The following is a 226,362-nucleotide window of genomic DNA, read 5'->3' on the forward strand; positions in this document are numbered from 1 at the left end:
GATCTGCCGGCCGCGCTGCCGCCTGAAGTACGGGCGCTGACCTTCGGCTCCTATAGCATGGCGGTCGAGCCTACTGGCTCGACGCTCGCACTTCTCGCCGAACGTGAGCATGGCCGGCGGGTGATCAGCGTCGACCCGAACCTGAGGCCGAGCGTGGTGCCGGATATGGCGCTATGGGCTCGTGCGGCCGAGCGCTTCTACCGCACCGCGACCATCGTCAAGACGAGCGACGAGGATGTCCGTATCGCCTGGGGCGGGAAGCTGTCCCTGCAGGACGCCGCTGCCTATTGGCTCGGGCTCGGCGCGAAGCTGGTGGTGATCACGCGCGGGGCGGAGGGCGTGCTCGGGTTTTCTGCCGCAGGCCCGATTGAACTGCCGGCGAGAGCGGTCACTGTTTGTGACACCGTCGGCGCCGGCGACAGTTTCCATGCCGCATTGCTCGCCCGGCTGTCGCAGACGGGTCGGCTGAGCGTCGAAGGCGTCGCGACGCTCGATCGGGCGGCATTGGACGACCTGCTGAACTATGCCGCAATCGCCGCGTCGATCACGGTCGGCCGGCGCGGAGCCGATCTGCCGAAAGCGGTAGAGGTGAAGGCGGAGCTCGCCCGTTCGGGCTGACGCTCCTCCTTCTGCATAGCTGTCCTGCCCGGCTGCCGCCGTGACCTTGCCATAGCCGATATGCTACCCCGGCTTGCCGCTGTGGCGGCCGATCGCAATCGCCACGGAGAATGATCGTGCTGGAGAAGGCCTGGGCGGATCTTTCCGCGCATCGCACCCGAACCGTCTCGCAGCATCTGCGCGAGCTCTTCGCCTCCGACAACAAGCGCTTCTCGACCTTCTCGGCACGGCTCGACGACCTCCTGCTCGATTATTCCAAGACGGCGGTGACGACTGAGACCGTGGAACTGCTGCTGGCACTCGCCCAGGCGGCGGATATCGAGGCCAAGCGCGACGCGATGTTCGCGGGCGAGCCGATCAACACCACAGAAGGGCGCGCCGTGCTGCATACGGCGCTGCGCAACCAGTCGGGCCGGCCGGTCAAGGTCGACGGCGTCGACGTTATGCCAGAAGTGAATGCCGTCCTGGAGCGCATGTCCGCTTTCGCGCAGGGCATCCGCAGCGGCAAGATCGCGGCTGCCGATGGCGAGCGCTTCACCGATGTCGTCAATATCGGCATCGGCGGCTCTGATCTCGGGCCGGTGATGGCGACGCTGGCGCTGACGCCCTATCATGACGGGCCGCGCCTGTATTACGTCTCCAATGTCGACGGCGCCCATATCGCCGATACCCTGGCGAAGCTCGATCCGGCGCGGACGCTGGTGATCGTCGCGTCAAAGACCTTCACCACGATCGAGACCATGACCAATGCCGCCACCGCGCGGCGCTGGATCGCCGGAGCGCTCGGCGAAGATGCGGTCGCCAAGCACTTCGCCGCGGTCTCGACCGCCCTCGACAAGGTCGCCGCCTTCGGCATCCAGCCTGACCGGATCTTCGGCTTCTGGGACTGGGTCGGCGGGCGTTACTCGGTCTGGTCGGCGATCGGCCTGCCGGTGATGATCGCGATCGGGCCGGAAAATTTCCGAAGCTTCCTCGCCGGTGCGCATGCGATGGACGAGCATTTCCGCACTGCGCCGCTGGCCCGGAACCTGCCTGTGCTGTTCGGCCTGATCGGACTCTGGCATCGCGAGAGCTGCGGTTATCCGGCCCGCGCCGTCCTGCCTTACGACCAACGGCTGGCGCGCCTGCCGGCCTATCTGCAGCAGCTCGACATGGAGTCGAACGGCAAGCGCGTGCACAAGGCAGGCGGTGCGGTGACGCGGCCGACCGGCCCACTGGTCTGGGGCGAGCCCGGCACCAACGGCCAGCACGCCTTCTTCCAGTTGCTGCACCAGGGCACCGACACCATCCCCTGCGAATTCCTGATCGCCGCCGAAGGGCACGAGCCCGAGCTCGCCCACCAGCACCGCCTGCTCCTCGCCAATTGCCTCGCCCAGAGCGAGGCGATGATGAAGGGCCGCACGCTCGAGGAGGCGAAGGCGCAACTCGTGAAGCAGGGCCTGTCGCCCGAGGCAGTCGAGCAGCTCGCCCCGCACAAGGTCTTCCCCGGCAACCGGCCGAGCGTCACCATCGCCTATCGCAAGCTCGACCCGTTCACGCTCGGGCGGCTGATCGCGCTCTACGAGCACCGCGTCTTCGTCGAGGCGGCGGTGTTCGACATCAACGCCTTCGACCAATGGGGCGTCGAGCTCGGCAAGGAGCTGGCGACGGCACTGCTGCCGGTGATCGAGGGCAAGGCGCCAGCCGAGGCGCACGATGCCTCGACGGCGGGGCTGGCGCGCTATCTGACCGGGCGCTAGGCGCCGTCGCGCTTCACATCGCGCTGGGTGATCAGTCTGGCGCTGCGCTGGTCGCGGGCGTGGATCCAGAGCCAGCTCAGCGCGACGCTGAGCCGGTTGCGCACGCCGATCAGGAAATAGATGTGCGCCAGGCCCCAGAGCCACCACGCCAGCCAACCTTTCAGCTTCACCCGGCCGAAATCGATGATGGCGACGCGTTTGCCGACGGTGGCGAGGCTGCCGGCATGGCTGTAGGCGAAGGGGCGGGGCGCCTTGTCGCCGGCGAGCCGGCGCTTGATCGTCGCCGCGACATGGCGGCCCTGCTGCTTGGCGGCAGGGGCGATGCCGGGAACCGGCTTGCCGTCCGGATCCATCACGCTCGCCGTGTCGCCGATCACGAAGATCTCCGGGTGGCCGGGTGCAGTGAGGTCGGCCGCGACCTCGACGCGGCCGGCGCGGTCCATCGGGGCAGCGAGCCAGGCACCGGCCGGGGAAGCGCGCACACCGGCCGCCCAGATCGCCGTCGCGGCCGGGAGCTTCTCCGGTCCGATCGAGACGCCCGCTCCGTCGCAGGCCGTGACCGGCGCGCCGGTACGGATCTCGACGCCGATGCGCTGCAGCGCCTCATGGGCATAGTGCGAGAGGTCTTCGGTGAAGCCGGGCAGGATGCGTGGTCCGGCCTCGACCAGTACGACGCGGGTCTCGCGTGTGTCGATTCGTCGGAAATCCTGAGGGAGCGTGGCGCGCGCGAGCTCGGCGATCGTACCGGCGAGTTCGACCCCGGTCGGGCCGGCGCCGATGACGACGAAGGTCAGCAGGGCAGCGCGACGCACGGGATCGGCTTCCGCCTCGGCCCGTTCGAAGGCGATGAGGATACGGCGGCGAACGGTGGTCGCGTCCTCGAGCGTCTTCAGGCCCGGCGCATAAGGTTCCCAGTCGTCATGGCCGAAATAGGCATGGGTCGCGCCGGTGGCGATGACGAGCGTGTCGTAATGCAGCGTCTCGCCGGTCGAGAGCGCGACTTCGCGCTTGGTGATGTCGACGCCGGTGACCTCGGCGAGCAGTGTCGTCACGTCGCCGCGGCGCCGGAACAGATGCCGGATCGGCCAGGCGATCTCGGAGGTCGCGAGCGAGGCAGTGGCCACCTGGTAGAGCAGAGGCTGGAACAGGTGATGATTGCGGCGGTCGACGATGGTGACGCGAGCGTCGGCGCCGGACAGGCGATGCACGGTCTCGAGCCCGGCGAAACCGCCGCCGATCACCACGACATGATGCGATCCGCTCATCGGCCATTCCTCGTTCCGGCAGGGCGAGGTTTTTGTAGCACGGCTTTGCAGCCAGGGGTTTGCCTCAGCCCTTGAGCAGGCCCGACTGCGCCAGCGCGGTCGCGGTGCGCGGGCTGAAGGCGGCGGGGATATCGTAGACCAGCACCAGCCGCAGCAGCGCCTTGACGTCGACATCGTGCGGCTGGGCCTGCAGCGGATCGGGGAAGAAGAACAGCGCGTCGAGCTCGCCCTGCGCGATCATCGCGCCGATCTGCTGGTCGCCGCCGAGCGGGCCGCTCTTGACCAGACGGATCTCCAGATCGGGCATGGATTCCTTCAGCACCGAGCCGGTGGTGGCGGTGGCGACGATGCGGTGCGGCGCGATCAGTTCGGCATGGTCGCTCGCCCATTGCGCCAGTTCCGGCTTCTTGCGGTCATGCGCGATCATCCCGATCGTCAGCGGCATCGTGGCCTTCCTTTATCGCTTCACGGAATCCAGCGCCGCGACTGCTCGGCGCGGTCATCATAGCTCGCCTCGAAGATCGGCGAGGCGAGGGTGGCGCGGACCTTGAGGATGCCGCTGCCGATATTGCGGAAGCCGTGCCGGGCGCCGGCCGGGATCACGATCGACTGGTTGGCGCGCAGGATCACAGTTTCGCTGCGCAAGATGACCTCGGCTTCGCCTTCCATCACTTCCAGGACCTCCTCGACGGCGTGGAGATGAATGGGAGCGCCGAGACCGGGATCGCAGAACTGCTCGAAGATGCAGAGCTGGGCCGAGCGCACCAGCGCCGAGACCCGCATCAGCGTCATCACGCCCTCGCGCCATTGCTCGAGCGGCTGGGCTTCGTGGTCGAGCAGGGTCATGCCGTTGCCTTCTGTGCGAGCCCGACCATCGGCGGCTCATGCGGAACGCGGACCTCCGCGGTCGGCTCGCCGCTCCAGAGCGATTGCAGCTGCCTGACGACATGCCCGCCGAAGCTCTCATAGGGGATGCGGATCGAGGTCAGCCAGGGCGCTATCCAGTGGTTGAGCGCATTGCCGTCGACGCCGACCAGCGTGCAGCGCTGCGGGATCGGCACATCGCTTTCGACCGCGAGCCGATAGGCGCCATAGGCGATCAGGTCGCTGACGCAGAGGGCGCCTTCAGGCCAGCCACCTTCCTGCACCAGTGCGCGCGCGGCGGCATAGCCGATCTCGATATGCGACAGGCCGGGACCGCAGGCGCGGCGGATCGCATCCGCTGGGACGCCGCGTGCGACGAGGCGGTCGATGAAGCCGGAGGCGCGTTCCTGCGTGCTCGACACGTTCTGCGCCGCCATCAGCACGGCCGGGCGCTCGATCCCGCGGGCGAGCATGAAATCGGCGGCGTCGGCCCCGGCGGCGCGGTTGTCGATGCCGACATAGGCGCCGCCGCCGAGCGGGTTGTGGCGGGCGACGAAGACCATTGGGTCGCCCCTCCGGAGCGTCTCCTCCAGCCCGCGGCTGCGCACGGCGCTGACCATCACATAGCCGGCTACGAATTGCTCGCGCATCGCCTGGAGATAGTCGTCCTGAAGCTCGGCGCGATCATGCGTGTCGCAGAGGATCATGACGTAGCCGGCGGCCCGCAGCGCCGCCTCGGTCGAGACCGCGATCGCCGCCATGGCCGGGTTGTCGAGATTGGGCGAGAGCATCGCGACGACCCGGCTGGCGCGCTGGCGCAGCGCCCGGCCGACCGGGTTGGGTCGATAGCCCAACCGCGCGATCGCCTCCTCGACACGTGCCACCGTCTCGGGCGAGGCCCGCCCGCTCTCGCCGTTGACGATGCGCGAGACGGTCGAGATCGAGACGCCGGTGTCCTCCGCGACCGTGGTGAGCGATACCGAACCGTGATGTGCCCTTGCGGCCCTGGTCTTCATCGCGCTCCCATCCCCGCTGTTCGCCCAGCGAGTCAGCTTCCAAGAGATGCCGGCTCACTTCGGGATTGACAAGCTAGGCAAACGTTTGCCTAAATGATTGTCAAGGTGCTCATCGAGGCGCCGGTTCAGCGGGGATGGAACGCTCATGCACAGCAAGCATTGGATTTCGGCACTCGCCTTGACGGCCGGCCTCGTCATGGGCGGGATTGCGCAAGCCCAGACCACGGTGCGTATCGCCTGGTATTCCGACGGCAATGAGGGCGAGGTCATCACCGACCTGCTCAAGCGCTTCGAAGCCCAGAACAAGGACATCAAGGTCGTGCTCGACCAGGTGCCCTACAAGGCCATCACCGAGAACCTGCCCGTCCAGCTCGCCTCCGGCCAGGGGCCGGACATCGCCCGCGTCGTCGACCTCGGCGGCATCGCCCGCTACGCGCTCGACCTGCGCCCGCACCTCAAGGATGCCGCCTATTGGGAGAAGAATTTCGGGCCGTTCCTGCCCTGGATGCGCCCCGAAGGTGACACCAAGGCGATCACCGGCTTCATGACGCAGCTCACTGTCACTGGCCCCTTCGTCAACAAGACGCTGTTCGAGCAGGCCGGCATCGCGATGCCGGGCGCGAAGGCGACCTGGGAGGATTGGGGCAAGGCGGTCAAGGACGTCGCAGCCAAGGTCCAGGCGCCGTTCCCGCTGGCGATGGACCGTTCCGGCCACCGCTTCTTCTCGGTCGCCGTCTCGGAAGGCGCCAAGGTCTTCGACGCCAAGGGCGAGCCGGCTGTCATCGACGACGGTTTCAAGCGCGGTGCCAAGCTGGTCTATGACTGGCACAACACCGGCGTGATGAAGAAGGAGCTCTGGGGCTCGGTCTCCGGCACGGCCTATCGCGGCGCCAATGACGAGTTCAAGAATGCCCAGGTCGTGATGTACCAGTCGGGCTCCTGGCAGATCGCCCAGTTCGACAAGACGGTCGGCGATGCCTTCGACTGGATCGCGGTTCCCTCGCCCTGCGGCGCCGGCAATTGCTCGGGCATGCCGGGCGGGGCCGGTCTCGTCGCGATCAAGACGACCAAGAGCCCGGAAGCCGTCGCCAAGGTGATGGACTACCTGGCGAGCGAGCCTGTGCTGAGCGAGTTCTACGCCCGCTCGCTGTTCGTGCCCGGCCATCTCGGCATCGCCGCCAAGGGCCTCGACTACCAGGGCGCCAGCGCGCCGGCCAAGGCCGCCCTCAAGGTCTTTTCTGACCAGGTCGCGCAGCTCTCGCCGGTCGCCTATCAATTGCAGGGCTATACGAGCAACCGCGTCATCTTCAACGCGGTGATCAGCCGGCTCGGCCAGGCGATCTCCGGCGAGGGCAGCCTCGACGAGGCCTATAAGCGGATGGAATCCGACATCGCCCAGCAGATCGCCGAGCGCAAGAAGTAAGGCGGATGGCCTCCGACGCTCCCATCCCCGCGGCGCAGCCGGAACGCGCCGGCGCAGCGAGCCTCTTTGCTGCGCCGCTCGCGGTCCTGATGCGGCTGATCGACTGGCCGATGCAGGTTCTGCAGCGGCTGATCGGCGAGCGCCGGATGGCCTATGTCTTCCTTCTGCCCAATCTGGTTTTCTTCTCGCTCTTTGTTTTCCTGCCGCTCATCATCAACTTCATCTTCTCGGTGACGGGCGGGGCGGGGCTGTTCCCCTCCGAGCGGCCTTATGTCGGGGCGCAGCAATACGCCTATCTCTTCGATTGCGGCTCCTTCCTCGATCCGTCCTCCTGCCGCGAGGATCATTTCTGGCGCGGTGTGTCCAACACCGCCCGCTTCACCGTCTTCCAGGTCACGGCGATGGTGCTGTTCTCGCTGCTGACGGCGGTGGTGCTGAACATGAAGATCAAGGCGCGCGGCTTCTTCCGCGCCGTCTATTTCTTCCCGGTCCTGCTCTCGCCGGTGGTGGTGGCGCTGACCTGGAAATGGATCCTGCAGCGCGACGGCCTGCTCAATGCCGCGATCACCTCGCTCGGCGGCGAACGCATCCTGTTCCTGGTCGATCCGAGCTGGGCGATGTTCTGGATCGTCTTCGTCTCGATCTGGGCCCATATGGGCTTCTACACGCTGATCCTGCTCGCTGGCCTGCAGGCGATCCCGGCCGATCTCTATGAAGCCGCTGAGATGGATGCGACGCCGCGCTGGCGCGTGTTCTGGCGCATCACTTTGCCATTGCTCTGGCCGAACATGATCGTGGTGATCGTGCTGGCGCTGATCCGCGGTGTGCAGACCTTCGACGAGGTCTTCGTCCTGACCGGCGGTGGCCCGGGCACCGCGACCCTGATGGTGGTGCACTACATCTACGAGACTGCCTTCGCCAATCAGGTTCAGAATTTCGGCCTAGCGGCGGCCGCCTCCGTCGTGCTCGGCGTCGTGCTGTTCGCGTTGACCCTGGCCCAGCTCGCGGCGAGCCGCCGCAAGGGGGCCGCATGAACAGGCTCGCCCGCATGGCGGTGGCCCGCCGCAGCCCCGGCCGCTGGCACTGGACCGACATGGCGGCTTACGCCTATCTCGCGCTCGGCGTCGTCCTGATGTTCGGGCCGGTGCTCTGGCTCGGAATCTCCTCTTTCAAGACGCAGGCCGGCCTGCTCGAATTCCCGCCCTCGCTGCTGCCGATGTCGCAGAAGGAGGTCAGGGTCGAGGGCCATGCCCAGCCGCTGCCGCTGTTCGAAGTGACGATGGAGGACGGCTCGAAGCGGGTGCTGGCCCAGGTCCGCCGCATCGGCATCCAGGCGCAGATGATCGACCCGGCCAATCCCGGCCAGAGCATCCGCGTGCCGATCGACAAGCGCACCCCCGTGCGCGAGTTCAAGCTCGCGACCGAGAACTACACCGAGCCGCTCGAGCGCTTCGCCTTCACGCGCTTCCTGTGGAACTCGGTCTTCGTCACCGTGGTGGCGACGCTGGTCACGCTGGTGATCAACTCGATGGCGGCCTATGCGCTCTCGATCTACGAGTTCCGCGGCAAGACGGCGGTGATGCTGATGGTGATCGGCACGCTGATGATCCCGATCACCATCATTCTCGTGCCGGTCTATCTCGTCATCACGGAGCTTGGCCTGGTCAATTCGCTCTGGGCGGTGATCCTGCCCGGAGCGGCGACGCCGACCGGCGTCTTTCTCTTGCGCCAGTACATGCTGACCCTGCCGCGCGACCTGATCGAGGCGGCGCGCATGGACAAGGCCTCGGAGTGGCAGATCTACTGGCGCATCGTTATGCCGCTCGCCATGCCGGCGCTGGCCGTGCTCGCGATCTTCTCGATCATGTGGCGCTGGAACGAGTTCCTCTGGCCGCTCGCCGTGCTGACCAAGACCGAGGCCTACACGCTGCAGATCGGCCTCAACGCCTTCCAGGGCGAGCTGCAGACGCAGTGGCACTATCTGCTCGCGATGACGGTGGTGACGCTGCTGCCGGTCGCGCTGGTCTTCGTCTTCCTGCAGCGCTTCATCACCACCGGCATCGCCAATACGGGAATGAAATAATGGCGGGACTGAGCCTATCGGGCGTCCGCAAGGCCTATGGCGCGACCACGGTGCTGCATGGCATCGACCTTGACGTCGCCGACGGCGAGTTCGTGGTCTTCGTCGGCCCGTCCGGCTGCGGGAAGTCGACCCTGCTGCGCTCGATCGCCGGGCTGGAGAGCATCACCGGCGGCACGATCGCGATCGACGGCGCCGATGTCACCGGGCTGCCGGCTTCCGAGCGCGGGCTTGCCATGGTGTTCCAGTCCTATGCGCTCTACCCGCATATGAGTGTCTACGCGAACATGGCCTTCGCGCTGGAGAATATGGGCTTCAAGCGCGACGAGATCGACAAAAGGGTGAAGCGCGCCGCCGGCATGCTGCGCCTGACCGATTATCTCGAGCGCAAGCCCAAGGCGCTCTCCGGCGGCCAGCGCCAGCGTGTCGCCATCGGCCGCGCTATCGTGCGCGACCCAAAAATCTTCCTGTTCGATGAGCCGCTCTCGAACCTCGATGCGGAACTCCGCGTCGCGACCCGCAAGGAACTCGCAGCGCTGCATGCCGAGATCGGCGGCACGATGATCTACGTCACCCACGACCAGGTCGAGGCGATGACGCTGGCGCATCGCATCGTCGTGCTCCATGGCGGCAAGATCGAGCAGGTCGGCACGCCGCTGGAGCTCTACAACCGGCCGGACAACCTGTTCGTCGCCGGCTTCATCGGCTCGCCGCGCATGAACCTGCTGCCGGGCAAGGTGGTCAGGCCGGGTAGCGTCGCGATCGGCGAGGCCGGGCACGAGATCGCCTGCCAGACCGGGAGCCTCGCTGCGGGAGCCTCGGTCACGCTCGGCATCCGGCCGGAGCACCTTGCGCTCGCATCGCAGGATGGCGGCGTGCCGCTCGCGATCGAGCTGGTCGAGCGCCTCGGCGGCGAGAGCTATCTCTATGGCGCCTCGCCCGGTCTGCCGCAGATCACGCTCCGGCTCGACGGCCAGAGCGAGCACCAGCGTGGCGCCAGCGTCGCGCTCGCCTTCCCGCAGCAGCATCTGCACCTGTTCGACGAGAACGGCCGGGCCGTCCGGTCCTGACGACTGACTAGAGAGATCCCATGAAAGCCCTGACGCAAGGCCGCTATCTCGGCCGCGACGGCGAAGCCGCCCTGTTCGATGTCGGCCTCGGCGCGACGATCGCTGTCCGCATCCTCGAAGGCGATATCGGCCGGGTGACGCTGAAGCCGCAGGGCGGCTACCGGCTCGACCGCGGCTGGTCGATCGCGCCCGGCGGGCTCGAGCCCGCCTATGAAGGACGCCCGCGCGATGACCTCTCCGGCTTTACCCGCCCACAGGCGAGTGTCAGCGAAGGCGAGGGCAAGGTCACGCTGTCGGCTGGCGGCCTTTCTGCCGAGGTCACGCTTTCGCCCTTCGGCATCGCCTGGCGGCGCGAGGGCGAGGCTGAGCCCTTCCTGCAGGATCGCACCACCCAGGCCTATCTGATCTCGCCGCGCACCGGTGCGCTCGCCCATTTTATGGCGCGCGATTATGCCGAGCGGCACTACGGGCTGGGCGACAAGGCCGGTCCGCTCGACCGGACCGGGCGGCGCTTCGCCATCGACGCGGTCGATCCCTGCGGCTTCGATGCCGAATTGTCCGACCCGCTCTACAAGATGCTGCCCTTCTTCATCGTCGACGGGAAGGCGGGCGCCCATGGCGTATTCTATGACAACCTCTCGACCGGCAGCGTCGATCTCGGCTGCACGCTCGACAACTATCACGGCCTGTTCCGCTCCTGGAAAGGCGATGACGGCGATCTCGACTATTATGTGATGGCCGGCCCGACCGTGCCTGATGTGGTCAGGCGCTTTTCCTGGCTGACCGGCGGCCAGGCCTTCGCGCCGCGCTGGTCGTTCGGCTTCGGCGTGACCTCGATGGCGATCGCCGATGCGCCCGATGCCGATGCCCGCATCAGCGACTTCATCGCCAAGTGCCGCAAGCACGCCATCCCCTGCGACAGCTTCCACTTCGGCTCGGGCTATACGCAGATCGGCCAGCGCCGCTACGCCTTCAACTGGAACCGCGACAAGTTCCCGGAACCGCTGGCGACGATGAAGCGGCTGAACAAGGCCGGCATGCACACCGTCGCCAATCTGAAGCCCTGCCTGCTCGACGATCATCCGCGCCTCAACGAAGCGCTTGACCAGGGCTTCCTGGTCAAGGATTCCAGGACCGGCGAGCCGGCGGTGGCGCAATTCTGGGACGGGCTCGGCTTCCATATCGACTTCACCAACCCGAAGGGCCGGGCCTGGTGGCGGGCCGGCATCGAGAGCGCGCTGCTCGACCATGGCTTCACCACGGTCTGGAACGACAACAACGAATACGAGATCTGGGACGAGGATGCGGTCTGCGACGGCGATGGCCGCCCGTTCCGCCAGGCGCTGGCGCGGCCGGCACAGCCGCTGCTGATGACCAAGCTCTCCTATGAGGCGCAGGCCGAGCGCACGCCGGGCAAGCGCCAGTACTCGATCACGCGCGGTGGCTGCGCCGGCATCTCGCGCTACGCCCAGACCTGGTCGGGCGACAACGAGACCGCCTGGAAGACGCTGCGCTACAACCTGACTCAGGGGCTCAATATGAGCCTGTCGGGCATGTTCTCGATCGGCCATGATGTCGGCGGCTTCCACGGCCCGACGCCGGGCCCGGAGCTCTTCGTCCGCTTCAACGAGTTCTGCGCGCTCTGGCCGCGCATGGTGATGAACTCCTGGAACGATGACGGCGTCGTCAACCTGCCCTGGATGTATCCGGAGATGGTGCCGCAGGTGCGCGAGGCGATCTCGCTGCGCTACCGGCTGATGCCCTATCTCTACACCCAGATGTGGCGGGCGAGCCGCGACGGGATCCCGGCGGTGCGCCCGCTGCTCTACGATTTCCCGCAGGATGCGGCAGCGGTTTCGGTCGACGACGTCTTCATGCTCGGCCCGGATGTGCTGGTCGCGCCGGTGCTGGAGGAGGGCGCACGCGAGCGCGCCGCCTATCTGCCGCAGCATGAGGGCGGCTGGTATGACTGGCATGACGGCAAGCACTATCCCGGCGGCGTCACCGTCACGGTTGCGGCGCCGCTCGGCCGTTTGCCGCTCTTCGTGCGGGCTGGGGCGCTGATCCCGCTTGGCGATGCCAAGGGCATCAGCCAGGAGCGCGAGGTGCTGGTCTGCGGCGTGGTCGAAGGCGCTTCCGGCGAGCTCTACGAGGACGATGGCGAGACTGCCGACTGGCGTGGCGCTGGTTCGACCCTGCTCCGCTTCGAGGTCCGCAATGGCGAGGTCGCGATCGAGCAGCAGGGCGAAGCCAAGCCGCGCTTCAACACGATTGCGATCCGGCAGATCGGCGGCTGAGCCGGCTCCACAGCACCGGCCGACGAAGGGCACCGGTGCTGTTGCTGCAGTTAAGTGCAATCTGTATTCGTCATGTCGACAATGGATGGCGACATGACGGACAGGACCACGGCAGCCCCGGCCGAGCGCAAGCGGGGTGAGGGCGTCAAGCTCGTCTACGACATCCTGCGCGACGACATCATCGACCTCGTGCTGCCGCCGGGCAGCCCGATCGACGAGATCCAGCTGGCCGAGCGGCTGTCGATGTCGCGCACGCCGATCCGCGAGGCGCTGGTGCGCCTGGCGAGCGAGGGGCTGGTGACGACGCTGCCCAACCGCTCGACGGTGGTGTCGAATATCGACTTCCTCAACCTGCACACCTTCTTCGATGCGATCACGCTGATGTATCGCGTCACCACGAGGCTGGCGGCGCAGTTTCATGTGCCGGCTGATCTCGACGGCATCCGCGCCCGGCAGGCCGCCTTCGCAGGAGCCGTCGCGGCACAGGACGCGCTTGCGATGATCGCGACCAATCGCGATTTCCATGCGGCGATCGCCGAAGCAGGGCGCAATCCCTATTACACCGGGCTGTTCTGCCGCCTGCTCGACGAAGGCCGGCGCATCCTGCGCCTTTATTACTCCTCCTTCGAGGATCGCCTGCCGCAGCGCTATGTCGCCGAGCATGAGGAGATGATCGCGGCGATCGCGGCCCGCGACGTCGACGCCGCGGACCGACTGGCCAAGGCCCATGCCGACCAGATCGTCCAGCAGATCCAGCAATTGATCGCCCGCGACCGTCGGCAGACGCTGGCGCTTTAGGGCGCACTTTCTCAAGCCAACTCAGCCGCCGCTCTAGGCTCGGGCTTGCCGGCGTGTGCCCGCTTGCCTGGCCTTTCCACGTGTCGAATTTTGTTGTCGACAAATAAAATACAAAGAGTATTATGACTGTCAATCGACGCGGCGAAGGCACGCCGCCCATGGAACCGCCAGCCCGAGGAGCGCGTGATGAAGGCCCAGATCTTTTCCGGCTGCATGCCGGCGCTGATGACCCCCTGCAAGGATGACCGCAGCCCCGATTTCGAGGCGCTGGTGCGCAAGGGCAAGGAGCTGGTCGCCGCCGGCATGTCGGCCGCGGTCTATTGCGGCTCGATGGGCGATTGGCCGCTGCTGACCGACGCGCAGCGCATGGAAGGCGTCGAGGCCCTGGTGAAGGCGGGCGTGCCGGTGATCGTCGGCACCGGCGCGGTCAACACCGCTTCCGCCGTCGCCCATGCCGCGCATGCCCAGAAGATCGGCGCCAAGGGGCTGATGGTGATCCCGCGCGTGCTATCGCGCGGCTCGGTGGTCGAGGCGCAGCGCCACCATTTCAAGGCGATCCTTGCCGCAGCGCCCGATCTGCCGGCGGTGATCTACAACAGCCCCTATTACGGTTTCGCCACCCGCGCTGACCTGTTCTTCGCGCTGCGGGCCGAGCATCCGAACCTGGTCGGCTTCAAGGAGTTCGGCGGCGCGGCCGACATGCGCTATGCCGCGGAAAACATCACCAGCCGCGACGATGACGTCTCGCTGATGATCGGCGTCGACACCTGCGTCTTCCACGGCTTCGTCAATTGTGGCGCGACCGGCGCGATCACCGGCATCGGCTGCGTGCTGCCCAGGGAGGTGCTGCACCTCGTCAGCCTGAGCCAGGCGGCGGCGAAGGGCGATGTCGAGGCACGCCGGCTGGCGCTCGAGCTGGAGGCGGCGCTCGCCGTGCTCTCCTCCTTCGACGAGGGGCCGGAGCTCGTCCTCTACTTCAAGCACATGATGGTGCTGAAGGGCGACGCCGAGTACACGCTGCACTTCAACCCGACCGACGTGCTCGGCGAGAGCCAGCGCGGCTATGTCGAGGCGCAGCTCAAGCTGTTCGACGCCTGGTACGCGCAGTGGGCGAAACAGCCCAGCGCGTTGAAGCACGCTGCCTGAGATTGGCTCAGGAACAGGCCCTCCCGGCGACGGGAGGGCCCTTTTTTGTTGGTCAGGCGACCGCGTCGAGGCCCAGCGCCTCCAACCGGCCGAGCTGTTCGATCTCGGCGGCGGTCAGGGCGATGCCCTCCGCCAGCGAGGCCTCGCGGGCCTTGAAGCGGCGCTGCGAGGGCAGGCGCGCGCCCTGGCCGGCGATCGCCTCGAACAGGATCTCGGCGCGGGCGAAGGGATCGCCGGGGCGGCCGGCGGCGAAGCGCTCGGGCGAGAAGGCCAGAATCAGTTCGCCATGCTGCGGCGCCAGCGTGGTGGTTCCCAGGAAATCGAGCGCGCCCTGGCTGGTCAGGTCGCCGATCATCACACCGGCCAGCAGTTCGATCATGGTCGAGATCGCCGAGCCCTTGTGCCCACCGAAGGGCAGCATCGCCCCGGCGAGCGCCGCGGTCGGATCGGTGGTCGGCTGGCCCTCCGAGTCGAGCGCCCAGCCTTCGGGCAGGGGCTTGCCGGCCCGGCGATGCAGCTCGATCTCGCCACGGGCGGCGACGCTGGTGGCGAAGTCGAAGACGTAAGGATACGCCCCCTGGCGCGGCCAGCCGAAGGCGAGCGGGTTGGTGCCGAGCAGCGCAGTGGTCCCGCCAGTCGGCGCGACAGTGGCGTAGCTCGGGCACATCGCCAGCGCGGCGACGCCCAGTTCCGTCAGAACCTCCACCTCCGGCCACAGCGCCGAGAAATGCGTGCAGTCGTTGATCACCAGGGCGGCAAGGCCTAGCGTCCTGGCGCGCTTGGCGAGGGCGGGCGCACCGAGCTCGAAGCCGGCGCAGGAGAAGGCACCGCCGGCCGCAACGCGCAGCACGGCCGAGCCGTCGTCATGCAGGACAGGTTCGGCATCGGGCGAGACCTTGCCGGCCTTGATGGTGCGGAGGCAGCCCTCGACGCGATAGACGCCATGCGACTTGCAGCCGTCGCGCTCGCCAGCCGCGATCACGCGGGCCAGTGCCGCGGCATGAAGCGGCGACAATCCGCCCTTGCGGAAGACCGCCTCGATCCGGCGCGTCAGCGCCTCCATGCTGAGGATCGTCATGTCGCTCATGGCGCGCTTCCCGCTCGTTGCAAATCTGCATACTTGCTGTATTCAAAAAGCCGACACGACTTCAAGCAGGCGTAACGCCTCAGGAAGGTTCCGATCGATGGCCAGCCATACCTTCTCCTGCATCGACGGCCACACCTGCGGCAATCCGGTCCGGCTGGTTTCGGGCGGCGGCCCGCGCCTGGAAGGCGCGACCATGCTGGAGAAGCGGGCGCATTTCCTGCGGGAGTTCGACTGGATCCGCACCGGGCTGATGTTCGAGCCGCGCGGGCATGACATGATGTCGGGCTCGATCCTCTACCCGCCGACGCGGCCCGATTGCGACGTCGGCGTGCTGTTCATCGAGACCTCGGGCTGCCTGCCGATGTGCGGCCACGGCACGATCGGTACGATCACCATGGGCATCGAGAACGGGCTGATCACGCCACGCGAGCCGGGCAAGCTCTCGATCGATGCGCCAGCCGGCAAGGTCGATATCAGCTATCGCCAGGAGGGCCGCTTCGTCGAGGAGGTCCGCCTCACCAATGTGCCGGGCTTCCTCTATGCGGAGGGGCTGACGGCCGAAGTCGAGGGGCTCGGCGAGATCGTCGTCGACGTCGCCTATGGCGGCAATTTCTATGCGATCGTCGAGCCGCAGAAGAACTTCCGCGATATGGCCGACCATACCGCCGGCGAGCTGGTCGGCTGGTCGCCGAAGCTGCGGGCGGCGCTGAACGCGAAATACGAGTTCGTCCATCCGGAGCACCCGGAGATCCAGGGGCTCAGCCACATCCAGTGGACCGGCAAGGCGACGCAGGACGGCGCCCATGCCCGCAACGCAGTGTTCTATGGCGAGAAGGCGATCGACCGCTCGCCCTGCGGTACCGGCACCTCGGCGCGGATGGCTCAGCTCGCCGCCAAGGGCAAGCTCGCAGTCGGCGACGAGTTCGTGCACGAGTCGATCATTGGCTCGCTGTTCAAGGGCCGGGTCGAGGCGGCGGCGACGGTGGCGAACCGCCCGGCGATCATCCCTTCGATCGCCGGCTGGGCCCGCATGACCGGCTACAACACCATCTTCATCGACGACCGCGACCCGTTCGCGCACGGCTTCGTGGTGAAGTAGGCGAGGGCACTTCGGCGCCGGCGAAGCTCCGCCGAGGGGGCGCTTAGTCCTCTACTGTAATCCTCTGACTACCGGGCGAGCGCATTGTGCGGCGCCTGGTTGCAAGATCGCGCCCGCCCTGTTAAACGTTTTACAGTAAAACGTTTAACAGGGCGGAATGTGAGCGGAAAGCGCATCACGATCAAGGATGTAGCGGCGCGGGCCGGCGTCTCGATCGCTACCGTCTCGAACGTCTTCAGCGGCAGCAAGCCGGTCAATGCCGAGCTGCAGGCGCGCGTCCAGAAGGCGGCGCAGGAGCTGTCCTACCAGGTCGACCGCGCTGCCTCGCGGCTGCGTTCGGGGCAGGCGAAGGTGGTCGGCGTCCTGGTGCCGGATCTCGACGACGTCTTCTTCACCTCGCTGGTCTCGCAGCTCGAGGTGATGGCCGAGGCCGATGGCTACGACATCATCGTCGCGAGCTCGCGGGACGATGCGGCTCTGGAGAAGTCACGGCTGCGCGCGCTGCTGGCCTGGCGCCCGTCCGGGCTGATCGTCGTGCCCTGCACCGACGAACTGCCGGTCGGGCTCGATCGCGAGATCGGCCGCCTGCCGATGGTCTTCGCCGACCGCGTGCCGCCCGAGGGCAGCGTCGTCGACACGATCGCGATCGACAATCGCGAGGCCGGTGAGATCGCCGCCCGGCATCTGCTCGACAAGGGCCATCGCGACATCGTCGTCGCCGCCTCCAGCCTCGCCATCTCGCCGATCCGCGAGCGCGTCCACGGCGCCTGTGAACTGATCCGGGCAAGCGCCGGGTGCGAGGCTACCGTGCTGGAGCTCGGCTCCAATGCCGAGCGTGGCGCCGGCGTCTTCCTGCATTGGTTCGAGCGGCATCGGCGGCCGAGCGCGGTGATCGCGCTGACCAATGTCACCACGCTGAGCACGCTCTCGGCATTGGCGCGCCTGCGGATCGACATTCCCGAGCCGGTCTCGGTCGTCGGCTTCGATGATTATCCCTGGATGAGCGCGCGCCGGACCGGGCTCACCGCGATCCGGCAGCCGATCGCCGAAATCGCTGCTGCAGCCTGGCAGCGGCTGCGCGCGCGCATGGCGGGCGACGGCGCGTCGCCGCAAGGCCTCGTGCTGCAGACGAGCCTGCAGGTCCGCGATTCTGTCCGGGACCTGTCGCCCACCGCTGGCTCCGACGTCAGCCACGACCCACGCGAGACGCGTCCGGAGGTGCCGGTTTCTCCACCAAAAGCCATCCACTGACAGACGACGTTGAAACACCGGACCGACAGAGCCCGGGTCGAAAAAGGTCCTGGAGGAAAGAGTGCAGCTTCAACGAACGGCACGGATCCTGCCGCTGCTTGCGCCGGTGCACCTGCTCATCCTGAGCGTGATCGTGCTGCCGTCGCTCTATGTGGTCTGGCTCAGCCTGAACCAGTCGAGCTTCGGCCAGGCGCCGAGCTTCGTCGGGTTGCAGAACTATGTGCGAGTCCTCGCCGACCCGGCCTTCCATGGTGCGCTCATGAACACGGTCGTGCTCGTGATCGTCGCGGTTCACCTCGAGCTGGCGCTTGGTTTGGGGATGGCGCTGCTCTTCGCCAGCGGGCTGCCGTTCCGGCGCTTCCTGCTCGTCGCGGTGCTCGCGCCCTATGCCGTCAGCGAGGTCACGGCGGTGGTGATGTGGCGCTTCCTGTTCGATCCCGATGCCGGGCCGATCACGCTGGCGTTGAAGGCGCTCAGCCTACCGACGCTCGACTGGTCGTTCGAGCCCTCGCACGCGATGGTGCTGATCGGTCTGCTGACGATCTGGCTGCACCTGCCCTTCACCTTCGTCATCGTCTACGCGGCGCGCCTCGCCATCCCCGGCGAACTCTACGAAGCGGCGCGGATCGATGGTGCGACGCGCTGGCAGGCCTTCCAGCGCGTGACCCTGCCGCTGCTCGGCCCGGCCATGCTGATCGCGCTGCTGTTCCGCTACATCTTCGCCTTCCGCCTGTTCTCCGAGGCCTGGCTCTTGACCAAGGGTGGGCCCGCCCGCTCGACCGAGGTGGTCGCGATCTACCTCTATCAAGAGGCCTTCAGCTTCAACGCCTTCGGATCGGCGGCGGCGACGGCCTGGATCATGGTGGCGGTATCGCTCCTGCTTGCCGCCGGCTATGTGCTCTTGCTGCGGCGGGGAGGCCTCTCCCATGCGCACTGAGCGTCTTCTCTTCGGGGCGGGCAAGGCACTCGCCGTCGCGGCGATCCTGCTCTGGTCGCTGTTCCCGATCCTGTTCATCGCGGTCTCGTCGCTGAAGCCGGGGCAGGACATCTTCGCGGTGCCACCGAGATGGCTGTTCGCGCCGACGCTGAAGCACTATGCCGAGCTCTGGCGCTCCTGGGGCGTCTTCTTCGATGGCCTACTCAACAGCCTGCTGATCACTGCCGGTGCGACCGTGCTCGCGATCGTCGCCAGCGCCTGCGCCGGCTATGTCTATTCGCGCAATTCCGGGCGCTGGCTCGATGCCAGCATCACTGGCCTCATCGTCGTCAGGCTGATCCCGCCGATCGTGGTGACGCTGCCGCTGTTCCCGATCGTCAACGCGCTCGGCCTCAACGACACGCATCTCGTCCTGATCCTGCTCTACGCCACCTTCTTCGTCTCGCTCGGTACGGTGCTGATGCGCACCTTCATCGACCAGATCCCGCGCGAGCTCGACGAGGCCGCGATGATGGATGGGGCGAGCCGCATGACCATCCTGCGCAAGGTGATCGCGCCACTGGCGATGCCCGGCGTCCTCGCCGTCGCGGTCTTCGTCATCGTCTTCGCCTGGAACGAGTTCCTGTTCGCCTTCATCTTCACGGCGACCAAGGCCAAGACCGCTCCGCTCGTCATCTCCGAGATGATCGGCTCCATCGACGGCGTCGACTGGGGGATCCTCTTCGCCGCCGCGACGGTCCAGCTCGTGCCGGTCCTCATCTTCGTCGTCTTCATGAACCGCTATCTCGTGGCCGGCCTCACCGCCGGTTCGACGAAGGGGTAGCCAACCAAAAGAGGGAGGAAGTCATGTCGAACAAGCCTGAAACGAAGCTGACTCGCCGCGCCTTCGTCGCCGGCTCCGCGGGCGTAGCGGCCACTCTTGCGGTCGGACCAACGCTCGCCGCCGGCAAGACGCTGAACGTGCTCAGCCACAAGGTCCACCAGACGGTGCTCGGCAGCGGCGATGGCGACCTGATGGCGGGCTGGCGCAAGGCCAACGACGCCGAGATCGCCTTCACGACCTTCGACTCCAATCCGCTGCAGGACCGGCTCTTCCGCGAGGCTAGCCTGAAGGAGACCGAATACGGCGTCGGTTACCTGATCGACAACCGGCCGACCTCGCAGATCGCAGCGCTGTTCGAGCCGCTCGGCCCCTATCAGGGCAAGGACGCGATCGAGGATTTCGCCGATATCGCGCCCGGCCTCGTCCAGGGCATGACCGTCGACGGCAAGCTGATCGGCATTCCCGTTCGCCATGCCACGCAGGGGCTGTTCTACAATGAGGCACTGCTGGAGGAGGCCGGCATCGCCGCCCCACCGACGACGCTGGAGGAGCTGATCGAGCAGGCGAAGAAGACGAGTTTCACCTCGAAGGCCGGCACGCCCGTCACCGGCTTGGTGCTGGCGAGCGACCTCGCCGTCTTCCCGGTGATGTTCGCCCGCGCCTATGGCGGCGACTTCATCAGCCCCGACCTCAAGCTGGTGCCGAACCGCGAGGCGCTGGAGCAGGGTCTGGCGGCGCTGCGTGGCATGTTCGAGGCCGGCAGCCTGCCGCGCAGCTACGCCACCACCAAGAATGACGATCAGGTGACCTGGCTGCAGCAGGGCCGCGCCGCCTTCACCGTGCTGCCCTTCGCCCGCGGTGCGCAGCTCAACAATCCCGAGCAGAGCAAGTTCCCCGGCAGGATCAAGGCGGTCGAGTTCCCCGGCTCGGCTGCGATCAAGGGCAAGGTGCCGATGGCCTCGGTCGTCGAGGCCTGGGCGATGGCGATCCCGAAGAACGCGAAGGACAAGGCACTGGCCTGGAGCTTCATCAGGGAGGTGTCGAGCAAGCGCGTCACCTTGGGCATGGCGATCAACGGCAACGGCCCGGTTCGCGTCTCGACCTATGCCGATGAGGGCCTGAAGGCGAAGAACCCGCTCGCTGCCGTCGAAGCCAAGGTGCTGGCGACGGCGCGCGGCGCCTTCCCGCCCTTCCCGGAGGCCGCGCGCGCCCAGGCGACGTTCCTGGAGGAGGTCCAGCTCGCCGTGCTCGGCCGCAAGCCGGTCAAGGACGCGGTCTCCGCCATCATCGAGCGCGTCAAGCCGATGATGCCCGCCTGATTCCAGGACCCAGGCTGCGGGGCGCGCTGCCCCGCAGTCGCCACCGAATTCACCGTACTCTGAAGGATCTTCGTCATGTCGACCGCATCGCCCCGCTTCATCGAGGAGCCGGCGCGCTCCATCCCCGTCTCGGCCGAATACGATGTGCTCGTCGTCGGCGGTGGTCCTTCGGGTCTCACCGCCGCGCTGGCGGCGGCCGAGGACGGTCTGCGCGTCGGGCTGATCGAGAGCCGCAGCTTCGTCGGCGGCAACATGACGATCGGCCTGCCGGTGCTCGGCTTCCTCGGCCAGAAGGGCAACCAGATCATCGATGGGCTGCCGCAGAGGTTCATTGAGCGTCTGCGGAAGGAACGCGACGGCGCCAGCGAACACCGGCCCTGCCCGCTGCATATGGGCATCACCCTGGTCGAGCCCGAGGCAGTGAAGACGGTCGCGCTGGAAATGCTGACCGAGGCCGGTGTCGATGTGCTGTTCTACACTTTCTTTGCCGGCGCATTGGTCGAGAACGAGACGATCCGCGGGGTCATCACCGAGAGCAAGAGCGGCCGCAGCGCGATCCTGGCCAAGGTGGTGATCGACTGCAGCGGCGATGCCGACGTCGCCTATAGCGCCGGCGTTCCGACCGAGAAGGGCAATGCCGAGGGCGGCATGCAGCCGCCGACGCTGATGTTCTGCCTCGCCGGCGTCGACACCGATGCGCTCAGGCTTTCGATCGCCAACGCGCCGCCGGCGGCGCGGACCTATCTCACCGACTTCATCCCGGCCGAGTATTTCGGCCAGAACCACCAGTTCATCGTCGTCGGCATGCGCGAATTGATGGCCAAGGCCAAGGCCGAGCGCGGGCTGAAGATCCCGAACGAGCGCACGATCATCATCACCGGGCTGAAGAAGGGCGAGGTCTGGATCAACATGACACGGGTCAAGGGCACGGATGGCACCGATGCACGCAGCCTGACCAAAGGCGAGATTGAGGGCCGCGCCCAGATCGACGACATCGTCGCCTATCTCGTCGGCTATGTGCCCGGCTTCGAGAACGCCTATTTCACCAAGACGGCGCCCTTCCTCGGCATCCGCGAGACGCGCCGCATCCTCGGCCAGTATGTGATGACGCAGGAGGACGTGCTGGCCTGCAAGCATTTCGACGATGCGATCGCGGTGGCGAGCTACCCGATCGACATCCACCGGCCCGCCGATGATGGCTGCACGTTGATCTGGTGCGGTGACTGCTACGACATTCCCTACCGCTCGCTGGTGCCGCAGAAGATCGGCAATCTGCTGGTGGCCGGGCGCAGCATCTCGGCGACGCATGAGGCGATGGGCGCGATCCGCGTCATGGCGACCTGCATGGCAATGGGCGAGGCAGCGGGCCGCGCGGCCAAGATATCGGTGCGCGGCAATCGCCCGCCGGCCGAGATCGACATCGACGAATTGCGCCGCCAGCAACTCGAACACGGCGTCTATCTGCGCAATCCCGACGGCACGCGCGCCGGGCCGCCGAACCGCGCCGCCGCCTGATGCCTACCGATCGGGCTGCCAGGCCATGAGCGAGCACTTCATCGGCATCGATGTCGGCACCGGCAGCGCCCGCGCCGGCATCTTCACCCGGCGCGGGGAGATGCTCGCGGCGGCGAAGCATGACATCGCGCTCTACCAGGACGGGCCCGATATCGCCGAACAGTCGAGCGCGGATATCTGGCGCGCCATCTGCACCTGCGTGCGCGAGGCCATGGGCCTCGCGGGGCTGGCGCCGGAGGCGATCGGCGGGATCGGCTTCGACGCGACCTGCTCGCTGGTCGTGCTCGGGGAGGGCGGTGCGCCTTTACCTGTCGGCGCGCATGGTGATGCCAGCCGCGACATCATCGTCTGGATGGATCACCGCGCCATTGAGCAGGCCGAGCGCATCAACGCGACCCGCCATCCCGTTCTCGCCTATGTCGGCGGCACGATCTCGCCCGAGATGGAGACGCCGAAGCTGCTCTGGCTCAAAGAGCATCTGCCGCAGACCTACAAGGCGGCCTGGCAGTTCTTCGATCTCGCCGATTTCCTGACCTGGCGCGCCAGCGGCTCGCTTGCGCGCTCGACCTGCACGGTGACGTGCAAATGGACTTATCTCGCGCATGAAGGGCGCTGGGATGAGAGTTACTTCAGGCAGATCGGGCTCGGCGACCTCAGCGAGGACGGTTTTGCCCGCATCGGCACCGAGATCGTGCCGGCTGGCACCGCGCTGGGGGCCGGACTGACCGCAGAGGCTGCGGCCGATCTCGGTTTGAAGCCCGGTACCGCGGTTGCAGCCGGACTGATCGACGCCCATGCCGGAGGCGTAGGCTCCGTCGGGGTCGTCTCGCCGCATGGCACCGCCCTGACTCGCATGGCCTATGTCTTCGGCACGTCGGCCTGCACCATGGCGAGCAGCCGCGAACCGCGCTTCATCCCGGGTATCTGGGGACCGTATTTCTCCGCCATGGCGCCGGGCCTCTGGTTGAACGAAGGTGGCCAATCGGGCGCCGGCGCCGCGATCGAGCAGTTGATCGGCTTCCACCCGGCGGCACCAGAAACTCGCAAGCTGGCCGCGGCAGCGGGGCTTACACTTCCGGCTTGGCTCGCAGAGCAAGCTGTCGCGCGGGCAGGCGGTACATCGGACACGGTAGGGCTGGCCGATGGCCTCGTCGTGGTGCCCGACTTCCTCGGCAATCGCTCGCCGCATGCCGATCCCCTGGCACGTGGGCTGATCGTCGGTCTCGGCATGGAGCGCGACCTTGCGCATCTGGTCGCGCTCTATGTCGCGGGCGTGACCGGGGTCGGCTACGGCCTGCGCCAGATCGTCGATGCGAGCCGCGCCAAGGGCGCCGTAATCGAGGCGGTCGTGCTCAGCGGTGGCGCCGGGCGTGATCCGCTGATCCGGCAAATGCTGGCCGATTGCACCGGACTGGCGGTGCTGGTGCCCGATGGCGTCGACCCGGTGCTGCTCGGCTCGGCGATGCTCGCTGCGACGGCGGCCGGTGCGTTCGCGTCCCTGGACGAGGCCATGATCAGCATGGCCCCGCAGGCCAGTGTTTATCTGCCGGTCGGCGGTGCGATCGCTGAATTGCACGACAGGCGCTTTGCCGCCTTCGAGCATCTCCAGAGAGCCGCGCGAACGGCGCGCGATCTCATGCAAGCCCCCGAGAAACATACAGCTAGGGACCAAACGACGTGACGCAGGAACTGGCCGGAAAAGTCGCGGCGATCACCGGAGCCGCCTCGGGCATCGGTCTCGCCTGTGCGAAGCGCCTGGTCGTCGCCGGCGCGCGCGTCGTCCTGATCGACCGTGATGGTGATGCCCTCTCCCGGGCTTGCGAAGCGCTCGGATCCAAGGCGTCTGCGCTGGTCGTCGATCTGATCGACCCGGCATCGGTCGCCAACATGATGCCGCGGATTCTCGAAGACGCCGGGCAGCTCGACATCTTCCACGCCAATGCCGGCTCCTATGTCGGAGGTCCGGTCAGCGAGGGCGATCCCGATGCCTGGGACCGCATGCTGAACCTCAATGTCAACGCGGTGTTCCGCAGCGTCCACGCCGTGCTGCCGCACATGATCGCGCGCCGCACTGGCGACATCCTGGTGACCAGCTCGGTCGCCGGGGTCGAGGCGGTCGTCTGGGAGCCGGTCTACACCGCCTCGAAGCATGCGGTGCAGGCCTTCGTCCACACGGTCCGGCGGCAGGTCATCCCGCATGGCCTGCGCGTCGGGGCGATCCTGCCCGGCCCGGTGGTGACCGCCCTGATCGCAGACTGGCCGGCGGAAAAGCTCGAAGCGGAACGCGCCCGCGGTGGCCTGATCGAGGCCGAGGAGGTGGCGGAGGCCGTGCACTTCATGCTGACCCGGCCGCGCACGGTCACGATCCGCGACCTCGTGATCCTGCCCCAGAGCACCGACCTCTAGCGGGACGATACGTAGTCGGCGACGAGGTAGACGAAGACGGCGATACCCTCAGAAGCAGCCCGCCAGCGCTGCGAAGAAGGCATCGTCGTTGATTTCGAGGCGCCTACGATAGCCCGGCTTCGAGCGGGCACTCAACACGACCACAACGAGGCGTTTGCGCGGGTTGATGTGGATGAACTGCCCATAGATGCCTTCGGCCTGGAACGTGCCCTTCAGCGCGGGATCATCGAGCACGGGAACCCACCACATATAGCCATAGGGGATGAGCGCCTCGCCGATCCGGTAGGGCGAGCCCGCCTCCTCGCGCCAGCCTTCCGGCAGCAGCTCCTGCGAGCCGACCCGCCCATTGTCGAGGACGAACTGGCCGAAGCGGGCATAGTCGCGGAGCGTCGCATGCAGGCCGCTGCCGGCGATGCCCATGCCGTTCGGGCTCTCGCACCACCAGGAGGCGTCGGCCTCCGTGCCGATCCGCGACCAGAGCTTGTCCGAGAGATAGTCGGCGAGAGGGGTTCTGGTGGCGTGTTCCAGTACCAGGCCGGCGAGGTAGGAATCGCCGGTGTTGTACTTCCAGGAACCGCCCGGCGGCGTCTCGGCGGGCAGGCTCTCCATATGTTTGACGATGCCGCCCGGCACCCAGTTCATCTGGGTATCCATCAGCAGGCGCCGGTCGGAGGCCGGGTCGGTATAATCCTCGTTCCAGCGCACCCCGGTCGCCATGCGCAAGAGCTGGCGCACCGAGACACCGGCATAGAGCCCGCCGAGCGGCACGTAACGCGTCACCGGGTCGTCGAGGTTTTCGATCGCGCCTTCGCGCAGCGCGATGCCGTAGAGCGTTGCGGTGACGGATTTCGCCAGCGAGCAGGACTTCCACTGCGTCTGCGGCCCGATGCCGAGCGAATAGCTCTCCTCGATGACGGCACCGTCCTGCAGCACCATCAGCCCGGCGACGCGGTTCACCGAAAGATAGTCGTAGAGATCGAAGGTCCGGCCGTGATCGTGGATTTCGAGCGGCGGGAGCGTGCGACCGGCATCGGGAAGCGGCGAGACGGTAGCCCCCCGCCGCACCACGCGCGACGGAAACCAGCCGGCCTCCTGCGACATCGCCGCGACCATCTCGTCCGGCCGCAGCGTGCCGTCATAGTAGCGGCGGATGTGTTCGCGTGCGGCGGCGCTCATGCCGGTCGTCGGCGTCATGACCGATCCTCTCGAAGTCCATTGCGCGCTGCCATCGTCACCGTCAGAGCGGGGCGTGAGGTGCCGAATAGGTGCCGCGGGCGAAACGGTCCAGCCTGAGCGGCGCCAGGATCGTGGCCGGGGTCTCGCCTCTGGCCAGCCGGGCTATGTGACGGCCGACCGCGGGTGCGAGCCCGAAGCCATGGCCGGAGAAGCCGGTTGCGACGACCAGCCCGCCGATCTCGGCCGGTGCATCGAGCACCGGCAGCGCGTCGGGCAGGACATCGATGCGGCCGGCCCAAGATTTGACGATCTCGATCCCGGCGGCACCGGCGAACAGGTTGCGGATCGCAGCGCCGGTCCGCGCTGCCAGCTTGCGGTTCGCAGGGATGCGGGGGTGCCGTGCGACGGCACGTTCGTGACCCGGTATAAAGAAGCGCTGATGCAGATCATCGACGAAAGGACGCCCCAGTCGCAGCGAGAAGCCACTGCCATGGCGCAGCAGCCCCGGCAGAAAGAAGCGCGCGGCCCGGAAGGAATCGAGCGACAGGTCGATATCGGAGGTGGAATCGGCCGCAATGATGCAGGAGCCGTCGGCTCGTTGACGCAGGCCGATGCCGAAACCGCAGAAGCAGGCCTCGCTCAGCGGGGGTAGCGGCGCAGTCAGGGAGACGGTGCTGCGCACGCTCTGCTGCGGCAGTGACAGCCCGAGCGGAGCGAGGAGCCGATGGCTCTGGGCACCGGCAGCGCAGACCACAGCGCTACTGCGGATCAGGCCGTGCTCGGTCTGGACGCCGCTGATCGCCCCGCCGGTGGTTTCGATGGTGAGCGCGCCGCAATCCTCGACGATGCGGACGCCGCGCCTTGCCGCAGCCCGGGCGAAGGCCAGGGTCGCCAGCACCGGCTCGGCCTGCCCGTCAGTTGCGGTGTAGAGCGCGCCTTCCGTCCTGCCGTGCAGTGACGGCAGCAAAGCTGTGACCTCGCTGGTGGAAAGCAGGCGAGCCTCGCGAGCGGTATCGCGCGTTTTCTCGTGCCAGCCGGCGAAGGCGGACATTTCCTTCTGCGTCGCGGCGACGAAGATGCAGCCGGTCCGACGCCAGCCGACGGTGGTTTGGAGCTCGCGCTCCAGGTCCGGCCACGACGCGAGCGCCTCAACGGCGAGCGGCAGCTCCAGCGGATCGCGATATTGCGTCCGGACGAAGCCCCAGTTCCGGCCGGATTGCTGCGACGAGACCTTGTCGGCCTCGAGCAGCACCGTGCTCAGCCCGGCTCCGGCGAGATGAAAAGCGGCGGCAGCACCGATGATGCCACCGCCGATGACGACGGCATCGGCCTGCCCAGGGAGGGAATCGGCAGCCGCGATGACGTCGTCAGGAACGTGCGAGCGCAGGCTAAGCATCGACATCGACGATGGCGTCCATGTCCATCTCGACCAGGATGTCGGGATCGAAGAGCCCGGCCTCGACCGTGGTGCAGGCTGGCTTCACCTCCCGGAAGGCCTCCGCGAACACCGCCATCACCGCCTCGTAATCGGCGGCACGGGCGATGAACATGCGCACGCGGACGACGTCGGTGAGCCCTACTCCGGCCCGGGCAAAGGCGGCCGCAGCATTGCGGAAGAGCTGGCGGGTCTGTTCCGCTACGCCCTCGGCCAACGTGCTCGTCGCATAATCGTAGCCGGTCGTGCCTGACAGCATGACGTGTGAGCCGACGACGACGGCGCGGCTATAGCTGTACTGCGCCTCGAAAGCGCTGCCGGATGAGATGTTGCGCCGGCGCGGCGCCTGCAAACCGGTCCCGCTCATGGATGTTGCTCCGCTGATCTGTTCGGGCCAAGGCAAGCCCGGACGCGGCGGCGATGTCGATTTCAATAATTGGGGCCGGGGCTCAGGGAATTCGGGCCGTCCGCGTGCTGCCCGGCGGCCCAGCTTTTGAGGTGTCGGCCCCCAATTATTGAAATCGACTGCGGAGCGGCGCGGTGCTGTCGTTGATCCTGCCGGTGGGTGGCTACCGGTGGCCGATGACGGGAAAGCTGGTGCGGGGACGATGCGGGTCGATGTGATCGTTGTGGGAGGCGGGATCGCGGGAGCTTCCGCGGCCTATTTCCTGTCCCGGCACGGCTCGGTCGCGCTGATCGAGCGCGAGGCGCAGGCCGGATATCACAGCTCGGGGCGCTCGGCTGCGCAGTTCACCGTCGGTATCACCGCTCCGACGATGCGGCGCATGGCGCAGGCGAGCCGCGCCTTCCTTGAGGCACCGCCGCCCGGCTTCTGCGCCCATCCGATCATGACGCCGCGCGGCTGCCTGACGGTTGCCGCCGCCGGCCAGGAAGACAGGCTGGCGCGGCTGGAGGAGCGCATCCTCTCGGTCGGCGCCCGGGCTGAACGATTGGACGCTCCCTCGGCGCTAGCGCTCTTTCCCGCGCTCCGGCCGGAGAAGGTCCAGGCCGGCGTCAACGAGCCCGACGCCATGGACATCGATGTCGACATGCTGCTGCAGGGCTATCTGCGCGGCGCCAGGGCGAATGGCGCGACGATCGTGCTGAAGGCAGGCGTCGACTCCATCAGCCGCGACGCAGCCGGCTGGACGGTGGCCTGGCCCGGCGGCGAGGTGCAGGCGCCGCTGCTGGTCAATGCCGCCGGCGCCTGGGCCGACGAGGTCGCCCGTCTCGCCGGTATCGCCCCGCTCGGCATTGTGCCGAAGCGCCGCACCGCCTTCACCTTCGCGCACCAGCCCGACCATGACGCCCGCGCCTGGCCGCATGTCAGCACTGTCGACTACCGCTGGTATGTGAAGCCCGAGCCCGGCTGCCTGATGGGCAGCCTCGCCGATGCGACCCCAGTCGTGCCGGGCGATGCCTATGCCGACGATCTCGATGTCGCGCAGGCGATCGACAATATCGAGCAGGATACCAGCTTCCGCGTTGGCCGCCCGCTGAGCCAATGGGCCGGCCTGCGCAGCTTCGTCGCCGATGCGGAGCCGGCCGCCGGCGCGCGGCCGGGCGAGCCTGGCTTCTTCTGGCTGGTCGGGCAGGGCGGCTGCGGCATCCTGACCTCGCCGGCGATGGGCGAGGCGACGGCCGCCTTGCTCGCCGGGCGTGCGTTGCCGGCCGCCATGACCGAGCTCGGTGTCACGGCCGCAGACCTGTCGCCGACCCGAAGCAGCCTGGAACGATCCGGCTGAACCATCAGCCGAGAAGACATGGCCGAGGCTGAACACAGCCCGGACACAATGAGGGGAGATCGATATGACGGACCCTGACAAGCGCAGGACATATCAGAGTCGGCGCGAGATGCTGACGCTCGGCCTCGGCGCTGCAGCGCTGGCGGCGGGAGGTGCGCAGGCGCAGCCGCGTCCGCCGCAACAGCCGAAGGGCCAGGTCGTCGCGGGCCTGTCGCAGGAGCCGACGGTCTTCAACCCACTGATGCCGGGCAGCGAGGTCGACCAGGGCGTCTGGTGGCAGCTCTTCAGCCCGCTCTGGTTCGTCGATCCCGACGGCCGCCTCGTGCCTGACCTCGCGACCGAGGTGCCGAGCATCGGCAATGGCGGCCTATCGGCCGACGGACTGAGCTGGAAGATCAAACTGCGGCGCGACGCGAAATGGCATGATGGCACGCCGTTCACCGCCGAGGACGTCAAATACACGCTCGACCTGATCAACACGCCCGGCTTCCGGGTGCGCAACCGGGTCGGTCACAGCCTCGTGCGCGACATCAAGGTCGTGGCGCCCGACGAGATTCAATGGCGCATGGAGAGCGCCTACTCGCCCTATCTTTCGATCCTGGCGCTGACCTTCATCATCCCCAGGCACATTCTCGAGAAGGCATCCGATCCGAATACGGCGCCGTTCAACGGGGCGCCGGTCGGCACCGGCCCGTTCCGCTGGGGCGAGCGCGCCGCTGGCGACCATCTGCTGCTGCGAGCCAACAGCACCTATCATGGCGATGGCCCTTATCTGGAGCGCGTTGTCTTCAAGTATATTCCGGACCTGACGGTGCTCTACACGCAGTTCCGCACCGGTCAGGTCGACTATCTCGGCATCGGCGGCATCGCGGCGCATTTCGTCAAGGAGGCGCAGGGGCTGCGCGGCCGGCGCATCTCGCGCTCGCCGACGCCGTTCATCGAGCATATCGCGCTCAATCTCGAATTCGGCCCCTTCACCGACAAGGCGGTGCGCGAGGCGCTCTACCTCGCCATGAACAAGCAAGCGCGCATCGACGCGCTCTATTACGGCCTGCCGGTGCCGACGGAGTCCTTCCTGCCGCGCGAATCCTGGGCCTATGACGATGGCCTGCCGGCGCATCGCCACGACCCGGCCAAGGCCAACGCCATCCTCGACGCGGCCGGCTGGGCGCGCGGTGCCGATGGCATCCGCCAGAAGAACGGAGTGCGCCTCGAATTCTCGAACTCGACCACGGTCGGTAATCCGGGCCGCGAGCAGTCGCAGCAATTGCTGATGCAGGACTGGCGCGCGGTCGGCGCGGGCTTGCGCATCAACAACATGCCGGGCGCGGTGATCTGGGGCGATTTCTGGCAGAAGTCGAAATTCGAGTCGGTGATGGTCGGCTCGAACTTCATGATCGGCAACGATCCCGATGTGACGCCGCGTTTCGCCTCGACCGCGATCCCGGCGAAGGCTGGCACAGGGCTCAACACCTATCAGTACGGCAACCCCGAGATGGACCGGCTGCTCGCCGAGGGCGCCAGCCAGTTCGACCCGCAGGAACGCAAGACAATCTACGGCCGGATCCAGCGCATCATCCGCGACGACCTCGTCCTGCTGCCGATCTACCAGACCGTGTTGGCCGAGGGCATCAAGGACGGCATGCAGGGCTTTGCGCCCAACATCAACTGCTCGTCGAGCTGCTGGAACATGCGCCGCTGGTACTGGGCGGCGTGACCGGCTGAGATGGGTCCGTTCCTCGCAAGGCGACTCTGGCAGTCGCTGCTCCTCCTCACGATCGTCTCGGCGATCGGCTTTGCCATCCTGCACCTGGCGCCCGGCGGGCCGATGTCGCAATTCGCCCAGTCGGCCCAGATGACGCAGGAAGACCTCGACCGGATCAGCCGCGAGCTCGGCCTCGATCGGCCGCTGCCGGTACAGTATCTCGACTGGCTGCGGCGTATGCTGACCGGCGACTGGGGCCGTTCCTATCGCGACAATGCCCCGGTCTGGAGCGTCATCGCCTCGCATCTGCGGGCGACCTTCGAGCTGATGGCGGCCTCGACGCTGATCGCCATGCTGCTCGGCTGCGCCATCGGCATCCTCGGCGCGATCCGGCGCTATTCGCTCTTCGACATGGCCGCGACGGTCGGCGCCATGATCGCCCTGTCGATCCCGACCTTCTGGTTCGGCCTGATCGCGATCTATCTCTTCTCGGTCGAGCTCGGCTGGCTGCCGGCCGGCAACCGCCAGACGATCGGCGACGGTTCGCTTCCCGACGTGCTGCACCATATGATCGCGCCGGTCATGGTCCTGGCCCTGGTCGAGACTGCGGTCTGGGCGCGCTTCACGCGCTCGGCCGTACTCGACGTGATCGGCCAGGATTATATCCGCACGGCCCGTGCCAAGGGCGTGCCGGAGCAGGCAGTGCTCAGCCGCCATGCCTTGCGCAACGCGCTGCTGCCGCTGATCACGCTCGCCGGCCTGCAGTTCCCGACTTTGCTCGGCGGGGCGCTCGTCACCGAGACGGTGTTCACCTGGCCGGGCATGGGCCGGCTCTTCCTCGATTCGATCGAGTATCGCGACTATCCGGTGGTGATGGGCATCCTGATGCTGTCGGCGCTGATGGTGCTGATCGGCTCGCTGATCGCCGACATGCTCTACGCGGTCGCCGATCCACGCATCCGGCTAGGCTGACCCATGAGTGCAGACATATTCCAGTTGTCGATCGATGCCGAAAGCCTCGCCCGGAAGAGCGCCTGGACCCGCTTCCGGCGGCACCGGCTCGCCATGGCGGGCACGGCGATCATCCTCATCCTGGCGTTCACCTGCTTTCTCGGCCCGTTCGTTCTGCCGTTCGACGAGACCCATATCGACGTGATGAACCGGTTCGCGCCGCCGCTGGCGAGTGCGCATCTGCTCGGCACCGACGAACTCGGCCGCGACATGCTGGCTCGGCTGATGATGGGTGGGCGCATCTCGCTCGGCATCGGCTTCACCGCCATGGCGATCGCGATCGCCATCGGCACCGGCGTCGGGATGATCGCCGGCTACCATGGCGGCGCCATTGGCTCGCTGCTGATGCGCTTCGTCGATGCGATCCTGTGCTTTCCGACGATCTTCCTGCTGCTGGCGCTGGCGGCGCTGGTCAAGCCGGGGCTGGCTTCGATGGTCCTGCTGATCGCGGCGACCTCCTGGATGAACGTCGCGCGCATCGTCGAGGCGCAGATCAAGGCCCTGCGCGAGCAGGACTACGCCGTGGCGGCGCGCTCTTTCGGCGCCTCGCATCTGCGGGTGATGCTCCGCGAGCTCCTGCCCAACGCCATGGCGCCGATCGTCGTCGCGGCGACGCTCAACGTCGCCCGCGCCATCCTGCTCGAATCCTATGTCAGCTTCCTCGGCTACGGCATCCAGCCGCCGGCCGCGAGCTGGGGAAACATGCTCAATAACGCCCAGATCTACCTGACGAGCGCGCCATGGCTTGCGATCCTGCCCGGGATCGCCATTACACTGGCGGTGACGAGCTTCAACTTCACAGGAGACGGGCTGAGGGATGCGCTCGACCCGCGCATGGACATTCGATGAGACGGGCGGCCGCGACAGCACGGCGCCCGAGCCCGCAGCCATGACCCGGCGACTGCCCTCGCTCAATGCCCTGCGCTGCTTCGAGATCGTCGCGGCGCAGCTCAGCATCAAGAAAGCCGCGGCGGCGCTCAATGTCAGCGAGAGCGCCGTCAGCCGGCAGGTCAAGATCCTCGAGGACCAGCTCGGCACGCCGCTGTTCCAGCGAACCCATAACGGGCTCGAGATTACCGATGCCGGCCAGCGCCTCGCGCTCAGCGTCAAGGAGGCGTTCGACCACATTGCGGAGGCGATCACGCCGTTTCGCGCCGAGCAGGAGACGGTCACGATCAAATGCCTGCCGACCTTCGCGCTACGCTGGCTGCTGCCGCGCCTGAAGGCTTTCCAGGAACGGCACCCGCTGGTGAAGGTCAGCGTCCAGACCCGGCTGAACGACATGACGCTCAACGATGCCGACGCCGATCTCGGCATCCGCTACGGCATGGGCAACTGGCCGCTCGACTGCGTCACCGAGCTCTATCCGGAATGGATCCTGCCGGTCTGCGCGCCCTCCTATGGTGGTGGCCGGTTTTCCGGCGAGGACCTGCCCGAGGCGACGCTGCTTCACCCGCTGCCCGACCGGCGCGACTGGCGGACCTGGTCCGAGAAATCGGGGATGCAGATCGAGACCCGGCACGGGCTCGATTTCGATGCGCTCGACATGGCGCTGAGCGCCGCCGAGGCCGGGCTCGGCGTCGCCATGACCGACGTCGTCCTCGCCCATGAGGCGATCCAGGACGGCAGGCTCATCGTGCCGCTGCGCAAGGCCGTGCCGACCGGCATCTCCTATTACCTCGTCAGGCCGCCGGGCATGCGCCGGCGCCGCGAGGTCAAGCTGGTCGACGAGTGGATCTGCGACGAGATCTCGGCCGCACGCGAACTGGTCGGGCGCTACGCAGCCTGAAGGCGGGCTGCCTCTAATTTTCAGAAGCCCCCCACGAATAAACGCGGTCGACGGTCGGCGTCGCACCGCGCTACCGCATCGCTCGATCATCAGATGACGTCGCGCGAGTGTTCGTGCGGCGCTGTCGGCGTGTCCGTGAAAATGCATTGATTGAAGTAATTATAAAGTATTCGTTGCAAAATTGGCACGTATGCATGCTATCTAGCGACCATTTCTTATTGCAACGTCTGCGTGCTTTTCTTTTTAGATCGTGACGAACAGGGTTCCCGCTAGCTGGAATCAACTCCGGCGGCGGTTCCGGGGTCTCGTCATGTCGAAAATTCGTCTTGCAATGTTGCCGTCTCGATCTGTTCCCTGCGGTGCGGCCGGGCGCGCAAGGCTCACGCCGTCCTTGCTCGCGGGCACTGCCCTTGCCGTCCTCGCCGCTTCGGCAGCGAGCGCCCAGGGACGCAATGACGGTCAGGTACGGCTCGACGAGATCGTGGTCGAAGGTCCGGCCGGCGCCTCCAGCGTGCCCGCTCCGTTTGCCGGCGGGCAGGTCGCCCAGGGTAGCCGCCTCGGCTTGCTCGGCAATGCCGAGACGCTGAAATCGCCGTTCAGCACGACGAGCTATACCGGTGAACTCGCCCGCAACCTCCAGGCCTCGACGGTCGCCGACGCGCTGATCCTCGATCCGTCGGTGCGCAGCTCGCATCCGTCGGGCGGTATCGTCGATTCCTTCAACATTCGCGGCTTCCCGATCGGCGAGGGCAATAGCGGCGAGATCGCCTTCGACGGCGTCTTTGGCGTCGCGCCGAACTATCGCGTCTTCACCGACTATGCCGAGCGTATCGAGATCCTGAAGGGGCCTGCGGCGGCGCTGACCGGTATCGCGCCCAATGGCGGCGTCGGCGGCGTGATCAACGTCGTGCCCAAGCGGGCCGAGGGCGATCTCACTCGCGTCGGGGCCGAGTTCTCGTCGCGGGCCTATGGCGGCGCGACCTTCGACGTCGCTCGCCGCTTCGGCGCGGGCCGCGAGTTCGGCGTGCGCGTCAATGGTTCGCTGCGCGGCGGCGATACGGCCGTGAACCGGCAATCCGAGACGACCGGCATCGGCTCGCTGGCGCTTGATTATCAGGGCGCGCGCTTCCGCAGCTGGCTCTATGCGCTGGCGCAGCGGGACGAACTCGACGCGCCCAACCGTCCGTTCCTGATGACGCGGGGCCTGCGCGTTCCCTCGGCCCCGAGCGGGCGCGAGAACGTCATCCAGCCCTGGGAATGGTCGCGCATCGATGATCGCTCGGTGCTGTGGAAGAACGAATTCGACCTCACCGACAGCATCACCGTCTTCGGCAATGCCGGCGGCTCGCAGACCCGGGTCGAGCGCTTCTTCGGCCTGCCGACCATCCTCAACGCTCGCGGCGACACCAGCCACACACCGCAATATTTCGATCTCGGCATCGGCCGACAGAGCTATGAAGCCGGCATCCGCGCCCGCTTCGAGACCGGCTTCGTCAAGCATTCGCTGACGTTGCAGGCCTCCTATTATCGCGAGACGCTGGAACGGGCCCTGACGAACGGTACGGCCGTCCTCTCGAACATCTATGCGCCGAGCTGGAGCGCCACGCAGTTTGCGACTCGCGCCCCGCGCACGCGCCTCTCCGACAGCGACCTGACCAGCTTCGCGCTGGCCGACACGATGTCGGCCTTCGACGACCGCGTCATGCTGACGCTCGGTCTCCGGCGCCAGTCGGTCGCGACCAACAATTATGCGGCGGGGACCGGTATCCTGACCTCGGCCTATGACGAGAGCGCCACCACGCCGATGGTGGGCCTCGTGCTGCGGCCGCTGGACTACCTCTCGGTCTACGCGAACTACGTGGAGGGCCTGAGCCGTGGCGACGTCGCTCCGACCACGGCAAGCAATGCCGGCGAGACCTTCGCGCCTTACCGCACCAAGCAGTACGAGGCGGGCGTCAAGCTGCAATATGGCAGCTTCGGCGCCTCGCTCGCCGGCTTCCAGATCGACAAGCCGAGCGGCGAACTGAATGGCGGCCTGTTCTCGGTCACCGGCGAGCAGCGCGTGCGCGGGCTCGAGCTCAGCGTCTATGGCGAGGTCACGCCGCAGCTGCGCCTGCTGGGTGGCGCCTCGCTGCTCGACGGCAAGCTGACCAAGACCGCGGTTGCCGCCAATCTCGGCAACCGGCCGATCGGCGTCGCGCCGGTGCAGCTCAATCTCGGCGCCGAATGGGACGTGCCCTGGCTCAAGGGGCTGACGCTCACTGGCGCGCTCGTCTACACCGGCAAGCAGTATATCGACGCGGCCAATACCCAGTCGCTGCCGGACTGGACGCGGTTCGATCTCGGCGCGCGCTACGCCACCGAGATCGCCGGGCGCAAGACCGTGTTCCGTGCGACGGTCCAGAACGTCGCCGACACCAAGTACTGGTCGAGCGTCGCCTCTTTCGGCACCTTCTATGTCGGTGCGCCGCGCACCTTCCGGCTGTCGATGTCGATGGATCTCTAGCATGAGCGGAGCGCTGCGGTTCCGTGGGGCAAGCGCCCTGCGCTGGCTGATGCTGGCGCCGCTGATCTGGCTCGCGCTCATGCCGGCGCGCGCGGTGGCGGAGACCGTTACGGTGACCGATGTGGCCGGGCGACAGGTCTCCGTCACGGTTCCCGTCCGCCGTGTCATCCTCGGCGAAGGCCGGCAGATCCACGTCACCGCGGCGCTGGACCGCGATGATCCGTTCGGGCGCATCGTCGGCTGGGGCGAGGACTTCGAGAAATCCGATCCCGACACGCACGCGGTCTATGTGGCGCGCTTTCCGCAGGCCAAGGTGCTGCCGCGCTTTGGTTCGCCGAATAGTGGCGCCTTCGACATCGAGAAGGCGATCTCGCTGCAGCCCGATCTCGTCGTGCTCGGCGCCGAGACGCAGCGCCCGGCCGGGGAAATCCGCCTGGTCGAGCGGCTGGCCGCGGCAGGCATCCCGGTCGTCTATGTCGATTTCCGGCATGCGCCCTCGCGGAACAGCGAGCCGTCGCTGCGCCTGCTCGGACAGCTTTTCGGCCGCAGCGAGATCGCGGAGGCGCTGATCACCTTCCGGGCTGCGGAGATTGCTCGTGTGACGGAGCGGCTCGCTACAGCCGGGCCACTCGCTAGGCCACTCGTCATGCTCGACCGGATTCCCGGCTATTCGGACGAGTGTTGCCTGAGCTTCGGAAACGAGAACTTCGGCGCCATGGTCGCCACCGCAGGCGGCATCAATCTCGGCAGCGAGCTGCTCGCCGGTACGTTCGGGGCAATCAATCCCGAGACGATCATCGTGCGCGATCCCGATGTGGTGATCGTCACTGGCGGCAACTGGGAGGCGCTGGCGCCGAATGGCGCCTGGGTCGGTCTCGGCCCCGGCGCCGATCTTGGCAAGGCGCAGGAGAAGCTCGCTGCGCTGGCGGCGCGGCCGGCCTTCCGAACGACGAAGGTGGTCAGGGCCGGCCGCGTTCATGCGGTCTGGCACCAGTTCTATACGAGCCCGTATCAGTTCGTGGCGCTGCAGCGGATCGCGGGCTGGCTGCATCCGGAGCTGTTCGTCGATCTCGATCCTGAGGACACGCTGCGCCGATTGCACGAGCGCTTTCTGCCTATCCCTCACCGGGCCGGCTATTGGCTCGATCTCAGGCGCTAGCAGGAAGGCGGTCGCGGTGCTGGGTTGCGACCGTCACGCACTTGGAAGGCGCGCTCGCAGGATCTGCCCGGTCTCGGATTCGGTCAGGAGCAAGGTCTCGCCGTCAGGCCGGAGCGCCGCATTCGTCACCGTCCGGCCGGCGCAGGAGATCACGCGATAGAGCGGCACGCCGAGCGGCGAGAGAACCCAGGCACAGCCATGGCCGGGATCGCAGACGATCAAGCGGCCATGAGCGTCCACCACCAGCCCGTCCGGTCCGGACAGGCCTCCGGGCAGCTGGGCGAAGACCTGGGTCTTGCCGGCCTGAACGTTGGGATCGAGCGGCACGCGCCAGATTTGGGCGGCGCGGGTCAGCGCCAGGAAGGCGTGGGTGCCCTCGCGCGATATGGCGACGCCGTTTGGGCTCGGCGCGTTGGCGATGATCCGGTCGAGGCGGCCATCCTGCCAGAGCCGGTAGAGCCGGCCGCTGGCGTCCTGCATGCCGGTCTGACCCTGGTCGGTGAACAGGATCGAGCCGTCGGGCAGGAGCTGGAGGTCGTTCAAGCCCTTGAAGCCTTCGCTGTTCACCGCGCCGAGGATGGTCTCGACCGTCCCGTTCCCCGGATCGATCGAGAGCAAGCCACGGCGATAGTCGGCGACGAGCAGCCGGCCGTCCGGTGCGACCTTCATCCCGTTCGGCCAGCCGTCATAGGCGACGACCAGACGCCACTGCCCGGCCGGGTCGATCGCGAAAATCCGCCCGAACGGGATGTCGACGACATAGAGCGTGCCATCGGGGGCAAGGCACGGCCCTTCCAGGAAGGAGCCGATCGCCTGCCCGCCCTTGTTGGCGATGCTCCAGGCGCTCGCACGCCGATCCCGGAACGCTTCGGGCAGGCTGGTAAAGACGTCCGTCTCGATCGGCTGCGGCGGCGTGAACCAGCTCATCGATCAGCTCCCTGAAAATCGGCAAGGCTTCAGGGTGCTACTGCACCTGCGCCGCGCGGACGACCTCGCCCCAGCTCTTGAGCTCGCTTGCGATGAACCTGCTGAAGTCATCGGGTGAGCCCGGTTGCAAGAAGCCGCCCTGCTCGGTGATGCGCTTGGCAACACCGGGATTGCGCGTCGCCTGGACAGCGAGCTCGTTGAGGCGGACGACGATCGGCTCCGGCGTCCCCGCCGGCGTGAGCAGGCCGAACCATTGCGAGGAGACGAAGTCCTTGACGCCGGCCTCGACGAGGGTCGGCACCTGCGCCGCGATCGGCAGCCGCTCGGCGCCGGTGGTCGCGATCAGCCTGAGCTGACCGCCCTCGATGAAGGAGAGTGCGGTCGGCGCTGCCGTGAACAGCATCTGGATCTGCCCGGCGACGACGTCCTGGAGGGCGGCGGCGGCGCCGCGATAGGGCACGTGCTGCAGGTTCGCGCCGGTTTTCAGCCGGAACTGCTCGCCCTGGAGATGCGGAACGGTGCCGACCCCGCCCGAGCCGAAATTCAGCTTGCCGGGGTTCTGCCTGGCATAGGCGATCAGCTCGGCGACCGTTTTGGCCGGCACGCTCGGATGCACGACGAGCACCGAGGGGAAGCTCGCGATCAGGCAGACCGGCCTGAACATCTTCAAGGGATCGATCCCGGCCGCCGGCGTCAGCGTCGGCGTCACCGCCATGGTGGAATCGCCGAGCAGCACCGTGTAGCCGTCGGGCTTGGCGGCCGCGACGTCCTTCATGCCGATGCCGCCGGCCGCGCCGGTCTTGTTCTCGACGAAGAAGCGGTGGCCGTTGGTCTGCTCGCCCATCGCCTCGGCGATGAGCCGCCCGACGAAATCGGTGGTGCCGCCGGCGGCGTAGGGCACGACCATCCGGATGTTGGCCGATGGATAGGCCTGTGCCAGCGCCGTGCTGGAGAGCCGGCCGAGCCCGAGCGAAGCGGCGGACACCCCCAGTGAAGCGTGCAGGAACGAGCGGCGAGAAAGCTGCGTCATGATGGTCTCCCCCGAGATGGCTCTTGGTTATTGATCGGTCGGCGATGGCTGCGCGGCCTGCGCTTCGGGCAGCCGGCGCTCGGGCACGCCCTGGTAGGCCCAGAGCCATTCGCGCGGCAGCGGGCCCTTGTTGCGCTCGGGCTTCTGCGACTGCTCCCAGGCATGGGCGAGGATGCCGACCGAGCGCGAGAGCACGAAGAGGCCGCGCGTCAGCGGCGGCGGGAAGCCGAGCTCGCCATAGATGACGGCGGTGGCGCCATCGATGTTGAGTGGGATGTGCTTGCCTTTGCGGCGCGCGACAGTGGCCTCGACCGCCTCGGCGATGTCGGCAAAACGTCCTGCCACTGTTCCTTGGCCGGCTGCCTCACGCACCAGCGCAAGCAATCGCGGCGCCCGCGGGTCGAGCGGGTGGAAGCGGTGGCCGAGGCCCGGCACATAGCCGCTCTCGGCGAAGAAGCGGGTGACGCGCTCCTCGACGGCGTTCCCGATTGGCTCTCCCGCATCCATCGCCGCCGCGATCTCGCCGAAAAGGCCGAGCGCCTGCTCGCCGGCGCCGCCATGAACGTCGCCGAGCACGTTGATGGCGGAGGCCATGGCGCTGTTGATGCCGACGCCGCAGGTGGCGGCCATGCGGGCGATCGCGATCGAGGGCGCCTGCGGGCCGTGATCGACCGCAGCTCCCAGCGCCGCACCGAGCAGCTCGGCCTGAGCTTCACTCGGCAACTCGCCGCGCAGCATCAGCCAGATCATCGCCGGGAAGCTGATCCGCCCGATCAGGTCCTCGATCGGGTAGCCACGCAACCGGATCAGGCCGGGCCGCATCTCGATGATCTGCGTCGACCACCACTCCTCGCCGCGCTCGCGGCCTTCCTTGCGCGTGCCCTCGCTCATGCCTGCCTCCTCGTGCCGCGCTGTTGGCGCGCTTCCGCCAGGATCTCTTCGCTGTGCTCGCCGAGCTTCGGCGGCGGCTGCGTCGGCCGGGGCGCCTCGCCGTCGACGAGGAAGCCGCCGCGAATGACCGTCAGCGGACGGTCGCCAGCACCGGTCTCGAAGTGGGTGGTCATGTTGCGGGAGGTCACCTGCTTCTCCTGCAGGACCTGCGGGATCGACAGCACGCGCCCGGCCGGGACGCCGGCCTGGTTGAGGCGATCCTCCCAGTCCGCGGCCGGGGCTGAGGCGAGCGCCCCCTCGATCAGGTTCTTGAGCTCGCCGCGATGGTGCTTGCGTGCCTCGCGCTCGCTGAAGCGCGGGTCGCTCGCAAGCTCGAGCCGCCCGATGACGCTGCAGAGCGCGATGAACTGCTCCTGCTTGTTGGCGGCGATGTTGAGCAGTCCGTCGCCGGTCTCGAAGGCGCCGGAAGGTGCCGCCGTCATGTTCTCATTGCCCATCGCCCGGGGCTCGATGCCGGCCGTCAGATAGTTCGATACCGGCCAGCCCAAGGCGCTGAGCGTGCATTCGAGCATGGAGACGTCGAGGAAGGCGCCTTCGCCGGTGCTGGCGCGGCGCAGCAGGGCGGAGACCACCGCGAAGGCGCCGAACAGGCCGCCGAGCGTGTCGCAGACGGGGTAGCCGACCCGCAAGGGCGCGGTCTCCGGCGTGCCGGTGATGCTCATGACCCCGGAGAGGCCCTGGATGATCTGGTCATAGGCGGGATTGTCCCGCATCGGCCCGGTCTGGCCGAAACCGGAGATCGCGCAATAGACCAGGCCCGGGCGGATGGCGCGCAGGCTCTCATAGCCGAGCCCGAGGCGGTCCATCACACCCGGCCGGAAATTCTCGACGAGCGCATCCGCCGTGGCGACGAGGTCGCGGAACTGCGCCTGGCCGTTTGCGCTCTTGAGGTCGACGACGACGGAGCGCTTGCCGGCGTTCTGGGCCAGGAAGGAGGCACCCATCGCCGCCTTGTTGAGTTCCGGCGCGCCGCCGAGCTGTCGGGCGAGGTCGCCGCCATTGGGCGCCTCGACCTTGATGACATCAGCCCCGAGCAAAGCGAGCTGGTAGCCGCAATAGGGGCCGGCCAGCACATTGGTGAGGTCGAGGACGCGAAGGCCTTGAAGGAGTTGGGTCATCTTATGTCTCGCTCGTCAGGCATCGCCGGGGACATGGTCGGGGCGCGGCCCGCGCCAGGCCTGGATCAGCTGGTAGAGTCGCGGGCCGAACAGCGCGGCGAAGGCCAGCGCCAAGAGCGCAGCGGAGAGCGGCTGGGTGAACAGCACCGTCCAGTCGCCGCCTGAGATCGTCATCGCCCGGCGGAACTCGGTCTCGGCCATCGGCCCGAGGATCATCCCGATCACGACCGGCGCGGTCGGGAAGTCGAAGCGGCGCATCAGGAAGCCGACGCCGCCGAGGACGTAGAGCAGGATGAGGTCGATCGGCGATTGCGAGATGCCGTAGGAGCCGACCGTCGCGAAGACGAGGATGCCGGCATAGAGGAGCGGCGCCGGGATTTTCAGGATGCGGACCCAGAGCCCGACCAGCGGCAGGTTCAGGACGACGAGGAGGACGTTGGCGACATAGAGGCTGGCGATCAGGCCCCAGACCAAAGCCGGCTGGGTGTCGAGCAGCAGCGGCCCGGGCTGGATGCCGTAGCTCTGGAAGGCCGAGAGCATGATCGCGGCGGTCGCCGAGGTCGGCAGGCCGAGCGTCAGCATCGGGACCAGCACGCCGGCGGCGGAGGCGTTGTTGGCGGCTTCGGGGCCGGCGACGCCCTCGATCGCGCCGACCGTGCCGAACTCCTCGGGCTTCTTCGACAGGCGCTTCTCGAGGACATAGGACAGGAAGGTCGGGATTTCGGCCCCGCCGGCCGGCATGGCTCCGATCGGGAAGCCGATCGCCGTGCCGCGCAGCCAGGGCTTCCAGGAGCGCGACCATTCCTCGCGCGTCATGTAGAGCGAGCCGCGCAGGGGCACGATCTCGTCCTTGCCGGCATGGCGCCGGGCAGCGACGTAGAGCGTCTCGCCGACCGCAAACAGGCCGACCGCCGCCACGATGACATTGGTGCCGTCGAGCAATTCGGTCAGGCCGAAGGTGAAGCGCGGCTGGCCGGTCTGCAGATCGATCCCGATCATGCCGAGATAGAAGCCGAGGAACAGGCTGGCGAGGCCGCGGACGGCGGAGGAGCCGAGTACGGCCGAGACGGTGACGAAGGCGAGCACCATCAGCGAGAAGTATTCGGCCGGGCCGAATAGCAGCGCGAGGCTGACGACGACCGGGGCCAGGAAGGTGACGCCCATCGTGCCGATCGTGCCGGCGACGAAGGAGCCGATCGCGGAGGTCGCGAGCGCCGCACCGGCCCGGCCGGAGCGGGCCATCTTGTTCCCCTCGAGGGCAGTAACGATCGTCGCGCTTTCGCCCGGCGTGTTGAGCAGGATCGAGGTGGTCGAGCCGCCATACATCGCGCCGTAATAGATGCCGGCGAAGAGGATGAAGGCTGCTTCCGGCGCGACCTGGAAGGTGATCGGCAGCAGGAGCGCGATGGTGAGCGCCGGCCCGAGGCCCGGCAGTACGCCGATGGCGGTGCCGAGCGTCGTCCCGACGAGGCACCAGAGCAGGTTGTTCGGCGAGAAGGCGACCGAAAAGCCGTTAGCGAGCTGGGAGAACGTATCCATCTCAGCCCCCCAGCAGGTTTTCGATGAGGCCGGCGCCGATGTTGACGCCGAGCGCCTTGGCGAAGCCGAAATAGGCGGCGAGCGCGAGAGCGAGCCCGATCAACGCATCCCGCAATGGCCGCCGGCTGCCGAAGCCATGGGCGACGAGCATGAACATCGCCGTCGATGCGGCCGAGAAGCCGAGCGGGCCGATCAGCGCGACATTGGCGACGAGCCCGGCAGCGACGAAGGCGACCGCCTTCCAGTCGAGCTCGACCTCCTTCTCATCGTCCGGTTGCCAGCCGCCGTGGGCAGCCTGCACCAGGAGCAGGACGGCGAAGACCGCAAGGCCCGCGCTGGTGATGTAGGGGAAGACCCGCGGGCCGACCTGGGCATACATCGGTGAGACCGGGATCGAGAGTGTCTGCCAGAGGGTGAGTCCGGAAAAGAGCAGCAGCCCGAGCCCGATCAGGGCTTCTGCCGGAGCAAGGCGCGCGCGCTGGCGCTGCCGCGAATGAGCGTCAGTCATCACGGATGTCCTTGAGTGAGATTGTCGGGGAGTGATCCCCGGGAGCGATCAGGCAGCCAGGCCGAGATCCCTGAGGATCGTCTCGATGCGCGCCGTCTCCTCCTGGAGGAAGCCGGCATAGGCGTCGCCGGTGAGCAGGATCGGGGTCCAGTCGCGCTTCCTGACCTCGTCGAGCCAGGCCGGGCTGCCGGCCATCTTTTCTATCAGCGTGATCATGGCGGCTCGCTGATCGGTGCTGACACCCGGCGGGGCGAAGACGCCGCGCCAGTTGAAGAGCTCGACCTCAATGCCCTGCTCCTTCAGCGTCGGCGCGTCGATGCCGGGCTGGCGCTTGTCGGCGGAGATGGCGAGGAGGCGCAACTTGCCGGCCTTCACCTGCTCCGAGAACTCGCCATAGCCGGAAATGCCCGCGGCCACTTGGTTGCCGAGCAGCGATGCGACCGCCTGGCCGCCGCCGGCATAGGGGACATAGGCGAGCTTGGCGGGCGCAACGCCGACCGACTTCGCCATCAGGCCGAGCAGGATGTGGTCGGAACCGCCGGCCGAGCCGCCGCAGACCGGGACCTTGGCCGGGTCGGCCTTGAGCGCCGCGATGAAGTCCTTCGCCGTCTTGAAGGGCGAGGCTGCCGGCACGACGAGGGCAAGGAATTCACCGGTCAGCCTTGCGATCGGCGTGGTCTGGGCCAGCTTCACCGGCGCCTTGTTGGCGATGATGGCGCCGACCATGACCATGCCGGAGACCATCAGGGCATTGGGCCGGCCCTTCCACTGATTGATGAACTGCGGCAGGCCGACCGTGCCGCCAGCGCCGCCGACATTGCTGATCTGCGCGCCGGAGATCAGCTTCTCCGTCCGCAGCACCTGCTCCATCGTCCGGGCGGTCTGGTCCCAGCCGCCACCGGGCGCGGCCGGTACGAAGAGCTGGAGCTGGGCGGGGCTCTGCGCGAGAGCCGCGCCGACCGGCCATTGCATGTGTGCGGTGGCTCCGGAAGCAAGCGAACCCAACAGGGCATGACGGCGAGACAGCATCGGTTTCCTCCATGGTTCGATGCCGTGCTGGCGGCATCTCTCAGGATCGGACCGGCGAGCTGATCGCTCGTTCTCATCGTGCGGCCTGATCGAGTGCGCTTTTGCCAGTGCTCGATCGTTCTGTCAATCAGAATATTGTTCTGTCTAGCAGAACTAACTGGACGAAGCCGGCTCGATCCGATATCGATCCGGCATGGCGAGGATGGTCGGCGTGGCGGGCAAGACGAAACAGGACGGCACGGCGGCCCTGCCGGCATCGTCGGACGGGGTCGCGGCGCTGGATCGCGCCATCGCGATCCTCAATGCCTTCACGCCTCAGGACCGGACATTGTCGCTGGCCGAGATCGCGGCCAGAACCGGCCTCTACAAGAGTACGATCCTGCGCCTGGCCGGCTCGCTGATCCGCGGCCATCTGCTCGAGCGCCTGCCCGATGGTCACTACCGGATCGGAGCGGGGGCGTTCAGGCTCGGAGCGATCTATCAGCGCTCGGTCGCGGCGGCCGACATCCTTTTACCGATCATGCGCGATCTCGCCGAAGCGAGCGGCGAGAGCGTGGCGTTCTACGCTCCTGCGGGAAACCTGCGGACCTGCCTCTACCGCATCGAGTCCAGACACCCGATCCGCTATCATGTGCGCGAAGGCGACGTGTTACCCTTGCACGCCGGCTCGGGCGGGCGGGTCCTGGCGGCCTTTTCAGGCGAGACGGGCGAGCCTTACGAGGCGATCCGGCGGAACTACCATTACGTCTCGCTCGGCGATCGCGAACCGGATACGGCCGGCCTGTCGGCGCCGGTGTTCGGCCCCAGCGCGACGCTGGTTGGTGCGATCACGCTGGCGGGACCGCGGATGCGCATCGACGAAGCCTTCATCGCGCAGATGACGCAGCCATTGCTGACGGCCGCCGCACGGGCAACGCGGGCCTTCGGCGGTGAAGCGATCGCTCTGGAGCGGGCCGCAATGCAAGCATCGACGTAGTTGCGCCGGAGTAGCCGGAGAAACGTTGTCGTATTGCTTCCCCTAGGTCAGGCCTCGCTCCTGGCAATGAGCCAATGTCCGCGGTCGGTGCTGACGGCATTCTTCCCTTCGATAATGTCGCAATAGCTTTGGTGAAGGGAAAACGGACGAAAACACACGTGATTGGCCTCTTCAGGCGGGAATATGCCGCGGTCGCGCCATATTGATGGCCACGCCGTTGTCGTGCATCTTTGCCTCTTCCTTCCGAAATTAACTTTCTGGTAAGAGATTGGGGATTCCTTTCCGGTGACGATGGCCTGCCGCCTCAGGTAGCCCCCATCCCGTAATCAGGAGGTTGCCGCATGAAGCGGGCCGTGATCGCTGCAGATGCCGTTCGTTCCAGTGCCAGGAGCCGCTACGGCCGCAACGCGATCCCGCTTCTGATCTCTCTGGCGGCGCCTGTTCTGGGCGCCTGCAGCACGGCTCCAGTCCAGACCGCTTCGACGACGACCGCAGGCCCTGCGACCACGACGAAGCAGACTCACGAGATCCGCAAGCGCGCCATCGAGCTGGCCAAGGCCGATCCGCGCGAGAAGGAATGCCTCGTCCGCGCGATGTATTTCGAATCGAACCGCTCGAGCGAAACCGGCCTGCTCGGCGTCGGCACGGTGGTGATGAACCGGGTCGGATCGCCGCGCTACCCCGAGACGATCTGCGGCGTCGTCGGCGCACCGCGCCAGTTCGCGCCGGGCGTGCTGACCCGCCAGATGGCCACACGCGACCTGCCCAAGGCCGAGGCCGCCGCCGAAGCCATCCTCGCCGGAAAGCGCAACGAAGCCGTCGGATCGGCCAAGCACTTCCATATGGCCGGCCTGCGCTTCTCCTATGCCAACATGCATTATGTGACGGTGGCCGGCGGCAATGCCTTCTACGTCAAGGGCGAGCGCCCCGAGCGCCGCCGTATCGAAGAGCCGAGCTACCAGCTCGCTGCGGTTTCCGCGCCGGCCCCGCTTACCAGCGCCGCCACCGCCATGCCGACCTCTTTCGCCGGTGCACCGCTGGCTTTCGCAGCGGACGGTCCCGCGCCGGCAGCTGCCGCGCCTGCAAATCCGGCCGCAAGCCTTGTCGGCAATGCACCACTGCCGCCCAGCCGGCCGTTCGATCTCGACATGCCCAAGAAGATCGCTCATGCCTTCGCCGCGCCGCCGAAGGCCGACGCCCGCCTCGCCGCGTTGATGTCCGACACCCGCCGCCTTCGCGGCAGCCTGCCGCTGAACTGACCGGCCCAAAATCGCGAGAGCAGCGTTCCCAGGCATCTGTCGAGCCGGCGCCATGCCTTCGATCGCACCCTTGCCGAAGCGCTCGGGCGTCGCCGCGATCTTCTTCTCCAGCGAGTAGGCGGAGAACGAGGCGAGCGAGGTGCCGCCGCCCGGGAAACGCGGATGCCGGGTTGCTCAGCCGATCGCGCCGCGTTCGATCTGCAGCGTGTCGTCGGCGATCGCGTCGAGCAGGGCCGGGGTCGATTCCGTGATGAGGATGGCAAGGTCCGGCCGGCCGCGCCTGAGCTCGCCGAGCGTGCGCGCATAGTCGAGCGCCAGCGCCGGGGCGAGGCCCTGGAAGGGCTCGTCCAGCAGTAGCGCCGTGCGCGCGACCATCAGCGCCCGGCCGAGCGCCACCATCTTGCCCTGGCCGCCGGAGACGCCGCCGCCCGGGCGCTTGCGCATGGTGTGGAGCTGCGGCAGCAGCTTATAGACCTCGTCGAGCCGCCTTGCGCGCTCGGCCGCCGGCAAAGAGAGCGCCAGCGCCGGCAGGAGGATGTTGTCCTCGACGGTGAACTCCGGCACCAGCCGGCGGTCCTCCGGTGCATAGCCGATGCCTTGCGCGGCGCGCTGATAGGCCGGCGTCGTGCCGATCTCCTGGCCGTCGAGATGGACCGCGCCGGCCTCGACCGGCAGGAGCCCCATGATCGCCCGCAGCGTTGTCGTCTTGCCGGCGCCGTTGCGGCCGATCAGGATCGTGGTCTTGCCGGAGGTCAGCCCCAGCGACACCGATCGCAGCACCTGCACGCCAGCGATCGCGACGGTCACGCCTTCCATGCGCAGCATCACGCCACCCCCACGACATTGCGCAGCACGCGCTCATCCTTGAACACCTCGGAGGGTGGCCCTTCCGCCATCACCGAGCCGGAATCCCAGACGACGACGCGGTCGGCGTAGCGCTGCACCACGTCCATGTCGTGCTCGACGAACAGCGCCGTGACCTTGGCGCGGCGCAGCGCGGCCATCAGCGTCTCCATCAAGGTGAAGCGCTCGATCGTGCTGACGCCGCTGGTCGGTTCGTCGAGCAGGACGAGGCGCGGCTTCAGTGCCAGCGCGATGACGATGTCGAGGAGCTTGCGCCGCCCCTCCGGCAGCGCGCCGGCGAGCTGCCCGGCCTCGCCGTCAAGCCCGACGAGGACCAGCAGTTCCTCCGCCTCGCGGCGGCGGCCATCGGCGCCGAGCGCCTTGAATGGCACCCAGATGCCGCGTTTGGCCGCGACCGCGATCATCAGGTTGTCGAGAACCGTCTGGTCGAGGAAGAGCTGCGGGATCTGGAAGGCGCGGGCGATGCCGCGCCTTGCGATCGTGCGCGGCGCCATGGCGGTGATCGGCTTGCCGTCGAGATAGACCTCGCCCGAGCTCGGCCGGAGATAGCCGGTGCAGAGGTTGAGGAAGGTCGTCTTGCCGGAGCCGTTCGGGCCGATGATGGCGAGGAACTCGCCCTCGCAGATTTCGAGATTGACGCCGTCGGCGGCCTGCACGCCGTAGAAGGAGATGCGCAGGTCCTTGGCCTGGAGGAGGGGCGCGGTCATGCCGGTTTTCCGCTGCGGCGCCGGATCAGGCCGTAGAGCCCGCTCGGCAGGAAGAAGATGACGCCGATCAGCGCGACGCCGATGATCAGGTTCCAGGCATCGGTGACGCCGACCGCGAGCGTGTGCAGCACTTCGAGGAAGAGCGAGCCGATGAGGGGACCGGCGACGCCGCCGATGCCGCCGAGCACCGCGACCAGCACGAGATGGCCGGACGCCGTCCAGAAGGCGAATTCGGGCAGGATATGGCCGATTGCCATCGCCGCGATCGCCCCGCCGATGCCGGCGAGCGCGGCCGAGATCGTGTAGGCGATCAGCAGGACGACGCGGACGGGAACGCCGAGATATTCGAGCCTGAGCTCGTTGGTATGCACGGCGGCGAGCGCATGGCCGAGCGGACTCTTGAGGTAGCGCTGCACGCCGTAGCCGACGCCCAGCATCAGCACGAGGCCGGCGTAATAGAGCGCGGTGTCGAAGCTCGCCTTGTCGAGCGCGAGGCCGAAGAAGCGCGGCACCGCCAGGCGCAGGCCGTCCGTGCCGCCGGTGATGCCGTAGAGTTTGGAGAGCAGCGCGTAGAGCACCATCGACATGGCGAGGTTGAGCATGGCGAAGAAGATCGCCCGGTAGCGCACCAGGAAGGCGCCGACGAGCAGGCCGGCGAGCGCCGAAGCGAGCGTGCCGAGCAGGAGCAGCACGACGAACTCGTTGAGGCCGGCCCGCGCCAGGAAGGCAATGGCATAGGCGCTGACGGCGTAGAACATGGCATGGCCGATCGAGATCAGCCCGCCGCGCAGCAGCACGGCGACGCCGAGCGCGGCAAAGCCCTTGGCGACGGCGAGCGTCAGAACGAATTGCAGCCAGGGCGCGGCGATCGGTGCGAGCGCCAGTGCGGCCAGCGCGATGAGGAAGAAGGCGGCGCGCATGGCGGTCAGATCCTGCGGGTCGCCGCCTGGCCGAACAGCCCGTAGGGGCGGACCAGCAGCACGACGAGCATGACGATGTAGGGGGCGACCGCATCGAGCGACGGTGCGAAATAGATGGCGAGCACGCGGGCGAGGCCGACGATGATCGCCGCCAGCGCCGCACCCTCGATCTGGCCGAGCCCGCCGATGGCGGCGACGGCGAAGGCGAGCACCATGGTCTCGGCCCCGAGCCCGGGCGCGGCGCCCGCGGTCGGCGTCGCCAGCGCCCCGCCCAGCGCCGCCAGGAAGACGCCGAGCGTGAAGGAGAGGATGAAGACGCGGTTGGTGTTGATGCCGATGCTCTGCGCCATCTCGCGATCGGCGACGACGGCGGTGACGAGCCGACCGATCCGGGTCTTGGTCAGCAGGATGCGCAGACCGACGACCACGATCACGGCCAGCGCGATCAGCAGGAGCTGGTAGTTGAGGTAGACGACGCCGCCGATCTCGGTTGAGCCGAGCAATTGCATCGGCGTGTCCTCGGCGAGCGAGCGCACGCCGAAGACGATGCGCTGCAGGTCCTCCAGGATCAGGAACAGGCCGAAGGTGACGAGGATCTGGATCGCTTCCGACTTGCCATAGGTCCAGCGCATCAGGCAGCGCTCGACCAGCGGGCCGAACAAGCCTGCGACGATCGCGGCGCTGAAGACGAGGGCCGGGAAGGAGAGCCAGGGGTTCAAGCTCGCGCTGGCGATCCACAGGCCGATCGAGGCGGCGACATAGGCGCCGATCGCATAGAAGCTGCCATGCGCGACGTTGAGCACGCGCAAAACGCTGAAGACGAGCGTCAGCCCGACGGCGACGAAGAAGATCAGCGCCGCGCTGGCGAGGCCGTCGACGGCGAGCGGAATCAGGGTGTCGAGCATGACGGCACCTGGGATTGATGATTGGGGGAAAAAGGGGCGGGAGGGCCGAAACGGCTCCTCCCGCTGATGCGCTTACTGGTAGCTGCCGGGCTTGGGCTGGGCGGCGAGGAAGGCCGGGCTCAGCGTGCCCACCCATTTGATCGCGTCTTCGCCCTGGGGCGGCATCAGCGTGTCGCCCTTGTAGCGGACCATGCCGCCGATCACGGGGAACTTGTAGTCGGGCGACTTCGTGGTGACGCCGACGACCTGGTCGACGAGGCCGTCATTGTCCTTGCGGGTCACGGTGGTGCCGGTCAGCGTCTTGACCGTGCTGCCGCGCATGGCATCGGCGATCTCGTCGCGGCTCGGCCATTTGCCGTCGCTCTTCTTCAGCGCGGTCTCATAGGCGGCCTTCATGTAGATGATCGCGTTCGCCATCTTGATCGCGGGAAAGACCGGGTATTCGCCATAGCGCTTCTCATAGGCCTCGACGAAGGCCTTGGTGACGCCATTGGCCTTGGCGTCGGGCGACATCCACCAGCCGTCGCCGAGCACGCCGACGATCACACCATCAGGCAGGTTGGCGCGCTGCAGCACGGTCTCGCCCAGCGCCAGCACGACCTGGCTCGAGGTGAACAGCCCGCGCGGCTGGGCCTGGCGCACGAAGTTCTCGAGATCGGCGCCCCAGAGATTGGAGAAGACGACGTCCGGCCGCGAGGCTGAGAGCTTCGAGATCTCGGTCTGGAAATTGGCCGAGCCGAGCTTGGGGAACAGCTCCGCCACGACCTCGACATCCGGCTTCAGCGCCTTCATCGCGGTCTTGAAGATCAGCGCCGCGTCATGGCCGAAGGCGTAGTCGGGATTGACGATGGCGATCCGCTTCACGTCCGGCTTGCGCTGCAGGAGATAGAGCGCATAGGCGACGAATTCCGGGATCGTGCTGCCGTTCGGGCGGAAATAATACTTGCTCTTGCCGTCGAGCAGGAGCTGGTGCGTGTCGCAGTTCCAGCCGATCGTCGGGGCCTGCATCTGCTCGGCGAGCGGGGCCAGCGCCAGGCAGTTGGCGCTCGACAGCGCCGCGATCATCACCTGGTTACCCTTGTCCTCGGCGAGGCGGCGATATTCGGCGATGACGCCCTGCGTGCCCTGCGCCTCGTCGACATAGGTCGCCTTCAGCGGTACGCCGCCGATGCCGCCCCTGGCATTCAGCATGTCGATCATCAGCTCGGCGGCGTTCTTGCCGGGCATGCCATAGGCGGCGGCCGGGCCCGAGGTGAAGGTCATGACGCCGAGGCCGAGCGAAGCTGGCTTCTCCTGCGCGAGGGCCGAACCCGCTAGCGCACCGAACGAGACCGCCAGGGCGGCCATCCAAGCTGATCTGATCATCTTTTCCTCTCCGTTTCCGATCTGCGCCCTGTCCGGGCGCTGTCGCCGTCCCTGCGCAACTGCGGCGCTTGAAATCCTCTATAAAAATCCTTGTGAAATTTCACAAGGATTTTTATAGAGAGGCCGCGAAGTTTTTTTGGGCAGGTTGCTCGATGAACGGGCAGCGCGATTTCGGGAAGGCGAGAGGCGATGAAGACCCTGGCACTGACGGTGGAGAGCCGGACCGGCTCCAGTCCGCTGACCGCGGCGATCGACGAGCTGGTGATCGGCGGCTGGGCCGGGCGCGACAAGGCGGCGATGGAGCACCACATGGTCGAGCTGGAGGCGCTTGGCGTGAAGCGGCCGGCCTCGACGCCGGTCTACTACCGCGTCGCCGTCGCCCGGCTGACCACCGACCCGGTCATCGAGGATGTCGGCGCCAACAGCAGCGGCGAGGTCGAGGCCGTGCTGCTCGCCTGCGGCGGCAAGACCTATGTCGGCGTCGGCTCCGACCATACCGACCGCCAGGTCGAGACCTATGGCATCAGCGTCTCCAAGCAGGTCTGCGACAAGCCGGTCGCCGCGACCGTCTGGCCCTATGAGGAGGTCGCCGGCCATTGGGACGAGCTGATCCTGCGCAGTTTCGCGGTGATCGACGGCGAGCGCCGGCTCTATCAGGAGGGGCCGATCTCGGGCCTGCTCGCGCCGGAGGACCTGATCCGCGGCTTCAACGGCAAGGCCACGCTGCCCGAGGGCACGGCGATCTTCGGCGGCACCATGCCGGCGATTGGCGGCATCCAGATGGCTGATCGCTTCGAAGGCGAGCTGGAGGATCCGGTCCTGCGCCGCAGCATCCGTTTCGGCTACGACCTGAAGATTCTACCGATCCGGGGTTGACGTCGCGGCCCCCGGAAGGACGATGGCGGCAACCTCAAACCGCGCGGTGCGACGTAACGTGACGCTTCTGGAAACGCCCAAGGACGCGCAGCGGCATGTCTCGCTGCGCGACCAAGCCTATCATGCGATCAAGCGCCTGATCATCACCACCGGGCTGCGTCCGGGCGAGATCCTGAGCGAGCCGGCATTGAGCACGCAGCTCGACATCGGCCGCACGCCGATCCGCCAGGCGATCGACCGCCTGCTCAATGACGGGCTGGTCGAGGTGATGCCGCGCAAGGGCACGATCGTGAAGCCGGTCAGCCTGGACGAGATCCTCAACATCATCGATGCGCGCATCGTCAACGAGACCTACTGCGTGCGCGTCGCCGCCGAGCGGGCAAGCCCCGAGGTGCCGGTCCAGCTCAGGCGCAATCTCGAGGCGATGCGGCAGGCGGCGCAGGCGCGCGACATCGAGACGATCGCCGATCTCGACCAGGAGTTCCACGCGATCATCGCCAGCTCGGCCCGCAATCCGGTGATGAGCGACCTGCTGCGGAACCTGCACGAACGCTCGGCACGGATGTGGTTCATCTCGCTCAGCACCAATGAGCAACATTCGCGCATCTGCGACGAGCATTCCGCCATCGTCGACGGCATTGCCCGGCAGGACCCGGACGAGGCCGAGCGGGTGATGCGGGCGCATATCGAATCCTTCCGCGCCAACATCACCCGGCAGGGCTGAGCTTTCGCCGACTCAGCTCGCCAGCGCCGCCTCGGCCGCTGCCGCGATCGCGAACAGGGCCGCATCCTCGCCGCCGGCCCGCGCCAGCATCAGCCCGGTCGGCGCCTCGCCTTCGCGCTGCATCGGTAGCGAGATGGCGCAGCCGTCCATCATGTTGATCAGGGTCGGATTGCGCAGCATCAAGAGGTTGAGGCGGGTGAAGGCCTCGTCGTCGGCATCGCATTCGGCAATGGTCGGCGCGACCGTCGGCACGGTCGGCAGCGCCAGCACGTCGAAGGTGGAGACCTCCTCGCGCAGCGCGGCGACGAAGGCGGCGCGGGCGCGCAGCAGCTCGATATAGTCGGCGCAGTCCTGGTTGGCGCCGCGCAGGATGCGCAGGCGCACGCGCGGATCGTAACCCTCGCCCCTCGCCGCGATCAGTGCGCGGTGATGCGCATAGGATTCGGCCGCAGCGAAACCGCCCTTGGCGTTGATCCGGGCGACCTCGGCGAAGCGCGCGAAAGGCTGCTCGATGATCTGCGCACCGGCTTTGGACAAGGTGGTCAGCGCCCGCGCGAAGTGAGCCGCGACAGTCGCGTCGAGCCCGTCGAGCGCAACCGTCTGCGGCACGGCGATGCGCAGGCCTGACAGACTGGCCACGACCTTCGGCAGCTCTGCTCCGCTCATGATTTCGTGCAGAGCGCGGCAGCAGGCGACGCTCCTGGCGAGCGGGCCGATCGAGTCGAGGCGCTGCGAGAGCGGGAAGGCGCCGTCGAGCGGCACGCTTGATGCTGTCGGCTTGTAGCCGGTGATGCCACAGAGCGCGGCGGGGATGCGGCAGGAGCCGCCGGTGTCTGAGCCGATGCCGGCTGCCGCCATGCCGTCGGCCACCGAGACGGCGGCGCCCGAGGAGGAGCCGCCCGGAATGCGGCGGTTCGCGCGGTCGTAAGGCGAGGCCGGCGTGCCGTGATGCGGGTTGAGGCCGAGTCCGGAAAAGGCGAACTCGCTCATATTGGTGCGGCCCATCACGACGAGCCCGGCGCGGCGCAGGCGCGCGATCGCTGGCGCGTCGCGCTCAGCCGACGCGGCATCGGCGAGCACGGTGGAGCCTGCCGGCGTCGGCTCGCCGGAAAGGTCGAACAGGTCCTTCACCGAGATCGGGATGCCGGCGAAGGTCGAGGGCGCGAGCCCTGCGGCCCGCAACCTGTCCATCGCCTCGGCGGCGGCGAGCGCAGCCTCGCGATGGACCTTGATGAAGGCGAGCCGGCCCTCGCCATCCGGCGCTTCGATCCGCTCAAGCGCTTCGCTGACGAGCGTGAGCGAGCGTGTCCGCCCCGAAGCGAGATCGTCGGCGAGATTGGCGAGGGTCGGCATCATGGCTGGTTCAGACCGGGTCGAAATAGTGGATTTCGAGCAGGATGCAGCCCTTCTCGGACTTGAACGGCCCGTGCGGAGCATGCGGCGGGCGTACCGCATAGGTGTGCGGCGGGAAGCTCTCGCCGCCCTCGCCATTGGCGTCGTTGCCGACGGTGAGGTCGCCCTCCATCAGATAAACCTCCTCCCAATAGTCATGGGAGAACGGCGCGGTGGTGTAGACGCCGGGCTGGAAGCGCAGCAGGCGGGTGCGCGTGCCGCGATTGTTCACCTCGTCGAGGGCGCCAGACAGGATCTTCTGCTGGATGCCGGTGGGGTAGCCGGCCGGCACCTCCCAGCCCTTGGACATATCGAGGGTGTAGAATTCGTCGTGGCTCTTGTTGACTGGCATGACGGGTATCCTTTCGCCGGCTCAGGCGGCCGATTTGGTGTCGAGGTCGTAGGAGTCGAGCATCGACTGGACGATGCCGCCGGCCTTGCCCCAGTCATAGGTGCGGAAGGAGTGCCCCTTCGTCACGAAGGTCGCGCCGGCATAGAACATCTCGTACTGGTGGTGGCGCGAGCCGAACTCGGAGCCGACCGCATCCCAGGCGAGCTTGTAGAACTTGACCCGGTCGTGCGAATTCGCCGCCGGCGACTGCTGGGTCTTCTCGATCATCGCCGCGATCTCGGGATTGGCGAAGTCGGCGATCGAGGAGGGCAGCATGATCATGCCGCCGCCGGCGAGCTCGCGCAGCGAGTTCAGGATCTTCGGATACATCTGCTGGGTCAGCACCTGCGCCGAATAGAGCATGTGCCGGTCGGGCACGAAGTAGGGGCCGGCCTGCGTGCCCTTGGCCTCCATGGCGTTGACGAAGGCGTCGACCATCGCCGCCTCGGCGGCGAGCTGGCCGAGGGTCTCGCGCACCTGCGGGAACTGGGTGATGCCGTTGGTCTGGGTGGTGCGATGGGCGATGCCCATCAGGAACTGCAGCTTCACCTTGAGGCGGATCATCGCCTGGTAGTTCTGGTAGACATGCGCCGGGGTCGCGTGGAACTGCTTCTGGCACATCTCGACGCTGCCATCGATGAAGACGCGGTCCCACGGAACCTTGACGTCGTCGAAGAACAGCACCGCGTCGTTCTCGTCGTAGCGGCTGGCCAGCGGATTATCGAAGATCGAGCCTGCCTGCGCCTCGTAGGATTTGCGCGAGAGCATCTTCAGGCCCTTGGTGTTCATCGGGATGGCAAAGGAGACGGCATAGCGCTCCTCGCCCGGCTGCATCGGCTGGATCGTGGTGACGAAGACCTCGTTGGCGACGACGCCGCCGGTCGCCAGCATCTTGGCGCCGCGGATGGTGATGCCTTCAGCGTCACGGTCGACCACGCCGGCGGTCAGGAACGGGTCGGCCTGCTCGGCCGCGTTCTTGGAGCGGTCGGCCTGCGGGTTGATGATGACATAGGTGAGGTAGAGGTCGTTGTCGCGGGCGTAGCGGTAATAGGCCTCGAGCGCTGCGGCGCGGGCCGGATCGTAGCCCTCGAACACCGGCAGGCCCATGCGCATGCCGGAGATGCAGGAGGCGACATGGTCGGGGGCGCGGCCGAGGAAGCCGCCATGGATCGCGGTCCAGGCCTCGAGCGCCCGGCGCCGCTCGACCAGGTCGGCATAGGAGGTCGGCAACTGCCAGATCCGGTTGGCGCGGCCGCCGGACTCGGTCTCGAAGGTCATGAGATCGCGCCGCGAGGCATCGCCGGCGAAGTCGAACAGGCCAGCGACCGACTGCGCGACATTGCGGAAGGCGCGATGGCTGGTGACGTCCTCGACACGGGCGCCGTCGATATAGATTGAGCGGTCGTCGCGGATGCTGGCCAGATGCTGCTGTCCGGTCTTGGTCATGGGGCTCTCCTCGTTGTTTTTGGCTGTCAGTAATGGATGGGCAGCGGCCAGGACGGCTCGCGCTGGGTCTCGTCGACGAGGTCGCGATAGCGGCCGCGAAAGAAGATCAGGGGCGCCGGATTGCCGGCGCGCACGGTGTGGCGCAGCACCCGGACCAGGAAGATGACGTGGTCGCCGCCGTCGTGATTGGCGTAGGGCTCGCATTCGAAATGGGCGAGCGACCCGGTGATCAGCGGTGCCTGGGCGTGACCGACGCTGCGCTTGGTCTCGGACCATTTGTCGCCGAGCGCCCGGGCGAAACGGTTGGATATGTGCTCCTGCTCGCGCGCCAGCACATTGACCGCGAAGCCCTTGGCCTCAAGCATAGCCGGCAGGCTGTTCGCCCGCCTGTCGACGCTGAACAGGACGAGCGGCGGATCGATCGAAACGGAGTTGAACGAACTCATGGTCATGCCGATGAGCTCCTCGCCGCTGCCCTGCGCAGTGATCACCGCGACGCCGGTGGCGAACTCGCCCAGGGATTGCCTGAAGGCCTTGGCGTCCATCGTCCCCTCCTCTCCGGTTGCTTTTGCGATGTATACTTGTTAAGATAGCTTTGTAACAAAGCTATTAGAGTGAGTCAACGGCCCTTGAGGACGACCAGACCATGTCGAGCGAGAACCGGCGCATGACCGTGGCCAAGCCGGATTTGCTGGAGGGCGGCAGCGATACGCGCTTCCGCGACCTGCTCTATGATTTCTTCGCCTTCGGTGGTCGACTGGAGGAGGCGAGGGCGCGCTTCGCCGCGTATATCGGGCTCACACCGCCGCAATATCTGATCATGATCGCGATCAACCGCGCTGCGGCTGTCGGCGAGGTCGGCGTGGCGCAGGTCGCCGAGCGGCTCCACCTCAGCGGCGCCTTCGTCACCATCGAGGTCAACAAGCTGGTGAAGAGTGGGCTCGTCGCCAAGCAGCCGCATGCCAGCGACAAGCGCCGAGTCAATCTCTCGGTGACGCCGCTCGGCGTGCAGATGCTGGAACGGCTGGCTGCGCTGCAGCGGCCGGTGAACGATGCGCTGTTCGCCTCGCTCGACCGGGCCGATTTCGAGGCACTGAGCGGCATCATGCGACGGCTCGAACGCGGGGCGAAACAGGCGATCCATCTTGCGGACCACATAATTGCCAGTGAGGCGTCGCCGGGGCCTCGGACGTCAGCGGAATAGCTGTCGAAGACAGCGCGGTGTCTGGCGGATCCGGCTCCAGGCGGTCTGACTGGAAATCCTGCAGGGCTATGGGTGGCGCGCTGCGGGCTTCCCAACTACGCTGTCCCGATTGGAAACGAACCGCCGCGCTTCGTATGGGTAATTGGCAGCAGAAGGTTGTCGAGCAGATCGGCATCCCCGCCGGCCATGAACCGGACACCGTCCACGAGGTTTATTCGCTCGTCGACTGTGGCGAAGCCATAGGGCCGGACTGGCCCTACCATATGGCCAGGCAGCTGCTTCAAGCGCCGGCCGATATGGCAATCACATTGGCGCTTGCAGAGATCGGCGAGCTTGCCGGTGCTGACCGCGCCTGGATGTTCGAATACGATAGCGAGCTGCTGCGCTTCCGAAACACGCACGAATGGAGCCGGCATGGTGTCCGGTCCTTCGTCGAGGATCTGCAGGACGCGCCCGTGACCATGATCGCCTGGCTCCAGCAGTTCCTGGTGATGGGCAAGGCGGTGATGATCAACCGGGTCGCCGAGCTGCCGCGTCCGGCCCGTACGCTGCAGGTCGAGATGCTGCGTCAGAGCGACAAGAGCGTGCTCAGCGTGCCAGTCTTTCACGCGGGCCGCCTGCGCGCCTGTATCGGTTTTGATGCAACAGTTGCGGTCAAGAGCTGGTCGCCGGCCGATGTCGGGGCGCTGTTCCGATGCGCCGAGCTGATCGCGCTGGCGCGCTATGGACACTACCGCAGCGGGCAGGCGCTGGCGGACTCCTCGAGGCGGTTCGCGCCGTTGATCTATCTGCGCCGACAGGGACAGGTCGTCGGCGTCGAGCCGCAAGCCATCCTTGGCGTCCGGTCGGCGCGCGACTATGCGAAGGTGTGGCTACAGGACGGCTCGGTGGTGCTCGATCTGCGCCCGCTCGCACTCTGGACCGGATTGCTGCCGGCCGCGTCTTTCCAGCGCATCCACCGCACGGCGATCGTCAACCTGCAGCATGTCAGTGGCCTCGACCGGCGTGCCGGAGACAGCTGGACGATAGGCCTCGGTAACCTCGCCGAGACCTGGCCGGTGTCGCGACCCTATCGGCAGGAGCTGCGGCAACGCCTCGGCGTTTGATTGCCGGCCGTCGTTCGGCGCGCTGCACTCTGTCGCCATTTAACTGATTTCTCACGATGAATCCGACCTTGGGCACCGCTCGTCGAACCGGCATGTCTGTTGGTCGAATTCCGCTTGCCGTCTGGCTGGCGCACGAAATCAATACGCAGACCGATCGACAAACCCGCTTTGCCTATGCTGCCTCCTTGCCTGCGTGCCCTCATCGTCTCGAAACCCGCTCGTATCCGGGCGCGCAAGGCCGTATGGCCTGCCATTGCTTTCCTGCTCGCTACCTTATGCTCGCAACGTCAGGCCGCTGCCGAGGATCTGGCTCTGCGCGAGGCCGCGTCGATGTCCGGCGTCGCGATGTTCCTGAATGCCCGCGCGCCCGGTCTGATCCTCGCGGTCGTCCGTGGCGAGGACAGCTTCATCGCCGGCTATGGCGAGACCGCTCCGGGCAACGGCAAGGAACCGGATGGCCGCTCGATCGTGCGTGTCGGTTCGGTCTCGAAAGTGTTCGCGACCGACGTGCTCGCCGCCATGGCTGCCAACGGCCAGCTCTCGCTCGATGCGCCGCTCGCTCGCTATGCACCGCCTGGCAAGGCGCCGCAGGCCTTCGAAGACAGGCCGGTCACCCTGCTCGATCTCGCAACCCATGCGGCCGGGCTGCCGCGCGAAATGCCTGATCCGGCGACCCCGCCGGACGAGAAGAATCCATTCGCGGCCTACAAGGCCTCCTATTACTGGGATTGGATCTCGCGCCATCGGCCAGCCTATCGCCCGGGCACGACGGCGATCTACTCGAATTTCGGCTTCGGCCTGCTCGGCGAAGCGCTTGGCCGGGCCGGCGGCAGGCCCTTTGCCGAACTCGTGCGCGAGAAGATCGCGGTTCCGCTCGGCATGGCGGACACGACCTTGCGCCTGTCGGAGGCCCAGAAGTCTCGGCTGATGACGGGGCTTGATCCCTTCGGCAAGCCCGATCCGAACTGGGACGCCACCGAGGTGATGCAGGCGAGCGCCGGCATCTACACCACGGCCGATGACATGGTGAAATGGATGCGCTGGCACCTCGCCGACGACGCGGCGGGCCGGCCGGCGCGCGCGCTCGCGCATGCGCTCTGGCGACCGCATGACGGCCTCTCGCGCCTGGTCGGCGTCGAGGCCACGGATTCGGAGGGGATGGGGCTTGGCTGGGTGGTCAGCCGGTCGAAGGACCGTGTGCCGCTCCTCATCGGCAAGAGCGGTGGCATCGGCGGCTTCATGAGCTATGTCGTACTCTCGCCCAATCGCAGGCTCGGCATCTTCGTCGTCGCGAGCAAGGTCGACTTCGGCATGTTCGAAGGGCTGCGGACCGCCGTCCGCGAGCTTGCGGCCGAGCTCGCGCCAGCCGCGGGTGGCGGTTGAACGATGCGGCCGGCCGGCTGATAACAGCGATGGCATCGAGAACGCCCTTTGATCCCGGGCGTCGCGGCGCGTTTTCATCTCCCATCAGGGCCGCCTTACGCTCGTCCACGGCGTTGGCAAGCAGTGTCGTGCTCGTTGCACTGCTGGCCGGAGCGTCGCCAACCGATGCGCAATCCCTGGGGGGCGGCGGTACGGGAGGGCGGCATGGCGCCAGCAAGCCGGTTGGCGGCGGGGCTGGCGCCCGTTCGGGCACCCACCATGTCGATATCGGCGCGGGCGGCGGCGGCGGCGGGGGCGGGGGCGCACATCACGACAAGCGCTCCGGCAATGCCAGCACAGGGCATGGCGGGGCTGGCGGCAGCGGTAAGCACGGCAAGGGCGGGGGCGATGGCGGTGCGCAGGGCACCCCCGGCTTCAACGGCTGGACCGGCGTTCCGGACGGCTGGCCGCTGCCGGCTGGGCAAGCCTTCACCGGCGGTTCCGGGGGAGCGGGGCAGCCCGGCGGAAACGGTGATGACGGCCAGCCCTTCGGCGGCATCTGGGGGCATGACAGCGGCAGCGGCGGCGGAGGCGGCGGGGGCGCCTCAGGCGCGATGATCAACGACAAGGAGGCCACTTTTCTCACGGCGCCGATCACTGGCGGCAAAGGCGGCGACGGGGGAGCAGCTGGCAGGGCCGGCGCCGGTGTGGTCGGCATGGTCGGGCTGATACCCGGATCTGGCTATGGCGGCGCGGGCGGTGGTGGCGGTGGTGGCGGCGGTGGCGGGGTCGGGTTGGTCCAGCTGCAGGCCGGCGAAATACTCGTGAGATCGAGCATCGCGGGTGGCGGTGGCGGCGTCGGCGGCGCCGGAGGGGCTGGCGGTGATGGCGCCGGCGGCGTGATTGGCCAGAATTGCCAGCCAGGCCTGCCTTGCTTCGTCTGGGGCATGGATGGCGGGGACGGCTATTACGGCGGCAGCGGCGGGACCGGCGGCGATGGCGGCGCCGGGTTCTACGCATACGGGGCAAGCCCGATCATCGTCCAGAACGAGGGTGTCATTCGCGGCGGCGACGCTGGCGCCGGCGGCGCTGGCGGCAGAGGTGGTGGCGGCAAGAGCAGCGGCACCGGTGGCGCTGGCGGCAATGGCGGCAATGGCGGCGACGGTGTCGTCCTGACGACCGGCAGCAGCCTCGAGGTTCAGGCAGGCGGCTTCGTTGGCGGCGGCAAGGGTGGGGCCGGCGGCACCGGTGGCGCGTCGGGCTACAACGTGTACGGGTTCAATCCCGGCTCCGACGGAGCCATGGGACATGGTGGACGCGGCGGGCGAGGCGTCTCGGGTGGCGGTGGTGTCAGGGTTGTCAGCGCCGGCCGGATCGAGGGCGGCCTCAACGCCGACGGCTCGCATGCGGACGCCATCAACCTCACGGGTGGCGGCAACACACTGGAGCTGCGGGCTGGCTACCACTTTCTCGGCAATGTCGTCCTCACCCGCGACGCCGGCAATCCGAACGCGCTCGTGCTCGGCGGCTGGCAGGACGCCAGCTTCGATTTCGCCACGCTGGGCGGCGCGACCCAGGCCTTCGGCACGTTCGAGAAGGACGGCGCGAGCACCTGGACCGTCACGGGCACGGCAGCATTCGGCAATGTGCGCGTCAGGAGCGGCGAGCTCGCGTTGTCGGGGACGGCCCGGCTGACCAGCGCCAGCGCGAGCATCGACGCGGAGGCGGGAAGCAGCGCCGCCGTGACGATCTCCGGATCGGGCGTGACATGGGCCAACGCCAATGCGTTCGTGATCGGCGACCGGGGCAATGGCATGCTCGCCATCGCGGGCGGCGGCCAGATGAAAGGTGGCAGCACCGTGATCGGCGCCCAGGCGGGCGCGAGCGGCACGGTCACGCTGACCGGGGCGGGCACGAGCTGGGATAATTTCTCGCTGGTGGTCGGCGAGGGCGGGCAGGGGCAGGTCACGGTCTCCGGCGGCGCCAAGCTGTCGAGCAATCGTGCCGAGATCGGAGCCAAGGCCGGCTCGAGCGGATCGGTGACGGTCACGGGGAATGGCTCGTCCTGGGACGCCAGCAATCGCGGCGGCGGCTACAGCCCCCTCCGGATCGGCAATGGCGGCCTGACGATCTCGAACGGCGGCTACGTCAATGGCGGCAGCATGCTCATCGGCACGCTCGCCGGTGCGACGGGCTCGGTCATCGTCAGCGGCGCGGGATCGATGCTCTACGCCGGTGACCTCGCAATCGGCTCGGGCGGCAGCGGCGTGTTGACGCTGTCCGCCGGCGGCGCTCTGAAATTTGGCGGCCGGATACTCTATATCGGCAGCGGCGGATCGTCCGGGACATTGAACATCGGCGCGGCAGCCGGGGCTGCGGCCACGGCGGCCGGACAGATCGTGGGCGGCTACAGGATCAACCTCACCTCGAACGGCACGCTGGTCTTCAATCATACCGAAACCGACTACACCTTCAGCTCGAACTTCGAGGGCTCTGGCCATGTCCAGCTCCTGAGCGGGACGACGATCTTCGACCGCTATCTCGACGCTTCCGGTTTCACCGGCGACATGACGGTAGCCAACAGCACGCTGGTGCTGAGCAGTGCGAAGGTTGGCGGATCGCTGGCTATCAGCAGCGCCGGCCAGGTCGAGGGTGAAGGCAGCATCGGCGCGGCCACGATCAACAGCGGCGGTACGCTCGCGCCCTCGGGCAAGACCTCGCTGACCGTCAATGGCAACCTGACCGCCAATAGCGGCGGCACGATCAAGCCGTCGGATGCCGCCGCTCTCATCGTCAACGGCACGCTGACGCTCAATCCCGGCAGCAATTACGACTACCGGCTGCACGGCTATGGAGCCTCATTGCCGGGCTCGGCGACGACACGTGTCAACGGCAATCTCGTCCTCAATGGCGGGACACTGAACCTCAGCAGCAGTTCGCAGCCTGCGATCGGCTATCATCGCGTCATCACCTATACCGGTGGCCTGACGGGAAGCGGGCTCGTCATCGGCGGCATGCCGTCGACCGGGCCATTCGCCTACAACTATGCCGTCGACGTGTCGCAAGCCGGCAAGGTCGACGTCGTCATCACGCCCAATGGTCTCACCATCCTGCAGCTCTGGGGTACGACGCCGGCCGGTGGCGGAAGCGGTGTCTGGAACGCTGGCAACGCGAACTGGTTCGATCTCGGCGGTTCCACGGCGACGCAATGGGGCGGCGCCTACGGCGTGTTTCGCGGCCCCGGCGGAACGGTCACGATCGACGGCGCACAGAACGTCGTCGGGCTGCAATTTGCCGGCGGCAGCTACACGTTGGTCGGCGGCGCCGGCGGCAGCCTCAATCTGCACGGTTATAACAATGGCGGCATCGTCATCACCACGCCGGAAATCCGCGTGCTCGACGGCGAGACGGCCCGCATCAACGCGACGATCACCGGTACGGACGGGCTCGAGAAGACCGGCGACGGCACGCTGATCCTCGGTGGCGCGAACAGCTATCGCGGTGGCACCACCATCTCGGGCGGCACGCTGCAGATTTCGGCCGACGCCAATCTCGGCGCTGCGAGTGGTGGGCTGACCCTCGACAACGGTGCGTTGCGCACGACCGCGCACATTACTTCCAACCGCACCGTCCTCTTGCGTGATACGGGCGCGATCGAAACCGACGCCGGCACGACGCTGACCCTGAGCAGCACGGTCGGCGGCGCTGGCGGGCTGATCAAATGGGGCGACGGCACACTCCTGCTGACCGGCGCCAACAGCTGGTCGGGCGGAACCCTGATCACGGCCGGCACGCTCCGGGCCGGCAGTGCAGGAGCCCTGCCGACCATGACAGACTGGGTCCTGACCGGAGGCAGGCTGGATCTGAGCGGCCACGATCTGTCGATGAGGCTCCTTGCCGGCAGCGGCGGCGAGATCGCGCTCGGCGGTGCCGACCTGACCGTCGACCAGGCCGACGACAGCGTCTATGCGGGAACCGTCACCGGCGCCGGCCGCCTGCTGAAGGACGGGGCCGGGACATTGCTGCTCACCGGCGCCAGCAGTTATTCCGGCGGCACGGTGATCCGCGACGGAACGCTGGCGATCATCGCCGACGCCAATCTCGGAGATGCCGGCTCGGCGATTGCCTTCGACGGCGGCGGCAGATTGGCGACCTATGCCGACATCACCAGCGGGCGCTCGGTCGCGCTTTCCGGCACCGGTACGATCGAGACCTATGCCGGCACCACCTTCATCCTCGGCGGATCGGTCAGCGGCGCCGGCAGCCTTGTGAAGGAGGGCTGGGGCACGTTGACGCTGACCGGCAGCGCCAGCCATGGCGGCGGCACGACGGTCAACGCGGGAATGCTGCAAATCGGTAATGGCGGCACGACCGGCGAACTCGCCGGCAATGTCGTCAACGACGCGATCCTGAGCTTTGATCGCTCGAACGACTACACCTTCTCCGGCGCCATCTCCGGCGGCGGCGTCGTCGTGCAGTCCGGCACCGGCACGACGATCCTGACCGGCAACAACTCCTATTCCGGCGGTACGCTGATCAGGGCCGGCGCCCTGCAAGTCTCCAATGACGGCAATCTCGGCGCCAGCGGAGGCGCGATCACCTTTCTCGGTGGTGCGCTGCGCTTCGGAGCCTCGTTCAGCACGGACCGGACTGTGCTGCTGATCGGTACCGGCACCGTCGACACCAATGGCCACGACGCGACACTTACGGGGGGCGTCTATGGTTATGGCGACCTGATCAAGACCGGTACCGGCTCGCTGAGGCTGACCGGCACGAACTATTACCGCAGCACCATCGTCGAGGCCGGCACGCTCGTCGGCGACGCTGCCTCGATCTCCGGCAACATTGCCAACAATGGCGCGGTCGTCTTCGACCAGCGCAACGATGCCAGCCTGGCGAGCGTGTTCTCCGGAACTGGCATGTTCACCAAGGCCGGCGGTGGAGCGCTCGAACTCACCGGCGACAGCTCCGGCTTCTCCGGCGAGACCACGGTCTCCGCCGGCATGCTCGTGGTCAATGGTGCGCTCGGCGGCGGGCTCGATGTCCAGTCGGGCGCTCGGCTGCAGGGCAGCGGCACTGTCGGCTCGACCATGATCCGCTTCGGCGCGACGATTGCGCCCGGTAATTCGATCGGTACCCTGACGGTCTCAGGTGACATCACATTCGAGCGCGGCGCGACCTATGAAGTCGAGGTCAGCCCGGACGGAGCCTCGAGCGACCTTATCCGCGCCAGCGGCAAGGCGCGTCTCTCCGGCGGCTCGGTGGTCCATATCGGCGAGGATGGCACCTATTGGGCCAACCAGCGCTACACCATCCTGACGGCGAGCCAGGGGGTCGAAGGTCGCTTCGATCAGGTCAGCTCGCGCTATCTCTTCCTCGATCCATCGCTGGAATACGGCGCCGACAGCGTCGCCTTGACCCTGCTGCGCAATGACTTGCCCTTCGCCGCGATCGCGCAGACCCGCAATCAGGCACAGACGGCGCTCGGCCTCGAAAGCCTCGGGGAAGCCAACCCGCTCTGGCTGAGCTTCACGCAGCTGCGCGATGAAGGCGAGGCTCGGCGAGCCTATGACAGCCTGTCCGGCGAGATCCATGCTTCGACGAAGACAGCCTTGATCGAGGGCAGCCAGACGGTGCGCGGCGCTATATCCGACCGGATCCGTGCTGCCTTTGACGGGATCGGCGCGCCGCGTATTGCGACGCTGGCCTATGCATCGGGCAAGGGAGCCGTCGCGACAGCTCCGGCGGAGAGCTTCGCGCTCTGGGCCCGGGGCTTCGGCTCCTGGGGGCAGACGCGCGGCGACGGCAACGCAGCTTCGCTGACCCGGTCGAGCAACGGCCTTGTTGCCGGTTTCGATATCGCCACAGCGCAGGAAGCGCGCCTCGGCATCACGGCCGGCTATTCGCGCTCGAAATTCGAAGTGGCGCGGCGGCTGTCGCGCGGCGAGGCCGACAATTACCATGTGGGCCTCTATGGCGGGGCCCGCTTCGACCGTTTCCGCCTGACCGCCGCCATGAGCTATGCGTGGCACGAGCTCTCGACGCGGCGCAGCGTCTCCTTCCCCGACTTCGGCGAGCAGCTCTCGTCCAAATACGAGGCGCGCAGCCTGCAGGCTTTCGGCGAGATCGCCTATCGGTTCGATCTCGGGCCGGCGGCGTTCGAGCCCTTTGCCAATCTCGCCTACATCAATCTGCGCAGCGGCGCTTTCACCGAGACCGGCGGCGTCGCCGCGCTCTCGGCGAGAGGCCAGACAACCGCGGTCGCTTTCGCGACACTGGGCCTGCGCGCGCAGATGCGCTTCGATCTCGGCAGCATGCCGTTGCGGCTCGACACCACGCTCGCCTGGCGACGCGCTGCCGGCGACATCGCGCCGCGGTCGCTGCAGAGCTTCGCCGGCGGATCGTCCTTCTCAATCGCCGGCGTTCCGATCGCGCGCGATGCGCTGGTCGTCGGCGCTGGCCTTGCGCTGACGGTTGCGCCGGACGCCGAGCTTGCACTCGGCTATGACGGCCAGCTCGCACAGCGCGCCAGCGATCACACCTTCAATGCCAGGCTCGCCGTCAAGTTCTGATACGGCACGGCAATCGGCAGGACCTTTGCGCGGCTCCGTCGTGAGAAGAGGCTCGTGCATGGGCAAGTCGAGAAGCGGTCGGGCTTTAGTCGGTAGTAAATTAATGGGCGACGGAACCCCACCGTCATTACACTGTACGAGCTCGCCAGTGCGCTGGGCGTAAATCACATGGACTTGGTTGCCCCGATGAGAGCGATCGCCAAGCGACCTCTTAGAGGCGGCTATTGGCCCTGTCGGACCGTTTCGGGGCTTCCTAAGCACTGCCGCAAGATTTCATATTTTTCCGGGATCGAGCCGCCCATTAGACCAGTGCCATGACGCGCCCTCTGGGGGAGCGCGAGAAAATCGGCAAGGGCGGACAATGTCAGTTGAGAAGATAGACACGCTCGTCATCGGTGCCGGCCAGGCGGGGCTTGCGATGAGCGAGCATCTTGGCCGCAGCGGCGTGCCGCATCTCGTGCTGGAGCGGCATCGCATCGCCGAGCGTTGGCGCTCGGAACGCTGGGACTCGCTCGTCGCCAACGGCCCGGCCTGGCATGACCGCTTTCCCGGCATGACCTTCGGCGATGTCGAAAGCAGTGTCGGGCCGGACGATTTTCCGGGCAAGGAAACCGTCGCCGACTATTTCGTCGCCTTTGCCAGGAAGATCTCGGCTCCCATCCGCTGCGGCGTCGAGGTGCTGAAGGTCGAGCGCAATGCGGGCCGCCCGGGCTTCCGGGTCGAGACCTCTGAGGGGGTGATCGAGGCCGAGCGCATCGTCGCCGCGACCGGCCCCTTCCAGACGCCCATCATCCCCCCCGTGGTTCCCGAGCGGGCCGGCCTGCTACAGATGCACTCCACCGGCTACCGCAATCCCGCGCAATTGCCTGATGGTGCGGTGCTGGTCGTCGGCTCCGGTTCGTCCGGCACCCAGATCGCCGAAGAGTTGATGCAGGCGGGGCGGCGCGTCTATCTCTCGGTCGGCCCGCATGACCGGCCGCCGCGGGGCTATCGCGGCCGCGACTTCTGCTGGTGGCTGGGCGTGCTCGGCAAATGGGACGCTGCAACCCGCGAAGCGGGCAAGGAGCATGTCACCATCGCCGTCAGCGGCGCGCATGGCGGCCACACCATCGATTTCCGCCGTCTCGCCGCCCAGGGCATGATCCTGGTCGGGCGTACGGAATCCTCTACGCACGGCGTCGTCCGCTTCGCGTCCGATCTCGTCGAGAACCTGCGGGCCGGTGACGAGAACCATGACGCCCTGCTCGACGAGGCCGATGCCTATGTCGCCCGCAACGGCCTCGATCTGCCAGAGGAACCTCACGCCCGCGATCGCGTCCCGGATGCCGACTGCATCGCCCGGCCGATCCTGTCACTCGATCTTGCGCAAGCCGGCATCGGCACGATCATCTGGGCGACGGGTTTCGTCGCCGACTACAGCTGGATGCAGGTCGACGCCTTCGACGAGAGCGGGAAGCCGCGGCATCAGCGCGGCGTCTCCTCGGAGCCCGGCATCTATTTCCTCGGCCTGCCCTGGCAGTCGCGGCGCGGCTCCAGTTTCATCTGGGGCGTCTGGCACGATGCGAAATACGTCGCCGACCAGATCGTGATCCAGCGCCAGTACATGGCCTATGACGCCGCCGCCCGGGGCGAGCTCGAACCGGCCTGACGCGCAGCGACGCGACACACTTCAACAGATCCGACGGAGGCCGAGATGGCGCATACCCGCATCCGCAAGTTCAACACCAAGGACACCTATCCCGAGCAGAAGCTCGACAACGACCTCGCCCAGGCGGTGGTGACTAAAGGCGGCAAGATCGTCTGGCTGCGCGGCCAGTGCCCGCAGAATCTCGACGATGCCAAGAACATCGACAGCCACGACCCGGCCGTGCAGACGCACAAGGTCATGCAGAACATCAAGCAGCTGATCGAGGAGGCCGGCGGCTCGATGGAGCATCTGGTCAAGGTCGTCGTCTACATCACCGACGTCCGCCATCGCGAGGCGGTCTATCGCACCATGGGCGAATACCTCAAGGGCGTGCATCCGGTCTCGACCGGCCTCGTGGTGCAGGCGCTCGCCCGGCCGGAATGGCTGGTCGAGATCGACGGCACCGCCGTGATCCCGGAGTGACCGCATGACCTTCTCGCTGGTCGCCCGCTGCGCCCGGACCGGCATGTTCGGGGTCGCGATCTCTTCGTCCTCGCCGGCCGTTGCGGCGCGCTGCTCCTATGCGCGCGCCGGCGTCGGAGCCGTCGCCTCGCAGAACGTCACCGACCCGACGCTCGGCCCGCTGGCGCTCGATCTCATGGAAGGCGGCATGAGCGCGGCCGAGGCGATCGCCGAGGTCCGCCGGCGCGGCAAGTTCATCGAATACCGTCAGGTCCTGGCGGTCGACCGCGACGGCGAGACGGCGATCCATTCCGGCCCGAACTCGCTGGGGATCTGGACGCAGGCGCAGGCGCGCGACGTCGCCTCCGGCGGCAACCTCCTGGCGAATGACGGCGTACCGCAGGCGATCGTCGACGGTTTCCTCTCCTCTTCCGGCCATCTCGGCGACCGGCTGATCGCGGCGATGCGCGCCGGCCTCGCCGCCGGCGGCGAAGCCGGGCCAGTGCGTTCGGCGGGGCTCAAGATCGTCGACAAGGTCAGCTGGCCGGTCGCCGATCTGCGCTGCGACTGGACGGAAGCCTGCCCGATCGAGGCGGTGGCGACGGCCTGGGAAGTCTACAAGCCCCAGCTCGACGCCTACATCCAGCGCGCGCTCGATCCGCGGCAGGCGCCGTCCTACGGCGTTCCCGGAGACGAGTGAGCCACGCCGCCGCTCGCAGGCCGCGGCCTAGTCAAGCCTCGACGCGCGTCCGGTCCGTCATGACCGGCGCGATCATGCCGGGGATGTAGGCACGCGAGATGCGTGCTTCGCAATGCGCCTGGAAGGCCTCAATCAGCTTCGACTTGGCGAGCGACGCCAGCGTCGCGACGCCGATCGTCATCGGGCGGTGCTCGCCGGCGAGCCGGATCGAGACCAATTTTCGCCCGTCGAGCGAGTGATCGGAGCGCGGCCGCACGTTGAACAGCGCATAGCCCGCGCCATTGGCGACCATCGCCCGTACCAGGTCCGGATAGGCCGAGCGCGCCGCGATCGTCGGCACGATGCCGGCGGCCATGAACAAGGCCAGGAAATATTCGCGGCTCAGCGGGAGATCGAGCAGCACGAGCGGCTGCTCCGCGAGCTCCTCCAGCGTGACGGCGCTCTGCTGCGCCAGAGGGTGCGTTTCCGCCACGACAATGTGAGGTGGCAGGCTGACCAGCGGCACGAACGCGATGTCGTCGGGCACTTGCAGGTCATAGGTCAGCGCCACATCGACCTCGGAACGGCGTAGCCCCCTCAGAAGATCCTCCTGATTGCCCTCGACATGGCGGATCGTGGTCTCGGGGAAGGCCGTGACGAAGCCGTTGCTGAGCTCCGGCACCAGCATCGGCGCCAGCGTCACCATGCAACCGAGCGAGAGCGTGCCGCGCACGGTGCCGATCGTGTCCGCGGCGACGGTGTAGAGGCTTTCGGCCTGGCCCACGACCCGCTTCGCCTCGCTCAGCAGCGCCCGGCCGACCGGCGTCAGCGACAGGCCCTGGGCGTGATGGCGGATGAAGAGCTGCACGTTCAGCTCCCGCTCCAGATGCGAGATCGCGGTCGAGATCGAAGGCTGCGAGATATGGATCATCTCGGAAGCGAGGGTGATGCTGCCCGTCTCGCCGGCCGCGATGAAATATTCGAGTTGGCGCAAGGAGAACCGCATCTAGCCAGCATAAAGCACGATAGCCGCAGGCCAGCAAAGCGGAGGCTCAGGCCGCGATCCTGTCGAGCAGCCGGTCCATCATTCTGTCGCACGCCGCGAGCTGGTCGAGCGCGATGAACTCGTCTGCCTTGTGTCCCTGCTCCATCGAGCCCGGCCCGCAGACCAGCACCGGGATCCCCAGCCGCTGGGAGAACAGCCCGCCCTCGGTGCCGAAGGCCACCTTGCACAGGGCGCTGTCGTTGAGGATCCCGCGCAGGAACGCGACGGCCTCGGAGGCCACTGGTGTCGCCAGCCCCGGATAGTCGTTGAGGCGCTCGAAGCCGATCCCGGCCTCGGGGAAGTGCTCGCGCCGCGCCGCGACGAGGGCTGCCGCCTCGTCCATCAATCGGGCCAGGATCGCCTCGGGGTCGTCCTCGGCGACGTTGCGGATCTCGAAATCGATCGTGCAGCGCTCCGGCACGATGTTGAGCGCGGTTCCGCCCGCGATGCGCCCGGCATGCAGCGTGGTGTAGGGGATGTCGTAATCGGCGTCGCTCGGGCCGCCCCGCTCGATCTCGCCCTGCAGCCCGCGCAGCGCGCCGACGAAATCGCAGGCGAGATGGATGGCGTTCAGCGCGTTCGGCGCCAGGGCGGAATGCCCGGTGACGCCGCAGCAGGTCGCCCGTGCCGCGAGCTTGCCCTTGTGCCCGGTCGCGATCGCCATCGCGGTGGGTTCGCCGATGATGGCGAGCTTCGGCCGCAGCGGCCGGTCCGCCAGCCGGTCGATCAGCGAGCGCACGCCGACGCAGCCGATCTCCTCGTCATGGCTGAAGGCGAGATGGATCGGCGTTTCCAGTTCGCGCGTCGAGGCGTGCGCGGCGAGCGCGAGCGCCGAGGCGACGAAGCCCTTCATGTCGGCCGTGCCGCGTCCATAGGCGCGCCCGTCCGCGACCCTCAGCCGGAACGGGTCATGGCTCCAGTCCTGGCCATCGACGGGCACGACGTCGGTATGGCCGGAGAGCATGATGCCCGGCCGGTCCCTGGGGCCGATGGTGGCGAACAGATTGGCCTTGCGCCCATCCTCGGCCTCGATGATCTCGCTCTCGATGCCGTGCCCGGCAAGGAATTCGCGCATGAAGTCGATCAGCGGCCGGTTCGGATCGCGGCTGACCGTGGCGAAACCCACCAGCCTGTCCAGGATCGTCAGCGTGTCCATCGCCGCGCCGCCTTCGTCTACCTGAGATCAGAGATACAGATGCCGCACCGCGTCGCTGCCGAGCAGCTCGGCGGCGTTGCCCGCCGCCACGACCCGCCCTTTGGTGAGCAGGATGCCGCGATGGGCGATGGAAAGCGCCATTTCGGCGTTCTGCTCGATCAGCAGCACGGTCGTGCCGTTGCGATTCACCGCCGCGACCGTGTCGAAATACTCGTCGATCAGCTTGGGCGAGAGCCCGAGCGAGGGCTCGTCCATGATCACGAATTTCGGCTTGCCGACGAGCGCACGCGCCAGCGCCACCATCGCCTGCTCGCCGCCCGACAGCGTGCCGGCGCGCTGGCGGATGCGTTCGCGAACGCGCGGAAACAGCTCCAGCATCTCCTCCAGCCGCTCCTCGAAGCCGGCCTGGTGCCCCTGCGCCTCGTAGCCCAAGCGGATGTTGTCGCGCACCGAGATGTCGCCGAAGAGCCGCCGGCCCTCCGGCACGAAGCCGACGCCGAGCGCGCTCAAGGCCTCTGTGCGCGAGCCCTTGAGGTCCTGCCCCATGATCGCGATGCGGCCGCGCGCCAGCGGCAGCAGCGCCGAGATCGCCCGGAAGATCGTGGTCTTACCGGCGCCGTTGGGCCCGAGGATGCAGACCAGCTCGCCTGGCTCGACGCTGAGCGAGACGTCGCGCAACATCGCCACCACGCCGTAATTGGTGTCGACGTTCTCAAGCCTGAGCATGCTGGGCTCCCTTGCGGCCGAGATAGGCTTCCTGCACACGCGGGATCAGGCGGACCTCCTCGAAGGTGCCCTCGGCGAGCTTCTGGCCGTAGTCGAGGACCAGCACCCGCTGCGGCAGCGACGCGATCAGCCGCATGTCGTGCTCGATGATCATCAAGGCGAGGTCCGGCCGCTCGGCGCAGACCGAGCGGATATCGTCCATCAGCGCGTCGGTGTCGGCATCGTCCATGCCGGAGGATGGCTCGTCGAGCAGCAGCACCTTGGGCTCGCTCGCCAGCGCGCGGGCGATCTCGAGGCGCCGGCGGTCGGCCTGCGGCAGCTCGGCCGCCGGCCGATGGCGCTGGGCGTGGAGCTCGCGCGAGACCGCCTTCAGCAGGCGCTCGGCGATCTCGGCCGCAGCGTCGAGCTCGGCATCGGCCTTGCGGCGATTGAAGATCGCGTCGAACACCCCGGTCTTCATATGGGTGTGGCGGCCGATGATGACGTTGTCGAGCACCGAGAGGTCGGCGAAGAGCCGGCTCGACTGGAAGGTGCGCGCGATCCCCTTGGCGACGATGCGGTGCGCCGGCTGGCCGTTGAGCAGCTCGCCGGAAAGCCTGACCTCACCCGAAGACGGAACGTACAGCCCGGTGATGATGTTGAGCAGGGTCGACTTGCCGGCCCCGTTCGGTCCGATGATGCCGAGCACCTCGCCCTTGCGCAGCGAGAAGTCGACCTCGGCCATGGCGACCAGGCCGCCGAAGCGCATGGTCAGGCCCTGGCCTTGCAGGATGATCGCGGGATCCATGGTCAGCCTCCGTAGCGGCGCAGCCGCTGCGGGAAGATTCCCTGCGGGCGGATCATCAGGAAGGCGATCACGGTGATGCCGAAGAACAGGATGCGGTAGTCGGAGAAGGCGCGCAGCTTCTCCGGCAGCAGCGTCAGCAGGAAGGCGCCGACGATCACGCCGAGCGTGTTGTCCATGCCGCCGGCGATGACCATGGTCATGATCGTCACCGAGACCAGGAAGGTGAAGTTGTCGGGCGAGATGAAGCCGACATAGAAGGCGTAGATCGTGCCGGCGAAGCCCGCCAGGAACGCATCGACCGCGAAGGCGAGCACCTTGTACCAGGTCGTGTTGATGCCCTGGCAACGGGCCGCGAGCTCGTCCGCCCGCAGCGCGTTCCAGGCCAGGCCGATCCGCGAATGGTGCAGCCGTCCGGCGAACAGGATCGCGACGCCGACGAGCAGCGCCGAGAGATAGTAGAAATTCGCCTGGGACGGCAGCGAATGCCCGAAGATCACGAGGGGCGAGGCGAAGGAGTGGCCGAACAGCTCCGGTGCCGGGATGCCGACCAGGCCGTTGGGGCCGCCGGTGAATTCCAGATTGTTGAGGAGCTGGTGCACGACGACACCGAAGGCGATCGTCACCAGCGCCAGATAGCTGTCCCGCGTGCGCATCGAGGGGATGCCGAGCAGGAAGCCGAAGATGGTCGCGACCACCGCGGAGGCCGGCAGCGCCAGCCAGAAGCTGACGTCCCAGTGCAAAGCGAGCAGGGCCGAGGCATAGGCGCCGATGCCGTATGAGGCGCCGGTGGCGAAGTTCGGGATGTTGGCGCTGCCGAGCTGGAAGTTCAGCGCCAGCGCCAGCACGGCATAGAGCTGCGCGATGATCAGCAGATGTAGCGCATAGGAGCTGCCCTGCAGCACGAAAGGAAAGGCGAGCACGATCGCCATGCCGAGCAGCACGGCAAAGCGCCGGTTGGCACCGAAGGCCTGCTCGATGCCGGCCTCGATCGCCGGCAGGCGTTGCATCGCGACGAGCACGCCGCCGAACAAAGCGAGCAGGCCGACCACTGCGCGCCAGTCGTCGACCAGCAGGAACTGGCGCAGGAAGGCGGCGCCAGCGATCTCTGTCAGCGCGACGAGCGCGAGGCCGCTGGCGGTGCCGAGCGTGGCGCGGGCGGGGATTGTCACATCCGTCATCGGTTCAGACCTTTTCGACGACGGTGCGGCCGAAGAGGCCTGCCGGCCGGAACACCAGCACGCCGATCACCAGCAGGAAGACGAAGACCAGGCGATAGGCCGCGCCATTCGGCACCACCGCCTGCACCAGCGTGTCGAGGCCGGCGATCACCAGGCTGCCGATGATCGCGCCGGGCATCGAGCCCAGCCCGCCGACCACCGCCGCGGAAAAGCCGATCAGCCCGACATCGATGCTGAAGTCGAAGCGCACGATGCCGGCATAGCCCGCGAAGAACAGGCCGCCGACGGCACCGACCGCCGAGGCGATGAAGAAGGTGATCCGGAAGATCTTTCCCGGCGCGATCGAGAGCAGGCGCGCGGCGTCACGGTCCTGCGAGACGGCCTTGATGTGAAGGCCGAGGCGGGTGTTGCCGAGCAGGAAGAACAGCCCGGCCACGCACAGCACCGAGACCGCGATCGCGACGAGGTTGAAGGCCGGCACCGTCACGCCGAGCACATTGAAGCTGCCCTGGACGAGACGCGGCACCGCATGCGGGTTCGAGCCGTTGGGGAAGAGGTGGCGGATCAGCTCGCGCAGCACGATGCCGAGCGCGACGGTGGCGACCAGGGCCATCATGGCGGGCGCGTTGCGGAAGCGCTGGATGACCAGGAAGTCGAGCAGGATGCCGAGCAGCCCCGTCAGCGCGATGGCGAGCGCAACGGAGAGCAGCATGGCGCCCGGCGTCGCCGCGGCCCCGAGCGCGGCCCCGAAGGTCTGGATCAGCGCGAGCGCCAGGAACGGTGCCATCAGCGCCACGTCGCCATGGGAGAAATGGATGATGTTCAGCACGCCGAAGAGCAGGCTGAAGCCGACCGCGATCAGGGCATAGATCGAGCCGAGCGTGATCCAGTTCAGGATCTGTTGCAGGAGCTGCTCGGCCATTCCGTTCCCCTCTTTGTCTTGGCAGCTTGTTTTGGCAGCCGCCTTGTGGCCGCTTGCCCGGCTGTGCACCAGCCCGGATGCGGACAGGAGTCGTAATTTCGGAATCTCTGCTTTGATTGTCTTGAGGCAGCCCGCCGGCCGGGTTCGTTTCGCTCCCGGCCAGCTGCTTAGGCAAACCGAGGCCCGGGGTTCGAAATATCCGATTTGCTTCGCGTTTCCGGAACGGCGGATTGTCCCGCCGAAGCATCCTCGGGATCGGCATGGCCGACCGTTGGCGCTCGACATACATCCTGGAGGGGGTCATGACTTTCACGTTCGGCGCCGGCACCGGCTCAATTTCGGCATTGCTGCGCGCCTCGACGATCGCCGCGGCGGTGGCTTGGGGCGGTGCGACGGCCTACGCTCAGGAAACCGTCAAGATCGGCTTCATCGGGCCGCTGAGCGGCGGCAACGCCCAGCAGGGCCTTTCGGCCCGCAACGGCTTTCAGCTCGCCATCGATCAGGCGAACAAAGCAGGCCTGCCGTTCAAGCTGGAGGCCGTCATCCTCGATGACGCCGCCAACCCGCAGACCGGCGTTGCCGCGGCGCTGAAGCTCACCAACGATCCGCAGGTGGCGGCCGCGACCGGCCACTGGAACAGCGGCGTCGCTCTGGCGACCATTCAGGTCTTCCAGCGCGCCGGTGTGCCCTTCATCGTCTGGGGCGCGATCTCGCCCAAGATCACCGAGCGGAACAACCCGATGATCTCGCGGGTCGTGACGACGCTGGTCAACACCAACGAGCCCCTGGCCAAATGGGCGGCCGAGACGGTCGGAAAGAAGATCGCGATCGTGTCCGATACGAGCGACTACGGCTTCGCCAACTCCCAGAACTTCTCAAGGTTCTACAAGGCTGCGGGCGGCGCCATCGTGGCCGCCGAGGCCGTGCCGGTCGGCACGACCGACTTCCGCGCTCTCCTGACCAAGGTCAAAGGCAGCGCCCCCGACGCGATCTATTTCGGCGGTGTCGTCACTGAAGCGGGGCTGGTGCGCCAGCAGATGGTCGAGCTCGGTATGGCCATACCGATGATCGGCGTCGACGGCTTCCATGACGCGGAGTTCATCAAGATCGCCGGCGCGGCTGCCGAAGGCACCGTCTCCGGCATCGTCAAGGAGAAGGGCAATCCGCAGCTGGAGAAGCTGACCAAGGATTATCAGGCTGCGAATTTCGCCGAGCCGGCGACGACCTACACCAAGAATGCCTTCGACTCCGCCAACATCCTCGTCGAGGCGATCAAGAAGGCCGGTACGAAGGACAAGGCTGCGCTCGCCAAGGCGATCCGCGAGACGCAGTACGACGGCGCGATGGGCCACACCAGCTTCGACGAGAACGGCCAGACCAAGCTGCCGGTCGAACTCGAGCTGCGCACGGTCAAGAATGGCGCCTGGACGACGCGCTGACAGCCCTATCCTGAGCTGTCGCTTTCGGAAGCGGGTTCGCGGACAACGCGGACCCGCTTCATTCGTTTCCGGGAGCTTGAATAGCTTTCAGATCGCCGCCCGGACGCCGACGAGGCCTAGTCCGGGGCGGTTTTGAGTGCGGCAAGCCAGGAATGGAGAGGCCTTCCGGGCTAAGCGATGAGCTGTGCCGCCTTCTCGGCGATCATGACAGCCGGGGCGTGGGTGTTGCCCGAGACGATCGTCGGCATGATCGAGGCATCGACGATGCGCAAGCCTTCGAGACCGTGCACGCGTAATTGCGGATCGACCACCGCCATCGCGTCGGTGCCCATCTTGGCGGTGCCGACCGGATGGAAGATCGTCGTGGCGATATCGCCCGCTGCCCGCGCCAGCTCCGCCGGCTCTTGGATCGCGATGCCGGGCTTGAGCTCCTCCGGTCGGAAGGGCTGTAGCCGCCGCGTCGCCATCAGCCGACGCGCCGCGGTGATCGAAGCGGCCGCGACCTCGCGATCGCTCTCGGCCGAGAGGTAGTTCGGCGCGATCGTGGGATGCGCGAACGGATCGGCCGAGGCGATCCGGACATGGCCGCGGGAATCCGGCCTGAGATTGCAGACCGAGACAGTGATCGCCGGAAAGCTGTCGAGCGGCTGGCCGAAGCGCTCCAGCGAGAGCGGCTGGACATGGAATTCGATGTTCGGCGTAGCGAAGCGCTCATCCGAGCGCATGAAGATGCCGAGCTGGCTCGGCGCCATCGCCATCGGTCCGGAGCGGCGCAGCGCATATTCGAGCGCGATACCCGCCTTGCCGAGCAGGCTCGCCTGACGCTCGTTCAGCGTCTTCGCGCCGGTGATCCTGAAGACGGTACGGATCTGGAGGTGGTCCTGCAGGTTCTCGCCGACGCCCGGCAACTCGTGCCGCACGGGGATGCCGTGCTGCGACAGGAGCGCGCCCGGCCCAACGCCGGAGAGCTGCAGCAATTGCGGCGTGCCGATCGCGCCGGCCGACAGGATCAGCTCCCCGGCGGCGTCGATCTGGACGGGTTCGCCCTTGAGGCGCAGTTCGAGCCCGCTGGCGCGCCTGCCGGAGAAGACGATGCGCTCGGCCTGCGCCTTGGTCAGCACGGTCAGATTGCTGCGCTTGCGCACCGGGCTCAGGAAGGCGCGCACCGCGTTGAAGCGAAAGCCGGCCTTCTGGTTGACCTCGAAATAGGCCGAGCCGAAATTGTCGCCGGCATTGAAGTCGTCGATCTTCGGCACGCCGATCTCCTCGGCGGCCTCGCGCACCGCGTCGAGGATCGGCCAGGACAGGCGCTGGCGTTCGACATGCAATTCGCCATCCCGGCCATGGAGCGGCTCGCTGAGGCTGTGATGCCGTTCGGATTTGCGGAACAGCGGCAGCACCTCGTCCCAGCCCCACCCGGGATTGCCGAGCTGGCGCCAGCCATCATAGTCGGCCGCCTGGCCGCGCATGTAGATCATGCCGTTGATCGAGGAGCAGCCGCCGAGCACCTTGCCGCGCGGATAGGCGAGTGAGCGGCCGTTGAGGCCCTTCTCCTGCGCCGTGCTGTAGCCCCAGTCGGTCCGGGGATTGCCCATGCAATAGAGATAGCCGACCGGAATATGGATCCAGTGGTAATTGTCGGATCCACCGGCCTCGAGCAGCAGCACGCGCTTGCTAGGGTCGGCGCTGAGGCGGTTGGCGAGCACGCAGCCCGCCGAGCCGGCGCCGACGATGACATAATCCCAGGAGCCAAGATGGCGACGGACGCTCACGCGACCTCCGATCGATAACGCTGCCACTGTGCTGCCAATGTCGTAGCAAGCTCGGCGTAGAGCCGGTAGCGCGCATCCCCCAACGCCCCGTCTGCGCGCTTTGGCACGAAGCTGCGCCTGGGCCTGACCATCTCAGCGACGCCGACCTCGATATCCCCGAACAATCCGGCGGCCACGCCGGCGGCGATGGCGGCACCGAGGGCGCCGGTCTCCTCGCATTCGGCAACCGTGACCGGCACGCCGAGGCCGTCGGCGAACATCTGGCACCAGGCCGCGCTGCGCGAACCACCGCCAGAGAGGATCGCCCGGTCGAAGCTCACTCCCGCAGCGCGCAGACGGTCGATATGGCGGCGGTGCTCGAAGACGACACCCTCATAGAGCGCGTGCAGCATCTGCGCCCGGTCATGCCAGCCGGCGAGGCCAAGGAAGGCGGCCCGCGCCTGGGGCTCAGCGCTCGAACCATAAAGGAAGGGATGGAACAGCGGGCTGTCGGCGCTCGGCGTCACCGAAGCGACGAGCTCGTTGCAGCGCGCGAAAGCATCGGGGCCATGGTCGCCGAGGATCTCGTGCACGAACCATTCGAGATTGACCGCCGAGGTCGCGCTGGACTCGACTGCGACATAGCGGTCCGGCCGCCAGGTGCAGGCATGGAAGATGCGCTCATCGACCACCGGCCGGTCGAGAATGATCTGGTTGATGCCCCAGGTCCCGACCACGATTGCGGCCTGCCCCGGCCGAGCTGCGCCGGCGCCGACTGAACTGGCGATGATGTCGAAGAAGCCGGCGGCGACCGGCGTGCCGACGGCAAGTCCGGTACGCCGGGCAGCTTCCTCCGTCACCGTCCCGGCGACAGCATCGGATTGCACCAGCGGCGGCAACAGCGCCCGGGCATCGGCAAGATCATAGGCCGCGAGCAGCTCGGCGTCGTAATCGCGCTCGGGCAGACGCATCAGGCCGCAGCCGCTCATGTCGGAATAATCGCTCACCCGGCGGCCGGTGAGCATGAAGGTCAGCGCGTCCTTGCACAGGAAGGCGGTGCCGGCCCGCGCATAGATCTCCGGCCGGTTGCGCTTGATCCAGGCGAGCAGCGTCGCGGTCTGTGACGGCCAAGGCTTCTGCAGGCAGAGCGGATAGAGCGTTGCGGCTGTGCAATCGGCACGCCATTCCTCCGCTAGCCCGGCGGCGCGCGTGTCGAGCGACTGGATGCCGAGGAGGGGGCTGCCCTGCCTGTCGAGCAGATAAAGGCCGTTGCCATGACCGGCCGTGCCGACGGCAGCGATGTCGCGGCCTTCGGCACCCGCATCGCGCAGGCAGGCGGAGATCACCTCGCCGGCATGGTCCCAGAGCTCGCCGATGTCACGCTCGACATGGCCCGGCTCCGGCTTGCTCGAATGGCCGCCCTGCGCCGCTTTGCCGACCACCTTGCCGCTGCGATCGAACAGCACCGCCTTGACGACGGTGTTGCCGGCGTCGAGGCCGAGAAGCAGCCTGCTCATCCGCGCTCCTCATAGATCCGCCAGGCTGCCTCGTCGTCGGCACCGTCATGGATCATCGCCATCAGCGCCCTGACCACCCGGCTCGGCGCGGCATGCTGATAGATGTTGCGGCCGTAGACCATGCCATGCGCGCCCTGCTGCATCAGTGCGTAGGAATTGGCGAAGACTTGGCGCAGATCGGCCTTGCCGCCGCCGCGCACCAGCACCGGGCAGCGCGCCGCCTCGACGACGCGGCCGAACTCGGCCGGGTCCGTGGTTGGATCGGCCTTGATGATGTCGGCGCCCATCTCGCGGGCGAGCCGCACCAGCGTGACGATCTTCTGGGCGTCGCCGTCGACGAGATAGCCGCCGCGGGCGCTGTTCGGCTGCATCACCAAGGGCTCGATCATCAGCGGCATGCCGTAGCGCTCGCAATCCTGCCGGACGCGGGCGATGTTCTCGACGCATTGCCGGAACAGCGCCGGCTCGTCCGGCAGCATGAACAGGTTGACCACGACGCAGGCCGCATCGAGCTTCAGCGCCGGCACGACCGGATCATGCGCGTTCTGCAGCACCGCCCACATCTCGCGATGGCGCAACGCATTGTAGGGATTGCCCATGTCGATGCGCATGACCAGAGCCGGCTTGGCCTTACCGGGCCGCCCCTGCAGCAGATCGGCCTGGCCGTAGTTCATCTGGATCGCGTCCGGACCTGCCTCGGCCAGCACGTCGACGATCCGGCCCATATCCTCCAGCCCGTCGAGGAAGGAAGGCTCGTTGCAGACGCCGTGGTCGATCGCGACGTCAAGACACCTGCCGTTGTGGAACAGCCGGTTCATGCGGACTTTCTTCGAATCGTACATCGCTGTTCCCTTGATCGGCATCGCGCCGGCGAAGCATCGCTTCGCTGACGCCGTGGTTGGTGTTGAGTTCGACGAAGAGGGCGGCGCACTCGGCCAGCCGCCGGTGCTCGTCCCAATCGCGGGCAGCGGTCATGAGCTTCGAGAGCTCGATCACGGCGGCATGTGAGAGCTCGCCGGTGAAGGCGATGGTCAGGCGGCGCAAGACGAGGTCGGCCAGCGTCTCCGGGCGCTCCCGGCCGACGATCCAGGCGATCTCGCGATGGCCATAGGTCGGCAGCGCACTTAAGGCCTGATCGCCGCGTCCGGCCAGCGCGCCGGCGAGTTCGTCGACGCGGGTGCCATAGCGCATCAGCAAGCGTTCGACCGCCTCTCGCCTCAATCCGGCCAGTCTAGCGATCTGGTCGATCCAGGCCTGCCGCCGCTCGACCGCCGGATAGTCGCGACCGCCACCGATGGCGTTGTGTTCGGTCGCCACTCGGCGCGGGAGGCCGAGCTTCGCCAGGATCATATCGGCGGCAGCGGCGCCGAAGGCGCGGAAGGTCGTCCACTTGCCGCCAACCAGATTGAGCACCGGCCGGGCCGCGTCGGCACCCGGATCGAGCCATTCGCAGCTATGGTCGCGCGAGATGCTGGCATTGAGGCTGTGATCGCTTCGCGGCAGCGGCCGCACGCCGGAGAAGCTATAGATCAGCTCGTCCGGCGCGATCGGGATGTACGGAAAGACCTCGGCGATCGAGGCCAGGATATAGGCGGCTTCGTCCGGCTCGCAGCGGATTCCGTCGGGCGTCTCGACGCTGATGTCGGTCGAGCCCGCCAGTACCTGGCCGAGATGGCGGAACAGGATGCAGACCCGGCCCTCGCGGTTGGCGAAATAGATCATGGTCTCGCCGATGGCATCAAAGAGCCGGCGATTGGCGATGACGAGATGCGAGCCCTTGGTGCCGCCGATCAGGCGGGGCGCGCGCTCGGCGATCCCCTGATTGGTCAGGTCGATCCAGGCTCCGGTCGCGTTGACGATGATCTCGGCGTCGAGCGTGAAGCGCTCACCCGTCAGGCTGTCTTCGAGCACGGCGCCACCCGGCTCCAGCCCGACGAGGCCGAGATGGTTGAGCGCCAGCGCCTTGGGCGCGGCCTGCTCGCTGTCGAGGATGAGCTCGATGCCGAGCCGCTCGGGGTGGCTGATCCTCGCATCGTAATAGAGCGCGCTGCCGACGATGTCGGAGCGTAGCGCCGGCCAGCGGCGCCGCGTCTCGCGGCTGCCGAAGAAACTGTGACGGGGCACGCCGCTGTCACGCCCGGCATAGAGATCGTAAAGCGAAAGCCCGAGCTTGATGATCAGGGCGCCGCGGGCGCCGGCCGTCTCTGCCCCGCCGAGGAAGCGGCGGACGGCGCCGACCACGCCGGAGAAGCGGTCGACCACCGGGATCAGCGTCGGCAGCGGGCTGACGAGATGCGGCGCGTTGGCCAGCAGCAGGTTGCGCTCGCGCAGCGATTCCCTGACCAGTGCGAACTCGCCGTTCTCCATATAGCGCAGGCCGCCATGGATCATGCGCGAGGGGGCGGAGCTCGCCCCGCTCATGAAGTCGCCGCGCTCGACCAGCACGACGTCGACGCCGTTGAGCGCGAGCTCGCGGAAGGTGCTGATGCCATTGATGCCGCCGCCGACGACGAGCACCTGGGTACGCCCCTTGCGACGCAAGGCGCCGATCCGCTCTGCACGATCCTGAGCCATGACGATCTCTGGATGCTTCTCAGGCTGCCTTGGGCAGGTGACGCGCGATCGCTTCGTCGATGCGCCGCAGCTCCGCGGCCGATAATGCAACCCTGCCGGCGCCGGCATTCTCGACGGCCTGTGTCCGGTCGCGGGCGCCGCAGAGCGCATAGGTGATGCCGGGCTGGGCGATGGTCCAGGCGATCACGAGCTGGGCGGAAGTTGCAGCATGGGCCGCGGCGATCGGGGCGATCTCGGCGAGGAAGGCGGCGATGCGCTTCAGGCTTTCGGGTGAAAAACGCGGATCGTCCTTGCGCAGATCGTCGCCGGCGAAGACCCGGTCCGGCCCGATCTTGCCGGAGAGCAGGCCGAGCGCCAGCGAGGAGTAGCTCAGCGTCGCGACATCATGCGTCCGGCAGATCGGCAGCAGCGTCGTCTCGATTGCGCGATCGAGCATGTTGTAGCGCTCCTGGATGGCGTCGACCGGCCCCACGGCGAGATAGGCCTTCAATTCGTCAGGGCTGACATTGCTCACCCCGATCGCCCGGATCGTGCCCTGCTGCTTCAGCTCCAGCAGCGTGGCCATGGTCTCGGCGACCGGCGTCGTCGGGTCCTGCCAATGGGTGATGTAGAGGTCGATATAGTCGGTGCGCAGCCGGCGCAGGCTCTGCTCGACCTCGTACAGGATCGAGTCGCGCCCGAGATGGCGATGGACGCGCTGCCCGTGCTCGTCGAAGAAGTGGTTGCCCTTGTCGGTATGCCAGACGAGGCCGCATTTCGTCGCCAGCACCACTTCGGAGCGGCGGCCGGCGATCGCCTCGCCGACGATCTCCTCGGATTTGCCGAGGCCATAGGCGGGAGCGGTGTCGATCAGGCTGACGCCGGCATTGAGCGAGGCGCGGATCGCCTCGACCGCCTTGGCCTCGTCGGTGCCGCCCCACATCCAGCCGCCCATCGCCCAGGTGCCAAGGCCGACGGCGCTCGCGCTCACCGCGCTCTTGCCCATCGGGCGCAGTTGCTGGTCAGTTGCCATGGGTATCATCCTTCAGGACATCGATGATGGCGTTGCCGGTGGCCTCGTCGGTCGCCAGCACGTCGAGGAAGCCGCCGCGCAGGACGCTGGCGGCAGGCGCGGCCTTGCGAGCGCCGGCGCAGACGCCGATCGCCAGCGGAATCGCCTTGAGCTCGTCGAGCGTCAGGCCGATCACGCGCTCGTTGAGCTCGTAGTCGCAGAGCCGGCCGCGGCGATCGAGCAGATGCGCGACGAGCTCACCGGCCGCATCGAGCCGCGCCAGTTCGCTCTCGGTGCCGGGACCGGACGCGCGCAGGCTGAGATAGGTCGAGCGGTCGGCCAGCACCGAGCCGATGCCGGTCACCGCGATCGCGGCGTCGCGCGCCCGGGCCAACACCTCGCGCACCGACTGCAGCGAGAGCAGCACGTCGCGCTCGTCGCGCGAGGCGGCGAAGACGGGCGCATGAATCTGAAAGGCCTTGCCCTGGAGCTTGTGGGCGAGCTGGGCTGCCAGATGGTTCACATCAGTGAAGTATTCGCCCTGGATGCCGCCGGTTGCCGGCACGACGGTGACGTCATAGGCCCGGCCTGGCGCCAGCGCCTGGATCATTGCGTCGACGCCGCGCCCGCCGGAGACGCAGATCGTGTCGCCATCCCGAAGATTCGAGAGCAGGTGTTCGGCCGCGGCCCGGCCCACCGTGGTCAGGTTGACCTCCTCCTGGTCCGAGACCGTCGGCGTGACGATCGCCTCCTTCAGCGCGCCGGCTGCCGCAAGCTCCCCTTCGAGCGCGAACAGCGATTGCAGGGGCGAGCGCACGGAAATCTGCACATAGCCGCGCTCGTGGCCTTCCTTGACCAGCCGGTTGACCGTCGGATGCGAGAGGCCGGTGCGCTTGGCGATCTCGGCCTGGCTCAGGCCCTCGACGTAATGCATCACCAGCACGCGGTGGATCTTCCGCAGCCGCTCGAAATCGTCGTTGGAATGGGAGGCCATGACGAAGCCGCTCAGCCGGTACGCGCCGCGCCGCGGGCGCGTTTGCGGGTGTGCAGGAGGTGGTCGATCGTGACGGCGGCGAGCAGGATCACGCCGCGGATCACGTCCTGCCAGACCGGGGGGACGTCGAGCAGGGTCAGCGAACTCGAAACCACCGAGAGCAGGGCGATGCCGAGGATCGCGCCCAGGATGGTGCCGGAGCCGCCCTTGAGGCTGGCGCCGCCGATCACCGCCGCGGCGATGATGTTGAGTTCCATGCCGACGCCGAAAGTCGGCGGCGCCGCGCCGAAGCGGGCCATGTAGAGCACACCGGCGACGCCGGAGAGGCCCGAGCACAGCACGATGCAGAAGAACTTCACCCGGTTGGTGCGGATGCCGGAATACTGCGCCGCCTTCTCGTTGCTGCCGGTGTAGAACACCTTCCTGAACACGGTCGCCTTGCGCAGCAAGAGGTCGAAAACGACGACCACGGCGAGGAAGATCAGGATCACGACCGGTACGTCGTAGACCTGGGCGAAGCCGAGGAAGCGCAGGTCGAGCGGCACGGTGCCCTGACCGATGAACTTGAAGCTCGCCGGCAGGGAGAACAGCGACAGGGGCCTGCCGTCGGTGATGGCGAGGCACAGACCGCGGACGATCACCATGAAGGCGAGCGAAACGATGAACGAGTGCAGTCCGATCAGCGTGACGAAGGACGCCATCGCGATACCGACCAGAGCGCTGGCTGCGATGCCGGCGAGGCTCGCCGTCCAGGGATCGATGCCGGCGAGAAAGGCCGTGCCGGCCACCACCATGGCGAAACAGACGACCGAGCCGACCGAAAGGTCGATCGCCCCGACGATCAGCAGGACCGTCATGCCGACCACGACGATGCCCTCGATCGAGAAGGACATCAGCATCGCCCGGAAATTGCCCCAGCTCAGGAAATAGGGCGAGGCGAAACTCATCACGACGCAGAGCGCCAGGATGATCAGCACCAGGCCGAATTCGCGCATGCTGGCGAGGTTGCGCCAGCCGCCGCTGGCCGCCTCCTGCGCCGCGGCTGGGCGCAGCTCTTCGTTCAATCCGCTGGCCACGCTCATCTCGCTTCCTGCCCTTCGATCGCAAGCCCGGAGGCGAGCCGCATGATCGTTTCCTCATTGAGATCGTCACCGGAGACCTCGCCTGCGATGCGGCCCTCGTGCACGACGAGCACGCGGTCGCACAGGCCGATCAGCTCCGGCAGCTCCGACGAGATCGCGACGATGCCGGTGCCACCAGTTGCGAGCTCGCGCAGGATGCGGTGGATCTCGGCCTTGGCGCCGATGTCGACGCCTCGCGTCGGCTCGTCCAGGATGATCGCCTTCGGACAGACCGAGAGCAGCTTGGCGAGCGCGACTTTCTGCTGGTTGCCGCCCGACAAGGTCGAGGCGGCGTCGTCGAGCGAGCCGCGCTTCAGGCGCAGCTGGTCGGCAAGGCTCTTCGCCTGTGCCCGCTCCTTCGCTCGGCTGACGAAACCGGCGGTCGCGACGCGATCGATGTCCAGTGCCGAGACGTTCATCGCGATCGGCAGATCGACGAAGACGCCGGCGCCCTTGCGGTCTCTGAGAGGTAGACGATGCCGTTACTGATGCTCTGCGCATAGTCGCGCGGGGTCACATCCTGCCCCTCGAACACGACCTTGCCCGCTTTGAGGCGGTCGAGGCCGCAGATGCCGAGCGCGATCTCTGTGCGGCCGGCGCCGATCAGCCCGGCAATGCCGAGGACCTCGCCGCGGCGCAGCTCGAAGGAGACATCGCGAACGCGATCACCGTCGCTGAGGTTGCTGGCCGACATCAGTATGGGCGCCGTGGCGCTGCTGGGGTTCTTTGCCGGATAGATGTTGCCGAGGTGGCGGCCGACCATGCGCCGGACGATCTCCTCCTGCGTCGTCGCCGCGACCTCTTCCGTGCAGATATAGCGCCCGTCACGCAGCACGCTGATCCGGTCGCAATGCGCGAAGACCTCGGCCATGCGGTGGCTGATATAGATGATGCTGATGCCGCGCGCCTTGAGCCCGGCGATGATCCCGAAGAGCTTGCCGGCCTCGCGCTCGGTCAACGCCGCGGTCGGCTCGTCCAGGATCAGGATCGAGCAGTCGAGCGCCAGCGCCTTTGCGATCTCGACGATCTGCTGCTCGGAGATCGACAAGTCCCCGACCAGCGCCTGCGGGTCGATCTCGGCGAGCGAGACTAGGATCTGACCGGCACGATCGCGTAGTTCGCGATAATCCATCAGCCAGGCGCGCCGGCTATTGGTCGCCGCCATCGAGATGTTCTCGGCGACGGAGATGTCCGGGCAGAGCGCGATCTCCTGATGCACCAGCCCGATGCCGAGTTCATGCGCCTTCTGCGGCGAGGCGATCTCGACGGGCCGGCCGTCGACCAGGATCTCGCCGCCATCGGGCCTGAGGATGCCGTCGATGATGTTCATCAGCGTCGATTTGCCGGCACCGTTCTCGCCCATCAGCGCGTGCACTTCGCCCTTGCGCAGGTTGAAGCTGACGCCGTCGAGCGCACGCACCGGGCCGAAGCTCTTGCTGACGTTGCGGACTTCGAGGGCGAGGGGCTGCATGGCAGGGCCTGTCGCAAGAGAAGAGATCGGCGGAACGTAGCGGCGCTCCGCCGGGAGAGGGCGAGCTTATTCCTTGATGCCCTTGGTGCCACGACGCTTCAGATAGGCGTCCCAGTAGAAGTCGTCGGCATTGTCCTTGGTGACCACGGCAAAGCCGTTGTCGACGACGGGCACGCCCATCGGGTTGAAGCCCGAGCGCTTGTAGTCGTTCATCGGGTCGATCAGCTCGGGATGGGCCGCCATGAACAGCAGCATGAAGCCCATATAGCCCTGCATGCCTTGGTTCGGGTTGATCGCGCCGAAGACCTGGCCGCTCTTGATCATGTCGAGGATCTTACCGTTCACGTCGGCGTTCATGACCTTGATCTTGCCGCCGAGCTCCTGCGCCGCCTGTGCCGCACCGAGGGCGGAATTGGCTTCCGGCATGAACAGCGCGCCGAGATTGGGATTGGCCTGGGCCATGCTCAGCGCGGCGTTATAGGCCTTGGTCGGATCCTGGTTGGATGGCGCGCGCGCGACCAGCTTGATTCCCGGGTGCTTCTCGCCCATCCGCTTGACGAAGGCGGCGACGCGCCGGTCGTGATTGTCCTGGCCGGGATTCTCGAGAATGCCGTACTCGCCCTTGCCGCCCATCGCCTTGGCGATCACGTCGGCGGCATAGGCGCCCTCGCGGTCATTGTCCGAAGTGACGTAGGAGACGCGCTTGCTATTCGGCGAGTCCGCCGCGAAGGTCACGACCGGCACGCCGGATGCGGTCGCGCGGTTGATCGGCTCGATGAACGGGTCCGAATTCATCGGGTGGACCAGGATGCCGGCCGGCTTCTTCGCCAGGATCTGGTCGAAGCTCGCGATCTGCTTGGTGACATCGTATTCCGGCGTGCCGGTATAGGCGGTCTTGCAGCCGAGTGACTGCGCCGCCTGCTTGAACATCTCGTAGACAGGGAACCAGTATTCCACGCCCGAGACCATCACGTTCATGTAGTAGGTTTCGCCTTCCTTGCAGCGAAACTGCGCCGGGGTCTGCGCCGCCGCGCCATGTCCCAGAGCGAGCGACAGGCCGAGGCCCGCAGCGACCGTCAACGTCAGATTACGAGCCAGTTCCTTGATGCGCATGTTTCCCCTCCAGGGCTCGACACCGGACCGATCTCCGGCGTCGTCGTGACCAGCTTGAAATTTATTTCATATACTGGTATCTATTTCTTGAGACATAAGACCAGCTTGGCATCGCGGTCAAGTCACGGCGGTGGGGATCGGTGATCTACATCGGGACCGACTATCCGGCGGCCCGTGCACGGCCGCACTCCTCCGCTCAGTCGCGGCATGCGTTTTGTCACCTGCTCGCGAACGATGGCCCTGAAGGTTCTCTCGGGAATCGGAAAGCCATGCCTGCCCGTTGAAGAAAAGCGTTTCGACGAGCAGCGAGCGTGCCGGAGCGATGGCACGGATTGAGCTGGGTGCTGCCGGGAGATCACTTTGCTCAGGATCCGCGCTCGGGCACCTTCGCAAGTTCCGGTTCGGGCGCAGATCTACTCCTCCGCTATGCGGAGTGAAGTGAATGTCGGAATTGGTTGCCGCTAGTCGAGGTCAGAACAGCCAGAGTCGAACCTCGAACGCACGTCGCGCGGCAGACCGCAACGCATGTCACCCGGCAGCATAGGCCAGTTCTGGCGACGTGTGTTGCACCCGAAGGCGGCCTAAGCCGCGCGATCACATCAAGACCGGAATTGACGCGGGTCGTCAGCAGAATGATGCGCTTTGCTTCCGCCTGCGTCGAAGGAGTGTTGCGTCATCCCGTTCCAAGGCCGGTAATCAAGGTCTGAACCAGTGCGATCGCTCCCGAAATCGGCCTGAACTGGCTCGTGGTCGAATTGTCGACGAGGAAAGCCAGGTCCGCGTGGCGCGCCAGCGGGCTCTCGGGCACGTCGGTCAGGACCAGGATGCGCTTGCCGCTGAGATGGGTGTCGAGCGTGATATCGACGACGGACTGCGTGTAGGGCGTGAATGCGATCGCGACCAGGAGGTCGCTGGAGCGCATGGTCGCGATCTGTTCGGCAGCCATGCCGCTGCCGAAGTCGAGCAGGCTGCACTGGCGTTCGCAGCGTGTCAGTCCGTAAGCCAGATAGGTCGCGATCGGTCGCGACCGCCGCAGGCCGGCAATGTAGACGTGCTCTGCCTCGCGTAGCATCGCCGTCGCCTTCTCCAGCGACTCTGGCGAAACGGTCCGCCGCAGGCCCTCCAGCGAGGCGATCAGCGCATCGACGCAGCCGTTCAGCAGGCCGCCGAAATCCCGCGCCTCCTGCGGGGAAGTCTGCCGAGCGAAAACCTCTTCGCGTGCGCGGGGGGCGCCCTCGATCAGACGCAGCCGGAAGACCCGCTGCATCTCGGAGAAGCCGCGATAACCGAATTCCTTGGCGAAACGGATCAGCGTCGATGGCTGGACCTCGAGTTCGCCGGCGATGACGACCACGGTGTTCAAGGCAAAATCATTGGGCTTTTCGAGCGCCGACCGAGCGATGCGTTGCAGGTGCGGACTGAGTTGATCGAAGCGATTGCGCAGACGCTGGCGCAACGCCTCGAACGTCTCCTGCGTGGCCTCTCCCTGAGAGGTCGCGGGCATCTGATTATTGAATGAATTTTCGTTCATTATTTCTTCTAGCGCACTCGGACGGCGACATAAAGCGCCAATTTTACAGCGCCAGTTGACATAAGAGAAAAAATATTCATGCTCTTTGAAAATTAGTTCTGGCTTCGATCAGACAAGAGGCGGGCACAAGCCCGTCCGTTTCGGGGAGGACATCATGTCGAAGATCAAGATTTCACGGCGTGAGCTGCTGGGTGCGGCCGGCGCAGCTTCCGCGGTCTCGCTGTTTGCCGGCCCGTGGCAGCACAATCGCGTCTGGGCGCAGGGCACGGCCAAGCCGCTCCGGATCGGCATCACCGCCGATGCCAGCGGCATGTATGCGAACTCGGGCGCCAGCGACAGGCGCGGCATGATGATGGCGATCGCCGAAGCCAATGAGCGCGGCGGCGTGCTGGGCCGCAAGGTCGAGTTCGTCCATATCGACACCGAGACGACGGCTGCCACTGGCAGTCGCGTGGCGGAGCGGATGATCAGCCGCGAGCAATGCGGCTTCCTCGTCGGCGCGGTCCATTCCGGCGTCGCCAACGCGATCAGCCAGGTCGCCCAGAAATACGGCGTGATCTACATCAACACGAACTCGTCCTCGCCGACCGAGGCCGGCCAGAACTGCCACCGCGTCAAGTTCGTGTTCGACGGCAACGGCACCAATTTCGCCAAGGCCGCGGTCAAGAGCGCGATCGAGCGCTTCGGGCCGGACTGGATGCTCCTGACCAACGACTATGTCTGGGGCCACGATACCGCCGCGGCAACCAAAGCCCTGCTGAAGGAATATGGCGGCAAGGTCATGGAGGAGGTGATGATCCCGCAAGGGACCCGCGACTTCACCTCGGCTCTGCTCAAGGTGCAGCAGCGCAAGCCCGGCGTCGTCTCGGCGGCGATCGGAGGCGACGACCAGAAGGCGATGCGCCAGCAGGTCGCCCAGCTCAAGATGGGCGACAAGCCGGCCTGGATCAACAGCCAGCAGGACTGGGACGACGTCTACGGCCTGCCAATCGAGACCCTGTTCGGCGTGTTCGGCACGACCTGGTATTACCGCCTCGACCTTCCGGGCGTCGCTGACTTCGTCAAGCGCTACCAGGCGATGTATCCCGAGACCGCCATGCGCTCGCCCGGCAACGTCTTCTACAATGGCTACATGGCGATCCGGGAGCTGCTCGGCGCCATCGAGCGCGCCGGCACGACCAACAACATCGCCGTGATCAAGGCGCTCGAAGGCCACAGGATTTCGGCCAGGGACCGCATGCAGCATTTCGATGCGACGATCGACGCCCAGACGCATCAGGTGCAGCAGACGATCTATCTCGCCACTGCCAACAAGGCGCCGAAGGAGAAGGACGACATCTTCGAGGTCCTGAGCCAGGCCAAGGCGGAGGATGTCCGCGACACGGATTCCGCCAAGCTCTGCAAGCTGGAGACTTACGAACAGACGCCGACTTTCGACGCCTGATCCGTCCTGTCGTCCGCGGCCGTCACCTGGCGGCTGCGGATGATGGCACCGCTGAATCCGGACGGACCGCGCATGATCGACCTTCTGCCTCATATCATCAATGGACTGACGCTGGGCCTGCTCTTCGCCCTGATCGCCCTCGGCTTCACGCTGATCGTGGGCGTGATGGAGGTGATCAATCTCGCCCACGGCTCGCTGTTTGCGATCGGCGCCTATTTCGCGCTGACGGTGATCGCCGGCAGCTGGTTTGCCGGAACGCCCTTCGGCTCCTGGTGGCTGAGCCTGCCGCTTGGCCTGCGCTATGTGCTGGCGCTGGCGATCGGGCCGGCGCTCGCTGGGCTTGCCGGCATGCTGCTCGAGCTCTGCCTGCGCCCGACCTATGGCAAGCCGCCGCTCTATGGCCTCTTGTTGACCTTCGGTGCCGCTCTCGTCATCGAGGAGCTGATACGGCTCGTCTGGGGCACGGGCGAGCAGAACCTGGCGCTGCCGCAGGCGATCAACGGCGCCTTTCTGCTGAACGGTATGATCTTCTCGACCTACCGCTTCTTCGCCGCTGGCTTCAGCATCGCCGCGATCATCGCTGTCTGGCTCTTCCTCGAGCGCACTTCGGCCGGCGCCGTGATCAAGGCGGGCGCGCATGACAGCGAGATGGTCCGGGCCCTCGGCTACGATCTCGCCAGGCTCAGGCTCGTCGTCTTCGGCTTCGGCGCGGCATTGGCAGGCCTCGCCGGCGTAGTGATGGTGCCGATCTGGGGCCTTCGCCCGCATGTCGGCGTCGATATCGTGATCCCGGCCTTCCTCATCATCGTCATCGGCGGCGTCGGCAGCTTCTGGGGCGCCGTCATCGCGGCCCTGCTCGTCGGTCTCGCCATCGGAATCACCGGTGCCTATGCGGCCGCCTGGTCGACGATGTCGATGTACCTGCTTCTGATCGCGATCCTCGGCTTCCGCAGCCGCGGCCTGCTCGGCCGCAAGAGTGCCCTGGAAAATTGACGCCATGATCTCGCTCTCGGACATCCCCGCGCGCCCATCGGCCTGGATCACGCCGCCGATGATCGCGCTCGCCCTGCTGCTGCTGGCTGCGCCGGATCTGCTGCCTGCCGTCGGGCTCTACCAATATCTGGGCATCGAGATCGCGATCTGGATTGGCTTCGCGCTCGGGTTCAACCTGCTGTTCGGCTATACCGGCCTGCATTCCTTCGGCCACGGCGCCTATCTCGGCATCGGCGCCTATGCCTTCGGGCTGTTCCAGCACCATGTCGCGGTCAGCCTGTGGGGCGGGCTCCTGGCTGCGGTGCTTGCTGCCGGGATCGCCGGCGCCCTTGTCGGGGCGTTCCTCTCCCATCGCCGCGGCATCTATTATGCGCTGCTGACGATCGGCTTCGGCCAGATCTTCTGGTTCCTCGCCATGAAGCTCCACCGCGTTACCGGCGGCGAGGACGGCCTGCTCGGCATCCCACGCCCGCCGCTGACGCTCGGGCCCTGGCAAGTCGCCCTGACCGACAACCGCGCGCTGTTCTACTTCGCCGCAGCGCTGCTGATGATCGTGGTGGTGTTGTGCTGGCGGCTGACGAACTCGCCCTTCGGCCGGGTGCTGCAGGCGATCCGCCAGAACGAGATCCGCGCCCGCTTCGTCGGCTACGACGTCTGGCGTTTCAAATGGGCCGTCTTCACGCTGTCGGCGATGCTCGCCGGGCTCGCCGGGAGCCTGCTCTCAATGGCCCAGCAGAGCGCCTATCCCGATGTGATGAGCCTGCACCAATCCGGGCTCATCGTAATGATGGTCCTCGTCGGCGGCGGCCTCGTCAGCTTCTGGGGGCCGGTGCTGGGCGTGGTCTTCTACTTTGTCGCCCGCGACGTCCTTGGCGGCCTGACCGAGACCTGGCTGCTCTGGTACGGCCTGATCTTCATGGCGATGGTGATACTGCGGCCCGAGGGGTTGGCGGGCATGCTGTACAGCCTGTCGTGGCGCAGGCCCGCCCTCAAGCCGACTGCAGCCCCTGCACCTGCGACGGAGACTGCGTGATGGCGCTCTTCGAAGCCCGCAACATCCACAAGCGCTTCGGCGCGCGCGTCGTGCTGGAAGATATCTCGCTTGCCTTCGAGGAAGGCGAGGTCAGCGGCATCATGGGGCCGAACGGCGCCGGCAAGTCGACCTGCTTCCATGTCCTCACCGGCCAGCATCGGCCCGATCGTGGCGAGGTGGTGTTTGATGGCCAGCGCATCTCGGGCCTGCCGCCGCAACGCATCGCCAGGATGGGCGTATCGCGCTCCTTCCAGCTGATGAACCTGTTCGATGACACGGTCGTCATCGAGAATGTCATGCTGGCGCTGCCAGCCTTTCGCGAGCGCCGGCTCCGCGCGATGTCGGCGGTGTTTTCGGACAGTGCCCTGATCGACCAGGCGCTGGCCGTGCTCGATCAGGTCGGCCTTGCGGCACGCGCCTGGGACGCTGCGGCCGCGCTCAGCTATGGCGACCGCCGTGCGCTGGAGATCGCTGTCGCGCTGGCGGCCGAGCCCCGCATCCTCTTCCTGGACGAGCCGACCTCGGGCCTTGGCGCCGAGGCGACGCGCCGTCTCGCTTTGCTCGTGAAGCGGCTGCGCGAGCGCTACACGATCGTGATGATCGAGCACGACATGCGCTTCCTGTTCGAGCTCGCCGACAGGATCTCGGTGATCCACTGGGGTCAGGTCATCGCGGAAGGGACGCCGGCGCAGCTCAGCGACAACAAATGGGTGCGGCGCTCGACATTGGCGGAGGCGACCCATGCTTGAGGTCCGCGACATCGAAACCTTCTATGGCGAGACGCAGGCCCTGTTCGGCGCCTCGCTGCGGGTCGGCGAGGCCGAGGTGGTCTCGCTGCTTGGCGCCAACGGCGCCGGCAAGACCACCACCATCCGCTCCATCCTGGGTTTGACGCCGCCGCGTCGCGGCAGGATCCAGTTCGACGGGCAGGACATCACCCGCCACCCGACCCATCGCATCTCGGCCATGGGCATCGGCTGGGTGCCGGACGACCGCCGCGTCTTCCCGACACTGACCGTCGCGCGCAACCTGCAGCTCGGCATGCGCAAGACCCGGTTCCGGTCCTGGCAGGTCAGCGAGATGGTCTCGATCTTCTCGGCCCTTGAGCATCTGATGCCGCGCGAATGCGAGAACCTCTCCGGCGGCGAGATGCAGATGGTCGCGATCTCGCGGGCGCTGCTCGGTTCGCCCGGCCTCGTCCTGCTCGACGAGCCGAGCCAGGGGCTCGCGCCCAAGATCGTCCAGGACGTGCTGGCGACGGTGCGGCGCCTCAAGGCTGAAGGCATCTCCGTGCTGATCGTCGAGCAGAACGCACTCGCCGCGCTCGAGGTCTCGGACCGCGCCTATGTCATGGACCGTGGCCGGATCGTCCATGAGGGACCGGCCCGCGCCCTGCTCGACGACAGCTCCCGGCGCCAGCGCCTGATCGGAATGTGACATGAGCGCCATGCTTGACGTCAGCAAACTCTCAAAGATCTACACGCGCGGCCGGTTCGACCGGACGCCGACCTTTCGGCTCGACGCGGATTTTCGCATCGAGGAGCCCGCGATCGTCGGCATGATGGGCCCCAACGGCTCGGGCAAGACGACGCTGTTCGAGCTGATCACCGGCTCGAACAGCCCGACATCAGGCAAGGTCGAGGTCTGCGGCCGCGACATCCATCGCGTTCGCACCGACGAGCGCGACCGCCTCGCCATCCACTACCACCAGTCCTACCAGGTCAGGCATTTCCGCTCGCTGCGTCCCAATGCGCTGATGGAACGCGCCGGCAGCGAATACCCGCTCGTCCATCTCTTCGACGAGCCGCAGTTCAACACGCAGGACGGCTATATCGGCTTCATGCTGGATTTCTTCCGGCGGCTGCGCGCCGAGGGCCGGCTGGTCTTCCTCTGCGTCCACCCCAATGAGCGCTTCCACCTCGAGATCCTCGAGGAGATCTGCGAGCGCTTCATCTTCGTCAACAAGGGAGTCGTCACGCCCTTGCCGGACTATGCCGGCCTGCTCGCCCACGGGCCGGCCCGCGCCTATCTGGGCACTCTGCTGACGGACCGCGCCGCCGCTCTGGAGCCCGCAGCATGAACCGCTCCGAAGGGCATCTGACACCGCAGATCGACCTCGACGCGATCGACCGGCTTTTCAATATCCAGGGGCTGCGCGTTTTCCTGCCCGGCGGCTATGGCGCGCTCGGGGAGGCGATCGCCCTGGCGATGACGCGGCACGGCGCCCATGTCGCCATCGCGGGCCCCAGTGAGGCTAAGGCGCAAGCGCTGGCGAACAGGCTGCGCGGGCTGGGCGTCGAAGCCCATGGCTTCGAACTGGACGCGCGCTATCCGGCCGCGATCGCCTCGGCGACCGACCGTGCCGCCGAGGCGATGGGCGGCATCGACGTGCTCGTCAACTGCGTCGGCATCCAGCGCGAGCAAAGGCTGATGGATGTCGACGAGGAGACTTTCGACAGCATCTACGAGATCAACCTGAAATCGGCGATGTTCCTGGGCCAGGCCGTGGCACGCCACCAGATCGCGCAAGGAGCCGGCGGCCGTCAGATCCACCTGCTCTCGGTGCGTTCGCAACTGGCGCTGCGCAATCGCGGCTATTCGGCCTACTGCGCCACCAAGGGCGGCCTCGTCATGCTGGTCAAGCAGCATGCGATGGAACTTGCCGAACACAACATCACCGTCAACGGCGTCGCGCCGACCTTCATCCAGTCCGAGCGGATCCGCCCTCATCTCGAGCGCGAGGGCTTCCGCGACTTCATCCTCGACCGCAACCCGCTCGGCCGGATCGGCGATCCTGTCGAGGTCGTCGGCCAGGTCATCACCTTCGCCGCGCCGGCCGGCAGCTACATGACGGGCCAGGTCGTCTATATCGACGGCGGCGTGACGGCGAGCCAATGACGGACAAGCCGCTCCGCAGCGCCCGCTGGTTCGACACCGACGATCTTCGCGGCTTCGGCCATCGCTCGCGCCTGATGCAGATGGGCTATGGCGTCGATGACTGGAACGGCCGCCCGGTCATCGCGATCGTCAACACCTGGTCGGATATCAATCCCTGCCACGCCCATTTCCGCCAACGCGTCGAGGACGTGAAGCGGGGCGTGCTGCAGGCTGGCGGCTTTCCGCTGGAGCTCCCGGCGATCTCGCTTTCGGAGAACTTCGTCAAGCCGACGACGATGCTCTATCGCAACTTCTTGGCGATGGAGACCGAAGAGCTGCTGCGCTCGCACCCGGTCGACGGCGCTGTGCTGATGGGCGGCTGCGACAAGACCACGCCCGGCCTGATCCTCGGTGCGATCAGCGCTGACCTCCCGGCGATCTTCCTGCCGGCGGGGCCGATGCTACGCGGCAATCTGCGCGGCGAGGTGCTTGGCTCCGGCTCGGACGCCTGGAAGTATTGGGACGACCGCCGCGCCGGCAAGATCGACGCACAGGAATGGCAGGTGGTCGAGGCCGGCATAGCCCGTTCCTACGGTCACTGCATGACGATGGGCACGGCCAGCACGATGACGGCGATCGCCGAGGCGATGGGGCTGACGCTGTCGGGCGCCTCCTCGATCCCCGCCGCCGATTCCGGCCATATCCGCATGGCAACCGAGACCGGCCGGCGCATCGTCGCGATGGTCGGCGAGGATCTGCGACCTTCGGCGGTGCTGTCGCGCGCCTCGTTCGAGAACGCCATCGCGGTCGCCATGGCGATGGGGTGTTCGACCAACGCGATCATCCATGTCATCGCGATGGCGCGTCGCGCCGGCCTGGATATCGGCCTCAGCGATTTCGAGGCGGCGAGCCGCCGCGTGCCGGTGCTGGCGAACATCCGCCCCTCCGGCGAACGCTATCTGATGGAGGATTTCTACTATGCGGGCGGCCTACCCGGGCTGATGAGCCGGTTGACGCAGCATTTGTCTCTCGATGCGCTGACGATCGAGGGCCGCACGCTCGGTGCTGCGATCGAAGGCGCGCCGATCTGGAACGAGGATGTCATACGCCCCCTCGACAGGCCGGTCTCGACGGAACCGGCGCTGGCGGTGCTCTACGGCAACATCGCGCCGCTGGGCTGCGTGATGAAGCCGTCGGCGGCGGAGCCGCATCTGCTCGACCATACCGGCCCGGCCCTGGTCTTCGACAGCTACGCGCAGATGAAGGCTGAGATCGACGATCCCGATCTGGCTGTCACCGCCGACACGATCCTGGTGATGCGCGGCGCCGGCCCGCAGGGCGGCCCCGGCATGCCGGAATGGGGCATGCTGCCGATCCCGAAAAAGCTCCTGAAGCAGGGCGTGCGCGACATGCTGCGGGTCTCCGATGCGCGGATGTCCGGCACCAGCTACGGCGCCTGCATCCTGCATGTCGCGCCGGAGGCCCATATTGGCGGGCCGCTCGCCCTTGTCCGCAGCGGCGATCGCATCCGCGTCGATGTCGCAGCCCGTAGCATCCATCTCTGTGTCGACGCGGCCGAGCTGGAGGGTCGGCGCGCCACACTGACGCGCCCAGAACGACGCTTCGAGCGCGGCTATGGCTGGATGTTCTCGCGCCATATCGGCCAGGCCCATGAGGGCTGCGACTTCGATTTCCTCGAGACCTCGTTCGGAGCGCCCGTTGGCGAGCCGGACATCCTGTGACCGTGCTGGAGATACCGATGTCCAACCTTGAGCCCAAGCTCCTCATCGGCGGCGAGTTCCGGACGGCCACCGGGCTGCCGCCGCTTTCCGTTCTCAACCCCTGCACGGAGGAGCAGCTCTGGACGGCGCCTCGCGCCGGTGCGGCCGAGGTCGAGGAGGCCCTGCATCATGCACGCGCCGCGCTCAGGACCTGGTCGAAGGTGCATGGCTGGGAGCGGGCCAAGGTGCTGCGCGGCATTGCCCGGGCGATGGAGGCGCGCAAGAGCGCACTGGCGAGCGCGCTGTCGCATGAGATCGGCCGGCCGATCGCCCAGTCCGAAGGCGAGGTCTTGATTGCGATCGAGCAGTTCGACTGGTTCGCCGGCGAAGCCGAACGCCTCTTCGGCGAGACGATCCCCTCGCGCCAGGGCGGGCGCCTCGCCACGGCGCTCGAGCCTGTCGGCATCGTTGCTGCCTTCACCGCCTGGAATTTTCCGATCAACCTGCTGGCGCGCAAGATCGCACCGGCGCTGGCCGCCGGCTGCCCGATCATCTGCCGCCCGTCGGAGCAGACGCCGCTGACCTCGACGCTGATCGCGGAGGCCTGCGCCGCCGGCGGCGCACCGGCGGGCACCGTCCAGATGCTCTTCGGCCCGGCCGAGACGATCACGCCCGCCCTGATGGCGGCCGAAGAGGTGCGCAAGATCTCGCTTACCGGTTCGACGCGCGTCGGCCAGATGCTGCTCGCCGAGGCGGCCAAGACCGTCAAGCGCTGCTCGATGGAGCTCGGCGGCCACGCGCCCGTCGTGATCTGCGAGGACGCCGACGTCGACAATGCGGCGGCGCTGTGTGCGCAGTTCAAGTTCCGCAATGCCGGCCAGGTCTGCATCGCGCCCAACCGCTTCTATGTGCATGAGAGCCTGGCCGAGCGCTTCGCCAATGGCATGGTCAAGGCCGCCGAGGCGCTTGTGCTCGGCGATAGCCAGGACCGGGCGACGTCGATGGGCCCGCTGACGCTCGCCAGCCAGCGCGACCGGATCGAGACACTCTCGGCCGATACCGCGGCCTCGGGCGCACGCCGCCTTACCGGCGGGCGACGGCCCGCCAGCCGCAACAAGGGCTTCTATTTCGAGCCGACGGTTTTCGCCGATGTGCCCGACGACGCCCGCATCATGCGCGACGAGCCTTTCGGCCCGTTGGCGCCGATCGCCACCTTCCGCGATTTCGACGATGCGCTCGAACGGGCGAACTCGACCCCTTATGGGCTCGCCGCCTACGGCTTCACGTCCAGCCAGCGTTATGCCGAGGCGCTCAGCGCCGGTCTCAGCGCCGGCATGGTCGGGGTCAACACCTTCATGATCGCCCATGCCGAGGCGCCGTTCGGCGGCATCAATCATTCCGGCATGGGACGCGAAGGCGGCCGGCAGGCGATCCTCGATTATCTCAACGTCAAACTCACGCATTTCATCTCGACGTGAGATGACCTCGATCGGCTGGCCGACAAGGCCCCCAAGCACCCATCGCTCGGTTTGGTGAAATGCGCCAGAAGCGGACATTGGAGGTCTGCCCGAAAGCAGACCTCGCTGAACCGTGTCAACGCCCTGTGCTTGGCACTTTTCCGGCGACTTAGAATGTATCCGTAGCGCGTGTCGTTAAGGTTTAGCCCGCCGGATTTCCCGCGCGGCCTGCACCATGTTGACGAGTGCCGGGCGGACCTCATCCCATTTCCGGGTCTTCAGGCCGCAGTCGGGGTTGATCCAGAGCTGATCGTCTTTCAGCCGTTGGCGCGCGAGCCTCAGGAGCTCGCTCATCTCGGCGACATCCGGCACGCGCGGCGAGTGGATATCGTAGACGCCCGGACCGATCTCGTTCGGGTACTTGTAACCGACGAAGGCGTCGAGCAGCTCCATCTTCGAGCGCGAGGTCTCGATCGAGATGACGTCGGCGTCCATCGCCGCGATCGCGTCGATGATCTGGTTGAACTCCGAATAGCACATATGGGTGTGAACCTGCGTCTCGTCGGCGACGCCGGAGGCGCAGATGCGGAAACTCTCCACCGCCCAGTCGAGATAGTGCTTCCAGTCACCACGACGCAACGGCAGGCCCTCGCGTAGAGCCGCCTCGTCGATCTGGATCATCGCCGCACCGGCCTCTTCCAGATCCAGGACCTCGTCGCGGATCGCCAGCGCGATCTGCTTGGAGGCCTCGCTGCGGGGCAGGTCATCGCGGACGAAGGACCAGTTCAGGATGGTGACCGGCCCGGTCAGCATCGCCTTCATCGGCTTGCTGGTCAGCGACTGGGCATAGCGCCACCACTCGACCGTCATCGGCTTCGGCCGCGAGACGTCGCCGTAGAGGATCGGGGGACGCACGCAGCGCGAGCCGTAGCTCTGCACCCAGCCATGGCGCGTGAAGGCAAAGCCGGCGAGCTGCTCGCCGAAATACTGCACCATGTCGTTGCGCTCGAACTCGCCATGGACGAGCACGTCGAGGCCGATCTCCTCCTGCCAACGCACCGTGCGCGCGGTCTCCTCGCGCAGGAACTGCTCGTATTCGGCGTGGCCGAGCTGACCCTTGTCATGGGCGGCCCGGGCCTTGCGGACCTCCGGCGTCTGCGGGAAGGAGCCGATCGTCGTGGTCGGGAACGCTGGCAGGTTGAAGCGCGTGCGCTGCAGCTTCGCGCGTTTGGCGAATTCGCTCTCGCGGCGCCCGAAGGCCTCGGTGACCGCGGCCATCCGCTCGGCGACCGCCTTGTGGTTGACCTTCGGCGAGGCTTTGCGTGCGGCAGCTGCCGCGGCCGAGGCGGCCAAGGCTTCCTGGACGCTGTCGCGCTCGCCACCGAGCGCGCGACCGAGCGTCGAGAGCTCGCCCATCTTCTGGACGGAGAAAGCGAGCCAGCCCTTTACCTCGGAATTGAGATTGGTCTCGAGCTCCAGGTCGATCGGGCTGTGCAGCAGCGAGCAGGACGGCGCGACCTGAACATGATCGGTGCCGCGCCTGGCGATCACCGGCTCGATCTTCGCGAGAACCTTCTCGAGATCGGCCTTCCAGATATTGCGGCCGTCGACCACGCCGAGCGAGAGCACCAGGCCGCGCGGCGCCTTGGCAAGGACCGCGTCGAGCTGCTCGGGCACACGGACGAGGTCGAGATGCAGGCCGGCGACCGGTAGGGCCACCGCAGTGTCGAGATTGTCGCCGAGCGCGCCGAAATAGGTCGCCAGCATGATCTTCAGCTGCGGCAGGGCGTGCGCGATCGTCGCATAGGTCCGGCGCAGCGCCTCGCGGGCCGGCTCGTCGAGATCCAGAACGAGGCAGGGCTCGTCGATCTGCACCCATTCGGCGCCGTTGGCCGAGAGCCGGCGCAGCGCGTCGATATAGACCGGCAGCAATTCGCCAAGCAGCGAGAGCGGATTAAAGGCCGGATCCTTGGCCTTGCCGAGCTTCAGGAAGGTGACTGGGCCGAGCAGCACCGGGCGGGTCTCATAGCCGAGCGCCTTGGCTTCGCGATATTCCTCGACCGGCTTCAGCGAGGCGAGCTCGAAGCGCTGTCCGGCTGCGAACTCTGGCACCATGTAGTGATAGTTGGTGTCGAACCACTTGGTCATCTCCTGCGCCGGGACGCCGTGATGATGGTCGTGGTCGTGATGAGCGTGGCCACAGGAGGTGTGCGCCTCGACATCGCCCTGCGAGCTGCGGGCCATGGCGAAATAGATGCCGAGCGGCACCGGGCCGCCCTTCCAGCCGTAGATCGCCGGGATCGCCCCGACCATGACGCTGGTGTCGAGCACCTGATCGTAGAAGGAGAAGTCGTTCGACGGGATCACCGTGATCCCTTGCGCCTTCTGGCGTGCCCAGTTGGCGGCGCGCAGGCCGGCCGCGGTTTCAAGCAGAGACTGCTCGTCTGACTTTCCGGCCCAGAAGCTTTCGAGCGCGGTCTTGAGCTCGCGGCGCGGACCGATGCGCGGTGTGCCGAGAGTGGCGACATGTACTGATTGAGACATAGGCTTAACCCCAACAAGTTGGGGGCAAAGGCCAAAGCGGACGCGGGACGAAGACCGGCCGAACGCAAGTCCGGGCGGAGCCGCCAAGCGCACCACCGGGACACCCCGCCCGAGGACGTTCATGGTGTCGGGGCAGGTCTCCTGGCTCACGGGTCGTCGCTTGTGCCCGTCTTCCCAAGGCTGGAGAGCCTCAGTGACATCGGGGGGCAGCAAGCTCGCCGCTGACAGTTGCGGGGGCAGCGCCGGCATCACACCGGCTTCCCTCTTAGCTCCGATGCGGCAAGCCGTGCCGGAGAACCTCGACGCTTGATCATGGCGCGCCAATCGCCAGTCGTCAATAATAAATATAAAGACATCTTTATGTCTCCATGTTCATACCTTTCTCGAACGCTGAGGCCGAGATGTCCTCGCTTTCCACATGCGGTCGAGGAAACCCGCGCGCACGACCAGTTGACAGCGCATGTGCTCATAGCACTAAATCTGGTGGTCGATGGTCTCTCGAATCGCAAGATCGAGAGCTAAGAGGGAAGCCGGTGAGAGACCGGCGCTGCCCCCGCAACTGTCAGCGGTGAGTTCGCGTCCATTCGAGTCACTGAGGCCTTCGGGCTTTGGGAAGACGGACGCGAGCGGTGACCCGTGAGCCAGGAGACCTGCCGCGACCCTAGTTTACGTCCTCGGGCGGGGTGTCCCGGTGGTGCGCTTGGCAGGTCGCGGCCTTGGGTTGCCGCGCGCCTTCTCGACGCAACCGCTCGGCCTTTGCCCTCAACATCTTGGGGTTGATGCCGATGTCTCTGTCTCTCGAAGCGGAACGGCCAACGGCCGCCTTGCCGGTTACCGCTGCGCCGCAAAAATCGGTCGCGAACGAGCCCGGCTATCAGATCATTCGCCGCAATGGCGCGGTGACGCCATTCGATCCGGCGAAGATCGCGGTGGCCCTCACCAAGGCCTTCCTCGCGGTAGAGGGTTCGAGCGCTGCCGCCTCGCGCCGAATCCACGATGTCGTCGCCGAGCTGACCGAGCAGGTCGTTGCCGGGCTGACGCGCCGGGCCGCCTCTGGCCGCACATTCCATATCGAAGACGTGCAGGACCAGGTCGAGCTGGCGCTGATGCGGGGCGAGCACCACAAGGTCGCCCGCGCTTATGTGCTCTATCGCGCCGAGCGGGCGCAGGAGCGGGCGAAGGCGCAGGCCGAAGCAAAGCCTGCAGTTGCCGCGGCTCCCTCCCTGCAGATGAAGCTCGCCGACGGGACCTTCGTTCCGCTCGATGCTGCCCGCCTCGACAAGGTCGTACGCGAGGCCTGCGTCGATCTCGACGGCGTTTCTCCCGAGCCGGTCCTCACCGAGGCGCGCCGCAACCTCTATGACGGTATCTCGCTCGACGAATTGGCGCTGGCGCCGATCCTCGCCGCCCGCACGCTGATCGAGAGCGAGCCTAACTATTCGAAAGTTTCGGCCCGCCTCTTGCTCGACAAGCTCCGGCGTGAGGCGCTGAGCTTCGCCTACGGCCAAGCCGAACAGGCGACGCAAGCCGAGATGGCCGGCCGTTATGGCGAGTATTTCGAGGCCTATCTGAAGGTGGGCATCGAGAACGAACTGATCGACCCCGAGCTCGGCCGCTTCGACATCGCCCGCATCGCCGCGGCGCTGAAGCCGGAGCGCGACCTGCAGTTCGACTATCTCGGCTTCCAGACGCTCTACGACCGCTATTTCCTGCATGTCCGCGGCAACCGCTTCGAGCTGCCGCAGGCCTTCTTCATGCGCGTCGCCATGGGCCTCGCCATCCGCGAGATCGACCGTGAGGGCAGGGCGATCGAGTTCTACGACCTGTTGTCGTCCTTCGACTTCATGGCCTCGACGCCGACCCTGTTCAATTCGGGCACGCTGCGGCCGCAGCTCTCCTCCTGCTTCCTGACCACGGTCGCCGACGATCTCGACGGCATCTTCAAGGCGGTGAAGGACAACGCGCTGCTCGCCAAATATTCCGGTGGTCTCGGCAATGACTGGACGCCGGTGCGCGGTCTCGGCGCCCATATCAAGGGCACCAATGGCGAGAGCCAGGGCGTCGTGCCGTTCCTGAAGGTCGCGAACGACACCGCGATTGCGGTCAACCAGGGCGGCAAGCGCAAGGGTGCGGTCTGCGCCTATCTCGAGACCTGGCATGTCGACATCGAGGAGTTTCTCGACCTCCGAAAGAACACCGGCGACGATCGTCGCCGCACCCATGACATGAACACGGCGAACTGGATTCCCGACCTGTTCATGCAACGCGTCGAGGCCGGCGGTGACTGGACCCTGTTCTCACCTGACGAGGTGCCCGACCTGCACGACCTCTACGGCAAGCCGTTCAAGGACGCCTATGAGGGCTATGAGGCGAAGGCGGCTCGCGGCCAGATCAAGGTCTTCAAGCGGATCAAGGCGCTCGATCTCTGGCGGCGCATGCTGACCATGCTGTTCGAGACCGGCCACCCCTGGATCACCTTCAAGGACGCCTGCAATCTGCGCTCGCCGCAGCAGCATGCCGGCGTGGTGCATTCCTCCAACCTCTGCACCGAGATCACACTCAACACCTCGGCCGACGAGGTCGCGGTCTGCAATCTGGGTTCCGTGAACCTCGCTGCGCACGTTTCGGCGCTGGGACTTGATCAGGCGCGGCTCCAGCGGACCGTGACGACCGCGATGCGGATGCTCGACAATGTCGTCGACATCAATTTCTACACCATCCCCGAAGCGCGCCGTTCGAACCTGCGCCATCGCCCGGTCGGTCTCGGCATCATGGGCTTCCAGGACGCGCTGCAGAGCTTACGCCTGCCGACGGCATCGGAGGAGGCCATCGCCTTCGCCGACAGCTCGATGGAGGCAATCAGCTTCCATGCGATCTCGGCCTCGGTCGATCTTGCCGCCGAGCGCGGCCGCTATCCGAGCTTCGAGGGCTCGCTCTGGTCGAAGGGCATCCTGCCGATCGACTCGCTCGACATCCTCTCGGAAGCGCGTGACGGGGATGTCGAGCTCGACCGCTCAGCGACGCTGGATTGGGAGAGCCTGCGTCAGCGGGTGAAGACCACCGGCATGCGCAACTCGAACTGCATGGCGATCGCGCCGACCGCGACGATCTCCAACATCGTCGGCGTTTCGCAGTCGATCGAACCGTCCTATAGCCAGCTCTACGTCAAGGCGAACATGTCGGGCGACTTCACCGTGATGAATGCCGGGCTGGTCCACGACCTGAAGGCGCGCGGTCTCTGGGACGAGGTCATGGTCTCGGACCTGAAGTACTACGATGGCAAGGTCAGTCAGATCGACCGCGTGCCCGATGATCTCAAGGCGCTCTACGCCACCTCATTCGAGATTCCGACCGAGTGGCTGATCCGCGCCGCCGCGCGCCGGCAGAAGTGGATCGATCAGGGCCAGTCGCTCAATCTCTATATGGCCCAGCCCTCCGGCCGGAAGCTCGACGAGGCCTATCGGCTGGCCTGGCGGCTCGGGCTGAAGACGACCTACTATCTGCGCGCGCTGTCGGCGACCCATGTCGAGAAGTCGACGCTGAAGGGCACGGACGGCAAGCTCAATGCGGTCTCCGCTACCGCGCCGGTCGCCGCGAAGGCGGCTGCGCCGATCATCGTCGATATCCCTCTTGAGAACGGCATGGCCGTCCCGAATGCCTGCTCGATCGACGATCCGACCTGCGAGGCGTGTCAGTAGTCCACCTCTTCCCCGGCGCCTTTGACCGTCATGGTCGGGCTTGTCCCGACCATCCACGTCTTCGCTTCGCTGACAGCGTGCGATGTTCAAGACGTGGATGCTCGCCACAAGGGCGAGCATGACGGGGAGGGCTGATCTGCCTCATTCTATCGAACGGAACACCCCATGCTCGACTGGTCCGATACCAAGCCGGCGAACCCGGCGAATCCCACCATCCTCACCAACACCACACCCGCTGCGGACGCTACCGGCCTCGGCGAGATCGACCGCAATGGCGGGCGCGTCAGCGTCGACGATAAGCGTATGATCAATGCCCGCGCCGACGTGAACCAGCTCCTGCCGCTCAAATACAAATGGGCCTGGGAGAAGTACCTCTCCGGCTGCAACAATCACTGGATGCCGACCGAGGTCTCGATGCAGGCCGACATCGCGCTGTGGAAGTCGAAGGACGGTTTGACCGAGGACGAGCGGCGCATGCTCAAGCGCAATCTCGGCTTCTTCGCTGCTTCGGAATCGCTCGTCGCCAACAACATCGTGCTGGCGATCTACCGCCACCTCACCAACCCGGAATGCCGGCAATACCTGCTCCGCCAGGCCTTCGAGGAGGCGATCCACACCCACACCTTCCAGTACATCGTCGAGAGCCTCGGCCTCGACGAGGGCGAGCTGTTCAACATGTACCGCGAGGTGCCCTCGATCACCGACAAGGCGGCCTGGGCGCTGAAGCACACGCAGAGCATCGAGAATCCGGAGTTCCGGACCGGGACGCCCGAGAACGACCAGGCCCTGCTGCGCGATCTGATCACCTTCTATGCGATCTTCGAGGGCATGTGGTTCTACACCGGCTTCGCGCAGATTCTCTCGCTCGGCCGACGCAACAAGATGGTCGGCATCGCCGAGCAGTACCAGTACATCCTGCGCGACGAGAGCATCCACCTGAACTTCGGCATCGACGTCATCAACCAGATCAAGATCGAGAACCCGCATCTCTGGACCAAAGCCTTCCACGACGAGGTGCGCGGCATGATCCGCGATGCGGCCGAGCTCGAAGCCGCCTATGGCCGCGACACGATGCCGAGGGGCTTCCTCGGGCTGAATGCGGCGCTGTGCGAGCAATACATGCACTTCATCGCCAACCGCCGCTGCGGTCAGCTTGGCCTTGCTCCCGTCTTTGCAGAGACCGAGAACCCGTTCCCCTGGATGTCCGAGGCGATGGACCTGAAGAAGGAGAAGAACTTCTTCGAGACCCGCGTCATCGAGTACCAGAACGGCGGCGCGCTGAGCTGGGAGTAACGGTCCAGATTGCTCCTGCCGCGCAAGATCGTTTGTGCGGCAGACCGCCCAGCAGTTGGTCGCCGGCGTACGCGTCGCTCGCGCGATGCGCCGGTGCCGACGCTTGATCATTGCCCGAAAGCAGACGTTTGCGGAAGCACGACGGCGCCCATCGTGCAGAGCAGTCCCCAAGGGCTTGATCAAGCTTGGCTCAGTGCTCGAACGGCTCGACGATGCGACGGCGACCGAGCAGGAAGGCGTCGGCGACAAGGGCGAGCGGCGCGAGATCGACCTCGCTGCGGCGCTCGCCGGCCAGCTCGACGAAGCGCCGGTAGATTTCGGGATACTCCCGCTCCGGCTCGTCGACGAGGACTCGGCCGCCATGGCTGAGCCGCGTCCCGCCGGAATCCAGTTGCAACGTGCCGGCCTCGGTCTCGATCTGGATCGACCAGCTTTGCTGACCGGTCTGACGGAAGTCGAAAGCAGCGTGGATCGGCAGGCCGGACATGCCGGCAAGCGTGAGCTCGGCAGCGATCGGCGCCTGCCTGTTCGCCGGAAAGGCGAGCTCCGCTCCGGTCACGAAGATCGGCTCGGGCAGGATCGCGGTCAGGATGGAGAGCGCGTTGATGCCGGGGTCGAAGACGCCGAGCCCGCCCGGTTCGAAGATCCAGTCCTGCCCGGGATGCCAGATGCGCACGTCCTCCTTCCAGGTCACAGCGACGGACAAAGGCCGATGCCGCGCCAGGAACGCGCGGGCCGGCGCAACCGCCGGGGCAAAACGCGAATGCCAGGTGGCGAAGAGCGTGCGCCCCGTCTCGCGGGCGCTAGCCAGGAGCGGCGCTATCTCGCTCACGGTCGCGCCGGGCGGCTTCTCCAGGAGCACATGCTTGCCGGCGGCGAGCGCCGCCATCGCCTGATGCCGGCGCGGCTGCGGTGGCGTGCACAGAGCGACGGCGTCGATCTCCGGCCCTCGCGCCAGCAACTCCTCCAGCGTCGCGTAATGGGCGATGCCGTCGAGGCTGGCATTGCGGCTGGCGACCGCCACAAGCTCGATGCCGGCTGTCGCAGCGATGGCCGGGACATGCTGGTCGCGAGCAATCTTGCCCAGGCCGACGATGGCGAGACGGATCGGCGGCATCGGCTCGAGGCCCTCCAAGAACGCAGGCTGGGACGCTCAGGCCGCGTCCTTCCATTTCGGCAGGGCGTCGCCATGGGCGGCGATGAGCTCATCGACCATGCGCCTTGTCTCCTGCAGCGACAACACGCTCGCGGCATGACGGTCGAGCGCAGCAGCGCGGTGGACGCGCTCGCGGTCACCGTCGAGCGCAGCGCGCACCGTCAGGTCCTGGACGAAGACGTGCGGCGCGCAATGCGCCGCCAGCTCCGGCGGCAGCGTGCCGGCATGGCAAGGGCGCAGGCCATTGCGGTCGACGATGACCGGCACCTCGACGCAGCAGCCCTCGGGCAGGTTGTCGATCAGCCTGGTGTTCTCGACATTGCCGTAGATCACGGTCGGCTCGCCGGTCACCATGGCGCGGATGATCAGGGAACCGTATTCGTCGCTGCGCTCCAGCGGGAAGTCCTCGCCGGCGAGAAGCTTGCGGCGCGTCTCGGTGTAGCGGCCGAGATTGCGGATGCTGCGCCGGACATATTCGTCGACCGGCACGTCGTATTGCGCGATCTGGTCGTCGCGGCGCAGGAAATATGGGGTGTATTCGGCGTTGTGCTCGCTGGATTCGCTGACGAACCAGCCGAGCGTGCGCATCAGCTCGAAGCGGACTTTGTCCCTGGCATAGACCTCCGGATCGGCCATCGCCCGGCGCAGCGCCGGATAGGCGTCCTTGCCGTCGATCTGGAGCTTGAGGAACCAGGTCATGTGGTTGATGCCGGCGCAGTCATAGCTCAGCCGCGACTGCTCGACGCCGAGATAGCTCGCAAGATCGCGCGCCGTGTGCTGGACGTTGTGGCAAAGGCCGACGACGCGCTGCTCGGGAAAGGCCTTGTAGACCGCCCAGGTCAGGATGCTCATCGGGTTGGTGTAGTTCAGCAGCACCGCGTCGGGGCAGAGCTCGCGCATGTCGGCGACGAGGTCGAGCATGAAGGGGATGGTGCGCAGGCCGCGGAAGATGCCGCCGATGCCGACCGTGTCGGCGATCGTCTGCTTCAGCCCGTATTTCCGGGGTATGTCGAAGTCGAGCAGCGTCGCCTCGTGCATGCCGATCTGGACCATGTTGATGACGAAGTCGCAGCCCTCAAGTGCGCGGCGGCGATCGAGATGTTCCTCGATGACCGCATCGGCGCCGAACTGCTTGGCCGTCCAGCGCGCCATCATGCCGCCGGTCTCCAGCCGCTCGGGATCGATGTCGTGCAGCGAGATCACGACGCGCCCGAGCTCGGTGAAGTTCAGGATGTCGGTCAGCAGGTTCTTGACGAAGACGGCGCTGCCGGCGCCCATCATGGCGATCTTGACCACGGTATTTTTCCTCTCGAAACGTCGAAACGGATCGGCCCGCGCTCTTGCGCGAGCGGTTACTTGAGGCCGGAGCCGGAGATGCCCTGGACGAAATAGCGCTGGAAAAAGGTGAAGATGATCAGCATCGGCACCAGCGAGAGCAGCGCGATCGCCATGATCATCGACCATTCGGTGTTGAACTGGCCGCGCAGCAGGTTGAGGCCGAGCTGCACGGTGTACATTTCGTGCTTCATCATCACGATCAGCGGCAAGGCAAAATCGTTCCAGCGCCACATGAAGGTGAAGATCACTAGGACGGCAATGATCGGCTTTGAGAGCGGCACGACGATCTTGAAGAAGATCTTGAGCTCGCTGGCGCCGTCGATACGGGCCGCCTCGAGCAGTTCGTCTGGGATCGAGACCATGAACTGGCGCACCATGAAGATGCCGAAGGCCTCGGCCGCGCGCGGCAGGATGACGCCCCAATAGTCGCTGAGCAGGCCGAGCTCGGAGACCACCAGGAAGAGCGGCACGATGATGACCTGGAACGGGATCATCAGCGCCGACAGCACGGCGAGGAAGAGGATGTCGCGGCCGGCGAAGCGGAATTTGGCGAAGGCATAGCCGCAGAGCAGGTTGATCGTCACGGTGATCACCACCGCGAACAGGGTGATGATCAGCGAGTTCGCCGTCCAGCTCAGGAACGGCACGCGCCCGATCGCGTCAGTGAAGTTCTGCCAGACGAAGCTCGACGGGATCAGGCCGGCGGCGCCGCTGAAGACCTCGTCCTTCGGCCGAACCGCGGTCGCGAACATCCAGTAGACCGGAAAGAACATGATCCCGGCGCCCGCCACGAGGAGCAGCCAGATGCCCGTGGTTTCGAGGCGCCCGCTCAGGGCGCTGCGGCTCGTTCCCGCGATCATGACGGAGCCCTCATGCCACGTCCTCGACCCGGCGGTTCACCCGCCATTGCAGCAGGGTGAAGATCAGGATCATCACGAACAGGACCATGCCCATGGCGCTGGCATAGCCCATCTCCGAACCGACGAAGGCGGCCTGGTAGATGTACTGGACGATCATCGTCGTCGAGAAGCCGGGGCCGCCGCCGGTCATGACGTAGATCAGGTCGAAGACCTGGAAGGAGTGGATCACGCCGAGGATCAAGAGGAGGAAGGTGGCCGGCCGCAGCAGCGGCCAGGTGACGAAGCGGAACTGCTGCCAGCGGCTGGCGCCGTCCATCTGCGCGGCATCGTAATAGGTCGGCGAGATCGACTGGAGCGCGGCGAGATAGACCACCATGCAGAAGCCGACCCGGACCCAGAGCGAGGTGACGATCAGGGAGAACAGCGCCCAACGCGGCGAGGACAGCCAGGCGACCGGCCCGATCCCGACCTGTTGCAGTAGCGTGTTGATGACGCCGTAATTGTCGTTGAAGAGCCAGGCCGCGATCACCGCTGTCGCCACGTTGGAGATCACCACGGGCAGGAAGAAGACGCTGCGCAGCAGGGTGCGGCCGAGCAGGTCACGGTTGAGGGCGAGCGCCAACACCAGGCCGATGGCGAGGCTCATCGGGACGGTGGCGATCGAATAGACCGCCGTGTTGCTCAGCGACTGCCAGAACAGCCCGTCACTCGCGAGGCGAGCATAGTTCTCCAGCCCGATATAGCGCGGCGTATCGATCAGGCTCCATTCCCGCAGGCTGATGTAGAACGCATAGAGCAGCGGGAAGAAGACGAAGACCGAGAACAGCGCCATGTTCGGAGCGATGAACAGATAAGGCGTCAGCTGGTTGCGCCTGGCCTGCAGCCAGTAGCGCCGCGCATCGGCCGCCGAAGGCCGGCCAACAGCCGGCCCCCTCAGGTTTTCCGCGATGGCCATCACCGCCGCCATCAGACCAGCAGCGTGGAACGCACGTGCTTTTCGATGTTGGTGACGGTTGCGGCCGGCGACTGGCCGGAGGTGAAGGCGAGCTCGAGCTCATCGGCCAGCTTGGCGTTGAAGCGGTCCCAGGTCGGCAGGACGATGGTGCTGACGAGATGCTCCGGCACGGTCGTCGACTGCTCGAGGAAGACCTTCATCTCCTCGTTGCGGATGTCATAGACGAGGCCCTTGTCCTTCAGCGATTTGCGCACCGGCAGGAACTGCGCCTTGGTGACGAACTCGCGCATCGCCTCCTCCGCGACCATGAACTTGACGAAATCGGCCGCGACGTCCGGGTTCTTGCTGTCACGCGAGACCGCCAGGGCATTGCCACCGAGATCGGCCGCCATCGCCACGTCGCGCGGCAGATAGGTGACGCCCCATTTGAACTTGGCCTGCTCCTGGATGAAGGGGATCTGCCAGTCGCCGTGCAGCAGCATGGCGATCTTGCCGGTGGCGAACAGGTTCTGCACCGGCTCGGAGCTCTTGAGCGAGGTGTTGGGCGGGACGAGCGCATCCTTGAACCAGCTCTGGGTCCAGGCGACGGTCTCCGCGGCCTCCTTCGTGTTGATCTGCGGCCCCTTGAGCTCGTTGTCGAGCAGCTGGCCGCCATGCTGGTAGAGATACATCAGCCAGCGATAGGCGTTCGAGTTCTGCCAGTTCATCGCGAAGGCGTAGTTCAGCCCGGCCTTCTCCTTGGCCAGCTTCGCGGCGCTGATGAACTCCTGCCAGGTCCAGCTCTTGTCGAGGCTCTTGGGCGCCTCGATGCCGCATGTCTCGAAGATCTCGGCGTTGTAGAACAGCGCGAAGGTATCGGTGTGATGCGGGAGCGCGTGCGGCTTGCCCTTGATCGTCGACGCCCGCCAGACCGAGGGCAGGAAATCCTGGCCGAAACCGGCGTCGAGATATTGCGACAGGTCGATCGCCGCGCCGCTTTGCCCATAGCGTCCGATGCGCTGATACTGGGCGCGGAAGACGTCCGGCGCCTGCTTGCCGGCGAAACGGGTGTCGAGCTGCTGGTAGTACTGGCCGCTCGGAACGGCCTCCAGCTTGATCGCGACGTTGGGGTTGCGGGCCTTGTATCGCTCGATCTGCGCGTTGAAGGCGACGATCTCGGCCGGCGAGCCCCAGGAGGTCATGGTCAGCGAGGCGGCCTTCTGGGCACTCGCCGCACCAAAGTACATACCGGTTCCGGCACCGATGCCGGCGTACAGGCTGGTCTTCAGGAAACTGCGCTTGGTGATGGTCGCCATTGTTTCGATCTCCCTGGGTCTTTTTTGTCGTTGAAACGTGATGGGCTTGGTCAGGCTCCTTCCCCGTCGCCAGCGGCGCGGGCGCCGCCGCAGGATTCACGCACCAGCAGGCGCACCGGCAGAACCTGCTCGCGCGGCGGCTCGGCCTCGCCTTCCAACCGGCTGATCACCGCCTCGACGGCGAGCCGGCCGATATCGGCGCGGGAATAGTCGACCGTGGTCAGCTCCGGCGTGACGAAGCCGCCCAGCGCGATGCCGTCGAAGCCGACGACCGCCATGTCCTCCGGCACGCGCACGCCATGCTTACGGAGAGCGTGCAGCGCACCGACCGCCATCTGGTCGCTGTAGACAAAGACGGCGCTCGGACGTTCGTCCTGCGCCAGCAACTCCTCCATCGCCGAGAATCCGCCGGCGAGGCTCGGCTCCGCCATCGCGACGAGGAGCGGGTCGGAGGCAATGCCGGCTTCCTCGAGCGCCCGTGCATAGCCATCGGAGCGCTCGCGGCGCTTCAGCAGGCGCTGCGAGGCGCTGCCGATATGGGCGATGCGGCGATGGCCGAGATCGAGCAGGTGCCGGGTCGCGACATAGCCGCCCATTTCCAGATCGACGCGCACCGACTGGAGTGCCGGGTCGGGACTGTGGTGCTGCATCACCACGATCGGCATGCCGTTTTCGGCGAGTTTCGTCAGATCGGCGGCGAGATCCGCCGGGGGAGCCGCGACGATGACGCCATCGGCGACGCCGCCCGAGAGCAGCGAATAGGCCCGCCGGTGCACCTCGTCGAACTTCGCCGACATGATGTTGAGTGAATAGCCGCGCTCGAGGGCGGCGGCATGGGCGGCGCCGATGATCTCGGCGTTGTAGAAGCTGTCCAGCGTATAGAGCAGCAGCGCGATCACATTGGTGCGCCAGCGCCGCAGCGAGCGCGCGGCATGGCTCGGCTGATAGCTCAGCCGGGCGGCGGCATCGGCGACGCGCGCCCGCGTCTCGGCCGAGATGCCGAGCTCCCCGCCGCGATCGTTCAGAACGAGAGAAACTGTGGCCCGGGAGACGCCGGCAAGCTTGGCGACTTCCGCGCTGGTGACGCGGCGACTGACTCGGTTGAGTGGAAGCGCACGCTTCGCCAAGGCTCTTCCATCCCAGAATTTGACCTAACACGATTTAGATTGAGGCTACGTGCGAGCGCAGTCACCTGTCAAGACGGCGGACGGGCGTTCCGGCGACTGTTGAGAATTCCGAGGGAGAAGCGCTCGCCCGATAAGCGATCAAATCGGCCGAGGTTCAGTCCCGATCGGAGCCTGCATCGCCGGGTGTGCGCGCTCCGCTGACGTCGGCGATGTCACAGCTCGGTCGCGGCAGCTTCATCCCAGGCACGCTATCGGCATGCCTCGACCGGGAAGCCGACCTGTTCAATATTCGAGATCTGAATGAGCTCGGCTGCTGTCGCCAAAATAATCGGCGCAGGAGCGGACGTCGCTACGGTTCGCAAGGGCCACATTGCTGCCTCCCCCTGACAAAATGTGCCGGGAGCTGACGTTGGGGCCTCGCCCGGAAGCGGACATTCGCGACTTCGGCCAGTCAGGCTGGTCTCCAATGACCAGCTCGATCTCCGCTAGCAGCCTCTCGCGCTTGCGGTTCTCGTCATCGAGCGCCCTCAGCAGACGAGTGTCCGATACCTCCATCCCGCCACAGCAATTGCGCCAGTTGTAGAAGGTCGCGTCGCTGATCCCGTGCTTCCGGCGGAAAATCCACTGCCGCAATCCCGGCTCGGTCCTCCTTCAGCACCGCAATAATCCGCTCTTCCCCGCCTTGAACCGCTCCGAGGGCGAGTGGAAGATGTCGCCCCGTGAGGTCAAGCCCCAACTTCGCCGTCGTCCTCGGCGAGCGCTTCAGCAGGCCATGGGCGCCTGATGTTCAACCCGCCGCCCGCACACGAAAATCCTGACAGTCCGCTGCTCAGGCTGCTGCGCGTGGGCGCGCCGCATACAGCACGCCCATCGTTGCCACGGCCAGGAGCGCGCCCAGCATCGCCGCCAGGTAGTTGCCAGCCAGCAAGGGCCAGAGTCCGACCGCAACCATCGTCAAGGCCAGAAGCTCTATGAGCGTCACGGAGATGGGACTCTTCATGCGCCGCCTGATCATGCCGATCCTCGCCAGTCTCGGTTGATGCCAGATGTTAACGAGGATGCCGCAGGCGATGGCGCATGCAACACCAAGCAAACTGACCAGACCGGCCCAGGCATCGAACATCAGTAAGAGCATCAACGGCGGTGCGGCGATCGTGACTGCAAGCCAGGATATGGCGCCAAAACGAGCGCGCTCGCGTAAGCGGGGATCCAGCGGTGCGGTCAGGGCAAGTTCGGCTGCTTCGTCTGCCGACATCGCGATCCAGGTCAGACCGCCGGCAATCTGGCCACACAGAACGATCAGGACCGGCACGAGCGCCGAGGCGTCGTTAGCCCCGCTCGCGACCCGATAGACTGTCACGATGGCGATCGGGATCAGAAAAATGCATTGCATCAGGATCTGCGACAACAGCCACGGATCACGTAGAATGATGCGCCGTTCCTTGAGCATCAGCACCCCCAATGGTGAGGCTCCGAAGGATGCACGACTACGCCTGGCGCGGGGTGGAACAGCGGACGCGGATCCTGCTGCGAGGACCGCATTGCGCACAAAGCTCTCGGCAAGGCCGGTGAACATCAGTACGGCCATGAGCGCCGCACAGGCAACCACGGCCAAGAGGGCCACAATATCGCCCGTCATGGCGCGGGCAGGCAGCATCGCCAATTGCCAAACAAGAGACTGGGGGTTGGCCACATAGTCCGCGACAAGGGCGTCCTTTGGACCTGGCCCGAAAATCGCGTCCCACTGCACCATCACAAGCACCAGCAGACCGGCCAGCGCTGCCGCAATCTGCGCCGCGACGCGCGTGCTCCGGATACCGATAAGGCGAACCAGGCCCATTGCCAGTCCGATCGCGATGGCCGTCGCGCTGAGCGCGAGGGACAGGATCAGGGGCAGGCCAGCCAACCAATGAGGTCCGCGCTGCACCGCCAGCAGGATCAGCATCGGCGCGCCATAAAGACCGGCTTTTGTCAGCGTGAAACCAAAGACGTTGAGAGCCCTGACCAGCAGCACCGTTTGCGGAGGCAGGGGCGCGGAGAACATCAGATCATAGTCGCCGCGCGCGTAAAGCGCATAGGCGGCGGAATCGAGCGCGGCTGAGATCATGAGGACGAACAGGAAGGCAAGATTGATCGTCAATGTGATCTGAAGGCGCGGATCGGCAGGGTCCAGTTCGCCGGCCGTTAGCAGCAGAAGTTGCGACACGCCGAAAATGATCGTGCAGACCACAGCCAGCACGCCCGCGATGCGCCAGGGACGCATTGCCGTTTTCGGGCCCGCCATGTCGGCAATGCCGCGCAATGCCAGACGGGCCTCGAGCGCCAGCACGGCGCGGGTTGCACCGGACACAAGGGCCTTCATCTCAGGCGGCCTCCTCGCGCGCGACGACATCGAGGAAAACATCTTCAAGGGTAGAACCCTCGGAGGCGCCACCATTGCGCAATTCGGCCATCGTGCCTTCGCAGACCAGCCGGCCATTGCGGATGATACCGATGCGGTCACTGAGCCGTTCAGCGACTTCGAGGATATGCGTGGTGAGAATCACCGTCACGCCGGTTGCGACACGTTGCTGAAGCAGTTCCTTCACGTGGCGCGCCATCGATGCATCGAGGCCTGTCAGAGGCTCGTCAAGGATCAGTAACTCGGGTTCGTGAATCAACGCGCCAGCAAGAGCAACCTTTTGGCGCATACCCTTGGAAAAGCCTTCGCAGCGCTGATCTGCCACGCGGGTCAGGTCGAGGGTCTCGAGCAGGGCGTCGCGGCGCAGCTTTGCGGCCTTTGGCTCGACTTGCCAAAGGCCGGCGACAAAATCGAGATACTCGACAGGCGTGAGCTTGTCGTAAACCATCGGTTCATCCGGGAGCCACGCCACCACACGTTTTGCCGCAACCGGATCACGGAGGCGGTTGATCCCGCAAATGCTGATCTCGCCCACATCCGGAGAGAGCAGCCCCGCGACAATCCTGAGCGAAGTGGTCTTGCCCGCCCCGTTCGGACCCAGCAATGCGTAGAGCTCGCCGCGCCGTACACTGAGATCAAGGCCGTTGACAGCCGTGAAGCCGCCGAAGCGCTTCACGAGACCGCGAACAACCAGCGCATCATGGCCACTCATTCGAACGCTCCCATCATACTGGGATGCTATGCGGCATCGCTGGTGACGTTCAGGTTAAACTGACGTTCCCCAGGTAGAGCTGGCTGCGACTAAGACCGTCGCCTCTCAATCAGCCTATGAGGCAGAACGCGTTGCCGGCCTGCCCCCGTCACATCGCCCGTGATGAGCTCGGCAACGGCCTGCCCGAAAGTGTCGTAAGGGATCAGGACTGACGAGAGCCAGGGGGCAACCCAGTCGTTGAGCGGGTTGTCGTCGAAACCGTAGATCGGCGGCGGGGCTGGATCGGCGGTTTCCTCAATGAAGCGATGCACACCGAAGGCGATCAGGTCGCCGGTGCAGATCAGTGCGTCGTAGTCGGCTCGATTGCGCTCCAGTAGGCGGGCGGCGGCATAGCCGATTGCCAGATGCTCTATCTCGGGCGGCCCGAGGATCAGGGCGGGCAGGATCGGGTATCCCGCTGCGGCAAAACTCTCGACGATCGCTTCGACGCGGGCTCGTGTCGCGGATGAGGCGAGCGGGGCGTGGATGAGCGCAGGGCGCCTGACGCCGCGCTCCAGCGCATGTGCAGCGACATCCCGGCCCGCCTGCGCGTTGTCAATGCCGACGAAGTCGCCGTCAGGGTCGCTGGGGTCGCGGCGATTGACGAAGATGAGAGGCGTGGAGCCGCCCCGCATCATGTCCAGCATCGGGCTCGCCACCGCACCGAGAAAGACGATAGCCCGCGCCTGCTGCGCCCGCATTTCGCGCAGATACTCGTCCTGCAGATCCGGGTCGTCATGGGTGTCGCAGAGCACCATGACCAGCCCCTGCTTGCGCAGTGCCACCTCGGTCGAGGCGGCGATCGCCGCCATCGTCGGGTTGGCGAGATTGGCGGCCAGCACCGCCACGAGCCTGCTCTGCTTCTGCCGGAGCGACTTGCCGGCGCTGGAGGGGCGATAGTCGAGTTCGGCCACCGCCTGCCTGACCTTGGCGACCGTCTCGGCCGAGGCCTTGTTCGCGACGCCGTTGAGCACGCGCGAGACGGTCGCGATCGAGACGCCGGCCCGTTCGGCCACATTGGCAATCGATGCCTGCTGAGCATCGGGCGGCTTGAGCGCCGTGCGCCGCATCGTCATCGCAGTCGTTCGATCCAAGGCCACAAAACGCTTGCACTTCTATAGCGGGAGGTCATAGGGTGCGGCAAGGGTAAACGTTTACCTTCAATCTCGCTCATGCCCGTTGATGGGCGGAGTAGCAGAAGGACGCAGCTCAATAGCGTTCATGGGAGGAAGCCATGGGTTTCTTGAAAAACATCACCGCCGCGGCAGGCATGGTGCTGGTGAGCGCGCTGCCGTCGGCAGCGCAGACGCTGACGGTCTGGCATGATCTTGGCGACAACGGCCTCAAATGGTTCAACGCGATGTCCGCCGAGTTCGCCAAGCAGCGACCCGGGGTGACGGTGAAGTCCCTGAGCTTTCCGACCGATCAATGGTTCGGCCGCGTCATCAGCGCATTGAACACCGATACGGCGCCGGATCTGATCTTCAACAATTACGAGCGGGTCATCCGGATCCAGGACCAGACCGGCAAGGTCTCGGACCTCAAGCCGCTGCTCGGCAAGGTTTCCGACAAGGCCTTCCTGACCGAGGATGATCTCAAGGTCGCCACCTACAAGGACCGTCAGATCATCCTCCCGATCCAGCGCGTGCAGATGGGCTTCGGCGTGCGCAAGAGCTGGCTCGACAGGGTCGGCGAAAAATTCCCCGAGACCTGGGAGGACGCCAAGCGCGTCGCGATCAAGTTCCGGGACAATGATCCGGACGGCAACGGCAAGGCCGACACCTTCGGCTTCGCGCTCGAGGCGGCCAAGCCACGCGACCTCATCCATATCCTCGATCTCTTCAGCTTCGGTACTGGCCTGCGCCATACGCTGATCGACCCCGCGGGCAACATCACCGTCGACGAGCCACGCCATGCGGCCGTGCTGGAGGAATTCCTCAAGACCTATACGAGCTACAAGTTCGTCGCGCCGGACACGATCAACCACTCCTTCACCGAGATGTACCAGGTGATCGAGGGCGGCCGCGGCGGCATGTTCCGGGTCGGCGACTGGAACGTGAAGAAATGGGACGGGGAAAAGGTCCTCAACGGCGACTTCATCGTCGGCAAATGGCCGAAATTCGCAGCTGACGAGAAGAACTATGTCGTCATCGGCGGCATGCGCGGCATCGCCATTCCCGAGAACGCGCCGAGCAAGGAGCTGGCGCAGGACTTTGCCCAGTTCATGCTGACGAAGGCGGCCCAGCAGGCCTCGCTCGACAATGTCGGTGCGGCCGTGCGCGGTGACCTTGACGTGACAGCCCTTTCGCCGCGCTCGCAGTATTTCGCCAAGGCCGAGGCGCCGCTCATCGCCTATGATTTCCCTGAGGCGGTGCATCCCTTCTATCCCGAGCTCGAGGCGGCCTTTCACAAGAAGCTGCTCTCCGGAATCGCCAATCCGCCCGCGGATTGGAAGCCGTTCATCGCCGAGACGGCCAAGGAGATGCGCGAGCTCGCGGCCAAGCTGAAGGGCAAATAGCCCACTCGTGATCCCACGATCGCAGGCCGCGGCTGGCGCGGCCTGCCGACAGGCCTCCTCCCGAAGGGCAGACAGCATGACCACGACCCTTGAAACGGTCTGGCATAACCGGATCTTTTATCTCTTCGTCCTGCCCTTCGCGGTGCTGACGATCCTGTTCGGCGTCTGGCCGATCGTGCTGTCGATCATGGTGTCGTTCACCGCGTCGGCGACGGCGCTGCGGCCGAACCCGACCTATGTCGGCTTCGCCAACTACGCCACGATCTTCGCTGATCCGGCTTTCCTGGCCTCGCTGCTGCGCACCTTCCTCTATACGGCGGCGGCGGTCGCGGTGAATGTCGGCTTCGCCTTCGGCATGGCGGTGCTGATCGATTCACCGCTCCTCAAACGCGGCGGCCTTCTTCTGCGCCTCGCCCTGTTCTTGCCCGTGGTGACGCCGGACGTCGCCGGCTACGTCGTCTGGCGTTGGCTCTACGATCGCTCATTCGGCGCGATCAACGCGCTTCTCGACACCGTCGGCCTTCCCGCTTTCGCCGGGCTGACCATAGGCCCGACGGCGATGATCTCGCTGCTGATCGCCGAGCTCTGGCACCATGCCGGCTTCTACATGCTGATTTTCCACGCCAACCTTGCCATCCGCGATCGGGCGCTGGAAGAAGCGGCGCATGTCGACGGCGCGACGGCCTGGCAGCGCTGGCGCTATGTGATCCTGCCGCAGCTCAAGCCGGCCTTCATCATCAACACCGTCTACGCGCTGATCCAGTTCCTGAAGACCTTCACCGTCGTCGTGGTGATGACGAAGGGCGGGCCGAACGAAGCCACCAACTTCGTCTCCTACTACGCCTACCAGCTCTTCGACCAGGGCCGTTATGGCGAGGCGACCGCAATGGCGAGCGTGCTCTTCCTGATCGTGATCGGCGTCTCCCTGACCATCTATCGCCTGGGCGACAGGGAGGCCGCGCGATGAACGCCGATGCACAGATGACGCGGATCAGCCGGCCGCTCCAGATCGTGGCCTACGTCTTCGCCGGGCTGGTGGGGCTGGCCTTCCTCTATCCCTATTGGTGGATGCTGGTCAGCGCCTTCCGCTCGACGCGGGCGATCATGGATGATCCGCTGCGGTTGCTGCCGGAGACGCTGGACCTCTCGATCTTCACGGAGATCGCCAGCCTCGGCGGCGTTTCGCTGGCGCGCTACATCGGCAATTCGCTGGCGATCACCACGGCCTCGACGGTGCTGAGCGTGGTCGTCACTGCGCTCGGCGCCTATGCCCTGACGCGCAAGCCGCGGCTGCCGGGGTTCGCAGCGCTGCGCTACGGCTTCCTCGTCACCATCATGTACCCCTACATGCTGCTGGTGATCCCGGTCTATCTGGTGATGTTCAAGCTCGGGCTGCTCGGCTCCTATGCCGGCATCGTGCTCTTTCTGGCACTCGGCCCGATCCAGTTCTTCCTGTTCGAGCAGTTCTTCCGGAAGATTCCGGGTGAAGTCATCGAAGCTGCGATCATCGACGGCGCCAACGAGGCGCAGATCCTGTTCCGCATCGTCCTGCCGATGGCCTCCTCGATCACGGCGACGGTGGCGCTGATCACCTTTCTGCTCAACTGGGCGCAGTGGTTTCCGATCCTGGTGATCTCGACGTCGCCGGACACATACACGCTGCCGGTGGCGCTCCTGTCGATGAACACCGAACTGGGCGCCAACTTCCAGGGAATCATGGCGCTCGCCGTCATCACCACCCTGCCGATGGCCGGGCTGTTCCTGCTCGCCCAGAAGCGGGTGATGGCGGGAATGGCGAGCGGAGCCGTAAAGGGATGAGCCTGATGTTCGATGCCGTATCCGAGACCAGCCGCACTGCTGCGATCGAGGCCGCAAGATTGCGCTCGCTCGGCTGGCTCGCCACGCTGCAGGTGCCGGGTGAGCCACGGGGCGTCATGCGCATCTCGGCGGCGCAGGACCATACCCGCTGGCCGGGCGTCAGCCTCTACGGCACCTATAACGGCATCATGTGCCTCGACCTGATCGGCGGGCTCGGGAGTTTCTCCGAGGCCGAGAGGACTGCGCTCGTCACCTGGCTCGAAAGGCACCGCCGCCCCGACGGCATCGTCCGCGTGCCCGGCATGACCGACAACGCGGTGTTCAAGAAGCCCGATCGCGACGAGACCTGGCGCTATATCGACTTCCACGTCACCAACTACACGCTTGGCGCACTCGACGTGCTGGAGCCCGGCCGCCGTCCGAATCTGGCTTTCGCCGAGCCCTTGCTCGATCCGTTGACGCTCAAGGCCTGGCTCGCCGACCGCGATCTCAACGACCCCTGGCAGGAAGGCAACAACATCGTCAATCTGGCGGGCTTCTTCCTGCTGCTGCGACGGGACAGCGACGCCGCGATGCGGGCGCGGGTCGATGCGGCGCTGGACATCCTCTATGGCTGGCATGACCGCAATCGCGAGCCGAGCACCGGCTTCTGGGGCGTCGGACAGCTTTCGGATGCGACCCGCTTGCTGCACGCCTTTGCCGGCTCCATGCACAATTTCCACATCTGGTATCATGAGGGCCGCACGCCGGCGGCCTTCGACCGCTCAGTCGACTATGTCCTTTCGCTGCCGCCGCGCGTCGATTCCGCCTGCATCGATGTCGACGCCGTCGATGTCCTCGTCCACGGCCTCGCGCTGCTCGACCATCGCCGTGACGATATCCGCCGCTGGCTCTCGACCTTGCTCGATGCGCTGCTCGCCGACCAGAACGGCGACGGCGGCTTCTGCGACGTGCGTAGCGGCACGCGCCGGCAGGATGGCTGGGTGAGAGGTTATGAGGAGCCGCAAGGCCTCTCCAACACCTTCGCGACCTGGTTCCGCTGGATCGCGATCGCGATGATCGCCGACGTGCTGTTCCCGGGGCGCTGGGACTGGCGCTTCCGGCGCATGATCGGCATTGGCTACCGGCTCGGAGCACGGTGATGGCGGCGGACGATCCCTTTCACCACCTCCATGACGAGGACTACGCTCGGCCCTACATCGCCGGGTTCGTCGGCGCCGAGTCTTACGTGCCGGTGAATGGCCGGCCGGTCATCTCGCTCAATGGCGACTGGCGGCTGACGCTCGACCTCTTCGACGAGGGCCTGCGGCAAAGATGGTTCGCGCTCGACGAGACGCCGCCCTCGCAATGGTCGCAGCCGCGCGACTATGAGATCGAGGCGGGCGAGCTCGTATCCGTGCCGTCCTGCTGGAACCTGCTGAAGCCGGAGTGGACCTATTTCGAAGGCGCGGCCTGGTACACGCGCCATGTCGATTGGCAGCGCGGCCCGGCCGGTGAGCGCGCGCTCCTCAATATCGGTGCGGCGAATTATTCGGCGCTCGTCTTCGTCAACGGCAATTATGTCGGCGGCCATCGCGGCGGCTCGACGCCGTTCAGCCTCGACGTGACGGACAGCTTGCGAGACGGCAGTAATCGCCTGCAGATCATGGTCGAGAACCGGCGCTCCGCGGTCCGCGTACCGATGCAGCACATCGACTGGTTCAACTATGGTGGGCTCTATCGCGACGTCTCGCTGATGCGTCTGCCAGCGGTGTTCATCCGCGAAGCGCGCGCCGCGCTTCAGCCTGGCGGGCGGGAGGCCTCCTTCGCGGTCGTCTTGTCAGAGGCGGTCGACATGATCGTGCAGATCAGCGTCCCGGAATTGGGGCTGTCGCTCTCGGTTCCCGTTCGAGGCGGCAAGGGCGAGACGATCGTGCCCTTCACCGGGCAATTCTGGTCGCCGGACACTCCCCGACTCTACGAGGTCGAATTCTCTTGCGGCGATGATCGGGTCAGCGAGCACATCGGCTTCCGCACCATCGAGACCCGCGGCACCGACATCCTGCTGAACGGCGAGACGATCCTGCTCAAGGGCGTCTGCGTGCACGAAGATGACCTCGCGCTCGGCAAGGTCTCCACCGAAGCGGATGTGCGCCGCCGCCTCGGTCACGTCAAAGAGCTCGGCGGCAACTTCCTGCGCCTCTCGCACTACCCGCATCACGAGCATGTCTCCCGGATCGCCGACGAGATGGGGCTGCTGCTCTGGGCGGAAATCCCGGTCTACTGGGCGATCGCCTTCGAAAACCCCGATACCTATGCCGATGCCGAGAACCAGCTGCGCGAACTGATCGCCCGCGACATCAACCGCGCGGGCGTGATCCTTTGGGGCGTCGGCAACGAGAACGCCGACACGGATGCGCGCCTTTCCTTCATGTCAGGGCTCGCGCAGGCCGCCAAGAACGCCGATCCCACGCGATTGGTCGGTGCCGCCTGCCTCATCAACCGGGAAACCTTCGCGATCGAGGATCGGCTCGCCGAGCATCTCGATGTGATCGGCCTCAACGAGTATTTCGGCTGGTACGAGCCGGATTTCTCCGGGCTCGATCGTTTGCTGGCCAATTCAAGCCCCGGCAAGCCGGTGATCGTCTCGGAAACCGGGGCCGATGCGCTGCCCGGCCATCGCGGCGCCGGCCGCGTCCTGTTCACGGAGGACTGGCAGGCCGAGTTCTATCGCCAGCAAGTCAGACGACTGGCGGCAACACCTTATGTCGCAGGGATCGCCGCCTGGCTGCTCTATGATTTCCGGACCGAGCGCCGCCAGACCGGCTTCCAGAAGGGGTTGAATCGAAAAGGGCTGATCGGCCAGGACAAGACGACCCGGAAACTGGCTTTCACCGCGCTTTCCGAGCTCTTTGCCGAATGGCGTGGTTAGACATGGCCCGACAAGTGGGTCAGGCCGCGAGCATGGCCATTCGCCCAATGACGAAATCGCGCCAATTGCCGACGTTGGTGCTACGCCAAATAGCAGACACTCGCAGCGCGCAGCTCAGCTGCCCTAACCAAATTGGCAGCCATGGCCAAGGCGGCTTGGTCCGCGGACAACTCGCGAAAGGCTCGCCGGATATCGCTTGGTGTAACGGCGCTCGCCGCCATCCACGGCCACCCCCGCCGAATTGCGCCGGACCGGAGCAGCTGGATGAAAAGGCAACATCCATGATCCGGCAATCGGTGTCGCGCAGCCGGTTCGTCGCTCAGCGCTTCGATACGGCGAAGCTGGCGCCGATCGTCAGCAGGGCTGCGATCGAAGCGGCTCCCAAGGCCAGCAGGTAGACGAGAGACCAGCCTCCGTGGTCCCAGGCCGGACCTGCGGCAAATGCTCCAAGCGCCCCGCCGGTGAACATGAAGCTGGTGTAGAGGCCGTTCAGGCGCCCGCGCGCCTCGGGCTGAAGCATGTTGATCGCATGGCGTCCGATGATCTGGTCGCCGGTCACACCAAGACTGAGCAGGAACGCGGCAATGCCGAGCAATGCAAGCGACAGGGCCGGCATGGCCTTGAGCGGAAGCAACTCGCCAGCCCCGTCTGCTACGGCCACCAGCAGCAAGGCGAGGACGACCGCCCCCTGGAACAGCGGCGTCATCATGCTCGCCTTGTTACGGTCCGCCAGTCGCCCGGCGACAGGTGCGATCACGACTGCTCCGACGGCCGCAAGCGAGAACACCGCGATGCCGATCTGCCCGAGCCCGTAAGGCGGGGCCGTCAGCCGCAACGCGATCGCGGTCCAGAACAGGCTGAACGCTCCCATCAGCAGGAACTGATAGGCAGAGCGCCGGCGCAGCACCGGCTCCTGCCAGATCAACGTCCCCAGCGAGGCGATCAGCGAGCCATAGCTCGCGCCGGGCGAAGGCCGTCGTTCGGGCAACGTCTTCGCCATTGCCGCAGTCAGAACCGCGATGAGAACGGCGCTCAGCGCGTAGAAGGAACGCCAGCCGGCAAGTTCCGCCACCAGGCTGGCGAGCGGTCTCGAGAGCAGCGTGCCGACCATCAGTCCGCTCATCACGTTGCCGACCACCCGGCCTCGCGCCTCAGGGGCTGCCAGCGCCGCCGCGATGGGAACAAGCATCTGGACGGCCGTCGAAGTCACGCCAAGCGCAACCGCACTCGCCAGGAGAAGCGAGGTGGTCGGGGCGAGCGACGTCGATACCAGCGATGCGACACAGCAAAGCAATGTCAGCAGGATCAGGCGGCGATTGGGTACGAGGTCGACCAGCGGAACGAGGAAGACGAGCCCGAGCGCATAGCCCAACAGCGTCAAGGTGGTGATCAGGCTGGCTTGGGCAGGAGTCATTCCGAAAGCCGGGCCGATAAGGCCAAGCAGGGGTTGCGAAGCGAACAGGTTGAGGACCGTGATCGCGACTGCCGCCGCGAAGAACAAGGTCATGCCTGGCGTCATCGCCACCGTGTGATCAACCGCGCTGCGGCGATGCGCTGCATTCGATGCCTCGGTCATCGTCAGCTCCGAGCCGTCATCGGTTGCGCGTCCGGGCCTGTCAGGCTTTGGCCTGTTGCCAGCTCCTGAATGAAGGCTTGCAGCGTGCGCGGCTCGCGACCGAGGATCGCTCGCAAGACGAGACCGTTGCCCGGTGCCCCATGCGCCGCATAATGCGCATGGACCTGGCGCAGCACCTCGATCTGCGCGGGGGCGTATGGCAGGTTCGCTTTCGCGGTCCATGTGTCGAAGTTCGGCTCGGCGGCGGCGATGCTGCGCCCGAGAACGTCGCTCATCAAGGCGACGATCTCGTCGCGATTGGGCGATCCGTCGGCGCAAAGATCGAAGGCACCGTATGACAGACGGTTGCTGCTGAAGGCGATGGCGGCAGCTTCGGCAACGTCGCGATAATCGACCCGGGCGACGCGCATCGTTGCGGGGAACGGTTCGGCAAAGGTCGCGGTTCTCGCGATGGCGGGCCAGGCGGCGATCAGGTTCTGGAAGACGTTGGTCGGCCGCAGGATCGTGTAGTCGAGCCCGGATTCGAACAGCGCCTGTTCGACGACGATCTTGCTCGCGTGATTGGGGAGCTTGGCATAAGTCGGCTGGATCACCGAGGAATAGACGAACTTCGCCACGCCCTCCTGTCGCGCGGCGCACACCATGTTGAGGCCCATCTCCGCTTCATCCGGGGCGAAGGCCGGGCCGATATGAAAGACGCCCTGAACGCCGCGCACCGCCGCGAGCAACGTGTCTGGGTTACGGAGATCGCCGCGAGCCAGCTCGGTAGCGCCATTCCGTAGAGCTGCCGCGGCGGCGGCATCGTCGCGCACGAGCGCCCTAACCTTGATTCCCTTGGATCGCAGCGCGGGCGGGACGAGGCCGGCGAATCGGCCATGGGCCCCGACAGCGAGGACGGTGTCGATCTCAGCAGTCATCAGCGAACTCCATTGAACATCATCAGCTCAATGTGAGGTGCGGGGATCTGGTTGATAATCGAGGCATTTTGGGAGAAATTATATCGAGCACCAATATAATCGGGCTGGGCGAATTCATGCATCGTCTCGAGGACCTGGAGGCGTTCGTCGCCATCCTGGACGAGGGAAGCTTCACCGCAGCGGCGCAGGCTCTACGGCGCTCCCTGCAATCGGTCAGCAGATCGCTCGCCACCCTCGAGGAGAGCATCGGCGTCGAGCTCGTGCGCCGCACCACCCGCCGATCGCATCCGACCGAAGCGGGACGCCGCTTCTATTCGCGCATCCGGCCGGCACTTCTCGAGATCAGCGATGCCGGCATGGAAGCCAGCAACCAGCGCGCCGAACCTGTCGGATTGCTACGGATCAGCGCGCCGGTGCTGTTCGCGCCCGTTCACGTCGTCCCGGCGCTCGCCGAGTTCCTTGAGCGATATCCGAAGATCGAGGTCGAGCTCAGCTTGAGCGATCGCTTTCTTGATCTCGTCGAGAATGGCGTCGATCTGGCGGTTCGCATCGGCGACCTGCCCGATTCCGAGCTGAAGGCGCGGCGGCTGGGCGCCTTGCGCCGCGTGGTCTATGGATCACCGGCATATTTTGCGAAGCATGGTCGTCCCGGCCATCCCGGCGAGCTTGCCGATCATCAATGCTTGGTGCGCCGTCTCGACGTGGTGTCGGAGGCATGGCCGTTTCAGATCGACGGCGAACTCCGCACTATCCGCGTAAGCGGGAGGCTGCGGACCGACAGCACTGCCGCAACTTATTCGGCCGCTGCGCTCGGCCTGGGTCTCGGCTTCACGCCGCTCTGGCAGGTCCGCGACCTCGTCGAACGGGGCGAGCTGGAGATCGTGCTGGCCGAGTACGAGACACAGAAGGTCCCGATCCATGCAGTGACGCCCGCGGCCAAGATTCCGCTTCCGGCGGCACGTCTCTTCGCCGAGCACCTCGCGCGACGCCTCAGCCCCGCCAACCTCGAAGGACATCGATGAGCCGGGCCAGCAAAGTCGAATCTGCGCGCCGAGCTGGCCTAAAAATAACGTCGATGCACGGCCGCCTTGGCTAAGTCCCGCTTCGAACTCCCACGGACGGCAGCAACCCCAGCGCATTTCCTGCCAGGATCGCATCGGCTGCCAAGTTCGGCAGCGACATGGCGTCGAGCGACCTCACGGCCGCGGTCATCGCATCCTCGGGCGCGTAGGGATAATCGCTGCCGAAAAGGACATGCTCCGGTGTCGTCAATGCCAAAAGCGGGTTCAGCATAGACGGCCCGGCTGATAGGGCCGTATCAAAGTAAAGCCTCTGGAGCAGCGCCTTCACGCCTTCCGGGACCATCTGCTTGTAGTCCGGCCGGCGCTCGAGCCTGGCAAGGCGCCCTGCAAGGAAGGGTACCGTGCCGCCGGCATGAGAGAAGATCAGGCGCAGCTTCGGATACCGGCCGATCGTGCCGGAAAACAGCAGATTGGCGATCGCACGCGTGGTGTCGAACGGGAATTCGAGTGAAGCCGCCGGCAGCCCGACCCAGCAGCCGCAGGGCGTGTCGGTCGGATGGATGAAGACCGTTGCCGCGCGGCGGTTCAGCTCTTCGAAGATCGGATCGAACAGGGGGTCCCCGAGATAGCGACCGCCATAATTGGTGAGCAGGCCGATGCCGTCGGCCGCAAGCTCATCGAAGGCGTGTTCGATCTCCTTGAGGCTGGCTTCGATATCCGGCAGCGGCAGCGACGCGAAGCTGCCGAACCGGCCCGGATGGTCGCTTCGCATGCGCGCGGCGAAATCGTTGCAATGGCGGCACAGCGCCGCGCGCGCGCCATCGTCGCACTGAAAGCCCGGGGCCGAGATCGAGACGACTGCGAGCGAAACGCCGTTGCGGTCCATCGCCTCGATCGACTGCTGCGGACTCCAGGCGGGCGCCTGCCCCGAGACCAGCGTGCGGCCGATAGCATCCGCGCCAACCAGCTCGCGATAGCGCGGCGGTATGAAATGGTGATGGATGTCGATGCGTCGCCGCATCAGCGCGGCGCCCGTCATCGGTTCCCGCCGGGCAAGAGCGCGTCCGAGACCTGCGAATGCACCTCCATTGCCACGGAGCCCGCCGGCGGAGCGGCCCAGGCTCGCTCGACGGCTTCGGCCGTGACCACGTCGCCAAACAGGAAACCGACATTGGCGAGTGTGGCCTGGTGCTGCGTGGCCGCGTGCGAGGCGACGGCGTCCTGCACGATGGCAACGTCAAAGCCGCGGCTATGCGCCTCGCGGAGGGTCGATTCGACGCAGACATTGGTCTGCACACCGGCGAAGACCAGAGCTTCGCGCCCCAGCGCCCGCAGATGCCGCCCCAAGCCGGGATTGGAGAAACCGGAATAGGTGTGCTTCTCGAATACCGCCTCGCCAGGCTCCGGCGAGACGCCGAAGAACCCCGCTCCCCAGGAGCCGCGCTCGCAGCAGACGGCGCTGGCGCCGATCCGGCGACGTTGCGTGATCATCGAGGGTGGGATCTCGTGCTCCTCATAGCAGGCGGTCAGCCAAACCACCGGCACCCCGGCGCGGCGTGCCCGCGCCAGCAACCCGTTCAGCGGCGGCACGATGGCGGCAAGGCCGGAGACGTCCTTGCCGATACCGTCGATATAGCCGCCGGGAGCACAGAAATCGTTCTGCATGTCGACCACGATCAGCGCGGCGCGCTGTGGCGCGACCCGCTCCTCGACAGTCCCAAGGGCGCCTCGGCTGGCAAACGCTTCTGTTGTCTCGCGCTCGGCCATGTCAGGCGAAATCCGACCAGACGCTGGCGCCGATGCCGCAACGCATCTCCGCCGACGCAACATAGAAGACTGAGCGCGCGCCGGTGCCGCCCGCCGCCGCCATCGCCACCATCCAGGCGAGGAGCTCGGTGGTGCCGCCGCCGCCGGCATCGTTCATCCGCTCGACGGTCGCCTCCCGGATCACCCGGTCGGCGTCGCTTTCTTCCATCAGCTCGAGGAACCAGCGGTCGAACTTCGAATCCATCGTGAAATAGCGTGGCCCGCCGGGCTCATGAGACAGCCCACCCGTGCCCATCAGTCCAACGCGAAGGCCGGCCGGCAGGACGTCACGCACGATCCGCCGCAATTCCCGGCCGAAGCGGATGCAATCGGCCGGCTCGGGAACCGGAGGATTGATGCAGTTCATATGGATCGGCAGGATCGGCACGTCATAGCCGAGATACCAGAGTGGCACCGACCAGTTGTCGTCGAAGAGCAGGCCATCGCCGCGGTCGATCTTGTGGCCGGCCGCCATCGCCTCGCGGGCGATGATCTCGGCAATCTCCGGCCGGCCGCGGACCTGGTAGCCGGGCTGCTTCAGCCAGGCCTTGAAGAACTCGGCCGGGCCGGTCCACTCCGACGCGCAATCGACGCGCCAGTTCGGTGGGTTCTTCAGGGGCAGGTTGAGCAGGTGGTCGTTGCCGACGCCGATGATCACGTCCGGCTTCGCCGCGCGCATGATCTGCCCCAGTTCCTCATAGCCCGCCTGAATCGCCTGCTGGTCGGAGACGGGACAGGAATCGAGCCAGCCCGTGACGCCCGGCGCATGCGCCATGGCCATGATCGAAACGAACTCAGCCATGCGGCTTCTCCTCGCTTGAAATGTCGCGATGCTCGACGATCTGCTCGCCGAAGGAGCGGCGATAAGCTTCGGCTGCCGCGCTCTTGGTCGTGTTGCCGGCTGCGCCGTGAAAGAGCCGCGTGACCTGCGGCAGGAAGTACGGATGCACGCCGAGCTCGCCGAGACGCCGGACGTCGACGGCGCGGAACGCCTCGCGCTCTGCCACGCTGAGGCCATAGGCCTCCATCAGCTCTTCGAGCCGCTCCTTGAAGTGCGGCCAGACATCATTGTCGCGGCGGATGTCGAAGATCAGCCGGTTGGACGGCAGGTCCGGGTCAAATTCGTTCGCCATCATGAGTTCTCCTGTGAGGCGATCCATAGCGGGCAGCATTCCCCTGCGCAACAATAATTTATAAATTTTGTACTTTTGATGCAAAATCAGCTTCTTAGAAATTATCCCATGCATACCTGATTTCGTGTATTGCAGGTGGAAACGAGTAGGCGGGCCGGCCTCGATTCGCGCCCGCAAGGGGGTATGGATGGCGGATAGTGCCAGCAAACAGCCGAAACCCGACTGGGGTCCTTCGGCTTGGCTGCTCAGACAGGACGGGCCTCGCACACAGGCCGACGAGGCGCTCATCAAGCTGCGCCGCGACATCATCGTCGGCGAGTTCGAGCCTGGGAAGCGGCTGCGGCCGGACCAGCTCGAGGAACGCTACGACATCGGCCGCAATCCAGTCCGGGAGGCACTGTCGCGCCTTGCCGTCGAAGGGCTGGTGCGCGGCGAAGGGCAGCGCGGGTTCCAGGTCGCACCGGTGTCGCGCGAGGAACTGCTCGATGTCGCCGATCTCAGGCAGCGCTTCTCGACGATGGCGTTGGCCCGCTCGATCGCCAATGGCGACGATGAGTGGGAGGCCGGGATCGTCGGCGCCTATCACCGCATGTCGCGCATGGAGACGAGCCTGACCGGCGATCCGGCGAGCTACGCCGACGAATGGGAGCAGCGCAACAGCGCCTTCCACAATGCGCTCGAAGCGGCCTGCGGCTCGCCCTGGCTGCTGCATTTCTGCGCCCTGCTCTACGAGCAGTCGGAGCGCTATCGCCGCGCCGTGGTGCGCTATCCCGAGCTGCGACCCTCGATCCATGCTGAGCACAAGGCGATTCTCGAAGCCTGCCTCGCCCGCCGCGAGGCAGAGGCCTGCCAGCTGCTCGCCGAGCATATCGAGGGGGGCGCGAGAGCAACACTCGCCAGGCTCGACGAGCAGCTCGGTGCAAGCCCGCCGAAGCGCCGCCGGGGTCGCTGAGAATCTTTTTGTGCACTTCCAATTTTTTATGTGAAATGGAAAATTCATAAATTATTTGACAGACCTCGATTTCGATGATCCTTTGAGCTCACCCAGACGCATCGTCGGCGTCGCAGTCCCGGAATCGGGCAAGGGGCGGGATTTCCGCAGGCTCGCGCACGACCGCCAGAGGGGCGGGTGAAGCGCAGGTCGTGAGTCGGCAGCGGGCAACGCTGCATCTGAAACGGGAGATGATCGTGAACGGGGATTTCGGCTGGGCGCTGCGCGCCGCAACGTTCGGGCTGGCTTTGGCAGCCGGGTTTTCGCCGGCAGCGGCCCCTGCCGCCGATGGCAAGCTGGTCGTCGGGGTGATCCTGCCGTTGTCGGGCACCTTCGCCAACGAGGGACGTCAGTATGAGCAGGGCATCGCCGCCTATCAAAAGCTCAACGGCAAAACGGTGGCTGGACAACCGGTGGAAATCGTCACGCGCGACGATCAGGGACCGGGCTCCGGCGACCTCGCCCGCCGGCTGACGCAGGAACTGATCCTGCGCGAGAAGGCGGATGTGATCATCGGCTACAGCTTCACGCCGAACGCGATGTCGGCCGCCTCGCTGCTCGGTGAGGCCAAGCGCCCGGCAATCATCGTCAACGCCGCGACCTCGATCATCACCGAACGCTCGCCCTATTTCGTCCGGGTCTCCTGGACCTTGCCGCAATCTGCGGCGACGCTCGGTGATTGGGCGGCGAAGAACGGCATCAAGACCGTCTACACGATGGTCTCCGACTTTGCGCCGGGCATCGATGCCGAGACCTGGTTCAAGAAGGCCTTCATCGCCGGTGGCGGACAGGTGGTCGGCGAAGTCCGCACGCCCGTCACCTCGATGGAGTATGCGCCCTATCTGCAACGCGTGATCGAGGCCAAGCCGGATGCGCTCTTCGCCTTCAATCCCGGCGGTGATGTCTCCGTGGCCTTCATGAAGGCGGCGCGCGAGCGAAATCTCGCTGGGGCGGGCATCAAGCTACTGGTCACCGGTGACGTCGTCGAAGACAATTCGCTGTCGTTGATCGGCGAAGGGCTCGACGGCGTGATCTCGGCCCATCACTACCAGTCAGGCATCGCAAGCGCCGAGAACGAGCGCTTCATCAAGGCCTACAAGGAGGTCGCCGGCGCGGAGGCGATCCCGAACTTCCGCGCGGTCCAGGCCTATGATGCGATGGACCTGCTCTACAAGGCCGTCGCCAAGACCGGTGGCAAGACCGATGCCACCGGCTTGCTCGAGGCGATGAAGGGCCTCACCCTGACGAGCCCGCGCGGCAAGATCACCATCGATCCGCAAACGCGCGATGTGGTGCAGGACGTCTATATTCGCCGTGGCGAGAAGCTCGACGGGCGTTGGCAGAACAGGGCTTTCGAGACCTACAAGGCCGTCGTCGACCCCGGCAAGACCGCGCGCTGAGCCGGCGGGCAAGGGAGTCAATCCAGGTGTCTAGCCTCGTTGCCGTCCTGGTTGACGGCGTCGCCTACGGGATGCTGCTGTTCCTCTCCGCGGTCGGCCTCTCGGTCACACTCGGCCTGATGCGCTTCATCAATCTCGCCCATGGCGCTTTCGCGATGGTGGGAGCCTATCTCGCCGTGGTCGTGGTCGGAGCCGGCCTTCCATTCCTTCTTGCCCTGCCATTGGCGTTCGTCGTGGTCGGCGCCTTCGGCATCGCGATCGAGCGGACCGCCATCCGTCATCTCTACCGGCGCAGCGCGCTGGAGCAGGTGCTGTTCTCGATCGGGCTCGCCTTTGCGCTCGGCGCGCTCGCCAACCTGATCTTCGGGCCACAGCAGCAGGCGATCCAGACGCCGGCCTGGCTGACCGGCCGCGTCGCCCTGGCCGGGCTCGAAATCACCAGCTACCGCCTCTTCCTGATCGCTATGGGCACTGCGACCGCGATCGCCCTGATCTACCTGTTCGAACACACGCTGTTCGGCGCCAGGATTCGCGCCGCGGTCGACAATCGCCGTGCCGCCGAAGGGATCGGCATCCAGGTCGAGCGCCTGTTCGCGCTCACCTTCGGGCTCGGCGCGGCACTGGCCGGGCTCGGCGGCGCGCTTTCCGTCGAGATGCTCGGGCTCGACCCGGCCTTCGCCCTGAAATACCTGACCATGCTGCTGATGGTGGTCGCGATCGGCGGAGCCGGTTCGATCGAGGGCTCGCTGCTGGCGGCGCTCGGCCTCGGCACGGTCGACGCGCTGTTCAAATACCTCCTCCCCGAGGCCGGCGGCTTCGTGATCTTCGGCCTGCTCGTCGCCGTGCTGCTGGTCAAGCCGGCAGGGTTGAAGGGGCGGGCGGCATGAGCGCGCTGAATCCTGCCGGCCATGGCGGCCTGTCGAAGCCCGCATTGCCGTTCAGCCCGGTCACGCCGCTGATCTTCGCGGCGCTGATCGCGAGCTACTTCCTGTTTCCAAACCATCTCGCCCTGGCGACGCAGATCCTCGTGCTGATGATCTTCGCACTGTCATACGACCTGCTGCAGGGCCATGCCGGCATCGTCTCGCTCGGCCATGCCGTCTTTCTCGGCCTCGGCGCCTATGGCAGTGCCATCCTCGCGCGATGGGGCTTCACCGACCCGCTTTTCGGGCTGATGGCGGGCGCGTCGATCTCGGCTCTCGTCGCCCTGGTGCTGAGCCCGATCGTGGTCCGCGGCAGCGATTTCACCAGGCTTCTGGTCACGCTCGGCGTCGCCTCTCTTATCCACGAGGCCGCCAACCGGATGCGCGACCTCACCGGTGGCGCCGACGGGCTCGCAGATTTCGAGGTGGCACCGCTGCTCGGGCTGTTCGCCTTCGACTTCGAGGGCAGGACCGCCTTTCTTTACGCGCTGATCGTCTTCGCCTTCGTCTATGCGGCGCTGTGGCGGGTGACGACCTCTCCCTTCGGATTGGCGCTACGCGGCATCCGCGAGAATCCGCGACGCATGCCGGCGATCGGCTCGCCGGTCGCGCGCCATCTGGCCGTGAGCTACCTGCTCTCCGGAGCCATCGCCGGTGTCGGCGGCGCGCTCCTGGCACAGACGAGCCGCTTCGCCTCGCTCGACATGCTGGGCTTCGAGCGTTCGGCCGAGATCGTCATGGTGGTGACGCTGGGTGGGACCGGCCACATAGCCGGCGTCAGCATCGGCGCCGCCGCTTTCGGGCTGGTCAAGGACGGACTCTCGACGATGAGTCCGCGCTATTGGCAACTCGGGCTCGGGATCGTTCTGATGGCATCGGTCTTTCTGGCACGTGGCGGCATAGGCGGCTTGATCGAGCGTTTCGGCCGGTTCGGGAGGCGCGCATGACCGCTGCGCTCGCAACGACCGCGCTCAGCGTGCGCTTTGGCGCCTTCCAGGCGGTGCGCGACGTTTCGCTCTCGATCCGGGCCGGTGCGCGCCATGCGCTGATCGGGCCCAATGGCGCCGGCAAGACCACGCTGGTCCACGCCCTGACCGGCAGCGTGAAACCGGCTGCCGGTCGCATTTTGATCGGCGGCGAGGACGCGACCGGCCATTCGGAGGCGCAGCGCGTCCATATGGGGCTGGCCCGCACCTTCCAGATCAACCAGCTCTTCCGCAAGCTCACGGTCCTCGACAACGTCCTTCTCGCCGTGCTCGAGCGGAACCGCCGGACGGCCGTCTTCTGGCGCTCCGTGCGCAGCGACCGGGCGGCGCTCGACGAGGCGCGTTCCTGCCTTGCCTTCGTCAATCTGCTGGCGCTGGCAGAGCGCCCGGTCGCGGCGCTGCCCTATGGCAGCCAGCGCCTGCTCGAAATCGCGATCGCCATGGCGGCGCGCCCGCGCGTGCTCGTGCTCGACGAGCCGGCCGCTGGCGTACCGGCGGCCGAAAGCGCGGCGATCTTCGAGCGCATCCACGCCTTGCCCGCCAGCCTGACCGTGGTCTTCATCGAGCACGATATGGGCCTGGTCTTCCGCTTCGCCGAGCGGATCACGGTGCTGGTTGCCGGGGCGATCCTCACCGAAGGCACCCCGGCGGAGATCTCGGCCGATCCGCGCGTCAGGGAAGTCTATCTCGGCCGGCGAGGCGATCATGCTGCTTGAAATCGAAAGCCTGGTCGCCGGCTATGGCGACGCGGTCGTGATCGAGGATGTCGGCTTGTGCCTCGACGAAGGCGAAGGCCTGGCGGTGCTCGGCCGCAACGGCGTCGGCAAGACCACGCTGATCCTGGCGCTGATGGGTCATGCCCGTGTCACCGCCGGCGCGATCCGCTGGCGCGGCGAGGAGATCTGCCGCAGCGATGCGAGCGGACGCGCGGCACTCGGTATCGGCTGGGTGCCGCAGGAGCGTGACATCTTCGCGTCCCTGACCGTCGAGGAAAACCTGCTGGTCGCGCATCGACCTGGCCGGTTCGGGCTGGCGGAAGCCTACGCGATGTTCCCACGCCTGCATGAAAGGCGCCGCAACCACGGTGACAATCTCTCCGGCGGCGAGCAGCAGATGCTGGCGATCGCCCGCGCCCTGATGACGAACCCCCGGTTGCTCGCTCTCGACGAGCCCTTCGAAGGCCTGGCGCCGGTGATCGTCGAGGAGCTGGAGCATTCGATCAGGCGCCTGCGGGAGGAGTTCGGCTTCGCGATCATCATCGTCGAGCAGCACGCGGAGGATGCGCTGCGGCTCAGCGACAGGGCGATCGTGCTCGATCGTGGCAGGATCGTCCGCGAAGGCGTCTCGGATGATCTTCTCGCGGACTTCGCGGCCGTTCGCTCGCTGATTTCGGTATGAGGACGTCATGATCGAACAGGATCTTTACGCCGGCACCATGGTCGAGATGACCGGGCCAGCCATTGCCGCTGCAGCCGAGCGCGGGGCGGGCGTGCTCCTGCCGATCGGCGTGATGGAGCATCACGGCCCGCATTTGCCGATCGGAACCGATGCGCACATTGCAACGACGCTTTGCCGGCTGACAAAATTCTATGCCGCGGAAGCCGGCCGTGAGCTCGTCATCGCACCACCATTCTACTGGGGCGTGAATCATGTGCTCTCGGCTTTTCCGGCGACGTTCCGCACCCGGCCCGAGATTGCAGCCGCACTGCTCAACGACATCGTCGACACGCTCTGCGAGAACGGCTTTCGCGATGTCCTCGTCGTCAGCCACCATGGCGACCTCGAGCACAACCGGATGTTGCACAAGGTCATGCTGGAGCAGCTCGAGCGCTGCCCGGGCCGCGCGCGCTGGCTCTATGCGCCGCTGCGCTGGCGCCTGTTCGACCGGCTGGGCTGCTCCGGCAACGAACCGTTCTGGGTGCCTTGGCAGCGTCCGGAGGGCTTGGACACGCTGAGGACGACAGGGATTCTCGGCGTCCATGCCGACGAGCTCGAGACCGCAGCAATGGCGCGCTACTATCCGGCGCTGATCGACTTCGACATCCTCCCGGAGCTGGTTCCGACGCAGCTGGGCGAGGCGGATCTCGTTCGCTGGCGCAAGGGCGGCAGCGAGGCCAAGGCAGTCACGCCGGATGGCTATTTCGGCGCACCGGCCCCGATCGATCCCGAACTCTGGCGCCATTATGACCTGATCGCTCGCGTCATGGCGAAAGCGGTTTCAGGTGAGTGATCTTATCAAACAGCGGGCCAAAAACTTTTCTGGGCACACACCAAGGTCGAGCCCGGTATCGCCGGCAGTGAGGCTAATCGGATGTCGGCTCTCGACCCTTAGCGAACCCAGGGTACGGATCGGCGCTGATGGGAAGGCTGCCGAAAGAGGTCAATGACGATCGCGGCTTCGGAGATTGGCCGAATTTTCCCGGCGATAACGCCGCGCGCGCTTCGCCGGGGACCGATTGCAGCTACTCACCCCTGAGTTTATCGTCGCGATACTGCCGGTGTATGATCCTTTGATCATAGCGATGATGCGCGCGGATAGCTCTTGTTCGCGCCATGTATGATTTCCATCCAACCCAGTCGCGGCCCTGTACCAAGGCCACTCGTCGGCTTTGCGCCACCTGCGGACAAGGGCTTCTGCGGTCCACCTGTCGGGAATTGGCGCGCGACAATTGTGACGAGCGTTACCCACGTGGGCAACGCTCGAGGGATTCGCCATGTCTCAAGCCGAAATGCTTCCGCCAGGAATGACAACAGAGAACCCTCGAATCCCCAGAAATGGGTCCGACACCCCTTTTCGTCACGCATAAGACGCGACGCATCGCTTCCGCGAGTAGAGCCTGCTAGTGTTAGAAAAGGGGGCGCAATCGCCCAATGCATTGATTTTCTTAGAAAGAATGGCGCGCCCGACACGATTCGAACGTGTGACCTTTGCCTTCGGAGGGCAACGCTCTATCCAGCTGAGCTACGGGCGCTTTCCGTGGAGGCTGGATAGCTGATTGCCGGCGCTTCGGCAATGCGGGAATTGCGGGGTGCAGCGGCCCGGTCGGGGCGAAGGCTCTCAGCTGGTATCGCGCCGGACGCCCGAGAGCCTCATGCTGCGGCGTGACGCGATTGCGAGTTCGCCTGCTGATCGATCAGCAGGCCGATCGCGGCCGTCCAGGAGAAGCTGCCGCCGCCGAGGCCGGCGCCCGAGGCGGGGTCGAAATATTCGGCGAAGCCCTCTGCCTGCATGAGCGACAGCGTCGCGGTGCGGATTCGCTCCGCCAGCCCGGCCTTGCCATAGCGTGCAAAGCCTTCGGCGATCATGTAGTTGACGACCGCCCAGGCCGGCCCGCGCCAATAGCGCCTGGGCTCGAAGCGGGCATCGGCTGGCGCGGTGCTCGGAACTGGATGCGGCACGAGCGCGAGCCAGCTCCCGAGCTCGGCTGCGAGCGCCGTTGCCTGCTCCGGCGTGGGCAGGCCGGCGAAGAGCGGAAGCAGCCCTGCCGAGGTCGAGGCCGGCACGAGCCTACCCGTCGCGAGGTCGCAGGCGCGATAGATGCGATCGGGGGCGCTCCAGAGCCGGGCGAAGGCGGCTTCGCGCCTCTGGCGCCGGACGGCGATGCGAGTGTGCTCCGCTGCACTGCCGAACTGCTCAGCCAGCACCAGCAGGTCCTCTTCGGCCTTGTGCAGGATCGCGTTGGTGGCGACATCGACCAGCCTGAAGGGGGAGGCCCGCCACATCGCTGCCGGCTCCCAGCCATGGCTCGCATAGAGATCGACCAGCGCGATGAAGCGACGATAATCCTCGTCTCTCGGGCGCATGTCGGCGTCGATATGGGAGATGTCGCGCCGCCGGATCGGCGTCGTCGGCTCGATCGTCAGGCGCGCCATCGCCTCGTCCCAGGCCGGGCTGTTGTCCATGCCCGATTCCCAGGGGTGGAGGATCGCGACGAGGCCGGTACCGCCGGGGTCGCGGGCCCTGTCCCACCAATCATGCGAGGCGAGCGCCTGCCGGTAGAGCGCGCTCGCACGGGCGGCGCGATCGGCGCCGGTCGCCCGCTCGAAGACGAAGCGGATCGCGCTGGCGAGCACCGGCGGCTGGGTGATGCCGGAGGTCGGGATGCGGTGGCGCGTGCGCCAGACCTCCGGCCCGGGGAAATAGTCGTCGCTCGGCGCATGGAAGACGATGTGCGGCACCATGCCGTCGTCCCATTGGCCCTCGACGAGGCGCTCCAGCTCGCGCCATGCCCGTTCCTCGTCGAAGGTCGCCCAGCCCATCGCGACGAAGGCCGAATCCCAGTTCCACTGGAACGGGTAGAGCCGGTCGGTCGGAACCGTGTAGCCGCCGCGGTCATTGGCACGCAGGATCGCGCGGGCCGCTTCGATATCGATCGTCATCGTCTCAAAGGTCCGTCATTGCGCCTGGATCGCCCGGCCCGAGGCCGGATCCATCCAGACCAGTCGTTTCGGGTCCGGCCTGAGGCCGATCCTCGTGCCGGGCTTGTGGCCGCTGCCGGCGGGTGCTGCGACACGCAGCAATGTCGGCCCGCTGCGGCCGGTGACGAGGTCGTGCGCGCCGAGGGGCTCGACCACGGCGACGTCGAAAGGCAGGCCCTCGCCGGCGGCGACCGGCGTCAGGTCCTCGGCCCGGATGCCCATCAACAAGTCGCCGGAAGCCTTTGGCGCCGCCAGGCTCGAGCCTGGCAGCTCCAGCCGCGCATTTGCGATGGTGACCGGCAGAAAGTTCATCGGTGGACTGCCGACGAAGCCGCCGACGAAGGTCGTGGCCGGGCGCTCATAGACCGCGGTTGGCCGGTCGATCTGCTCGATGCGCCCGCCATGCATCACCGCGATCCGATCGGCCAGGCCCATCGCCTCGGTCTGGTCGTGGGTGACGTAGATCGTGGTGGTCCTGGCCTCGCGCAGCACGGCCTTCAGCTCGGCACGCATTTCGAGGCGCAGCAGCGCGTCGAGATTGGAGAGCGGCTCATCCATCAGCAGCACCGGCGGCTCGACCGCGAGCGCGCGGGCGACCGCGACGCGCTGGCGCTGGCCGCCGGAGAGCTTTGCCGGATAGCGCTCGAGATAGGGCTCGATGTGCAGCAGTTTGGCCGCCTTGCCGACGCGCGCCTTTATGCGGGCCTCGTCGGCGCCCTGCATGCGCAGGCCGAAGGCGACATTCTCGTAGACGCTCAGATGCGGGAAGACGGCGTAGTTCTGGAACACCATGGCGAGGCCGCGCTGGCGCGTCGGCACCTGCGTGAGATCACGCCCGCCGATGACGACGCGCCCGCTCGATGCGCTCTCCAGCCCGGCGATGATGCGCAGCAACGTGGTCTTGCCGCAGCCGGAGGGGCCGAGCAGGGCGACGAACTCGCCGTCGGCGACGGTGAGGTCGATGCGCTCCAGGGCGCGGGCGGCGCCGAAGGATTTGGCGATGCCGTCGAGGGTGATCTCGGCCATAGGTTCCCGTCAGCGGTTGGCGATGCCCCACATCGCGAACAGGTATTTCCGGACCGCGAAGATGAAGGCGAGCGAGGGAAGGATCAGCAGGAAGCCGCCGGCGAAGCGGAAATGCAGCGGCGATTCCGCCAATACCGTCAGCAGATAGGCAGTGAGCGTGCGGTTCTTCACCGAGAGCACCGAGGCAGCGAAGACCTCGTTCCAGGAGATGACGAAGGCGAAGATCGCCGCGGCGGCGATGCCGGGCAGGGCCAGCGGCAGCACCACCTTGCGGAAAGCCTGCCAGCGGCTGCAGCCGAAGACCCAGGCAGCTTCCTCGAGCTCGCGCGGGATCGCCTGGAACAGGCTGGCCGAGACCAGCGCGGCGAAGGGCAGCGCCAGCGCGGTATGGACCAGCCCGACGCCAAAGGCGGTGTCGTAGAGCCCGATGCGGATGAAGGCGACAGTCAGCGGCAGCGCCAGGATGGCGAGCGGGAAGGCGCGGGTGAGCAGGATCAGCAGCCTGTAGGTGTTCTGGCCGCGGAAGGAGAAGCGCGCCAGGGCGTAGCCGGCCGGCGCGCCGAGCCCGATCGAGAGCGCCATGCAGGTGAGGGCGGCGATGACGCTGTTCGCCATGGCGTGCCAGACGCCCTCGACCGCAAGGAAGCTCTGCAGTGCCGTAAAGGATGCTTCGCCCGGCCAGAGCGATTTCGGCCAGCGGAAGACGCCGGTGCGGCCGCCGAGCGCCCCCAGCGCGATCAGCCAGATCGGCAGCAGCACCCAGGCGCAGAGCGCGGCGACCCCGGTCCAGAAGACGGTGCGTTTCAGCGCGCTCATGGCTGCTGCTCCGGCGGCACGCGCAGGGCACGCAGATAGATCACAGTCGCAGCCAGCGAGATCACGACGATCAGCATGGCATAGGCGGTGGCGACGCCGGTGTTCTGGTTGGCGTTCTGCCAGGTGTAGGCCTCGCCGACCAGGACCGGGAAATTGGTGCCGCCGATGGCGTAGACCACGGCGAAGACCTCGAAGGCGAGCACGGTGCGCAGGATCAGCGCGGTCTGCAGGCTTGGCTTGAGCAGTGGCAGGGTGATGCGCCGGAAGATCGTCCAGGGCCGGGCGCCGAAGATTTCCGCCGCCTCGCGATACTCCTTCGGGATCAGCTGCATGCCGGCGACGAGGATGACGAGCACGATCGCCGTGGCGCGCCAGACCTCGGCCAGCACCACGGCGAGGAAGAGCGTGCCGGGGGTCTCGTAGGTCAGCCAGGCGGTCGGCCCGTCGATCAGGCCGAGGCCGAAGAGCGCGCTGTTGAGATAGCCGCGGTCCTGCAGGATCGCGAGCCAGACCAGGCCGGCGGCGAGATCGGAGACGCCGAGGGGAATCGTCCAGACCCAGAGCACGAGATCGCGGCCGCGGCCGATCTTCTCGATCATCACGCCCATCGCCAGCGCCATGACGAGCTGGATCGGCACGACGACGAGGACGAGCAGGAAGGTGTTGCGCAGTGCCTGGCCGAAATTCAGATCGCCGAGCATCCGCCGGTAATTGGCGAGCGAGGGCACTCCGTTCTCGCTGAAGGAGAGCGCGACCGTCTGCGCCAGCGGCACGAGGAAGATCGCCGTCAGGAAGACGAGCGAAGGTGCCAGCAGCAGATAGGGCAGGCGTCGCGAGGTCGCGCTCATCAAAGCAGCCTCAGTTGACCGGGCAGGCGGCCTCGCTTGCCTTGTCCGGGGCCCAGCACGGTGCCTTGGTCGCCTCCATCAGCCCCTTGAGGACGACCGCTTGCGCGTCGAGCACGGCGCGCGGGTTCTCGCCGCGCAGCACGATGCGCTGGAAGCTGTCGGAGAAGACCTTGTTGAACTCGCCGCCCTTGTCGCCGAGGCCGACGGGCAGCAGTGCCGGCAGCGCGTCCTTGGTCCCTTGCGTCTTGGCGACGCCCTCGGCGATCAGCTTGATGCCGGGCGAGAGATCGGCGGGCAATTCGGCCTTCACCACCGGGAAGAAGCCGACCTCGGCCGCGGTCTTCACCTGCGTCTCCGGCTTGCTCAGATGCTCGATCACCGCAGCGGCGCCGGCGCGGTTGGGCGCGCCCTTGGGAATGGCGAGGCCGGCGATCACCGGCATATAGCCACGGCCCTTGGGGCCGGCCGGCGCCGGGAAGGTGACGTATTTGTCGGGCTCCTGCACCAGCGCATCCTTGACGCGGGCGACATGGTCAAAGGCGACCCAGACCTCGCCGGCCATCAGCGGCTCCTGCATGAAGTCGTAGCTGGTCGAGTTCGGGTTGACGTATTGCCAGAGGCTCTTGAACTTGCCCCACATCGCCTCGGCTTCGGCCGAGCGGAACTGGGTCACCACGCCGCCGGTGAAGGACGGGTAGAGATAGCCCTGGTAGAAGCGCGGCATCAGCCCCTTCGGCCCGGCGGGGAAGCCGATCAGGCGCTTGCCGGTCTTCTCGGTCAGCGCCTTGCCCCAGGCTTCGAGCTGGTCATAGGTGAGCGCGTTGACGTCGGCGCCGGCCGGCAGCGAGGCGAGCGCCTCCTTGCGCGCGACCATGATGTAGGTCGCCTGCATCCACGGAATGTAGACCTGCTTGCCGGTGCCGAGCTTGCCCAGCTCCAGCAGTCCCGGCGGGATGCCGCGATCGGCCAGCCTGGCGGCGACATCGTCGAGCGTGTCGAGATCTCCGGAGGTGACGAGCGGCTGCAATTCGCCATGGAGGGCGCCGGCGAGGCTGATCGTGCGCTTGCCGGCCTTGCCCTCGGCCTTCATGCGCACGTCGAATTGCGGCGGCTCCTCGACCAGATAGGAGACCGGGCCGGAGACGCCCTTGAGCAGGACCTGCCGGACCTTCTGCGCCTCCTCGACGGGGCGAAGCTGCGTCGACAGGAAGGTCACGTCCTGGGCTGCGGCCAGCGTCGCCGACAGCAGGATGGCGGCGGCTGTGCCGCCGGACAGAATGCGCTTCATCGTTTCCTCCCCGATCCGATCGGTTGCGGGACGGCTCATGTCGGCCGCCCTCGTTCAGGCTTCGGCGCTTGATCCCCGCGGGATCTGGCGCAGGTCGAATATCGTCGTGAGGTCGCGTGCATCGGCTCCGCCGAGGCGGGCGAGCACCATCTCGGCGAGCCGGGTGCCGACCTGCGCCGGCGGCAGCGCCATGGTGGTCAGGCCCGGCCGCGCATAGGAGGCAGCCGGGATGTTGTCGTGGCCGGTGACCGCGATGTCGCGGCCGATGACGAGACCGGCCTCCACCACCGCCTGCATGGCGCCGAGCGCCATCCGATCGGTGGCGCAGACGAGCGCGGTCGGCGGTTGTTCGGCAGCCAGCATCTCGGCTGCCAGGCGATGGCCACCTTCTTCAGTCGGCTCGTCCTCGGCGAAGAGCCGCTGTGCCGTCTCCGCCAGATCGGCCTCGGTCATGGCCTGGCGCCAGCCGGCGGCGCGTAGCGTCGCGAAGGTGAGATAGGAGGGGGCCGAGAGGTAGCCGATCCGGCGATGTCCGAGCCCGATCAGCCGGCTCGTCAGCGCCTTGAAGCCGGCTTCACCATCACCGTCGACGAAGGCATAGGGCTGCTTCGTCTCCGTCCGGCCATGGCAGATGAAGGGCACGCCCTTGGCTTCGAGATAGGCGACACGGTCGTCCTTGCGGCGGGTGCGGGCGAGGATGAAGGCGTCGGCGCGGCCGCTCTCGACCAGGCGGCGATAGGTCGCCATCTCCTCCAGGCCCGGGCGCGCCGCGAGCAGGATGAGATCGTGGTGCTGGGTGGCGAGGTGCTCGCCGATGGCCGCGAGCAGTTCGGCGAAGACGGGCTCGTGGAAATGGCCGGGCTGTGCCGGCAGCACGAAGGCGACGGTCTCGCCGGTGCCCTTGCGCAGCCGGCGGGCGGCGCTGTGCGGCCGGTAGTTGGCTTCGCGCGCAGCCCGGTGGACGCGCTCGCGGGTGGCGGGAGCAACGTCGGGATAGTTGTCCAGCGCCCGCGACACCGTGGTGATCGAGAGCCCGAGATGTCGCGCGAGGGCCTTGAGAGAGCTCAAAACCAGTCTCCAAAACGTTTTGGAAACGTCGAATGGATTGATTGGAGAGTCAAGCCGGTGCGTTTGCTCGGAGACGTCCGGAGCTGCCGATGGCGATGCCGGCGCTGCGTGCCGAGCCGTCGACAATGCGTCGATTCCGGCGCAGGCTGGCCCAGGGACCAGTCGGCTTGCCCGAGGACAGAGCTATGACAGACGGGTTTGCCGGCGGATTGTGCCGATGGCGGTCAGAGGGCCGCGCTCACGCACGCCGGTCGAAACTGTCGGCGCGGGCAAGGTCCCAGTTGCGGCGATAGAAGGCGTGCTCGCAGAGCCCGCTCACCAGCTCGCCGGGCTGCAGGAAGACGTGCAGGTCGGAGAACAGCCGGATCTCGGTGGCGCTGACGCGGCGCACCAGGTGGTGCGGGCCGAGCTCCTCCGGATGGGTCAGGCCGGCCGCCGCCAGCATGTCGGCCAGTGCCTTCAATGTGTTGGCATGGAAGCGATGGACGCGCTGCGCCTTGTCCGGCACCACGAGTGCGCGCTGGCGGACGGCATCCTGCGTCGCGACCCCGGTCGGGCAGCGATTGGTGTTGCAGGACAGCGACTGGACACAGCCGAGCGCGAACATGAAGCCGCGCGCCGCGTTGGCCCAGTCGGCGCCGATCGCGAGCACGCTGGCGATGTCGAAGGCGCTGACGATGCGCCCGGCGACGCCGATCCTGACCTTGTCGCGCAGGCCGGCGCCGACCAGCACATTATGGACGAAGAGCAGGCCCTCGCGCATCGGCAGGCCGATATGGTCGCTGAACTCGACCGGGGCGGCGCCGGTGCCGCCCTCGGCGCCGTCGACGACGATGAAGTCGGGCACGATGCCGCTCTCCAGCATCGCCTTGACCATGCCCATGAACTCCCAGGGGTGGCCGAGGCAGAGCTTGAAGCCGATCGGCTTGCCGCCCGAGAGCTCGCGCAACTGGGCGATGAAGGCCATCATCTCCAGCGGGGTCGAGAAGGCGCTGTGGCTCGGCGGCGAGATGCAATCCTGCCCGACCGGCACGCCGCGGGTCGCCGCGATCTCGGGCGTCACCTTCGGCGCCGGCAGGATGCCGCCATGGCCGGGCTTGGCGCCCTGGCTCAGCTTGATCTCGATCATCTTGACCTGGGGATCGACTGCCTGCCGGGCGAAGCGCTCGGGATCGAAGCGGCCCTTGTCGTCGCGGCAGCCAAAATAGCCGCTGGCAACCTCCCAGACGATGTCGCCGCCGCCTTCGCGATGATAGGGGCTGATGCTGCCCTCGCCGGTGTCGTGGCTGAAGCGGCCGAGGCGGGCGCCGGTGTTGAGCGCCCGGATCGCATTGGCGGAGAGCGAGCCGAAGCTCATTGCCGAGATGTTGAAGACGGAAGCCGAATAGGGCTGGCGGCACTGGTCGTTGCCGATGGTGATGCGGAAGCTTTCGGGATCGGAGACCGGCGCTGGCCGGGTCGAATGGCCGATGAACTCGTAGCCGTCGCGGTAGACGTCGAGCAGCGTGCCGAACGGGTGATCGCCGGCGAGGTTCTTGGCCCGGCGATAGACCAGTGAGCGCTGCGAGCGCGAGAACGGCGCCGCCTCCTCGTCAGCCTCGAACAGATACTGGCGCAGCTCCGGGCGGACCAGCTCGGCGAACCAGCGGATATGGCCGATCACCGGGTAGTTGCGCCGGATCGCGTGCTCGGTCTGGGCAAGGTCCCAGAGGCCGAGCAGTGCCAGCGCCGTTGCCAGCAGGCCGGGCAGCCAGAACCAGTTGTAGCGGAAGGCCAGCGGGACCGTGACGAGTGCGACCAGAATGCAGACGATCAAGGTGGTGAAACGGCTCAGTCGCAACGTCATATCCGACACCTGTCCGAATGAGGCTTCCTTCTTCTAGCCTCGACAAGTTCGAAAGACGATTGGTGAGATGAGCGGTGGGCCCTGCCGGCTAGGCATGGCCGTAAGCATCGGCGCCGTCCTCGTTCGCGGGTTCCCGCTTGTCGAAGGCCTCGAGCCAGCGCGACAGGCCGGGCAGTGGCGGGCCGGCTCGCAACTGCCGCAGCGCGACACGCAAGGTGTGGCGGGCGAATTTGTTTGCCGGCTCGCGGAAATTCGCGGGGTCGGAGCCGGAGTGGATCGCCGTCAGAACCTCCTGCTTCAACGCTGCGAGTTCCGGATCACCAGTAGCGGCGAGGAGCGCCTGGAAATGCTCATGCGCCGAGGCATCCCACGGCCGCGGCCGGGCCATTGCATCCTTCAGCGGATGGGCCGGCACGAGATGGGCGAAGGGTACCCAGCCGCTCGGGACCGGCTCGGTTGCCGCATGGGTGCGGCCGTTGCGCAGCAATTGCGGCAGGACATGAGTGTGCGGCCCTTCCGGGCTCCTACCGTCGGCCGGTGGGATCGGCTGGTAGACCTCGCAGCGGCCGGCGCGCGCGATGAAGACGCGATGCGGTCCCTTGGCGATGATCGCCCCCATCGCCGGATTGCCGGCTTCGAACAGGCTCCGGCCGGCGACGGAGCGCAAGGTCGTGATCAGCGCGGGATCGCCTGTGCGGATGCAGATATCGACCTGCAGCGTGCCGAGGCCCATGTCGAACAGGATGCCGGCGCGGTCCTGCGGCCGCAGTGCTCCAATGTCCGGGCCGAGCTCTGTGAGGACGCTGCGCCGGTTCATGGCGCAGGCGGCTTCCGGCAAGCACAATGCGACGCGATGGCTCCAGCCCGAGCCGACAGCGGTCTCCGAAGCGAAGAGCCTGACCTCAGAGAGATCGTCGAAGCCGATGCCGCCGCGATCGGTGACGGCGAAGAGGCGTCCCGGCTCGTCACCGAGCTCAACCGGCTCCCCGGGATCGCGCAGGAATTCGGCGATCGCGCCGAAGGTGCCGAGATTCCACTGCGTCGTCGCTGCAGCGAGCTCGTCGCGGATCAGGCCGGTCACGTCGTTTGCCGTCATCGGCGGGGTTCTCCATGGTCCAGAGCCTGCCAGGGCAGGACGAATTGTTCGCCGTTGCGATCGCCACGTGCGACTGCAATGCCGAAGGCGCGGGCGAGGTTGCCGTCGTCGAGCACCGAGGCCGGCGAGCCGTCGGCGAGGATGCGGCCGCCATCGAGCAGGACCAGCCGGTCGCAGAAGCGTCCAGCCAGCGCGAGATCATGCAGCACGACGACGACCCCGGTGCCGGCAGCGGCGATCCGTCTGAACAGTGCCATCGCTTCGAGCTGATGGCGCGGATCGAGCCCGACCAGTGGTTCGTCGGCGAGCAGCATCTCGGCTTCGACGGCGAGCGCTCGCGCCAGCAGCACCCGCATGCGCTCGCCACCCGAGAGGCTACCCAGGTTGCGCTCGCGGAAGGCGCTGGAATCGGTGGCGGCAAAGGCGTTGCTGATGGCGGTGTGGTCGGCTTCGGTCAGGTCGGCGAAGGGGCGCCGATGCGGCAGGCGGCCGAGCGCGACGACGGCTTCCGCCCGCATCTGCCATTGCACGCTGCCGCCCTGGGCGAGGAAGGCGAGCCGCTGCGCGAGAGCGCGGCGCCCCAGCGCTCTTGCCGGCTTGCCATCATAGAGAACTTTACCTGCCGTTGGCGGCAGCAGGTCGGCGAGGATGCGCAGCAAGGTCGTCTTGCCGGCGCCGTTCGCGCCAATCAGGCCGACGAGCTCGCCGGGGCGCAGGGCAAGGTCGATCCCGGCGAGGATCGGCTTGCCGTCGAAGGTGATCGCGATGCCGTTCGCTTCGATACGCATCACGCCTCCCGCCGCAGGCGTTGGATCAGGCTGAACAGGAAGGGCGCCCCGATCAAAGCGGTGACGACGCCGAGCTTGAGCTCGGGCCGGATCGGCATCAGCCGCAGTGCCGTGTCGGCGGCGAGCAGCAGGATCGCGCCGCCGAAGCCGCTGACCAGCAGCAATCGGCCAGGCTTGTGGCCGACCAGCGGGCGTAAGAGATGCGGCACGACGAGCCCGACGAAGCCGATCGCTCCGGTGACGGCGACGGCGCTGCCGACCGCGAGCGCTGCGCCGCCGATCAATCGCACCCGCAGCCAGGTCAGGTCGAAGCCGAGGCTGCGCGCGGTGTCCTCGCCGAGCGTGAGCCCGTCGAGCGCCGGCGCGCTGGAGAGAAGCAGGATCCAACCTGCCAGCATCAGCGGCAGCACGAGCCAGACATGGATCAGGCTGCGATCGGCGAGCGAGCCCATCAGCCAGAACACGATCTCCAGTGCGGCATAGGGATTGGGCGCGAGGTTGAGCGCGAGCGACGTCATCGCTCCGGCGAAGCTGTTGATCGCGACGCCGGCGAGGATCAGCGTCATCGTGCCGGCACCGCGGCCATTGAGCGCAAAGAGCAACAGTACCGCCAGCAGCGCCCCGGCGATGCCGCCGAGCGGCAGGGCCAGCGCGAAGGCGCCGGCGAAGCCGGAATAGAACACGGTGACGGCGCCGAGGGCGGCTGCGCTTGAGATGCCGACGATGCCGGGCTCGGCCAGCGGATTGCGCAGCAGCCCCTGCATGGCCGCGCCGGCGAGGCCGAGGCTGAAGCCGACGAGCGCACCGAGGATGGCGCGCGGCAGGCGCAGTTCGACCAGCACGAGCGCGGGCAGGCTCTGGCGGCCGGCGAGCCAGTCGCCGAGCGCGGCGAAGAGGTCGAGCCGTGCATAGCCGACGGCGAGCGAGAGCGCCGCCATGGCGAGCGTCGCAGCGGCCAGCAGGGTGACGAGCCGCCAATAGGACATCCGGTCGGATGCGGGGGAGGGCACGGCCAAGGCGCTCATGGTTTGGGTCCGGCAGAGGTTGGCGCGGCCGCGTCGAGCAGCAGTTCGATCGCGTCGATCACCGCCGGACCGGCGCAGGTCCAGAGCTTCGCGGGCAGGGCGACGAGCTTCAGCCGGTCGCCGAGGCGGGCTAGGACAGGGTGATGCAGGATCTCGTGGGCCAGCGAGGGCGGGCTGTCCGGCGTGGTGTTGAGGATCAGGATGTCGGCCTTGCCGAGCGCGACGGTTTCAAGCGCGATCTGGCCGTAATTGTCGATGCCGAGCTCGGCGGCGAGGTTGGTCAGCCCCGCCGCCGTCAGGATCTCGTCGACGAGCGAGCCGCGCCCGGTGGTGAAGCCGTTCGGACGCAGTACGATCGCGCGCGGATGCGCCGGGCGAGGGCGGTCGGCCAGTGCCGCGAGGCGGGCATCGATCCCGGCGATCAGGGCTTCGCCGTTCTGCTGCTCGCCGAGCAGCTTGGCCATGTCGCGGATTTGCTGGCGCATTTCGGCGAGGTTGCTCGGCACGCCGAACTCGCGGACCGGCACCCCGACGCGCTTCAGCAGCGCGACGGTCGCGCGCGTCGTATAGGCGCCGGCGATGACGAGATCGGGCTTCAGCGCCAGCACCTCCTCGACCAGCCCGTGATTGGCCGGGATCGTCAGGGCGCGCGCAGCCATGTTGGCGTTGCGCGGATCCTGCGACAGCCAGGTCACCGAGGCGACGTGCTTCGGTGACGCCAGCCGCAGCACCAGCTCGTCGGTGCACATGTTGAGCGAGACGATGCGCTGCGGCTTGGCCGGCGCATCGTCCGCATGGGCGGAGCCGCCGAACGTTGTCAGCCAGAGGCCGAGCGCGAGGGCGGCCCGTCGCCTCACAGGTTCACCCTGATCCCGCCGAAGGCGCCGAGGCCCGGCACCAGGAAGCCTGTCGGGTTTTCCCAGCGCCTGTCGAACAGATTGTCGACGCGGCCGAAGACGGTATAGCGCTCGTCGACCTTGTATTCGGCGGCGAGATTGACGATCGCTGCACCTGGCGCGCGCAGCCGCGAGACCGAGAAGTCGCGGTTGCCGTCCATCCAGGAGCTGACATAGATCAGTGTCGCAGACAGGGTGAGTTTCTCCATCGGCATCCAGCTCGCGGTCAGGCTCGCCTTGTGGCGCGGCCGGCGCAGCAGCTCCCAGCGTGAAACCTCGTCCTTCGCCAGCGTGAAGGTGTAGTCGCCGCGAACCTTGAACTGCGGCGTCAATTCGAGCGCGGCGAAGGCCTCGACGCCCTTGGTCGTGGCGCGGCCGACATTGGCGTAGGAATCGCGCGTCAGATTAGTGACGATCAGGTCGTCGATATCGTTGTGGAACCAGGTTGCTCCGAACCGGAAGCGGTTATCGAGCAAGGGCTGCTCGAAGCCGACATCCCAGCCGCGGCTCTTTTCCGGCTTCAGATTGGGATTACCAAAGAAGTTGAAACCCGGCCGGTAGTCGATGAAGAGCTCGGCCAGGGTCGGCGGCTTGAAGCCGGTGCCATAGCTCGCCTTCAGCTTGGTTCCAGTCTGCGGAATGATATAGGCCGGTGCGATGCGGTAGGTGGTATAGCCGCCATAACTGTCGTCATGATCGTGCCGGACGTTCGCCGCCAGGAAGAAGCTGTCGGCGATATTGGCCTGGTATTCCAGGAAGGCGCCCTTGTTGCCATTCGAGGCGGTGAGGCTCGGCGTGTCGAGCCGCTCGCGCTCGTATTGCAGGCCCATGATCAGGCTGTGACCCTTGGCGAGCTCGAGGTCGCCGCGCCAGTCAAACTTCACGCGCTCGCCGAGATTTTCCGCGGGCAGCCCGAGCTGGCCGAAGCCGTTCGGGCTGCGATAGCTGCGATCCTGATTCGAATAGGAGACGCCGAAGCGGTTGATGAAGCGCCCGTCCAGCGGATCCCAGACAGCCTCGCCGCGCGTGAAGGCCTGCGCATAGTTCAAGCGCGAGCGGAAGGGCGTCGGCTGGCCCGGGAAACCCATGTCATAGGTCGAGAGGAATTGCCCGTCGGTGTAGCGGCCGACCCAGTTGAGGCTCAGCGTGTCGCTGAGCGCGACGCCGAGCCGCCCCGAATAGGTATAGGCGTCATAGGTGTTGGGCTTCACCCGAACACCTGGCGGGATCAGCTTCGAGGGCACGGAATCGGTCGAGTCGCTGCGCATATGCGCGACGTTGAAGGCGTAGTTGAAGCGGTCATCGCCACCGCTGAAACCGGCCGACTGGTTGAAGGTGCCGTGCGAGCCGGCCTCGACCGTGGCGGTCACCTTGGGCGGGCCTTCGCCGTGCTTGCTGGTGATCGAGATGACGCCGCCGAGCGCATTGGCGCCGTAGAGCCCGCTCTGCGGGCCGCGCAGCACCTCGATCCGCTCGATATCGTTGGTCAGCATCGACCCGAAATCGAAGGAGCGGTTCGGCGTCGAGGGATCGTTCGCCTCGATGCCGTCGATCAGCACCTTGACATGGTTGGAGTTGGTGCCGCGCATGAAGACCGAGGTCTGTCCGCCCGGCCCGCCGATCTGGACGATGTTGAGGCCGGGCACGGCGGCGAGCGCCTGCGGCAGGGTACGGCGCTGCTGGCGCTCGATCTCCTGGGAGGTGACGACGGTGACGGAGCTGGCGATCTCCCTCGCCGGGGTCGGCACGCCGGTCGGACTGACGACGAGCTCGTCGAGCGCGATCGGCTTTTCGCCCGACTGCGCCAGTGCGGAAAGCGGCGCCAGCAGGATCGAAGTGGTGAGCAGGAAGAGGGCAAGGGGCGAACGCCCGCTCCTGGCGGGCTTTGGCAAACGGAACACGGGAAACCTCGGCGGGTAACGTCAGTGGCACGTCACCGCGAACGAGATGTCCCCACCCGCTCCCGAAACCGGGCGCGCGCGGTTCTACCACCCATCAGCGCACCCCGGCCGATGTGTTCGCGTGTGACCACGGCTGACGGCAGGTCTCCTGGCTCGCGGGTCGCTGCCCTTCGCCGCCTTCCCAGGGCCGAGGTCCCAGTGGCGTATGGCGAAAGGCTCGCCGCTTACAGTTGCGGGGGCAGCCGCAGCATGAGATGGCCAAGCCATCCGCACTGCGTTCCCTTTTGATCCCGTGAGGGAACCGTCGCGTTCACGAGTAGGGCGGAAATGCGGCGGGGTCAATTCGCCCACTGTCTTCGCGGCAGGGCTTATTCGGCCGCCTTGAGTGCGCGTTTCCGCGGGATCTTCCCGGCTGGAGCCGGCGGTTCCGCATAAGGTGCGAGGATCGCCATGATGTCGCGCTCACGCGGCTTGGCCTCCGCCACGAGCGCACGCTCCGCCACAGAGTCGAGATGGTGATGCATCAGTTTCATCACACTCTCGCTGTCGCCGCTCGCGAGCGCCTCGATCAGCAGGCGATGCTCGTTGACGCCGCATTCCGAGGAGTGCGGCCGGCTGTACAGCGACAGGATCAGGCAGCAGCGATAGGCGAGCTCGCTGACATAGCGGATGAGGATCGGGCTCTCCGTCATCTTAGCGAGCAGGATGTGGAATTCGGTCGCGAGCCGGATCGAGATCGCATCGGCACCGCCGCGAGCCGCATCCTCGGCGTCGACATGGGCGCGCAAGGTCGCCAGCTGCGCCTTGCTCAGCCGGCCGGCGAGCTGGCGCACGACGAGTCGCTCGAGCTCGATGCGGATGTCGAAGGTGTCGCGCGCTTCCTGCCAGCTCGGCGTCGCCACCACGGCGGTGCGGTTGCGGCGCAATTCGACCAGCCCTTCGGCGGCGAGCTGGCCGAGCGCATGGCGCGCGAGCGTGCGGCTGACGCCGAAGCGCTCACCCAGCGCGTCTTCCGGCAATGTCGCGCCGGGTTCGAGCGCCCGCTCGATGATGGCGCGACGCAGCGCCCGGCAGATCATTCCGGCCTTGTCCGATGTGCCGCTTCCGGCCTCGTCGCGCGCCATTGCCGATATCCACGATTGAAGACCGTCCCGTCTTAGCGTCTGGGCCGCAGGGTCCGCAATCCGTGAACCGGCGCAATAAAATCCGGGTTGCCTCGTCAGAAGCTGTAGGCCGCTTTCACCTTCACCAGATGCTGGCTGAAATTGGTGATGTCGAGATCTCCCGGCTGGCCCTTGGCCTTGCCGGCGATCTGGACGTTGTAGGCTGCCGAGATGGCGAACTGCTTGGTCGCCTGCCAGAAGATGCCGGGGCCGGCGAAGGTGGCGTAGCCGGCCTCCTTGCCGAAGCCGAGCTCGCTGTGGCGACGCTGATGGCGGACTTCGCCGCTGAGATAGAGCCCGTCGAGCATTTGCCAGGCGAGCGAGCCGCCGACCGTGAAGGTCGAGGAGCGCAGATAGGGGCTCGGGCCCGTCCAGGTCAGGTCGTGCGAGAGATTGAGCGCGGCATAGAGCTTGCCGGGAACCAGCGTCTTGTCGGCGAAGAGGCGGATGCCGGTGTTGTAGGTGGTGAAGTTGCCGGCACCGGTCGGGTCGGTGCGGTTGAAGCTGGGATCGACGACGATGGTGAGGCCGATGCCATGCAGGTCGCGGCCGAGCAGGCGGTATTTCATCTCGACGCCGGCGCCGGCGCTGCGGTTGTCTGCCTTGGTATCGGCGATGGTCGCGTCGGTGAAGCCGCCGAGCAGATAGGGGCCGATCTCGAAACAGGGGAAGAGGCCATAGGAGCCCTGGAGCTGCAGGCCATGCGCGGCCTGGCGGCCGTCGCGAACACCGAAGCCGCCATTATAGGTCAGGCTCGCGCCGAAGGAGCCGACCTCGGCGACGTCCGAGCCAGTGGTGAAGCCGAAGGCGTCGGTCGGGATGCCTTCGTTCTCGGTACAGGCCGAGAGCACCGGCGGCGCGACAGGCGCGCCTTTGCGCGAGGGGAGATCGGCGGCAAAAGCTGGCGAGAGCAGGCTAGAGGCGGCAAGAGCGAAGGCGGCGGGCTTCAGCATGGCTGGCGATCCTGTTGACTGAGCCCACCGTACGCAAATGCGAATGAGTCGCAATAGTAGATGGCCGACCGCAGGATCATATCGTTACATTGTTGCGAATGAGCAACAGCCGACCGGATCAGCCTGCAAAGCGCGGGGCGCGCAGGCGCGCGAAGGCCACGGGCGCAATCTCCGCCAGTTCCGCAATCGGCTTCCAGGCCGCGGCGTGGACCTCCTCTTCCTGGGCGATCAATGGCAGGGCGGGGTCGGCGATGAACAGATATTGCAGGTCGTGATGGATATGCGGCGGTTCGCTCCGGCGCGGATTGCCGGGCACTTCGTGGCTGTCTATGGCGAAGGGCAGGTCGCCGCCGCGATGCCAGGGATGCAGCGCGGGTTCGGCAACGCCGGTCTCCTCCACCGCTTCGCGCAGCGCCGACTCGTGGAAGGCCGCGGCGGGCTCGTAATGGCCGCCGGGCTGGAGCCAGCGGCCGATCACGACATGGTCGATCAGCAGCACCTGCGCATGGTCGGGCGAGAGCACGAAGGCGCTGGTCGTGACATGGCCGGGCATGGTCTCGCGCGCGTCGAGCGGATGGTGTTCGGCGATCTGCCAGCGCAGCAGCGCGAGGCGCTCGCGTGGGCCGACAACCTCGGCGAGATAGCGGGAGACGAGCGAATCGAGGCGCGCAAGGAAGCTCATGTCCCAGCGCATCGCATGCCCGACTGCGGCTGGAAAGCGCGCTGCCCGATCAGCGCAGCTTCAGCCGGTATTCCTCGAAGCCACCATTCTTCACGCTGTCATAGCCGATGAGGACGCGCAGCTCATCGCGTTCCTGGGTGAGCACAGTGAGGGCTTCAGCCTTGGCGTCCTCACGCGGACGCAGCTCGCCAAGCTGGCGGATGGTAGCGGGCTCGGCCGGGTCGAGCAGCAGAATGGCATAGGGTACCTCCTGCTCCTGCGCCGGGCCGACGAGGACGAGCAGGCGGCCATCGGCGAGCGGGGCAAGGTCGCGCACGCCGCGCTGTGCTCCCGCAGGAAAGGCGAGGAGCTGCGGCTTTGCCGTCCCCGGTTCACTCCCGGGCTTGAACAGCTCCGTGAGGCTGCCACCGACGAGGAAGGCGCGGCCGTCGAGCGAGGGCGCGCGCAGCCCGAGCCAGAGCCGGTCGCCGATCACGGCGACGCCTTCGATATTGAGGCCGTTGGTCTTCTCGTCGAGCGGCTTGCCGAGATAGGGCGCGACCTCGCCGGCGGCGGCGAGGAGATCGGCGACGCGCCAGCTCAGCTCCGGGGTGCCGGCCTGGCCGTTACCGGCTGCGATGCGCGCCAGCAGGAAGGAGGAGGGGCGGTACTCGCCGCTATGGCGCGAGCAGCCATGCGAGCCGACGACGTAGAAGACGCGGTCGGCATAGGCGACGCCCTCGCCGTCGAACTCGCCAAAGCCGCCGGGCTTCGGGCAGCCGATCGCCGGCTGGCGCCCGCGCGCTGCAGGCGTCGTGTCACCGATGAGCGGCAGGCTGCGCTCCGGCTTGATCGCCCCTTGCGTCAGCGTCGCGAACTGGGCTGCCTTGCTCTCGTCGTTGACGACAAGGCAGCGATATTCGCCGCCGGCGGGCGGGCGGCAGGCGATGCCGCTGATGTCCTTGGCGGCCTTGCGTTTCTTGCCGTCGAAATCGGAGGTCGCTTCGATCTTGCGCTCGGGTTTCAGCGTCTCGGCGCGGGCGGAGCCGGCGGTCAGCAGAGCGAGGGCGCAAAGAGCGGGCAGGATCGCGAACCGCATGGGTCTTGCTCCGAGGGAAAGAGGCGAAATAGGCGTCGCAATGCCGGTTGCAAAGGCCGGGGTGCAAATTCTCCATCCCGCGAACGTCGTGCGCCCCTTCGCGCGGCTTGGCAGGTGCATGCGTTGGCCGTTATCTAGGCAAAGGATCGTAGGGGACGGTCAGGCAAAGGCACTCGAGCCGCAACCTTTCGGAAGGTTCCGCGCTCCGGGCCGAGCGAGGTAGCGGTGGCGAACGTCGGGCCCGACGGCAGCTCGCTCTTCGACAGGGCGGCTTGGCTGCTTCTCATCCTGTCAGCCGCGCTTGCGGCCTATTTTGGGCTGTCCTCGCTGCTGCTGCCGTTCTTCGGGGTGCCGAATCTCTATACGGGAATTGAGCGCTGGATCGTTCCCGCAACAGGCGCGCTCCAGCTCATGGCCGCCGGGGTGGCCTTCGTGCTTGCCGCCCGGCGCGACCTGCGCGGTGCAATTCTCGCTGTGGCCGCATGCTGGATGCTGGGATGGCTCGAGACGCTGCCATCCGTCATCCGCAACGGGTTCGACTTCAACGCCGAAGCGCGGCTCACACTGGCCTATTTCGTCGCATTGCCCGTGATCGCGGTCTCGGCGGCGGCGCTGGCGTGGCGGAACCCCCATCCGGTCCTGGCCGCCTTCGTCGTGACCGCGCCGACCTCGGCTGGCCTGTTGTTCACCCTCGCCTTCGGGATCATCATCGCGATCCACGGGTTTTGAGCCGCGACGCCAACGCCGTGCCGGAACGAGCGAGCCGAACGGCACCGGTTTCGCCGGTGTGTGGCGCAATGCTTTCAGGCAACGACACCAGCCGATGCACCTCCCTCGCGCAAGAGTCTTCCCCGCCCGCAGGCTCATCCTGCGGGCGTTGTGCTGATGAGGGGCAGCGGAGCGCCGCGAGGCGCTGGTTTGGATATCCGCTTCCATTGAGCCAGGAAGCGGCGCGGATGGATTGAGCCACCATCCGCACGCCCCGTGGCGCTCCGCCAGGCGGCGATTTGAAAACTCCGGGCCGCGCTTCTGTCACGCCGGCCTGAGCCGGCGCGGTCTAGCGAGCTCCTCGCGCAGGGATCGTAGTGTCCCCAGGTCGGTTCCCGAAGCCTCCCGGGAGCGAGGCGCAACCCTCGCCCGCAGGCGCCGCAACCACCCCGCCAAACGACATGCCTCCGGTCGGCCGCCCCTCGGGGATGGGATGCACGGCATTATACGGGAGGTTCGGAGCGCGGGGATAAGGTTGAGGTCTATCCCCGCGCGCGCTTTGGGTGTCGGCTTCCAACTGCTTGCGGATCTCGCATCGCAGGCTGGCACCTGCCTTGACCGAATGCTCGATCGTTCAGTTGGTTGCTCCAACCGGAAAGCCCGCTCGCCGCGCAGCTTCCGTCATGATAGCTCGATCACCGGCAGTGAAGTTTCGCATCGCCAGCTCCGCCTCGAAGTTGTCGAAGAAGCGCGGGCGCATTTTCAGGAACTGATCGACGGCTTTGGCGCGATCGTCTTCCAGCCCGGCCCGGGCGAAGATGAGCGCCGCGATAAAGTGGTAGAACGAGTGCTGCCGCGCATCCGATCGCCTGATCCATTTTACGGCGAGCCGGTCGTTTCCCATCATGAAATAAGCATGGGCGACCAGGCCGATATAATAGCCTGTCTGCGCGGGATTTCTGCCCAGCGCGTCTTCGATCATCGCTGCGCCACGCTGCCAGTCACCCGCCAGCGCAATTCGACTGCCGTACTCGGCCAATATCTCGGTATCGTTCGGATTGAGCGCCAGCGCTTTGGCACCGATTTCGAGCGCCGCATCGGGCAGCTGGCTGTAGAACAGAACCGTCATGAGAGCCTGAAGCGCGCGGGCGTTAGTGCCATCGAGCTCGACCGCACGCTCGGCAGCCTGCCGAGCCCTCACGGTTGCAGCCGGCGATGGCTGGCGCCTGTTCAGACCAAACCGATCTTCGTCCAGGTACAGATATGCGAGCATGGCCCACCCGCTCGAATAGGATTGGTGTTTTGCGGTCGTCTTTTCCAGACAATCGCGCGTCGTGGCATGTTCTACCCGGCCCAGAACCTTGCGATAGTGATAGAAACGCAGGGCGCAAAGATACGCCTCTGCGTCCCGCGAGCTCTGCAGCATGGGGCTTTGCGAGGTCGCTGCGAAGATTGCGCCGTAGGGCTCAGCCACCGCTGAAGCCACTTTCGCGGCGATATCGGCTTCGATCTGGAAGCTACCTTCTCCTCTCAGCGTTCGTTCATAGATCTGGCTCCAAACGATCCTCACGGCTTGCTGATCGACGAGCCTGGCCGACACCCGTAGCTGGTCGCGGACAACCCGCACGCCGCCTGTCAGCAAATAGCGCGAGCCCACCAAGGCATCACTCGACTCGGGGCTCTCATGCCGGCCGCTTGGGCGCCCGACGACCTTCAATTCCCTGAAGCGGGCCAGCTGGGTGAGCACTTCTTCCGAGATGCCGGCCGTGTGGAGGACCGCGCTTGGGCCGGACAGGTTCGCGAAAGCAAGAACTTCAACTGCAACCTCTGGATCGGTCAGCCTCTTGGGCGCGCCTGTTGGGCCTTTCAGCATGGCCAGGACGATCACGACCGAAAACGCAAGCGCGATGAGCAGAACGCTCGCAACCTTGAAGCGCCACAGTGGCGAGGAGAGCGGCTCTCCGGCCGGATCAGCGGGCACTTCGGGAGTGGCCTCGGGCTCAACCAGGGCGGCGCGACCGACCCATTGTAGCGAGGGTATATAGGCCCCCTTGGGAATATCGATCCGGATCGGGTCCTCGCGTCCGCCCAGCAGGTAATACCGCTCCAAAGCGCTCCGGAGGCGCCCTGCCTCGATGCGCACGACCGGATCGTTCATCGCGTCGAATGCCGCGTCGCGACCGAAGACATCAACTGCGATGGAATAGCCCTTAAGCTGGTCGGATCTGCCGGCCAGCGTCTGCTCGACCACGTAACTCAAGAATCGACGGTGCCGCGGCGATGCATCGAAATCTGGACTGGCGAGGATCCTGTGGAGTTGGGCGCGGATCTTGATCTCGCACAATGCGCCAGGTGGCTGCGAGAAAGCGGCCCCGTCTTCACCAGGCCTAGCCGGTTTCAACGCTGCGGTATGAGTCATCGCCGACGACCCTTGCAACGCAGGATCGCCGTTCAGGTAGGCGGCCCGCAATCGCAGAGAGGCTATGACGCCACCTGATCGGCAGCATCCCCCATTTGAGGGTTGGCGACCGACGTTCTACCGAATTCCGGCTGGATCAGAACTTGTAGTTAACGCCAACCCGAAGCACGCCGGCGCCACCACCGCCGCTGGTGGAAGCCGTATAGGTGCCCGCCGGCAGAGCGCCGCCTGGCGGATTGACGAAGATGCTGGCCCGCCTGCTTTCACCCAAATCGACGTAAAGTCCCTCGATCCTGACGGTCCAGTTGTTGGTGAAGGCGTACTCGACGCCACCACCGATCGTCCATCCGGTGTTGCTGGTGGTATTCCCGGTAATCGGGTTGCTGTTCAGCCCGCCATAGGCGAGGCCGCCTGTGATGTAGATCAAGGTGCGGTCGAACGCGTAGCCGAGACGAGCGCGGACGGTGCCGAAATAGCCGCCGTCATCCTCGCCGCGAACACCCCACCAGGTGTAAGGCCCCCAGGCCGCGCGGCCGCCCACATCGACGTATTGGATATCCGCCTCGAGACCATAGACGATCGATCCCGATTGCCAGTTGTATCCGATCTGCGCGCCTCCGATGAAGACACCGTCGCCGCCTCCGCCCGACAGGACAGCGGACGAGGCCGGGGTCGGGCCGGTGACGATGATATCGCGGGAATCTCCCCATGCGACGCCCGCATTGAGGCCGACATAGAAGCCTGCCCAGGTGAAGGCTGGGGCGTAGATGGCGGGTGGAGCCTGGCGGCTCGGCAGATCGGCCGAGTAGGCCGCGGACGCGAAGCAGGCTGCAAAGGCGATCGTGGATACAGGGCCCAGGCGCATGGCATCCCCTCGATGAACGTGCTCCAGCTCAGCCGTTGGAAGTGCAGGATCGCCGGCTGGAGCTCCTCGTTGTGAGTTTCCCTCCGTCATTCTGAGAAGCCGGAACCGCGCGGCCTATTGTACCTAAGGACAATAGCGCCCGGGCATTTCATGATGGGGGCCACCGCGCTCCGCAGAGGTCTCCGCGAGAAGGCCGACGACGCGATGGTCCATGAAGCAGGCCAAGGTCTGCGCTCGACCCAAAACGGACCAGCCAAAACGGACCCGCCAGAACGGAGTTGCTCGGCACAACCCGTTTAGATCATGCCCTTCTCAAGATCGTCACGCGGCCGAATGAGCGATGCAACGCTTCGCGTTTGCCGTGCGATCCCCCAAAAGCGTGGCGCATGGCCAATGCGGCCGCGCAAGAAGGCCCCATCGCTCGCCGCTGAATCTAGATAATCGTGTTGTTCGAGCAAATTTAAGTGCCAGTATCCGCTTTATAAGCAATTATGATTCGTAATATCTGCTTATTGCGCGGTATGGTCAGCGGCAATCGCGGCGATGCGCAACAGGCCGCGATCTTCTGGGAGGATGAGATGCGGCAGCTTCTTTGGCGCGCATGCAGGCGGCTGTCTGTGCTGGCGGGTGTTTTCCTGTTAGCACTGGCTCCCGCGGTCGACGCGCAAACCGGGCCTGAGACATATCCGGATCGTCCGATCAAGATCATCGTGCCGTTTCCGGCCGGCGGTTCGGTCGATGCCCTGGCGCGGGTGGTGGCACACAGCCTGTCGGAGCGATGGGGCCAGCAGGTGATCGTCGAGGCGCGGCCTGGCGCGAGCACGATGGTCGGCACCGGCGCGGCGGCGAAGGCGGAGCCGGACGGCTACACGCTGCTCATGACGGTGAGCAACCTCACCACCAATCCGGCGCTCTATGCGAAGGTCGCCTATGACGCGCAGCGCGATTTCGCGCCCATCGCCATGCTCGCGCGCACGCCGGTGGTGCTCTACGCCACGCCGTCGCTGCCCGCGAACAATCTGGCCGAACTCGTCGCGCTGGCGAAGGCCAAGCAGGGCGGCGTCGATTTCGGTTCCGCCGGCGTCGGCAGCATGACGCATTTGACCGCCGAACAGTTCAAGATCGCATCGGGCGCCCCGATGACGCATGTGCTCTATCGCGGCGGCGCGCCGGCGTTGAACGATCTCATCGCCGGTCACCTCGCTCTGCAATTCGGCACCGTCGGCCAGGCCTATGAGCAATACCGCGCCGGCCAAGTGAAGGCGCTCGCGATCTCGTCGGCTGAGCGTTATCCCTCGATGAAGGAGACGCCGACCTTCGCTGAGCAGGGCTTCGACGTCGTCGTCACCGAATGGTACGGCCTGTTCGCGCCGGCGGGGACACCAAAGCCGATCATCGCCAAGCTCAACGCCGAACTGAAACGCATCATGGCCTCGCCGGATGTTGGCAAGCGCATGAGTTCGATCGAGCTGACGCATTCGACGCCGGAGGAGCTCGACGCCTTCGTGCGGGCTGAAACCGAGCGCTGGGGCGCGCTGATCAAGAAGGTCGGCATCACGGCGCAGTGACGGTTGATGCGGCGGCTTTGCAGATGAAGGTTGGCGAAAGCTCTGCCGGTCGAAATCACTGACGGCGGGCGGAGCCGGCTTTATCGGGGTGAAAAAAGCTGGCTTCCACCTGAGCGAAGCAGGCCGACACCAAGTCGGATTTCGCAGAAAGACATCAATGCCAAACCCGCGCCACTCATTTGAGCGGCGCGGGCGATTGGATCAGCCGAGCTTGCTATAGGCCGGCACGGTCAGGAATTCCTCGAACTCCGGGGCGAGCGAGAGCTTCGAGAACAGGTCGATCGCCTCGGGGAAGCGGCCCTTGTCATAGGCCTCGGCGCCGAGCTCGCTTTTCACCCGCGCCATCTCCTCGGGCAGGCAGCGCTTGAACAGCTCGGCGTCGACCTTGGCGCCGCCTTCGAGCTCTGCGCCGTACTGGACGAATTGCCAGATCTGGGCGCGGCTGATCTCGGCGGTCGCGGCGTCCTCCATCATGTTGTAGATCGGCACCGCGCCGCGGCCGCGCAGCCAGGCTTCGAGATATTGCACGCCGACGCGGATATTCTCGCGGAAGCCCTCCTCGGTGCGGGTGCCCTGATGGACTTCGAGCAAGTTTTCGCGCCCCACCTGCACATCGTCGCGCAGCTTGCCGAGCTGGTTCGCCTGCGGCATCAGCCGGTCGAACACCTCCATCGCGACGGGGACGAGGTCGGGATGGGCGACCCAGGTGCCGTCATGGCCGTCGCCGGCCTCGCGCTCCTTGTCGGCCTTGACCTTGGCGAAGGCGGCGGCATTGGCCTCGGGGTTGTTCTTGACCGGGATCTGCGCGGCCATGCCGCCCATGGCGAAGGCGCCGCGGCGATGGCAGGTCTTGATCAGCAGCAGCGAATAGGCGCGCAGGAAGGCTTTGGTCATCACCACCTGCGAGCGGTCGGGCAGGACGAAGGCCTTGTTGCGGGCGAGCTTCTTGATGAAGGAGAAGATGTAGTCCCAGCGGCCGCAGTTCAGGCCGGCCATGTGCTCGCGCAATTCGTAGAGGATCTCGTCCATCTCGAAGGCGGCCGGCAGGGTCTCGATCAGCACGGTCGCCTTGATCGTGCCGACTTTAAGGCCGAGCGCAGTCTGGGCCGCGACGAAGACGTCGTTCCAGAGCCTGGCCTCGAGATGGCTCTCGAGCTTCGGCAGGTAGAAATAGGGGCCCGAGCCCTGCGCCAGTGCCGCCTTGGCGTTGTGGAAGAGATAGAGGCCGAAATCGACCAGCGAGCCCGAGGCGATCTCGCCGTCGATCTCGATATGGCGCTCCGGCAGGTGCCAGCCGCGCGGGCGGATGATCAGGACAGCGGGCTTGTCCTTGAGCTTGTAGGCCTTGCCCGAGGTCGCATCGGTGAAGTCGATCCTGCCGGCCCAGCGGTCTTTCAGATTGATCTGGCCTTCGACCATGTTGGCCCAGACCGGCGAGGAGGCGTCCTCGAAATCGGCCATGAAGACCTTGGCGCCGGAATTCAGCGCGTTGACGATCATCTTGCGGTCGACCGGGCCGGTGATCTCGACGCGGCGGTCCTGCAGATCGGCCGGGATGGCTGCGACCTTCCAGTCACCCTCGCGGATGTGCTTGGTCTCCGCGAGGAAATCCGGGGTCTCGCCGGCGTCGAAGCGCTTCTGGCGCTCCTTGCGCAAAGCGAGCAGGCGCTTGCGGGTCTCGTTGAAGCGGCGCTGCAGGTCGGCGACGAAGGCGAGCGCATCATGGCTCAGGATCTCGTCATAGCGCTCGGCGAGCGCGCCCTTAACGACGACGCCGGCGGGAAGGGTCAGGCTGGTCGGGGCGGTCATGGCTGTCATCTCCCAGGGCTGCGATCAGATGGACGCAGTATGGGCTCATAGGATTTTATCGGGAATGGCAGAGAATGTCAGATGATCTGATCCAAAATAGAAACAATCATAGGCAGAGGCGAAAGCGGCCCTGAACGCCCCATTGCACAGGCGTGTCACGGCGCGGGGCGTGCCGGTTGACGATCAGGGGACTTGTTCATGACCGCCACTCGCCTCGGCCTTTTGACCGCTGCGTTCGCCAGCTGCCTGCTGGCTGCGCCGGCCTTCGCCCAGAACCGCTGCGCCGTCACCGACCCGACCGGCACGCCGCTCAACATCCGCGAGACGCCCAATGGCGAGATCATCGGCCGCGTCAACAATGGCGCCGGTATCCGCGTGATGAACACCAGCTCCGACGAGCGCGGCCGGGCCTGGGCGCTGATCAGCCCGCGCGGGCGTAACCATGTGGTAGGGTGGGTCTATCGGGAATTCGTGTCCTGCTACTGAACGCCTCGCCAATTCTACTCCGGCGGCCATCCGAGACGATCTTCTGCGCTTCCGGTGCTCACGGACCAATGTCCGCTGCGCTCCGGTTCTCGAAGATCGCCCCGGCCTGACTCGCCGGAGCGAATTGGCGAAGCGTTCAGCCGGCGGCGGTGAGTTCGTTAAACCGCTTCAGAAACGCCTCTTGCGCCTGCTCCGTCGCCTGCGGCTCCAGCAGCGCCAGCACCTCGCGCGGCAGGGCCTGCGGGCGGCCGAAGAAGCGTAAGGCTTCCTCGCGCTCGAAGCCGGCGAGCTCGGTCGCCTCGAGGAAGGCCGAGATCTTGTCGGCGTCCTTGGTCTTGCGCTTGACGATCGCTGGCGTCGCCGCCGGCAGACCGAAGCGCAGATGGATCGCTGCCAGCAGGCGCAATTCGACGCCCTTATAGGCGTCGCCCATCACCGCCTTGAATGGCGAAATCATGTCGCCGATGACGTATTCGGGCGCATCGTGCAGCAGCGCCATCAGGCGCCAGTCGCGCGACCAGTCCGGATTGAGATGGCCGGCGATCGCCTCGACCAGCAGCGAGTGCTGCGCCACCGAGAAGGAGTGCACGCCACGTGTCTGGCCGTTCCAGCGCGCGACGCGGGCAAGGCCATGGGCGATGTCCTCGATCTCGACATCGAGCGGCGAGGGATCGAGCAGATCGAGCCGCCGGCCCGAGAGCATGCGCTGCCAGGCTCGGAGTGGGGCAGGCGGCTTCGTCATTAGAGATTCTTGGCCATCAGGCGGCGGGGCGCGTGTCGCGGGCGAGCGCGGCGCATTCCTGCCAGCGGAAGCAGCCGGTGAGGTGGTCGTTGACCATGCCGCAGGCCTGCATCACCGCATAGACGATGGTCGGGCCGCAGAAGGTGAAGCCGGCAGCCTTGAGTTCCTTCGAGATCGCTTTCGAGACTGCAGTCTCGGCCGGCACCTGCTCATGGGTGCGGAAGCTGTTCTGGATCACGCGCCCGTCGAGATGCTTCCAGAGGAAATCGGTGAACGGGCCTTTCTCGCTCAGCCTGAGATAGGCCTGAGCATTGCGGATCGTGCCCTCGATCTTGCCGCGATGGCGGACGATGCCGGCATCCGCGAGCAGCCGCTGGATGTCGGCCTCGCCGAAGCGGGCGACCGTTTCCGGCTCGAAACCGGCAAAGCCGGCGCGGAAGGCGTCGCGCTTGCGCAGGATGGTGATCCAGGACAGGCCGGCCTGGAAGCCGTCGAGCATCAGCTTTTCCCAGAGCGTGCGGGAATCATATTCCGGCACGCCCCATTCGGTGTCGTGATAGGCGAGATAGAGCGGGTCGCTCCCCGGCCAGATGCAGCGATATTTGCCGTCCGGCCCCTCGACCGCCTCACGCCCGCTCATGCGGCTGCTCCGAATTCTGGCTCGCCCGGATAGGGGAAGCGGATGAAGGACGGCTTCTCCGCCAGCGAGAAGGCGAGGCCGCCGGCATCGAGCTTGTGGCCGGCGGCGAGCGCGTCCGCCACCCGGTCGAGCCGCAGCAGAGCAAGGCCGCGGCCGTTGGCGCAGGAGCCGACGCGGCCGAGCGGTTTGCCGCCGGCGCTGGCCTCGACGCCATCGTCCGGGTTGATCCCCTGGATGAACACGACCGGCACGACACGCGAGCGCGCGGTGCCGCGATGCTGCATGCGTGAGACGACCTCCTGGCCGATATAGCAACCCTTCCTGAAGGAGACGCCGCCGAGCTGGTCGAACAGCGCCTCATGCGGGAAGGTGTCACCATAGAGAAAGTCGCGCCCGCCATCGGGAATGCCGAGGCCGATGCGGCGGGCGTGGTAATCCTCCATCGACGCGTCCACAAGCTCACCGGCGCCATCGAGGTCGACGATGGCGCGCTCGCCGAGTTCGGGCAGGCGCGGGTCGGCGTAGACCAGCCCGGCATCGGCCGGCAGCTTGCCGCCCTCAGTCGCGGCAATCACCGCCGTCGTCTCACTGAGATCGTCGAGCGTGACCTTGGCGCGCAGCTTGTAGAGCTTCAGCTTCTTCATCAGGTCGGCGGTCTGGAGCAGTGGCGTGTCGAGCAGGAAGCCGCCGCCCTCGGCGTCCGGGACCGCGACGACCAGAAAATCGCCGATGATCTTGCCTTGCGGTGTCAGCAGCCCGCCATAGCCAGCGCGTTCGGCTGTGACGGTCTCCATCGCGTTGGTGACGATGTTCTCGAGGAAATCGCGGGCGTCGTCGCCGCTGACGCGGATGACGCCGCGGTCGACCAGTCTGGTTGCCGGCATGGCAGAAGCTCTTTCAGCGATCGCTGTTTCGGCGCGGGGCGCCGTTCGCCCCGATAGTTAGGGTGCTTTGGCTCAAGGCTCAACCGATGCTGCGCCCGGGACAGGAAACGGGTGCCATGCGCCACGCGACCGGCCCGGCAAAAATTTTTTCGAGGAGCTGTCGATCCGGCGATCGGCCGTTCGACGTGAAGGCAAGGAGCAACGGAATGGGCGGATGGCCCGGCCGTAGCGCTCCGGCCTTCACGGAGCCAGCGCGCTCCTTTTCGATTGGGAGAAAGATCATGAGACAAGTCGTTGCTGCCACCTTCGTGTCCCTCGACGGCATCATGCAGGCGCCGGGCGGTCCGCAGGAGGATCCGCAGGGCGGCTTCAGCCATGGCGGCTGGACCTTCCATTACTGGGACGAGGCGATGGGCAAGGTGATGGACAAGGCCCTGTCCGACGAGTTCGACCTTTTGCTCGGGCGCCGGACCTACGACATCTTCGCGGCACACTGGCCCTATGCCGGCGACGATCCGATCGCGGTCAAGTTCAACGCCATCACCAAATATGTCGCGACTTCCGAGCCGCAGACGCTGAGCTGGCAGAACAGCGTCGCACTGCATGGCGATCCGGCCGCCGAAGTCGCGGCGCTGAAGCGCCAGGATGGGCGCAGGCTCCTGCTGCAGGGCTCGAGCGAACTGATCCAGGCGCTGCTGGCCAAGGACCTGATCGACGAGATCACGCTGCTGACCTTCCCGGTCGTCCTCGGCAAGGGCAAGCGCCTGTTCGGTTCGGGCGCCATGCCCGCCGCGTTCAAGCTGGTCGAGAGCAGCGTCTCCAGCACCGGCGTGATCATGGCGACCTATCGCCGCGAGGGCGAAGTCACCACCGGTTCGTTCGAGTTCGCGGAGCCGAGCGCCGCCGAGATCGCCCGCCGCGAAAAATATGCGGCCAGGGGCTGAAAAAATTTCCGGAGCCTGTCGATCGGGGCCTGCCTCGTTCGACGTGAAGACAGAGGGCGGGAATTCTCCCGCCCGATACCGAAGCGAAACCAAACCCCAGAGACAGGAGAAGACCGATGCGTGTGATGGTTCTGGTCAAGGCCGACAAGGACAGCGAAGCCGGCGTGATGCCGAGCGAGGCCCTGCTCACCCAGATGGGTGCCTATAACGAGGAGCTGGTGAAGGCCGGCGTGATGCTGGCGGGCGAGGGGCTGCATCCCAGCTCGAAGGGACTGCGCATGCGCTTCTCGGGCGCGCAGCGGACGGTTCTCGACGGCCCCTTCGCTGAGACCAAGGAGCTGCTCGCCGGCTTCTGGATCTGGCAGGTCCGCTCCTTCGACGAGGCGGTCGAATGGCTGAAGCGCGCGCCTTTCGACGGCGGCACCGAGATCGAGCTGCGTCCGATCTTCGAGATGGAGGATTTCGGCGAGGCGCTGACGCCCGAGCTGCGCGAGCAGGAAGAGCGCGTGCGTGCGGAGTCGGCGAAGCTCGCCGGCTGAGCGGACGAAGGTTTCGAATTCCATTCAATCCGGACGGTGCGAGGCGAGCCTTCCACCGTTCCGGTCAAACGGAGAAGACCGATGCGTGTCATGGTTCTGGTCAAGGCCAGCAAGGACAGCGAAGCCGGCGCGATGCCGAGCGAAGACATGCTCACCAGGATGGGCGCCTATAACGAGGAGCTGGCGAAGGCCGGAGTGATGCTGGCGATGGACGGGCTCCATCCGAGCTCGAAGGGGCTGCGCATGCGGTTCCAGGGCGCGCAGCGGACGGTTCTCGACGGCCCCTTCGCCGAGAGCAAGGAACTGCTCGCCGGCTTCTGGATCTGGCAGGTCCGCTCCTTCGACGAGGCGGTCGAATGGCTCAAGCGCGCGCCCTTCGACGGCGGCACCGAGATCGAGCTGCGCCCGATCTTCGAGATGGAGGATTTCGGTGAGGCGCTGACGCCCGAGCTGCGCGAGCAGGAAGAACGGCTGCGCGCCGAGTCGGCGAAGCTCGCCGGCTGATCGAACGAAGGCTTCAAATCCCATTCAACCCGGAGGGTGGCAGGCGAGGACCTGCACCGCTCCAATCAAACGGAGAAGACCGATGCGTTTCATGGTGCTGGTCAAGGCGACCAAGGACAGCGAAGCCGGTGCACCGCCGACCCGGGAACTGGTCGATGCGATGATGGCCTATAATGAGGAGTTGGTGAAAGCCGGCATCATGAAGGGCGGCGACGGCCTGCAGCCGAGCGCGAAGGGCGCGCGCGTCCAGTTCGACGGCGAGAGGCGCTCCGTCGTCGACGGCCCCTTCGCCGAGACCAAGGAGCTCGTCGCGGGTTACTGGATCTGGGAGTGCAAATCGCTCGACGAGGCGATCGACTGGGTCAAGCGCTGCCCCAATCCGATGCCCGGCTCGTCCGAGATCGAAATTCGCCCGGTCGTCGATATCGCCGATTTCGGCGAGATGGTCTCGCCGGAAGCGGCGGCGACCTGGGATCGCCTCAAGAGCGAGATCGGCTGAGCCGCTTGCCAGCGGCGATCGCTGATGGTGTGTATCGCAGCCGATGACGGCAAGCGATGCACACCGCGCGATCGAGACGGTCTTCAGGATCGAGGCCCCGAGGTTGATCGCGGGCCTCGCCCGCGTCACCCGCGACGTCGGCCGGGCCGAGGAGCTGGCGCAGGACGCGCTCGTCGCCGCGCTCCAGCAATGGCCGGGTGAGGGCGTGCCGCGCAATCCCGGCGCCTGGCTGATGCAGGCCGCCAAGCACCGCGCGCTCGACGGGCTCCGGCGCGCCAGGATGCTGCAGCGCAAGCATGAGGAAATCGGCCGCGACCTCGACGAGGAGGCGGATCCGACCGCCGGGATCGAGGAGGCGCTCGACGACGAACTCGGCGACGACCTGCTGCGGCTGATCTTCACCGCCTGCCATCCGGTGCTTTCGGTCGAGGCGCGCCTCGCGCTCACATTGCGCCTGATCGGCGGCCTCACCACCGAGGAGATCGCCCGCGCCTTCCTGGTGCCCGAGCCGACCATGGCCCAGCGCCTGGTCCGGGCGAAGAAGGCGCTGGCCGAGGCCAAGGTGCCCTATGAGGTGCCGCACGGGCCCGAGCTGGCGAACCGCCTCGCCTCGGTGCTGGAGGTGGTCTACCTGATCTTCAACGAAGGCTATGCCGCGACCGCCGGCGAGGACTGGGTGCGCCCGGCCTTGTGCGAGGAGGCGATGCGGCTCGGGCGCATCCTTGCCGGCCTCGCGCCGCAGGAGCCGGAGGTGCACGGTCTCGTCGCGCTGATGGAATTGCAGGCCTCGCGCCTGCGCGCCCGGATCGGGCCGGACGGCGCGCCGGTGCTGCTGCTCGACCAGAACCGGGCGCGCTGGGACCGGCTGCTGATCAATCACGGCCTCAAGGCGCTGGAGACCGCGCGCAGGCTTTCGGCGGCGCCCAGTCCTTACGTCCTGCAGGCCGAGCTCGCGGCCTGCCATGCCCGCGCCCATACCGCCGATGCGACCGACTGGCGCAGGATCGCCTCGCTTTATGGCGCGCTCGGCACGCTGACGCCGTCGCCGGTGATCGAGCTCAACCGGGCGGTGGCGGTCTCGATGGCGGAGGGGCCGGCGGCCGGGCTGGTGCTGGTCGATGCGCTCGCTTCCGCGCCGGCGCTGAAGAACTACCATCTCCTGCCGAGCGTGCGCGCCGATTTCCTGGGCAAGCTCGGCCGCCATGACGAAGCGGAAGCCGAGTTCATCCGCGCCGCCGGGATGACCAGGAACCGGCGCGAACGCGACCTGTTGCTCGGCCGGGCGGAGGCGGCGCGGCAAGCCCAGGCCGTTGGCTGAAACCGCAGTCGTTCAGCCGCCTGCGACATCGTCGGCGAGGCAATACCAAGCGGGTCGGTGCGCCCGGTTGTGGATCGCGGCGGGCGGCGGGAAAGCGGGGTCGGCGAAGCTGCCGACCGAGACCGAGATCGCGCCCGTCAGGGCTTCCGCACGCATGAAGACCAATCCGCCGCAACCGGGGCAGAAGACCTGCTCGTTCCAGCGGCCGGCATCGCTGCTGCGCCGCCAGACGGAACGCTCGCCCTCGATCGCGATGATCGCGCTCTCCGGGAAGATGGCGCGCCAGGCGAAGGCCGAGCCGGTGGCGCGCTGGCATTGGCTGCAGGCACAGAGATAGACGCGGCGCGGCTCACCGGAGACGGTGAGCCTGAGGCTGCCGCAACCGCAACAGGCCGTGCGCCGCAGGTCCGGCGCGTGTGAGTTGTTCGAGCTCAAGAGCGGCCCTCAGCGCATGAATTGTGCGATGGCGGCGAAATCGCCATGACGATGGCCGGCGGCGATCGCCTTGCGGAACAGGCTGTCCTGAGCCCTGGGGACGAGATCGTGCAGGCCGCGTTCGGCGCAGAGCTGCAGGAACAGGCCGAAGGCGCCATAGTGGACGTCGAGGGAGGCGAGGGTCTGCGCATCGGCGGCAAAGCGGCGGTCGCGGATACGGGCGACCAGATCGACCACTGCACCCTCGACGACGGGATGGAAGGCCTGCCGGTGCTCCTCGAACAGGTCGAGCGCGATGCCTTCGGCCTGACAGATAGCGGCCGCCTGGAATTGACCGAAGAGCGCGCCCCACATCTGCCCGAGCAGGGAGAGGTCGAGGGCCGAGGCGTGGCCGACATCCTCGCCGACGAATTGCGGATTGCCGCCGAGCGCCAGGAGAACGGGCCGGTTCGCGTCGAACAGGGTCCGAGGTCCGGAATAGAGGATCGTGCCGCCGGGCTCGCCGATGAAGTTCGGCGTCGCCATGATCGCCCCGTCGAGATAGCTGGTGCCATTGCCGGCCGCCCACTGCGCCTGCTCTCGCGCCTGGTTCGGCGAGCCGGAAGAAACCTGGATGATCAGCTTGCCGCGCAGGGCGGCCGCAACCTCGGGCGACCGGAGCAGCCTGTCCGAATCGGCATAGGTGCTGACGCAGACGACGACGATGTCGGCTGCCGCGGCGGCGGCAGGGACCGATGGCGCGACGCGGGCGCCCTGGTCGGCGAGCGCCGACGCCTTGTCGGGCGAACGGTTCCAGACATGGGTCGTGATGCCGGCCTTCAGGAAGGCCTGGGCAAGGGCTGAGCCCATGCGGCCGAGGCCGATGACGGAAACTGTAGCACTCATCGATTGCTCTCCTGACAAGGCGCGAGCTTGGCTGCGATAGAAGGCTCGCCTTCAACCGCGCGGCGTCGCGCATGTTCTGCGTCGGTCGCTGCCGGTCCTGCCGGCGGCGTCCTTAGGAGATTTCTCAGTTTTATTTTTTATTTCAATTACTTACATGCAAGTAAGTGGTCGAGCGAGGGACTATGCCAGTCAGGGTCAATCTGCCGGACGAATGCGGTCTCGGCCAAGCGCTGTCGGTGATCGGCGGCCGCTGGAAATCGGCGATCCTGTGGGAGCTGCATGAGCGGGCGTTGCGTTTCGGCGAATTGCGCCGGCGCCTGCCGGGGATCAGCGAGAAGGTGCTTTACGAGCAATTGCGCGAGATGGAGCGCGACGGCGTTGTCCGGCGCGAAGCTTTCGAGGAAACGGTGCTGCGGGTCGAGTATTCGCTGACGCCGGCCGGGGCGGCGCTCAACGACGCCGCGCATACTCTGGCGCTATGGGGCCTGGCCCATTCCGGGGGTGGCAGACTTCCGGCTGCTGCCGAGTAGCTAGTGCCGCGTGCCGGTGGTGAAGCTGCCGTTACGGATCTTCTCGGGCAGGGCTTCGGCGAACACCGCGGTCGCTTCCTCGCCATAAGTCTCGACCAGCGTGCGCATCGCCGCGAACAGGGCGGCGTGGGCGAGCGCGTCGGAGTCGAGCCCGTCCTGGCGCGCCTCGGCGAAGGCGTCCTCGACATAGCAATAGGCGACGCGGCGAGCGTCCTTGATGTCCTCGGCGAGGGTCGGGTCGAGCGGCAAGTCGTCTGAGAGAGCGGACATGAAGGCGGCGGAACCCGGCGTCGAGAGGAAACCCGTCGGACAGAACGAGACGGGCGCGAGCCCGACCGTTCCAGTGATTTGCCTGCCAAGGATACGGTCCACAGCCGGCGGGCGCCATCGCGGTCTTTAAGAAAGGTTAATTCACGGGGGACAATTCTGCCTAAGAATGGCGCAAGCCCGTGCCGAAACCAGATCGCGCTGCGTCCTTTCGGACGCGAAATGGCGATCCGGCGCGTCGTCGGGGCACCGGATTGTCCCGAAAAGCGGCAGCCGCCTTCGGTTCGATGCGCTAGCCCCCGAACCGGCTGGCCAGCGTCTTGGCGAGCTTCTCGCCTTCCTGGGCGAGGCGGGCCGAGGCCTCCTGCGTCCCGTCGCTGCAGGTGCGGTGCGTCGCCGAATAGGCGCGGTAGCCGCGATTATAGGCGCTCGCCAGCCGCTCGCGCCGTTGCGGCGAGCGCCCTTCCGATTCGAGCAATGTCGCCATACGCTCGCGCCAGTCCTGCGCCTCGCGGGTTTCGCAGAGCGTGCGCAGATAGGAGAGCGAGCCGATGATCTCGGCGAGCTTCAGCAATTGCGGTTCGTAGGATGGCGCTTGTGGTTCGGGCTCGGCCGGCGCCGGTTCGGCCGGGCGCTGCTGTTGCTGCTGCGGCTGGGTCGGCCGCCGCGTTTGCGCCAGCAGCTGCGGGCTTGCCGCCAGCATGGCGAGAATGAGAGCTGCGAGCGCGCGCTTCGTCATGCACCAGGGTCGCGCGCGAAGATGGCGGCGGCGCGGCGCAGGACATCGCCGAGCTCGCGCGTCGTCGGCAGGCCGCCCAGCTTCAGCGGATCGGCCCACATCACCGCGCCGGCCTCGGGGCCCGGCTGCGGCTCGCCGGCGAGCCATTCCCCGACGAAGGAGGCGATGACGAAATGATGGGTAACCGCACCCTTCGGGTCGCGGCCGACGATCTCGACATGGCGGTTGAAGCCGAGGATGCGGGCGCTGACGCCGACCTCTTCCTCCAGCTCGCGCAGAGCCGCGTCCTCCAGGCTCTCGCCGGCCTCGACCTTGCCGCCCGGCAGCGACCAGAGCTGGTCGGCCGGCGGCTTGGTTCGCGTCGCCAGCAGGACCTTGCCGTTACGGAAGACGGCGATCGAGGCGGCGAGCACCGGGCGTGCTGCCGCACGGGCGGGGTTGGGGAAGCGGATAACCTGCCCGCCATCATGCCCGCCGCTCTCGTCACTCACACGTGCTGCCCGCCATTGATGTGGAGCTCGGCGCCGGTGACATAGCTTGAGGCGTCGGTGCAGAGGAAATAGATCGCCTTGGCGACCTCCTCGGTCTTGCCTAGCCGCAGCAGCGGCAGCTTCTCGACGATCTTCTCGGTGCCGGGCGAGAGGATGGCGGTGTCGATCTCGCCGGGCGAGATCGAGTTCACCCGGACGCCGAGCGGCCCGAAATCGGCGGCCATCTCGCGCGTCAGGCTGGCGAGCGCCGCCTTCGAGGTCGCGTAGGCGGCACCGGCGAAGGGGTGGACGCGCGAGCCGGCGATCGAGGTGACGTTGACGATCGCGCCCTTGGCGGCAGTCAGTTCGTCGAGCAGGCCACGCGCCAGCATGATCGGCGCGAAGAAATTGACCTGGAAGACCTGGTGCCAGTCGTTGAACGAGGTCGTCGCCGCACCGAGCCGACCGCCCTTGGGCCCCTTCGGCGAGATGCCGGCATTGTTGACCAGCGCGTTGAGCTTGCCGCCCTCGGCGGCGAGGCGCTTCTTGATCTCGGCGATGCCGCGCATCGTGTCCTCGGGGTCGCCGAGATCGATCTGGACATGGTCGTCGGCGCCCGACGGCCAGGGGCATTTGTCGGAGAAGGCTTGGCGCGAGCAGGACAGGATGCGCCAGCCGGCCATGGCGAACTGCATCACCGTGGCGTGGCCGATGCCGCGACTGGCACCGGTCAGCAGCATGACCGGACGCTTGCCCGGCTCCGTCTTCGGAAAGTCGAATTTCGGCATGGCCATGTGCTTGTGACTTTCCTCAGGGGTAGAGCCGGGTTTTCGTCCAGGCTTCGCCGGGGGCGGCGCGACGGAAGACGATGCGATCATGCAGGCGGAAGGCGCCGTCGCGCCAGAATTCCATATAGACCGGAGCAATGCGGAAGCCGGTCCAGTGCGGCGGGCGCGGCACCTCGCCGACGCCGAATTTCAGCGCATAGCTCGCCACTGCTTTTTCCAGCGCAAACCTGCTTTCGAGCGGCCGCGACTGCTGCGAGGCCCAGGCGCCGATGCGGCTGTCGCGCGGCCGCGACTGGAAATAGGCGTCCGCTTCAGCATCGCTGACGCGGCTGACCGGGCCGCGGATGCGGACCTGCCGGCGCAGGCTCTTCCAATGGAACAGCGCCGCCGCCTTGGGCTGGCCGGCGAGTTCCTCGCCCTTCTGGCTCTGGGTGTTGGTGTAGAAGACGAAGCCGTCGGGGCTGCGGCCGTTCAAGAGGACCATGCGGACATTGGGCAGGCCGTCGGCGTCGACGGTCGACAGCGCCATGCCGTTCGGGTCGTTCGGCTCGGAGGCCTTGGCCTCCTCCAGCCAGCTTTCGAACAGGGCGAAGGGCTCGCTCGCTTCGGTGAAGTCACCGCTCATTAACGCATTCACGTGCTTAATCCTCGAAGGTTTTTGGGAAGCGTTGGGCGAGCGCGATCCGTAATGCGGTTTGAATTGGCAGTCATATATAAGCCCCGCGCGCAGCGGAGCCAGAGGCCGCGTGAGCGCAGTCCCCTTGCATGCGGGGCATCGCTCGCCGGCGTGCTTCTGCTGGGGCTGGCCACGGCGGGCTGCTCGATCTCCTTTCCGATCATGGGCCTCTCGAGCAAGGCCGAGGACGAGGTCGCGATGACCACGGCCTCGGTGCTGCCGGCGCGTGCTGTCGAGGGCAAGAGCCCGCTCGTCGCGCTGGCGTCCGATCTCGGCCCCGAGGACTGGCGCCGGGCGGATGGTGCGCTGGCGCTGGCGCTCGACCCGCAGGGCAATGGTGCGCCGGTCTCCTGGGACAACGCCCAGAGCGGCATGAAGGGCACCTTCACGCCGGTTGGCGGACCATTCCTGAAATCGGACGAGATCTGCAGGGCCTTCCTGGCCTCGATGAGCCAGCAGACCGGCCCGGTGAAGCTGCAGGGCACCGCCTGCCGACCCTCTGGTGGCGAGTGGGTCGTCAAGGACGCAAAGCCGTGGAAAGGCGCGGCTTAGGCCTGTTGCAACTGCGCCACAGTCTTCCCATCTAGGAGGCGGTTCCGGTAGGCCGGAATACGAAATCTCCGGGGTGTCTTTGAATGCGTGATCCGTATCAGGTTCTGGGCGTGGCGAAATCGGCTGACGAAGCCGAAATCAAGAAGGCTTATCGCCGCCGCGCCAAGGACCTGCACCCCGACCGTAATCAGGGCGACCCGAAGGCGCAGGAGCGCTTCGCCGAACTGAACACCGCCTATGAGGTCCTCGGCGACACCGACAAGCGCAAGCAGTTCGACCGTGGCGAGATCGACGCCGAAGGCAAGCCACGCTTTTCCGGTTTCGAGGGCATGGGCGCCGGGCGCCGGGGCGCGCAGCATGGCGGCTTCGAGTTCAACTTCGACGGTGGCGGCGCACCCTTCGGCCGCGGCGGGGATCCGGGTTTCGATCCCGCCGACATCTTCGGCTCGCTCTTCGGCGAGGCGGCCAGACGCGGCGGCGGGCGTGGCCGGCAGAGCCAGCCCCAGAAGCCGCCGGAGCAAAGCTTCACGCTTGAGGTCAACCTTGCCGAGGCGGTCAATGGTGGCACGCGCCGGGTGAAGCTGCCCGGTGGGCGCGAGGTCGAGGTGACGATCCCCGAGGGCGTCGCCGACGGCAAGGTCATGCGCCTGCGCGGCCTCGGCCAGACCCATCCGCTCACCGGTGAGATCGGCGACGTGCTGATGACGATCAAGGTGAGGCCCGATTCGCGTTTCACCATCGACGGCATCAACCTGCGCGCACGCGTCGCGGTGCCGCTGGCGACGGCGGTGCTGGGCGGGCCGATCCATGTGCCGACGCTGTCAGGTGCCGTCGAGATGAACGTGCCGCCGCTGACCGGCACGGCGCGCCAGTTCCGCCTGCGCGGCAAGGGGCTGCCCGGCGCGAAGAAGGGCGAGCACGGCGACCTCTTCGTCTCGATCGATATCGAGATGCCGGCGGAGGATGCCGAGCTGACCGCATTGATGAAGGCGCGGGCCGGCTGAACAGGATTTCGGCAGACGGCGCTTCCACCGCTTCGCCACCTCAGTTATGAGACCGTCCGGTTCTTTTTTGCCGGTTCGTCCAGTTCGAAGGTCTCAGATGCCTGAATCCAGCAGCGCCGCCCCGACCGCCAACCTCCTGCGGGGCAAGCGCGGTCTCGTCATGGGCGTCGCCAACAACCGCTCGATCGCCTGGGGCATCGCCAAGGCTGCTGCGGATGCCGGCGCCGAGCTCGCCTTCACCTATCAGGGCGATGCGTTGAAGAAGCGGGTCGAGCCGCTGGCGCAGCAGCTCGGCGGCCATGTCGTCGGCCATTGCGACGTCACCGACGGGGCGACGATCGACGCGGTCTTCGCCGAGATCGAGAAGCTCTGGGGCAAGCTCGACTTCGTCGTCCACTGCATCGCCTTCTCCGACAAGGACGAGCTGACCGGCCGCTATGTTGACACGACCGAGGCCAATTTCTCGAAGTCGCTGCTGATCTCCTGCTATTCCTTCACGGCGATCACCCAACGCGCCGAGAAGCTGATGCCGGATGGCGGCTCGCTGCTGACGCTGACCTATTACGGCGCCGAGAAGTGGATGCCGCACTACAACGTCATGGGCGTCGCCAAGGCCGCGCTGGAATCGAGCGTGCAATATCTCGCCGCCGATCTCGGCCCCCGGAAGATCCGCGTCAACGCGATCTCGGCCGGGCCGATCAAGACGCTGGCCGCCTCGGGCATCGGCGATTTCCGCTACATTCTGAAGTGGAACGAGTACAACTCGCCGCTGCGCCGCACCGTCACCATCGAGGAGGTCGGCGAGACCGCGGTGTTCCTTGTCTCCGACATGTCGCGCGGCATCACCGGCGAGATCATGCATGTCGACGCCGGTTACCATGTCGTTGGCATGAAGGTGCCGACCGCGCCGGACATCTCGCTCGACAAGGGCGAGTGAGCCCGGCGGGGAGCACTTCCTTCAGGCAGAGCACTTGATCGCTGCGAGCCCCGGGCTATCCGCCATGTATTCTCTGATCTTCTGCTTGGTGCCCTCCTTGCGGCCATGCTGGAGATAGAAGCGGAAGCCATCGCACGCGACTTGGTAGTCCTCGTTCTGGAGGGATTTCTCTGCGATCCACCACGCCAAATATATGCGGGCTGGATTTTTTTGGTATAAGGCGATTGCGTGCTTCAGCGCTTCCTCGCCTTCTTTGATAAAACTCAGGTATCGAGCATATTGATATTGATAACTGGAGTCTTCTGCCCATTGCTCGATACTGGATTTGAATGTTTCACGGCACCTTTCTCTTTTGATGTCCCAATCTGTTTTTTCTATAAGAACGCATAAGCTGTAGATTTTATCTGCTTGCGGCTTGACCCCGGAAATAGACCTTGAGGCGACCCGGAGAGCTTCTTCCAGATTATCTTTCTGAAAGAATTGAAATGCTCCATAACTCGAAAGAACTGAATTGTCCCGCGAGTTCATGGCGATTGCCTGCTTATAGTAAGCCTCTGCCGCCTTATAGTCATTTTCCTTGCGTGATATTTCTGCAAGAACCCGCAGCGGTGTTGATGAATTTGGCAGGAGGGCCCGCGCTTTCAGAATATTGTTGCGAGATTCGTTTATCCGATTATTATTCAGGTCAACTACAGCCATGTTGACATATGCCATAGCAAATTTATCATCAATTTTTGCCGCCCGTTGAAAATAATCGTAAGCCTTTCCTGTCTCTTGCTCTATGTTGAGGCTGTAATTACCTAGGAACAAAAATCCCCATTTCTGGTCTTCGTTTCCAATTACGGACATCCTCGCCGCTATTCTTTGGGCCTTGTCCGCATTACGATCTTGAAGATATAGTGCAGCTCTATATGGGTCGATGACTTCGACGATTTTTAGCGCCGCGTCATGGAAGTATTTATCGACATTTTCTTCAGCGATTGCTGGCATGGTCACGAATTTTATGTCGTTTCCGATAATCCGCAATCGGAGCGACAGGCCACTGAGCTTACATTCTGCAGTTTTACAAATAAATTCACCGTTGATGACATTTTCTTTGATATTTAACGAAGACTTGATATACCTTATCGTCTTTTTAATCGAGATCGCGGTATCTGGTATATTAATATCTGTGTTATCTGCGCTCTTGGCCAGATCGAGTTCCTGCTTATGTGAATCTGTATCCTGCTGGATATTTTTGATTTCTACCCATAATCTTTGAGACGCCACCTCGCTCGAATAGCCGAGGTCCGATAGCGATTTCGGTATCGAGATCGGCTCGATATAGGTCTGCGTGTTGTAAATCTCATAATAGGCGTATACACATAATGCTAAAGTAAAACCTAGAAGTACTGTGTTTATGAAGATCTTTTTTAAGAATTCCAAGGCAGACGAAGTTTTTTCGAGCGGCGAGAATGGGGATTTTTTCCCATTTTTATCTTGAGTGCTTATTGTAAAATTGATACTTGGCTTCAGTTTGGCCTCCAGGAAGCTATAGTTATTTGCTAATTTTGGCTGCGCTCCGGCGTCAAGCTTCATCATTCAGCCCTCCAGCTATATTATTAGTTTTTGCAGGGGTTCTTGCCTTGCGTCATGCATAGTTGAACGCAGCTTTGCTCGGATTGGTTGCATTTGCAATCGGAGTACGAGTCCATCGCTGTTGGTCGATGGTGGCTGAGTACTGCAGCGGCGACATGCCGAGGTAGTAGACGAGCGTCAAAGGGCGCCGTGAGGCCTGTCGGAAATCGGACCGTGCCGATTCCGATGTATCTACGCTCGCAAGAACTCTGTCAGGCGCTGGGTTTCCAGAGGATCGCGGGTTGCACTGCCGCCCTTTAGAGCCTTCCGAAGCGCGACAATGTTCTTGCTGCCGATCATGAGCCCCGGTGCGATCTCGGCGAGCGGCGCCAGCACGAAGGCGCGTTCGGCGATGCGCGGATGCGGGATCTGCAGGCCGGGCCGCTCGATCGTCTCTCCGCCGTAAGTCAGGATGTCGATGTCCAGCGTGCGCGGCCCCCAGCGCTCGCGCCGTTCGCGGCCGCTCTCGCGCTCGATCTCCAGGCAGAGCGACAGTAAATCCTCCGCTGAGAGGGAGGTCTCGATCAGCACCGCCATATTGCGGAATTCCGGCTGGTCGAGCTTGCCCCAGGGCGCGGTGCGCCAGACCGAAGAGACGGCTGTCACCTCGGCGGCGGCATGATCGCGCAGCCGCGCCAGCGCCGCCGCGAAGGCGACGACGGGATCGCCGAGATTGCCGCCGAGGCCGAGCGTCGCCTCAACCTTCACGCGTGAAGTCCAGCTTGATGCCGACCGATTCCATGCGGCCCGGGATCGGCGGCGCCGGCTTGCGCAAGGTGACCGCGACACGGGTCACCGCCGGATATTCCGTCAGGATCGCCTGCGCGAGCGCGCGTGCCGCCGCCTCGAGCAGCTTGAAGCGCCTGGCCGAGAAGGTGCGCGTGACCAGGCCGACGACCTCGCCATAGTCGACGGTGTCGGCGATGTCGTCGCTGAGCGCGGAGGCGCGCAGGTCGCAGTCGAGGACGAGGTCCATCGAGAAGCGCTGGCCGAGCCGGCCCTCCTCGGCGAAATGGCCATGATAGGCGTAGAGGTCGAGCGCCTCGATGAAGATCTGGCCGGTCGCGCTCATCGTGCTTCTCCGATCGCGGCCCAGATCTTCAGCGCATCGACATGCTCGTCGATGTCATGGGCTCGGATGATGGCAGCGCCTTGGGTGACGCCGTAAAGGTGCGCGGCGATGCTGGCGGCGACGCGCTCAGCCGGCACTGCCTTGCCGATGACGTGGCCGAGGACCGATTTGCGCGAAGCACCGAGCAGGACCGGGCAACCGAGTTCGCCGAGGCGGCGGAGCTCTCTCATCAACAGCAGCGACTGCTCGGCGGTCTTGCCGAAGCGGCCGATGCCGGGATCGACGACGATCTGGCCGCGCGGCACACCGGCCCCGATCGCAATCGCGATCGAGCGTTCGAGGAAGTGCAGGACGTCGGCGAGGATGTCGATGTTGGGATCGACCTCGTCGCGGTTGTGCATCAGGATGATCGGCGCGCCATGGCGAGCGGCGACGCCAACGATGGCGGGGTCGCGCTGCGCGCCCCAGACATCGTTGACGATCGAGGCGCCGGCGGTCAGCGCAGCGTCGGCGACCACGGCCTTGTAGGTGTCGATCGAGATCGGGATGTCGCTTTGGGCGGCGATGCCGGTAATCACCGGTAGGACCCGGGCGAGCTCGCTTTCCGCATCGAGGCGGACATGGTCCGGCCGAGTCGATTCGCCACCGACATCGACGATATCAGCGCCTTGCCGCGCCAGCGTCAGCCCGTGGGTGATCGCGACGGCCGGGTCGGCGAACAGGCCGCCATCGGAAAAGGAATCCGGGGTGACGTTGACCACGCCCATCAGCAGGGGCCTGGGACCGAGGTCAAGCCTGCGGCCATCCGGCAATGTCAGCGTGGTGTTCATGCGCCCGCCTCATACACAGGCCTTCGGGGCGCGGCCACCACAAAGCTCACGAGGCAGTGAGGGGCGCCCTGCGGCGCTTTCGCCGCTTTGACGTGCTGGCCTGCAGCGTGCATGAGGCGGAGCATGACTGCCTTGACGATTCCAGGTCGCCTCTTCCTTGTCCGCCATGGCGAAACCGACTGGAATCGCGAGGGCCGATTGCAGGGCGGGAAAGACATTCCGCTCAATGCGCTCGGCCGGATGCAGGCCGAGGAGGCCGCGCGCCGCCTGAAAGCGCTGACACCGGATTATGCGACCGTCGACTATCTCTGCTCGCCGATGGAGCGGGCGCGCGAGACGATGACGATCCTGCGGCGTGAGCTCGACTTGCCTCCGCAGGAATTTCGCATCGACGAGCGCCTGCGCGAGCTGACCTTCGGCGACTGGGAAGGCTTCACCTGGCGCGAGATCCGCAAGAGCGAGCGTGAGCTCGCCCAGGCCCGCGAGCGCGACAAATGGGGCTTCGTGCCGCCCGGCGGCGAGAGCTACCGCATGCTGGCCGAGCGCATCCGGCCTGTGCTGGAAACACTGGCACCCGATACGGTGATGGTGAGCCATGGCGGCGTGGCGCGGGCGGTGCTGGCGCTGATCGGCGCGGTCGGTACAGCCGATGCCGCCCGGGTCGAGATCTGGCAGGGCAAGATCCTGGTCGTCGAGGGCGGCAAAGCGACATGGATGTGACAGCCAGCCGCAACAGGCGGCCGAGCACTTAACCGCATCGCGTCTTCACGCTTGCCGTTCAGCCGCGGTTAAGCCAAATCTGCTCATGTACGGCCGGCAGGCGAGTTTCCGCGCGGCTGCGGGTGTCCGGCCTGGGATTTGATGGACGCGTCGTCGCGGGGAGGCGGGCGTTCGGCGTGAGGTGCGGTCCAGGCGCAAAGGCCGGGACCTGCGGCGGGGCAGAATGAACGACATCACCACAGTTTCGGCGGGCACCGCCGATTCCGGCGCGACCGCGCTCGCGATGCTGGCGGGCGAGAAGCGGCCGGAGCTGCTGCGCGACGAGGTGCTCGCCGAGATCTTCGCGGCGAGCGTATCTGCGCGCGCCGATCACATCGCGATGATCTCGGGCGAACGGCGGCTGAGCTATGCCCAGGTCTGGGCAGAAGCGCAGGCGCAGGCGCGCGGCCTTGCGCTGGCCGGCGTCGGACCGGGCGACATGATCGGCCTGTGGATGCCGCGCGGCATCGATCTCCTGGTGGCGCAGATCGCGATCACGCTGTCCGGCGCCGCCTGGCTGCCTTTCGACGCCGAGGCGCCGGTCGAGCGCATTGCCATCTGCCTCAACGATGCCAGCGCCAAGGGGCTGGTGACGCAGACCGACTGGAAGGCGCGTGCCGCGGCGACGGAACGCACGGTCTGGTGTCCGCAGCAGCTCGCCGAGGCCAGCGACGGACAGGCGATGCCGGCGCGCCCCGCGGGGCTGACCTCCGATCATCCGGCCTATCTGATCTACACCTCGGGCTCGACCGGCACGCCCAAGGCGATCGTCATCAGCCAGCGCAACATCTGCCATTTCCTGCGTTCGGGGAATGCGATCTACGGCATGGGTCCGGAAGACGTGGTCTTCCAGGGCGCTTCCGTCGCCTTCGACCTGTCGATGGAGGAGATCTGGACGCCCTATCTCGTCGGCGCGACCCTGTTCGTCGCGACGCCGCAGATGATGGGCGACGCCGAGAAGCTGCCGGCAATTCTCGCCGAGGCCGGCGTCACCGTGATCGACACGGTGCCGACCCTGCTCGGCATCCTGCCTGCCGACGTGCCCTCGCTGACGCTGATCCTGCTCGGCGGCGAAGCGCTGCCGCCTTCGATCGTGCAGAAATGGTCGAAGCCGGGCCGGCGCATCTTCAACACCTATGGGCCGACGGAAGCGACCGTGGTGGCGACCGCCGCCCCGGTCGAGCCGGGCGAGACCGTCACCATCGGCCGGCCGATCCCGAACTACACCGCCTATATCGTCGATGAAGAGATGAAGCTGACCGGTGTCGGCCAGCAGGGCGAGCTCCTGATCGGCGGGCCCGGCGTCGCCAAGGGCTACCATCTGCGCCCGGAGCTGACGGCCGAGAAGTTCATTCCCAACCCGTTCGGCGGGAGTGGCAGCGACCCGATCCTCTATCGTTCGGGCGATGCCGTCAGTCTCGACGAGAACGGCAACATCGTCTTCCACGGCCGCATCGACGACCAGGTCAAGATCCGCGGCTTCCGGGTCGAGCTCGGCGAGATCGAGACCGCGCTTTCGGACGAGGCCGGCATCAGCCAGGCTGCGGTGGTGCTCCGGACCGATGACGGCATCGAGCGGCTCGTCGCCTTCCTGGTGGGCGAGCCCGGCGTGCAGATCGAGGGCTCGGTGCTGCGGGCGTCGCTGCGCGAAAAGCTGCCGCCCTACATGATCCCGGCGCATTTCGAGCCGGTCGGCTCGCTGCCGCGCATGGTCTCCGGCAAGGTCGACCGCAAGATGCTGAAGGCCGCGCCGCTGACGGCGCCGGCCGCGAGCGGCGAGCAGGAGCCGCCGCGCAACGAGACGGAAGCTGCCCTGCTCGATGCCGCCAAGCGCGTGCTCGGGGCGCAGGCGCTGCCGCTGGAGGCGGATTTCTTCATCGATCTCGGCGGCCATTCGCTGCTGGCGGCGCGCTTCATCTCGATCGTGCGCGAGACGCCGGCCTATGCCGGCATCACCCTGCAGGACGTCTATGGCGCGCGCACCTTGCGGGCGATGGCGGCGCTGCTCGATTCGCGTGGCATCCAGGCGGAGCAGGACCTCTCCTTCACGCCGCCGCCGCTGATGCGCCGCTTCCTCTGTGGATTGGCGCAGGCGGTCGCGCTGCCGATCATCATCAGCCTGTCGACGGCGCAGTGGCTCGGCATCTTCGTCAGCTACATGCTGCTCTCTGGCGAAGAATTGTCGGGGATGGCGCAGGTCTTCGCGCTGCTCGGCATCTATGTCGCGATCACGCTCATCACCGGCTTCATCGCGATCGGCCTGAAATGGCTGGTGCTGGGCCGGACCAGGCCCGGCACCTACCCGCTCTGGGGCGTCTATTATTTCCGCTGGTGGTTCGCCTCGCGCGTCGCCGGGCTCGTGCACATCAAATGGCTGCAAGGCACGCCGGTGATGCGCTTCTACTGGCGCCTGCTCGGCGCCAAGGTCGGACGCGACGTCATCATCTCCGATTACGAGGCTGGCGCGGTCGACCTCGTCGAGCTCGGCGACGGCACGACGCTGGGATCCAAGACCACCTTCGCCAATGCCGAGGCGATCGGGGCCGACTTCATCATCGGCCGCATCACGATCGGCAAGGACGTCTATGCCGGCTCCTCCGTGGTCTTCGGCCATGGCTGCCATATTGGCGACCACGCCGAGATCGGCGACCTCACGGCGATCGCGCCGGGCGCAAAGATCGGCGAGGCCGAGATCTGGGACGGCTCGCCTGCCGGCAAGAAGGGCATGGTCGACCTCGAGGCTCTGCCGCCGCAGGCCGAAGCCAGTTCCGGGCGGCGAGCGGCGATGACGCTGTTCTACGTGGTAATGCTGATCGTGCTGCCGCCGATCAGTCTCCTGCCGATCTTCCCGGCCTTCTGGCTGTTCGACAACATCGACAACTGGATCGCGACCTGGTCCGACGTCAGCTATCTCTGGTACCTGCCGCTCCTGACCTGGCCGACGGCGATCGGGCTCATCACCGTCACGGTCTTCCTGATCGCGGCGCTGCGCTGGGCGATCCTGCCGCGCGTGTCCTCCGGCACCTATTCGATCCATTCCGGCTTCTACGCCCGCAAATGGACGGTGGCGCTGGCGACCGAGGTGACGCTGGAGACGCTGTCGTCGCTGTTTGCGACGATCTACATGCGCTTCTGGTACCGGATGATGGGCGCCAGGATCGGGCAGGGCGCCGAGATCTCGACCAATCTCTCCGGCCGCTACGACATCACCGGGATCGGCGGCGGCAACTTCATTGCCGACGAGGTGATCTTCGGCGACGAGGACATGCGGCGCGGTTATATGCGCCTCGACATGACGCGCACGGGCGAGCAGGTCTTTGTCGGCAACGACGCAGTGGTGCCGCCGGGCACCGTCATCCCCGACAAGGTGCTGATCGGCATCAAGTCGAAGCCGCCGGCGAACGAGTTGATGAGCGCTGGCGACACCTGGTTCGGTTCGCCGCCGATCAAGCTGCCGACCCGCCAGAAGGTCGATCTCGGCGCCGACTGGACCTACAAGCCCTCGCTCGGCAAGAAGCTGGCGCGTGCCGGATTCGAGGCGCTGCACACCTCCTTTCCGGCGATGCTGTTCATCACCTTCGGCACCATCGCCGTCGATCTCGTGCTGCAGCAGAAGATCTTCGACCGCGACTGGGTCGGCCTGGCGTTCGCCTTCATGGGCTGCGCCGTCGTCATCGCGATCACGCAGGCGCTGATCTGCGCGCTGATGAAATGGCTGCTGATGGGCGTCTACAAGCCGGTGATGAAGCCGATGTGGTCGTTCTGGGCGATGCGTACGGAAGCGATCGCGGTGCTCTATTGGGGCCTGGGTGGCAAGGTCCTGTTCGACTATCTGCGCGGCACGCCGTTCCTGCCCTGGTTCCTGCGCCTGTTCGGCGCGCAATATGGCCAGGGCGTCTGGCTGGATTCGACGGATATCACCGAGTTCGACTGCATCAAGGTCGGCGATTTCTGCACCGTCAACGCCCATTCCGCCCTGCAGACCCATCTCTACGAGGACCGGGTGATGAAGGTCGGCAAGGTCACGCTCGGCAAGGGCGTGTGCGTCGGCGCCGGTGCGACCGTGCTCTACGACACCCATGTCGGCGACTACGCCCAGATCGGCCTGCTCACCGTGATCATGAAGGGCGAGAACCTGCCGGCGAACACGCGCTGGGAAGGCGCGCCGGCGGTGCCGGCGGCGGCAGTGCAGCACTGAACGAAGTATGCACTTGTTCTGCAACCCTTGAGTGCAGTAGCTGTCCCGGCCCATCTCGGGCTGGGGGATACCATGACGACCAGGCTTCTTGCCGCGCTTGCGACGACAGCAGTCCTATTGGGCGGCTGCAATGAAACCATCACCCGCACCACCATGGCCGGAAAGCCGGTCGTCGCGGCCGCGGCAGGCAATTATACCTTCAACAGCTGCGAAACCTGGGAGCCGCCGGAGCCCAGCCTCTGGGTCGAACCGAAGCACGGCCGGGTGACGCATGGCCTGCATCGGCTGCCGCTGAAACTTCCCGGCAACCGCTGCGACGGCAGGCTGATCGACTACCGCATCTCGCTCTACACGCCGAACCCCGGTTTCAGGGGGCAGGACAAGTTCACGCTCAAATACGATTCCATCACGAATGATGCCGGCGGCCGTGAAACGCGCAGCCGTGATTTCATCATCGAGGTGAAGTGAGCCGGAGCACGGCGGGTTCCGCCTGCGCCGAAATGCGGCTAAGAGCCTGACGCGTCACCGTGTCAGGCTCTCATGTCCCACAATACCTTCGGCCATCTCTTCCGCGTCACCACCTTCGGCGAGAGCCATGGGCCCGCGATCGGCTGTGTCGTTGACGGCTGCCCGCCGCTGATCCCGCTGAGCGAGGCCGAGATCCAGCGCGACCTCGACAAGCGCCGGCCCGGCCAGTCGCGCTATACGACGCAGCGCCAGGAGCCGGACCAGGTTCGGATCGTCTCCGGCGTCTTCGCGCGGGAGGCCGATGGCGAGCAGGTCACCACGGGCACCTCGATTGGGCTGATGATCGACAATGTCGACCAGCGCTCGAAGGATTATTCCGAGATCAAGGACAAGTACCGGCCGGGCCATGCCGATTTCACCTATGACGTGAAATACGGCATCCGCGACTATCGCGGCGGCGGCCGCTCCTCGGCCCGCGAGACGGCGATGCGGGTCGCGGCGGGAGCGATCGCCCGCAAGGTCGTGCCGGGCATGATCGTGCGCGGCGCCCTCGTCCAGATGGGCCCGCACAAGATCGATCGCGGCAACTGGGATTGGGACGAGGTCGGCAACAACCCGTTCTTCTGCCCGGACGCGAAGGCGGCCGAGCGCTTTGCCGATTATCTCGACGGCATCCGCAAATCCGGCTCCTCGATCGGGGCTGTGCTCGAGATCGTCGCTGAAGGTGTGCCCGCAGGCCTGGGCGCGCCGATCTATGGCAAGCTCGACGCGGAGATCGCCGCGGCGCTGATGAGCATCAATGCGGTCAAGGGCGTCGAGATCGGCGATGGTTTCGGCGCCGCCGAGCTCTCCGGCGAAGAAAACGCTGACGAGATGCGCGCCGGCAATGACGGCAAGCCGCTGTTCCTGTCGAACCATGCCGGCGGCGTCCTCGGCGGCATCTCGACCGGCCAGCCGATCGTGGCGCGCTTCGCCGTGAAGCCGACCTCCTCGATCCTGTCGCCGCGCGCTACGGTGAATCGCACCGGCGGCGAGACCGAGATGTTCACCAAGGGCCGCCACGACCCCTGTGTCGGCATCCGCGCCGTGCCGGTCGGCGAAGCCATGGTCGCTTGCGTGCTCGCCGACCAGTATCTGCGCCACCGCGCCCAGGTCGGCGTAGTCGAGCCGCGCTGGCCGTTCGGGCAGTGAATTTCAGTATCACTGAAAAATTTCTCAGCCTTCATTGATAATGAAGCGAAGCCGTATTAGCTTCACTTCATGAAGCTCGACATCTGGCTCCAGCAAACCAAGACCGCCCGCAGCGCCTTTGCGCGGCAGGTCGGCCTGTCGCCGGCCAGCGTCACGGCGCTCTGCAACGATCCCACTGCCTGGATCTCGCGCGAGAGCGCCGAGCGTATCGCCGCCGCGACCGGCGGCGCCGTCACCCCCAATGATTTTCTGGGCCTGCAGAGCCCGCGCGAGGCTGCCATGACCGCAAGCAATGTCGCCGAGACCGTCGAAGCCTTCGCACGCGGCGAGATCGTCATCGTCACCGATGACGATGACCGCGAGAACGAGGGCGATCTCATCGTCGCCGCCTCGCTCTGCACCCCGGAGAAGATGGCCTTCATCATCCGCAACACCTGCGGCATCGTCTGTGCGCCGCTGACGGCGAACGAGGCGCGCCGCCTGCGGCTCGATCCGATGGTCTCGTCGAACGATGCTCCGCTCGGTACCGCCTTCACCATCACGGTCGACGTCAAGCACGGGCTGACCACCGGCATTTCGGCCGAGCAGCGCACCAACACGGTCAGGGCGCTCGCCAACGGCAATATGGGCGCCGCCGATTTCGTTCGGCCCGGCCATGTCTTCCCGCTGATCGCCAAGGATGGCGGCGTGCTGATGCGCTCGGGCCATACCGAGGCGGCCGTCGACCTCTGCAAGCTTGCGGAATTGCCGCCCGTCGGCGTCATCTGCGAGCTCGCCAATGATGACGGCACGGTGATGAAGGGCGCCCAGATCACCGCCTTCGCCCAGAAGCACGGCCTCAAGCAGATCACGGTCGCCGACCTGATCGCCTATCGCCAGGCGCGCGAGAAGCTGGTCGAGCGCGTGCACTCCTTCCCGGTCAAGACCGAGTTCGGCGAGATGACCGGCCATGTCTATGTGACGCCCTTCGACGACACCCAGCATTTCGCCTTCGTCATGGGCAAGCTCGGCGACGGCGAGAAGGTGCCGGCCCGGCTGCACCGCGCCAATGTCGTCGCCGACGTGCTCGGCGGTGCCTCCTCGATCCAGTGCGTGCTGCGCCGCTTCCAGCAGGAGGGCAAGGGCGTGCTGGTCTATCTGCGCGACGGTTCGGCCGGCGTGCCGATCAAGAGCGTCGAGGATGAAGAAGGTTCGGACGCGCTGCGCTCGCAGCAATGGCGCGAGGTCGGCCTCGGCGCCCAGATTCTGCGCGATCTCGGCGTCGCCTCGATCGTCAACCTGGCGTCCTCGACCCGCGCCTTCGTCGGCCTCTCCGGCTTCGGCATCGAGATCGCCGAGACCGCGCCGCTGGAATGATGGTGGTGGCTAGCCGCGCATCAGCGCGTTGACATGGGCGGCGGTCGATTTCGACAGGCCTTCGAGATCGTAGCCGCCTTCCAGGATCGAGACGAGACGGCCGCCGGCATGGTGGTCGGCGATCTCCATCAACTTCTGCGTCGCCCAGGCGAAATCGGCTTCCTTGAGGTTGATGTTGGCGAGCGGGTCGCGCCAATGGGCGTCGAAGCCGGCCGAGATGATCACGAGATCGGGGCGGAAGGCCTCGAGCCGCGGCAGGATCGCGCTCTCGAAGGCGTCGCGAAACGCGTCCGTTCCGTCGCCGGCCCTGAGCGCGGCGTTGACGATCGTGCCGTGCTCGCCGCGCTCCGACGGCGCGCCGGTGCCGGGATAGAGCGGCATCTCGTGGGTCGAGGCGTAGAGCACGCTGGCGTCGCCCCAGAAGATCTCCTGCGTGCCGTTGCCGTGATGCACATCCCAGTCGACGATGACGACGCGCTCGGCGCCGTGCGTCCGCTGGGCATGGCGAGCGGCGATGCCGGCATTGTTGAAGAAGCAGAAGCCCATCGCCTTGTCGCTCTCGGCATGGTGGCCGGGCGGGCGCATGGCGCTGAAAGCGTTGGTCGCGCGCCGGGTCATGACCTCGTCGACGGCATGCACGGCGGCGCCGACGCCGTGCAGCGCTGCCGAAAGCGTGCCGGGCGACATGATGGTGTCGGCGTCGACCTGGACCATCCCCTCCTGCGGCGCGGCCTCGACGATCGCCTGCGCATAGGCGGCGGGGTGGCAGAGCGCGACTTGGGCGAGCGTGCCTTCGGGCGCATCGACGCGCTGAAGCAGTGCGAATCGCTCTTCCTCCAAGGCCTGCTCGACGGCGCGAATCCGGTCAGCGCGTTCGGGATGACCCGGCGGCGTGACATGGCGAAGGCTGGAAGGATGGCTGATCAGCAGCGTCGTCACGCGCAAGTCTCCGATAGTCGCGAAGCTTTCCAAACGGGGTAGCCCGCAAGCGTGACCATATTGTCACTGCAATGCAGCAAGACGCCAGAGCAGGTGCTGAACTTCATTGCCTGCGAGTCATTTGCGCCGTAAGACCAGCTTGTGTTCGACCCGGGCCGTGTCTCGTCGGGTCACCGTTTTTTAACGATGCATTCATCATAACGAGCACCGTTTCGGTGCCGGCGGTGGACCCCATGAAGCAGACTCTCGTTACGGTGCTCGGCCTGTCGGTGCTTCTCGGCGCCTGCCAGTACAAGACGGTCCATGCGCCGTCGCTGTCGGCACGCGACGCCGAATACATGGCGCTCGTGCCGAATTTCGAGACGCAGCTGACGCATCTGCCTTACGAGATCACCGACCCGACCGGCGAAGAGCCTGGCACGATCATCGTCGATACCACCGAAAAGTTCCTCTACTTCGTCCTGCCGAACAAGAAGGCGATCCGCTACGGCGTCGCGACCGGCGACGAGGCTTTCGGCTGGACCGGCACTGCGGTGATGCAGCGCAAGGCCGAATGGCCGCGCTGGACGCCGCCGGCCGAGATGATCGCGCGCTGGCCACATCTGGCGCCGCGCGCCGGTGGCATGGAGGGCGGGCCGGACAATCCGCTCGGCGCCCGCGCCCTCTATCTCTACCAGAACGGCAAGGACACGCTCTACCGCATCCACGGCACCAACGAGCCGGAGACGATCGGCCGCTCGGCCTCGTCCGGCTGCATCCGGATGCGCAATATCGATGCGATCGACCTCTACAACCGCGCTGCGGTCGGCGGGAAGGTCATCGTCCGGTAAGGACACCAAGCTTCATCGTCATTGCGAGCCCCCGGGTCTTGCCTTCGGCAAGCCCGAGGACAGGCTCCGCGAAGCAATCCAGGGGCGATAGAGCGAGCCCTTCTGGATTGCTTCGTCGCTTGCTCCTCGCAATGACGGCGATGTTCAGCCCAGCTCGATCAGGACGATTTCCGGCGGTGCGCCCAGCCGCAGCGGCATCTTGCTGCTGACGCCGAGGCCGGCCGAGACGATGAGGTTGCGGCCGTTCTCGACGATATGGCCATAGGCGTAGCGGTTGCCATAGCGCGACGGCACCACGGGTGACCAGCCGAACAGCCTGACCTGCCCGCCATGGGTGTGGCCCGACACGGTCAGAGCGATGTCCGCCGGCGTGCGTGCGAAGATGTCGGGCTCATGCGCCATCAGGATCAGCGGCGCATCGTCGGTGACCATTGCGAGCGTGCCTGCGAGGTCGTCGATGCCGCGATGGGCCCTGCCTGCTCCCGGCGGCTGCAGCCAGCGCGGGAAGGCCCATTGATCGCCGAGGCCGGCGAGCCAGATCGGCCCCGCCGCGGTATCGAGCTTGAGCGCCTGGTTTTCCAGCACCGCAATGCCGGCCGCTGCCAGCGCCGCGCCGGCCAGTGTCGGGCCGCGGCGCGCGCTCTGGGCGCGCTCGTCGTGCCACCAATCGTGATTGCCGAGCACGGCAAAGCAGCCGTTCGGCGCCTGCAAGCGGGCGAGCTCCGCCGCCCATTCGGCCGGTCGCGGATCGCCTGGGTGCCAGTCGCGGCTGGCGACGAAATCGCCGAGCAGGAGGACGAGGTCCGGTTTCAGCAGATTGGTCTGGTCGACGATCGCACCGACGCGCGAGACCGGCATATGTCCGCTGCCGACATGGAGATCGCTGAGAACGGCGAGACGCAGCCGCTTGCCGTCAGGCCAGCGGGCCGGCCGGAGCCTGTAGCGGGTCACATCCTGGCGAGCCGGCTCCCAGGCATAGGCGTAGCTGCCGAGCCCGAAGCCGGACAGAAAAAGACCGGCGAGAGTTTGAAGAACTCTGCGCCGGTCAAGCATTCTGGGTCTCAGTCGGAGGTCGTCGTATCAATCTTCGAAACCGTTGCGCAGGAGCGCCGGAACGTCCCTGTGCTGCGAGGTCAACGCGGCCGGGGCCCAGCGGGTTCCCGCGACAATGGCAGGAATCGCGATCGGGCGGAAGCGCGATGCATAGGCCTCACGTGCGCTGGCATCATGGAAGCTGGCGGTACGGTGCGCGGGGTGGCGCGGCTTATGCGTAGACATGATCCTCGGTTTCCAGTTGTGGCGCCGGCGGTTCCTGGGCCGCCAGCACCGGCAATGTCGCTGCCGATCAGGTCGGGCCGGCGGCGGCATCATGAAATTCTCGTGACGTTTTTCGTGTCACACCGAGGCTTTGGTCAGCTTTGGCACAGTTTCGCGGGAGGGGGCGCAAACAAGTACTGACCGCTCTTTCCCGTCATGGCCGGGCTTGTCCCGGCCATCCACGTCTTCCCTTGTCGCATGCGGTACCCAAGACATGGATGCTCGCCACAAGGGCGAGCATGACGGTCCTGGTTCCTGCGTCTTCGCTTAGCCCGCGAGCAGGCCTTCGGCCTTGACCCAGTCGAGCGTCTTGGCGAGCGCCCGCTCATAGCGGTCGAACATCTCGCCGATCTCGGCCTCCGTGATCACCAGCGGCGGGCAGAAGGCGACGCGGTCGCCGCCCATGGCACGCAGGATCAGGCCCTCGTCCTGGGCGAAGGAGACCGACTTGGCCGCCACGGCCTTCTTGGCCTCGAACTGCGCCTTGCTCGCCTTGTCCTTGACGAGCTCGACGCCGCCGATCAGGCCGACGCCGCGGGCTTCACCGACCAGCGGGTGTTCGGCGAGCTTGCCAAGGCGCTGCAGGAAGGTCGGCGCGATCTTGCGGACATGCTCGATGATCCGGTCGCGCTGGTAGATCTCCAGCGTCTTGACCGCGACGGCGCAGCCGACGGGGTGGCCGGCATAGGTGTTGCCATGGCCGAAGGTGCCGATCTTCCTGCTCTGGTCGACGAGGACCTCATAGACCGGCTCGTTGATGAGCACGGCGCTGAGCGGGAAATAGGCCGAGGTCAGCGCCTTGGCGCAGGAGAGCGTGTCGGCCTTCATCTTGTAGGTCGTCGTGCCGAACATCTCGCCGGTACGGCCGAAGCCGGTGATGACCTCGTCGGCGATGAACAGGATGTCGTATTTCGCCAGCACGGCGTTGATCGCCTCGAAATAGCCCTCCGGCGGGGTGACCGCGCCGCCGGCGCCCATCACCGGCTCGGCGATGAAGGCTGCGACCGTGTCCGGCCCCTCGCGCTGGATCATCTCGTCGAGCTCGGCGGCGAGCCTGGCAGAGAAGTCGAGCTCGCTCTCGCCCGGTTGCGCGAAGCGGTAATGATGCGGGCTGGAGGTGTGCAGGATGCCGGGGAGCGGCAGGTCGAAATCGGTGTGGTTGGCCGGCAGGCCGGTCAGCGAGGCCGAGGCGACGGTGACGCCGTGATAGCCCTTCAGCCGCGAGATGATTTTCTTCTTCTTGGGCCGGCCGAGCGCATTGTTCATGTACCAGACCAGCTTGACCTGGGTGTCGTTCGCATCCGAGCCGGAGGCGCCGTAGAACACCTTGGAGATCGGCACCGGGGCGATCTCCTTCAGCTTCTCGGCCAGCTCGATCGCCGGGTCGTGGCTGCGGCCGGAGAAGATATGGGTGAAGGGCAGCTTCTTCAGCTGCTCATAGGCGACGTCGCAGAGCTCCTCGTTGGAATAGCCGAGCGAGGTGCACCAGAGCCCGGCCATGCCCTCGATATAGTCCTTGCCGGAGACGTCGTAGACATAGACGCCCTTGCCGCGCTCCAGCACCAGCGGGCCGACCTCACGATGCACCGCCAGATTGGTGTAGGGGTGGACGAGGGTCTCGATGTCGCGGACGGCGAGGTTGGTCAGCATTTCCGGCTCCCGATGCTTATGCGTCGTTTATGCGAGCATAGACCGCGCCCCGCGCAAGCACTGAGCGATTTTCCTGCAGAGCGGGGCAGAGTCTGGCGCGGGACGGGCCCGGCTCGTCGGAATCTTGAGGTGGCTCATCCCGGAGTTCTTGGTCATCCCGGACAAGCCGCGTCAGCGGCGCCGATCCGGGATCCATTCCTGAACGGTTCCGGCATGGATCCCGGGTCTACGCTTCGCTTCGCCTGGGATGACGAGGTGCTTCAAGTGGAATTGAAAGGGCGGTTTCTTTCCTTCGAACGCTTCCAAACGGTCTTGCCAGCCGCCGCGACGATGCGCATGGTTCCGCGCTCTTCGAAGAGGTCAGGCATGATCGACCCCGCCCGCATGGTAAACCAGCCGGCTCCCGGCCGCGATTGCGGCAGCTGCACGCTCTGCTGCAAGGTCTATGACGTGCCGGCGGTCGAGAGCGTCGCCGGTAGCTGGTGCAAGCACTGCCTGCCTGGCCGGGGCTGCGGCATCCATGCGACACGGCCGGATCATTGCCGCGCCTTCTTCTGCCTCTGGATGACCCAGACCTTCCTCGGTCCGGAGTGGAAGCCCGACAAGGCCCGCTTTGTGCTGACGATGGACCCGGCGACGAACTGGCTGTTCGTCCAGCTCGATCCCGGCGCGCCGCAGGCCTGGCGCAAGGAACCCTATCTGCCGCAGTTGCGCCGCTGGGCCGCAGCCGGCAATCGCCCGGTGATCGTCTTCCTCAACAAATCGGCGACGGCAGTCATGCCGGACCATGACGTACCGCTTGGTATACTCGCTGCGGATGAACGGCTGGTGCTGCGCGAGGAGCTCGCCGGCGGGCGGCCACGCGTGACGGTGGCGAAGGTCAAGGCCGCGGCGTGAGCGAGCCGGGCCGGCCGATGCTGCATCACCTCTCCCTCGGAGTGGCCGATATCGAGCGAGCCGTCGCCTTCTACGATGCCGTGCTCGCGCCGCTGGGTTACGTCCGCGTCTGGAGCGATCTCAGGCCCGGCGAGAGTAATCAGGCCGTTGGCTACGGTGTTGCGGGTGGCGGCGACGCGTTGGCATTGAAGCACTGTCCGGACGGCCAGCGGCCGCCGGGGCCGGGATTCCATGTCGCCTTCGCGGCTTCCAGCCGAGCGGCCGTCGATGAATTCCATCGCGTGGCGCTGCAGCATGGCGGGCGCGACAACGGCGCCCCGGGGGTGCGGGCGCATTACGGCCCGCATTACTATGCGGCGTTCGTCATCGATCCTGATGGCCACAATATCGAGGCCGTGTTCAACACGGCGATATGATGAGCCCTGAGCAGGAGATTCCCTTGAGCAAGCGGGCGCGCGATTACGGCCTGGTCTGCGGCTCGCTGCCGCCCGGCCCGCTCAATGCGATCACCGATGTCGCCGGCGTCACCGTCGGCCATTGCACGATCCGCGAGGGCGATATCCGCACCGGCTTCACCGCGGTGCTGCCGCATGGCGGCGACCTCTTCCGCGAGAAGGTCAGGGCCGGGGTCGAGGTGATCAACGGCTTCGGCAAGAGCGCCGGGCTGATGCAGCTCGCCGAGCTCGGCCAGATCGAGACGCCGCTCCTGCTCGGCAACACTTTTTCGGTTGCGACGGGAATCGAGGCGCTGGTCGGGCGCGCTCTCGCGGCCAACCCCGAAATCGGCCGCAGCACCGGGACGGTCAATTCGTTGGTGCTCGAATGCAATGACGGCTTCCTCTCCGACATCCGGGCCCGGCGCCTGACGGTCGCCGATGCGGAAGCGGCACTTGATGCGGCGAGCGGCGGATCGGTGGAGGAGGGCGCGGTCGGCGCCGGCACCGGCATGAGCGCCTTCGGCTTCAAGGGCGGCATCGGCAGCGCCTCGCGCCTGATCGAACTCGATGGCCGCAGTTTCACCGTCGGCGTGCTGGTGCAGGCGAATTTCGGCAATGCCGGCGATCTCGTCCTGCCCGATGGCCGCCGTCCGGTGCCGCCCGAGCAAGGCCCCCAGCCGCCGGAGCGCGGCTCGGTGATCATCATCCTGGCGACCGACCTGCCATTGGAGAGCCGGCAGCTCGCCCGCATCGCCCGGCGCTGCGGCGCCGGGCTGGCGCGGCTTGGCGCCTTCTGGGGCAATGGCAGCGGTGACATCGCCATCGCCTTCTCGACGGCAAGCCGGATTGCCCATCACGACGAAGCCGATCTCGTCCCGCTGACGGCGCTCAACGAGAACCGGATCGACCTGCCCTTCCGCGCTGCCGCGGAGGCGACGCAGGAGGCGGTGCTGAACGCCATGCTCGCCGCGCCGGAAACGATCGGCCGCGACGGCAACCGCCGGCCGTCGCTGGCGGATTGGTTGGAGGCTCAGGCCGCGGCGACCGGCGGCACACGATAGCCGCCGCCCACCCTCTCCAGCATCGCTCCGACCGCGATCGCCGTCCGGTCCTCGCCGAAGGGCGCGATGATCTGGACGCCGGTCGGCAGACTAGCCGGCGAGAACCCGACTGGCGCGCTCAGCGAAGGCAGATCGGAGCCGGTGGCGAGGCTCGCCCAGCACAGGAAGTCGAGATAGGGCCGCTCCACGCCGTCGATGTCGAGCCGGCGGGCGTGGAAATCCGGCAGGTGGTCGTGTTTCTGCGCGGCGACCGGCGCAGGCGGACAGAGCAGCACATCATAGCTCTGGAAGAAGCGGGCCCATTGCCGCTTCAGTGCGAGGCGGCGCTGGTGGAGCTGCTGGTAGAGGCCGGGCGTCATCCGGGCGCCGCGGGCCTGCAGCGCCTGATGCGAGAGATCGCCGGGAGCGAATTTCGCCGCTTGCGCCTGGATGCGGGCGCGCACTTTTGGCGGCAGGCCATAGGCGACGACGGCGTGGTTCAGGAGCGCATAGACCTCATAGGCCTCGCTGAAGCGAAAGCCGGGGCGGGCGGTCTCGTCGACGGTCGCGCCGGCTTCGGCGAGGCGCCGGCCGGCTTCGCGCACGGTGTCCGAGACCTCCTTCGTCACCGGCGCGAACGGCTCCTGTGCCCAGAGCGCGACCCGCAGGCCTTTTGCCTCCGTCCTGCGCGGGGCGGGCAGGGCCGCTCCCGCGACATTCGGATCGCGCGGGCCGATCAGGACAGGCAGGATCAGGTCGAGGTCTTCCGTCGCCCGCGTGATCGGGCCGGCGACGACGAGGTCGGCATTGCGCAGGGTGCGCCGCTCCGGCGGCGGCGGGATCAGGCCCCAGGTCGAGACCAGGCCCCAGCTGGTCTTGAGCCCGAAGACGCCGCAGGCCTGCGCCGGCCAGCGGATCGAGGAGCCGAGATCGGAGCCGAGCTCGAAGGCGCTCATCCCGGTGGCGACGGCGACGGCCGCGCCGCCCGAAGAGCCGCCGGGCGAATAGTCGGGATTCCAGGGATTGCTGGTGACGCCATGGGCGGGATTGTAGCTCTGGAAGTCGCCGGAGAAGACCGGGACCATGGTCTTGCCGAGAATGACCGCGCCGGCGGCGCGCAGGCGAGCGACGGCGGCGGCATCCTCCTGCGGGATGCACTCCTTATAGGCCGGCAGACCGCCCGAAGAGGGCAGGCCGGCGACGTCGAAGGCGTCCTTGATCGTGATCGGCAGGCCTTCAAGTGGCCTCGCTTCGCCGGCTGCGATGCGTCGATCCGATTCCGCTGCCATCGCGCGAGCCGCTTCGCGATCCTGCGCGACGATGGCATTGAGGGAGGGATTCAGCGCGTCGATGCGGGCGAAGGTTGCTTCGAGCAGTTCCGTGGCAGTGAAGTGGCGGGCCAGCAAACCGGCGCGCAGGCTCGTGGCGGAGGCGGTGAGATCAATCGAGGCCATCGGGAGGTCCGGCGGGGGGGACTCAAGTCGTAGAGCATTGCGGCAGGCGGCGGAACCGCACCCGTCATGGTCGGGCTTGTCCCGACCATCCACGTCTTTCCCCACGCAATGCGGAGTTCAAGACGTGGATGCTCGCCACAAGGGCGAGCATGACGGAGTGGATGAGACACTGCCTTGGCAGCGCTCAACCCGCCTTCCGCTGCTCCATCGTCCTCAGGAAATCCTCGCCATCCCTCACTCCGAGCTCGTAGGCGAAGCGGATGCCGTCCCAGTTGCGGATGGTGAACTGGCTGACCGGGATCACCTGCGAGGGCCGGACATAAGTGCGGTTCTGGACCTGCGGCACTTCGGCGAAAGGCCGCGTCAACAGGACGAGCGTCTGCTCGCCGGCCGCTTCCATCTCGGCGAGCGCCCAGGCCGGGGCGCTGTCGACAAGGCCGCCATCGAGCGCGGCGCGGGCGCCGATATGGCCCGCCGGCATGAAGGGCGGCACGGCGGCGCTCGCCATCAGCGCGTCGACCAGCTGCTCGGGATCGACGCAGTCGGCAATGCGGACCAGATCGGGCCGGAAGCCGAGTTTCCGGCCCACGGTCGGGTGCACCGGACGGCGGAAACGCTTCTCGAGCTGGTAGGCGCCGATGCCGATGGTGGTGATGACGGGCAATGGCCAGAAGCGCGGCGGCCGCGAGATCGCGATCAGGAAATCGGCCTGGGCTTTCAGCGCCGCCAGCCGCTCGGGTGTGAACAAGGTCGCGAGCATGCTGCGATACATCTCGGCGACCGGGAAGAGCCTGCCGCCACGGCGGAAAGCGGCCCAGTCGACCTCGGAGGTGCGGCCAATGCAGGCCTCGCGCAGCATCTCGCGCACGGTCGGGCCGACACCGAGCGCGTTGTAGAGCATGGCGCCGGCCCCGGCGCTGGCGCCGACGATGCGGCGCGGCTTCAGGCCGATATGCGGCGCGACGGTCTCATAGAAGCCGCCCTGCCAGTAGCAGCGGTTGCCACCGCCGGCATAAGCCAGACCGGCGAACATCAGGGCGCGTCGATGGCGCGGGCGCGCTCGCGCCAGGCCAGCACCAGCCGGTCGAGCTCGGCGAGATCTTCCGTCGGCAATTTGCCGAGCGTCTGCGCGACATAGTCGCGTTGCGTCGCCATGCCGGCCTCGGCGAGGCGGCGGCCTTCGGCAGTGAGGTGCATGGCGTAGGAGCGCCGGTCGCCGACGATGGCGCGGCGCTCGACCAGTCCGGCCTGCACAAGTCGGTCGACCAGGCCGGAGACATTGCCCTTGGTGACGTAGAGGCGCTCGGCGAGCTCGCTCTGGCTGATGCCCTCGCGCTCGGTCAGGGTCGAGAGCAGGTCGAATTGCGGGATGGAGAGGCCGAGCTCGCGGATGCGCGCCGTCATCTGGCCGAGCATGCGCTGGTGCAGGCGCATGAAGCGGAACCAGACGCGATCCGGCTCGATGGGTTCCGGGGCGGGGACTGGGCGCGGCACTGACAAGGCGTTCGTTCCCTAGGATGGTTTACTTATAAACTAACTCATCTCGCAAGCGGACGCGAGGGCTTTCGCCGCGAGCCGTCCGCTGGCTATGCTGCCAAAAAGCGAAGCAAGACGACAGGGAGAAACGCATGCTCGGGCTGATGCAGAATTGGCCGCTGCTGATCCACCGGATCATCGACCACGCGGCGATCCAGCATGGCACGCGCGAAGTCGTCTCCCGCAGCGTCGAAGGCCCGATCCGGCGCACGACCTATGCCGAGATCCGCCAGAGTGCGCTGAAGATCGCCAAGCGGCTGACGCAGGAGGGCATCCGCCTCGGCGACCGCGTCGCGACCCTGGCCTGGAACACCGATCGGCATCTGGCGCTCTGGTACGGCATCAGCGGCATGGGCGCGATCACTCACACCGTCAATCCGCGGCTATTCCCGGAGCAGATCGCCCAGCTGATCAACCATGCCGAGGACCGTCTGCTCTTCCTCGACCTGACCTTCATTGGGCTGGTCGAGGGCCTGCAGGACAAGCTGCCGAGCGTCGAGCGCTACATCGTCCTGACCGACGCGGCGCATATGCCGGAGACCTCGCTCCGGAACGCCGTTGCTTACGAGGACTGGCTCGCCGAGGCCGATGCCGATTTCGCCTGGACCGCGTTCGACGAGAACACTGCGGCCGGGCTCTGCTACACCTCGGGCACGACGGGCGGGCCCAAGGGCGTGCTTTATTCGCACCGCTCCAACGTGCTGCACGCCATGGCCTGCGCCCAGCCTGACTATATGGGCCTGTCGGCGCGCACCGTGGTGATGCCGGTGGTGCCGCTCTTCCATGCCAATAGCTGGTCACTGGCCTTCTCGGCGCCGATGACTGGGGCGAAGCTGGTCATGCCCGGCATGAAGCTCGATGGCGCCTCGCTGCTGGAGCTGCTCAACGGCGAGGGCGTGACGCTGACCGCGGCGGTGCCGACAGTCTGGCTCGGCCTGCTGCAGCATCTGGAAGCGACCGGCGGCAGGCTCGACACGCTGAAGCGCGTGGTGATTGGCGGCTCGGCCTGCCCGCGGGCGATGACCGAGGCCTTCGAAAAGAAGTACGGCGTCACCGTCGACCATGCCTGGGGCATGACCGAGATGAGTCCGATCGGTTCGTTCTGCTCGATCAAGCCGGTCTATTCCGAGCTCGAAGGCGAGGCGCTCTACGACCTCAAGGTCAAGCAGGGGCATCCGCAGTTCACCGTCGAGTTTCGCCTGACCGATGATGACGGCAGGAACCTGCCCTGGGACGGCAAGACCTTCGGACGCCTGAAGGTGCGCGGGCCGGCCGTCGCCGGTGCCTATTACCGGCACGATCAGCCGATTTTGGACGAGCACGGCTTCTTCGACACCGGCGACGTCGCGACCATCGACCCCCACGGCTACATGCAGGTCACCGACCGCTCCAAGGACGTGATCAAGTCGGGCGGTGAATGGATCTCCTCGATCGAGCTCGAAAACCTCGCCATCGGCCATCCCGATGTCGCCGAGGCGGCGGTGATCGGGGTCGCCCATCCGAAATGGGACGAGCGGCCGCTGCTGGTGATCGTGCCCAAGCCCGGCCGGTCGCCCGGCCGCGAGGAGATGCTTGCCTTCATGACCGGCAAGGTCGCGAAATGGTGGCTGCCCGACGATGTCGTGCTGGTCGAGGCGATCCCGCACACGGCGACAGGCAAGATCCAGAAGACGGCGCTCCGGGAGATGTTCCGGGAGTATCGGCTGCCGGGGTGAGGGGCCGATTGGGCATCCGGGTAGGCGTCGAAGCGGAGAGAGCGAATGGAATTCCTCCTTGTCTTCGCGTTTCTTGCTCTGTTCAGCGCCAGCGCGCTGGTCGGCATCGCCTTGCGCAAACGCCTGCATGAGCGCCACCTGACCAGCGAGAACATGGATTCGATCAGGCTGGTCACCGGCCTGATGGTCACCTTCGCCGCGCTCATCCTCAGCCTGCAATTATCGACGGCGCGAAGCCGCTTCGACGTCACGAGCGGTCACCGTTCGGCCTATGCCGCGCGTCTGGCCAATCTCGACCAGTGCCTGCGCTTGTTCAAGGAGGCGGCCGACCCGCTCAGGCTGAAGCTGCGGCAGTACACGGCGGCGGTGATCGCCAGTACCTGGCCGCACGAGGCGGCGCCCGAAGTCGCAGGCATGCCCGATACGCGCGGCATGGCCGTTCGCGGTGAGGATCGGACGCTGTCGCGGTTGATGAGCGATATCGGCGCAGATGTGGACGCCCTGCCAACCACGGGCCTCGAACATTCCGCGACCCGCTGCCGCGCGGCCTATGCCGAGGTCTCATCCGCCAGGTGGAACGTCATCGAGGATGCGATCGCCCCGTCCGGCGACTTCTTCGTCGGTATCCTGAGCTTCTGGCTCAGCCTGGTCTTCCTGAGCTTCGGCCTGCAGATCCCGCGCCGCGCGCTCAGCGCCGCTGTTCTGATAATCGGCGTGCTCTCCGTCTCCAGCATCATGTTCGTGATCGTCGATCTCGGCCTGCCCTATCAGGGGGTGTTCCACGTCCCCAGCGCGGCGATGCGCGAGGCTCTCGCCGACATGGTGCGATAGGGGCCACAGGCCGAACTCCTCCGAGGATGACGAGCGCTGGAGAACCCAAGCCTGCGACTGGGCGGGTTCGGCCGTCACGCTGCTTCCGGTATCGGAGCCCCTTCGTTGCGTTGCCTGTAGAACTGAAGAAATTCTCTGGGCGGCAGGGCCTTGGAGTAGAGCCAGCCCTGCGCGAATTCGACACCGGCGGCTTTCAGATAGGCTGCCTGCTCCGCCTTCTCCACACCTTCCGCCACGACGACGAATGTCAGGGTATGCGCCATGTCGATGATGGATGGCGTCACGATGCTCGTCGCAGCCTCGCGGCCGATGGCGTCGATGAATGACTTGTCGATCTTGAGTGCATTGAGGGGCAGGCTTTCCAGAAGGGACAGGCTGGAATACCCCGTTCCAAAATCGTCGATCGCGATGGTGTGCCCAAGTTGCCGTGCCCGCTCGAGCGTAGCGCGAGCCGCATCGGCTTCGATGAAGCTGCGCTCGGTCGCCTCGAGCCAGATTTGCGCCGGGTCGACCTGGGCTTTCTCGAGGGCGGGGGACAGCACGTCCAGGAAGCGGCCGCTCTGGATGTCTTCGGCCGAGATGTTGATCGCGATGTGCAACGAAGGATCGGAACGCAGCGCCATCTTCATGTCTTCCAGCACCTGCGCGATCATGATGTCGGTCACGGGTGCGATCATGTGATGGTCTTCAGCGTAGGTGATGAAGAGATCCGGCCGGACCCAGGTACCGTCCGGTTTGGGCCACCGGATGAGCGCTTCAGCTCCAACGCATCTGCCGGTCGCAAGCTCGATGATGGGCTGATAGTGCGCCACGAACTCGCGGTAGGCGATTCCTGTCTTGAGCTCGCCTGCCAGCGACATGCGCTGGCGCGATGCCCAGATGATCAATGCGATGATGCTCGCCGACATCGCCACGCCGATCGGGATGAGTTTCCAAAGCTCGCTATCGGTGCGCCAGGCGACGACGCTGTGGTCCGAGATGGCGAAAGCAATGAAATCAGCGCTGCGTAGCGATGAGAACACCTTCTGGCCAGTTGTCCCACTGGTCTGCTCCAGCGAGAGCTGCCGTACCAGAAGGGGATCGGCCTGTTCTGACAAAGCGAGCAGTCTGCCGTCATGTGTGGCGATCCCGATGACCATCGGGGTATCGTGCAGGACGTCGATCAAGCGCTCCTTCTTGATGAGTGCCTGGTAAGGCCCGTGTGCGACCGCAACCATAGCGGCGGAGGGTGGCTGCAATGTCGGCCCCGAACCTATGACGAGGCCAAAACCTTCCGACAGGCCGATATCCGGCTTTCGCATCGGCTCGGGGCTCGTCGAGGGACCCCAGCTGTCGCAAATCAAGCTTCCATCTTTGAAAACAGCGATTTCCTCCACGGAGAGGACATCCGTGGTCACTTGCCGCAACCGCTCCAGGTGGGGCGGTGAACACAGCACATGATTTTCCATCACCAGCCGGCGCAAGGCACTCTTGGCTCGCGTGACTGCCAAGTCAGCCCGCTGCAAGGTCCACCTCGCGTAGTCCTTCAAATGGACGCGTTCGATCGCGATGGCCCGCTGTTGCGACAGGTAATAGGCGGCTGCCAGAGGCAGCAGGCCCAAGCTGATGCCCAGCCCAATCGCGACAGGCAGGATCAAGCGGCGGCGCATCAAACTACCTTTCCGGATATCCTGCGAGATATTCTAGCAGGTATTCGCGCGATATTCAGTTTGATTGCCTTTATGAAATTATATAATTTACTGAAACGGCTCGGTAACCGTAAGGAAGCTGTCTGTGGCCGAGGAGTTATCGGGCCGAGGATCGCGGGGAGCGGGGGTGAGTGCAACGCGGCGGATCAAATCGCGGCGAGGAAGCGCTCGATCGCTGCAACCAGCGTCGTCTCCGCCTCGCGATGCGGGACATGGCCGATCCCGGCCAGGATCAGCGCCTCGCCGCGCCCTTCGGCAATGCGCTTCGGGTGGCGGGTCGAGCCGTACTCATCGAGTTCGCCATGGACGGCGAGGACGGGGCAGCGCACGCCGGCCAGAGGCTGGTCGAGCGCCCAGTCCGCGAAGGCGGGCGAGAGCCAGGTCCCGATCCAGGCGTCGAGCACCCAGGGCGTCTTGTCGCCGTGATAGCGCGCCAGCCGGGCACGGTTGCCTGCGTCCTGGAAATCGCGTTGCGCCACCCTGATCCCGGCGAGCGTCCTGTCCTCGATGAAGGTCTGGGCGGCGATGGTGACGAGAGCCCGGCAGCGCTCGGGCCAGCGCGCCGCGGTCTCGATCGCCATGCCGCCACCGACGCTGTGGCCACAGACGATGAAGTCGCCGATGCCGAGCCGGTCGCAGAGGATGGGAACCACGCTTTCCGCCTCGTCCGCGACGAAGCCGGTGCCGAGCTTTCCCGGATGCGGATCGGAGCGGCCGAAGCCGAGGCGGTCATAGGCGACGACGCGCCGGCCGGTCGCCGCCGCCAGCTTTTCGGGGAAGCTGCGCCAGAGTTCGATGCAACCGAGCGAGTCGTGGAAGAGCAGGATCGGCGCGCGCCGGCTCGCTTCAGGAGCAGATGGCGTCCAGCTGCGGGTGAACAGGTGGCGGTCGCCGAACCGGAGCAGGGCATCCCCTTGGTCGATGGTCGTCACTCGGGCGGGCTCTGCCGGCAGTTGTCAGGGCAGTCATTCTGCCTGTGGCTTCGGCTTGTCCGCAAGGATGCCGGCCACCCCGGAGGGCGGCCGGCGGGTTGCTCAGAATTCCGCCCAGCCGCTGTCGCCGCGCTTGCCGGCATTGGCGACCTTGCGCGGTGCAGGGCTGAAGGCGGTCGCAGCGAGTTGCTGGAGGCGCTGCGGTTCGGCTGCTGCGGGCTTGAGCCTGGCGGCCGAGCGGGCCGGGGCGGCATGACGCGAAGTCGCCCCGGCGGCGACGCCGTCGCTTCCGGTCTTGAAGGCCGCGACGAGATCGTTGAGCTGCGTGATGCGCTGATTGAGCGCATTGGCGCTGGCGGCGCTCTGTTCGGAGAGAGCGGCGTTCTGCTGGGTCATCTCGTCCATATGGGCGACGGTCTGGCTCATCTCCTCGATGCCGTTGGCCTGCTCGGCCGCGGCGGAGGAGATGTCGCCGATGGTCGAGGCGACCTTCTGCGACGCCGCCAGGATCTGCGTCAGCGCGTCACCGGCCTGGCGGACCAGCTTGACGCCCTCGCCGACCTCGACGTTCGAGGAGGAGATCAGGGTCGAGATGTCCTTGGCAGCCTCGCCCGAGCGCTGGGCAAGGGTGCGCACCTCGGAGGCGACGACCGCGAAGCCCTTGCCGGCATCGCCGGCGCGGGCGGCTTCTACGGCAGCGTTGAGCGCCAGCAGGTTGGTCTGGAAGGCGATGTCGTCGATCACGCGCGTGATGTCGGAGATCTTCTTCGAGGCGTCCTCGATCCGGGCCATGGCTGCAACCGCCTTGCCGGCGATCTCGCCGCCGCCCTCGGCGGCGCGCATCGCTTCCTCGGCAGTGGTGGCCGCCTGGCGCGAGGCCTGAGCCGAAGCCTTGACGGAAGCCGCGAGCTCCTCGGTCGTCGCGGCGCTCTCTTCCAGCGAGGAGGCCTGCTCCTCGGTCCGCTTGGAGAGATCATCCGCGCCGGTCGCGATCTCCCGGGCCGAGAGCCCGACATCGGCAGAGGTGAGCTGGATGGTCCGGACGGTCGAGGACAGGCGCTCGACGGTCTCGTTGACCGCCGCCTTCAGCTCGCCGAAGCGGCCGCGATACTGGGTGGCGATGTCCTGCGTCAGGTCGCCCTCGGCGACGCGCTGGAGCACGGCGACGAACTCGGTCGTGGCGCTGTCCACCACGGCGTTGATCTCGTTGATGCCGGCGACGAGCTTCTGCATCTGCTCATCGGCATCGTCGATCTCCAGCCGGGCCGAGAAGTCGCCATCGGCCGCGGCGGCTACGACCTCGCCGACATCGGAGACGACGCGCGACATCGCCTCCGCTGCGGCCAGGCGCCGGGCCGCATTGGCCTGCTGCTCACGCTCCAGGTCGCGCATGGCGCGCAGATTGTCCTGGAAGACCTTGAGGGCCTCGACCATGTCGCCGATTTCGTCCCTGCGCTGGGCGGCAGGAACGACGGTCTCCAGGTCGCCGGTGGCCAGCTGTCGCATGGCCTGCGTCGTGGCCTTCAGCGGCCGCGTGACGCCCCGGACGATCACGTTCAGCGCAAACAGCAGAGCTCCGAAGGCGATCAGAGCGATCAGGCCCATCACCACCGTCGAGCGCTCATAGGCGTCCTGCACCGCTTGCCCCGCGCTGCGAGCGACGCGTTGCTGCAGGGCGACGAGATCGCTGACCTTGCCGGTGATCGGATCGATCGCGGCATACATTTCCTTGGCCGTGAACTCCTTCAGCGCTGCTTCGTCCTTGCGCTGCAGGATCGCGCCGAGCTTGCTGACCGCGGCATTGGCGGTGCTCATCATACGAACAACATCGGCAGCGAGAGCTTTTTCCTCTGCCACCATGTTGCTTTGGCTATAGACCTGCCAGTTCTTCGCGATGGTGGTGATCGCCGTTTCGACGTTCTTCTGCGCATCGGTCCAGCTGACCTGCCCGGTCTGGGCTTTCCAGGCAGTGTCGACGATGTTGACGGCATACATGTCGCTGACGAGCTTCAGTTGCTCCATCGGCGCGACATTGTCGACCATCATGGCGTCGACTTTCTGCGTGGTGCTGCGCAAGGCGTACCACCCGTTTCCAGCGATGATCAGCAAGCTCAAGCCGAGCGTGACGATACAGGCCAAAAGTCGTGATGCGATGCTTGTGAACATGAATACCCCCTCCGCGCGGCCAGGCGCAGGCATCAGGCAAGATTGGCGAGGCTGGAGTGCTGCTCGTCAGGTGGGACGATGTGGTGGTCAATACGGAAGGGCGCGCGGTCGCGATGGTGTGCAGTATTGATTGCTTTGAACACAGGGAGATGCCGACTTTTTCTTGTAAGCAGACGGTGCGTCTCGATAGTAAATTTTTGCTAAATGGCTAGCTTTAACTGCCAATAATTGTTGCAATCAGCGCTGATGACTGCTCGGTTACCGTGTCGAAGCGGGTAAAAAGCTTGTCAGGGTGGTATTTTACAGCTTTTGCGCGCTCGACCTTATTTTTGCAACCCGTTCTGCGTCTCGCGCAGCGCTGAGGTCTTTCAACCAACCGCAGTCTTCAACGTTTCCGTGAGGAAGCTGGCGAGCGCCCGCACGGCCGGCGTCGGGCGCCCCGGTGCAAGATGCAGCGCGATCTCGGAAGCGGGCAGGGCCGGCAGCCCGTCCGCCTCGCCGAGCAGGCGCAGGCCCTCGCGGGCGGTGCCGGCCTTGACCACGGTCAGCGCCGCGCCGGCGGCAGCGACGGCCTCGACCGCGCCGATGCTGGACGAGGAGAACAGGATGCGCCAGGGCCTTCCGGCCTCGTTGAGCGCGGCGAGCGCCCATTCGCGATACATGTTCGGCGCCTTGAGCAAGGCGAGCGGCAGCGGCCCGGCGGGCGGGAAGTCGTGCCGGTCGGACCAGGCCCAGGCGGTACGCTCGCTGCGCAGCACCTCGCCGCTGCCATCGCCGGCCTTCTGCGTCGCAAGGACGATGTCGAAGGCCTCGCCGAGGCTGCCGATCAGGTCGCGGGTGAAACCGGTGGTGACCTCGAGCTCGACCTCCGGATGTGAGCGGGCGAAGCGGGCGAGCGTCTCGGGCAGGACGATGGTGGCGTAATCATCCATCACCGCGAGCCGGACCCGGCCGGAGACACTCTGGGCTCGGACCACGTCGAGCGCCTCGTCATGCAGCGCGACGATGCGGCGGGCATAGGACAGGAAATCCTCGCCGGCGCGGGTCAAGAGCACCTCCTGCGGCGAGCGCTGCAGAAGGGTCTGGCCGGCGATCTCCTCGAGCTTTCGTACCTGCGTCGAGATCGTCGATTGCGTGCGGTTGAGGGCCGCCGCGGCGCGGGTGAAGGAGCGCAGCTCCGCGATGGTGACGAAGGACCGCAGCAGGTCGATGTCGATATTGCGCAATGCCGTCACGCCCTGCTCCGCCGCTACAGTCCCTTCCCGGTCATCCCGGGCGTAGCGCAGCGCAGACCCGGGATCCATTACGGAATGGTTCAGGAATGGATCCCGGATCGGCGCGGCTGCGCCGCTTGTCCGGGATGACTCGGATGAAAACTATACGGCAACCCTTCGCGCCCGCAGCATGGACGGCGCCGATCATCCAAATCGAATAATTCAATTTTGGCTGGTCGGGTGCGCCCGCTAGCTATAGGGCGAGCCCTTCTGTTCGGATGTAGCGTCAACGAGGTCAAGCATGCCGAGGCTGAGATCCGCCACCACCACCCATGGCCGCAACATGGCCGGCGCCCGCGGCCTCTGGCGCGCCACCGGCATGAAGGACTCGGACTTCGGCAAGCCGATCATCGCAGTGGTGAACTCCTTCACCCAGTTCGTGCCGGGTCATGTCCATCTGAAGGACCTGGGCCAGCTCGTCGCGCGCGAGATCGAGAAGGCCGGCGGCGTCGCCAAGGAGTTCAACACCATCGCGGTCGATGACGGCATCGCCATGGGCCATGACGGCATGCTCTATTCGCTGCCCTCGCGCGAGCTGATCGCCGACAGCGTCGAATACATGGTCAACGCCCATTGCGCCGACGCGATGGTCTGCATCTCCAATTGCGACAAGATCACGCCCGGCATGCTGATGGCGGCGATGCGCCTGAACATCCCCGTCGTGTTCGTCTCGGGCGGGCCGATGGAAGCGGGCAAGTACATCGCCGAAGGCGTGCTGAAGAAGGTCGACCTGGTCGACGCCATGGTCGCCGCCGCCGACAGCAAGTATTCGGACAGCGAAGTCGAGGTGATCGAGCGCTCGGCCTGCCCGACCTGCGGCTCCTGCTCGGGCATGTTCACCGCCAATTCGATGAACTGCCTGACCGAGGCGCTCGGCCTCGCGCTGCCGGGCAACGGCTCGACGCTGGCGACCCATGCCGACCGCAAGCGCCTCTTCGTCGAGGCCGGCCATCTGATCGTCGACATCGCCAAGCGCTGGTACGAGCAGGATGACGCCTCGGTGCTTCCGCGCAATGTCGCGAGCTTCAAGGCCTTCGAGAACGCGATGACGCTCGACATCTCGATGGGCGGTTCGACCAACACGGTGCTGCATTTGCTGGCGGCGGCGCATGAGGCCGAGATCGACTTCACCATGGCCGATATCGACCGGCTGTCGCGCAACGTGCCGGTGCTGTGCAAGGTCGCGCCGGCCGTCGCCAACGTGCATATGGAGGACGTCCACCGCGCCGGCGGCATCATGGCGATCCTGGGCGAGCTCGACCGCGCCGGGCTGCTCGATACCTCGCTGCCGACCGTCCATAGCGCGACGCTGGCCGAGGCGCTGGAACGTTGGGACATCCGGCAGACGCAGAGCGAGGCGGTGCGCTCGTTCTACAGTGCCGCGCCCGGCGGCGTGCCGACGCAGACCGCCTTCAGCCAGGACCGGCGCTATGAGGAGCTCGACCTTGACCGCGAGAAGGGCGTGATCCGCGAGAAGGCGCATGCGCATTCGCAGGATGGCGGCCTTGCCGTGCTCTTCGGCAACATCGCGCTCGACGGCTGCATCGTGAAGACGGCCGGCGTCGATGCCTCGATCCTGACCTTCTCGGGCACCGCGGTGATCTTCGAGAGCCAGGATGCGGCGGTCGAGGGCATCCTCAACAACAAGGTCAAGGCCGGCGAGATCGTGCTGATCCGCTATGAAGGGCCGCGCGGCGGGCCGGGCATGCAGGAGATGCTCTATCCGACGAGCTATCTGAAGTCGAAGGGGCTCGGGAAGGCCTGTGCGCTGGTCACCGACGGGCGCTTCTCCGGCGGTTCCTCCGGCCTCTCGATCGGCCATGTCTCGCCCGAGGCGGCGGAAGGCGGCGCGATCGGCCTGGTCGAGAGCGGCGACGTGATCGAGATCGACATCCCGAACCGGAGTATCAGCCTCAAGGTTTCCGACGAGGAGCTGGCGCGCCGCCGCGCGGCGATGGACGCCAAGGGCAAGGATGGCTGGAAGCCGGCGGCACCGCGCAAGCGCAAGGTCTCGACCGCGCTGAAGGCCTATGCGGCGCTGGCGACCAGCGCGGCCAAGGGGGCGGTGCGCGCCATCGACTGAGCCGACACCAAGCCAGCGGAGGCCCCGGCATGAGCGAGCTCTGGGGTGTGGTGGCCGCGGCGGCGTCGAGCGCGCTTGGAGGAACCTCCATCGCCGCGACGCGCTATCTCGTCGGCCATCTCGATCCGCTTGCGATCGGTTCCTTCCGCTTCGGCATCGGCTGCCTGCTGCTCGCTCCGGTCGCCCTGCTCGGCGACCGGCGCTGGCCGGGTCGCGCGGACTGGCTCCAGACCGCCGGGCTGGGGCTGTTATTCTTCGCGCTCTTCCCGATCCTGTTCAACGCCTCGCTGATCTATACGAGCAGCGCGCGTGGAGCGTTGGTGCTCTCGACCTTGCCGCTGCTATCGCTGGTCGTCGGCGCAGCGCTCGGGCGCGAGCGGCTGACGGCGCGCAAGACGGCCGGCGTGCTGGTCGCCATGGCCGGCGTTGGTTTCGCGCTTCTCTCAGGCCTCAGCCACGCGCCACCGCAGGCCTGGCGCGGCGACCTGCTGATGATCGCGGCGGCGCTCTGCATGGCGCTGTACGGGATCTGGTCGAAGCCGGTGATCCGGCGCTGCGGCCCGATCCCGTTCACGACGGTTGCGATGGCCATCGGCGCTGCGGCGCTGATCCTGATCTCGCTGGTGCGCGGCAGCTTCGATGTGGTGGCGCAATTCGCCATCCCGCAATGGTCTGCGGCGCTCTATCTCGGCGCGATCGGTGCCGCCCTGACCTTCTATCTCTGGGCCTTCGCCCTCGGACGGGCATCGCCGACCAGCGTCGCGGTCACCGTCACCGTGAACCCGGTCACGGCCTCGCTGGTCGCCGCTCTCATTCTGAATGAGCCGATCGGCTGGAACCTCGCTGCCGGGATCGTCGTCGTCGGGGCCGGCATCTGGCTCGCGACCAGCGACGGCTCGTGAGACCACGAGCTCGCGGCCGAGCTTCCATGTGCCGCTTGCCTTCCTCCCGGTGCTCCGCCACCTAAGAGACATGCACCGTCGTCTCGTCTTCGAGGAGCCGATTTCGCGCGCGGCGATCTGGAGCCGGCGGCTGGCGCTGTTCGGGCTGACGGTCGTCGCGCTCGCCGTATTGATCTTCCGCTTCGGCCAGCCCTCGGTCGAGCGGCTGGCCCCGATCGCGGGGGCCTATCTCTTCGTCGGGCTCGCCTTCCTGCTCGCGCTCGCCGCCTTCGTCAGGATCTGGCAGGACGGGCATCGTGGCATCGGTATTGCGGTTCAGGCCTTCGTGCTCTGTCTGCTATTGCTCGCGCCTGTCGCCTATGGCGGCTTCCAGCTCGCGACCCTGCCGCTGATGAGCGATGTCTCGACCGATATCGACGAGCCGCCGGCCTTCAGCCGCTCGCGCGTGGCGCTCGGCGCCAGAGGCGGGGTCGTGCCAGCCGATGTTCCGGCCGAGCGCCGCAAGGCGCAGCGCCAGGGTTATCCGAAGGCGCTGCCGATCGTGCTCGAACTGCCGGCGGAAATCGCCTACGACATCGCCCGCAAGGCTTCAGTCAATCTCGGCTGGCAGGTACTGGAAGGCGCGGCGCCGGGCGGGCGCAGCGGGGCAGGGCGGCTCGATGCCGTCGCGCGCTCGCGCGTACTGCGTCTCGTCGATGACATCACCATCCGCATCCGGCCGCGTGCCGATGGCAGCCGCATCGATATCCGCTCTGCCTCGCGGCTGGGCGGCTTCGACTTCGGCGCCAATGCAAGGCGGATCGCGGCGTTCGAGGAGGAGGTCAAACTCCTCGTGGAGCTACGCTGAGCCTCAAGCCAGCCGGTAGCGGCTCGCCAGCAGCGGTGCCCCGTCGTCGCAGAGGACGACGCCGCGCTCGACCAGATCCTCGAGCTGGGCCAGCACCGAGAGCGAGGCGGCGCCGAGCAGGCGAGCTGGCAACTCCTGATAGATCGGCGGGACCATCTCGGCGATCGTCTCGTCGCCGGCCTGCAGGCGGCTGATAATGGCCGCCTCGCGCAGGCGCCGGTGCTGCACCAGTCCGCGCAGGAAGCGCTGGGGCTCACGCACTGGGCCGCCATGGCCGGGCCAGTAGAGCCGGTCCTCGCGGCCGCGCAATTTCTCGATCGAGGCCATATAGGCGACCATCGAGCCGTCGGGCGGGGCGACGATCGTGGTCGACCAGGCCATGACATGGTCGCCGGAGAACAGGATGTTCTCTTCCGGCAATGCAAAGGCGAGGTGGTTGGCGGTGTGGCCGGGGGTTTCCAGCGCCTGGAGCGTCCAGCCGGGCCCGGAGACGGCGTCGCCCTCGGCCATGACGAGATCGGGCGCGTAGTCCCTGTCGGCGGAAGCGTCGAGCGGGTTGATCTCGCCGAGGACAAGCTCGCGCGCCGGCCGATGCAGGCTGCAGCCGACGATGCGCGCGCCGGTCGCCGCCTGGACGGCGCGCGAGGCCGGCGAATGGTCGCGATGGGTATGGGTGATGACGATGTCGGTGACGGTCTCGCCGGCGATGGCCGCGAGCAGACGCTCGACATGGCCGGGGTCGTCCGGGCCGGGATCGATGATCGCGATCCTGCCGCGGCCGACGATATAGCTGCAGGTACCGGTGAAGGTCATCGGCCCGCCATTCCCCGCGATCAGGCGGCGCACCAGCGGCGACAGCTGCACGAGTTCGCCGGATGCCGCGCCGGGGTCGCGGTCGAAATCGAGTGGCTCGTCGGCGTCGGAAGTGGAGCTGGGCATCTGCGCATCCGGAAGCGGGCATGATCGCCGGCTTGTCGGCCGGCGGGCCATTTCCTATAGACGAACGAGCCGGGCGTCGACGGCGCCCGAAGAAGAAGGACGAGATCCGATGGCCGAGACGCTGCCACTGCCCGCCACCTCCATGGTCAACGCGGCCCTGCCGGCCCTGTCGGATCCGCGCACGCGTGTGCTGCGCAATGTCGCGCTCGCCGTCGTCGGCAGCCTGCTGATCATCGCCGCCGCCAAGGTCAAGGTGCCGTTCTGGCCAGTGCCGATGACGTTGCAGACGCTGGCCGTGCTCGGTCTCGGCGCCGCCTATGGCGCGCGTCTCGGCGCCGCTACCGTCGCGCTCTACATCGCCTATGGCCTATTCGGCCTGCCGGTCTTCACCAATACCCCGCCGGTCGCGGCCGGCCCGCTCTATCTGCTGGGGCCGACGGGCGGCTTCCTGATCGGCTTCGTCGCCGCGGCGGCGATCGCCGGCTGGGCCGGCTCGCGCGGTGCTTCGCTCCTGCGTCTCGCCGGTGGCGTGGTGCTGGCCGAGATCGTGCTGATGGTGCTCGGCTTCGCCTGGCTGGCGCTCGGTGCGCAGATGGCGAGCGGGGCGACCGGCATCGGCTTCGCCAAGGCCTGGGCCGCCGGCGTGCAGCCCTTCCTGCTCGGCGACCTGATCAAGGCGGCGCTGGCGGCGAGCCTGGTCGGGGCCGGCTGGTCGGTCCTGAAGCGCCGCAGCTGAGTCGCACGGCACCGCAGAATCAGAAAGCCGGGGCTCTGCCCCGGCTTTTTTGTTGCCTGCGCGATCGCTCGGAGAAGGTCAGCCCGCCGGCTTCTGGCCGGTGCAGACCTTCTTCACCGGCTGCAGGAACATGTCGAGTTCCATCATGTTGCCGCAGCGGTCGCAGCCGGCGAGCAGCGTCGTGAGGCCGAGGACGGCGATGAGGCGGAAGGCGGATTTCATGCGAGCGCGGCTCCAGATTGCGGCGCGAGCATAGCGGTGGAGCAACTGCCGCGCCACTGGAGCCTGCCGCATTGCGGTGAAGACGACGTGGCACGGCACGCTGCAGCAGCCGTCCAGGGATTTGTAGCGCCGCTTTCGGCCCGTTCAGCCGCGGCATGCGTCATGGCTCGGACGGCGTCAGTCTTTGTCTGGCCGGATGCTCTCGCGATCACGCTATCGCGCATGGCGCAATAGTAATCGATCCCGTTTACGAGTTGTAAAGCCGAACAACCACACTCTTACCGTGGTATCTTCACTGCTGATCGATTGCCGGGGGGCACGCGATGCGTGAGATCGGCTTTGGCCTGATTTTAGGCCTGGTCATGGCGCTGGCCGCGTTCCTGGTTGCAGCCTGGCCGGTGCCAGGGCAACCGATCGCCGCCTTCTTCCCTGCGGGCACCTCCCAGCCGGAGATGGCGAACGCCATCTCGCAGGCCGGCGGCAGCATCCTGCAACTGGACGCGGCTGTCCCGGTGGCGATCAGCGTCGGCGACAGTGGCGACTATGCTGCTTCGCTCTATCGGGCCGGGGCGTGGCTCGTGGTCGACGGCTCATTGGCCGAAGCGTGCATTCGGCGGGCAAGGAGCGTGGTCCGTGGGTGAGGTCGAGCGGCTCCGTACGCGCTTCGCCAGGCTCCTGATCGCGATCCTGTGGGGGAACGCGGCCCTGCTCCTGATCGTCGGCCTTCCCGTTGAGGGAGCGTCGTACATGCCGACGTTTTCGGCCGCGGGGGCAGGGCTCGCGATCCTTGTGACGCTCTCCTGGCGGGTCGACCGCATTGGCTGGGTCACACGTCAGACCTCCAGCATCGCGCTGGTCGGTCAGGTCATGCTGCTGGTCTATGCCTTCGGCGGGCACCCCTACCAGGCCGACCTGCACATGTATTTCTTCGCCATGCTGGCGGTGCTGGTCGGCTGGCTCGACTGGCGCATCTTCCTGCCGGCGACGCTCGCCATCACCGTCCACCATCTCGCCCTGAGCCTGTTCTATTCGATCGGCGTCTTCCCGGGCGGCAATGACGTTCGGCGCGCTTTTCTGCATGGCGCCATCGTCGCGGTTCAGGCTGCGGCGCTGACCTGGATCGTCTGGTCGCTGCGGCAGGCAGTCGAGGCCTCCGAGCGGGAGCGCGCCGAGGCGACCGCGGCCAGGACGATCGCCGACGAGGCGCGCAAGGATGTCGCGGAAACGACAGCGCATGCGGCACATGAGCGGCGACGCATCCTGCATGACCTCGCCAACGAGTTCGAGCGCAAGATCGCCGGCATCGCCCGGGCGGTCATCGCATCGATCTCGTCCCTGCGGGCCGCGTCCGAGCAGATGCGCACCGGCGCCGCCGAGGTGTCGCAGCGCTCGAGCGCGGCATCGGCGGCGTCGCGCCAGTCGTCCTCGAACGTCATCGCCATCACCAATGCCACGTCAGAGCTGGCCAGTTCGTTCACCGAAGTCGATCGTCAGGTGAACGAGGCTGCGCGCCTCGTCGGCGATACCACCCAGCAGGCGCTGACCGTACTCGACCGGGTCGGCGATCTCTCGCGCAAGGTCCAGGAGATCGGCAACGTCACCCATGTGATCTCGACCATCGCCCGGCACACCAACCTGCTGGCCCTCAACGCGTCGATCGAGGCGGCCCGGATCGGCAGCATGGGCGGCGGCTTTGCCGTGGTCGCGCACGAGATCAAGGGACTTGCCTCCGAGACCTGGCGGGCGACCGAGCAGATCCAGAGCCAGATCGACGCGATCAGCCTGTCCGGGGCCGATGCGGTCAAGGCGATCGATACGATGACGGCGACGATCGACACGCTCAACCAGATCTCGGGCGCGGTCGCGATGGTGGTGGAGCAGCAGAACATCGCGACGGCCGGCATCGCAGAGCATGTGAAGCAGGCCGCGAGCGAGACCGTCACGGCCGGCGGACACATCGACATTGTCAGCCGCGTCGCCGAGGAAACCGGTGAAGCTGCCAATCACGTCGCGGATTCCGCCGACGTGCTCTCGCGCCAGTCAGCCGATCTCGACACGGAGGTGGCGCAGTTCCTCGGCCGGATCCGCGTGGCCTAGGGGCGCTGCGAACCGGCGCGGCACGGCATCGAAGCTGTCCGCAAGCCGGCGATAGCTAGAGGAAGGGGCCGTTTCCCTATCGGGACAGATGAAGGCCCGTCAGGGCCATTTCATCAACATCCTGCAATATCTCGGGAAATTTTGGTCGGAGTGGCAGGATTTGAACCTGCGACCCCCTCGTCCCGAACGAGGTGCTCTACCAGGCTGAGCCACACTCCGATCAACTGGTGGCCGGCTTATAGCCAGCCCGCTGCCGCGGCGCAACAGGCAAGGATATGGGTTGTGCAATCTTTTCCGCAAAGGCCGGGCTGTCCGGTGGTCGGGACGATCGCCGAGGTCCAAAGGGTGATCCGATATTGCGCGGCGCGGCGACGCGCACTAGAAGGCAACGCGCATTGGGGCGTCGCCAAGCGGTAAGGCAGCGGTTTTTGGTACCGCCATTCCCAGGTTCGAATCCTGGCGCCCCAGCCATGCTTTCCAGATATCCGGCGATTCACAGAGCAGAGTTCTGTACTCTCCGCTGCAGTCCCCGCTGTCGAATCGCTCGAGCAAGACATGGTTGAATCGATTCCTCCAATGCCGGGCGGCAAGACCGGAATCGGCGACAAGCTGTACGACGCCCTGACCGGTGCGATCGTCACCGGCGAGATCGCGCCCGGCGAAAAGCTGAGCGAGCCCGTCATCGCCCGCCGCTACGGCATCAGCCGCGCGCCGGTGCGCGAGGCGATTCGCCGCCTGCAGGAGCGCGGGCTGGTGACCTATGTCACCAATCAGGGCGCGCGCGTGGCGCAGCCGACTGCGGCGGAGTTCCTCGCCTTGCTCGATGTGCGCGAGGCCGCGGAAGGCATGGCTGCCCGCCTCGCGGCCGAGAGCATGAGCGATGCCGAGATCGCCGCCCTGCAGGCTCTGGTCCAGGGCCATCGCGGCGAGATCGAGCGCAATCCGCTCGGTGCTTATCTGCAGGACGAGCCCGAGGCCGACTTCCATCGCCGGATCGCCAAGGGCAGCGGCAATCCCATCCTGGCCGAACTGCTCTGCGAGCAGTTCTACCCGCGCCTGCGCCTGTGCCGGCGGCTGCACTCGACCGTGCCGGGCCGCGGCCGCGAGGCCTGGCAGGAGCATCTGCGGATCACGGAAGCGATCGGTCATCGCGACGGCGAACTCGCCGAGATCCTGATGCGGCGCCATATCCGCGCCGCCCGGATGGCGCTCCAGACAGCGCTTGCGAGCGTCGAAGCCGCGCGGCCGGTGAAGCGTCGGCGCAGCTCCGGAGCCTGAGCCAGGACTTATGTCGCTTGCGCCGGCGCGTCAGCCGGCTGACGCTGTCTGTTCCCCGCCCGGAACGGCCTGCCTGCGCCTGTAGGCGAGCAGCGGCGGCACGATCAGTACCAGGGCGGCGATGGCGAGCAGCGAGGCGGAGATCGGCGTGCCGACCAGCACGCTCCAGTCGTCCTGGCTGACGGCGAGCGCCCGCCGCAGCTGGATTTCGGCCTGAGGCCCGAGGATCAGGCCGATCAGCACAGGCGCGATTGGGAAATCATAGACGCGGGCGACATAGCCGATCAGCCCCAGCCCGCACATCAGGGCAAGGTCCATCCACGAGGTCGACAGCCCCCAGACGCCGACCAGCGCGAAGACGACGATGCCGCCATAGATGTAGTGGCGTGGGATCAGCAGCAGCCGCACCCAGATGCCGACCAGCGGCAGGTTGAGGATGAGCAGGATCAGGTTGCCGATATAGAGCGAGGCGATCAGGCCCCAGAGCAAGGTGGGATTGGTGGCGAACAGCATCGGCCCGGGCTGCAGACCATAGTTCTGGAAGGCGGCGAGCAGGACGGCGGCCGTCGCGGTCGAGGGCAGGCCGAGCGTCAGCAGCGGCACCAGGATGCCGGCGGCGGCGGCGTTGTTGGCGGCCTCAGGCCCGGCGACGCCCTCGATCGCGCCATGGCCGAACTCTTCCGGATGCTTCGACAGGCGCCGCTCCAGCGCATAGGAGAGGAAGGTCGGGATCTCGGTGCCGCCGGCCGGGAGCGCCCCGATTGGGAAGCCGATGACGCTGCCGCGCAGCCAGGGCTTCCAGGAGCGGGCCCAGTCCTGCCGCGTCATCCAGTGACCGCCGGAGAGCGGATTGATCGCGGGCGGAGCCGAGGCATGGCGGCTAGCGACATAGAGGGTCTCGCCGATGGCGAAGAGCGAGACCAGTACGACGGTGAAGGAGACGCCGTCGAGCAGTTCGAGCATGCCGAAGACCATGCGCGTCTGGCCGGTCTGGGTGTCGATGCCGATCGTGCCGAGCGCGAGGCCGAAGAACAGCGAGGCAAAGCCGCGCACCAGCGAGCGCCCCATCACCACCGCGACCGAGGTGAAGGACAGCACCATCAGCGCAAAATAATCTTCGGGGCCGAAGACGAAGGCGAGCTCGGCGATCGCCGGCGCCAGGAAGGTGAGGGCGAGCGTGCCGATCGTGCCGGCGACGAACGAACCGATCGCCGCCGTGGCCAGTGCCGCGGCACCGCGGCCGCTGCGGGCCATGCGGTTGCCCTCGAGCGCGGTCATCACCGAGCCGCTCTCGCCGGGCGTGTTGAGCAGGATCGAGGTGGTCGAGCCGCCATAGAGCGCGCCGTAGAGGATGCCGGCGAACATGATGAAGGCCGAGGCCGGATTGACCTGCGCTGTCACCGGCATCAGCAGGGCGATGGTCAGGGCCGGGCCGATGCCTGGCAGGACGCCGACGGCGGTGCCGAGTGCGCAGCCGATGAAGGCCCAGAACAGGTTGATCGGCTGCAGCGCGACGGCAAAACCGCCGATGAGCTGGTTCAGGATGTCCATCGGCTCACCCAATCAGCGGCAGGAAGCCGCCGAGGCTGATCCCGAGGCGGGAGAAACCGAACCAGGCGGCGCTGCCCAACACGAAGCCGATCGCGAGATCGAGCGCGGTGCGGCGTGAGCCGAAGCCATGGGTGACGAGGGTAAAGGCGAGCATCGCCGTCAGCGGAAAGCCGAGCCAGCGCATCGTCAGCAGGGGAATGGCGACCCCGGCCAGCGCCAGCATGAAGGCCGCACGGGACGGTGGCGCCTCGGCCTCGTCGTCGACGGCTGCGAACTCGCCGCGCAGCGCCTGCAGGATGAGGATGATGCCGAGGATCGTCAGGCCGAGGCCGACCGCGAGCACGATCGCCGCCGGGCCGAGGCCGATATAGCTCGTGGTCGAGGCGATGCCGCGCGCGCCGTTGAGCCAGAGCGCGCCCATGATCGCGAGCGCGAGCCCGAGCCACCACGGCTTGTGCTGGCGAGCTTGTCGCTGTGCCTTCTCCGCGTTCGGCATGATCGCCCGCTCCGAAGCTGGTGGGATGCGGCAGGTGGCGCGCGGCCACCTGCCGGCGCTGTGGCAACTACTTCAGGATGCCGACTTCTTTCAGCGCGCTCGTCCAGTTCGCCTCCTCTTCCTTGAGGAAGGCATTGAACTTGTCGCCCGGGAGATAGGCGTCCTCCCAGCCCTGGCTCTTCAGGGTCTCTTTCCAGGCCGGCGTCTCATGCAGCTTGGCGAAGCGCTCGAGCCAGAGCTTCCTGGCAGCCTCGCTCATGCCGGGCGCGCCGACGAAGCCACGCCAGTTGCCGATCTCGACCGGGATGCCGGTCTCCTTCAGCGTCGGCGCATTGATGCCGTCGACGCGCGTCGGCCCGGAGACCGCGATGATCCGGATGCGCCCGGATTCGGCGAATTGCCTGAACTCGGATGCGCCCGAGATCGCCGCCTTGATCTTGCCGCCACCGAGCGCTGCGAGGATTTCACCGCCCGAGAAGGAGACGAAGTTGATCCTGGCGACAGGCGCGCCGGCCTGCTTGGCGAGCAGCGCCAGCATGACGTGATCGGCGCCACCGGCCGAGCCGCCGCCGACCGAGAGCGCGCTCGGATCGGCTTTCAACGCCGCGATGAAGTCCTGCGGCGTCTTGATCGGCGAGTTCGCCGGCACGGCAATGGCATTGTACTCGTTGGTCAGCCGCAGCAGCGGCGTCGTATCGGCCAGCGAGACCGGCGTCTTGTTGGTGATGACGCCGCCGACCATGATCACGCCGGTCACCAGCAGGGCGTTGTCGTCGCCCTTCGCTGTGCGGACGAATTCGGCGAGGCCGATCGTACCGGCTGCACCGCCCTTGTTGGTGAAGGACGCCCCATCGGTGAAGACCTTCGACTGGGCGAAGGCTGCCATGGTGTGGCGGCCGGCGCCATCCCAGCCGCCGCCGGGATTGGCGGGGATCATCACCTTCGCCGGATCGGCGAAGGCCGTCGTCACGCCGAGCGCGAGCACCAGCGCGCCGGTCATCGTCAAACGCTTCAGCATCGTTTCTCCCTCCCGTTGTCGATTACGCCGCCTTGTTCGGCTGGTCGTCTCTTGTCGCGCCGGGCGCGGATGTTTCGTCAGGCGCCGCGTTCGCGCTGCGGCATGCCCTCAGGGATGATCGTTTCGATGATCGAGGCATCGAGCGCCTCGTAGTCGTGCAGGCCGATGGTTCCGTAGAGCTCGGCGCGGGTCTGCATCTCTTCGACCATGGCGTGGGTGCCGCCGTCGCGAGCGAGCGCGGCGTAGAGCTTTTCCTGCGCCCGGTTGGCGACGCGCAGCGAGGAGACCGGCCAGATCACCATGCGATAGCCCATCGCCTCGAACTCCGAGGCGGTGAAGAAGGGTGTGCGGCCGAACTCCGTCATGTTGGCGAGCAGCGGCACGCCGGGCACGCGCCTGGCGAACTCGCGGAACATCTCGGCCGTGTTCAGCGCTTCCGGGAAGATCGCGTCGGCGCCGGCCTCGATGTAGAGCTTCGCCCGGGCGACCGCGCCGTCCATCCCCTCGCTGGCGGCTGCGTCGGTGCGGGCAATCAGATAGAGATGCCGACGGGCCTTGGCGGCGGCGGCGACTTTCGCCGCCATGTCATTGATGTCAGCGAGCTTCTTGTCGTTGAGGTGGCCGCATTTCTTCGGCAGCAGCTGGTCCTCGATATGGACGGCGCCAGCGCCGGCCTCTTCGAAGACGCGGACCATATGCATGACGTTGAGCGCCTCGCCATAGCCGGTGTCGCCGTCGACCAGCAGCGGCAGGCCGCTGGCCCGGGCGATCTGGCGGATGAAGAAGGCGACCTCGTCGACGGTGATGATGCCGAGATCGGGAATGCCCATCGACGCCGTCATCGCCGCGCCGGAGAGGTAGAGACCCTCGAAGCCGGCCGCCCTGGCCTGGAGCGCGGCCATGCCGTTATGGGCGCCGGGCAGGCGCAGGATGCCGCCGCGCTCGACCAGCGCCCGGAAGCGCTGGCCGGCCGGCTCTGTGGGCAGTTCGGAAGCGACGAGATAGGGCATGGGCGCTCAGCTGCAGTAGAGATCGACGTAGTCGTGCACCGGCATCGCCTCGAGCTTTGCCTGGTCGAGCGAGACGTCGAGAATCCCGCGCTGACGCTTCTCGACGAAGCGGCGGGCGAGATTGGTGCGGAACTTCGCCTCGAGCAGCGGGATGCCGTCGGCGCGGCGGCGCTTATGGCCGATCGGGTATTCGACCACGAGCTCGGGCAGCACCGTCCCGTCCTTGAGCGTGACGGTCATGCCGTTGGCGATCGAGCGCTTGTCGGGGTCGTGGTAGTCGCGGGTGAAGGCGGGATCCTCGACGCACTCGATCTTGTCGCGCAGCGCGTCGATGCGCGGGTCGGCGGCGACGTCGTCCTCGTAATCGGCAGCGGTGAGCCGACCGAAGATCAGCGGCACGGCGACCATGTACTGGATGGTATGGTCGCGATCGGCCGGATTGTGCAGCGGGCCGCGCTTGTCGATGATGCGGATGCAGGCCTCGTGGGTCCTGATCCTGATCGAGGCGATGTCGTCGCTGCTGCGTCCCATCTCGCGCAGGCGCTGATGCAGGCTCATCGCCGCCTCGACCGCGGTCTGGGAATGGAACTCGGCAGGATAGGAAATCTTGAACAGCACGTGCTCCATCACATAGGAGCCGTAGGGGCGCTGGAACTTGAAGCTCTGGCCGCGGAACGAGGCGTCGTAGAAGCCCCAGGTCCTGGCCGTCAGCGCCGAGGGGTAGCCCATCTCGCCGGTCCGGGCGATCAAAGCGAGCTTCACCGCGCGGCTGGTGGCGTCGCCTGCCGCCCAGCTCTTGCGCGAGCCGGCATTGGGAGCGTGGCGATAGGTCCGCAGCGCCTGGCCGTCGACGAAGGCGAGCGAGAGCGCATTGACGATCTCGTCACGGCTCAATCCGAGCAGGCCGGCCACCACGGCGGTCGAGGCGACCTTGACCAGGATGACATGGTCGATGCCGACCTTGTTGAAGGCGTTCTCCAACGCCAGGCAGCCCTGGATCTCGTGAGCCTTGATCATCGCGGTCAGCACGTCGTGCATGGTCAGGGCAGGGCGCCCGGCCGTGACCGCGCTGCGTGACAGCCAGTCGGCCACGGCGAGGATGCCGCCGAGATTGTCGGAGGGATGGCCCCATTCGGCGGCCAGCCAGCAATCGTTGAAGTCGAGCCAGCGGATCATCGTGCCGAGATTGAAGGCGGCTTGCACGGGATCGAGCTGATAGGAGGTACCCGGGACGCGGGCTCCGTTCGGCACGATGGTGCCCGGCACGACCGGGCCGAGCAGCTTGGTGCAGGCCGGATATTCCAGTGCCTCGAGCCCACAGCCGAGCGTGTCGATCAGGCAGTTGCGGGCGGTCTCGTAGGCGAGGGCGCTGTCGACACGATAGCTCAGCACGTAGTCGGCGATGTCGACCAGTACGCCGTCCGGAGCCGGCCGTTCGTTGTTGTTGAAACTCGCCATCGTCCGGCCATTCCTCGCATTGCGCCACCTGCTTCGATGCGGATGGCATTTATTGTCGACATAAATTGCATCGAATCGAATGTTTGACAAGCATGAGAGGATCATTAATCTAAAAATTGTCGACAATAGCTTGAGCCGGCTGCTTCTCCGGTTTCGGCGCACGCCCGGGCACAACGGGCGCCAACGACAAGAACAAAGGCCGGAGGAACGTCATGAGGATATCGATCGCCATCTGTTGCGCCGTCATGCTGTCGGCAGCTGCCCAGGCGCAGCAGTTCCAGCCGCAGAATCCGGAATGCATCGCGCCGGCCGCGCCGGGCGGCGGCTTCGACCTGACCTGCCGGCTGACCAGCCGCGTGTTGAACGAGACCGGACTGGTCGGTCCCTCGATCCGCACCACCAACATGCCGGGCGGCATCGGCGCGGTCGCTTACAACGCCATCCAGGCGCAGCGCTCCGCCGATGCGAACGTCATCGTCGCGGTCTCGACCGGCTCCTGGGTCAACCTCGCCCAGGGCAAGTTCGGCCGCTTCAGCGAAGCCGATGTGCGCTGGCTCGGCGCGATCGGTGCCGATTACGGCGTGCTTGCAGTGCGCAAGGACAGCCGCTTCAAATCGCTCGCCGATGTCGTCGAGGCGCTGAAGAAGGATCCCGCCTCGGTCAAGGTCGGCGCCGGCGGCACGGTCGGCAGCCAGGACTGGATGAAGCCGGCGCTCGTCCTGAAGGCGGCCGGCGTCGACCCGCGCAAGATGCGCTACCTGTCCTATGAGGGCGGCGGCGAGGCCATCGGCGCCCTGATAGGTGGCCATATCGACCTCTTCCCGGGCGATGCGTCGGAGGTGCGCGGCCAGCTCGAGGCCGGCGAAATCCGCCTGCTCGCGACCTTCTCGGACAAGCGCCTGCCGGGCGCCTTCGCAGAGGTGCCGACGGCGAAGGAGCAGGGCTACGACGTGCAATGGCCGATCGTGCGCGGCTTCTATGCGCCGCCGAAGGCGCCGGAAGCCTCCTATACCTATTGGACGGGCGTCCTCGCCAAGCTCAATGCCGATCCGCGCTGGCAGAAGGCGCGCACCGAGCAGGGGCTGTTCGAGTTCGACATGGTCGGGCCGGCCTTCGACGCTTTCGCCAAGAAGCGGACGGCCGACTTCCGCGCGCTGGCGGCCGAGGTCGGTCTCGCCAAGTAGCTCGCCTTGCCGAGGAAGCGGAGGCAATGACGCCATGATCGATCGTCTGGTCGGATTGATCTGCATTCTGCTCGGGGGCGGGGCGATCTGGCACGCGCAGACCCTGCATGTGCCGTTCGCCGCCGACCCGGTCGGGCCGCGGCTGTTCCCGACGATCGTCGGCGCCGTGCTGATCCTGGGTGGCTGTGCGCTCGCCATCCGCCCGGGCCGGATCGAGATGGAGTTCGGCGCATGGCCGCGTGCACTGGCGGTGCTGGTCGCGAGCCTGATCTACCCGCTGCTGCTTCTGCCGCTCGGCTTCATCCTGGCGACGGTGCTGCTGTGCTTCGCGGCCGCGCTCGCCTTCCATGCCAGGCCGCTTCCGGCTGCCGTATCCGCCATCGCGACGGCGGTGATCTTCTTCGTGCTGCTCGACAAGGTCCTCGACCTGCCGCTGCCGCGTGGGCCGCTGGGGATCTAGATGGACGCGTTCTCCGCCCTTCTGACCGGCTTCCAGGTCGCGCTCACCCCGCTCAACCTTGCTGTCGCCTTCGCCGGTGTCGCGCTGGGAACAGCGATCGGGGCGCTACCGGGCATCGGGCCGATCAACGCCGTGGCGCTGCTGCTGCCGCTCTGCTTTGCCCTGAAGCTGCCGCCCGAGACGGCGCTGATCCTGCTCGCCGGGCTCTATTACGGCAGCGGCTATGGCGGGCGCATCTCCTCGATCCTGCTCAATATCCCCGGCGATCCCGGGCTGGTGATGACGACGCTCGACGGCTACCCGCTCGCCAAGGTCGGCCGCGGCGCGGCGGCGCTGGCGATCAGCGGCATCGGCAGCTTCGTCGGCGGCACCAGCGCCGTCATCCTGATGACCTTCCTGGCCGTGCCGCTGGCACGGCTCGCCTTGTCCTTCGGCCCGGCCGACTATGTCGCGCTGATGGTTTTGTCGTTCGCGTTGCTAGGCACGATGAGCGAGGGCAAGGCAGTCAAGACCTGGATTTCCGTGGCGCTCGGCCTGCTGCTCGCCATGGTCGGGATCGATGGCGGCAGCGGTGTCGAACGCTTCACCTTCGGCTCGATGGAGCTGCTCGGCGGCATCGATTTCACCAGCCTGACCATCGGCCTCTTCGCCGTCGCCGAGATCCTCGTCCTGGCGGAAGGGATGCTCACCGGCGTGGTCTCGCGCACCGGCGACGGGCCCCGCCTGAGCTGGAAGGAGATCCTGTTCTGCCTGCCGGCCATGCTGCGTGCGACCGGGATCGGCTTCGTCCTCGGCGTGCTGCCCGGGACGGGCGCCTCGGTCGCTTCGGCGATGGCCTATACCGCCGAGAAGCGCGTCTCCGACAAGGGCACGTTCGGCAAGGGCGACATGCGCGGCCTCGCCGCGCCGGAAACCGCCGATAACGCCGCGCAGACCGGTTCGATGGTGCCGATGCTGGCGCTCGGCATCCCCGGTTCGGGCACCACGGCGGTGATGCTCGGCGCCTTCCTGATGTACTCGATCACACCCGGCCCGCTGCTGTTCACGCAACGCCCGGAGGTGGCCTGGGGCCTGATCGCCTCGATGTATATCGGCAACCTGATGCTGCTCGTGCTCAACCTGCCGCTGGTCGGGCTGTTCGCGCGGCTGCTGCTGATCCCAGCCTGGATCCTCTATCCCGGCATCCTCGCCCTGTCCTATGCCGGCGTCTATGCCGTCTCGAACTCGGCCTTCGAGCTCGTCATCACCACCGCCATCGGCATTCTCGCCTATGGCCTGCGCAAGGTCGGCATTCCGCTGATCCCGCTGATGCTGGCCTTCGTGCTCGCCCGGCTGCTCGAGGACAATTTCCGCCGCGCTTTGTCGCTCTCGGACGGTGGCTACGAAATCCTGTTCTCCACCCCGACCAGCATTATCCTGTGGCTTCTGGCGGTGGCCGCCATCGGCCTGCCATTCCTGAGGCAAGTCAGGGAGCGTGGTTCGGTTGGCCTGGCGATGAGGTGACCCTGAAGCGCCAGCGCTTTGCACTCCATCTGCGCCAGGCGCGCGTAACGGGAATGTGAGCGCCGGACAGGTGGCGGCGATGTTGGAAAGCTCCGGGCGGTGACTAGCTCATTCGATGGGCGACTAGGTCACACAGGAGATTGCCATGCTTTCGCGCAAGATCACCGCCCTCACAGCGGCACTTCTGCTTTCGGGAGCGAGTTCCATGGCTTATGCCAGCGAGCTCGGTGCCGAGAGCATCGTGCATGAGCAGGCCCAGAACCAGCGCGCGCTGGCCGAGCAGGCCCAGTACCTCGCCTATCACGACCGCTTCAAAGGCGTGGAGAGCGAGCCGGGCCGCGGCGCAGGCGTGTTGCCGCATCATAACTGAGCGCCCAGGGCGTTCCTCCGGAAGGGGCCGTTTCGGCGGCCCCTTTTCGTTGTGCCTATCGGAGCCATCCAGAATCTGGGAAGACTTGGCTGGAGCGCGCCGCACGAGCTGGAAGCCCGGCCGGAGCCGGCACCTGTCGACGGGAACGCCTGAGATGCGGCCATGATCATCCGCCAGCTGGTCTATCTCGACGCGCTCGCCCGCGAAAAACATTTCCGCAAGGCTGCCGAGGCCTGCCATGTTTCGCAGCCGACCCTCTCGGCCGCGATCGTCCAGCTCGAAGAAGAGCTCGGCGTGATGATCGTCGAGCGTGGCAGGCGTTTCCAGGGGCTGACCAAGGAGGGCGAGGCGGTGCTCGCCCATGCCCGGCGCATTCTCGCCGAGGCCGATCTGATGAAGGAATCGATCGCGGAGCTGCGCGAGGGCGTCAGCGGTCGCATCCGGCTCGGCGCGATCCCGACCGCTCTGCCGATGATCGCGCACATCACCGCCCCGTTCTCCACGCGCTATCCCGAGGTGTCGCTGACGGTGCTGTCGCTGACCTCCGCCGAGATCCAGCAGCGCATCGATGATTTCGAGCTCGATGTCGGCCTGACCTATCTCGACAACGAGCCGCTCGACCGGGTGATCTCCAAGCCGATCTATCTGGAATCCTATGTGCTGCTGACGCGCGAGGACGGTGAGTTCGGCGAGCGCGACACGATCACCTGGGCGGAGGCCGCCGAGCTCAAGCTCTGCCTGCTCACCTCCGACATGCAGAACCGGCGCATCATCGACGGCATCTTCCGTTCGGTCGGGCGCTCGCCGCGGCCGGCGATCGAGACCAATTCGATCTTCAACCTGTGCTCCCATGCCGGCATCCAGGGCGTCGCCAGCATCGTCTCGATCCAGCTGCTCGAATTTTTCGGCGTGCCGATCGGCACCAAGGCGCTGCCGCTGGTCGAACCCGCGGCGCAAAGGACGATCGGCCTCATCGTCGCCGACCGGCAACCCTTCGCCCCACTGGCGCGGAACCTCCTGATGATGACGCGCCCGGTCGCCGAAGCCGCACTGCCGCGGCGGCCGATCGTACGATAGCCTCACCCTATCGCGCTGCAGCGCGGGGTTTTTGTGCGCCGCAAGATCGCGCGATTATCGATCCTTATCAGGCGGATCATGCTATACTCTTCGAGCTGGATCCGGGCTTCGGCGATTTTTGATAGGTTTTGCCTATCGTACGGTTGGAACAAACGATTTGAAGCTGTTCCAAGCTTAGTTCTCAATTCCTCCAATCGAGAGCCGAACCGGCTGGGGACGGAGGAGACATGGCGGCATACCCGGCCTGGGACGAAGACGGCGCTCGCTTGATCATTGCGGGCCTTTCGCATCTCGAAGGAGCGACACTGCCAATCCTCCACGCGCTGCAGGAGGAGTTCGGCTATGTCGATCCGAA

General features: G+C 66.5%; 201 protein-coding genes, 3 tRNA genes, 4 pseudogenes and 3 riboswitches (2 of these 211 cut by a window edge). Of the genes and pseudogenes, 98 read left to right on the forward strand and 110 right to left on the reverse strand.

Annotation, left to right across the window (positions count from 1 at the left end; genetic code table 11):
- Positions 1-618, forward strand: partial view of a carbohydrate kinase family protein gene (locus ACWIGM_RS24260; RefSeq protein ID WP_454028526.1) — the 3' portion only. Its footprint begins 336 nt before the window's first position; only the last 618 of its 954 coding nucleotides appear in the window; the start codon falls outside the window, past its left edge; the stop codon is at positions 616-618.
- A 110-nt stretch (positions 619-728) separates the two neighbouring features.
- Positions 729-2,357 (forward strand): glucose-6-phosphate isomerase, encoded by a 1,629-nt coding sequence (gene pgi, locus ACWIGM_RS24265; protein WP_454028527.1) that lies wholly within the window; start codon positions 729-731, stop codon positions 2,355-2,357.
- Here pgi and ACWIGM_RS24270 read toward each other — a convergent pair.
- The 4 genes from ACWIGM_RS24270 to ACWIGM_RS24285 form a co-directional block, all read right to left on the reverse strand.
- The gene (locus tag ACWIGM_RS24270; protein ID WP_454028528.1) at positions 2,354-3,622 is read right to left on the reverse strand and encodes an NAD(P)/FAD-dependent oxidoreductase; all 1,269 of its coding nucleotides are present in this window, start codon (positions 3,620-3,622) and stop codon (positions 2,354-2,356) included. The two genes, pgi and ACWIGM_RS24270, sit on opposite strands and share 4 nt — an antisense overlap.
- 64 nt (positions 3,623-3,686) lie before the next feature.
- The gene (locus tag ACWIGM_RS24275; RefSeq protein ID WP_454028529.1) at positions 3,687-4,067 is read right to left on the reverse strand and encodes a methylglyoxal synthase; all 381 of its coding nucleotides are present in this window, start codon (positions 4,065-4,067) and stop codon (positions 3,687-3,689) included.
- A 20-nt stretch (positions 4,068-4,087) separates the two neighbouring features.
- Positions 4,088-4,468, reverse strand: a complete 381-nt coding sequence (locus tag ACWIGM_RS24280) for a cupin domain-containing protein (RefSeq protein ID WP_454028530.1) — start codon at positions 4,466-4,468, stop codon at positions 4,088-4,090.
- Positions 4,465-5,502, reverse strand: coding sequence for a LacI family DNA-binding transcriptional regulator (locus tag ACWIGM_RS24285; RefSeq protein ID WP_454028531.1), 1,038 nt, complete (start codon positions 5,500-5,502; stop codon positions 4,465-4,467). Before ACWIGM_RS24285 ends, ACWIGM_RS24280 begins: the two co-directional genes overlap by 4 nt.
- Positions 5,503-5,647: 145 nt before the next feature.
- Between ACWIGM_RS24285 and ACWIGM_RS24290 the strand changes: the two genes are divergently transcribed.
- The 7 genes from ACWIGM_RS24290 to ACWIGM_RS24320 all read left to right on the forward strand — a co-directional run bounded on the left by ACWIGM_RS24290 (position 5,648) and on the right by ACWIGM_RS24320 (position 14,316).
- Positions 5,648-6,925 carry an ABC transporter substrate-binding protein gene (locus tag ACWIGM_RS24290; RefSeq protein ID WP_454028532.1) on the forward strand — a complete coding sequence of 426 codons (1,278 nt, stop codon included), beginning with the start codon at positions 5,648-5,650 and terminating at the stop codon, positions 6,923-6,925.
- 5 nt (positions 6,926-6,930) lie between these two features.
- Complete coding sequence (locus ACWIGM_RS24295; RefSeq protein WP_454028533.1) at positions 6,931-7,959, forward strand: carbohydrate ABC transporter permease; 1,029 nt, start codon at positions 6,931-6,933, stop codon at positions 7,957-7,959.
- Positions 7,956-9,008, forward strand: a complete 1,053-nt coding sequence (locus tag ACWIGM_RS24300; protein WP_454028534.1) for a carbohydrate ABC transporter permease — start codon at positions 7,956-7,958, stop codon at positions 9,006-9,008. The genes ACWIGM_RS24295 and ACWIGM_RS24300 overlap by 4 nt, the downstream gene beginning before the upstream one ends.
- Positions 9,008-10,075 carry an ABC transporter ATP-binding protein gene (locus ACWIGM_RS24305; protein ID WP_454028535.1) on the forward strand — a complete coding sequence of 356 codons (1,068 nt, stop codon included), beginning with the start codon at positions 9,008-9,010 and terminating at the stop codon, positions 10,073-10,075. Before ACWIGM_RS24300 ends, ACWIGM_RS24305 begins: the two co-directional genes overlap by 1 nt.
- A gap of 20 nt (positions 10,076-10,095) precedes the next feature.
- Complete coding sequence (locus ACWIGM_RS24310) at positions 10,096-12,372, forward strand: glycoside hydrolase family 31 protein (protein ID WP_454028536.1); 2,277 nt, start codon at positions 10,096-10,098, stop codon at positions 12,370-12,372.
- A gap of 93 nt (positions 12,373-12,465) precedes the next feature.
- Complete coding sequence (locus ACWIGM_RS24315) at positions 12,466-13,170, forward strand: GntR family transcriptional regulator (protein ID WP_454028537.1); 705 nt, start codon at positions 12,466-12,468, stop codon at positions 13,168-13,170.
- A gap of 186 nt (positions 13,171-13,356) precedes the next feature.
- The gene (locus tag ACWIGM_RS24320; RefSeq protein ID WP_454028538.1) at positions 13,357-14,316 is read left to right on the forward strand and encodes a dihydrodipicolinate synthase family protein; all 960 of its coding nucleotides are present in this window, start codon (positions 13,357-13,359) and stop codon (positions 14,314-14,316) included.
- Between the two features lie 52 nt (positions 14,317-14,368).
- Here the strand turns inward: ACWIGM_RS24320 and ACWIGM_RS24325 are convergent, their stop codons facing one another.
- Positions 14,369-15,403 carry an Ldh family oxidoreductase gene (locus tag ACWIGM_RS24325; protein WP_454028539.1) on the reverse strand — a complete coding sequence of 345 codons (1,035 nt, stop codon included), beginning with the start codon at positions 15,401-15,403 and terminating at the stop codon, positions 14,369-14,371.
- Between the two features lie 97 nt (positions 15,404-15,500).
- On the opposite strand from ACWIGM_RS24325, the gene ACWIGM_RS24330 reads away from it, so the two are divergent.
- The 8 genes from ACWIGM_RS24330 to ACWIGM_RS24365 all read left to right on the forward strand — a co-directional run bounded on the left by ACWIGM_RS24330 (position 15,501) and on the right by ACWIGM_RS24365 (position 24,753).
- Positions 15,501-16,502 carry a 4-hydroxyproline epimerase gene (locus ACWIGM_RS24330; protein ID WP_454028540.1) on the forward strand — a complete coding sequence of 334 codons (1,002 nt, stop codon included), beginning with the start codon at positions 15,501-15,503 and terminating at the stop codon, positions 16,500-16,502.
- 159 nt (positions 16,503-16,661) lie between these two features.
- Positions 16,662-17,753, forward strand: a complete 1,092-nt coding sequence (locus ACWIGM_RS24335; protein WP_454028541.1) for a LacI family DNA-binding transcriptional regulator — start codon at positions 16,662-16,664, stop codon at positions 17,751-17,753.
- A 61-nt stretch (positions 17,754-17,814) separates the two neighbouring features.
- Positions 17,815-18,690 (forward strand): carbohydrate ABC transporter permease, encoded by an 876-nt coding sequence (locus tag ACWIGM_RS24340; protein WP_454028542.1) that lies wholly within the window; start codon positions 17,815-17,817, stop codon positions 18,688-18,690.
- Positions 18,680-19,513: a carbohydrate ABC transporter permease gene (locus tag ACWIGM_RS24345; RefSeq protein WP_454028543.1), complete on the forward strand. Its 834-nt coding sequence runs from the start codon at positions 18,680-18,682 to the stop codon at positions 19,511-19,513. The genes ACWIGM_RS24340 and ACWIGM_RS24345 overlap by 11 nt, the downstream gene beginning before the upstream one ends.
- A 23-nt stretch (positions 19,514-19,536) precedes the next feature.
- Positions 19,537-20,832, forward strand: coding sequence for an ABC transporter substrate-binding protein (locus tag ACWIGM_RS24350; protein ID WP_454028544.1), 1,296 nt, complete (start codon positions 19,537-19,539; stop codon positions 20,830-20,832).
- A gap of 75 nt (positions 20,833-20,907) precedes the next feature.
- Positions 20,908-22,347: an FAD-dependent oxidoreductase gene (locus ACWIGM_RS24355; protein ID WP_454028545.1), complete on the forward strand. Its 1,440-nt coding sequence runs from the start codon at positions 20,908-20,910 to the stop codon at positions 22,345-22,347.
- A gap of 25 nt (positions 22,348-22,372) precedes the next feature.
- Positions 22,373-24,028 carry an FGGY-family carbohydrate kinase gene (locus ACWIGM_RS24360; protein ID WP_454028546.1) on the forward strand — a complete coding sequence of 552 codons (1,656 nt, stop codon included), beginning with the start codon at positions 22,373-22,375 and terminating at the stop codon, positions 24,026-24,028.
- A complete protein-coding gene (locus ACWIGM_RS24365; RefSeq protein ID WP_454028547.1) occupies positions 24,025-24,753 on the forward strand; it encodes an SDR family oxidoreductase in 729 nt (242 codons plus the stop codon). The genes ACWIGM_RS24360 and ACWIGM_RS24365 overlap by 4 nt, the downstream gene beginning before the upstream one ends.
- Before the next feature lie 48 nt (positions 24,754-24,801).
- Here the strand turns inward: ACWIGM_RS24365 and ACWIGM_RS24370 are convergent, their stop codons facing one another.
- Genes ACWIGM_RS24370 through ACWIGM_RS24380 form a run of 3 tightly spaced genes read right to left on the reverse strand, consistent with a single transcriptional unit; the run spans position 24,802 to position 27,731 of the window.
- Positions 24,802-25,947 carry a serine hydrolase domain-containing protein gene (locus tag ACWIGM_RS24370; RefSeq protein ID WP_454028548.1) on the reverse strand — a complete coding sequence of 382 codons (1,146 nt, stop codon included), beginning with the start codon at positions 25,945-25,947 and terminating at the stop codon, positions 24,802-24,804.
- Between the two features lie 43 nt (positions 25,948-25,990).
- Positions 25,991-27,331 (reverse strand): NAD(P)/FAD-dependent oxidoreductase, encoded by a 1,341-nt coding sequence (locus ACWIGM_RS24375; RefSeq protein ID WP_454028549.1) that lies wholly within the window; start codon positions 27,329-27,331, stop codon positions 25,991-25,993.
- Positions 27,318-27,731 carry a Rid family hydrolase gene (locus ACWIGM_RS24380; RefSeq protein WP_454028550.1) on the reverse strand — a complete coding sequence of 138 codons (414 nt, stop codon included), beginning with the start codon at positions 27,729-27,731 and terminating at the stop codon, positions 27,318-27,320. The genes ACWIGM_RS24375 and ACWIGM_RS24380 overlap by 14 nt, the downstream gene beginning before the upstream one ends.
- 241 nt (positions 27,732-27,972) lie before the next feature.
- Here ACWIGM_RS24380 and ACWIGM_RS24385 point away from each other — a divergent pair, with 241 nt between their 5' ends.
- The 7 genes from ACWIGM_RS24385 (at position 27,973) to ACWIGM_RS24415 (ending at position 37,279) form a co-directional block, all read left to right on the forward strand.
- Positions 27,973-29,109 carry an NAD(P)/FAD-dependent oxidoreductase gene (locus ACWIGM_RS24385; RefSeq protein ID WP_454028551.1) on the forward strand — a complete coding sequence of 379 codons (1,137 nt, stop codon included), beginning with the start codon at positions 27,973-27,975 and terminating at the stop codon, positions 29,107-29,109.
- A gap of 64 nt (positions 29,110-29,173) precedes the next feature.
- On the forward strand, positions 29,174-30,826 hold the full coding sequence (locus tag ACWIGM_RS24390) for a peptide ABC transporter substrate-binding protein (RefSeq protein ID WP_454028552.1): 1,653 nt from the start codon (positions 29,174-29,176) through the stop codon (positions 30,824-30,826).
- Positions 30,827-30,835: 9 nt separating this feature from the next.
- Positions 30,836-31,786: an ABC transporter permease gene (locus ACWIGM_RS24395; protein ID WP_454028553.1), complete on the forward strand. Its 951-nt coding sequence runs from the start codon at positions 30,836-30,838 to the stop codon at positions 31,784-31,786.
- A gap of 3 nt (positions 31,787-31,789) precedes the next feature.
- Positions 31,790-32,674 (forward strand): ABC transporter permease, encoded by an 885-nt coding sequence (locus tag ACWIGM_RS24400; protein WP_454028554.1) that lies wholly within the window; start codon positions 31,790-31,792, stop codon positions 32,672-32,674.
- Positions 32,675-32,714: 40 nt separating this feature from the next.
- Positions 32,715-33,614, forward strand: a complete 900-nt coding sequence (locus ACWIGM_RS24405) for a LysR substrate-binding domain-containing protein (RefSeq protein ID WP_454028555.1) — start codon at positions 32,715-32,717, stop codon at positions 33,612-33,614.
- A 310-nt stretch (positions 33,615-33,924) separates the two neighbouring features.
- Positions 33,925-36,120, forward strand: a complete 2,196-nt coding sequence (locus ACWIGM_RS24410; protein ID WP_454028556.1) for a TonB-dependent receptor — start codon at positions 33,925-33,927, stop codon at positions 36,118-36,120.
- 1 nt (position 36,121) lies between these two features.
- Positions 36,122-37,279 carry an ABC transporter substrate-binding protein gene (locus ACWIGM_RS24415; protein ID WP_454028557.1) on the forward strand — a complete coding sequence of 386 codons (1,158 nt, stop codon included), beginning with the start codon at positions 36,122-36,124 and terminating at the stop codon, positions 37,277-37,279.
- 33 nt (positions 37,280-37,312) lie between these two features.
- Here the strand turns inward: ACWIGM_RS24415 and ACWIGM_RS24420 are convergent, their stop codons facing one another.
- From ACWIGM_RS24420 to ACWIGM_RS24450, 7 genes are read right to left on the reverse strand one after another with little or no spacing between them, the layout of a single operon-like run.
- Positions 37,313-38,206 (reverse strand): SMP-30/gluconolactonase/LRE family protein, encoded by an 894-nt coding sequence (locus ACWIGM_RS24420; protein WP_454028558.1) that lies wholly within the window; start codon positions 38,204-38,206, stop codon positions 37,313-37,315.
- A gap of 37 nt (positions 38,207-38,243) precedes the next feature.
- Entirely contained in the window at positions 38,244-39,236 is a 993-nt protein-coding gene (locus ACWIGM_RS24425) for a Bug family tripartite tricarboxylate transporter substrate binding protein (protein WP_454028559.1), read from the reverse strand.
- Positions 39,237-39,263: 27 nt separating this feature from the next.
- Positions 39,264-40,127 carry a citryl-CoA lyase gene (locus tag ACWIGM_RS24430; RefSeq protein ID WP_454028560.1) on the reverse strand — a complete coding sequence of 288 codons (864 nt, stop codon included), beginning with the start codon at positions 40,125-40,127 and terminating at the stop codon, positions 39,264-39,266.
- A complete protein-coding gene (locus ACWIGM_RS24435; RefSeq protein ID WP_454028561.1) occupies positions 40,124-41,305 on the reverse strand; it encodes a CaiB/BaiF CoA transferase family protein in 1,182 nt (393 codons plus the stop codon). The genes ACWIGM_RS24430 and ACWIGM_RS24435 overlap by 4 nt, the downstream gene beginning before the upstream one ends.
- 15 nt (positions 41,306-41,320) lie before the next feature.
- Positions 41,321-42,844, reverse strand: coding sequence for a tripartite tricarboxylate transporter permease (locus ACWIGM_RS24440; protein WP_454028562.1), 1,524 nt, complete (start codon positions 42,842-42,844; stop codon positions 41,321-41,323).
- 1 nt (position 42,845) lies between these two features.
- Positions 42,846-43,352, reverse strand: coding sequence for a tripartite tricarboxylate transporter TctB family protein (locus tag ACWIGM_RS24445; RefSeq protein ID WP_454028563.1), 507 nt, complete (start codon positions 43,350-43,352; stop codon positions 42,846-42,848).
- 48 nt (positions 43,353-43,400) lie between these two features.
- Entirely contained in the window at positions 43,401-44,381 is a 981-nt protein-coding gene (locus tag ACWIGM_RS24450; RefSeq protein WP_454028564.1) for a Bug family tripartite tricarboxylate transporter substrate binding protein, read from the reverse strand.
- A 193-nt stretch (positions 44,382-44,574) separates the two neighbouring features.
- On the opposite strand from ACWIGM_RS24450, the gene ACWIGM_RS24455 reads away from it, so the two are divergent.
- Together ACWIGM_RS24455 and ACWIGM_RS24460 are read left to right on the forward strand one after the other, a co-directional pair.
- The gene (locus tag ACWIGM_RS24455) at positions 44,575-45,357 is read left to right on the forward strand and encodes an IclR family transcriptional regulator (protein ID WP_454028565.1); all 783 of its coding nucleotides are present in this window, start codon (positions 44,575-44,577) and stop codon (positions 45,355-45,357) included.
- Between the two features lie 341 nt (positions 45,358-45,698).
- The gene (locus ACWIGM_RS24460; RefSeq protein WP_454028566.1) at positions 45,699-46,616 is read left to right on the forward strand and encodes a cell wall hydrolase; all 918 of its coding nucleotides are present in this window, start codon (positions 45,699-45,701) and stop codon (positions 46,614-46,616) included.
- A gap of 18 nt (positions 46,617-46,634) precedes the next feature.
- Here the strand turns inward: ACWIGM_RS24460 and ACWIGM_RS24465 are convergent.
- The 6 genes and pseudogenes from ACWIGM_RS24465 to ACWIGM_RS24490 all read right to left on the reverse strand — a co-directional run.
- A pseudogene (locus ACWIGM_RS24465) lies at positions 46,635-46,769 on the reverse strand (tripartite tricarboxylate transporter permease); the annotation flags it as partial.
- Between the two features lie 21 nt (positions 46,770-46,790).
- Positions 46,791-47,441, reverse strand: a complete 651-nt coding sequence (locus ACWIGM_RS24470) for an ATP-binding cassette domain-containing protein (RefSeq protein ID WP_454028567.1) — start codon at positions 47,439-47,441, stop codon at positions 46,791-46,793.
- The gene (locus tag ACWIGM_RS24475) at positions 47,441-48,187 is read right to left on the reverse strand and encodes an ABC transporter ATP-binding protein (protein ID WP_454028568.1); all 747 of its coding nucleotides are present in this window, start codon (positions 48,185-48,187) and stop codon (positions 47,441-47,443) included. The genes ACWIGM_RS24470 and ACWIGM_RS24475 overlap by 1 nt, the downstream gene beginning before the upstream one ends.
- Positions 48,184-49,107 carry a branched-chain amino acid ABC transporter permease gene (locus tag ACWIGM_RS24480; RefSeq protein WP_454028569.1) on the reverse strand — a complete coding sequence of 308 codons (924 nt, stop codon included), beginning with the start codon at positions 49,105-49,107 and terminating at the stop codon, positions 48,184-48,186. The genes ACWIGM_RS24475 and ACWIGM_RS24480 overlap by 4 nt, the downstream gene beginning before the upstream one ends.
- Before the next feature lie 5 nt (positions 49,108-49,112).
- Positions 49,113-50,012 carry a branched-chain amino acid ABC transporter permease gene (locus ACWIGM_RS24485; protein WP_454028570.1) on the reverse strand — a complete coding sequence of 300 codons (900 nt, stop codon included), beginning with the start codon at positions 50,010-50,012 and terminating at the stop codon, positions 49,113-49,115.
- Positions 50,013-50,084: 72 nt separating this feature from the next.
- Complete coding sequence (locus ACWIGM_RS24490; RefSeq protein WP_454028571.1) at positions 50,085-51,377, reverse strand: ABC transporter substrate-binding protein; 1,293 nt, start codon at positions 51,375-51,377, stop codon at positions 50,085-50,087.
- Between the two features lie 189 nt (positions 51,378-51,566).
- On the opposite strand from ACWIGM_RS24490, the gene ACWIGM_RS24495 reads away from it, so the two are divergent.
- Together ACWIGM_RS24495 and ACWIGM_RS24500 are read left to right on the forward strand one after the other, a co-directional pair.
- Positions 51,567-52,253, forward strand: coding sequence for a DUF2848 domain-containing protein (locus ACWIGM_RS24495; protein ID WP_454028572.1), 687 nt, complete (start codon positions 51,567-51,569; stop codon positions 52,251-52,253).
- Positions 52,254-52,311: 58 nt separating this feature from the next.
- Positions 52,312-52,977, forward strand: a complete 666-nt coding sequence (locus tag ACWIGM_RS24500; protein ID WP_454028573.1) for a GntR family transcriptional regulator — start codon at positions 52,312-52,314, stop codon at positions 52,975-52,977.
- Positions 52,978-52,989: 12 nt separating this feature from the next.
- Here ACWIGM_RS24500 and ACWIGM_RS24505 read toward each other — a convergent pair whose 3' ends face one another.
- The 4 genes from ACWIGM_RS24505 to ACWIGM_RS24520 are packed head-to-tail and all read right to left on the reverse strand — an operon-like array spanning position 52,990 to position 56,751.
- A complete protein-coding gene (locus ACWIGM_RS24505) occupies positions 52,990-54,333 on the reverse strand; it encodes an amidase (RefSeq protein ID WP_454028574.1) in 1,344 nt (447 codons plus the stop codon).
- 7 nt (positions 54,334-54,340) lie between these two features.
- Positions 54,341-54,721: a cupin gene (locus ACWIGM_RS24510; RefSeq protein WP_454028575.1), complete on the reverse strand. Its 381-nt coding sequence runs from the start codon at positions 54,719-54,721 to the stop codon at positions 54,341-54,343.
- A gap of 21 nt (positions 54,722-54,742) precedes the next feature.
- The gene (locus ACWIGM_RS24515; RefSeq protein ID WP_454028576.1) at positions 54,743-56,206 is read right to left on the reverse strand and encodes a 4-hydroxyphenylacetate 3-hydroxylase family protein; all 1,464 of its coding nucleotides are present in this window, start codon (positions 56,204-56,206) and stop codon (positions 54,743-54,745) included.
- Positions 56,207-56,232: 26 nt separating this feature from the next.
- The gene (locus ACWIGM_RS24520; protein ID WP_454028577.1) at positions 56,233-56,751 is read right to left on the reverse strand and encodes a flavin reductase family protein; all 519 of its coding nucleotides are present in this window, start codon (positions 56,749-56,751) and stop codon (positions 56,233-56,235) included.
- A 101-nt stretch (positions 56,752-56,852) separates the two neighbouring features.
- Between ACWIGM_RS24520 and ACWIGM_RS24525 the strand changes: the two genes are divergently transcribed.
- The 8 genes and pseudogenes from ACWIGM_RS24525 to ACWIGM_RS24560 all read left to right on the forward strand — a co-directional run bounded on the left by ACWIGM_RS24525 (position 56,853) and on the right by ACWIGM_RS24560 (position 69,239).
- Positions 56,853-57,410 (forward strand): MarR family winged helix-turn-helix transcriptional regulator, encoded by a 558-nt coding sequence (locus ACWIGM_RS24525; RefSeq protein WP_454028578.1) that lies wholly within the window; start codon positions 56,853-56,855, stop codon positions 57,408-57,410.
- Between the two features lie 68 nt (positions 57,411-57,478).
- Positions 57,479-58,516 (forward strand): LytTR family transcriptional regulator DNA-binding domain-containing protein, encoded by a 1,038-nt coding sequence (locus ACWIGM_RS24530; protein WP_454028579.1) that lies wholly within the window; start codon positions 57,479-57,481, stop codon positions 58,514-58,516.
- Between the two features lie 174 nt (positions 58,517-58,690).
- Positions 58,691-59,899, forward strand: coding sequence for a D-alanyl-D-alanine-carboxypeptidase/endopeptidase AmpH (ampH, locus tag ACWIGM_RS24535; RefSeq protein ID WP_454028580.1), 1,209 nt, complete (start codon positions 58,691-58,693; stop codon positions 59,897-59,899).
- A 128-nt stretch (positions 59,900-60,027) separates the two neighbouring features.
- Positions 60,028-66,450, forward strand: coding sequence for an autotransporter domain-containing protein (locus tag ACWIGM_RS24540; protein WP_454028581.1), 6,423 nt, complete (start codon positions 60,028-60,030; stop codon positions 66,448-66,450).
- Between the two features lie 54 nt (positions 66,451-66,504).
- Positions 66,505-66,636, forward strand: a pseudogene (locus tag ACWIGM_RS24545) (helix-turn-helix domain-containing protein); the annotation flags it as partial.
- A gap of 175 nt (positions 66,637-66,811) precedes the next feature.
- Positions 66,812-68,098: a flavin-containing monooxygenase gene (locus ACWIGM_RS24550; protein ID WP_454028582.1), complete on the forward strand. Its 1,287-nt coding sequence runs from the start codon at positions 66,812-66,814 to the stop codon at positions 68,096-68,098.
- A gap of 45 nt (positions 68,099-68,143) precedes the next feature.
- Complete coding sequence (locus ACWIGM_RS24555; protein WP_454028583.1) at positions 68,144-68,560, forward strand: RidA family protein; 417 nt, start codon at positions 68,144-68,146, stop codon at positions 68,558-68,560.
- 4 nt (positions 68,561-68,564) lie between these two features.
- Positions 68,565-69,239 (forward strand): DUF1028 domain-containing protein, encoded by a 675-nt coding sequence (locus ACWIGM_RS24560; RefSeq protein ID WP_454028584.1) that lies wholly within the window; start codon positions 68,565-68,567, stop codon positions 69,237-69,239.
- A gap of 31 nt (positions 69,240-69,270) precedes the next feature.
- On the opposite strand, the gene ACWIGM_RS24565 is transcribed toward ACWIGM_RS24560, so the two are convergent.
- Genes ACWIGM_RS24565 through ACWIGM_RS24590 form a run of 6 tightly spaced genes read right to left on the reverse strand, consistent with a single transcriptional unit; the run spans position 69,271 to position 75,032 of the window.
- Complete coding sequence (locus ACWIGM_RS24565) at positions 69,271-70,224, reverse strand: LysR family transcriptional regulator (RefSeq protein ID WP_454028585.1); 954 nt, start codon at positions 70,222-70,224, stop codon at positions 69,271-69,273.
- A 46-nt stretch (positions 70,225-70,270) separates the two neighbouring features.
- On the reverse strand, positions 70,271-71,419 hold the full coding sequence (gene argE / locus ACWIGM_RS24570; RefSeq protein ID WP_454028586.1) for an acetylornithine deacetylase: 1,149 nt from the start codon (positions 71,417-71,419) through the stop codon (positions 70,271-70,273).
- A 27-nt stretch (positions 71,420-71,446) separates the two neighbouring features.
- On the reverse strand, positions 71,447-72,145 hold the full coding sequence (locus tag ACWIGM_RS24575; RefSeq protein ID WP_454028587.1) for an ABC transporter ATP-binding protein: 699 nt from the start codon (positions 72,143-72,145) through the stop codon (positions 71,447-71,449).
- On the reverse strand, positions 72,132-72,932 hold the full coding sequence (locus ACWIGM_RS24580; RefSeq protein ID WP_454028588.1) for an ABC transporter ATP-binding protein: 801 nt from the start codon (positions 72,930-72,932) through the stop codon (positions 72,132-72,134). Before ACWIGM_RS24580 ends, ACWIGM_RS24575 begins: the two co-directional genes overlap by 14 nt.
- A gap of 2 nt (positions 72,933-72,934) precedes the next feature.
- Positions 72,935-74,110 carry an ABC transporter permease subunit gene (locus ACWIGM_RS24585; protein WP_454028589.1) on the reverse strand — a complete coding sequence of 392 codons (1,176 nt, stop codon included), beginning with the start codon at positions 74,108-74,110 and terminating at the stop codon, positions 72,935-72,937.
- A 4-nt stretch (positions 74,111-74,114) separates the two neighbouring features.
- Entirely contained in the window at positions 74,115-75,032 is a 918-nt protein-coding gene (locus tag ACWIGM_RS24590; RefSeq protein ID WP_454028590.1) for a branched-chain amino acid ABC transporter permease, read from the reverse strand.
- Between the two features lie 302 nt (positions 75,033-75,334).
- Between ACWIGM_RS24590 and ACWIGM_RS24595 the strand changes: the two genes are divergently transcribed.
- Positions 75,335-76,471, forward strand: a complete 1,137-nt coding sequence (locus ACWIGM_RS24595) for a branched-chain amino acid ABC transporter substrate-binding protein (RefSeq protein WP_454028591.1) — start codon at positions 75,335-75,337, stop codon at positions 76,469-76,471.
- A 170-nt stretch (positions 76,472-76,641) separates the two neighbouring features.
- Here ACWIGM_RS24595 and ACWIGM_RS24600 read toward each other — a convergent pair whose 3' ends face one another.
- The 10 genes and pseudogenes from ACWIGM_RS24600 to ACWIGM_RS24645 form a co-directional block, all read right to left on the reverse strand.
- On the reverse strand, positions 76,642-78,243 hold the full coding sequence (locus tag ACWIGM_RS24600; protein WP_454028592.1) for a GMC family oxidoreductase: 1,602 nt from the start codon (positions 78,241-78,243) through the stop codon (positions 76,642-76,644).
- On the reverse strand, positions 78,240-79,739 hold the full coding sequence (locus tag ACWIGM_RS24605; RefSeq protein ID WP_454028593.1) for an FGGY-family carbohydrate kinase: 1,500 nt from the start codon (positions 79,737-79,739) through the stop codon (positions 78,240-78,242). Before ACWIGM_RS24605 ends, ACWIGM_RS24600 begins: the two co-directional genes overlap by 4 nt.
- Positions 79,736-80,581 carry a class I fructose-bisphosphate aldolase gene (locus tag ACWIGM_RS24610; protein WP_454028594.1) on the reverse strand — a complete coding sequence of 282 codons (846 nt, stop codon included), beginning with the start codon at positions 80,579-80,581 and terminating at the stop codon, positions 79,736-79,738. Before ACWIGM_RS24610 ends, ACWIGM_RS24605 begins: the two co-directional genes overlap by 4 nt.
- Complete coding sequence (locus ACWIGM_RS24615; RefSeq protein ID WP_454028595.1) at positions 80,523-82,313, reverse strand: glycerol-3-phosphate dehydrogenase/oxidase; 1,791 nt, start codon at positions 82,311-82,313, stop codon at positions 80,523-80,525. The genes ACWIGM_RS24610 and ACWIGM_RS24615 overlap by 59 nt, the downstream gene beginning before the upstream one ends.
- A gap of 19 nt (positions 82,314-82,332) precedes the next feature.
- Positions 82,333-83,325 carry an aldo/keto reductase gene (locus ACWIGM_RS24620; protein WP_454028596.1) on the reverse strand — a complete coding sequence of 331 codons (993 nt, stop codon included), beginning with the start codon at positions 83,323-83,325 and terminating at the stop codon, positions 82,333-82,335.
- Complete coding sequence (locus ACWIGM_RS24625) at positions 83,315-84,298, reverse strand: sugar-binding transcriptional regulator (protein ID WP_454028597.1); 984 nt, start codon at positions 84,296-84,298, stop codon at positions 83,315-83,317. The genes ACWIGM_RS24620 and ACWIGM_RS24625 overlap by 11 nt, the downstream gene beginning before the upstream one ends.
- An 11-nt stretch (positions 84,299-84,309) precedes the next feature.
- Positions 84,310-85,293 (reverse strand): ABC transporter permease, encoded by a 984-nt coding sequence (locus ACWIGM_RS24630; protein WP_454028761.1) that lies wholly within the window; start codon positions 85,291-85,293, stop codon positions 84,310-84,312.
- An 83-nt stretch (positions 85,294-85,376) separates the two neighbouring features.
- Positions 85,377-86,890: pseudogene (locus ACWIGM_RS24635) on the reverse strand (sugar ABC transporter ATP-binding protein).
- 66 nt (positions 86,891-86,956) lie between these two features.
- On the reverse strand, positions 86,957-87,868 hold the full coding sequence (locus ACWIGM_RS24640; RefSeq protein WP_454028762.1) for a substrate-binding domain-containing protein: 912 nt from the start codon (positions 87,866-87,868) through the stop codon (positions 86,957-86,959).
- An 808-nt stretch (positions 87,869-88,676) separates the two neighbouring features.
- Positions 88,677-89,507, reverse strand: coding sequence for a MurR/RpiR family transcriptional regulator (locus ACWIGM_RS24645; protein ID WP_454028598.1), 831 nt, complete (start codon positions 89,505-89,507; stop codon positions 88,677-88,679).
- Positions 89,508-89,688: 181 nt separating this feature from the next.
- Between ACWIGM_RS24645 and ACWIGM_RS24650 the strand changes: the two genes are divergently transcribed.
- The 9 genes from ACWIGM_RS24650 to ACWIGM_RS24690 all read left to right on the forward strand — a co-directional run bounded on the left by ACWIGM_RS24650 (position 89,689) and on the right by ACWIGM_RS24690 (position 99,080).
- A complete protein-coding gene (locus tag ACWIGM_RS24650; RefSeq protein ID WP_454028599.1) occupies positions 89,689-90,978 on the forward strand; it encodes an ABC transporter substrate-binding protein in 1,290 nt (429 codons plus the stop codon).
- Positions 90,979-91,050: 72 nt separating this feature from the next.
- Complete coding sequence (locus tag ACWIGM_RS24655; RefSeq protein WP_454028600.1) at positions 91,051-91,971, forward strand: branched-chain amino acid ABC transporter permease; 921 nt, start codon at positions 91,051-91,053, stop codon at positions 91,969-91,971.
- Between the two features lie 4 nt (positions 91,972-91,975).
- Positions 91,976-93,004 carry a branched-chain amino acid ABC transporter permease gene (locus tag ACWIGM_RS24660; protein ID WP_454028601.1) on the forward strand — a complete coding sequence of 343 codons (1,029 nt, stop codon included), beginning with the start codon at positions 91,976-91,978 and terminating at the stop codon, positions 93,002-93,004.
- Positions 93,004-93,753 carry an ABC transporter ATP-binding protein gene (locus ACWIGM_RS24665; RefSeq protein ID WP_454028602.1) on the forward strand — a complete coding sequence of 250 codons (750 nt, stop codon included), beginning with the start codon at positions 93,004-93,006 and terminating at the stop codon, positions 93,751-93,753. Before ACWIGM_RS24660 ends, ACWIGM_RS24665 begins: the two co-directional genes overlap by 1 nt.
- Complete coding sequence (locus ACWIGM_RS24670; RefSeq protein WP_454028603.1) at positions 93,746-94,441, forward strand: ABC transporter ATP-binding protein; 696 nt, start codon at positions 93,746-93,748, stop codon at positions 94,439-94,441. The genes ACWIGM_RS24665 and ACWIGM_RS24670 overlap by 8 nt, the downstream gene beginning before the upstream one ends.
- Before the next feature lies 1 nt (position 94,442).
- Entirely contained in the window at positions 94,443-95,084 is a 642-nt protein-coding gene (locus ACWIGM_RS24675; protein ID WP_454028604.1) for an ATP-binding cassette domain-containing protein, read from the forward strand.
- The gene (locus tag ACWIGM_RS24680) at positions 95,081-95,902 is read left to right on the forward strand and encodes an SDR family NAD(P)-dependent oxidoreductase (protein WP_454028605.1); all 822 of its coding nucleotides are present in this window, start codon (positions 95,081-95,083) and stop codon (positions 95,900-95,902) included. The genes ACWIGM_RS24675 and ACWIGM_RS24680 overlap by 4 nt, the downstream gene beginning before the upstream one ends.
- Complete coding sequence (gene araD, locus ACWIGM_RS24685; protein WP_454028606.1) at positions 95,899-97,623, forward strand: L-arabinonate dehydratase; 1,725 nt, start codon at positions 95,899-95,901, stop codon at positions 97,621-97,623. The genes ACWIGM_RS24680 and araD overlap by 4 nt, the downstream gene beginning before the upstream one ends.
- Before the next feature lie 17 nt (positions 97,624-97,640).
- On the forward strand, positions 97,641-99,080 hold the full coding sequence (locus ACWIGM_RS24690; RefSeq protein ID WP_454028607.1) for an NAD-dependent succinate-semialdehyde dehydrogenase: 1,440 nt from the start codon (positions 97,641-97,643) through the stop codon (positions 99,078-99,080).
- A gap of 174 nt (positions 99,081-99,254) precedes the next feature.
- On the opposite strand, the gene metE is transcribed toward ACWIGM_RS24690, so the two are convergent.
- Entirely contained in the window at positions 99,255-101,603 is a 2,349-nt protein-coding gene (gene metE, locus ACWIGM_RS24695) for a 5-methyltetrahydropteroyltriglutamate--homocysteine S-methyltransferase (protein WP_454028608.1), read from the reverse strand.
- 114 nt (positions 101,604-101,717) lie between these two features.
- Positions 101,718-101,920: riboswitch (cobalamin riboswitch) on the reverse strand.
- Between the two features lie 156 nt (positions 101,921-102,076).
- A riboswitch (cobalamin riboswitch) is annotated at positions 102,077-102,275 on the forward strand.
- Between the two features lie 113 nt (positions 102,276-102,388).
- Between metE and ACWIGM_RS24700 the strand changes: the two genes are divergently transcribed.
- Positions 102,389-105,301: a ribonucleoside-diphosphate reductase subunit alpha gene (locus ACWIGM_RS24700; RefSeq protein WP_454028609.1), complete on the forward strand. Its 2,913-nt coding sequence runs from the start codon at positions 102,389-102,391 to the stop codon at positions 105,299-105,301.
- A gap of 165 nt (positions 105,302-105,466) precedes the next feature.
- A complete protein-coding gene (locus ACWIGM_RS24705) occupies positions 105,467-106,594 on the forward strand; it encodes a ribonucleotide-diphosphate reductase subunit beta (RefSeq protein WP_454028610.1) in 1,128 nt (375 codons plus the stop codon).
- Positions 106,595-106,784: 190 nt separating this feature from the next.
- Here ACWIGM_RS24705 and ACWIGM_RS24710 read toward each other — a convergent pair whose 3' ends face one another.
- The 10 genes and pseudogenes from ACWIGM_RS24710 to ACWIGM_RS24755 all read right to left on the reverse strand — a co-directional run bounded on the left by ACWIGM_RS24710 (position 106,785) and on the right by ACWIGM_RS24755 (position 117,553).
- The gene (locus tag ACWIGM_RS24710; RefSeq protein ID WP_454028611.1) at positions 106,785-107,711 is read right to left on the reverse strand and encodes a Gfo/Idh/MocA family protein; all 927 of its coding nucleotides are present in this window, start codon (positions 107,709-107,711) and stop codon (positions 106,785-106,787) included.
- Between the two features lie 36 nt (positions 107,712-107,747).
- Positions 107,748-109,046 carry an alpha-glucosidase/alpha-galactosidase gene (gene melA / locus ACWIGM_RS24715; protein WP_454028612.1) on the reverse strand — a complete coding sequence of 433 codons (1,299 nt, stop codon included), beginning with the start codon at positions 109,044-109,046 and terminating at the stop codon, positions 107,748-107,750.
- A 56-nt stretch (positions 109,047-109,102) separates the two neighbouring features.
- Entirely contained in the window at positions 109,103-109,948 is an 846-nt protein-coding gene (locus tag ACWIGM_RS24720; protein ID WP_454028613.1) for a carbohydrate ABC transporter permease, read from the reverse strand.
- Positions 109,949-109,958: 10 nt separating this feature from the next.
- A complete protein-coding gene (locus ACWIGM_RS24725; RefSeq protein WP_454028614.1) occupies positions 109,959-110,903 on the reverse strand; it encodes a carbohydrate ABC transporter permease in 945 nt (314 codons plus the stop codon).
- Positions 110,904-110,914: 11 nt separating this feature from the next.
- Positions 110,915-112,198 carry an ABC transporter substrate-binding protein gene (locus ACWIGM_RS24730; RefSeq protein ID WP_454028615.1) on the reverse strand — a complete coding sequence of 428 codons (1,284 nt, stop codon included), beginning with the start codon at positions 112,196-112,198 and terminating at the stop codon, positions 110,915-110,917.
- 50 nt (positions 112,199-112,248) lie between these two features.
- Positions 112,249-113,325 carry a LacI family DNA-binding transcriptional regulator gene (locus tag ACWIGM_RS24735; RefSeq protein WP_454028616.1) on the reverse strand — a complete coding sequence of 359 codons (1,077 nt, stop codon included), beginning with the start codon at positions 113,323-113,325 and terminating at the stop codon, positions 112,249-112,251.
- 480 nt (positions 113,326-113,805) lie between these two features.
- Positions 113,806-114,061 (reverse strand): annotated as a pseudogene (locus ACWIGM_RS24740) (transposase); the annotation flags it as partial.
- 93 nt (positions 114,062-114,154) lie between these two features.
- Positions 114,155-115,687, reverse strand: coding sequence for a hypothetical protein (locus tag ACWIGM_RS24745; protein ID WP_454028617.1), 1,533 nt, complete (start codon positions 115,685-115,687; stop codon positions 114,155-114,157).
- Between the two features lies 1 nt (position 115,688).
- A complete protein-coding gene (locus ACWIGM_RS24750) occupies positions 115,689-116,438 on the reverse strand; it encodes an ABC transporter ATP-binding protein (protein WP_454028618.1) in 750 nt (249 codons plus the stop codon).
- 89 nt (positions 116,439-116,527) lie between these two features.
- Positions 116,528-117,553, reverse strand: a complete 1,026-nt coding sequence (locus ACWIGM_RS24755; RefSeq protein ID WP_454028619.1) for a LacI family DNA-binding transcriptional regulator — start codon at positions 117,551-117,553, stop codon at positions 116,528-116,530.
- A 158-nt stretch (positions 117,554-117,711) separates the two neighbouring features.
- Here ACWIGM_RS24755 and ACWIGM_RS24760 point away from each other — a divergent pair, with 158 nt between their 5' ends.
- The 5 genes from ACWIGM_RS24760 (at position 117,712) to ACWIGM_RS24780 (ending at position 123,724) form a co-directional block, all read left to right on the forward strand.
- Positions 117,712-118,995 (forward strand): ABC transporter substrate-binding protein, encoded by a 1,284-nt coding sequence (locus ACWIGM_RS24760; RefSeq protein WP_454028620.1) that lies wholly within the window; start codon positions 117,712-117,714, stop codon positions 118,993-118,995.
- Between the two features lie 76 nt (positions 118,996-119,071).
- Entirely contained in the window at positions 119,072-119,962 is an 891-nt protein-coding gene (locus ACWIGM_RS24765; protein ID WP_454028621.1) for a carbohydrate ABC transporter permease, read from the forward strand.
- The gene (locus ACWIGM_RS24770) at positions 119,959-120,813 is read left to right on the forward strand and encodes a carbohydrate ABC transporter permease (protein WP_454028622.1); all 855 of its coding nucleotides are present in this window, start codon (positions 119,959-119,961) and stop codon (positions 120,811-120,813) included. Before ACWIGM_RS24765 ends, ACWIGM_RS24770 begins: the two co-directional genes overlap by 4 nt.
- Positions 120,810-121,955 carry a hypothetical protein gene (locus ACWIGM_RS24775; RefSeq protein ID WP_454028623.1) on the forward strand — a complete coding sequence of 382 codons (1,146 nt, stop codon included), beginning with the start codon at positions 120,810-120,812 and terminating at the stop codon, positions 121,953-121,955. Before ACWIGM_RS24770 ends, ACWIGM_RS24775 begins: the two co-directional genes overlap by 4 nt.
- Positions 121,955-123,724: a glycoside hydrolase family 2 protein gene (locus tag ACWIGM_RS24780; protein WP_454028624.1), complete on the forward strand. Its 1,770-nt coding sequence runs from the start codon at positions 121,955-121,957 to the stop codon at positions 123,722-123,724. Before ACWIGM_RS24775 ends, ACWIGM_RS24780 begins: the two co-directional genes overlap by 1 nt.
- A gap of 319 nt (positions 123,725-124,043) precedes the next feature.
- Here ACWIGM_RS24780 and ACWIGM_RS24785 read toward each other — a convergent pair whose 3' ends face one another.
- Both ACWIGM_RS24785 and ACWIGM_RS24790 read right to left on the reverse strand, forming a co-directional pair.
- Complete coding sequence (locus ACWIGM_RS24785; RefSeq protein ID WP_454028625.1) at positions 124,044-125,300, reverse strand: MFS transporter; 1,257 nt, start codon at positions 125,298-125,300, stop codon at positions 124,044-124,046.
- A 2-nt stretch (positions 125,301-125,302) separates the two neighbouring features.
- Entirely contained in the window at positions 125,303-126,217 is a 915-nt protein-coding gene (locus ACWIGM_RS24790) for an NmrA family NAD(P)-binding protein (protein ID WP_454028626.1), read from the reverse strand.
- 116 nt (positions 126,218-126,333) lie between these two features.
- On the opposite strand from ACWIGM_RS24790, the gene ACWIGM_RS24795 reads away from it, so the two are divergent.
- Positions 126,334-127,239, forward strand: coding sequence for a LysR family transcriptional regulator (locus ACWIGM_RS24795; protein WP_454028627.1), 906 nt, complete (start codon positions 126,334-126,336; stop codon positions 127,237-127,239).
- 70 nt (positions 127,240-127,309) lie between these two features.
- On the opposite strand, the gene ACWIGM_RS24800 is transcribed toward ACWIGM_RS24795, so the two are convergent.
- The 4 genes from ACWIGM_RS24800 to ACWIGM_RS24815 are packed head-to-tail and all read right to left on the reverse strand — an operon-like array spanning position 127,310 to position 130,178.
- Positions 127,310-128,278 (reverse strand): amidohydrolase family protein, encoded by a 969-nt coding sequence (locus ACWIGM_RS24800; RefSeq protein ID WP_454028628.1) that lies wholly within the window; start codon positions 128,276-128,278, stop codon positions 127,310-127,312.
- Positions 128,275-129,006: a cysteine hydrolase family protein gene (locus ACWIGM_RS24805; RefSeq protein ID WP_454028629.1), complete on the reverse strand. Its 732-nt coding sequence runs from the start codon at positions 129,004-129,006 to the stop codon at positions 128,275-128,277. The genes ACWIGM_RS24800 and ACWIGM_RS24805 overlap by 4 nt, the downstream gene beginning before the upstream one ends.
- Before the next feature lies 1 nt (position 129,007).
- A complete protein-coding gene (locus tag ACWIGM_RS24810; protein WP_454028630.1) occupies positions 129,008-129,847 on the reverse strand; it encodes a DODA-type extradiol aromatic ring-opening family dioxygenase in 840 nt (279 codons plus the stop codon).
- Positions 129,840-130,178 (reverse strand): hypothetical protein, encoded by a 339-nt coding sequence (locus ACWIGM_RS24815; protein ID WP_454028631.1) that lies wholly within the window; start codon positions 130,176-130,178, stop codon positions 129,840-129,842. Before ACWIGM_RS24815 ends, ACWIGM_RS24810 begins: the two co-directional genes overlap by 8 nt.
- Before the next feature lie 187 nt (positions 130,179-130,365).
- Between ACWIGM_RS24815 and ACWIGM_RS24820 the strand changes: the two genes are divergently transcribed.
- The 7 genes from ACWIGM_RS24820 (at position 130,366) to ACWIGM_RS24850 (ending at position 136,708) form a co-directional block, all read left to right on the forward strand.
- The gene (locus ACWIGM_RS24820; protein WP_454028632.1) at positions 130,366-131,130 is read left to right on the forward strand and encodes an FCD domain-containing protein; all 765 of its coding nucleotides are present in this window, start codon (positions 130,366-130,368) and stop codon (positions 131,128-131,130) included.
- A gap of 236 nt (positions 131,131-131,366) precedes the next feature.
- On the forward strand, positions 131,367-132,569 hold the full coding sequence (locus ACWIGM_RS24825; protein WP_454028633.1) for an ABC transporter substrate-binding protein: 1,203 nt from the start codon (positions 131,367-131,369) through the stop codon (positions 132,567-132,569).
- A gap of 26 nt (positions 132,570-132,595) precedes the next feature.
- Positions 132,596-133,456, forward strand: a complete 861-nt coding sequence (locus ACWIGM_RS24830; protein ID WP_454028634.1) for a branched-chain amino acid ABC transporter permease — start codon at positions 132,596-132,598, stop codon at positions 133,454-133,456.
- Positions 133,453-134,439, forward strand: coding sequence for a branched-chain amino acid ABC transporter permease (locus tag ACWIGM_RS24835; RefSeq protein ID WP_454028635.1), 987 nt, complete (start codon positions 133,453-133,455; stop codon positions 134,437-134,439). Before ACWIGM_RS24830 ends, ACWIGM_RS24835 begins: the two co-directional genes overlap by 4 nt.
- The gene (locus ACWIGM_RS24840; protein WP_454028636.1) at positions 134,436-135,194 is read left to right on the forward strand and encodes an ABC transporter ATP-binding protein; all 759 of its coding nucleotides are present in this window, start codon (positions 134,436-134,438) and stop codon (positions 135,192-135,194) included. The genes ACWIGM_RS24835 and ACWIGM_RS24840 overlap by 4 nt, the downstream gene beginning before the upstream one ends.
- Complete coding sequence (locus tag ACWIGM_RS24845; RefSeq protein WP_454028637.1) at positions 135,184-135,876, forward strand: ABC transporter ATP-binding protein; 693 nt, start codon at positions 135,184-135,186, stop codon at positions 135,874-135,876. Before ACWIGM_RS24840 ends, ACWIGM_RS24845 begins: the two co-directional genes overlap by 11 nt.
- Before the next feature lie 7 nt (positions 135,877-135,883).
- Positions 135,884-136,708, forward strand: a complete 825-nt coding sequence (locus tag ACWIGM_RS24850) for a creatininase family protein (protein ID WP_454028638.1) — start codon at positions 135,884-135,886, stop codon at positions 136,706-136,708.
- A 665-nt stretch (positions 136,709-137,373) separates the two neighbouring features.
- On the opposite strand, the gene ACWIGM_RS24855 is transcribed toward ACWIGM_RS24850, so the two are convergent.
- From ACWIGM_RS24855 to ACWIGM_RS24935, 17 genes are all read right to left on the reverse strand, one after another.
- Positions 137,374-137,450 (reverse strand) — tRNA-Arg (locus ACWIGM_RS24855).
- A gap of 118 nt (positions 137,451-137,568) precedes the next feature.
- A complete protein-coding gene (locus ACWIGM_RS24860) occupies positions 137,569-138,858 on the reverse strand; it encodes an MGH1-like glycoside hydrolase domain-containing protein (RefSeq protein ID WP_454028639.1) in 1,290 nt (429 codons plus the stop codon).
- A gap of 15 nt (positions 138,859-138,873) precedes the next feature.
- On the reverse strand, positions 138,874-139,923 hold the full coding sequence (locus tag ACWIGM_RS24865) for an ABC transporter ATP-binding protein (protein ID WP_454028640.1): 1,050 nt from the start codon (positions 139,921-139,923) through the stop codon (positions 138,874-138,876).
- A 9-nt stretch (positions 139,924-139,932) separates the two neighbouring features.
- Positions 139,933-140,739 (reverse strand): carbohydrate ABC transporter permease, encoded by an 807-nt coding sequence (locus tag ACWIGM_RS24870; protein WP_454028641.1) that lies wholly within the window; start codon positions 140,737-140,739, stop codon positions 139,933-139,935.
- Complete coding sequence (locus ACWIGM_RS24875; protein WP_454028642.1) at positions 140,736-141,587, reverse strand: carbohydrate ABC transporter permease; 852 nt, start codon at positions 141,585-141,587, stop codon at positions 140,736-140,738. Before ACWIGM_RS24875 ends, ACWIGM_RS24870 begins: the two co-directional genes overlap by 4 nt.
- Before the next feature lie 10 nt (positions 141,588-141,597).
- Complete coding sequence (locus tag ACWIGM_RS24880) at positions 141,598-142,875, reverse strand: ABC transporter substrate-binding protein (RefSeq protein ID WP_454028643.1); 1,278 nt, start codon at positions 142,873-142,875, stop codon at positions 141,598-141,600.
- Between the two features lie 54 nt (positions 142,876-142,929).
- Positions 142,930-143,943, reverse strand: coding sequence for a substrate-binding domain-containing protein (locus tag ACWIGM_RS24885; RefSeq protein ID WP_454028644.1), 1,014 nt, complete (start codon positions 143,941-143,943; stop codon positions 142,930-142,932).
- 238 nt (positions 143,944-144,181) lie between these two features.
- A complete protein-coding gene (locus ACWIGM_RS24890) occupies positions 144,182-145,789 on the reverse strand; it encodes an FMN-binding glutamate synthase family protein (RefSeq protein ID WP_454028645.1) in 1,608 nt (535 codons plus the stop codon).
- Between the two features lie 88 nt (positions 145,790-145,877).
- A complete protein-coding gene (locus ACWIGM_RS24895; RefSeq protein WP_454028646.1) occupies positions 145,878-146,885 on the reverse strand; it encodes a DUF6925 family protein in 1,008 nt (335 codons plus the stop codon).
- The gene (locus tag ACWIGM_RS24900; RefSeq protein WP_454028647.1) at positions 146,882-147,673 is read right to left on the reverse strand and encodes an ABC transporter ATP-binding protein; all 792 of its coding nucleotides are present in this window, start codon (positions 147,671-147,673) and stop codon (positions 146,882-146,884) included. The genes ACWIGM_RS24895 and ACWIGM_RS24900 overlap by 4 nt, the downstream gene beginning before the upstream one ends.
- On the reverse strand, positions 147,673-148,698 hold the full coding sequence (locus ACWIGM_RS24905) for a FecCD family ABC transporter permease (protein WP_454028648.1): 1,026 nt from the start codon (positions 148,696-148,698) through the stop codon (positions 147,673-147,675). Before ACWIGM_RS24905 ends, ACWIGM_RS24900 begins: the two co-directional genes overlap by 1 nt.
- Positions 148,695-149,555 (reverse strand): ABC transporter substrate-binding protein, encoded by an 861-nt coding sequence (locus ACWIGM_RS24910; protein ID WP_454028649.1) that lies wholly within the window; start codon positions 149,553-149,555, stop codon positions 148,695-148,697. The genes ACWIGM_RS24905 and ACWIGM_RS24910 overlap by 4 nt, the downstream gene beginning before the upstream one ends.
- Positions 149,552-151,495: a TonB-dependent receptor plug domain-containing protein gene (locus tag ACWIGM_RS24915; protein WP_454028650.1), complete on the reverse strand. Its 1,944-nt coding sequence runs from the start codon at positions 151,493-151,495 to the stop codon at positions 149,552-149,554. Before ACWIGM_RS24915 ends, ACWIGM_RS24910 begins: the two co-directional genes overlap by 4 nt.
- 121 nt (positions 151,496-151,616) lie before the next feature.
- Positions 151,617-151,814, reverse strand: a riboswitch (cobalamin riboswitch).
- 49 nt (positions 151,815-151,863) lie between these two features.
- Positions 151,864-152,619: a GntR family transcriptional regulator gene (locus tag ACWIGM_RS24920; protein ID WP_454028651.1), complete on the reverse strand. Its 756-nt coding sequence runs from the start codon at positions 152,617-152,619 to the stop codon at positions 151,864-151,866.
- Positions 152,620-152,714: 95 nt separating this feature from the next.
- The gene (locus ACWIGM_RS24925) at positions 152,715-153,611 is read right to left on the reverse strand and encodes a hypothetical protein (protein WP_454028652.1); all 897 of its coding nucleotides are present in this window, start codon (positions 153,609-153,611) and stop codon (positions 152,715-152,717) included.
- A 118-nt stretch (positions 153,612-153,729) separates the two neighbouring features.
- Positions 153,730-154,293 carry an NUDIX hydrolase gene (locus ACWIGM_RS24930; RefSeq protein WP_454028653.1) on the reverse strand — a complete coding sequence of 188 codons (564 nt, stop codon included), beginning with the start codon at positions 154,291-154,293 and terminating at the stop codon, positions 153,730-153,732.
- Positions 154,294-154,342: 49 nt separating this feature from the next.
- A complete protein-coding gene (locus tag ACWIGM_RS24935) occupies positions 154,343-155,371 on the reverse strand; it encodes a DUF3616 domain-containing protein (protein ID WP_454028654.1) in 1,029 nt (342 codons plus the stop codon).
- Positions 155,372-155,596: 225 nt separating this feature from the next.
- On the opposite strand from ACWIGM_RS24935, the gene ACWIGM_RS24940 reads away from it, so the two are divergent.
- Complete coding sequence (locus tag ACWIGM_RS24940) at positions 155,597-156,100, forward strand: hypothetical protein (RefSeq protein ID WP_454028655.1); 504 nt, start codon at positions 155,597-155,599, stop codon at positions 156,098-156,100.
- 613 nt (positions 156,101-156,713) lie between these two features.
- Here ACWIGM_RS24940 and ACWIGM_RS24945 read toward each other — a convergent pair.
- Together ACWIGM_RS24945 and ACWIGM_RS24950 are read right to left on the reverse strand one after the other, a co-directional pair.
- On the reverse strand, positions 156,714-158,498 hold the full coding sequence (locus tag ACWIGM_RS24945; RefSeq protein WP_454028656.1) for an adenylate cyclase: 1,785 nt from the start codon (positions 158,496-158,498) through the stop codon (positions 156,714-156,716).
- 136 nt (positions 158,499-158,634) lie between these two features.
- A complete protein-coding gene (locus ACWIGM_RS24950) occupies positions 158,635-159,363 on the reverse strand; it encodes an outer membrane protein (protein ID WP_454028657.1) in 729 nt (242 codons plus the stop codon).
- A gap of 710 nt (positions 159,364-160,073) precedes the next feature.
- On the opposite strand from ACWIGM_RS24950, the gene ACWIGM_RS24955 reads away from it, so the two are divergent.
- Positions 160,074-160,931 carry a tripartite tricarboxylate transporter substrate binding protein gene (locus tag ACWIGM_RS24955; protein WP_454028658.1) on the forward strand — a complete coding sequence of 286 codons (858 nt, stop codon included), beginning with the start codon at positions 160,074-160,076 and terminating at the stop codon, positions 160,929-160,931.
- Between the two features lie 201 nt (positions 160,932-161,132).
- Here the strand turns inward: ACWIGM_RS24955 and aceB are convergent, their stop codons facing one another.
- Positions 161,133-162,740: a malate synthase A gene (aceB, locus tag ACWIGM_RS24960; protein ID WP_454028659.1), complete on the reverse strand. Its 1,608-nt coding sequence runs from the start codon at positions 162,738-162,740 to the stop codon at positions 161,133-161,135.
- Between the two features lie 198 nt (positions 162,741-162,938).
- Between aceB and ACWIGM_RS24965 the strand changes: the two genes are divergently transcribed.
- Positions 162,939-163,226 carry an SH3 domain-containing protein gene (locus tag ACWIGM_RS24965; RefSeq protein WP_454028660.1) on the forward strand — a complete coding sequence of 96 codons (288 nt, stop codon included), beginning with the start codon at positions 162,939-162,941 and terminating at the stop codon, positions 163,224-163,226.
- 136 nt (positions 163,227-163,362) lie between these two features.
- Here ACWIGM_RS24965 and ACWIGM_RS24970 read toward each other — a convergent pair whose 3' ends face one another.
- From ACWIGM_RS24970 to ygfZ, 3 genes are read right to left on the reverse strand one after another with little or no spacing between them, the layout of a single operon-like run.
- On the reverse strand, positions 163,363-163,968 hold the full coding sequence (locus ACWIGM_RS24970) for a YfbR-like 5'-deoxynucleotidase (protein WP_454028661.1): 606 nt from the start codon (positions 163,966-163,968) through the stop codon (positions 163,363-163,365).
- A 16-nt stretch (positions 163,969-163,984) separates the two neighbouring features.
- Positions 163,985-164,608: a DNA-3-methyladenine glycosylase I gene (locus ACWIGM_RS24975; RefSeq protein ID WP_454028662.1), complete on the reverse strand. Its 624-nt coding sequence runs from the start codon at positions 164,606-164,608 to the stop codon at positions 163,985-163,987.
- Entirely contained in the window at positions 164,605-165,492 is an 888-nt protein-coding gene (gene ygfZ / locus ACWIGM_RS24980) for a CAF17-like 4Fe-4S cluster assembly/insertion protein YgfZ (RefSeq protein WP_454028663.1), read from the reverse strand. Before ygfZ ends, ACWIGM_RS24975 begins: the two co-directional genes overlap by 4 nt.
- Positions 165,493-165,773: 281 nt before the next feature.
- Between ygfZ and ACWIGM_RS24985 the strand changes: the two genes are divergently transcribed.
- From ACWIGM_RS24985 to ACWIGM_RS25005, 5 genes are all read left to right on the forward strand, one after another.
- On the forward strand, positions 165,774-166,436 hold the full coding sequence (locus tag ACWIGM_RS24985; protein WP_454028664.1) for a dihydrofolate reductase family protein: 663 nt from the start codon (positions 165,774-165,776) through the stop codon (positions 166,434-166,436).
- A gap of 116 nt (positions 166,437-166,552) precedes the next feature.
- The gene (locus tag ACWIGM_RS24990) at positions 166,553-166,975 is read left to right on the forward strand and encodes a YciI family protein (RefSeq protein ID WP_454028665.1); all 423 of its coding nucleotides are present in this window, start codon (positions 166,553-166,555) and stop codon (positions 166,973-166,975) included.
- 81 nt (positions 166,976-167,056) lie between these two features.
- Positions 167,057-167,479 carry a YciI family protein gene (locus tag ACWIGM_RS24995; RefSeq protein ID WP_454028666.1) on the forward strand — a complete coding sequence of 141 codons (423 nt, stop codon included), beginning with the start codon at positions 167,057-167,059 and terminating at the stop codon, positions 167,477-167,479.
- Between the two features lie 82 nt (positions 167,480-167,561).
- A complete protein-coding gene (locus ACWIGM_RS25000) occupies positions 167,562-167,978 on the forward strand; it encodes a YciI family protein (protein ID WP_454028667.1) in 417 nt (138 codons plus the stop codon).
- Between the two features lie 43 nt (positions 167,979-168,021).
- Entirely contained in the window at positions 168,022-169,296 is a 1,275-nt protein-coding gene (locus ACWIGM_RS25005) for an RNA polymerase sigma factor (RefSeq protein WP_454028668.1), read from the forward strand.
- A gap of 12 nt (positions 169,297-169,308) precedes the next feature.
- On the opposite strand, the gene ACWIGM_RS25010 is transcribed toward ACWIGM_RS25005, so the two are convergent.
- On the reverse strand, positions 169,309-169,731 hold the full coding sequence (locus tag ACWIGM_RS25010) for a GFA family protein (RefSeq protein ID WP_454028669.1): 423 nt from the start codon (positions 169,729-169,731) through the stop codon (positions 169,309-169,311).
- Positions 169,732-169,740: 9 nt separating this feature from the next.
- Positions 169,741-170,634, reverse strand: coding sequence for an NAD(P)-dependent oxidoreductase (locus ACWIGM_RS25015; protein ID WP_454028670.1), 894 nt, complete (start codon positions 170,632-170,634; stop codon positions 169,741-169,743).
- 164 nt (positions 170,635-170,798) lie between these two features.
- Here ACWIGM_RS25015 and ACWIGM_RS25020 point away from each other — a divergent pair, with 164 nt between their 5' ends.
- Positions 170,799-171,146, forward strand: a complete 348-nt coding sequence (locus tag ACWIGM_RS25020) for a winged helix-turn-helix transcriptional regulator (RefSeq protein ID WP_454028671.1) — start codon at positions 170,799-170,801, stop codon at positions 171,144-171,146.
- On the opposite strand, the gene ACWIGM_RS25025 is transcribed toward ACWIGM_RS25020, so the two are convergent.
- From ACWIGM_RS25025 to pdxH, 5 genes are all read right to left on the reverse strand, one after another.
- Positions 171,147-171,416 carry a hypothetical protein gene (locus ACWIGM_RS25025; RefSeq protein ID WP_454028672.1) on the reverse strand — a complete coding sequence of 90 codons (270 nt, stop codon included), beginning with the start codon at positions 171,414-171,416 and terminating at the stop codon, positions 171,147-171,149.
- 289 nt (positions 171,417-171,705) lie between these two features.
- Entirely contained in the window at positions 171,706-172,152 is a 447-nt protein-coding gene (locus tag ACWIGM_RS25030) for a TIGR02301 family protein (protein WP_454028673.1), read from the reverse strand.
- On the reverse strand, positions 172,149-172,643 hold the full coding sequence (locus ACWIGM_RS25035) for an NUDIX hydrolase (RefSeq protein ID WP_454028674.1): 495 nt from the start codon (positions 172,641-172,643) through the stop codon (positions 172,149-172,151). The genes ACWIGM_RS25030 and ACWIGM_RS25035 overlap by 4 nt, the downstream gene beginning before the upstream one ends.
- Positions 172,640-173,362, reverse strand: coding sequence for an SDR family NAD(P)-dependent oxidoreductase (locus ACWIGM_RS25040; RefSeq protein WP_454028763.1), 723 nt, complete (start codon positions 173,360-173,362; stop codon positions 172,640-172,642). The genes ACWIGM_RS25035 and ACWIGM_RS25040 overlap by 4 nt, the downstream gene beginning before the upstream one ends.
- A 70-nt stretch (positions 173,363-173,432) precedes the next feature.
- Positions 173,433-174,035 (reverse strand): pyridoxamine 5'-phosphate oxidase, encoded by a 603-nt coding sequence (pdxH, locus tag ACWIGM_RS25045; RefSeq protein WP_454028675.1) that lies wholly within the window; start codon positions 174,033-174,035, stop codon positions 173,433-173,435.
- A gap of 162 nt (positions 174,036-174,197) precedes the next feature.
- On the opposite strand from pdxH, the gene ACWIGM_RS25050 reads away from it, so the two are divergent.
- The 3 genes from ACWIGM_RS25050 to fabI all read left to right on the forward strand — a co-directional run bounded on the left by ACWIGM_RS25050 (position 174,198) and on the right by fabI (position 176,579).
- The gene (locus tag ACWIGM_RS25050; protein WP_454028676.1) at positions 174,198-174,638 is read left to right on the forward strand and encodes an RT0821/Lpp0805 family surface protein; all 441 of its coding nucleotides are present in this window, start codon (positions 174,198-174,200) and stop codon (positions 174,636-174,638) included.
- 83 nt (positions 174,639-174,721) lie between these two features.
- Positions 174,722-175,642 (forward strand): DnaJ C-terminal domain-containing protein, encoded by a 921-nt coding sequence (locus ACWIGM_RS25055; RefSeq protein WP_454028677.1) that lies wholly within the window; start codon positions 174,722-174,724, stop codon positions 175,640-175,642.
- A 97-nt stretch (positions 175,643-175,739) separates the two neighbouring features.
- A complete protein-coding gene (fabI, locus tag ACWIGM_RS25060; protein ID WP_454028678.1) occupies positions 175,740-176,579 on the forward strand; it encodes an enoyl-ACP reductase FabI in 840 nt (279 codons plus the stop codon).
- 21 nt (positions 176,580-176,600) lie between these two features.
- Here fabI and ACWIGM_RS25065 read toward each other — a convergent pair whose 3' ends face one another.
- The 4 genes from ACWIGM_RS25065 to folP form a co-directional block, all read right to left on the reverse strand.
- Complete coding sequence (locus ACWIGM_RS25065; RefSeq protein WP_454028679.1) at positions 176,601-178,160, reverse strand: tetratricopeptide repeat protein; 1,560 nt, start codon at positions 178,158-178,160, stop codon at positions 176,601-176,603.
- Between the two features lie 228 nt (positions 178,161-178,388).
- Positions 178,389-178,904 carry a 2-amino-4-hydroxy-6-hydroxymethyldihydropteridine diphosphokinase gene (folK, locus tag ACWIGM_RS25070; RefSeq protein ID WP_454028680.1) on the reverse strand — a complete coding sequence of 172 codons (516 nt, stop codon included), beginning with the start codon at positions 178,902-178,904 and terminating at the stop codon, positions 178,389-178,391.
- Complete coding sequence (folB, locus tag ACWIGM_RS25075) at positions 178,894-179,268, reverse strand: dihydroneopterin aldolase (RefSeq protein WP_454028681.1); 375 nt, start codon at positions 179,266-179,268, stop codon at positions 178,894-178,896. Before folB ends, folK begins: the two co-directional genes overlap by 11 nt.
- A complete protein-coding gene (folP, locus tag ACWIGM_RS25080; protein ID WP_454028682.1) occupies positions 179,265-180,098 on the reverse strand; it encodes a dihydropteroate synthase in 834 nt (277 codons plus the stop codon). Before folP ends, folB begins: the two co-directional genes overlap by 4 nt.
- Before the next feature lie 123 nt (positions 180,099-180,221).
- On the opposite strand from folP, the gene ACWIGM_RS25085 reads away from it, so the two are divergent.
- From ACWIGM_RS25085 to ribB, 5 genes are all read left to right on the forward strand, one after another.
- Positions 180,222-180,818, forward strand: coding sequence for a histidine phosphatase family protein (locus ACWIGM_RS25085; protein WP_454028683.1), 597 nt, complete (start codon positions 180,222-180,224; stop codon positions 180,816-180,818).
- Positions 180,819-181,041: 223 nt separating this feature from the next.
- Positions 181,042-185,055, forward strand: coding sequence for a Pls/PosA family non-ribosomal peptide synthetase (locus ACWIGM_RS25090; RefSeq protein WP_454028684.1), 4,014 nt, complete (start codon positions 181,042-181,044; stop codon positions 185,053-185,055).
- 72 nt (positions 185,056-185,127) lie between these two features.
- Complete coding sequence (locus tag ACWIGM_RS25095) at positions 185,128-185,523, forward strand: hypothetical protein (RefSeq protein WP_454028685.1); 396 nt, start codon at positions 185,128-185,130, stop codon at positions 185,521-185,523.
- Positions 185,524-185,595: 72 nt separating this feature from the next.
- Positions 185,596-186,714 carry a chorismate synthase gene (gene aroC / locus ACWIGM_RS25100; protein ID WP_454028686.1) on the forward strand — a complete coding sequence of 373 codons (1,119 nt, stop codon included), beginning with the start codon at positions 185,596-185,598 and terminating at the stop codon, positions 186,712-186,714.
- Between the two features lie 69 nt (positions 186,715-186,783).
- Positions 186,784-188,070: a 3,4-dihydroxy-2-butanone-4-phosphate synthase gene (gene ribB, locus ACWIGM_RS25105; RefSeq protein WP_454028687.1), complete on the forward strand. Its 1,287-nt coding sequence runs from the start codon at positions 186,784-186,786 to the stop codon at positions 188,068-188,070.
- 9 nt (positions 188,071-188,079) lie between these two features.
- On the opposite strand, the gene ACWIGM_RS25110 is transcribed toward ribB, so the two are convergent.
- Positions 188,080-189,009, reverse strand: coding sequence for a histone deacetylase family protein (locus ACWIGM_RS25110; RefSeq protein ID WP_454028688.1), 930 nt, complete (start codon positions 189,007-189,009; stop codon positions 188,080-188,082).
- A 233-nt stretch (positions 189,010-189,242) separates the two neighbouring features.
- Between ACWIGM_RS25110 and ACWIGM_RS25115 the strand changes: the two genes are divergently transcribed.
- The gene (locus ACWIGM_RS25115) at positions 189,243-189,839 is read left to right on the forward strand and encodes a L,D-transpeptidase (RefSeq protein ID WP_454028689.1); all 597 of its coding nucleotides are present in this window, start codon (positions 189,243-189,245) and stop codon (positions 189,837-189,839) included.
- 144 nt (positions 189,840-189,983) lie between these two features.
- Here the strand turns inward: ACWIGM_RS25115 and ACWIGM_RS25120 are convergent, their stop codons facing one another.
- Both ACWIGM_RS25120 and ACWIGM_RS25125 read right to left on the reverse strand, forming a co-directional pair.
- Positions 189,984-190,892, reverse strand: a complete 909-nt coding sequence (locus ACWIGM_RS25120; protein WP_454028690.1) for a metallophosphoesterase — start codon at positions 190,890-190,892, stop codon at positions 189,984-189,986.
- Between the two features lie 531 nt (positions 190,893-191,423).
- Positions 191,424-192,806, reverse strand: coding sequence for an aminotransferase (locus ACWIGM_RS25125; RefSeq protein WP_454028691.1), 1,383 nt, complete (start codon positions 192,804-192,806; stop codon positions 191,424-191,426).
- 366 nt (positions 192,807-193,172) lie between these two features.
- Here ACWIGM_RS25125 and ACWIGM_RS25130 point away from each other — a divergent pair, with 366 nt between their 5' ends.
- The 3 genes from ACWIGM_RS25130 to ACWIGM_RS25140 are packed head-to-tail and all read left to right on the forward strand — an operon-like array spanning position 193,173 to position 195,201.
- Positions 193,173-193,703, forward strand: coding sequence for a hypothetical protein (locus ACWIGM_RS25130; RefSeq protein ID WP_454028692.1), 531 nt, complete (start codon positions 193,173-193,175; stop codon positions 193,701-193,703).
- Between the two features lie 17 nt (positions 193,704-193,720).
- Positions 193,721-194,119, forward strand: coding sequence for a VOC family protein (locus ACWIGM_RS25135; protein ID WP_454028693.1), 399 nt, complete (start codon positions 193,721-193,723; stop codon positions 194,117-194,119).
- 23 nt (positions 194,120-194,142) lie between these two features.
- On the forward strand, positions 194,143-195,201 hold the full coding sequence (locus ACWIGM_RS25140) for a DmpA family aminopeptidase (protein ID WP_454028694.1): 1,059 nt from the start codon (positions 194,143-194,145) through the stop codon (positions 195,199-195,201).
- On the opposite strand, the gene ACWIGM_RS25145 is transcribed toward ACWIGM_RS25140, so the two are convergent.
- The 3 genes from ACWIGM_RS25145 to ACWIGM_RS25155 form a co-directional block, all read right to left on the reverse strand.
- Positions 195,171-196,634 carry an amidase family protein gene (locus ACWIGM_RS25145; protein WP_454028695.1) on the reverse strand — a complete coding sequence of 488 codons (1,464 nt, stop codon included), beginning with the start codon at positions 196,632-196,634 and terminating at the stop codon, positions 195,171-195,173. The genes ACWIGM_RS25140 and ACWIGM_RS25145 overlap by 31 nt on opposite strands.
- 184 nt (positions 196,635-196,818) lie before the next feature.
- Positions 196,819-197,667, reverse strand: coding sequence for a patatin-like phospholipase family protein (locus ACWIGM_RS25150; RefSeq protein ID WP_454028696.1), 849 nt, complete (start codon positions 197,665-197,667; stop codon positions 196,819-196,821).
- Complete coding sequence (locus ACWIGM_RS25155) at positions 197,667-198,068, reverse strand: MarR family winged helix-turn-helix transcriptional regulator (RefSeq protein ID WP_454028764.1); 402 nt, start codon at positions 198,066-198,068, stop codon at positions 197,667-197,669. Before ACWIGM_RS25155 ends, ACWIGM_RS25150 begins: the two co-directional genes overlap by 1 nt.
- A 194-nt stretch (positions 198,069-198,262) precedes the next feature.
- On the opposite strand from ACWIGM_RS25155, the gene ACWIGM_RS25160 reads away from it, so the two are divergent.
- Together ACWIGM_RS25160 and ACWIGM_RS25165 are read left to right on the forward strand one after the other, a co-directional pair.
- On the forward strand, positions 198,263-199,885 hold the full coding sequence (locus tag ACWIGM_RS25160; protein ID WP_454028697.1) for a long-chain-fatty-acid--CoA ligase: 1,623 nt from the start codon (positions 198,263-198,265) through the stop codon (positions 199,883-199,885).
- A 45-nt stretch (positions 199,886-199,930) separates the two neighbouring features.
- Positions 199,931-200,716 (forward strand): bestrophin-like domain, encoded by a 786-nt coding sequence (locus ACWIGM_RS25165; RefSeq protein ID WP_454028698.1) that lies wholly within the window; start codon positions 199,931-199,933, stop codon positions 200,714-200,716.
- Positions 200,717-200,790: 74 nt separating this feature from the next.
- Here the strand turns inward: ACWIGM_RS25165 and ACWIGM_RS25170 are convergent, their stop codons facing one another.
- The 4 genes from ACWIGM_RS25170 to ACWIGM_RS25185 form a co-directional block, all read right to left on the reverse strand.
- Positions 200,791-202,365 (reverse strand): EAL domain-containing protein, encoded by a 1,575-nt coding sequence (locus ACWIGM_RS25170; protein WP_454028699.1) that lies wholly within the window; start codon positions 202,363-202,365, stop codon positions 200,791-200,793.
- A gap of 185 nt (positions 202,366-202,550) precedes the next feature.
- Entirely contained in the window at positions 202,551-203,336 is a 786-nt protein-coding gene (locus tag ACWIGM_RS25175) for an alpha/beta fold hydrolase (RefSeq protein WP_454028700.1), read from the reverse strand.
- A 102-nt stretch (positions 203,337-203,438) separates the two neighbouring features.
- Positions 203,439-205,502, reverse strand: a complete 2,064-nt coding sequence (locus ACWIGM_RS25180; protein ID WP_454028701.1) for a HAMP domain-containing methyl-accepting chemotaxis protein — start codon at positions 205,500-205,502, stop codon at positions 203,439-203,441.
- A 368-nt stretch (positions 205,503-205,870) separates the two neighbouring features.
- Positions 205,871-206,737 (reverse strand): LysR substrate-binding domain-containing protein, encoded by an 867-nt coding sequence (locus ACWIGM_RS25185; RefSeq protein ID WP_454028702.1) that lies wholly within the window; start codon positions 206,735-206,737, stop codon positions 205,871-205,873.
- Positions 206,738-207,017: 280 nt separating this feature from the next.
- Here ACWIGM_RS25185 and ilvD point away from each other — a divergent pair, with 280 nt between their 5' ends.
- From ilvD to ACWIGM_RS25200, 3 genes are all read left to right on the forward strand, one after another.
- The gene (gene ilvD, locus ACWIGM_RS25190; protein WP_454028703.1) at positions 207,018-208,859 is read left to right on the forward strand and encodes a dihydroxy-acid dehydratase; all 1,842 of its coding nucleotides are present in this window, start codon (positions 207,018-207,020) and stop codon (positions 208,857-208,859) included.
- Between the two features lie 29 nt (positions 208,860-208,888).
- Entirely contained in the window at positions 208,889-209,761 is an 873-nt protein-coding gene (locus ACWIGM_RS25195; RefSeq protein ID WP_454028704.1) for a DMT family transporter, read from the forward strand.
- A 70-nt stretch (positions 209,762-209,831) separates the two neighbouring features.
- Positions 209,832-210,608: a DUF1499 domain-containing protein gene (locus ACWIGM_RS25200; protein ID WP_454028705.1), complete on the forward strand. Its 777-nt coding sequence runs from the start codon at positions 209,832-209,834 to the stop codon at positions 210,606-210,608.
- 3 nt (positions 210,609-210,611) lie between these two features.
- Here the strand turns inward: ACWIGM_RS25200 and ACWIGM_RS25205 are convergent, their stop codons facing one another.
- Positions 210,612-211,547, reverse strand: coding sequence for an MBL fold metallo-hydrolase (locus ACWIGM_RS25205; RefSeq protein ID WP_454028706.1), 936 nt, complete (start codon positions 211,545-211,547; stop codon positions 210,612-210,614).
- A gap of 109 nt (positions 211,548-211,656) precedes the next feature.
- Between ACWIGM_RS25205 and ACWIGM_RS25210 the strand changes: the two genes are divergently transcribed.
- Positions 211,657-212,283, forward strand: coding sequence for a biotin transporter BioY (locus ACWIGM_RS25210; protein WP_454028707.1), 627 nt, complete (start codon positions 211,657-211,659; stop codon positions 212,281-212,283).
- Between the two features lie 78 nt (positions 212,284-212,361).
- On the opposite strand, the gene ACWIGM_RS25215 is transcribed toward ACWIGM_RS25210, so the two are convergent.
- Positions 212,362-212,505: a hypothetical protein gene (locus ACWIGM_RS25215; protein ID WP_158673395.1), complete on the reverse strand. Its 144-nt coding sequence runs from the start codon at positions 212,503-212,505 to the stop codon at positions 212,362-212,364.
- Positions 212,506-212,828: 323 nt separating this feature from the next.
- Between ACWIGM_RS25215 and ACWIGM_RS25220 the strand changes: the two genes are divergently transcribed.
- Together ACWIGM_RS25220 and ACWIGM_RS25225 are read left to right on the forward strand one after the other, a co-directional pair.
- The gene (locus tag ACWIGM_RS25220) at positions 212,829-213,146 is read left to right on the forward strand and encodes a hypothetical protein (RefSeq protein WP_454028708.1); all 318 of its coding nucleotides are present in this window, start codon (positions 212,829-212,831) and stop codon (positions 213,144-213,146) included.
- Positions 213,139-214,602 carry a methyl-accepting chemotaxis protein gene (locus tag ACWIGM_RS25225; protein ID WP_454028709.1) on the forward strand — a complete coding sequence of 488 codons (1,464 nt, stop codon included), beginning with the start codon at positions 213,139-213,141 and terminating at the stop codon, positions 214,600-214,602. The genes ACWIGM_RS25220 and ACWIGM_RS25225 overlap by 8 nt, the downstream gene beginning before the upstream one ends.
- A gap of 142 nt (positions 214,603-214,744) precedes the next feature.
- Here ACWIGM_RS25225 and ACWIGM_RS25230 read toward each other — a convergent pair.
- A tRNA-Pro gene (locus ACWIGM_RS25230) sits at positions 214,745-214,821 on the reverse strand.
- A gap of 177 nt (positions 214,822-214,998) precedes the next feature.
- Here ACWIGM_RS25230 and ACWIGM_RS25235 point away from each other — a divergent pair.
- Positions 214,999-215,073 (forward strand) — tRNA-Gln (locus tag ACWIGM_RS25235).
- A gap of 84 nt (positions 215,074-215,157) precedes the next feature.
- Complete coding sequence (locus ACWIGM_RS25240) at positions 215,158-215,880, forward strand: GntR family transcriptional regulator (protein WP_454028710.1); 723 nt, start codon at positions 215,158-215,160, stop codon at positions 215,878-215,880.
- Positions 215,881-215,910: 30 nt separating this feature from the next.
- Here the strand turns inward: ACWIGM_RS25240 and ACWIGM_RS25245 are convergent, their stop codons facing one another.
- The 5 genes from ACWIGM_RS25245 to ACWIGM_RS25265 all read right to left on the reverse strand — a co-directional run bounded on the left by ACWIGM_RS25245 (position 215,911) and on the right by ACWIGM_RS25265 (position 221,413).
- Positions 215,911-217,431 (reverse strand): tripartite tricarboxylate transporter permease, encoded by a 1,521-nt coding sequence (locus ACWIGM_RS25245; protein WP_454028711.1) that lies wholly within the window; start codon positions 217,429-217,431, stop codon positions 215,911-215,913.
- A gap of 4 nt (positions 217,432-217,435) precedes the next feature.
- Entirely contained in the window at positions 217,436-217,927 is a 492-nt protein-coding gene (locus ACWIGM_RS25250) for a tripartite tricarboxylate transporter TctB family protein (RefSeq protein WP_454028712.1), read from the reverse strand.
- Between the two features lie 67 nt (positions 217,928-217,994).
- Complete coding sequence (locus tag ACWIGM_RS25255) at positions 217,995-218,945, reverse strand: Bug family tripartite tricarboxylate transporter substrate binding protein (RefSeq protein ID WP_454028713.1); 951 nt, start codon at positions 218,943-218,945, stop codon at positions 217,995-217,997.
- Positions 218,946-219,022: 77 nt separating this feature from the next.
- On the reverse strand, positions 219,023-219,955 hold the full coding sequence (gene prpB, locus ACWIGM_RS25260; RefSeq protein WP_454028714.1) for a methylisocitrate lyase: 933 nt from the start codon (positions 219,953-219,955) through the stop codon (positions 219,023-219,025).
- A 6-nt stretch (positions 219,956-219,961) separates the two neighbouring features.
- Positions 219,962-221,413, reverse strand: coding sequence for a bifunctional 2-methylcitrate dehydratase/aconitate hydratase (locus ACWIGM_RS25265; RefSeq protein WP_454028715.1), 1,452 nt, complete (start codon positions 221,411-221,413; stop codon positions 219,962-219,964).
- Between the two features lie 212 nt (positions 221,414-221,625).
- Here ACWIGM_RS25265 and ACWIGM_RS25270 point away from each other — a divergent pair, with 212 nt between their 5' ends.
- The 6 genes from ACWIGM_RS25270 to ACWIGM_RS25295 form a co-directional block, all read left to right on the forward strand.
- On the forward strand, positions 221,626-222,597 hold the full coding sequence (locus ACWIGM_RS25270; RefSeq protein ID WP_454028716.1) for a tripartite tricarboxylate transporter substrate binding protein: 972 nt from the start codon (positions 221,626-221,628) through the stop codon (positions 222,595-222,597).
- A gap of 34 nt (positions 222,598-222,631) precedes the next feature.
- Entirely contained in the window at positions 222,632-223,057 is a 426-nt protein-coding gene (locus tag ACWIGM_RS25275) for a tripartite tricarboxylate transporter TctB family protein (RefSeq protein ID WP_454028717.1), read from the forward strand.
- A complete protein-coding gene (locus tag ACWIGM_RS25280; RefSeq protein ID WP_454028718.1) occupies positions 223,058-224,560 on the forward strand; it encodes a tripartite tricarboxylate transporter permease in 1,503 nt (500 codons plus the stop codon). It begins immediately after the preceding gene.
- A gap of 145 nt (positions 224,561-224,705) precedes the next feature.
- Positions 224,706-224,930: a hypothetical protein gene (locus tag ACWIGM_RS25285; protein ID WP_454028719.1), complete on the forward strand. Its 225-nt coding sequence runs from the start codon at positions 224,706-224,708 to the stop codon at positions 224,928-224,930.
- Positions 224,931-225,092: 162 nt separating this feature from the next.
- On the forward strand, positions 225,093-226,007 hold the full coding sequence (locus tag ACWIGM_RS25290; RefSeq protein ID WP_454028720.1) for a LysR family transcriptional regulator: 915 nt from the start codon (positions 225,093-225,095) through the stop codon (positions 226,005-226,007).
- A 227-nt stretch (positions 226,008-226,234) separates the two neighbouring features.
- Positions 226,235-226,362, forward strand: the beginning of a protein-coding gene (locus ACWIGM_RS25295) for an NAD(P)H-dependent oxidoreductase subunit E (RefSeq protein ID WP_454028721.1). The gene runs 343 nt beyond the window's last position; 128 of the gene's 471 nt are visible here — the first part of the coding sequence; its start codon is at positions 226,235-226,237; the stop codon falls past the right edge of the window.

It is taken from the genome of Allobosea sp. NPDC055332 (assembly GCF_053645455.1).

Excerpts from the sequence above, each read along its gene's own strand:
- pgi (WP_454028527.1), top strand. The coding sequence starts at position 729 with ATGATCGTGCTGGAGAAGGCCTGGGCGGATCTTTCCGCGCATCGCACC.
- ACWIGM_RS24270 (WP_454028528.1), bottom strand. The coding sequence starts at position 3,622 with ATGAGCGGATCGCATCATGTCGTGGTGATCGGCGGCGGTTTCGCCGGG.
- ACWIGM_RS24275 (WP_454028529.1), bottom strand. The coding sequence starts at position 4,067 with ATGCCGCTGACGATCGGGATGATCGCGCATGACCGCAAGAAGCCGGAA.
- ACWIGM_RS24280 (WP_454028530.1), bottom strand. The coding sequence starts at position 4,468 with ATGACCCTGCTCGACCACGAAGCCCAGCCGCTCGAGCAATGGCGCGAG.
- ACWIGM_RS24285 (WP_454028531.1), bottom strand. The coding sequence starts at position 5,502 with ATGAAGACCAGGGCCGCAAGGGCACATCACGGTTCGGTATCGCTCACC.
- ACWIGM_RS24290 (WP_454028532.1), top strand. The coding sequence starts at position 5,648 with ATGCACAGCAAGCATTGGATTTCGGCACTCGCCTTGACGGCCGGCCTC.
- ACWIGM_RS24295 (WP_454028533.1), top strand. The coding sequence starts at position 6,931 with ATGGCCTCCGACGCTCCCATCCCCGCGGCGCAGCCGGAACGCGCCGGC.
- ACWIGM_RS24300 (WP_454028534.1), top strand. The coding sequence starts at position 7,956 with ATGAACAGGCTCGCCCGCATGGCGGTGGCCCGCCGCAGCCCCGGCCGC.
- ACWIGM_RS24305 (WP_454028535.1), top strand. The coding sequence starts at position 9,008 with ATGGCGGGACTGAGCCTATCGGGCGTCCGCAAGGCCTATGGCGCGACC.
- ACWIGM_RS24310 (WP_454028536.1), top strand. The coding sequence starts at position 10,096 with ATGAAAGCCCTGACGCAAGGCCGCTATCTCGGCCGCGACGGCGAAGCC.
- ACWIGM_RS24315 (WP_454028537.1), top strand. The coding sequence starts at position 12,466 with ATGACGGACAGGACCACGGCAGCCCCGGCCGAGCGCAAGCGGGGTGAG.
- ACWIGM_RS24320 (WP_454028538.1), top strand. The coding sequence starts at position 13,357 with ATGAAGGCCCAGATCTTTTCCGGCTGCATGCCGGCGCTGATGACCCCC.
- ACWIGM_RS24325 (WP_454028539.1), bottom strand. The coding sequence starts at position 15,403 with ATGAGCGACATGACGATCCTCAGCATGGAGGCGCTGACGCGCCGGATC.
- ACWIGM_RS24330 (WP_454028540.1), top strand. The coding sequence starts at position 15,501 with ATGGCCAGCCATACCTTCTCCTGCATCGACGGCCACACCTGCGGCAAT.
- ACWIGM_RS24345 (WP_454028543.1), top strand. The coding sequence starts at position 18,680 with ATGCGCACTGAGCGTCTTCTCTTCGGGGCGGGCAAGGCACTCGCCGTC.
- ACWIGM_RS24350 (WP_454028544.1), top strand. The coding sequence starts at position 19,537 with ATGTCGAACAAGCCTGAAACGAAGCTGACTCGCCGCGCCTTCGTCGCC.
- ACWIGM_RS24355 (WP_454028545.1), top strand. The coding sequence starts at position 20,908 with ATGTCGACCGCATCGCCCCGCTTCATCGAGGAGCCGGCGCGCTCCATC.
- ACWIGM_RS24360 (WP_454028546.1), top strand. The coding sequence starts at position 22,373 with ATGAGCGAGCACTTCATCGGCATCGATGTCGGCACCGGCAGCGCCCGC.
- ACWIGM_RS24370 (WP_454028548.1), bottom strand. The coding sequence starts at position 25,947 with ATGACGCCGACGACCGGCATGAGCGCCGCCGCACGCGAACACATCCGC.
- ACWIGM_RS24375 (WP_454028549.1), bottom strand. The coding sequence starts at position 27,331 with ATGTCGATGCTTAGCCTGCGCTCGCACGTTCCTGACGACGTCATCGCG.
- ACWIGM_RS24380 (WP_454028550.1), bottom strand. The coding sequence starts at position 27,731 with ATGAGCGGGACCGGTTTGCAGGCGCCGCGCCGGCGCAACATCTCATCC.
- ACWIGM_RS24385 (WP_454028551.1), top strand. The coding sequence starts at position 27,973 with ATGCGGGTCGATGTGATCGTTGTGGGAGGCGGGATCGCGGGAGCTTCC.
- ACWIGM_RS24390 (WP_454028552.1), top strand. The coding sequence starts at position 29,174 with ATGACGGACCCTGACAAGCGCAGGACATATCAGAGTCGGCGCGAGATG.
- ACWIGM_RS24395 (WP_454028553.1), top strand. The coding sequence starts at position 30,836 with ATGGGTCCGTTCCTCGCAAGGCGACTCTGGCAGTCGCTGCTCCTCCTC.
- ACWIGM_RS24400 (WP_454028554.1), top strand. The coding sequence starts at position 31,790 with ATGAGTGCAGACATATTCCAGTTGTCGATCGATGCCGAAAGCCTCGCC.
- ACWIGM_RS24405 (WP_454028555.1), top strand. The coding sequence starts at position 32,715 with ATGACCCGGCGACTGCCCTCGCTCAATGCCCTGCGCTGCTTCGAGATC.
- ACWIGM_RS24410 (WP_454028556.1), top strand. The coding sequence starts at position 33,925 with ATGTCGAAAATTCGTCTTGCAATGTTGCCGTCTCGATCTGTTCCCTGC.
- ACWIGM_RS24415 (WP_454028557.1), top strand. The coding sequence starts at position 36,122 with ATGAGCGGAGCGCTGCGGTTCCGTGGGGCAAGCGCCCTGCGCTGGCTG.
- ACWIGM_RS24420 (WP_454028558.1), bottom strand. The coding sequence starts at position 38,206 with ATGAGCTGGTTCACGCCGCCGCAGCCGATCGAGACGGACGTCTTTACC.
- ACWIGM_RS24425 (WP_454028559.1), bottom strand. The coding sequence starts at position 39,236 with ATGACGCAGCTTTCTCGCCGCTCGTTCCTGCACGCTTCACTGGGGGTG.
- ACWIGM_RS24430 (WP_454028560.1), bottom strand. The coding sequence starts at position 40,127 with ATGAGCGAGGGCACGCGCAAGGAAGGCCGCGAGCGCGGCGAGGAGTGG.
- ACWIGM_RS24435 (WP_454028561.1), bottom strand. The coding sequence starts at position 41,305 with ATGACCCAACTCCTTCAAGGCCTTCGCGTCCTCGACCTCACCAATGTG.
- ACWIGM_RS24440 (WP_454028562.1), bottom strand. The coding sequence starts at position 42,844 with ATGGATACGTTCTCCCAGCTCGCTAACGGCTTTTCGGTCGCCTTCTCG.
- ACWIGM_RS24445 (WP_454028563.1), bottom strand. The coding sequence starts at position 43,352 with ATGACTGACGCTCATTCGCGGCAGCGCCAGCGCGCGCGCCTTGCTCCG.
- ACWIGM_RS24450 (WP_454028564.1), bottom strand. The coding sequence starts at position 44,381 with ATGCTGTCTCGCCGTCATGCCCTGTTGGGTTCGCTTGCTTCCGGAGCC.
- ACWIGM_RS24455 (WP_454028565.1), top strand. The coding sequence starts at position 44,575 with ATGGCGAGGATGGTCGGCGTGGCGGGCAAGACGAAACAGGACGGCACG.
- ACWIGM_RS24460 (WP_454028566.1), top strand. The coding sequence starts at position 45,699 with ATGAAGCGGGCCGTGATCGCTGCAGATGCCGTTCGTTCCAGTGCCAGG.
- ACWIGM_RS24470 (WP_454028567.1), bottom strand. The coding sequence starts at position 47,441 with ATGCTGCGCATGGAAGGCGTGACCGTCGCGATCGCTGGCGTGCAGGTG.
- ACWIGM_RS24475 (WP_454028568.1), bottom strand. The coding sequence starts at position 48,187 with ATGACCGCGCCCCTCCTCCAGGCCAAGGACCTGCGCATCTCCTTCTAC.
- ACWIGM_RS24480 (WP_454028569.1), bottom strand. The coding sequence starts at position 49,107 with ATGCGCGCCGCCTTCTTCCTCATCGCGCTGGCCGCACTGGCGCTCGCA.
- ACWIGM_RS24485 (WP_454028570.1), bottom strand. The coding sequence starts at position 50,012 with ATGCTCGACACCCTGATTCCGCTCGCCGTCGACGGCCTCGCCAGCGCG.
- ACWIGM_RS24490 (WP_454028571.1), bottom strand. The coding sequence starts at position 51,377 with ATGATCAGATCAGCTTGGATGGCCGCCCTGGCGGTCTCGTTCGGTGCG.
- ACWIGM_RS24495 (WP_454028572.1), top strand. The coding sequence starts at position 51,567 with ATGAAGACCCTGGCACTGACGGTGGAGAGCCGGACCGGCTCCAGTCCG.
- ACWIGM_RS24505 (WP_454028574.1), bottom strand. The coding sequence starts at position 54,333 with ATGATGCCGACCCTCGCCAATCTCGCCGACGATCTCGCTTCGGGGCGG.
- ACWIGM_RS24510 (WP_454028575.1), bottom strand. The coding sequence starts at position 54,721 with ATGCCAGTCAACAAGAGCCACGACGAATTCTACACCCTCGATATGTCC.
- ACWIGM_RS24515 (WP_454028576.1), bottom strand. The coding sequence starts at position 56,206 with ATGACCAAGACCGGACAGCAGCATCTGGCCAGCATCCGCGACGACCGC.
- ACWIGM_RS24520 (WP_454028577.1), bottom strand. The coding sequence starts at position 56,751 with ATGGACGCCAAGGCCTTCAGGCAATCCCTGGGCGAGTTCGCCACCGGC.
- ACWIGM_RS24525 (WP_454028578.1), top strand. The coding sequence starts at position 56,853 with ATGTCGAGCGAGAACCGGCGCATGACCGTGGCCAAGCCGGATTTGCTG.
- ACWIGM_RS24530 (WP_454028579.1), top strand. The coding sequence starts at position 57,479 with ATGGGTGGCGCGCTGCGGGCTTCCCAACTACGCTGTCCCGATTGGAAA.
- ampH (WP_454028580.1), top strand. The coding sequence starts at position 58,691 with ATGCTGCCTCCTTGCCTGCGTGCCCTCATCGTCTCGAAACCCGCTCGT.
- ACWIGM_RS24550 (WP_454028582.1), top strand. The coding sequence starts at position 66,812 with ATGTCAGTTGAGAAGATAGACACGCTCGTCATCGGTGCCGGCCAGGCG.
- ACWIGM_RS24555 (WP_454028583.1), top strand. The coding sequence starts at position 68,144 with ATGGCGCATACCCGCATCCGCAAGTTCAACACCAAGGACACCTATCCC.
- ACWIGM_RS24560 (WP_454028584.1), top strand. The coding sequence starts at position 68,565 with ATGACCTTCTCGCTGGTCGCCCGCTGCGCCCGGACCGGCATGTTCGGG.
- ACWIGM_RS24565 (WP_454028585.1), bottom strand. The coding sequence starts at position 70,224 with ATGCGGTTCTCCTTGCGCCAACTCGAATATTTCATCGCGGCCGGCGAG.
- argE (WP_454028586.1), bottom strand. The coding sequence starts at position 71,419 with ATGGACACGCTGACGATCCTGGACAGGCTGGTGGGTTTCGCCACGGTC.
- ACWIGM_RS24575 (WP_454028587.1), bottom strand. The coding sequence starts at position 72,145 with ATGCTCAGGCTTGAGAACGTCGACACCAATTACGGCGTGGTGGCGATG.
- ACWIGM_RS24580 (WP_454028588.1), bottom strand. The coding sequence starts at position 72,932 with ATGGATCCCGCGATCATCCTGCAAGGCCAGGGCCTGACCATGCGCTTC.
- ACWIGM_RS24585 (WP_454028589.1), bottom strand. The coding sequence starts at position 74,110 with ATGACGGATGTGACAATCCCCGCCCGCGCCACGCTCGGCACCGCCAGC.
- ACWIGM_RS24590 (WP_454028590.1), bottom strand. The coding sequence starts at position 75,032 with ATGGCCGAGCAGCTCCTGCAACAGATCCTGAACTGGATCACGCTCGGC.
- ACWIGM_RS24595 (WP_454028591.1), top strand. The coding sequence starts at position 75,335 with ATGACTTTCACGTTCGGCGCCGGCACCGGCTCAATTTCGGCATTGCTG.
- ACWIGM_RS24605 (WP_454028593.1), bottom strand. The coding sequence starts at position 79,739 with ATGAGCAGGCTGCTTCTCGGCCTCGACGCCGGCAACACCGTCGTCAAG.
- ACWIGM_RS24610 (WP_454028594.1), bottom strand. The coding sequence starts at position 80,581 with ATGTACGATTCGAAGAAAGTCCGCATGAACCGGCTGTTCCACAACGGC.
- ACWIGM_RS24615 (WP_454028595.1), bottom strand. The coding sequence starts at position 82,313 with ATGGCTCAGGATCGTGCAGAGCGGATCGGCGCCTTGCGTCGCAAGGGG.
- ACWIGM_RS24620 (WP_454028596.1), bottom strand. The coding sequence starts at position 83,325 with ATGGCAACTGACCAGCAACTGCGCCCGATGGGCAAGAGCGCGGTGAGC.
- ACWIGM_RS24625 (WP_454028597.1), bottom strand. The coding sequence starts at position 84,298 with ATGGCCTCCCATTCCAACGACGATTTCGAGCGGCTGCGGAAGATCCAC.
- ACWIGM_RS24630 (WP_454028761.1), bottom strand. The coding sequence starts at position 85,293 with ATGCGCGAATTCGGCCTGGTGCTGATCATCCTGGCGCTCTGCGTCGTG.
- ACWIGM_RS24640 (WP_454028762.1), bottom strand. The coding sequence starts at position 87,868 with ATGAACGTGATGGTCTCGGGCGTGGAATACTGGTTCCCTGTCTACGAG.
- ACWIGM_RS24645 (WP_454028598.1), bottom strand. The coding sequence starts at position 89,507 with ATGCCCGCGACCTCTCAGGGAGAGGCCACGCAGGAGACGTTCGAGGCG.
- ACWIGM_RS24650 (WP_454028599.1), top strand. The coding sequence starts at position 89,689 with ATGTCGAAGATCAAGATTTCACGGCGTGAGCTGCTGGGTGCGGCCGGC.
- ACWIGM_RS24655 (WP_454028600.1), top strand. The coding sequence starts at position 91,051 with ATGATCGACCTTCTGCCTCATATCATCAATGGACTGACGCTGGGCCTG.
- ACWIGM_RS24660 (WP_454028601.1), top strand. The coding sequence starts at position 91,976 with ATGATCTCGCTCTCGGACATCCCCGCGCGCCCATCGGCCTGGATCACG.
- ACWIGM_RS24665 (WP_454028602.1), top strand. The coding sequence starts at position 93,004 with ATGGCGCTCTTCGAAGCCCGCAACATCCACAAGCGCTTCGGCGCGCGC.
- ACWIGM_RS24670 (WP_454028603.1), top strand. The coding sequence starts at position 93,746 with ATGCTTGAGGTCCGCGACATCGAAACCTTCTATGGCGAGACGCAGGCC.
- ACWIGM_RS24675 (WP_454028604.1), top strand. The coding sequence starts at position 94,443 with ATGAGCGCCATGCTTGACGTCAGCAAACTCTCAAAGATCTACACGCGC.
- ACWIGM_RS24680 (WP_454028605.1), top strand. The coding sequence starts at position 95,081 with ATGAACCGCTCCGAAGGGCATCTGACACCGCAGATCGACCTCGACGCG.
- araD (WP_454028606.1), top strand. The coding sequence starts at position 95,899 with ATGACGGACAAGCCGCTCCGCAGCGCCCGCTGGTTCGACACCGACGAT.
- ACWIGM_RS24690 (WP_454028607.1), top strand. The coding sequence starts at position 97,641 with ATGTCCAACCTTGAGCCCAAGCTCCTCATCGGCGGCGAGTTCCGGACG.
- metE (WP_454028608.1), bottom strand. The coding sequence starts at position 101,603 with ATGTCTCAATCAGTACATGTCGCCACTCTCGGCACACCGCGCATCGGT.
- ACWIGM_RS24700 (WP_454028609.1), top strand. The coding sequence starts at position 102,389 with ATGTCTCTGTCTCTCGAAGCGGAACGGCCAACGGCCGCCTTGCCGGTT.
- ACWIGM_RS24705 (WP_454028610.1), top strand. The coding sequence starts at position 105,467 with ATGCTCGACTGGTCCGATACCAAGCCGGCGAACCCGGCGAATCCCACC.
- ACWIGM_RS24710 (WP_454028611.1), bottom strand. The coding sequence starts at position 107,711 with ATGCCGCCGATCCGTCTCGCCATCGTCGGCCTGGGCAAGATTGCTCGC.
- ACWIGM_RS24720 (WP_454028613.1), bottom strand. The coding sequence starts at position 109,948 with ATGATCGCGGGAACGAGCCGCAGCGCCCTGAGCGGGCGCCTCGAAACC.
- ACWIGM_RS24725 (WP_454028614.1), bottom strand. The coding sequence starts at position 110,903 with ATGGCCATCGCGGAAAACCTGAGGGGGCCGGCTGTTGGCCGGCCTTCG.
- ACWIGM_RS24730 (WP_454028615.1), bottom strand. The coding sequence starts at position 112,198 with ATGGCGACCATCACCAAGCGCAGTTTCCTGAAGACCAGCCTGTACGCC.
- ACWIGM_RS24745 (WP_454028617.1), bottom strand. The coding sequence starts at position 115,687 with ATGAAGGCCCTTGTGTCCGGTGCAACCCGCGCCGTGCTGGCGCTCGAG.
- ACWIGM_RS24750 (WP_454028618.1), bottom strand. The coding sequence starts at position 116,438 with ATGAGTGGCCATGATGCGCTGGTTGTTCGCGGTCTCGTGAAGCGCTTC.
- ACWIGM_RS24755 (WP_454028619.1), bottom strand. The coding sequence starts at position 117,553 with ATGACGATGCGGCGCACGGCGCTCAAGCCGCCCGATGCTCAGCAGGCA.
- ACWIGM_RS24760 (WP_454028620.1), top strand. The coding sequence starts at position 117,712 with ATGGGTTTCTTGAAAAACATCACCGCCGCGGCAGGCATGGTGCTGGTG.
- ACWIGM_RS24765 (WP_454028621.1), top strand. The coding sequence starts at position 119,072 with ATGACCACGACCCTTGAAACGGTCTGGCATAACCGGATCTTTTATCTC.
- ACWIGM_RS24770 (WP_454028622.1), top strand. The coding sequence starts at position 119,959 with ATGAACGCCGATGCACAGATGACGCGGATCAGCCGGCCGCTCCAGATC.
- ACWIGM_RS24775 (WP_454028623.1), top strand. The coding sequence starts at position 120,810 with ATGAGCCTGATGTTCGATGCCGTATCCGAGACCAGCCGCACTGCTGCG.
- ACWIGM_RS24780 (WP_454028624.1), top strand. The coding sequence starts at position 121,955 with ATGGCGGCGGACGATCCCTTTCACCACCTCCATGACGAGGACTACGCT.
- ACWIGM_RS24785 (WP_454028625.1), bottom strand. The coding sequence starts at position 125,300 with ATGACCGAGGCATCGAATGCAGCGCATCGCCGCAGCGCGGTTGATCAC.
- ACWIGM_RS24790 (WP_454028626.1), bottom strand. The coding sequence starts at position 126,217 with ATGACTGCTGAGATCGACACCGTCCTCGCTGTCGGGGCCCATGGCCGA.
- ACWIGM_RS24795 (WP_454028627.1), top strand. The coding sequence starts at position 126,334 with ATGCATCGTCTCGAGGACCTGGAGGCGTTCGTCGCCATCCTGGACGAG.
- ACWIGM_RS24800 (WP_454028628.1), bottom strand. The coding sequence starts at position 128,278 with ATGACGGGCGCCGCGCTGATGCGGCGACGCATCGACATCCATCACCAT.
- ACWIGM_RS24805 (WP_454028629.1), bottom strand. The coding sequence starts at position 129,006 with ATGGCCGAGCGCGAGACAACAGAAGCGTTTGCCAGCCGAGGCGCCCTT.
- ACWIGM_RS24810 (WP_454028630.1), bottom strand. The coding sequence starts at position 129,847 with ATGGCTGAGTTCGTTTCGATCATGGCCATGGCGCATGCGCCGGGCGTC.
- ACWIGM_RS24815 (WP_454028631.1), bottom strand. The coding sequence starts at position 130,178 with ATGGCGAACGAATTTGACCCGGACCTGCCGTCCAACCGGCTGATCTTC.
- ACWIGM_RS24820 (WP_454028632.1), top strand. The coding sequence starts at position 130,366 with ATGGCGGATAGTGCCAGCAAACAGCCGAAACCCGACTGGGGTCCTTCG.
- ACWIGM_RS24835 (WP_454028635.1), top strand. The coding sequence starts at position 133,453 with ATGAGCGCGCTGAATCCTGCCGGCCATGGCGGCCTGTCGAAGCCCGCA.
- ACWIGM_RS24840 (WP_454028636.1), top strand. The coding sequence starts at position 134,436 with ATGACCGCTGCGCTCGCAACGACCGCGCTCAGCGTGCGCTTTGGCGCC.
- ACWIGM_RS24845 (WP_454028637.1), top strand. The coding sequence starts at position 135,184 with ATGCTGCTTGAAATCGAAAGCCTGGTCGCCGGCTATGGCGACGCGGTC.
- ACWIGM_RS24850 (WP_454028638.1), top strand. The coding sequence starts at position 135,884 with ATGATCGAACAGGATCTTTACGCCGGCACCATGGTCGAGATGACCGGG.
- ACWIGM_RS24860 (WP_454028639.1), bottom strand. The coding sequence starts at position 138,858 with ATGACGATCGATATCGAAGCGGCCCGCGCGATCCTGCGTGCCAATGAC.
- ACWIGM_RS24865 (WP_454028640.1), bottom strand. The coding sequence starts at position 139,923 with ATGGCCGAGATCACCCTCGACGGCATCGCCAAATCCTTCGGCGCCGCC.
- ACWIGM_RS24870 (WP_454028641.1), bottom strand. The coding sequence starts at position 140,739 with ATGAGCGCGCTGAAACGCACCGTCTTCTGGACCGGGGTCGCCGCGCTC.
- ACWIGM_RS24875 (WP_454028642.1), bottom strand. The coding sequence starts at position 141,587 with ATGAGCGCGACCTCGCGACGCCTGCCCTATCTGCTGCTGGCACCTTCG.
- ACWIGM_RS24880 (WP_454028643.1), bottom strand. The coding sequence starts at position 142,875 with ATGAAGCGCATTCTGTCCGGCGGCACAGCCGCCGCCATCCTGCTGTCG.
- ACWIGM_RS24890 (WP_454028645.1), bottom strand. The coding sequence starts at position 145,789 with ATGACGTTGCGACTGAGCCGTTTCACCACCTTGATCGTCTGCATTCTG.
- ACWIGM_RS24895 (WP_454028646.1), bottom strand. The coding sequence starts at position 146,885 with ATGACGGCAAACGACGTGACCGGCCTGATCCGCGACGAGCTCGCTGCA.
- ACWIGM_RS24900 (WP_454028647.1), bottom strand. The coding sequence starts at position 147,673 with ATGCGTATCGAAGCGAACGGCATCGCGATCACCTTCGACGGCAAGCCG.
- ACWIGM_RS24905 (WP_454028648.1), bottom strand. The coding sequence starts at position 148,698 with ATGAGCGCCTTGGCCGTGCCCTCCCCCGCATCCGACCGGATGTCCTAT.
- ACWIGM_RS24920 (WP_454028651.1), bottom strand. The coding sequence starts at position 152,619 with ATGGCGCGCGACGAGGCCGGAAGCGGCACATCGGACAAGGCCGGAATG.
- ACWIGM_RS24925 (WP_454028652.1), bottom strand. The coding sequence starts at position 153,611 with ATGCTGAAGCCCGCCGCCTTCGCTCTTGCCGCCTCTAGCCTGCTCTCG.
- ACWIGM_RS24930 (WP_454028653.1), bottom strand. The coding sequence starts at position 154,293 with ATGAGCTTCCTTGCGCGCCTCGATTCGCTCGTCTCCCGCTATCTCGCC.
- ACWIGM_RS24935 (WP_454028654.1), bottom strand. The coding sequence starts at position 155,371 with ATGCGGTTCGCGATCCTGCCCGCTCTTTGCGCCCTCGCTCTGCTGACC.
- ACWIGM_RS24945 (WP_454028656.1), bottom strand. The coding sequence starts at position 158,498 with ATGACTCATACCGCAGCGTTGAAACCGGCTAGGCCTGGTGAAGACGGG.
- ACWIGM_RS24950 (WP_454028657.1), bottom strand. The coding sequence starts at position 159,363 with ATGCGCCTGGGCCCTGTATCCACGATCGCCTTTGCAGCCTGCTTCGCG.
- aceB (WP_454028659.1), bottom strand. The coding sequence starts at position 162,740 with ATGACCGCCCCGACCAGCCTGACCCTTCCCGCCGGCGTCGTCGTTAAG.
- ACWIGM_RS24965 (WP_454028660.1), top strand. The coding sequence starts at position 162,939 with ATGACCGCCACTCGCCTCGGCCTTTTGACCGCTGCGTTCGCCAGCTGC.
- ACWIGM_RS24970 (WP_454028661.1), bottom strand. The coding sequence starts at position 163,968 with ATGACGAAGCCGCCTGCCCCACTCCGAGCCTGGCAGCGCATGCTCTCG.
- ACWIGM_RS24975 (WP_454028662.1), bottom strand. The coding sequence starts at position 164,608 with ATGAGCGGGCGTGAGGCGGTCGAGGGGCCGGACGGCAAATATCGCTGC.
- ygfZ (WP_454028663.1), bottom strand. The coding sequence starts at position 165,492 with ATGCCGGCAACCAGACTGGTCGACCGCGGCGTCATCCGCGTCAGCGGC.
- ACWIGM_RS24985 (WP_454028664.1), top strand. The coding sequence starts at position 165,774 with ATGAGACAAGTCGTTGCTGCCACCTTCGTGTCCCTCGACGGCATCATG.
- ACWIGM_RS24990 (WP_454028665.1), top strand. The coding sequence starts at position 166,553 with ATGCGTGTGATGGTTCTGGTCAAGGCCGACAAGGACAGCGAAGCCGGC.
- ACWIGM_RS24995 (WP_454028666.1), top strand. The coding sequence starts at position 167,057 with ATGCGTGTCATGGTTCTGGTCAAGGCCAGCAAGGACAGCGAAGCCGGC.
- ACWIGM_RS25000 (WP_454028667.1), top strand. The coding sequence starts at position 167,562 with ATGCGTTTCATGGTGCTGGTCAAGGCGACCAAGGACAGCGAAGCCGGT.
- ACWIGM_RS25005 (WP_454028668.1), top strand. The coding sequence starts at position 168,022 with ATGACGGCAAGCGATGCACACCGCGCGATCGAGACGGTCTTCAGGATC.
- ACWIGM_RS25020 (WP_454028671.1), top strand. The coding sequence starts at position 170,799 with ATGCCAGTCAGGGTCAATCTGCCGGACGAATGCGGTCTCGGCCAAGCG.
- ACWIGM_RS25025 (WP_454028672.1), bottom strand. The coding sequence starts at position 171,416 with ATGTCCGCTCTCTCAGACGACTTGCCGCTCGACCCGACCCTCGCCGAG.
- ACWIGM_RS25030 (WP_454028673.1), bottom strand. The coding sequence starts at position 172,152 with ATGACGAAGCGCGCGCTCGCAGCTCTCATTCTCGCCATGCTGGCGGCA.
- ACWIGM_RS25040 (WP_454028763.1), bottom strand. The coding sequence starts at position 173,362 with ATGCTGCTGACCGGTGCCAGTCGCGGCATCGGCCACGCCACGGTGATG.
- pdxH (WP_454028675.1), bottom strand. The coding sequence starts at position 174,035 with ATGAGCGGTGACTTCACCGAAGCGAGCGAGCCCTTCGCCCTGTTCGAA.
- ACWIGM_RS25055 (WP_454028677.1), top strand. The coding sequence starts at position 174,722 with ATGCGTGATCCGTATCAGGTTCTGGGCGTGGCGAAATCGGCTGACGAA.
- fabI (WP_454028678.1), top strand. The coding sequence starts at position 175,740 with ATGCCTGAATCCAGCAGCGCCGCCCCGACCGCCAACCTCCTGCGGGGC.
- ACWIGM_RS25065 (WP_454028679.1), bottom strand. The coding sequence starts at position 178,160 with ATGATGAAGCTTGACGCCGGAGCGCAGCCAAAATTAGCAAATAACTAT.
- folB (WP_454028681.1), bottom strand. The coding sequence starts at position 179,268 with ATGAGCGCGACCGGCCAGATCTTCATCGAGGCGCTCGACCTCTACGCC.
- folP (WP_454028682.1), bottom strand. The coding sequence starts at position 180,098 with ATGAACACCACGCTGACATTGCCGGATGGCCGCAGGCTTGACCTCGGT.
- ACWIGM_RS25085 (WP_454028683.1), top strand. The coding sequence starts at position 180,222 with ATGACTGCCTTGACGATTCCAGGTCGCCTCTTCCTTGTCCGCCATGGC.
- ACWIGM_RS25090 (WP_454028684.1), top strand. The coding sequence starts at position 181,042 with ATGAACGACATCACCACAGTTTCGGCGGGCACCGCCGATTCCGGCGCG.
- ACWIGM_RS25095 (WP_454028685.1), top strand. The coding sequence starts at position 185,128 with ATGACGACCAGGCTTCTTGCCGCGCTTGCGACGACAGCAGTCCTATTG.
- aroC (WP_454028686.1), top strand. The coding sequence starts at position 185,596 with ATGTCCCACAATACCTTCGGCCATCTCTTCCGCGTCACCACCTTCGGC.
- ribB (WP_454028687.1), top strand. The coding sequence starts at position 186,784 with ATGAAGCTCGACATCTGGCTCCAGCAAACCAAGACCGCCCGCAGCGCC.
- ACWIGM_RS25115 (WP_454028689.1), top strand. The coding sequence starts at position 189,243 with ATGAAGCAGACTCTCGTTACGGTGCTCGGCCTGTCGGTGCTTCTCGGC.
- ACWIGM_RS25120 (WP_454028690.1), bottom strand. The coding sequence starts at position 190,892 with ATGCTTGACCGGCGCAGAGTTCTTCAAACTCTCGCCGGTCTTTTTCTG.
- ACWIGM_RS25125 (WP_454028691.1), bottom strand. The coding sequence starts at position 192,806 with ATGCTGACCAACCTCGCCGTCCGCGACATCGAGACCCTCGTCCACCCC.
- ACWIGM_RS25130 (WP_454028692.1), top strand. The coding sequence starts at position 193,173 with ATGATCGACCCCGCCCGCATGGTAAACCAGCCGGCTCCCGGCCGCGAT.
- ACWIGM_RS25135 (WP_454028693.1), top strand. The coding sequence starts at position 193,721 with ATGCTGCATCACCTCTCCCTCGGAGTGGCCGATATCGAGCGAGCCGTC.
- ACWIGM_RS25145 (WP_454028695.1), bottom strand. The coding sequence starts at position 196,634 with ATGGCCTCGATTGATCTCACCGCCTCCGCCACGAGCCTGCGCGCCGGT.
- ACWIGM_RS25150 (WP_454028696.1), bottom strand. The coding sequence starts at position 197,667 with ATGTTCGCCGGTCTGGCTTATGCCGGCGGTGGCAACCGCTGCTACTGG.
- ACWIGM_RS25155 (WP_454028764.1), bottom strand. The coding sequence starts at position 198,068 with ATGCGCCTGCACCAGCGCATGCTCGGCCAGATGACGGCGCGCATCCGC.
- ACWIGM_RS25160 (WP_454028697.1), top strand. The coding sequence starts at position 198,263 with ATGCTCGGGCTGATGCAGAATTGGCCGCTGCTGATCCACCGGATCATC.
- ACWIGM_RS25165 (WP_454028698.1), top strand. The coding sequence starts at position 199,931 with ATGGAATTCCTCCTTGTCTTCGCGTTTCTTGCTCTGTTCAGCGCCAGC.
- ACWIGM_RS25170 (WP_454028699.1), bottom strand. The coding sequence starts at position 202,365 with ATGCGCCGCCGCTTGATCCTGCCTGTCGCGATTGGGCTGGGCATCAGC.
- ACWIGM_RS25180 (WP_454028701.1), bottom strand. The coding sequence starts at position 205,502 with ATGTTCACAAGCATCGCATCACGACTTTTGGCCTGTATCGTCACGCTC.
- ilvD (WP_454028703.1), top strand. The coding sequence starts at position 207,018 with ATGCCGAGGCTGAGATCCGCCACCACCACCCATGGCCGCAACATGGCC.
- ACWIGM_RS25195 (WP_454028704.1), top strand. The coding sequence starts at position 208,889 with ATGAGCGAGCTCTGGGGTGTGGTGGCCGCGGCGGCGTCGAGCGCGCTT.
- ACWIGM_RS25200 (WP_454028705.1), top strand. The coding sequence starts at position 209,832 with ATGCACCGTCGTCTCGTCTTCGAGGAGCCGATTTCGCGCGCGGCGATC.
- ACWIGM_RS25205 (WP_454028706.1), bottom strand. The coding sequence starts at position 211,547 with ATGCCCAGCTCCACTTCCGACGCCGACGAGCCACTCGATTTCGACCGC.
- ACWIGM_RS25210 (WP_454028707.1), top strand. The coding sequence starts at position 211,657 with ATGGCCGAGACGCTGCCACTGCCCGCCACCTCCATGGTCAACGCGGCC.
- ACWIGM_RS25215 (WP_158673395.1), bottom strand. The coding sequence starts at position 212,505 with ATGAAATCCGCCTTCCGCCTCATCGCCGTCCTCGGCCTCACGACGCTG.
- ACWIGM_RS25220 (WP_454028708.1), top strand. The coding sequence starts at position 212,829 with ATGCGTGAGATCGGCTTTGGCCTGATTTTAGGCCTGGTCATGGCGCTG.
- ACWIGM_RS25240 (WP_454028710.1), top strand. The coding sequence starts at position 215,158 with ATGGTTGAATCGATTCCTCCAATGCCGGGCGGCAAGACCGGAATCGGC.
- ACWIGM_RS25245 (WP_454028711.1), bottom strand. The coding sequence starts at position 217,431 with ATGGACATCCTGAACCAGCTCATCGGCGGTTTTGCCGTCGCGCTGCAG.
- ACWIGM_RS25250 (WP_454028712.1), bottom strand. The coding sequence starts at position 217,927 with ATGCCGAACGCGGAGAAGGCACAGCGACAAGCTCGCCAGCACAAGCCG.
- ACWIGM_RS25255 (WP_454028713.1), bottom strand. The coding sequence starts at position 218,945 with ATGCTGAAGCGTTTGACGATGACCGGCGCGCTGGTGCTCGCGCTCGGC.
- prpB (WP_454028714.1), bottom strand. The coding sequence starts at position 219,955 with ATGCCCTATCTCGTCGCTTCCGAACTGCCCACAGAGCCGGCCGGCCAG.
- ACWIGM_RS25265 (WP_454028715.1), bottom strand. The coding sequence starts at position 221,413 with ATGGCGAGTTTCAACAACAACGAACGGCCGGCTCCGGACGGCGTACTG.
- ACWIGM_RS25270 (WP_454028716.1), top strand. The coding sequence starts at position 221,626 with ATGAGGATATCGATCGCCATCTGTTGCGCCGTCATGCTGTCGGCAGCT.
- ACWIGM_RS25275 (WP_454028717.1), top strand. The coding sequence starts at position 222,632 with ATGATCGATCGTCTGGTCGGATTGATCTGCATTCTGCTCGGGGGCGGG.
- ACWIGM_RS25280 (WP_454028718.1), top strand. The coding sequence starts at position 223,058 with ATGGACGCGTTCTCCGCCCTTCTGACCGGCTTCCAGGTCGCGCTCACC.
- ACWIGM_RS25285 (WP_454028719.1), top strand. The coding sequence starts at position 224,706 with ATGCTTTCGCGCAAGATCACCGCCCTCACAGCGGCACTTCTGCTTTCG.
- ACWIGM_RS25290 (WP_454028720.1), top strand. The coding sequence starts at position 225,093 with ATGATCATCCGCCAGCTGGTCTATCTCGACGCGCTCGCCCGCGAAAAA.